At 51.7% G+C, this 230,686-nt stretch carries 217 protein-coding genes, 1 pseudogene and 1 riboswitch (2 of these 219 cut by a window edge); of the genes and pseudogenes, 171 read left to right on the top strand and 47 right to left on the bottom strand.

Going from position 1 to position 230,686, the window contains the following annotated elements; genetic code table 11:
- Nucleotides 1–278 carry the start of an ATP-dependent Clp endopeptidase proteolytic subunit ClpP gene (gene clpP / locus GYMC10_RS21545; RefSeq protein WP_015736473.1) on the bottom strand. Its footprint begins 319 nt before the window's first position, so the window shows 278 of its 597 coding nt (coding positions 1–278); it begins with the start codon at nt 276–278; the stop codon falls past the left edge of the window.
- 161 nt (nt 279–439) lie between these two features.
- On the opposite strand from clpP, the gene GYMC10_RS21540 reads away from it, so the two are divergent.
- From GYMC10_RS21540 to GYMC10_RS21515, 6 genes are all read left to right on the top strand, one after another.
- Nucleotides 440–1,174 carry an RNA polymerase sigma factor gene (locus GYMC10_RS21540; RefSeq protein WP_015736472.1) on the top strand — a complete coding sequence of 245 codons (735 nt, stop codon included), beginning with the start codon at nt 440–442 and terminating at the stop codon, nt 1,172–1,174.
- A gap of 190 nt (nt 1,175–1,364) precedes the next feature.
- Nucleotides 1,365–1,877: an 8-oxo-dGTP diphosphatase gene (locus GYMC10_RS21535; protein ID WP_015736471.1), complete on the top strand. Its 513-nt coding sequence runs from the start codon at nt 1,365–1,367 to the stop codon at nt 1,875–1,877.
- An 18-nt stretch (nt 1,878–1,895) separates the two neighbouring features.
- Nucleotides 1,896–2,570, top strand: a complete 675-nt coding sequence (locus tag GYMC10_RS21530) for an HAD family hydrolase (protein ID WP_015736470.1) — start codon at nt 1,896–1,898, stop codon at nt 2,568–2,570.
- A gap of 18 nt (nt 2,571–2,588) precedes the next feature.
- Nucleotides 2,589–3,014 (top strand): metallothiol transferase FosB, encoded by a 426-nt coding sequence (gene fosB, locus GYMC10_RS21525; RefSeq protein WP_015736469.1) that lies wholly within the window; start codon nt 2,589–2,591, stop codon nt 3,012–3,014.
- A 45-nt stretch (nt 3,015–3,059) separates the two neighbouring features.
- Entirely contained in the window at nt 3,060–3,644 is a 585-nt protein-coding gene (gene pgsA, locus GYMC10_RS21520) for a CDP-diacylglycerol--glycerol-3-phosphate 3-phosphatidyltransferase (RefSeq protein ID WP_015736468.1), read from the top strand.
- A gap of 153 nt (nt 3,645–3,797) precedes the next feature.
- A complete protein-coding gene (locus GYMC10_RS21515; protein WP_015736467.1) occupies nt 3,798–5,933 on the top strand; it encodes an Ig domain-containing protein in 2,136 nt (711 codons plus the stop codon).
- A gap of 90 nt (nt 5,934–6,023) precedes the next feature.
- Here GYMC10_RS21515 and GYMC10_RS21510 read toward each other — a convergent pair whose 3' ends face one another.
- From GYMC10_RS21510 to GYMC10_RS21495, 4 genes are read right to left on the bottom strand one after another with little or no spacing between them, the layout of a single operon-like run.
- A complete protein-coding gene (locus GYMC10_RS21510) occupies nt 6,024–7,484 on the bottom strand; it encodes a methyltransferase domain-containing protein (protein ID WP_015736466.1) in 1,461 nt (486 codons plus the stop codon).
- A gap of 1 nt (nt 7,485) precedes the next feature.
- Nucleotides 7,486–8,352 (bottom strand): hypothetical protein, encoded by an 867-nt coding sequence (locus tag GYMC10_RS21505; RefSeq protein WP_015736465.1) that lies wholly within the window; start codon nt 8,350–8,352, stop codon nt 7,486–7,488.
- A gap of 22 nt (nt 8,353–8,374) precedes the next feature.
- Nucleotides 8,375–9,982: a glycosyltransferase gene (locus GYMC10_RS21500; RefSeq protein ID WP_015736464.1), complete on the bottom strand. Its 1,608-nt coding sequence runs from the start codon at nt 9,980–9,982 to the stop codon at nt 8,375–8,377.
- A complete protein-coding gene (locus tag GYMC10_RS21495; RefSeq protein ID WP_015736463.1) occupies nt 9,979–11,088 on the bottom strand; it encodes a glycosyltransferase in 1,110 nt (369 codons plus the stop codon). The genes GYMC10_RS21500 and GYMC10_RS21495 overlap by 4 nt, the downstream gene beginning before the upstream one ends.
- Nucleotides 11,089–11,432: 344 nt before the next feature.
- Here GYMC10_RS21495 and GYMC10_RS21490 point away from each other — a divergent pair, with 344 nt between their 5' ends.
- The 10 genes from GYMC10_RS21490 to GYMC10_RS21445 all read left to right on the top strand — a co-directional run bounded on the left by GYMC10_RS21490 (nt 11,433) and on the right by GYMC10_RS21445 (nt 21,069).
- On the top strand, nt 11,433–12,326 hold the full coding sequence (locus GYMC10_RS21490; protein WP_015736462.1) for a PhzF family phenazine biosynthesis isomerase: 894 nt from the start codon (nt 11,433–11,435) through the stop codon (nt 12,324–12,326).
- Nucleotides 12,327–12,378: 52 nt separating this feature from the next.
- Complete coding sequence (locus tag GYMC10_RS21485; protein WP_009589892.1) at nt 12,379–12,921, top strand: STM3941 family protein; 543 nt, start codon at nt 12,379–12,381, stop codon at nt 12,919–12,921.
- Nucleotides 12,918–13,847 (top strand): phosphotransferase family protein, encoded by a 930-nt coding sequence (locus tag GYMC10_RS21480; protein ID WP_015736461.1) that lies wholly within the window; start codon nt 12,918–12,920, stop codon nt 13,845–13,847. The genes GYMC10_RS21485 and GYMC10_RS21480 overlap by 4 nt, the downstream gene beginning before the upstream one ends.
- Nucleotides 13,848–14,048: 201 nt before the next feature.
- A complete protein-coding gene (locus tag GYMC10_RS21475) occupies nt 14,049–14,618 on the top strand; it encodes a methyltransferase domain-containing protein (RefSeq protein WP_009589841.1) in 570 nt (189 codons plus the stop codon).
- Between the two features lie 141 nt (nt 14,619–14,759).
- A complete protein-coding gene (locus GYMC10_RS21470; protein ID WP_015736460.1) occupies nt 14,760–15,650 on the top strand; it encodes a TIGR01777 family oxidoreductase in 891 nt (296 codons plus the stop codon).
- 106 nt (nt 15,651–15,756) lie between these two features.
- Nucleotides 15,757–16,266, top strand: a complete 510-nt coding sequence (locus tag GYMC10_RS21465) for a GNAT family N-acetyltransferase (RefSeq protein WP_015736459.1) — start codon at nt 15,757–15,759, stop codon at nt 16,264–16,266.
- A gap of 21 nt (nt 16,267–16,287) precedes the next feature.
- Entirely contained in the window at nt 16,288–16,590 is a 303-nt protein-coding gene (locus GYMC10_RS21460; protein WP_015736458.1) for a hypothetical protein, read from the top strand.
- Between the two features lie 78 nt (nt 16,591–16,668).
- Nucleotides 16,669–20,004, top strand: a complete 3,336-nt coding sequence (locus tag GYMC10_RS21455) for a DEAD/DEAH box helicase (RefSeq protein WP_015736457.1) — start codon at nt 16,669–16,671, stop codon at nt 20,002–20,004.
- A gap of 51 nt (nt 20,005–20,055) precedes the next feature.
- Complete coding sequence (locus GYMC10_RS21450) at nt 20,056–20,628, top strand: hypothetical protein (protein ID WP_015736456.1); 573 nt, start codon at nt 20,056–20,058, stop codon at nt 20,626–20,628.
- A gap of 90 nt (nt 20,629–20,718) precedes the next feature.
- A complete protein-coding gene (locus tag GYMC10_RS21445) occupies nt 20,719–21,069 on the top strand; it encodes a potassium channel family protein (RefSeq protein ID WP_015736455.1) in 351 nt (116 codons plus the stop codon).
- Between the two features lie 91 nt (nt 21,070–21,160).
- On the opposite strand, the gene GYMC10_RS21440 is transcribed toward GYMC10_RS21445, so the two are convergent.
- Complete coding sequence (locus GYMC10_RS21440) at nt 21,161–21,643, bottom strand: hypothetical protein (RefSeq protein ID WP_015736454.1); 483 nt, start codon at nt 21,641–21,643, stop codon at nt 21,161–21,163.
- Between the two features lie 144 nt (nt 21,644–21,787).
- Between GYMC10_RS21440 and GYMC10_RS21435 the strand changes: the two genes are divergently transcribed.
- Together GYMC10_RS21435 and GYMC10_RS21430 are read left to right on the top strand one after the other, a co-directional pair.
- A complete protein-coding gene (locus tag GYMC10_RS21435) occupies nt 21,788–22,405 on the top strand; it encodes an NUDIX hydrolase (protein WP_015736453.1) in 618 nt (205 codons plus the stop codon).
- A gap of 27 nt (nt 22,406–22,432) precedes the next feature.
- The gene (locus tag GYMC10_RS21430) at nt 22,433–24,514 is read left to right on the top strand and encodes a peptidoglycan D,D-transpeptidase FtsI family protein (RefSeq protein ID WP_015736452.1); all 2,082 of its coding nucleotides are present in this window, start codon (nt 22,433–22,435) and stop codon (nt 24,512–24,514) included.
- 213 nt (nt 24,515–24,727) lie between these two features.
- Here the strand turns inward: GYMC10_RS21430 and GYMC10_RS21425 are convergent, their stop codons facing one another.
- From GYMC10_RS21425 to GYMC10_RS21400, 6 genes are all read right to left on the bottom strand, one after another.
- Nucleotides 24,728–25,759: a glycoside hydrolase family 88 protein gene (locus GYMC10_RS21425; RefSeq protein ID WP_015736451.1), complete on the bottom strand. Its 1,032-nt coding sequence runs from the start codon at nt 25,757–25,759 to the stop codon at nt 24,728–24,730.
- Between the two features lie 44 nt (nt 25,760–25,803).
- Nucleotides 25,804–26,637 (bottom strand): carbohydrate ABC transporter permease, encoded by an 834-nt coding sequence (locus GYMC10_RS21420; RefSeq protein WP_009589991.1) that lies wholly within the window; start codon nt 26,635–26,637, stop codon nt 25,804–25,806.
- A 5-nt stretch (nt 26,638–26,642) separates the two neighbouring features.
- Nucleotides 26,643–27,542 carry a carbohydrate ABC transporter permease gene (locus GYMC10_RS21415; RefSeq protein ID WP_009589786.1) on the bottom strand — a complete coding sequence of 300 codons (900 nt, stop codon included), beginning with the start codon at nt 27,540–27,542 and terminating at the stop codon, nt 26,643–26,645.
- A 118-nt stretch (nt 27,543–27,660) separates the two neighbouring features.
- Nucleotides 27,661–29,001 (bottom strand): ABC transporter substrate-binding protein, encoded by a 1,341-nt coding sequence (locus GYMC10_RS21410; protein ID WP_015736450.1) that lies wholly within the window; start codon nt 28,999–29,001, stop codon nt 27,661–27,663.
- A gap of 143 nt (nt 29,002–29,144) precedes the next feature.
- A complete protein-coding gene (locus GYMC10_RS21405; RefSeq protein WP_015736449.1) occupies nt 29,145–30,692 on the bottom strand; it encodes a response regulator in 1,548 nt (515 codons plus the stop codon).
- Nucleotides 30,693–30,705: 13 nt separating this feature from the next.
- Nucleotides 30,706–32,439, bottom strand: coding sequence for a sensor histidine kinase (locus GYMC10_RS21400; RefSeq protein ID WP_015736448.1), 1,734 nt, complete (start codon nt 32,437–32,439; stop codon nt 30,706–30,708).
- A 227-nt stretch (nt 32,440–32,666) separates the two neighbouring features.
- On the opposite strand from GYMC10_RS21400, the gene GYMC10_RS21395 reads away from it, so the two are divergent.
- The 3 genes from GYMC10_RS21395 to GYMC10_RS21385 all read left to right on the top strand — a co-directional run bounded on the left by GYMC10_RS21395 (nt 32,667) and on the right by GYMC10_RS21385 (nt 34,667).
- Nucleotides 32,667–33,776: a rhamnogalacturonan acetylesterase gene (locus GYMC10_RS21395; protein WP_015736447.1), complete on the top strand. Its 1,110-nt coding sequence runs from the start codon at nt 32,667–32,669 to the stop codon at nt 33,774–33,776.
- Nucleotides 33,777–33,870: 94 nt separating this feature from the next.
- Nucleotides 33,871–34,251: a sensory rhodopsin transducer gene (locus tag GYMC10_RS21390; protein ID WP_015736446.1), complete on the top strand. Its 381-nt coding sequence runs from the start codon at nt 33,871–33,873 to the stop codon at nt 34,249–34,251.
- Nucleotides 34,252–34,259: 8 nt separating this feature from the next.
- The gene (locus tag GYMC10_RS21385) at nt 34,260–34,667 is read left to right on the top strand and encodes a GNAT family N-acetyltransferase (protein ID WP_015736445.1); all 408 of its coding nucleotides are present in this window, start codon (nt 34,260–34,262) and stop codon (nt 34,665–34,667) included.
- Nucleotides 34,668–34,725: 58 nt separating this feature from the next.
- Here the strand turns inward: GYMC10_RS21385 and GYMC10_RS21380 are convergent, their stop codons facing one another.
- Complete coding sequence (locus GYMC10_RS21380) at nt 34,726–35,127, bottom strand: hypothetical protein (RefSeq protein WP_015736444.1); 402 nt, start codon at nt 35,125–35,127, stop codon at nt 34,726–34,728.
- 259 nt (nt 35,128–35,386) lie between these two features.
- Between GYMC10_RS21380 and GYMC10_RS21375 the strand changes: the two genes are divergently transcribed.
- From GYMC10_RS21375 to GYMC10_RS21290, 19 genes are all read left to right on the top strand, one after another.
- Nucleotides 35,387–35,923, top strand: coding sequence for a DinB family protein (locus GYMC10_RS21375; protein ID WP_015736443.1), 537 nt, complete (start codon nt 35,387–35,389; stop codon nt 35,921–35,923).
- Between the two features lie 211 nt (nt 35,924–36,134).
- The gene (locus tag GYMC10_RS21370) at nt 36,135–37,211 is read left to right on the top strand and encodes a Gfo/Idh/MocA family protein (RefSeq protein ID WP_015736442.1); all 1,077 of its coding nucleotides are present in this window, start codon (nt 36,135–36,137) and stop codon (nt 37,209–37,211) included.
- Nucleotides 37,212–37,253: 42 nt separating this feature from the next.
- Nucleotides 37,254–38,165 (top strand): sugar phosphate isomerase/epimerase family protein, encoded by a 912-nt coding sequence (locus tag GYMC10_RS21365; protein WP_015736441.1) that lies wholly within the window; start codon nt 37,254–37,256, stop codon nt 38,163–38,165.
- A 95-nt stretch (nt 38,166–38,260) separates the two neighbouring features.
- The gene (locus tag GYMC10_RS21360) at nt 38,261–39,052 is read left to right on the top strand and encodes a lipid II flippase Amj family protein (protein ID WP_015736440.1); all 792 of its coding nucleotides are present in this window, start codon (nt 38,261–38,263) and stop codon (nt 39,050–39,052) included.
- Between the two features lie 48 nt (nt 39,053–39,100).
- Nucleotides 39,101–39,397, top strand: coding sequence for a hypothetical protein (locus GYMC10_RS21355; protein WP_015736439.1), 297 nt, complete (start codon nt 39,101–39,103; stop codon nt 39,395–39,397).
- A gap of 347 nt (nt 39,398–39,744) precedes the next feature.
- Nucleotides 39,745–40,443, top strand: coding sequence for a FadR/GntR family transcriptional regulator (locus tag GYMC10_RS21350; RefSeq protein ID WP_015736438.1), 699 nt, complete (start codon nt 39,745–39,747; stop codon nt 40,441–40,443).
- 91 nt (nt 40,444–40,534) lie between these two features.
- A complete protein-coding gene (locus GYMC10_RS21345) occupies nt 40,535–41,884 on the top strand; it encodes an acyclic terpene utilization AtuA family protein (RefSeq protein WP_015736437.1) in 1,350 nt (449 codons plus the stop codon).
- A 13-nt stretch (nt 41,885–41,897) separates the two neighbouring features.
- On the top strand, nt 41,898–42,224 hold the full coding sequence (locus GYMC10_RS21340) for a DUF4387 domain-containing protein (RefSeq protein WP_015736436.1): 327 nt from the start codon (nt 41,898–41,900) through the stop codon (nt 42,222–42,224).
- 3 nt (nt 42,225–42,227) lie between these two features.
- A complete protein-coding gene (locus GYMC10_RS21335) occupies nt 42,228–43,121 on the top strand; it encodes an ABC transporter permease (RefSeq protein WP_009589957.1) in 894 nt (297 codons plus the stop codon).
- Between the two features lie 14 nt (nt 43,122–43,135).
- Nucleotides 43,136–44,008, top strand: a complete 873-nt coding sequence (locus GYMC10_RS21330) for a carbohydrate ABC transporter permease (RefSeq protein WP_009589953.1) — start codon at nt 43,136–43,138, stop codon at nt 44,006–44,008.
- A 65-nt stretch (nt 44,009–44,073) separates the two neighbouring features.
- Complete coding sequence (locus GYMC10_RS21325; RefSeq protein ID WP_015736435.1) at nt 44,074–45,567, top strand: extracellular solute-binding protein; 1,494 nt, start codon at nt 44,074–44,076, stop codon at nt 45,565–45,567.
- A 13-nt stretch (nt 45,568–45,580) separates the two neighbouring features.
- Nucleotides 45,581–46,735, top strand: a complete 1,155-nt coding sequence (locus GYMC10_RS21320) for an ADP-ribosylglycohydrolase family protein (RefSeq protein ID WP_015736434.1) — start codon at nt 45,581–45,583, stop codon at nt 46,733–46,735.
- 63 nt (nt 46,736–46,798) lie between these two features.
- Complete coding sequence (locus GYMC10_RS21315; protein ID WP_015736433.1) at nt 46,799–48,919, top strand: ADP-ribosylglycohydrolase family protein; 2,121 nt, start codon at nt 46,799–46,801, stop codon at nt 48,917–48,919.
- Nucleotides 48,920–48,939: 20 nt separating this feature from the next.
- Entirely contained in the window at nt 48,940–49,851 is a 912-nt protein-coding gene (gene rbsK / locus GYMC10_RS21310; RefSeq protein WP_015736432.1) for a ribokinase, read from the top strand.
- Nucleotides 49,852–50,001: 150 nt separating this feature from the next.
- Nucleotides 50,002–50,187 (top strand): hypothetical protein, encoded by a 186-nt coding sequence (locus tag GYMC10_RS31990; protein WP_081746334.1) that lies wholly within the window; start codon nt 50,002–50,004, stop codon nt 50,185–50,187.
- Between the two features lie 236 nt (nt 50,188–50,423).
- Nucleotides 50,424–50,972 (top strand): nucleotidyltransferase family protein, encoded by a 549-nt coding sequence (locus GYMC10_RS21305; RefSeq protein ID WP_015736431.1) that lies wholly within the window; start codon nt 50,424–50,426, stop codon nt 50,970–50,972.
- Between the two features lie 105 nt (nt 50,973–51,077).
- A complete protein-coding gene (locus tag GYMC10_RS21300) occupies nt 51,078–51,785 on the top strand; it encodes a class I SAM-dependent methyltransferase (protein ID WP_015736430.1) in 708 nt (235 codons plus the stop codon).
- Between the two features lie 2 nt (nt 51,786–51,787).
- Nucleotides 51,788–52,246, top strand: a complete 459-nt coding sequence (locus GYMC10_RS21295; protein WP_015736429.1) for an NUDIX hydrolase — start codon at nt 51,788–51,790, stop codon at nt 52,244–52,246.
- The gene (locus tag GYMC10_RS21290; protein WP_015736428.1) at nt 52,243–52,815 is read left to right on the top strand and encodes a histidine phosphatase family protein; all 573 of its coding nucleotides are present in this window, start codon (nt 52,243–52,245) and stop codon (nt 52,813–52,815) included. The genes GYMC10_RS21295 and GYMC10_RS21290 overlap by 4 nt, the downstream gene beginning before the upstream one ends.
- 83 nt (nt 52,816–52,898) lie before the next feature.
- Here GYMC10_RS21290 and GYMC10_RS21285 read toward each other — a convergent pair whose 3' ends face one another.
- Entirely contained in the window at nt 52,899–54,149 is a 1,251-nt protein-coding gene (locus GYMC10_RS21285; protein ID WP_015736427.1) for a methyl-accepting chemotaxis protein, read from the bottom strand.
- 183 nt (nt 54,150–54,332) lie between these two features.
- Nucleotides 54,333–55,055, bottom strand: coding sequence for a class I SAM-dependent methyltransferase (locus GYMC10_RS21280; RefSeq protein WP_015736426.1), 723 nt, complete (start codon nt 55,053–55,055; stop codon nt 54,333–54,335).
- Nucleotides 55,056–55,197: 142 nt separating this feature from the next.
- On the opposite strand from GYMC10_RS21280, the gene GYMC10_RS21275 reads away from it, so the two are divergent.
- Nucleotides 55,198–55,896: a nucleotidyltransferase domain-containing protein gene (locus GYMC10_RS21275; RefSeq protein WP_015736425.1), complete on the top strand. Its 699-nt coding sequence runs from the start codon at nt 55,198–55,200 to the stop codon at nt 55,894–55,896.
- Nucleotides 55,897–56,012: 116 nt separating this feature from the next.
- Entirely contained in the window at nt 56,013–56,108 is a 96-nt protein-coding gene (locus tag GYMC10_RS31985) for a hypothetical protein (RefSeq protein ID WP_015736424.1), read from the top strand.
- Between the two features lie 73 nt (nt 56,109–56,181).
- On the opposite strand, the gene GYMC10_RS21270 is transcribed toward GYMC10_RS31985, so the two are convergent.
- Both GYMC10_RS21270 and GYMC10_RS21265 read right to left on the bottom strand, forming a co-directional pair.
- Nucleotides 56,182–56,784, bottom strand: coding sequence for a YkoF family thiamine/hydroxymethylpyrimidine-binding protein (locus GYMC10_RS21270; RefSeq protein ID WP_015736423.1), 603 nt, complete (start codon nt 56,782–56,784; stop codon nt 56,182–56,184).
- A gap of 85 nt (nt 56,785–56,869) precedes the next feature.
- Nucleotides 56,870–56,972: riboswitch (TPP riboswitch) on the bottom strand.
- A gap of 182 nt (nt 56,973–57,154) precedes the next feature.
- Nucleotides 57,155–57,757: a nitroreductase family protein gene (locus tag GYMC10_RS21265; protein WP_009589776.1), complete on the bottom strand. Its 603-nt coding sequence runs from the start codon at nt 57,755–57,757 to the stop codon at nt 57,155–57,157.
- Between the two features lie 522 nt (nt 57,758–58,279).
- On the opposite strand from GYMC10_RS21265, the gene GYMC10_RS21260 reads away from it, so the two are divergent.
- From GYMC10_RS21260 to GYMC10_RS21240, 5 genes are all read left to right on the top strand, one after another.
- Complete coding sequence (locus GYMC10_RS21260) at nt 58,280–59,233, top strand: ABC transporter permease (protein WP_015736422.1); 954 nt, start codon at nt 58,280–58,282, stop codon at nt 59,231–59,233.
- Nucleotides 59,223–60,170, top strand: a complete 948-nt coding sequence (locus tag GYMC10_RS21255) for an iron chelate uptake ABC transporter family permease subunit (RefSeq protein WP_015736421.1) — start codon at nt 59,223–59,225, stop codon at nt 60,168–60,170. Before GYMC10_RS21260 ends, GYMC10_RS21255 begins: the two co-directional genes overlap by 11 nt.
- Nucleotides 60,167–60,925 (top strand): ABC transporter ATP-binding protein, encoded by a 759-nt coding sequence (locus GYMC10_RS21250; protein ID WP_015736420.1) that lies wholly within the window; start codon nt 60,167–60,169, stop codon nt 60,923–60,925. The genes GYMC10_RS21255 and GYMC10_RS21250 overlap by 4 nt, the downstream gene beginning before the upstream one ends.
- 145 nt (nt 60,926–61,070) lie before the next feature.
- Nucleotides 61,071–62,042, top strand: a complete 972-nt coding sequence (locus tag GYMC10_RS21245; RefSeq protein WP_041622029.1) for a siderophore ABC transporter substrate-binding protein — start codon at nt 61,071–61,073, stop codon at nt 62,040–62,042.
- Nucleotides 62,043–62,228: 186 nt separating this feature from the next.
- Entirely contained in the window at nt 62,229–63,653 is a 1,425-nt protein-coding gene (locus tag GYMC10_RS21240; protein WP_015736418.1) for an NAD-dependent succinate-semialdehyde dehydrogenase, read from the top strand.
- A gap of 169 nt (nt 63,654–63,822) precedes the next feature.
- On the opposite strand, the gene GYMC10_RS21235 is transcribed toward GYMC10_RS21240, so the two are convergent.
- The 6 genes from GYMC10_RS21235 to GYMC10_RS21210 all read right to left on the bottom strand — a co-directional run bounded on the left by GYMC10_RS21235 (nt 63,823) and on the right by GYMC10_RS21210 (nt 70,251).
- Nucleotides 63,823–64,785, bottom strand: a complete 963-nt coding sequence (locus GYMC10_RS21235) for a Gfo/Idh/MocA family protein (protein WP_009590016.1) — start codon at nt 64,783–64,785, stop codon at nt 63,823–63,825.
- A 194-nt stretch (nt 64,786–64,979) separates the two neighbouring features.
- On the bottom strand, nt 64,980–65,963 hold the full coding sequence (locus GYMC10_RS21230) for a Gfo/Idh/MocA family protein (RefSeq protein WP_015736417.1): 984 nt from the start codon (nt 65,961–65,963) through the stop codon (nt 64,980–64,982).
- Between the two features lie 118 nt (nt 65,964–66,081).
- Nucleotides 66,082–67,104 carry a Gfo/Idh/MocA family protein gene (locus GYMC10_RS21225; protein WP_015736416.1) on the bottom strand — a complete coding sequence of 341 codons (1,023 nt, stop codon included), beginning with the start codon at nt 67,102–67,104 and terminating at the stop codon, nt 66,082–66,084.
- Nucleotides 67,105–67,146: 42 nt separating this feature from the next.
- Nucleotides 67,147–67,983 (bottom strand): carbohydrate ABC transporter permease, encoded by an 837-nt coding sequence (locus GYMC10_RS21220; protein ID WP_009589889.1) that lies wholly within the window; start codon nt 67,981–67,983, stop codon nt 67,147–67,149.
- Between the two features lie 16 nt (nt 67,984–67,999).
- Entirely contained in the window at nt 68,000–68,941 is a 942-nt protein-coding gene (locus GYMC10_RS21215) for a carbohydrate ABC transporter permease (RefSeq protein WP_015736415.1), read from the bottom strand.
- Nucleotides 68,942–68,988: 47 nt separating this feature from the next.
- Entirely contained in the window at nt 68,989–70,251 is a 1,263-nt protein-coding gene (locus tag GYMC10_RS21210) for an ABC transporter substrate-binding protein (protein WP_015736414.1), read from the bottom strand.
- Nucleotides 70,252–70,681: 430 nt separating this feature from the next.
- On the opposite strand from GYMC10_RS21210, the gene GYMC10_RS21205 reads away from it, so the two are divergent.
- From GYMC10_RS21205 to GYMC10_RS21190, 4 genes are all read left to right on the top strand, one after another.
- The gene (locus GYMC10_RS21205) at nt 70,682–71,884 is read left to right on the top strand and encodes an ROK family transcriptional regulator (RefSeq protein ID WP_041622234.1); all 1,203 of its coding nucleotides are present in this window, start codon (nt 70,682–70,684) and stop codon (nt 71,882–71,884) included.
- Between the two features lie 70 nt (nt 71,885–71,954).
- Nucleotides 71,955–73,445, top strand: coding sequence for a glycerol kinase GlpK (gene glpK / locus GYMC10_RS21200; protein WP_015736412.1), 1,491 nt, complete (start codon nt 71,955–71,957; stop codon nt 73,443–73,445).
- Between the two features lie 186 nt (nt 73,446–73,631).
- Nucleotides 73,632–75,362 carry a glycerol-3-phosphate dehydrogenase/oxidase gene (locus GYMC10_RS21195; RefSeq protein ID WP_015736411.1) on the top strand — a complete coding sequence of 577 codons (1,731 nt, stop codon included), beginning with the start codon at nt 73,632–73,634 and terminating at the stop codon, nt 75,360–75,362.
- A gap of 113 nt (nt 75,363–75,475) precedes the next feature.
- Nucleotides 75,476–76,468, top strand: coding sequence for an aldose 1-epimerase (locus tag GYMC10_RS21190; RefSeq protein WP_015736410.1), 993 nt, complete (start codon nt 75,476–75,478; stop codon nt 76,466–76,468).
- Between the two features lie 98 nt (nt 76,469–76,566).
- Here GYMC10_RS21190 and GYMC10_RS21185 read toward each other — a convergent pair whose 3' ends face one another.
- From GYMC10_RS21185 to GYMC10_RS21170, 4 genes are all read right to left on the bottom strand, one after another.
- On the bottom strand, nt 76,567–77,388 hold the full coding sequence (locus GYMC10_RS21185) for a TIGR02206 family membrane protein (RefSeq protein WP_015736409.1): 822 nt from the start codon (nt 77,386–77,388) through the stop codon (nt 76,567–76,569).
- A gap of 200 nt (nt 77,389–77,588) precedes the next feature.
- The gene (locus GYMC10_RS21180) at nt 77,589–77,933 is read right to left on the bottom strand and encodes a LytTR family transcriptional regulator DNA-binding domain-containing protein (protein WP_009590070.1); all 345 of its coding nucleotides are present in this window, start codon (nt 77,931–77,933) and stop codon (nt 77,589–77,591) included.
- A 151-nt stretch (nt 77,934–78,084) separates the two neighbouring features.
- Nucleotides 78,085–79,257: a peptidyl-prolyl cis-trans isomerase gene (locus GYMC10_RS21175; protein WP_015736408.1), complete on the bottom strand. Its 1,173-nt coding sequence runs from the start codon at nt 79,255–79,257 to the stop codon at nt 78,085–78,087.
- A 130-nt stretch (nt 79,258–79,387) separates the two neighbouring features.
- On the bottom strand, nt 79,388–80,458 hold the full coding sequence (locus tag GYMC10_RS21170) for a permease (RefSeq protein ID WP_015736407.1): 1,071 nt from the start codon (nt 80,456–80,458) through the stop codon (nt 79,388–79,390).
- 293 nt (nt 80,459–80,751) lie between these two features.
- On the opposite strand from GYMC10_RS21170, the gene selD reads away from it, so the two are divergent.
- Nucleotides 80,752–81,807, top strand: a complete 1,056-nt coding sequence (gene selD, locus GYMC10_RS21165; protein ID WP_015736406.1) for a selenide, water dikinase SelD — start codon at nt 80,752–80,754, stop codon at nt 81,805–81,807.
- A 45-nt stretch (nt 81,808–81,852) separates the two neighbouring features.
- The gene (gene mnmH, locus GYMC10_RS21160) at nt 81,853–82,905 is read left to right on the top strand and encodes a tRNA 2-selenouridine(34) synthase MnmH (RefSeq protein ID WP_015736405.1); all 1,053 of its coding nucleotides are present in this window, start codon (nt 81,853–81,855) and stop codon (nt 82,903–82,905) included.
- A 168-nt stretch (nt 82,906–83,073) separates the two neighbouring features.
- Here the strand turns inward: mnmH and GYMC10_RS21155 are convergent, their stop codons facing one another.
- A complete protein-coding gene (locus tag GYMC10_RS21155) occupies nt 83,074–83,718 on the bottom strand; it encodes an SDR family oxidoreductase (RefSeq protein WP_036664020.1) in 645 nt (214 codons plus the stop codon).
- Between the two features lie 185 nt (nt 83,719–83,903).
- Between GYMC10_RS21155 and GYMC10_RS21150 the strand changes: the two genes are divergently transcribed.
- The 5 genes from GYMC10_RS21150 (at nt 83,904) to GYMC10_RS21130 (ending at nt 91,786) form a co-directional block, all read left to right on the top strand.
- Nucleotides 83,904–84,590 carry a phosphatase PAP2 family protein gene (locus GYMC10_RS21150; protein WP_015736403.1) on the top strand — a complete coding sequence of 229 codons (687 nt, stop codon included), beginning with the start codon at nt 83,904–83,906 and terminating at the stop codon, nt 84,588–84,590.
- Between the two features lie 107 nt (nt 84,591–84,697).
- Nucleotides 84,698–85,756 carry an FUSC family protein gene (locus GYMC10_RS21145; RefSeq protein WP_015736402.1) on the top strand — a complete coding sequence of 353 codons (1,059 nt, stop codon included), beginning with the start codon at nt 84,698–84,700 and terminating at the stop codon, nt 85,754–85,756.
- 293 nt (nt 85,757–86,049) lie between these two features.
- Complete coding sequence (helD, locus tag GYMC10_RS21140; RefSeq protein WP_015736401.1) at nt 86,050–88,380, top strand: RNA polymerase recycling motor HelD; 2,331 nt, start codon at nt 86,050–86,052, stop codon at nt 88,378–88,380.
- Nucleotides 88,381–88,692: 312 nt separating this feature from the next.
- Nucleotides 88,693–90,396, top strand: coding sequence for a methyl-accepting chemotaxis protein (locus GYMC10_RS21135; protein WP_036664013.1), 1,704 nt, complete (start codon nt 88,693–88,695; stop codon nt 90,394–90,396).
- An 85-nt stretch (nt 90,397–90,481) separates the two neighbouring features.
- Nucleotides 90,482–91,786, top strand: coding sequence for an MFS transporter (locus GYMC10_RS21130; protein ID WP_313958349.1), 1,305 nt, complete (start codon nt 90,482–90,484; stop codon nt 91,784–91,786).
- A gap of 124 nt (nt 91,787–91,910) precedes the next feature.
- Here the strand turns inward: GYMC10_RS21130 and GYMC10_RS21125 are convergent, their stop codons facing one another.
- Complete coding sequence (locus GYMC10_RS21125; RefSeq protein WP_015736398.1) at nt 91,911–93,149, bottom strand: MFS transporter; 1,239 nt, start codon at nt 93,147–93,149, stop codon at nt 91,911–91,913.
- Nucleotides 93,142–93,606 carry a MarR family winged helix-turn-helix transcriptional regulator gene (locus GYMC10_RS21120; protein WP_015736397.1) on the bottom strand — a complete coding sequence of 155 codons (465 nt, stop codon included), beginning with the start codon at nt 93,604–93,606 and terminating at the stop codon, nt 93,142–93,144. The genes GYMC10_RS21125 and GYMC10_RS21120 overlap by 8 nt, the downstream gene beginning before the upstream one ends.
- Before the next feature lie 223 nt (nt 93,607–93,829).
- Here GYMC10_RS21120 and GYMC10_RS21115 point away from each other — a divergent pair, with 223 nt between their 5' ends.
- The 4 genes from GYMC10_RS21115 to GYMC10_RS21100 all read left to right on the top strand — a co-directional run bounded on the left by GYMC10_RS21115 (nt 93,830) and on the right by GYMC10_RS21100 (nt 100,268).
- A complete protein-coding gene (locus GYMC10_RS21115) occupies nt 93,830–94,567 on the top strand; it encodes a glycerophosphodiester phosphodiesterase (RefSeq protein ID WP_015736396.1) in 738 nt (245 codons plus the stop codon).
- 4 nt (nt 94,568–94,571) lie between these two features.
- On the top strand, nt 94,572–95,780 hold the full coding sequence (locus tag GYMC10_RS21110; RefSeq protein WP_015736395.1) for an SLC45 family MFS transporter: 1,209 nt from the start codon (nt 94,572–94,574) through the stop codon (nt 95,778–95,780).
- 146 nt (nt 95,781–95,926) lie between these two features.
- Nucleotides 95,927–96,937, top strand: coding sequence for a LacI family DNA-binding transcriptional regulator (locus GYMC10_RS21105; RefSeq protein WP_015736394.1), 1,011 nt, complete (start codon nt 95,927–95,929; stop codon nt 96,935–96,937).
- A 109-nt stretch (nt 96,938–97,046) separates the two neighbouring features.
- Nucleotides 97,047–100,268 (top strand): hypothetical protein, encoded by a 3,222-nt coding sequence (locus GYMC10_RS21100; protein WP_015736393.1) that lies wholly within the window; start codon nt 97,047–97,049, stop codon nt 100,266–100,268.
- A gap of 71 nt (nt 100,269–100,339) precedes the next feature.
- Here GYMC10_RS21100 and GYMC10_RS32610 read toward each other — a convergent pair whose 3' ends face one another.
- Complete coding sequence (locus GYMC10_RS32610) at nt 100,340–100,513, bottom strand: hypothetical protein (protein ID WP_015736392.1); 174 nt, start codon at nt 100,511–100,513, stop codon at nt 100,340–100,342.
- 230 nt (nt 100,514–100,743) lie between these two features.
- Between GYMC10_RS32610 and GYMC10_RS21095 the strand changes: the two genes are divergently transcribed.
- The 3 genes from GYMC10_RS21095 to GYMC10_RS21085 all read left to right on the top strand — a co-directional run bounded on the left by GYMC10_RS21095 (nt 100,744) and on the right by GYMC10_RS21085 (nt 102,501).
- Nucleotides 100,744–101,367 (top strand): TraX family protein, encoded by a 624-nt coding sequence (locus tag GYMC10_RS21095; protein WP_015736391.1) that lies wholly within the window; start codon nt 100,744–100,746, stop codon nt 101,365–101,367.
- Nucleotides 101,368–101,423: 56 nt separating this feature from the next.
- Entirely contained in the window at nt 101,424–101,855 is a 432-nt protein-coding gene (locus GYMC10_RS21090) for a hypothetical protein (RefSeq protein WP_015736390.1), read from the top strand.
- Between the two features lie 70 nt (nt 101,856–101,925).
- Nucleotides 101,926–102,501, top strand: coding sequence for a macro domain-containing protein (locus tag GYMC10_RS21085; RefSeq protein ID WP_015736389.1), 576 nt, complete (start codon nt 101,926–101,928; stop codon nt 102,499–102,501).
- 449 nt (nt 102,502–102,950) lie between these two features.
- On the opposite strand, the gene GYMC10_RS21080 is transcribed toward GYMC10_RS21085, so the two are convergent.
- On the bottom strand, nt 102,951–103,148 hold the full coding sequence (locus tag GYMC10_RS21080) for a hypothetical protein (protein WP_015736388.1): 198 nt from the start codon (nt 103,146–103,148) through the stop codon (nt 102,951–102,953).
- An 87-nt stretch (nt 103,149–103,235) separates the two neighbouring features.
- Here GYMC10_RS21080 and rpiA point away from each other — a divergent pair, with 87 nt between their 5' ends.
- The 4 genes from rpiA (at nt 103,236) to GYMC10_RS21060 (ending at nt 105,672) form a co-directional block, all read left to right on the top strand.
- Nucleotides 103,236–103,952 (top strand): ribose-5-phosphate isomerase RpiA, encoded by a 717-nt coding sequence (rpiA, locus tag GYMC10_RS21075; RefSeq protein ID WP_015736387.1) that lies wholly within the window; start codon nt 103,236–103,238, stop codon nt 103,950–103,952.
- A gap of 49 nt (nt 103,953–104,001) precedes the next feature.
- Entirely contained in the window at nt 104,002–104,451 is a 450-nt protein-coding gene (locus GYMC10_RS21070; RefSeq protein WP_015736386.1) for a MarR family winged helix-turn-helix transcriptional regulator, read from the top strand.
- A 29-nt stretch (nt 104,452–104,480) separates the two neighbouring features.
- The gene (locus GYMC10_RS21065; RefSeq protein WP_015736385.1) at nt 104,481–104,912 is read left to right on the top strand and encodes a GNAT family N-acetyltransferase; all 432 of its coding nucleotides are present in this window, start codon (nt 104,481–104,483) and stop codon (nt 104,910–104,912) included.
- 124 nt (nt 104,913–105,036) lie between these two features.
- Nucleotides 105,037–105,672 carry a GDSL-type esterase/lipase family protein gene (locus tag GYMC10_RS21060; protein ID WP_015736384.1) on the top strand — a complete coding sequence of 212 codons (636 nt, stop codon included), beginning with the start codon at nt 105,037–105,039 and terminating at the stop codon, nt 105,670–105,672.
- A gap of 87 nt (nt 105,673–105,759) precedes the next feature.
- Here the strand turns inward: GYMC10_RS21060 and GYMC10_RS21055 are convergent, their stop codons facing one another.
- Nucleotides 105,760–106,431, bottom strand: a complete 672-nt coding sequence (locus GYMC10_RS21055) for a tetratricopeptide repeat protein (protein WP_015736383.1) — start codon at nt 106,429–106,431, stop codon at nt 105,760–105,762.
- A 177-nt stretch (nt 106,432–106,608) separates the two neighbouring features.
- On the opposite strand from GYMC10_RS21055, the gene GYMC10_RS21050 reads away from it, so the two are divergent.
- On the top strand, nt 106,609–106,875 hold the full coding sequence (locus GYMC10_RS21050) for a helix-turn-helix domain-containing protein (protein ID WP_015736382.1): 267 nt from the start codon (nt 106,609–106,611) through the stop codon (nt 106,873–106,875).
- Between the two features lie 195 nt (nt 106,876–107,070).
- The gene (locus tag GYMC10_RS31980; RefSeq protein ID WP_015736381.1) at nt 107,071–107,181 is read left to right on the top strand and encodes a hypothetical protein; all 111 of its coding nucleotides are present in this window, start codon (nt 107,071–107,073) and stop codon (nt 107,179–107,181) included.
- 155 nt (nt 107,182–107,336) lie between these two features.
- On the opposite strand, the gene GYMC10_RS21045 is transcribed toward GYMC10_RS31980, so the two are convergent.
- On the bottom strand, nt 107,337–109,310 hold the full coding sequence (locus tag GYMC10_RS21045) for a stalk domain-containing protein (protein ID WP_015736380.1): 1,974 nt from the start codon (nt 109,308–109,310) through the stop codon (nt 107,337–107,339).
- Nucleotides 109,311–109,709: 399 nt separating this feature from the next.
- Nucleotides 109,710–109,919 carry a DUF5316 family protein gene (locus GYMC10_RS21035; RefSeq protein ID WP_015736379.1) on the bottom strand — a complete coding sequence of 70 codons (210 nt, stop codon included), beginning with the start codon at nt 109,917–109,919 and terminating at the stop codon, nt 109,710–109,712.
- 477 nt (nt 109,920–110,396) lie between these two features.
- Here GYMC10_RS21035 and rsmD point away from each other — a divergent pair, with 477 nt between their 5' ends.
- On the top strand, nt 110,397–111,002 hold the full coding sequence (gene rsmD / locus GYMC10_RS21030) for a 16S rRNA (guanine(966)-N(2))-methyltransferase RsmD (RefSeq protein WP_015736378.1): 606 nt from the start codon (nt 110,397–110,399) through the stop codon (nt 111,000–111,002).
- Nucleotides 110,992–111,507 (top strand): pantetheine-phosphate adenylyltransferase, encoded by a 516-nt coding sequence (gene coaD / locus GYMC10_RS21025; protein ID WP_009595333.1) that lies wholly within the window; start codon nt 110,992–110,994, stop codon nt 111,505–111,507. Before rsmD ends, coaD begins: the two co-directional genes overlap by 11 nt.
- Here the strand turns inward: coaD and GYMC10_RS21020 are convergent.
- Complete coding sequence (locus GYMC10_RS21020) at nt 111,485–112,714, bottom strand: nucleoside recognition domain-containing protein (RefSeq protein ID WP_015736377.1); 1,230 nt, start codon at nt 112,712–112,714, stop codon at nt 111,485–111,487. The genes coaD and GYMC10_RS21020 overlap by 23 nt on opposite strands.
- Before the next feature lie 112 nt (nt 112,715–112,826).
- On the opposite strand from GYMC10_RS21020, the gene GYMC10_RS21015 reads away from it, so the two are divergent.
- Nucleotides 112,827–113,867 (top strand): SepM family pheromone-processing serine protease, encoded by a 1,041-nt coding sequence (locus GYMC10_RS21015; protein WP_015736376.1) that lies wholly within the window; start codon nt 112,827–112,829, stop codon nt 113,865–113,867.
- On the opposite strand, the gene GYMC10_RS21010 is transcribed toward GYMC10_RS21015, so the two are convergent.
- Nucleotides 113,857–115,098, bottom strand: coding sequence for a nucleotidyltransferase (locus tag GYMC10_RS21010; protein WP_015736375.1), 1,242 nt, complete (start codon nt 115,096–115,098; stop codon nt 113,857–113,859). The genes GYMC10_RS21015 and GYMC10_RS21010 overlap by 11 nt on opposite strands.
- Before the next feature lie 198 nt (nt 115,099–115,296).
- Here GYMC10_RS21010 and GYMC10_RS21005 point away from each other — a divergent pair, with 198 nt between their 5' ends.
- From GYMC10_RS21005 to ftsY, 12 genes are all read left to right on the top strand, one after another.
- The gene (locus tag GYMC10_RS21005; protein WP_015736374.1) at nt 115,297–115,809 is read left to right on the top strand and encodes a YceD family protein; all 513 of its coding nucleotides are present in this window, start codon (nt 115,297–115,299) and stop codon (nt 115,807–115,809) included.
- A gap of 53 nt (nt 115,810–115,862) precedes the next feature.
- Complete coding sequence (gene rpmF, locus GYMC10_RS21000; RefSeq protein ID WP_006211382.1) at nt 115,863–116,036, top strand: 50S ribosomal protein L32; 174 nt, start codon at nt 115,863–115,865, stop codon at nt 116,034–116,036.
- A 142-nt stretch (nt 116,037–116,178) separates the two neighbouring features.
- On the top strand, nt 116,179–116,790 hold the full coding sequence (gene fapR / locus GYMC10_RS20995) for a transcription factor FapR (protein WP_015736373.1): 612 nt from the start codon (nt 116,179–116,181) through the stop codon (nt 116,788–116,790).
- A gap of 24 nt (nt 116,791–116,814) precedes the next feature.
- The gene (gene plsX / locus GYMC10_RS20990; protein WP_015736372.1) at nt 116,815–117,801 is read left to right on the top strand and encodes a phosphate acyltransferase PlsX; all 987 of its coding nucleotides are present in this window, start codon (nt 116,815–116,817) and stop codon (nt 117,799–117,801) included.
- 8 nt (nt 117,802–117,809) lie between these two features.
- Nucleotides 117,810–118,799: a beta-ketoacyl-ACP synthase III gene (locus GYMC10_RS20985; protein WP_015736371.1), complete on the top strand. Its 990-nt coding sequence runs from the start codon at nt 117,810–117,812 to the stop codon at nt 118,797–118,799.
- A 51-nt stretch (nt 118,800–118,850) separates the two neighbouring features.
- The gene (fabD, locus tag GYMC10_RS20980; protein ID WP_015736370.1) at nt 118,851–119,783 is read left to right on the top strand and encodes an ACP S-malonyltransferase; all 933 of its coding nucleotides are present in this window, start codon (nt 118,851–118,853) and stop codon (nt 119,781–119,783) included.
- A gap of 45 nt (nt 119,784–119,828) precedes the next feature.
- The gene (gene fabG / locus GYMC10_RS20975; RefSeq protein ID WP_009594984.1) at nt 119,829–120,578 is read left to right on the top strand and encodes a 3-oxoacyl-[acyl-carrier-protein] reductase; all 750 of its coding nucleotides are present in this window, start codon (nt 119,829–119,831) and stop codon (nt 120,576–120,578) included.
- A gap of 110 nt (nt 120,579–120,688) precedes the next feature.
- Nucleotides 120,689–120,922 carry an acyl carrier protein gene (gene acpP / locus GYMC10_RS20970; protein ID WP_006211375.1) on the top strand — a complete coding sequence of 78 codons (234 nt, stop codon included), beginning with the start codon at nt 120,689–120,691 and terminating at the stop codon, nt 120,920–120,922.
- A gap of 158 nt (nt 120,923–121,080) precedes the next feature.
- Entirely contained in the window at nt 121,081–122,319 is a 1,239-nt protein-coding gene (gene fabF / locus GYMC10_RS20965) for a beta-ketoacyl-ACP synthase II (protein WP_015736369.1), read from the top strand.
- A 12-nt stretch (nt 122,320–122,331) separates the two neighbouring features.
- Nucleotides 122,332–123,030 carry a ribonuclease III gene (rnc, locus tag GYMC10_RS20960; RefSeq protein ID WP_036663972.1) on the top strand — a complete coding sequence of 233 codons (699 nt, stop codon included), beginning with the start codon at nt 122,332–122,334 and terminating at the stop codon, nt 123,028–123,030.
- A 207-nt stretch (nt 123,031–123,237) separates the two neighbouring features.
- Nucleotides 123,238–126,807 (top strand): chromosome segregation protein SMC, encoded by a 3,570-nt coding sequence (gene smc / locus GYMC10_RS20955; protein ID WP_015736368.1) that lies wholly within the window; start codon nt 123,238–123,240, stop codon nt 126,805–126,807.
- A 27-nt stretch (nt 126,808–126,834) separates the two neighbouring features.
- Nucleotides 126,835–127,836, top strand: coding sequence for a signal recognition particle-docking protein FtsY (gene ftsY, locus GYMC10_RS20950; RefSeq protein ID WP_015736367.1), 1,002 nt, complete (start codon nt 126,835–126,837; stop codon nt 127,834–127,836).
- 97 nt (nt 127,837–127,933) lie between these two features.
- On the opposite strand, the gene GYMC10_RS20945 is transcribed toward ftsY, so the two are convergent.
- From GYMC10_RS20945 to GYMC10_RS20925, 5 genes are all read right to left on the bottom strand, one after another.
- Nucleotides 127,934–128,137 carry a hypothetical protein gene (locus tag GYMC10_RS20945; RefSeq protein WP_015736366.1) on the bottom strand — a complete coding sequence of 68 codons (204 nt, stop codon included), beginning with the start codon at nt 128,135–128,137 and terminating at the stop codon, nt 127,934–127,936.
- A 63-nt stretch (nt 128,138–128,200) separates the two neighbouring features.
- Nucleotides 128,201–128,527 carry a hypothetical protein gene (locus GYMC10_RS20940; protein ID WP_260871388.1) on the bottom strand — a complete coding sequence of 109 codons (327 nt, stop codon included), beginning with the start codon at nt 128,525–128,527 and terminating at the stop codon, nt 128,201–128,203.
- 13 nt (nt 128,528–128,540) lie between these two features.
- Nucleotides 128,541–129,551: a polysaccharide pyruvyl transferase family protein gene (locus tag GYMC10_RS20935; RefSeq protein WP_015736364.1), complete on the bottom strand. Its 1,011-nt coding sequence runs from the start codon at nt 129,549–129,551 to the stop codon at nt 128,541–128,543.
- 24 nt (nt 129,552–129,575) lie between these two features.
- Nucleotides 129,576–130,748 (bottom strand): glycosyltransferase family 2 protein, encoded by a 1,173-nt coding sequence (locus GYMC10_RS20930; RefSeq protein ID WP_015736363.1) that lies wholly within the window; start codon nt 130,746–130,748, stop codon nt 129,576–129,578.
- Nucleotides 130,745–131,773 (bottom strand): glycosyltransferase, encoded by a 1,029-nt coding sequence (locus GYMC10_RS20925; protein ID WP_015736362.1) that lies wholly within the window; start codon nt 131,771–131,773, stop codon nt 130,745–130,747. Before GYMC10_RS20925 ends, GYMC10_RS20930 begins: the two co-directional genes overlap by 4 nt.
- A gap of 457 nt (nt 131,774–132,230) precedes the next feature.
- Between GYMC10_RS20925 and trhA the strand changes: the two genes are divergently transcribed.
- From trhA to ylqF, 13 genes and pseudogenes are all read left to right on the top strand, one after another.
- Nucleotides 132,231–132,878: a PAQR family membrane homeostasis protein TrhA gene (gene trhA / locus GYMC10_RS20920; RefSeq protein ID WP_015736361.1), complete on the top strand. Its 648-nt coding sequence runs from the start codon at nt 132,231–132,233 to the stop codon at nt 132,876–132,878.
- Between the two features lie 137 nt (nt 132,879–133,015).
- Nucleotides 133,016–133,372, top strand: a complete 357-nt coding sequence (locus GYMC10_RS20915) for a putative DNA-binding protein (protein ID WP_009594991.1) — start codon at nt 133,016–133,018, stop codon at nt 133,370–133,372.
- A 21-nt stretch (nt 133,373–133,393) separates the two neighbouring features.
- Nucleotides 133,394–134,776 carry a signal recognition particle protein gene (gene ffh / locus GYMC10_RS20910; protein WP_015736360.1) on the top strand — a complete coding sequence of 461 codons (1,383 nt, stop codon included), beginning with the start codon at nt 133,394–133,396 and terminating at the stop codon, nt 134,774–134,776.
- Nucleotides 134,777–134,824: 48 nt separating this feature from the next.
- Nucleotides 134,825–135,097, top strand: coding sequence for a 30S ribosomal protein S16 (gene rpsP, locus GYMC10_RS20905; RefSeq protein WP_006211361.1), 273 nt, complete (start codon nt 134,825–134,827; stop codon nt 135,095–135,097).
- 21 nt (nt 135,098–135,118) lie between these two features.
- Complete coding sequence (locus tag GYMC10_RS20900) at nt 135,119–135,349, top strand: KH domain-containing protein (protein WP_006211360.1); 231 nt, start codon at nt 135,119–135,121, stop codon at nt 135,347–135,349.
- Nucleotides 135,350–135,461: 112 nt separating this feature from the next.
- Nucleotides 135,462–135,983 (top strand): ribosome maturation factor RimM, encoded by a 522-nt coding sequence (gene rimM, locus GYMC10_RS20895; protein ID WP_009594996.1) that lies wholly within the window; start codon nt 135,462–135,464, stop codon nt 135,981–135,983.
- A gap of 3 nt (nt 135,984–135,986) precedes the next feature.
- Nucleotides 135,987–136,805 carry a tRNA (guanosine(37)-N1)-methyltransferase TrmD gene (trmD, locus tag GYMC10_RS20890; RefSeq protein WP_041622027.1) on the top strand — a complete coding sequence of 273 codons (819 nt, stop codon included), beginning with the start codon at nt 135,987–135,989 and terminating at the stop codon, nt 136,803–136,805.
- Between the two features lie 165 nt (nt 136,806–136,970).
- Nucleotides 136,971–140,240, top strand: a complete 3,270-nt coding sequence (locus GYMC10_RS20885; RefSeq protein ID WP_015736358.1) for a collagen-like protein — start codon at nt 136,971–136,973, stop codon at nt 140,238–140,240.
- Between the two features lie 827 nt (nt 140,241–141,067).
- A pseudogene (locus GYMC10_RS33355) lies at nt 141,068–145,124 on the top strand (beta strand repeat-containing protein).
- 113 nt (nt 145,125–145,237) lie between these two features.
- On the top strand, nt 145,238–145,381 hold the full coding sequence (locus GYMC10_RS32605) for a hypothetical protein (protein ID WP_162939111.1): 144 nt from the start codon (nt 145,238–145,240) through the stop codon (nt 145,379–145,381).
- Nucleotides 145,382–145,615: 234 nt separating this feature from the next.
- On the top strand, nt 145,616–145,960 hold the full coding sequence (rplS, locus tag GYMC10_RS20860) for a 50S ribosomal protein L19 (protein WP_015736355.1): 345 nt from the start codon (nt 145,616–145,618) through the stop codon (nt 145,958–145,960).
- Between the two features lie 102 nt (nt 145,961–146,062).
- On the top strand, nt 146,063–146,677 hold the full coding sequence (gene lepB, locus GYMC10_RS20855) for a signal peptidase I (protein WP_036663956.1): 615 nt from the start codon (nt 146,063–146,065) through the stop codon (nt 146,675–146,677).
- A 61-nt stretch (nt 146,678–146,738) separates the two neighbouring features.
- Nucleotides 146,739–147,605: a ribosome biogenesis GTPase YlqF gene (ylqF, locus tag GYMC10_RS20850; RefSeq protein WP_015736353.1), complete on the top strand. Its 867-nt coding sequence runs from the start codon at nt 146,739–146,741 to the stop codon at nt 147,603–147,605.
- A gap of 102 nt (nt 147,606–147,707) precedes the next feature.
- On the opposite strand, the gene GYMC10_RS20845 is transcribed toward ylqF, so the two are convergent.
- Nucleotides 147,708–148,748 (bottom strand): LacI family DNA-binding transcriptional regulator, encoded by a 1,041-nt coding sequence (locus tag GYMC10_RS20845; protein ID WP_015736352.1) that lies wholly within the window; start codon nt 148,746–148,748, stop codon nt 147,708–147,710.
- Nucleotides 148,749–149,256: 508 nt separating this feature from the next.
- Between GYMC10_RS20845 and GYMC10_RS20840 the strand changes: the two genes are divergently transcribed.
- The 10 genes from GYMC10_RS20840 to GYMC10_RS20795 all read left to right on the top strand — a co-directional run bounded on the left by GYMC10_RS20840 (nt 149,257) and on the right by GYMC10_RS20795 (nt 162,781).
- Nucleotides 149,257–150,180 (top strand): ABC transporter permease, encoded by a 924-nt coding sequence (locus GYMC10_RS20840; RefSeq protein WP_085982522.1) that lies wholly within the window; start codon nt 149,257–149,259, stop codon nt 150,178–150,180.
- Nucleotides 150,181–150,196: 16 nt separating this feature from the next.
- A complete protein-coding gene (locus GYMC10_RS20835) occupies nt 150,197–151,078 on the top strand; it encodes a carbohydrate ABC transporter permease (RefSeq protein WP_015736350.1) in 882 nt (293 codons plus the stop codon).
- A 57-nt stretch (nt 151,079–151,135) separates the two neighbouring features.
- Nucleotides 151,136–152,737, top strand: a complete 1,602-nt coding sequence (locus GYMC10_RS20830; RefSeq protein WP_015736349.1) for an ABC transporter substrate-binding protein — start codon at nt 151,136–151,138, stop codon at nt 152,735–152,737.
- 83 nt (nt 152,738–152,820) lie between these two features.
- On the top strand, nt 152,821–154,296 hold the full coding sequence (locus tag GYMC10_RS20825) for a glycoside hydrolase family 32 protein (protein WP_015736348.1): 1,476 nt from the start codon (nt 152,821–152,823) through the stop codon (nt 154,294–154,296).
- Between the two features lie 34 nt (nt 154,297–154,330).
- A complete protein-coding gene (locus GYMC10_RS20820; RefSeq protein ID WP_015736347.1) occupies nt 154,331–155,215 on the top strand; it encodes an ROK family protein in 885 nt (294 codons plus the stop codon).
- Between the two features lie 87 nt (nt 155,216–155,302).
- Nucleotides 155,303–159,112, top strand: a complete 3,810-nt coding sequence (locus GYMC10_RS20815; RefSeq protein WP_049788725.1) for a GH32 C-terminal domain-containing protein — start codon at nt 155,303–155,305, stop codon at nt 159,110–159,112.
- 249 nt (nt 159,113–159,361) lie between these two features.
- Nucleotides 159,362–159,979, top strand: a complete 618-nt coding sequence (locus tag GYMC10_RS20810) for a ribonuclease HII (RefSeq protein ID WP_009590921.1) — start codon at nt 159,362–159,364, stop codon at nt 159,977–159,979.
- 80 nt (nt 159,980–160,059) lie between these two features.
- Nucleotides 160,060–162,090 (top strand): hypothetical protein, encoded by a 2,031-nt coding sequence (locus GYMC10_RS20805; protein ID WP_015736345.1) that lies wholly within the window; start codon nt 160,060–160,062, stop codon nt 162,088–162,090.
- Nucleotides 162,087–162,401 carry an EscU/YscU/HrcU family type III secretion system export apparatus switch protein gene (locus GYMC10_RS20800; protein WP_015736344.1) on the top strand — a complete coding sequence of 105 codons (315 nt, stop codon included), beginning with the start codon at nt 162,087–162,089 and terminating at the stop codon, nt 162,399–162,401. The genes GYMC10_RS20805 and GYMC10_RS20800 overlap by 4 nt, the downstream gene beginning before the upstream one ends.
- Entirely contained in the window at nt 162,398–162,781 is a 384-nt protein-coding gene (locus tag GYMC10_RS20795) for a YraN family protein (protein WP_015736343.1), read from the top strand. Before GYMC10_RS20800 ends, GYMC10_RS20795 begins: the two co-directional genes overlap by 4 nt.
- Nucleotides 162,782–162,872: 91 nt before the next feature.
- Here GYMC10_RS20795 and GYMC10_RS20790 read toward each other — a convergent pair whose 3' ends face one another.
- The 3 genes from GYMC10_RS20790 to GYMC10_RS20780 are packed head-to-tail and all read right to left on the bottom strand — an operon-like array spanning nt 162,873 to nt 165,315.
- A complete protein-coding gene (locus GYMC10_RS20790; RefSeq protein ID WP_015736342.1) occupies nt 162,873–163,229 on the bottom strand; it encodes a VOC family protein in 357 nt (118 codons plus the stop codon).
- The gene (locus GYMC10_RS20785) at nt 163,226–163,684 is read right to left on the bottom strand and encodes an N-acetyltransferase (RefSeq protein WP_015736341.1); all 459 of its coding nucleotides are present in this window, start codon (nt 163,682–163,684) and stop codon (nt 163,226–163,228) included. Before GYMC10_RS20785 ends, GYMC10_RS20790 begins: the two co-directional genes overlap by 4 nt.
- Nucleotides 163,685–163,704: 20 nt before the next feature.
- Entirely contained in the window at nt 163,705–165,315 is a 1,611-nt protein-coding gene (locus GYMC10_RS20780) for a YifB family Mg chelatase-like AAA ATPase (RefSeq protein ID WP_015736340.1), read from the bottom strand.
- Nucleotides 165,316–165,689: 374 nt separating this feature from the next.
- Between GYMC10_RS20780 and GYMC10_RS20775 the strand changes: the two genes are divergently transcribed.
- The 3 genes from GYMC10_RS20775 to GYMC10_RS20765 all read left to right on the top strand — a co-directional run bounded on the left by GYMC10_RS20775 (nt 165,690) and on the right by GYMC10_RS20765 (nt 169,169).
- Nucleotides 165,690–167,225 (top strand): extracellular solute-binding protein, encoded by a 1,536-nt coding sequence (locus GYMC10_RS20775; protein WP_251497295.1) that lies wholly within the window; start codon nt 165,690–165,692, stop codon nt 167,223–167,225.
- A 174-nt stretch (nt 167,226–167,399) separates the two neighbouring features.
- Nucleotides 167,400–168,293 (top strand): ABC transporter permease, encoded by an 894-nt coding sequence (locus tag GYMC10_RS20770; protein WP_235201591.1) that lies wholly within the window; start codon nt 167,400–167,402, stop codon nt 168,291–168,293.
- 12 nt (nt 168,294–168,305) lie between these two features.
- Nucleotides 168,306–169,169, top strand: coding sequence for a carbohydrate ABC transporter permease (locus tag GYMC10_RS20765; RefSeq protein ID WP_015736337.1), 864 nt, complete (start codon nt 168,306–168,308; stop codon nt 169,167–169,169).
- Nucleotides 169,170–169,190: 21 nt separating this feature from the next.
- Here the strand turns inward: GYMC10_RS20765 and GYMC10_RS20760 are convergent, their stop codons facing one another.
- Entirely contained in the window at nt 169,191–171,431 is a 2,241-nt protein-coding gene (locus GYMC10_RS20760; RefSeq protein WP_015736336.1) for a helix-turn-helix domain-containing protein, read from the bottom strand.
- A 499-nt stretch (nt 171,432–171,930) separates the two neighbouring features.
- Here GYMC10_RS20760 and sucC point away from each other — a divergent pair, with 499 nt between their 5' ends.
- From sucC to infB, 59 genes are all read left to right on the top strand, one after another.
- Nucleotides 171,931–173,091, top strand: a complete 1,161-nt coding sequence (gene sucC / locus GYMC10_RS20755) for an ADP-forming succinate--CoA ligase subunit beta (protein WP_009594712.1) — start codon at nt 171,931–171,933, stop codon at nt 173,089–173,091.
- Between the two features lie 96 nt (nt 173,092–173,187).
- The gene (gene sucD / locus GYMC10_RS20750; RefSeq protein ID WP_009594770.1) at nt 173,188–174,117 is read left to right on the top strand and encodes a succinate--CoA ligase subunit alpha; all 930 of its coding nucleotides are present in this window, start codon (nt 173,188–173,190) and stop codon (nt 174,115–174,117) included.
- Nucleotides 174,118–174,245: 128 nt separating this feature from the next.
- The gene (gene dprA, locus GYMC10_RS20745; protein ID WP_015736335.1) at nt 174,246–175,421 is read left to right on the top strand and encodes a DNA-processing protein DprA; all 1,176 of its coding nucleotides are present in this window, start codon (nt 174,246–174,248) and stop codon (nt 175,419–175,421) included.
- A 36-nt stretch (nt 175,422–175,457) separates the two neighbouring features.
- Nucleotides 175,458–177,557 (top strand): type I DNA topoisomerase, encoded by a 2,100-nt coding sequence (gene topA, locus GYMC10_RS20740; protein WP_015736334.1) that lies wholly within the window; start codon nt 175,458–175,460, stop codon nt 177,555–177,557.
- A gap of 15 nt (nt 177,558–177,572) precedes the next feature.
- Nucleotides 177,573–178,907, top strand: coding sequence for an FADH(2)-oxidizing methylenetetrahydrofolate--tRNA-(uracil(54)-C(5))-methyltransferase TrmFO (gene trmFO, locus GYMC10_RS20735; protein ID WP_009594693.1), 1,335 nt, complete (start codon nt 177,573–177,575; stop codon nt 178,905–178,907).
- Nucleotides 178,908–178,936: 29 nt separating this feature from the next.
- Nucleotides 178,937–179,479 carry an ATP-dependent protease subunit HslV gene (gene hslV / locus GYMC10_RS20730; protein ID WP_006211334.1) on the top strand — a complete coding sequence of 181 codons (543 nt, stop codon included), beginning with the start codon at nt 178,937–178,939 and terminating at the stop codon, nt 179,477–179,479.
- A gap of 49 nt (nt 179,480–179,528) precedes the next feature.
- Complete coding sequence (hslU, locus tag GYMC10_RS20725; RefSeq protein ID WP_015736332.1) at nt 179,529–180,935, top strand: ATP-dependent protease ATPase subunit HslU; 1,407 nt, start codon at nt 179,529–179,531, stop codon at nt 180,933–180,935.
- A gap of 457 nt (nt 180,936–181,392) precedes the next feature.
- The gene (gene flgB, locus GYMC10_RS20720; protein ID WP_015736331.1) at nt 181,393–181,800 is read left to right on the top strand and encodes a flagellar basal body rod protein FlgB; all 408 of its coding nucleotides are present in this window, start codon (nt 181,393–181,395) and stop codon (nt 181,798–181,800) included.
- 6 nt (nt 181,801–181,806) lie between these two features.
- Nucleotides 181,807–182,256, top strand: a complete 450-nt coding sequence (gene flgC, locus GYMC10_RS20715; protein ID WP_009594707.1) for a flagellar basal body rod protein FlgC — start codon at nt 181,807–181,809, stop codon at nt 182,254–182,256.
- 44 nt (nt 182,257–182,300) lie between these two features.
- Complete coding sequence (fliE, locus tag GYMC10_RS20710) at nt 182,301–182,609, top strand: flagellar hook-basal body complex protein FliE (RefSeq protein ID WP_009594713.1); 309 nt, start codon at nt 182,301–182,303, stop codon at nt 182,607–182,609.
- Nucleotides 182,610–182,643: 34 nt separating this feature from the next.
- Nucleotides 182,644–184,224 (top strand): flagellar basal-body MS-ring/collar protein FliF, encoded by a 1,581-nt coding sequence (gene fliF, locus GYMC10_RS20705; RefSeq protein WP_009594716.1) that lies wholly within the window; start codon nt 182,644–182,646, stop codon nt 184,222–184,224.
- An 11-nt stretch (nt 184,225–184,235) separates the two neighbouring features.
- Nucleotides 184,236–185,252 (top strand): flagellar motor switch protein FliG, encoded by a 1,017-nt coding sequence (gene fliG / locus GYMC10_RS20700; RefSeq protein ID WP_015736330.1) that lies wholly within the window; start codon nt 184,236–184,238, stop codon nt 185,250–185,252.
- The gene (locus tag GYMC10_RS20695; RefSeq protein WP_015736329.1) at nt 185,245–186,099 is read left to right on the top strand and encodes a FliH/SctL family protein; all 855 of its coding nucleotides are present in this window, start codon (nt 185,245–185,247) and stop codon (nt 186,097–186,099) included. The genes fliG and GYMC10_RS20695 overlap by 8 nt, the downstream gene beginning before the upstream one ends.
- Nucleotides 186,083–187,402 carry a flagellar protein export ATPase FliI gene (fliI, locus tag GYMC10_RS20690; protein ID WP_009594717.1) on the top strand — a complete coding sequence of 440 codons (1,320 nt, stop codon included), beginning with the start codon at nt 186,083–186,085 and terminating at the stop codon, nt 187,400–187,402. The genes GYMC10_RS20695 and fliI overlap by 17 nt, the downstream gene beginning before the upstream one ends.
- A gap of 9 nt (nt 187,403–187,411) precedes the next feature.
- Nucleotides 187,412–187,855 (top strand): flagellar export protein FliJ, encoded by a 444-nt coding sequence (gene fliJ, locus GYMC10_RS20685; protein WP_015736328.1) that lies wholly within the window; start codon nt 187,412–187,414, stop codon nt 187,853–187,855.
- A gap of 38 nt (nt 187,856–187,893) precedes the next feature.
- On the top strand, nt 187,894–188,826 hold the full coding sequence (locus tag GYMC10_RS20680; protein ID WP_015736327.1) for a hypothetical protein: 933 nt from the start codon (nt 187,894–187,896) through the stop codon (nt 188,824–188,826).
- Between the two features lie 46 nt (nt 188,827–188,872).
- Entirely contained in the window at nt 188,873–190,219 is a 1,347-nt protein-coding gene (locus GYMC10_RS20675) for a flagellar hook-length control protein FliK (RefSeq protein WP_015736326.1), read from the top strand.
- Nucleotides 190,220–190,239: 20 nt separating this feature from the next.
- A complete protein-coding gene (locus GYMC10_RS20670; protein WP_015736325.1) occupies nt 190,240–190,800 on the top strand; it encodes a flagellar hook capping FlgD N-terminal domain-containing protein in 561 nt (186 codons plus the stop codon).
- The gene (locus tag GYMC10_RS20665; protein ID WP_015736324.1) at nt 190,797–191,186 is read left to right on the top strand and encodes a TIGR02530 family flagellar biosynthesis protein; all 390 of its coding nucleotides are present in this window, start codon (nt 190,797–190,799) and stop codon (nt 191,184–191,186) included. The genes GYMC10_RS20670 and GYMC10_RS20665 overlap by 4 nt, the downstream gene beginning before the upstream one ends.
- Before the next feature lie 74 nt (nt 191,187–191,260).
- Complete coding sequence (flgG, locus tag GYMC10_RS20660; protein ID WP_015736323.1) at nt 191,261–192,085, top strand: flagellar basal body rod protein FlgG; 825 nt, start codon at nt 191,261–191,263, stop codon at nt 192,083–192,085.
- A gap of 51 nt (nt 192,086–192,136) precedes the next feature.
- A complete protein-coding gene (locus tag GYMC10_RS20655; RefSeq protein WP_009594749.1) occupies nt 192,137–192,361 on the top strand; it encodes a flagellar FlbD family protein in 225 nt (74 codons plus the stop codon).
- Nucleotides 192,358–192,822: a flagellar basal body-associated FliL family protein gene (locus GYMC10_RS20650; protein WP_009594755.1), complete on the top strand. Its 465-nt coding sequence runs from the start codon at nt 192,358–192,360 to the stop codon at nt 192,820–192,822. The genes GYMC10_RS20655 and GYMC10_RS20650 overlap by 4 nt, the downstream gene beginning before the upstream one ends.
- Before the next feature lie 35 nt (nt 192,823–192,857).
- Nucleotides 192,858–193,856, top strand: a complete 999-nt coding sequence (gene fliM / locus GYMC10_RS20645) for a flagellar motor switch protein FliM (RefSeq protein ID WP_009594751.1) — start codon at nt 192,858–192,860, stop codon at nt 193,854–193,856.
- Nucleotides 193,846–195,108, top strand: coding sequence for a flagellar motor switch phosphatase FliY (fliY, locus tag GYMC10_RS20640; protein ID WP_015736322.1), 1,263 nt, complete (start codon nt 193,846–193,848; stop codon nt 195,106–195,108). Before fliM ends, fliY begins: the two co-directional genes overlap by 11 nt.
- Nucleotides 195,109–195,137: 29 nt before the next feature.
- Nucleotides 195,138–195,503 carry a response regulator gene (locus tag GYMC10_RS20635; protein WP_006211317.1) on the top strand — a complete coding sequence of 122 codons (366 nt, stop codon included), beginning with the start codon at nt 195,138–195,140 and terminating at the stop codon, nt 195,501–195,503.
- Nucleotides 195,504–195,514: 11 nt separating this feature from the next.
- Nucleotides 195,515–196,039, top strand: a complete 525-nt coding sequence (locus GYMC10_RS20630) for a flagellar biosynthetic protein FliO (RefSeq protein WP_015736321.1) — start codon at nt 195,515–195,517, stop codon at nt 196,037–196,039.
- On the top strand, nt 196,036–196,788 hold the full coding sequence (gene fliP / locus GYMC10_RS20625) for a flagellar type III secretion system pore protein FliP (RefSeq protein WP_009594726.1): 753 nt from the start codon (nt 196,036–196,038) through the stop codon (nt 196,786–196,788). Before GYMC10_RS20630 ends, fliP begins: the two co-directional genes overlap by 4 nt.
- Nucleotides 196,789–196,828: 40 nt before the next feature.
- Nucleotides 196,829–197,098, top strand: a complete 270-nt coding sequence (gene fliQ / locus GYMC10_RS20620; protein WP_009594725.1) for a flagellar biosynthesis protein FliQ — start codon at nt 196,829–196,831, stop codon at nt 197,096–197,098.
- 11 nt (nt 197,099–197,109) lie between these two features.
- Nucleotides 197,110–197,898, top strand: a complete 789-nt coding sequence (fliR, locus tag GYMC10_RS20615; protein ID WP_015736320.1) for a flagellar biosynthetic protein FliR — start codon at nt 197,110–197,112, stop codon at nt 197,896–197,898.
- 20 nt (nt 197,899–197,918) lie between these two features.
- On the top strand, nt 197,919–199,007 hold the full coding sequence (gene flhB, locus GYMC10_RS20610; RefSeq protein WP_015736319.1) for a flagellar biosynthesis protein FlhB: 1,089 nt from the start codon (nt 197,919–197,921) through the stop codon (nt 199,005–199,007).
- Nucleotides 199,008–199,031: 24 nt separating this feature from the next.
- Complete coding sequence (flhA, locus tag GYMC10_RS20605) at nt 199,032–201,065, top strand: flagellar biosynthesis protein FlhA (protein ID WP_015736318.1); 2,034 nt, start codon at nt 199,032–199,034, stop codon at nt 201,063–201,065.
- Nucleotides 201,062–202,501, top strand: coding sequence for a flagellar biosynthesis protein FlhF (gene flhF, locus GYMC10_RS20600; protein WP_015736317.1), 1,440 nt, complete (start codon nt 201,062–201,064; stop codon nt 202,499–202,501). Before flhA ends, flhF begins: the two co-directional genes overlap by 4 nt.
- Complete coding sequence (locus GYMC10_RS20595) at nt 202,498–203,388, top strand: MinD/ParA family protein (protein ID WP_015736316.1); 891 nt, start codon at nt 202,498–202,500, stop codon at nt 203,386–203,388. Before flhF ends, GYMC10_RS20595 begins: the two co-directional genes overlap by 4 nt.
- A 38-nt stretch (nt 203,389–203,426) precedes the next feature.
- Complete coding sequence (gene cheB / locus GYMC10_RS20590; protein ID WP_015736315.1) at nt 203,427–204,761, top strand: chemotaxis response regulator protein-glutamate methylesterase; 1,335 nt, start codon at nt 203,427–203,429, stop codon at nt 204,759–204,761.
- A gap of 23 nt (nt 204,762–204,784) precedes the next feature.
- On the top strand, nt 204,785–206,854 hold the full coding sequence (locus GYMC10_RS20585; protein ID WP_015736314.1) for a chemotaxis protein CheA: 2,070 nt from the start codon (nt 204,785–204,787) through the stop codon (nt 206,852–206,854).
- 51 nt (nt 206,855–206,905) lie between these two features.
- The gene (locus GYMC10_RS20580; protein WP_009594767.1) at nt 206,906–207,367 is read left to right on the top strand and encodes a chemotaxis protein CheW; all 462 of its coding nucleotides are present in this window, start codon (nt 206,906–206,908) and stop codon (nt 207,365–207,367) included.
- Nucleotides 207,368–207,403: 36 nt separating this feature from the next.
- Complete coding sequence (locus GYMC10_RS20575) at nt 207,404–207,997, top strand: chemotaxis protein CheC (protein ID WP_285857496.1); 594 nt, start codon at nt 207,404–207,406, stop codon at nt 207,995–207,997.
- Nucleotides 207,990–208,487 carry a chemotaxis protein CheD gene (locus GYMC10_RS20570; protein ID WP_015736313.1) on the top strand — a complete coding sequence of 166 codons (498 nt, stop codon included), beginning with the start codon at nt 207,990–207,992 and terminating at the stop codon, nt 208,485–208,487. Before GYMC10_RS20575 ends, GYMC10_RS20570 begins: the two co-directional genes overlap by 8 nt.
- 2 nt (nt 208,488–208,489) lie before the next feature.
- Nucleotides 208,490–208,894, top strand: a complete 405-nt coding sequence (locus tag GYMC10_RS20565) for a hypothetical protein (protein WP_009594747.1) — start codon at nt 208,490–208,492, stop codon at nt 208,892–208,894.
- A gap of 15 nt (nt 208,895–208,909) precedes the next feature.
- The gene (locus tag GYMC10_RS20560; protein ID WP_009594718.1) at nt 208,910–209,698 is read left to right on the top strand and encodes a FliA/WhiG family RNA polymerase sigma factor; all 789 of its coding nucleotides are present in this window, start codon (nt 208,910–208,912) and stop codon (nt 209,696–209,698) included.
- 30 nt (nt 209,699–209,728) lie between these two features.
- Complete coding sequence (locus GYMC10_RS20555; RefSeq protein WP_015736312.1) at nt 209,729–211,138, top strand: DUF342 domain-containing protein; 1,410 nt, start codon at nt 209,729–209,731, stop codon at nt 211,136–211,138.
- A 58-nt stretch (nt 211,139–211,196) separates the two neighbouring features.
- A complete protein-coding gene (locus GYMC10_RS20550; protein ID WP_015736311.1) occupies nt 211,197–211,508 on the top strand; it encodes a hypothetical protein in 312 nt (103 codons plus the stop codon).
- 25 nt (nt 211,509–211,533) lie between these two features.
- Nucleotides 211,534–212,079 (top strand): DUF6115 domain-containing protein, encoded by a 546-nt coding sequence (locus GYMC10_RS20545; RefSeq protein ID WP_036659224.1) that lies wholly within the window; start codon nt 211,534–211,536, stop codon nt 212,077–212,079.
- Nucleotides 212,076–212,690 carry an endolytic transglycosylase MltG gene (locus GYMC10_RS20540; protein ID WP_015736309.1) on the top strand — a complete coding sequence of 205 codons (615 nt, stop codon included), beginning with the start codon at nt 212,076–212,078 and terminating at the stop codon, nt 212,688–212,690. Before GYMC10_RS20545 ends, GYMC10_RS20540 begins: the two co-directional genes overlap by 4 nt.
- 238 nt (nt 212,691–212,928) lie before the next feature.
- On the top strand, nt 212,929–213,627 hold the full coding sequence (gene rpsB, locus GYMC10_RS20535; RefSeq protein ID WP_009594753.1) for a 30S ribosomal protein S2: 699 nt from the start codon (nt 212,929–212,931) through the stop codon (nt 213,625–213,627).
- A 235-nt stretch (nt 213,628–213,862) separates the two neighbouring features.
- Nucleotides 213,863–214,513, top strand: a complete 651-nt coding sequence (tsf, locus tag GYMC10_RS20530) for a translation elongation factor Ts (RefSeq protein ID WP_009594741.1) — start codon at nt 213,863–213,865, stop codon at nt 214,511–214,513.
- A 297-nt stretch (nt 214,514–214,810) separates the two neighbouring features.
- On the top strand, nt 214,811–215,539 hold the full coding sequence (gene pyrH / locus GYMC10_RS20525) for a UMP kinase (protein WP_006211297.1): 729 nt from the start codon (nt 214,811–214,813) through the stop codon (nt 215,537–215,539).
- A complete protein-coding gene (gene frr / locus GYMC10_RS20520) occupies nt 215,539–216,093 on the top strand; it encodes a ribosome recycling factor (RefSeq protein ID WP_009594750.1) in 555 nt (184 codons plus the stop codon). The genes pyrH and frr overlap by 1 nt, the downstream gene beginning before the upstream one ends.
- Nucleotides 216,094–216,166: 73 nt before the next feature.
- A complete protein-coding gene (locus GYMC10_RS20515) occupies nt 216,167–216,934 on the top strand; it encodes an isoprenyl transferase (protein WP_009594721.1) in 768 nt (255 codons plus the stop codon).
- Between the two features lie 20 nt (nt 216,935–216,954).
- Nucleotides 216,955–217,755, top strand: a complete 801-nt coding sequence (locus tag GYMC10_RS20510) for a phosphatidate cytidylyltransferase (protein WP_015736308.1) — start codon at nt 216,955–216,957, stop codon at nt 217,753–217,755.
- A gap of 17 nt (nt 217,756–217,772) precedes the next feature.
- On the top strand, nt 217,773–218,912 hold the full coding sequence (locus tag GYMC10_RS20505) for a 1-deoxy-D-xylulose-5-phosphate reductoisomerase (protein WP_015736307.1): 1,140 nt from the start codon (nt 217,773–217,775) through the stop codon (nt 218,910–218,912).
- Between the two features lie 137 nt (nt 218,913–219,049).
- Nucleotides 219,050–220,318 carry an RIP metalloprotease RseP gene (gene rseP / locus GYMC10_RS20500; protein WP_397359625.1) on the top strand — a complete coding sequence of 423 codons (1,269 nt, stop codon included), beginning with the start codon at nt 219,050–219,052 and terminating at the stop codon, nt 220,316–220,318.
- A 221-nt stretch (nt 220,319–220,539) separates the two neighbouring features.
- Nucleotides 220,540–221,997, top strand: a complete 1,458-nt coding sequence (proS, locus tag GYMC10_RS20495) for a proline--tRNA ligase (protein ID WP_015736306.1) — start codon at nt 220,540–220,542, stop codon at nt 221,995–221,997.
- A gap of 250 nt (nt 221,998–222,247) precedes the next feature.
- Nucleotides 222,248–226,564 (top strand): PolC-type DNA polymerase III, encoded by a 4,317-nt coding sequence (locus GYMC10_RS20490; protein WP_015736305.1) that lies wholly within the window; start codon nt 222,248–222,250, stop codon nt 226,562–226,564.
- Nucleotides 226,565–226,743: 179 nt separating this feature from the next.
- Nucleotides 226,744–227,205 (top strand): ribosome maturation factor RimP, encoded by a 462-nt coding sequence (gene rimP / locus GYMC10_RS20485; RefSeq protein ID WP_009594781.1) that lies wholly within the window; start codon nt 226,744–226,746, stop codon nt 227,203–227,205.
- A gap of 32 nt (nt 227,206–227,237) precedes the next feature.
- The gene (gene nusA, locus GYMC10_RS20480) at nt 227,238–228,335 is read left to right on the top strand and encodes a transcription termination factor NusA (RefSeq protein ID WP_009594773.1); all 1,098 of its coding nucleotides are present in this window, start codon (nt 227,238–227,240) and stop codon (nt 228,333–228,335) included.
- A 25-nt stretch (nt 228,336–228,360) separates the two neighbouring features.
- The gene (gene rnpM, locus GYMC10_RS20475) at nt 228,361–228,672 is read left to right on the top strand and encodes an RNase P modulator RnpM (protein WP_009594698.1); all 312 of its coding nucleotides are present in this window, start codon (nt 228,361–228,363) and stop codon (nt 228,670–228,672) included.
- The gene (locus GYMC10_RS20470; protein WP_175320809.1) at nt 228,665–228,988 is read left to right on the top strand and encodes a YlxQ family RNA-binding protein; all 324 of its coding nucleotides are present in this window, start codon (nt 228,665–228,667) and stop codon (nt 228,986–228,988) included. The genes rnpM and GYMC10_RS20470 overlap by 8 nt, the downstream gene beginning before the upstream one ends.
- Nucleotides 228,981–230,686 carry the 5' portion of a translation initiation factor IF-2 gene (infB, locus tag GYMC10_RS20465; RefSeq protein ID WP_015736303.1) on the top strand. Its footprint extends 976 nt past the window's final position, so 1,706 of the gene's 2,682 nt are visible here — the first part of the coding sequence; the start codon lies at nt 228,981–228,983; the stop codon falls past the right edge of the window. Before GYMC10_RS20470 ends, infB begins: the two co-directional genes overlap by 8 nt.

Here is a 230,686-nt window from a genome sequence, read left to right as displayed (position 1 = left end):
ACTTGAGGTTTGATAATCTGCATGGTATCGTAAATGCCAAAGCCCGCGGATACCGAGCCGCCCGGACTGTTGATGTACATGTGGATATCCTTCTCAGGGTCCTCGGCCGCAAGAAACAACAGCTGCGCGATAATGCTGTTTGCGATGGCGTCATCGATGGCTGCGCCCACAAAGACGATCCGATCCTTCAGCAGTCGGGAATAAATATCGTATGATCGTTCGCCACGGTTGGTTTGTTCAACAACATAAGGAACAATATTCATGGTTTCATCCTCCATCTTCGTAAGGTTTTCGTGATTCAGCAAGTAAACGAAGAGACCGCTGCAAAAGATACGAAAGAAACCATGAAATATATTTTTGATGACAGCGTAACGAAAAGCACGCTTCATTCGTTTACCTATAAGATATCCTACCGAGATGTGGAAAGGAGTGGATTCCGATGACCATCTATCGACCGAGCGCCACCACGGAAGCCGAACAGGGCCTGGCGGAGCTGAATGCCGTCCTGCACAGGTATTGTTTGTCACTTACAAACTCCTCATGGGATTCCGATGATCTGGTGCAGGACACATGGATCAAGGCGTTGGAGCATTTGCAGCAGCGGAGCCATGCCAATCCCGAAGCTCTCCTGCTTCGGATCGCCAAGAATACATGGATTGACCGGGTCCGCCGGGATCAGACCTACCGACGAATTCTGAATGAGAAGCTGGAACACGTATTGACTAAAGAAGAAGCCTCGAACGAGGACAGCAAGCTGAACATCGAGTTCGCCTTTCAATGGCTGATGGAACATTTGTCTCCCCTGCAGCGAACGGTGCTGCTGCTTCGTGAAGTGTACGAATATTCCATTTCGGAAACCGCGAATATGCTGCAAACGACGGACGGAGCGGTAAAAGCGGCCCTTCATCGAGCTCAAAAGGTGCTGCAATCGTTGAACCCGGAGGAAGAGGAACTTGGATTGGCTATGCCGGAAGAGGCAGAGATGACCCTGAATCTTCAGGCATTGGCAGAGGCATACCAATCCGGGGATGTCGAAGCTGTCGTTAGGCTGATTCAATGGAACAGCAGCGGGGGATCGGCCATTGGAAGCATGGCTCCGATGGAGGTTCAATCGCCGACCGCGAGTTATATGATGTATGGCGGGTATTCGGCCGACCTGCGAATGGCCGCGTAAAGCGAAGATTCAACCAGGTGGATCATACATTGCCGTTAAGGTCGGAGCAGAAGCTGCTCCGGCCTTTTTTGACGAGGATTAACAACCGGTGAATAGGGACAACCGATATACATGAATCTCCGTCCATCGTATCGTCTTCCAGCCCTTGGGGATGTATACTATAACCAAGCAGATTGGACAGGAATGAGGGATGAGGTTGCAGACCGAAGTGAAGCTGTACACCATGTGCATGATACAAGACGGAAGCAGAATTTTGCTGATGAACAGACCGGATGACAAAGGATTCCCCGGATATATTGCCCCCGGCGGCAAGGTGGATTTTCCGGAAAGCATTGTAAACGGAGCCATTCGGGAGGTTCGGGAGGAAACCGGCTTGATTGTGAAGGACATCATCTATAAAGGCCTTGAAGAATTCTGTGAACCGAATACGGGGCTTCGGTACATGGTATTTAATTATTTGGCCACTTCCTTTGAAGGGGAGCTGCTGGAGCATCCTCCCGAAGGGGAGCTGTTATGGGTGGATCGCGAAGAGGCGTTAAAACTGCCCATGCAGGATTGGTTTAAACGAAGGTTTCCTTTGTTTTTCGAAGAGGGGACGTTTGAATTAAGCGAGGTATGGGATGAGAGGTCAGGGCACGTTCTGGAAGAAACGGTCAGGCGGTATCCTGCAAGAATACCACAGGCGGCAGGTCTCGCCGATTAACGAAGGGAGCGATGCGGGATGGCGGTCAAGGCGGTGTTCTTCGATTTATATGAGACGTTAATCACGGAGTTCGCAGACGGCAAGCGGGTATCCAAGAGATCCTATGACTATATGGATAGACTCGGGCTATCGGAAGCGGAGTTTAAACAGGAGTGGAGCACTCGTTCGGAGCGAAGAATGAATGGGCATTTTCCCGACTATCATTCGGTGATCCGTGACATTCTGGATTCTCGCAGTTTGCCCTATCCTAAGGAACACGTGGAATTCCTATACCAGTCGAGAGTCAGCGAGAAGAAAATTCCTTTCCGAACAATCTCGAAGGAGATCTGCAGGCTGCTGGAACTTCTGCGTGAACGGGGACTGAGGCTGGGCTTGATCAGCAATTGCTCGGAAGAAGAGGTGGTTTCTTTTGGCCAGAGCGGATTGGCCCCCTACTTCGATGACGTTATCTTCTCTTATCAGGTTGGGGTAGCCAAGCCGAATGCAGAAATCTATCGCTTGGCTTGTGAGCGCTTATCCGTAAGACCGGAGGATGCCCTGTTTATCGGGGACGGCGGTTCAGATGAGCTGAGAGGCGCGGGCAGTGCCGGATTAAGGCCATATCACGCCTATTGGTACAATACGTTTATGGAGAGCGGGTATGAGAAGATCCGTCAACCGCTGCATGTGCTGGACATCATTGAATCTATATAGAAAGGGAGCCGCCGAACAATGAATCTGCAGGCCATTAACCATCTCTGCTTTTCAGTTTCGCACTTGGAACGGTCCATTGATTTTTACAGGGACGTGTTTGGAGCCAAGCTTCTGGTCAGAGGGCGAAAGCTGGCTTATTTCGATCTGAACGGGCTGTGGATTGCTCTAAACGAAGAAGACGTGGACCGAAGCACGGCAAACAGAACCTATACGCATATTGCATTTACCATCGATGAGCAGGATGTGGAACCGACGCTGCTTCGCCTTCAATCGCTCCAAGTGGAGATTTTGCCGGGTAGGGCAAGGGACGAGAAGGATAAGAAGTCGATTTACTTCCTGGATCCGGACGGCCACATGTTCGAGTTTCATACGGGCGGATTGCAGGACAGACTGGACTATTACCGAACGGACAAAGAGCATATGATCTTTTACGATACCGAATAGTTGGGGGAAGGAACGATTCCAATTGCAGATCGAGGAGATGAGACGATGAACCTTGCCAACCGCATAACGATAGCCAGGATGTTATTGATTCCCGTATTTATTTTATTTTTTGCCGAGTATCCACTATGGTTGACCGAGAACAGCCGCTTTTTTGGATTCATTCATGCTTATGGAACCTACATCGCGCTGGGCGTGTTCATTCTTGCGTCGGCTACGGACAAGCTGGACGGTTACATTGCACGGAAATTGAATCAAATCACGAACCTTGGAAAATTGCTGGACCCGCTCGCAGATAAACTGCTCATATCGGTCGCCTTAATCATGATGGTTCAATCCGGCATGGTTGCGACTTGGATTGCCATTGCCATCATCGCCCGGGAATTCGTCATTACGGGACTTCGGATGGTCGCCTCCGAGCAGGGAATCGCATTGTCCGCTGACAGACTCGGCAAATTGAAAATGGTCCTTCAAGTCACTGCCATAGCAGCGGTATTGCTGGATAACGCTCCGTTTACTTTCATCAGGATGGTCCAAGTGGACGAAATGCTCATGCTTGCGGCAGTAGCCTTAACGATTTACTCAGGCATCCATTATTTATTGAACAATGTTAAACTCATTAAACTTAGCTGAAGAGTTTATTTTAATGAACAACCGAAGATGGGAAAATATCCTACTTTGTGCCCATTTTGGGCTCGGAAGGTAACGATTTGAACCGGGACTGTCGATATACAGAGAGACTGGAAAAAAAGCCTGCGAGACAGAAGGTACAAAGGAGAGAAATAAATGAGCTTAAACAGAAAGACAACGAAGATTTTTCTTGTCGTTGTGATGATGTTGGCGATGGTTTTTCCAACCAGCGTATTCGCCGCCTCCGGGGACGTAACATCGATTGAATTTGATACGAACGAGAGCAAAATTTACTTAACCGTTAATGAAACAACGGAACAACTTCGCGTATTGGCTAACATTGAAGGATCTTCCACGAAGAAGGACGTAACCAATGAGACGACGTGGACTTCGTCCAACACGAGAATCGTAAAGGTTGACGGCGGTCTCATTGTTCCGCTGGAGAAGGGTACGGCCCGTATTACGGCAAAATACAAAGGCGCAATCAAAACGATTGATGTCGACGTCAAATTTGCCATCGACGAGTTCAAGCTGGATCAGCCGGATAAAGTGGAGCATAAGCTTGGAACGGAAGGTTTAACCGTTAAAGCATTGGCTGACGGAACGAACGACGTGACAACGGAAGCGAAGTGGACCACTTCCGATGACAGCGTAGTGAAAGTAAGCAAAGGGGAACTGACCCTCGTAGGTCTGGGCAGCGCAACCGTGACTGCGGATTACAAAGGGCTCAAGGCGTCCTTTACGGTCAAAGTCGTCGCTCCTTACCAAAAGCTTGCGATCGTTCCGGGCGAGGATCAGGAGCTGCTAGTCGGTGATGCGCCTGTGGATCTTAAAGTATTCGCCAAGCAGTCGGAGACCGATGCGGGTACGGACGTAACGGACAAGGTAGAGCTGAAATCGTCCAACACTTCCGTAGCAACGATTGAGGATGGCAAGCTGAAGCCGGTGGCTTTGGGCAAATCCACGATCAGCGTGAGCTATTTGGGTTCGACTGCCAAGCTGGATGTGTATGTGCGCAATCCATATGAAGCTTTGATACTGGATCAGACGGATTTCGTCAAGAATCCGGTTCTGTTTATGAATGATTCGATTACGGTAAAAGCCAAGGTTCGTAATGCGGCTTCCCAATCCATCGACGTGGCCGGGGAATGGACCTCATCCAATCCGCTGGCGGTATCCGTCAACGGTGGCGTGATTACAGCAAGAGCAAAGGGAACCTCCACCATCAAGGTGAGTTACCTCGGAATCAGCAAAGAATTTACCGTTAAGGTGTATCCGACGGTGACCAAGTTTGAAACAGAGGACACGAAGCTGGATGTGCTGAAAGACGAATCCAAATCCTTCCCTAAAGTGACGGGAACGCTTCTGGACGACGAGGAAGAGGATTTCAGCAGCGCGGTGACCTGGACATCGAGCGATGAGAACGTGGTAACGACCGAAAACGGCAAAATCAAAGGTATCGATGCCGGCACAGCAACAATCACCGGTAAGATCGGTTCCAGAGAAGTAGCGACGCTGCCGGTTACGGTTAACGAAAAAGTGCTGGTGCTGCTGCCGGATGTAGAGGAGTATCAGCTGGTTATAGGCAGAAGCAACGCGCTGCCGAAAGTAAATGCCGTATTCGAGGATGGCGAAGAGAGCGATGTGACCTCTTCCATCGAATGGTCGCTGACTGGATCTGCGGCTGTCATTAAAGACGGTACGATCAAAGGCTTAACGAAAGGCTCGACAACGCTGAAAGGCACTTATTTGAACAAAGAAGTCAAGATTCCGGTCGTGGTTGAACAGGAAGTCGTTAAGTTTGTCGTAGACCCGGAGAATATTGACCTCAACATCAAGAAATCCAAATCGATTAAAGTTACAGGCTACTACAGCAACGGCAAAACGGTTTCGCTCTCATCCAAGATGAATTGGAGTTCTTCGGACACCGCGATTGTAACGGTATCCAGAACCTCCGTTAAAGCGGTTGCCGAGGGTAAAGCAACGATTACGGGTTCATACCAAGGCAAAGAAGTCACCGTTAAGGTAAACGTGGTTCCGAAGATGACGAAATTGATCGCCAGCGAGAAGAAATTGAACTTGAAGCCCGGTGACGTCAAAACCGTAACGGTTACGGCCGAATATGATACCGGCGCAAAAACGAGTGTTGGGGACACCGCCGTGTGGACAACCAGCAACTCCAGCGTGGCCAAAGTAACGAACGGACGCATTGAAGCGATCGCGAAGGGAACCGCCCGCATTAAGGGGCAGTACAATTCGAAGACCGTAACCATTACCGTCTCTGTTAAATAGTTAGAACAGCATGCTGCAACAGCCCGGCTCTAAAGATGAGCCGGGCTGTTGTCTGTTCATAAGAATCTTTCTGGGTAAAGCGGGATGAGGTCAAATTCCAGGCGGCTGCGTTCTCAGAAACCAGGCAAGCAGATGGCCGTTATAGATCTCCAGCGATTTCACCTGAAAATTCGTCGCTTCGGCGAGTACATACATTTCATCGATCGAATAATATTTCATCTCGGCATCAACAAAACCGTCTCCTATCCGGTAGTAAGGCATATCGAGGAGATCAGGATCATGACGAGAAGGTGCAAAATGCCGTTTCCACGGCGTTGAGATGAGCAGGCTTCCGCCAGGCATCAGTTTGTCATGGATTTTGCGGAGAACCGGTATCGGATTGTAATTCATATGCTCGAGCACTTCCGTAAAGAGAACGATATCGTACCGTTCGTTTCCCGGAATATCCTCGGCTTCCACATTGCACTGGCTCCACCCGATCCCGTAGTCCTGTTCCAGTTCCACGGACCAGTAATCCGTCATGTGATCCAAGCCGTGTGCTTGAGCTCCGGACAATACGCTGTACATTAGCAGCGTACCGTAAGCAGCGCCGATATCTAGCACCTTGGCGCCCCGGTTCACAAGCAACGAGTCCAGGATCGGAAGCAGCGGGTACCAGTAGCTGGCTTCTTCATCCTTGTAAACAGACAGATAGTGGCTCCCATTCCGCTTGGCATGATAGGAAGAGATGATCGTTTGGGCACGGGACAGTTTCTCGTCAGGCGATAGATCATCATCAAGAGGCTGCCTGCATTGCCGCTCGTCAGCCTCGGGTAACGGTCCAACCGTTCCAACGCTGACGAGCAGGTATCCGGGCACATTGCGCTTCTCGTATTCAGGGAGTCTATGGTACCACATCGTCAGCCAATGCTTGACGGTCTGGGAATCCCGGATGAAATCAAGAAAATCCAAACTGTCCAAAAAGCCGATGCTGCTCTCCTCGATCAATGTTATACCGCACCGCTCAAATTGATTTCTGAGCGTGGAGGCGGGATGCTCCATGCCATACATCCAGGTGCCCAACTGTTCGGCGGCTTCTTTTCCCGCACGATACGGCAAACATTCCGCAAAAGGGGTGAGGATCAGCATCGTTCCTCCCGGCTTGGTAACCCGTTTCATTTCCCTTAATATCGCGATCCGCTCTTCTCCCTCAAAATGCTCCAGCACCCCCGCATTCCAGGTTAGATCAAAGTGCTGGTCAGGAAGCCGCATCTCCCTAATATCGGAGAGAACAAAGGTGCCCGGAACCTTGGCGCTATAAAAGGCGCTCCGGCTGTTGTACAGCGCATTCTCGGAATAATCGACCAGCGTCACTTCCGCATGCTCAGCAGCCAGGCGCAGCGAAATCTTGCCCGTTCCGGAACCGGCCTCGAGTATGCGCTTCCCTTCGATGCCTCCTGTAACCTCCATGATCTTATCGTAGATGGTTTGGCTTAGTGAATCCCAGTGATAGGATACCTCCCGGGACCATAGCTGATCCCAAATCTTCTTCTGGCGTTCATCCGGCAGCATATCATTCGGTCACCCCTTTGTGTTCTGGCGTGTACTTGCGAAACAGCCGGTGGAACTCACCGGAGCCGTTGTGAATCTCAGCCAGTTCTCTCAATCCGTACGCCCCGTATTGATGAAACAGGCCAGCCTCGTTCATGGAAAATTCGGTGTATTTGTCCGGCATCGACATGCGTTGGGCCATGGTTGCATGGTATACCCAGGAGGCCAGGCAGCATTTCGGCCTCCATGCCGTGCGCGTTCCCATATAATACCGCATGCCCAGAAGCAGACTGTCATCCTCATACCCCTGCTTGCCGGATAAGAATCGAGTATCATAACCTCCAATATGGCGAAGGGCTTCCGCACGGTGAACGACCGGATGCACGAATCCATCCGCAATCCCTTTTCTTGACAGCCGCTGGAGCGTTTCGCTGAGCTCACCCGGTGTATTCGGAAGAACAATGAACTCACCCAAGGGCTGCATTTCTCCGGTTGAGGTAACGATGCCGGGCGATACCATAGGTTCGTCGTTACATTCCAGATAACGAAGAAGAGGCTCGTGCCAATCCGGAGGAAAGAGCATGTCGACATGAATTTCGGAGATGTACCCTGCTTCAGGGAAGTGCTCCCATATGAATTCAAAACAGGCTTGCCTGGCGGCAGCGATGCCGATATTCGCTCCGTTCCCGAGAATAACACCGGATAGGCCTAACGTTTGCAGCCATTCGTGCAGCTCTTCATTCGTAAGGCATCCTTGATTAAACAGAACCGTCCTATGCTCCCGGGAGCGCTGCAGACTGCTTAACGCCAGGCTGGCCATGTGTAAATCATTCGCGCGCGAGCTCTCCCGAATGAATAAGGGCAAGGTATGAATGATTTTCAATTCCATCGCTTCCTCTTATGGTTATTCGTTATTCCATCCATTCAACAAGCGTAGGCGATTCCTCCAGAATGGAGTCGTATTGTTCTTTCGAGCCGAATTCTGCTTCAGGATCGAGCTGACGATAACGCTTGAGCTTCTCCAGCCTATATTCCGGTTTGGCCCACCCGTAATGCTTAAGGCGAATGGCTGAAAGATGGTGGGGAAGATCGAATACATTCGCCGGGAACCTTCCACAGTGCTGGGCCGTCTCTTTCCAGCAATACTTCATTTCGGGACGGTAACGCAGAAGAAAAGGGCGATAGGTTCTATGCGAGCTCCAGCATTCATCGTCCCGGTAATGGGTTTCGTTCCAAAAATCATAGAGCCGGAAGCAATACAAATCGAACTCGTTTTGCTTCAGCATGGAAGGAAGCTCAGCCGTAAAGGAAGACTCAAACCATTCGTCCGCATCCAAATTCAGAATCCATTCGGGATGAAGGTTCAAGGTTTCGCGCCATTGTTGCTTTCGCAGCTCAACCTCGTTGTGAAACAGGGATGCCTCGTTGCTGATCAGACGCAGCGGAATTCCCTTCAAAACTTCCATACATACATCCAGCGTGTTATCCGTACTTGCATCATCGATAATAACGGCTTGGTCAATGTAGTCCCGATGCCGTTCAAGCGCTTGCCGCAGATAGCGTTGGCCTTCATTCTTCAGAACCATCGTCAGGGTGAGCGATGGGCGGGCCGTGCGGCGATTCGCATCAATGGGGGTGAGACAGCCCTCTTCTCGTTCCTCGAGGCAGCTTCGAGTAACCTCGGGGATGGATGTAGTCTTATCCGTTGCCTTCAGGAACAGTCCGGCATGGTGAAGATCGCTTTCACGGTAGATATGGTAAGCCGGGTAGTGCGTATCTACATACAAGGTGAACCCCAGCGCAGCCGCCCGGATGCTGAAATGCCGATCCTCTCCCCAGAAGGACAAATTGTAGATGGGTTTAAAGTTAACCCCGCGCACAAGAGCCCGGCGGCTGATTAAAGTGCAAGCTCCGAGTCCGCCGACTTCATACACGCCGGCCTCCGCTAACCGGCTCACGAATTGTTGATAGCGATGTTCCTTTTGGGCTTCGTCCAAAGTTTCGCCCGCCTGTTGTTCGTATTGGGTATATTCATCCTTGAGCCACACCTGGGGATGGGGGCGTGAGTCCGGCTGCCAACGGGTCCAGAAGATTTCCGAAATGATCTCTTTGTCGGTGGCGATGAGGTGAATCAGGGTCTGCGGTGCCAGCAGCAAATCCGAATCGACCAGAAACAGATAGTCAAACCGTAGGTCAAGCGCATATTGAATGATCTTGTTCTTATAATCGGCTACCTTCCAAATCAATCGATCGTTCCAATAATGGGTTGTCTCGTCGCGGATATATTCGTGATCATCAGGCGTATGGGCGCTGTGGATAACCACCCGGTTAACTTCTTTCATAAATCGGCTCAATCTGGCGCTGGATAATTCATCGTTGTTGTCATCGATAAAGAAGTAGCACAGCTCCAGGGAATTTTGTTCCAGCCGCAGCAATGAGGTAAGGAAATGGTCCAGAATCTCCGGTTTCTGCCGTACAGGACTGCCGATCAAAACGCGTCTGCGCCCCTGGGTCGTCATGAGCTCTGCCTCTCATCGTCACGCTGAAGCTCCTGCAGCTTGTTTCGAAAATATTCTTGGTTCGCCAGCATGGTCTCATCGCCCGGTCGGTAGGCAAGCGCCTTCTCATTATGCTGATTGGCAATCGCATAAGCTCCGATTCTGTCGTAACAAACGGCCAATTGCAGATGGGGAAGCCATGTGGAGAAGGAGGGGTTATGAAATCCCATGTAATCCGGAGGCAGCTTAAGCTCGGTAGCCAGCTTATACCAGTAGATGGCCGTATCATATTGGTTTTTCTCGAGAAAATGGTAACCGATGCGGCAGCAGAATTCGGACCGCGGCGGCGCATACTGCAGGGATCGGAGAGAGGATTCAAATGCGGCTTGCCCGTTTCCGAGCTCGTGATGGCAATCGGACAGCCTGCTGCAGGCCGAGAGAACATCCTCGATCCAGCCTTTTTCCGTATGTAAGAATCGTTCGTAATAATCGATCGCTTTCTCGAAAAGACGGTGATCCTTTAGTTCATTCGCATAATAGAACAGATCCCGCGGGGTGAACGATTCGCCGGCTGCCTCGCGCTGCACATAGATTCTGAGATTCCGGCCGGTGTCCTGATCATGATTCGAGCTGAGATGGGTAATGGCAACATCGCTATTCATAACATGACCGTAGACCTCCAAATATTCGTGGACGGGCCCGATCCATCGAAAGGCCCTGCTCCGTTTGACAAGACGATTGCGCCGTAGACGGAAGGTGACATTACCGAATTCGTCCGAGCTCAAATGATAGAGCATGGTCACGGAATCGATGTCGGGCGCAAGGTTTTCTTTAAGCGCTATTAGTTTCAGCCGGTCTTCTTCAAGCAGCACGTCGTCGGCATCGAGCCACAGGATATAGTCCTGGGTGGCCTTGCTAAAAGCAAAGTTTCGCGCAGCCGCAAAATCGTCGATCCATTCAAAATCATAAACGACCGCCTGAAAGGATCGGGCGATTTCTTTCGTGCGATCGGTGGAGCCTGTATCCACAACGACGATCTCATCCACGATGTCTGCAATCCGGGACAGGCAGCGGTTCAAATGATGTTCCTCATTTTTTACGATCATGCATAGGCTGATAGCGATCAATACATCACCCCCCGCGTATAGTCCATTCCAAAGAATATGCCAGATATATATTCAGGTCGGCGTACGAAATGAACCGTCGAGCGCCAAATTGAACCCGTGCGTATCAAAAAATGACGAATATCGCTTCTTTAAGCTCGTTTTTTAATGCGGCTGACAAAAAAACGGTCACATAGACCGTTTTTTGGCTTGCGCCTCGTCGAACAGCAGGGACTGGCTAAACGAAGTTTGGCGGGTGAAGGCTGCTAATTGTAAATTTGGTCTGGATTTAACCCATGTCCAATGGTAAAATCTTCTCAAATTTTGTTCTCCATTTAATTCATTATTGAAAGAAGGAACTAAAGGACATGAAATCCATAAACGTACTTCATTATGATGCATTCTCCATACAGCCTAATATGGGTAATCCTGCCGGCGTGGTCTTGAACGCAGACGAGCTGACAGAGAAGGAGATGCAGGCCATCGCCCATAGCGTAGGGTTCAATGAAACGACCTTCATAGTAAAATCGGAGCAAGCAGATGTCCGATTAAGATATTTTACGCCCGGACATGAGATGAATTTGTGCGGCCATGCCACCATGGCTTCGATGTATGCCTTGAAGACCAAGGGGCTGCTCCCTGACAAAGAAACCGTGTGGATTGAGACAAGAGTGGGCAATTTGCCGATCGAATTTCAGGATGCTCAAGGAAAGCTAACCATGAAGATGAAGCAGGATCATCCTCAATTCCTGCCCTTTGAGGGAGATGTTGACCGCCTGGCATCATCCATGGGCCTGCAGCGCGAGGATTTGGATTTCGCAATGCCGATCGTATATGGAAGCACGGGGATTTGGACATTGCTGGTACCGATTAAGGGGCTGGAGCCGTTTGGGCGGATGGTGCCTCATAATGCCATGTTCCCGGATATATTAACGGACAATCCGAAAGCCTCTCTGCACCCTTTTTGCCTGGAGACGATCGACGAGTCTTCGTTCATGCATGCGAGACATTTCTCTTCACCGTATTCAGGCACCGTCGAGGATCCGGTAACCGGAACCGCGTCAGGCGTAATGGGAGCTTACTATTTAACCTATTTGAATCCCGAGGCCCCCTCCGCACGATTTATCGTTGAACAAGGCAAGGAAATGGGGAAAGACGGTAGAGTCGATGTTCAAGTGAATCGCTTTGAAGAGACCATGGACGTCTATATTTCCGGTACGGCTGTATTCGTTAAAGAATTCGAGGTTAGCTATGATTCATAACGATCGGATGATATCCTCTAGATATTGTAAATAGAAACAGGGAGTGCGAGCTATGCAGGAACAAGAAGAAATCAAGATTTATCCCAAGGTGACCAAAATGCTGGTGGGTTCCCTGGCATTTGTGTTGGTAGGCAGCGGGTTAGTGTACGGAGGGTTAACCTCGAGCAACATCTTTATCGTATTAGTTGGAATCATTTGCGCGTTGTTTTTTGGCATGGGACTGGTGTTTTCCATCGTCAAGCTTGTTCAATCGGAGCCTGCACTCCTGATCCATCGGGAGGGAATCGTCGATAGATCCTCCTATGCGAGCGCCGGAGCCGTCGCGTGGAGCGAAATCAAGAACATTCACATCTATCAGATTAAGAATGAGAAGTTTATAGGGATCGATGTATATGATCCTGAACTTTTGATGTCCAGGCATCCCGCCTGGAAAAGGAAGCTCATGAGCATGAATAAAGGCATGACGGGTTCTGCTATCCATATATCCGCATCAAGTATCTCATGTAATCTGTATGAGTTGTTTCCTCTGTTATATCGAAGATGGAATGCGTCCAGGAACCTGAATACGGAGACGAAGGAGGGGCAAGGGTTATGAAGACATTCAAGCCGGAGATGACTTTGGATAAGGCGGTAAGCCATCTCCAGCAGATTGAAGGAGAGACGGTGCTGGATGTCACCCCCATCGAGATGGGAGAATTAAGCAAGGTATTCAGTTATCGTAAGGGCGATGCCGATTATGTCATTCATTTTAAAGATAATGGGGACAGCCTTCATAAAGTAAACAAAATCTACAGTATGTACGGTGATCAATCCTTGCCCATTCCTCGAATCCATAAGATCGGTAGCGTGGGGAATATCCATTACTCGATCTCGGATAAAGTACCCGGTACGCCGATAAGCGCTCTTGAGCCGGCACAAATTCGAGGGCTGGTTCCCGACATCGTCCAGCAATTCATGCGGATCCTTCATACCCCTATCGGAGAGTCCCATGAGGGCTTCGGGTGGATTACTCCGGAAGGCAAGGCTGCTCATCGTTCATGGCTGGACCACCTGACGTCTGTATTCGATGCGGAGCAAGAAGGTTTCTACCATGGATGGCAGAGCCTGTATGAGCACAGTTTTCTGGAAAAAGGATTTTTCGAAGAGATCTACCAAACGATGATCGAACTTGTTCGCTATTCGCCATCGGAGCGCTATCTTGTCCATGGTGATTTCCATTTGGGCAACATGCTTGGAGAGAACGAAAACGTAACCGGTATCGTGGATTGGGAGATGGCCATGTTCGGCGATTTCATGATGGACGTCTCCGTTATTCATATGTGGTATCCGATGCTGGGATTTCCCAAGCGGCTGCAGGAAGCGATGGAGCAGCAAGGCGAGAAGATTCCCTATTTTGAAGAAAGGCTGCTGTGCTATCAGCTATTTCGGGCGCTGGACGGGCTTCGTTTCTATGCGAAGAAGGATGATCAGGGCAGCTATCAGTTCATGAAGAATCATATCACCTCATTATTAAAAGGATAGATCCCTTCGGGGATCTTTTTTTGTTTATGAGCGAAATGTGTGCAACGAAAATGGTTAACTGACGAGTCCGGAATGGAAGGCCAGGAATACACTGGATTAGGTTGGAATGGAAAAGCCGGGGAGCGTCATGAATCAAGCGTTATCGAATGATGAATATGATGATGAATTTGGGGCGTTAAGATTCCGAATGGAGGTATGGGAATGGGGACGTCAAACTGGCAGAATTTATCGTATTGCGTGGATCTGATCCGCTATGTAGCTCCCAAGTCCGTTCTGGATATCGGGGTAGGTTTTGGCCGCTGGGGCATGATCTGCCGGGAGTATTTGGACGTATGGGAAGGACGCGTATTTCGCGCGTATTGGAACACGCGGATCGAAGGAATCGAGATTTACCCTGTCAATATCGATACCTACCACGAATGCTTCTATAATAAAATCCACGTAGCGGATGCTTACGATCATCTGCAAACGCAGGTCCAGCCGGGACAATTCGATTTAATCATTCTCGGTGACGTTCTGGAGCATTTTACAAAAGAGCGGGCGCTCGTCCTGCTGCAGACCTGCATTGAAAAATCCCGCTTTGTCCTGCTTAATATTCCGATTGGAACAGACTGGCCGCAGGGCGCTGAATACGGCAATGAGTTCGAGACCCATTTGAGCGAGTGGACAACAGAGGAACTGGATCGTTTTCCCGTAGCTGACAAGAGGCATTTTAAGGATTACATTAACCGTGATTTCTCCACGTATTTGTTTTCGATGCCAAGGAAGTAGGTTTCGTATGAATGGAACACCCTCTATGAGGAGGGTGTTTTCTTTTTATCTCTATTGAAAAAATGGTATATTGGAAGAAACGATGGTCAAATGGAGTATATGATGTGGATAAAACATAGAGAAATGAGCTGATTCTATTCTATGAAAAAGATCGTTTTAGCTGGTGGAACTGGTTTTATCGGAACTTATCTTGCGAAAAAATTCACGAATGAGCAGCAAGCACAGGTACTTATGATCTCCCGACGGCAGGGTCATATCGCATGGAACGATCGCGAAGCCATCGTCGCTGCCCTGGAGGGGGCGGATATGCTCATAAATTTAGCGGGCAAATCCGTTAATTGCCGTTACAATGAAAACAACAAGGAGCTTATTCTGAAATCGAGAACAGAGACAACGAACATACTCGGCAGCGCCGTCGAGGCCTGCCGTATTCCTCCGCGCACCTGGTTTAATTCCAGCACGGCCACGATTTATCGCCATGCCGAAGATAAACCGATGACGGAGGAGCAGGGCGAGATCGGCGAAGGCTTCTCCGTCGAGGTCGCCAAGGAATGGGAGCGCGCTTTTTTCTCTTTCCGATTGCCTCAGACGAGACAAATCGCCCTGCGCATTGCCATTGTGCTGGGACCTGGCGGTGGCGTCATGACGCCTTATGTTAACTTGGTAAAATTCGGGCTCGGCGGCGTCCAAGGTACGGGTAAGCAAAGGTTCAGCTGGATCCATGTGGAGGATCTGTATCGCATGATTCTGTTTTTGCAGGAGAAGGAAGAGCTGAGCGGGGTTTTTAATGGTGCATCTCCTTATCCGGTGACGAACAAGGAACTGATGGAGCAGCTTCGGCTTGCGTTGAATCGCAGAATGGGATTGCCGTCGCCTAAATGGCTGCTTGAGCTGGGGGCCAGGCTTATACGTACGGAAACGGAACTCGTGCTGAAGAGCCGCTGGGTGATTCCGGACCGACTCTGCAAGGCAGGTTTTCATTTTGCATACGATACGCTGAATGAAGCGCTGGCAGACATCTTGAAACGATAAGGGAATCTGAGCGCGCGGCATGGATTGACTTTGCAGAAAATGATTACATATGGCAACAGAACGGATAGAATGGGTTTAATAGATGAGAGAGAGGGAGTGTCCGATCATGAATCAGGAATTTACGATTGTGGAGGTCGACCGATTAGAAACCAACACGCATCATCAATTGACGGAATTATTGATTCGGGTTGTAGAAGATGGGGCATCGGTGGGATTCTTAGCTCCGCTGTCTTATGATGAAGCTTCCGCTTACTGGAAGGATGCGCTTGGCCCAGGGGTTACCCTGTGGGCAGCCATGCAGGATGGGAAGATGATCGGCACGGTTCAATTGCAGTGCGCAACGAAAGCGAATGGCAGACACCGGGCCGAGGTGGCGAAATTGATGGTAGATCCGGCTTCCCGCCGCGGAGGTATCGGCAGAACGCTGATGCTGCATCTGGAGCCGAAAGCCAAGGCAGAGGGCAGAACCTTATTGGTCTTAGATACCCGGGAGGGGGACCCTTCCAACAAGCTGTATCAGTCTTTGGGTTATATTCAAGCTGGAGTTATACCCGATTATGCCATATCCTCTAACGGCCAACTTGCCGGAACGGTATTGTATTACAAACGTATCTAAACCTTGAAGCGGAGGGATCGGATGGAGCGAGATGCGCGATTCTATCGCAGGTGGACGCAGATCCGGGGGAAGGGAAAAGGCAAATTCGTATTTTCCCAAGGACTGGCTCACGGCTTGTTTTTATATGCTGTATGGGCTGCCGCGACCTGGCTCCTGGATCAGGACAGATTTACCCCGGAACATTTTGTAACAAGATACTATTATTATTTTCCCATATATATGATTGTCGGTTTCATCATATCCAACGGGGCATGGAATGGGAATAACAAGCGTTATGATCGATTGACCAAAGTCGATGACAAAGAGCGCAGGAACTTGCCGTAGCGGCGAGTTCTTTTTTTTTGAAGATATGAGAAAATGGTATACTGTTTTTTAACAGGCAATAGAGAAAGGAATGTGGTTATGGGTTACCAGCTGACCGAACGGGTGATCAAACTGTTGTGTGGAAAAACCTCCTACGATCGCGGCGGGGTTTTATATAGAGATGGTTATGTATCGATGCTGAAGCAGGATCCGGACGCTCGAAAATACGAGGCTGAAGTGAAGGATCAGGAGTCGGGAATCGCCTATGCGGAGATTGACTCGAACGGGGACGTATACACGGAATGCAGCTGCATCGATTACGGATTTTCCCGAAAGCGGTGCAGGCATATTGCGGCCCTCCTCCTGAACATACGGGATATTGAACAAACGGTCGAGGCTCCGATGCGCCCCTTTCCATCGTTATTACATCCTTCCGCCAACGTGAACATGGAAGAAGGACAGTTAACGCCCCGGCACTCACCGGAATATGGCAGAAGCTCGAACGAGAGAGAACGGGATGCGCTGCTCAGCAGCCAGCTGCTCGGATTGTTCTCGTATTCCGGCGGTCGGAGGGCCGCGGCGACATCCCGCTTTGATACCCGAGAGGTTCTGGAGATGGAGTGCATTTTCAAGCTATATCCGTACGGGGACCGGAAATACCTGTTCGGCGTCGAACTGCGAGTCGGGAACAAACGCTTGTACATCGTACAGCGGATTCGGGAGTTCTTAGCGTGCGTAAAACGCGGCGCAGCCTGCGTGTTCACGAAGAATTTCACCTACGATCCAGAGGTGCACAGCTTTAAAAAAGAGGATGACGCGCTTCTGCAGGAGCTGATCCGTATTTCCGATCATGAGAGCATGTATCAACAGTCGGTGAACATCTACGCTCCGCTTGGCAAAAAGGGGAACGGCGACCGAATGCTGATCATTCCTCCTGCCTTTTGGCCTCAAGTACGGGAGGCGCTCGGTTCTTCGGTTCGTCCCCTCTTGTCGATGGATGGAATCATGACGGATAAGCTGGAGTTCGCTCAGGAACCGATCCCGCTGCAATTCGAGTTCGATGAGGCTGCGGATGATCACTATCTGATGAAGATCGATGGATTGGAGCGGATGACCGTGCTGGAGGGGTACGGGGTCGTCATTGCGGATGGCAGGCTGATACAGCTTGAGATGGATGCTTGCAAAAGGCTCGCCGAGATGAAGCTGCTGCTTGAACCTTCCAACACACCGCATATTCGGATACAGCCGGAGATGATGGAGTCCATCATGGAGCGGGTGGTACCGGGGCTGATGAAACTGGGCAGCGTGCATGTGGCGCAGACCGTGTCCGACCGCATCGTCAAAACGCCTTTAAAAGCGAAGCTGTTTCTGGACCGTGTCCGCGGCCGGCTATTGGCCGGACTCGAATTTCAATACGGCGACATCATCATCAATCCGCTGGAGGGACACCGCGCCAAACGCAGCAGCAGCTCGATTCTCGTTCGCGATGGAGAGACGGAGCAGCGGATTCTGGAGCTCATGGAGAACGCCTCTTTTGCCAGGACTGACGGCGGTTTCTTCATGAATGACGAGGATGCCGAATATGAATTTTTGTATCATACGATTCCGCGGCTGGAGAAGCTGCTGGTTGTTTATGCAACGACGGCGGTGAAGGAGCGGGTGCTCACTGAACCGATGGGAGCCAAGGTTCGGGTGGAGGTCGATGAACGGACGGATTGGCTTGAACTGAAGTTTGACATGGAGGGCATTCGCGAAGCCGAGATCCGGGAAATCGTCAAATCGCTCGAAGAAAAACGCAAATATCACCGGCTGCGAAACGGAGCGCTGCTTCCGCTGGAAAGCGCGGAGTTCCAGGCCATGGTTGCTTTAATGAACCGGGTGGGACCTTGGCTGTACGAAGATGAGGGGACGCGGTTTAAACTGCCGGCGGTCCAAGGACTTCAGCTGCTGGATTGGGAGGATTCGGGATCATCGGTCCAGCTTGGCCGTTCCCTGCGCCGAATGCTGCAGAATGTGAAGAATCCGGATCATTTGGACTTTGCCGTGCCGGCCAGCCTGGAAACGGTTCTCCGGGATTATCAGAAGTTCGGCTTCCAGTGGATGAAGACGATGGCCCATTACCGCTTCGGCGGCATCTTGGCCGATGATATGGGACTCGGCAAAACCATTCAGAGCATCGCTTTCATTCTGTCCCTGCTGCCTGAGATCCGGGAGCGTAAAGAACCCGCGCTCATTGTGGCTCCTGCCTCCCTGCTCTATAACTGGTTTAACGAGCTTAAGAAGTTTGCGCCGGAGATCAAGGCCGTCATTGCCGATGGCACGCTGTCCGAGCGCGCGAAGGTGATCCAGAATATAGGCAAAGCGGATGTTGTCATCACTTCTTACCCGCTGCTCCGCAGGGATATCCAGCGATATGCAAAGCTGCCTTTCTTAACCTTGATTCTGGATGAAGCCCAAGCCTTCAAAAATTACGCGACGCAAACGGCTCAAGTCGTAAAAACGCTCCATGCCCGTTATCGGTTTGCGTTGACAGGCACGCCGGTCGAGAATCGTCTGGAGGAATTATGGTCCATCTACGATGCCGTTTTCCCGGCTCTTTTCGGAGATCGCAAAGCATTTCATGAACTGCCTAAAGAAGCGGTTGTGAAACGGGTGCGTCCTTTCCTGCTCCGCAGGCTGAAATCGGACGTGCTTAAGGAGCTGCCGGAGAAAATCGAGACGATTCAGGCCTCAGGCCTGCTGATCGAACAGAAGAAGCTGTATACCGCCTATCTTGCGAAACTGCGGCAGGAGACGCTTAAGCATTTGGCACAGGACGGTTTCCAGAAGAACCGGATCCGTATCCTGGCGGGCATTACCCGCTTGCGACAGATCTGCTGTCACCCGGCTCTGTTCGTGGAAGGCTACGAGGGCGGTTCGGCCAAGCTTGAGCAGCTGCTGGAAACGATCGAGGAATGTCGTCTTGCAGGGAGGCGGATGCTGGTATTCTCCCAGTTTACAGGCATGCTGAACCTGATCGCCGGGGAGCTGGGATATCGGGGGATTCCGTTTTTTTACCTGGACGGACAGACGCCGGGATCGGAGCGGGTGGAGCTGTGCGAACGCTTCAACGAGGGGGAACGCGAGGTATTCCTGATATCGTTGAAGGCAGGCGGAACGGGGCTCAACCTGACCGGGGCCGATACGGTGATCCTGTATGACCTGTGGTGGAATCCGGCAGTCGAGCAGCAGGCGATGGACCGGGCGCACCGTATCGGTCAGAAGAAGGTTGTGCAGGTCATACGCTTCGTATCTCAAGATACGATCGAGGATAAAATGGTGGCTCTGCAGCAGAAGAAAAAGGATCTGATCGAGGAGCTGGTTCAGCCGGGGGAAGAGTCGCTTTCAAGCTGGTCCGAAGCGGAAATTCGGGAGCTGCTTGCCCTTCAGGGCTAATCGGCCGGATAAGATGATACGCATTCCAAAAGGATACAAGGAGCTGTTGTTTTGAAAAAAGCCATGTTTCTCATACTGGCCGCCGTTGTGGTCGTCATCAGCTACCTGCCGCTGTTCCTGGACGGCTATGCATACAATGAAGAGCAGGCGATACGGCGCGTTCACCCTGCGTATACCGGGGATAAGCTGTACGAGAAGTCAGAGGATCATCATAAGCTGATTGTCTGGCATGATGGCCATGTTAAGACCGTCAACGTCCTGGAGAGCAGATGGGGACTGCTGCATAAAATTACGAACGGGGTCGCGCTGGAACCCAAGTCCGCAGATGAACCTTTTGTACGAACTTGGTCTGCCAGTCATCGTGGTGACGGCATCTATGACACCCTGGTGGCAGTGGAGACGTCGGAACCCGAAAGCAAGAAAATCATCGTCACCAATGAGCCTTGGGACGATAAACCGATCGAAGATCTGGAACAGGTGAAGGCTTTATCCGGGATTTACATGGAAATCGACGTGGAGCAAGGCTACGCCATCCATTATGAACAGCTGCCAGCCGACCAGACCGGCGGCTTCATATTTCGGAGCATCGATGCCGAAGGGAATATCCTTTCCGTTCAACCGTAGTGGATGGGCGCGAAGCATTAACGCTGATATAATAGGATGTATGTGATGTATGCAGCATTTACTCCAGATATAGAATAGGACGGTTCTCGGATGATCTCTTTTTTATTAACGTTAAAACGTCTCCTCAGCGGTTTGTTTCGAGCGTTCAAGCAGCGGTATTTCATGGCGCTGTTTGTGCTGATCGTCATCATGCTGTTATCGGGCACGATGTTTTATACCAGGCAAGAAGGCTTGTCGGTGCTGGATGCCCTTTATTTCTGCGTGGTGACCTTGAGCACGGTAGGGCATCCGGAATTCGTGCCGCAGACGCCGCTCGGAAAAACCTTCACCATGGTTTACATCGTGGTCGGGACGGGCTTGTTCCTCGGAATGGTCGGACAGTTGGCGTATGCTTTAATCCGTACGAATCAAAGGGAAGAGAAGAAGACAACGAATTCATAATGGAAACGAAGAAACAGCCCTGGCGCCGGGGCTGTTTCTTTTTATGGACAAACGGATGCGGAAATGCTTGGTTAATCGATCCAGAGCACGTCTATTCAACCGTCACCGCAAAATAAAAGCTGGCTTCTCCTTGATCCAAAGGCCATGTGCAGTGAATTTCGTACAGGTACGAGCCGGCTTTCGTTGGCACGGTATATCCATCGTTACCTGAATCCGTCAGGTTGAGGATGGTGAAGCCATGTATTCCTTCGGGTGGCGTCGATTGAATGTCGGCACCGCCTTGGACCACAACCGGCGTCATATCCTCGAGCCTGGGACGGGCTGCGTCCGTCGTTGCGCAGTTATCTCCGTTGCACCACGAATAACCGCCGCGTTGCAGCTTGATCTCGGTGCCGTCAATGCTTACCTTGGGCAGCGGAGGTTCGGCGGCCTTCACCCACAGGGTCTGAACGGCATTGCGGGCATTTTCCTTCGAGATCGGCGTTACGTTCTCGGATCTGGATCCGATGTAGTACCCGGTACCGAACACCATGATTAGAAGAAAGATGTATAACACCGGCCGCATTTTTTTCATGTCCTGCTGCCCCCCCTTTATATCCTTTGTCTCATAACTTGCTAGAAAATATGTTATAATTTTGAAATCAAGCACTTCCATTATAAACCAATCAAGGATAACAGGCGTTATATATTATGAGATTCTTTGAAGAGGATGAAACCTATGACAATAAAATGGTTAGCGTGGGCCAAGGAGATGCAGGCCATCAGCCAGGCCGGACTGGAGTATACGAGGGACGTTTATGACAAGGAACGGTTTGAGCAGCTGAGGGAGCTCAGCATCCAGATCATGCAGGAGTATACCGAAGCAGGCGAAGAGAAGATCCGTACGCTGTTTGCGAGTGAAACCGGATACCAGACGCCGAAGGTGGATGTCCGCGGCGTTATTTTTCAAGACGGAAAGCTGCTGCTGGTGAAGGAAAAGGCCGACGGGGCCTGGGCGCTGCCGGGAGGATGGGCGGACATCGGCTTATCCCCTGCGGAGGTCGTGGTGAAGGAAGTGAAGGAAGAGGCCGGCTACGACGTGCGTGCAGGGAGGCTGCTGGCCGTATTGGACAAGAAATTTCATAACCATCCGCCTTCGGCCTTCCACGTGTACAAAATGTTCATTCAGTGCGACATTACGGGCGGAGCCGCAGGCGTGGGGACCGAAACGTCCGCGGTCGGTTTTTTCCCTCAGGACGAACTGCCGCCGTTGTCCGAAGAACGGAATACCAAGGAGCAGTTGAAGAGAATATTCGAATTCGAGAACGACCCGCATTTGCCGACTTGGCTTGATTAATACAGATAACAAAGGAGCGTAGACAATGTGATAGGCTTTAAACCTTATAAAGACTTACCGGATGAATCAGAAACCAGGCGTAAATTCCATGGACGGATCAATATTTTCTTTTTCAGCGCATTTTTAATCTTTTGCGTCATAATCGTTCGCCTTGCCATATTACAGTTCGTAGAGGGACCGGAGCTGGCAAGCCAGGAAACCGGGGGGGAGCAGAAGCATTTCCCGCTGCAGCCGATCCGGGGGTCCATCATCGATGCGTCCGGCACCAAGCTTGCATACTCTACGGCTTCAAATTCTCTATATATTACGCTCATGAAGGATTACAGCAAGAAGACGGACAAAGGGAAAGAAAACCGGCCGGAAGCGGAGGAGATGGCGAAGCGGCTTGTCCAGGCGTTTAACAAATATGGGGATCCGAACTTGGAACCGATCACCGTCAAAAAAGTGATGGACGACCTGGATTTGGAATATAACAAGCAGCATGGTTATGAGCCTAGACGCATCAAATCCGATCTGACGAAGGAAGAGATCGCTTATTTCATGGAGAACCGCGCCAAGTTTCCCGGCATCCAGATCGTGGAGGAGAATGTAAGGCATTATGATCCGGATACAGTAGCGGTTCAGACGATCGGGTACTTAAAGAAGTTCAGAGGCTCCAAAGACCTCAAGGTTTATGAGGCTATTGATCAGAGCAACAAGGATCAGAAGAATCCCGGCTTGATCTACACGGAAGAAGAGTGGATTGGCTATGACGGATTGGAACGGATGTTTCAGGAAGAACTGCGCGGCAAGAGCGGGTATCTTAGCATTCCGATCAATCCGCAGAATATGGTGGACGGCGTACCGAAGATGGTTGCTCCTGAAAAAGGCCATGATATTCACACCACGATTCATAAAGACATTCAGCTTGCCACTGAGCAGGCCATTATGGATCAGCTTCAATATCTTCATACTCATCCGGTATCGGGTAAGTTACATAAGGATGCCTTAACTGGATACGCGGTCGCCATGGAGGTGGATACCGGTCATGTGGTTGCGATGGCGAGCATGCCGGATTACGACTCGAATGTGCGGGTAAATGGTGGCAAAATTACGCAGGATGTCGTGGACGCGTCGGGAAACGGGACGATTACGATCTATGGATCAGGTCGCTCGGGTAATGGCTTTGAATCCATGATTTTTCTCGGTTCCGTCATTAAACCGCTGACGGTGCTGATCGGGCTTAATGAGGGGTTATTTGGCATTAATGACACTTATCCTGATCAAGGGTACGCCACCATAGGCCGCGAAGGAAGCGAAACGAGAATTTCCAACTCGAGCGGTCATCGAAACGGACCCATCAAACCGCAGTTAGCGATTCAGCAATCCTCGAATGCTTTTATGATTGATATGATTGGCAAAAGGCTAGTCAGCAAGTATGGCGGGGAGAAGGGCGTTACGGTCTGGGATGAATATATGGAGAAGTTTGGTCTTGGCGTCGTAACGGGGAGCGGCTTGCCCAACGAGCATAAAGGACTGAAAAATTATACCGATACAAAAGCAGCGGGAAGTAATCTGGCGGCGTTAGCCTACGCTTCCTTCGGTCAGCAGGGTAAATACACCCCTCTACAGCTTGCTCAATACACCGTCATGCTGGCGAATGAAGGCAAGCGGGTCAAGCCGCAGCTAGTCAGCAAAGTCACGGATCAGGATGGCAACGTGGTCAAGGAATTCGGGCGCGAGGTCCTGAACGAGGTCGAATTTCCTAAAACATACTGGCAGACCATTAAGCGGGGGATGAATACGCAGGGGCTGGCCGCATTCGATGATTTTAAATATGACTTTGCCCGCAAAACGGGAACCTCCGAGCAGGAGGCTAAGGTAAATGGAAGATGGCAAAAGATTGATAACGGCGTCTTCATCGCCTTTGCTCCGCGAGATAATCCGAAGCTGGCGGTGGCCGTCGTTGTGCCGGAAGGCGGCTTCGGCTCGCAAAGCGCCGCGCCGATTGCGAGGAAGATATTCGACGCTTACGACGAAGTCTACGGACTTGACGGAACGCCGCATCCGAAGAAAACGGAAGGGCAGAAGAAGGATAGCGGCGAGGACGAGACAGGAGACAATGAATAAACAGCGTAGACGCAGAATCTGAATCGTGAAGATCAGCGATGGGAGACGGGGAGACTAAACCAATGATATGGGATGAAAGTATATCGGGTGCAGTCGGTTCATGTTCATCATTATTAATCAATACCATTCGCTTGTGAGGTGCAAAATCATTATAGGCAGGCTGTAGAGGCGAACTTGATCCTCTCCATCCTGCCTTTTCTGTATCTTATTTAATCAATAAGGATTGCTCCTGATCTTCAGCACTTCCGCGAGAAAGGTCAAGGCCAGACCTTGGCCCCAGCCCTGGATTCGCTTATCGGGCACGCCTCTGTAACCTGCGGCGTCCTTCATGACGGCCGTACCCGCAGATACGCCGGTTACGGTACCATCCTCGGTGATTTTGGCCAAGATGCCGTCAATCGATTTCTGCGTGTATTTATTATAGATCCGTCCTTTGGTCAACAGGGCGGCGGCGATGCCGGCCGAGCCGGACGTTTCCAGCGGGGATTGCGGATCGGTCGTAATCGTATGCCACAGGCCGGATTCATGCTGCAGCCGGACCAGGGCGCTGAGCTGGTCGCGCAGCGAGCCTTCGATGATCATGAAGGACGGGTGCGTGACCGGTACAAGCTCCAGGGCACGAGCCATCGTGATGGCGGCCCAGGCATTGCCCCGGCACCAGAAGACGCCTGACATATGGTTGCCGGCGATGTTGTCCCAGCCGTGGTAATACAGATTCGTGACGGGATCCTGCAGGCAATCCTCATGGCCGTGATACTGCTTCAAGCCATCCTCGAAGTAATCCTCCCGGTCCAGCATCACGCCGATCCGAAGCAGGAAGTAGCCTGCCATGAACATCGTATCGACCCATGCCTGCTCCGGAAAGTTATACGTTTCGGAGTTCACCGTATGCTGAAAGATGCCGTTCCCGAAACGCAGTGCATCATGCGTGAGATACTCGGCCATTTCCTTCGCCGTTTCGATATACCGTTCATCCTCATAAACCTCATACAGCGTCAGGAGGGAGTGGCCGATGGAGACGCCGTTGACGGACAGCTTCGGCAGCCCCTCTTCCATATTTTCGTCGACCCAGGCTTTCAGCTGTTCCAGATATTCCTTTTTGCCGGTGGCCTTGTAGGCTTCGCATACCCCGTAAAAGGCGACCCCGCCCGGCCAATCCCAGCTGAAGTCCATGCGAAAGGTCCGGTCAACCACGCGGTCAATGACATTCTCAATTTGTTGATCATCAAATACAAGTGCTGGCATGATGAGAAACTCCCTTCATATTCAATTGAATCTATGTGTATGGATTACCCTTTCAATCCCGTCGTGCTGATCCCTTCCACGATGTATTTCTGGAAGATAAAGAAGACGATGACGACCGGCAGCAGCGATAAGGTAGCCATGGCAAACATGCCGCCCCAGTTATTAAGCGATTCCCCGTCTAGGAACAGCTTTAAGGCAAGTGACACCGGATATTTCTCCGGGTTGTTCAAGTAAATGAGCGGATTGATGAAATCGTCCCATCTCCAGTAGAAGGAGAAAATCGAACATGTAATGAGAGCGGGCACGATCAGCGGCACAACGACCCGGAAGAAAATCCCGTACTTGCTGCATCCATCAATCTTGGCGGCTTCGTCCAGTTCCTTCGGAATCGTGCGGATAAACTGCATGATCAGAAAGATGAAGAACGGAATGCCGAAGAATTGGGGAACGATTAACGGCTTGAAGGAAGACAGCCAGCCGAATTTGGCGAACATGACATATTGCGGGACAATCACGACGTCATGAGGCAGCATCATCGTAATCATCATGCAGGCGAACCAGAACTGCTGTCCGAAGAACTTGGTCCGAGCCAATCCGAAGGCGACAAGCGCCGAGGAGGCGACGGCCCCAATGGTGGAGATGATGACAATGATGAACGAGTTCTTGAAGAAGGTGCCGAAGGTGGTCCCGGCGAATCCCTTCCAGCCCGTAGCATAATTCGAGAACTCCAGCCGGCTCGGAATCAGGCTGTAAGCCGTCGTGAATATTTCATGATTGGGTTTAAGCGAGCTGGCGACCAGCCACAGAATCGGATAGGTCATGCCGAGGGCGAACAATCCGACCAGGGTATGGTAGAGAACACGTCTGGATTTGGTCATAACCGTCAATCTCCTTTCGACTCGTAATGAACCCAGCGGGTGGATGATCTGAAGATGAGCAAGGTCAGGACACCGACGATAATGAGCATGATCCAGGCAAGAGCCGACGCGTAACCCATTTCAAAATGCGAGAACGCCTTGCGGTATAAATAGAGCGAATAGAGCAGCGTTTGATCCAGCGGGCCGCCTTCGCCGCGCGAAATAATGTAGGCGGGGGTGAAGGTCAGGAACGCCGAGATCGTCTGGAGCGTCAGATTGAACAGAATAATCGGACTGAGCATAGGCAGCGTAATCTTGAAAAAGCGATGGACCGCATTGGCACCGTCCACGCTGGCGGCTTCGTAGTAATCCTTCGGTATATTTTTCAAGCCGGCCAGAAAAATGATCATCGAGGAGCCGAACTGCCAGATGGACAATGCGATGAGCGTCCAAAGCGCCGTGCTGGGATTCCCGATCCAAGAGGTCGTGGAATGGATTCCGAAGAGGGACAGGGCAGAGTTCACGAGCCCCTTGTCGCCGAAGATCTGCTGCCACATGATGGCCACGGCCACGCTTCCCCCGATGAGGGAAGGCAGGTAGAAGGCGGAGCGGTACAACCCCACGGCCTTGGTTGCGGTATTCAGAATCATGGCAACGAAGAGGGCGAATATGAGGCGCAGGGGAACGCTGGCGAATACATAGGTGAATGTGACCTGAAAGGACTTGCCGATCTTGTCGTCCTCCAGAAACAACCGCTCATAATTCCCGAGGCCCAGCCATCTCGGCGCTTCCATCAGATTGTAATTGGTGAACGAATAATACAGGGACGACAGGATTGGATATAAGGTAAAGATGAGAAAACCAAGAACGAACGGCGCTGAAAACACGTAACCGGTGATGTGCTCGTTCTCGCGGAGCCTCTTCATAGACTTCAACCCCTACGATTCAGATTTGGTTGCGCCCCGTGCAGGGGTCACTGATGTAAAAAGGCATCTCTTGCACGGGAAAGACGTGCGGGAGATGCCTTGTCTAGCCGTATCCTGGTTATTGCTGAGATCTGGCCAAGATGGCATTCGCTTCCTTGCGGAACTCGGCCGCGGCATCTTCGATCGAGATTTTCTTGAACAGGATGCGTTCGCTGAGATCTCGCAGCAGCTTCTCGATCTCTACCGCACCGATCGGGTTAGGAGGATCTCCTGGCGTGCTGTTGGCCTCAGCCCAAGTGACATAGTCGAAAATTTTGGCTTCGTTCTCGGAGAGGAGCGGCTTCAGCGCTTCCTTTACCTTGGCGGATACGGGAACGCCGCGTTCGCCCTTGATCAGCTTGTTGGCCTCGATGTCGTTGATGAAGAAGCTGATGAATTTGGCGGCTTCTTCCTTGTGCTTCGAGGTTTCGGTGACCGAGAAATACATCGAAGGTTTCAGGAAGAGACCGTCCTTCGTTCCGGGACCCGGCATCGGATTCAACTCCAACGAACGGTCGGTTACCAGATTGGCCACGGCAAGGAACTGGTTGGACCAGCCGGTGCCCGAGATGGAATTGCCAAGGACGATTTCATCCTCCTCCGCTACGCCTTTCTTCTGGGCTTCCTTGTCGAGAGACAGGATATATCCGTTGTCGTACCATTTCTGGTAGCGGGTGAAGTAATCGATAAAGGGCTGGTCGTCGCTGTACCCGATCGTTTTGCCGTCAGCGCTGTACATTTTCTGGCCGATGGTTCTTAAATAGTACGGGAAGAAGACGTCATGCCGGTAAGCAAAACCTCCGATCTGCAGGCCTTTTTCTTTGGCTTGGGCCCCCATTTTGTCCATGTCGTCCCAGGTCCATTCCTTGGACGGAATATCGATGCCGTTCTTCTTCATCGTCTCGACGTCAAACGTGGTTTGGAGTGCGTTCACGCCGAGGTTCATGGCAACCAGCTTGCCGTTGACCTCACCGCCTCTCAGCGCATTCTCGCTGACGTCGGCGACATCCAGCTCGCCGCTCTCGGTGAACGGCTTCAAATCCGCCAGCTGATTCCGGCCTGCATATTGATTCAGGTAGGAGATGTCCATTTGGATAATGTCCGGAAGTCCGCCGGCCACCGCTTGGGGAGCAAGCTTCTTCCAATAGTCATCGAATGGGGCATATTCCGGTTCAATGGTGACATGCGGATTCTGGGACTCATACATTTCGATGACCTTCAAGGTATAATCATGCCGGGACTGACCGCCCCACCACGCAATGCGGAGCTTGACCGGATCCTTGCTATCGCTTGCAGTCGCCGGCGGCGTTTCCGTTCCGGTTCCGCCGTTTGCCGGCGGTTCGGCAGCGCCTCCGCCCGAACAGCCGATCAAGCTTCCGATCAGGGAAAACATCAGGACCGCGCTTAACACTTTTTTCATTCCATTTCCTCCCCTTTGTTGATGGACCACAAATTATCGCTTCAAATGTTAGTGCTTACATTCCCAATTATCTAGTTTTCGAGGGGAAAGGGTAAGGAAAAAAACCGTGCAGTTTGTTTAAAAAGCAGAGATGTACGTACAAGTTATTCGCTCTTTTTCATATATTCGGAGGGCGTGCAGCCGATCTGTTTCTTGAACACTTGGCTGAAATATTGAGGATTGTCGCCAAAACCGAGCCGCTCCGCCATTTCAAAAATTTTGATATCGGGATCGCTGAGCATCATTTCGGTTGCGCGTTTCATCCGAAGCTTCATCACGTAATTGGAGAACTTCTCGCCGGTCTCCTTTTTGAACAGCTTGCCAAGATAGTCGGCGTTCATATACAGCATGTCGTTTGCCACCAGGTTGAGGGTAAGCTCCGAGTTGCCCAGCTGGTTCTCGATGATCTCCACCACCTTGCGCACGATGGCGTTGTATTGGACCTTGTTCCGTTCAAAGTTTCGCAGCGTGATTTCCCGAACCGTTTCTTCCAGTACGCCTTGAATCGCTTGGAGCGTGCTCATCTCGGCGATTTCCGGGATTCGCGCGTAACGTTCCTGCATCTGGTCCGGATCGGTCAGCCGGATGAGGGATACGTATTGCTGAATGATATAGGATTTGGTCATCTCGATGCTCAGCTGCGCACGCTTCAGTTCCTGAACGAACTCGGTCAGGGCAAGCTCCGCTTCGTTTCGATGGCCGGATCGGACGGGCATGCACAGCCGCTCCTCATCAAGGACGAAGCTTCCTTCCATACCGCCGACGTGCAGCGTATCCTCGGTTGTGATCATTCCGCTTTCGTCCAGGTAGAACCGGTAGTTCAGGCACTGCAGCGTATCCCGGTACAGCCTCCGCGCCTGGGTAACAGGTCCGGGATCGCTGATCGCGATCGTGACGTCCATTTTGTAATACTGTTTAAACGTGCAGCGGATATCTTGGAGCTGCTGATGAAGCCGCTGCTGATCGTTACGGTCCTCGATCAGCACCAGGACCTGCTGTCCGATCGTCGTACTCAGCAGCGTCGTGTCCAGCAGATCCTCGGCGATGTTCTTCACGGCGAATTGATGCTCGAATTCGACGGAGCCTTCCAGCTGGAACAGCAGAAGACGCACAGGCTGATCGAAATCGTATTCGAACAGGCTCCGGTACTCCTCCAGATCATGGCGCCCATAGGTCTTGTTGGTGACAAACTCCTTGAGCACCTGTTCTTTGACATGGGGCAGCACCTTCCGGAGCCGGTCCTTCATCTCCTGGACAAACGTTTCCTTGTTCCGGTACTGGGTCAGCTCGTCGATGACCTCTTTCAGCGCTCCACCGATCTTGTCCTCGTCGGTCGGCTTCAGCAGGTAATGCTTCACGCCGTATTGCATGGCGCGGTTAGCATACTCGAATTCGCCGAAGCCGGACAGCAGCACGAATTTGATATGAGGATGGGAGGCGTGGGTCTTGGCAACGAGCTCCAGACCGTCGAGTCCGGGCATGCGAATGTCGCACACGACGATATCCGGGCTCTCCCTGACGATTTTTTCATACGCTTGAATTCCGTTCTGGGCGGTACCCGCCAGCTCGGTTCGGTATGCCGACCAGTCCACCATCTGAGATATGCCGTCCAGAATAATCCGTTCATCGTCCACGAGCAGTACTTTGTACATTCGAATCCCTCCGTTATTTGGGTAAAGACAGAATCACGCGGGTTCCAAGACCCGGTCCGCTGTCGATGGATAAACCGTAATGGTCGCCAAAAGCCAGCTTGATCCGTTCTTCGATGTTTAACAGTCCGATTCCGTTGCCGCTGGTGGCCAAATCGCCGCTTCGCAGCCGCGTCAGGGTATCCGGCGCCATGCCGGGACCGTCATCCTCCACGATGACGCAGAATGCGGAAGGCGTCTCCGTGCAGGACAACGTAATTCGACAAGGGTCTACGGATGGCTCCAGCGCGTAATGAATCGCATTTTCGAGCAGGGGCTGAAGGGACAGCTTGGGTATTTTGCGGTGCAGATCCTGCTCTTGTACATCCAGCGTAAAATGTAAGCGGTCTTCGAACCGGAATTTCTGTATGATGACGTAGTTTCGGACGATCTCCAATTCTTCCCCCAATGTCAGAATGGGCTCCTTCAAACTGACGGAGTTTCGCAGAAGGAAGGCTAAAGCCTGCACCATGTCGGAGATTTGGGACTGCTTGTTCATTTTCGCCAGCCAGTTCACGGATTCCAGCGTGTTATACAGAAAGTGAGGATTGATTTGTGCTTGCAGCGCTTTAAACTCGGTCTCTTTGATCAACAGCCGGTTTGAATAGTTCTCGGTAATGAGGGCGTTGATTCGCTCAATCATGAGACGGAATGTGCGATGCAGCAGTCCCAGCTCGTTCATGGCGACGGGGGCTGCGTCCTGAGGCAGCACGTTGGCTTCCGCAAAGTTTCCTTTTTCCGCGAGTTTCATCCGGGTAATGAGACTTTCGATAGGACGTGTCAGCCCCCGGCTGAACCTGATGCCGAGCAGAATCGCAACCGCGAAAATAACGGTGAAAACGATGATGACAAGCTCTTTAATGAATATGATTTGCTTGAAGGTTTGGTTAAAGGGTGTGACATTCATATATGTCCAGCCCGTGTTGCCCGATCGGTTATGCGCAATGAAGTAGGTGTGGCCATCGATTTCCCGGGTAAGGTACCCGTTTCCGGATGACAGGGAGGATTGAATGACCGCCGGATCGAAGTGCGGCGTTGCGGGATAGATCACATCCGCACCCGAGGTCACGATCAGGTCGCCTTCCCCGCCGGCGGATTTCCGGACGATTTTGTCCATATTGATGCGAATGATGATGGTGCCCAAGTAGTTAAGATCGAATAATGTGCCGGAATAGGATCTTATTTCCCGGGAAAGTAGAAGGGCCGGATCACTTTCGTCCGGGTATATCCAGCGTTCTTCTCCATCCGCGTCCCCGGCAAGCTGAAGAATCCGTTCCTTCTTGGCAGGTTCAATCGGGACGACGCTGCCGACGTCCTGTTGATGGTCATATGAATCGATCAGGTGAATGGAGTAGAGCATGGGCTCGGAACCGACATAATTCAGGAGGCGGTCTACCAAATGCTGGCGGAGGATGAGCCTGTCATAATCGGATTCGCTCCCGGCGATGGAACGCAATATATTCTGGATCTGGGTATCCGTAATGATATTAAAGGATAACTGTTCGACCCGCTCGAGCTCTGACTCAATCGCGGAGGAAGACAGGTGAAGGACCTGGGATGATTTGAGGTACAGCTGCTCGTCGTAGATGGAGAAGGCATACTGCTGGACGATGACGGCGAACGCAAATGCCATGGCAACGATAAGGCTGATAAGAAGGGAAAGCTTATTTTTGATTTTCATATTTTTATAGATCGTCATCCATTTTTGCACGGCAACGTCTCCTTGCGCTGGTCCTAAAATGTTGTGTACACATTATGTACCGGGTTGTAAACGCTGTCAATACGTGCGAGGTTATTCCAACATCCGGGATAATCGGGGCGGCTCTTCTCTAATTAGTCGGTTATTTGAACATGGAGGACGGTTATTTGAATGTATGTTCGGCGGTTACCGTTCCATAATGGACTTAGATGAAATTCAACCGGGAGAGGTGAAGTTCGTTGCAAAACATGTATAAATTCGATTTCGGTACGGAAACGCCAGGCCATGAACATATCAAAATAACCGCCGAGACCTTATATAGTCCCGAGCTTGGCTACGGATTCCATTCCGTATCCAGCATATCTGCCGTGAATCGGGCAGGGGAAGAGGCATTAACGGGAGATTTTATCATCCCGCTGAACGCAGCGTTTCAGGTCGATGTCTCGGATGGCCTGTACACCTTGCATCTATTGATTGGCGATGCCTGGTTTGATACGGAAACCTCCATGCGGGGGACGGAAGGACAGATGCTGCTGGATGGGAAACTCATCCCGGCAGGCCACTTTGAACGTTACAGTATGACGGTGCCAGCGGTTCAAGGGAAAATTGTACTGTACTTTTCTGGACGGGCTCCCCGAATTAACGTACTGGAAGTGCTGCCTGCACCGCATGCAGCATGCCAGGTGTTTCTGGCTGGGGATTCGACGGTAACAAACCAGCCTGCGGACGGCTATCCTTATGCCGGGTGGGGGCAAATGCTGCCCGCATTCATGAAAGCGGATGCAGTTGTGAGCAATTATGCACGTTCCGGACGAAGCTCCAAGAGCTTTATTGCGGAGGGAATCCTGGAACGAATCCGGGAGAAGATGAAACCCCATGATTACATGCTGATTCAGTTTGGCCATAACGATCAGAAGCGTGATGAGGAGAGGTACACGGAGCCTTTTTCAACATACAAGGAGTTCTTAAAAGAATACGTGGATGTTTGCCGGGAGAAACAGGCGACACCGATCCTGGTTACCCCTGTTCACCGCCGTTACTTTGATGGCAAGGGAAGGCTGAAGGACACGCATGGTGATTATGTAACGGCCGTTCGGGAGCTGGCCGCGGAGGAGCAGGTGCCCTTGGTCGATTTGGCGGCGCTGAGTCTGGAGTATTTTAACCGGCTGGGTCCGGAAGGGACCAAATCCGTGTTTATGTGGGGGAGGCCGGGGGAATTTCTTCGGTTCCCGCAGGGGGTAATGGACAATACCCATTTTCAACAGCGCGGAGCGGCCCAATTGGCCGATATGGTGGTTGGCGGTTTGAAGGCGCTTGGACTCCAGCCGTTGTCCCTGTTTCTGCGGTAACATGCCGGGTCCCGAACCTGAAAAAGAGGAACTTTGGCACCCGCAGCGAATCTATTCAAAACACCCTAAATCATACGAGCGAGGAGCGAAACGCATGTCAAAAGGTGAAAAGCAATGGATTATTCCCGATGGGTATATCCCTCCTGAAAGCAGCGGAGAACTAACCAGTCATGAATCCGTCTGTGTGTTGAACTTAACCGAGCAGGACGTAGTGGTTACGATTCATGCTTACTTCGAGGATCGTGACCCATTGCTGGGAATGGAAACCATCGTGCCAGCAAGAAGAACCAAGCACATACGGACCAGCTCCCTTCGAACGGGTGACGGGCAGGGTATTCCTCCGGGTATTCCCTATGCCATGGAAGTTACAAGCAGTGCACCTGTGTTTGTTCAATACAGCCGACTCGATTCCACTCAGGCCGAGAATGCTTTAATGAGCGTGATGGCATACCCGGTAACCCAAATTTCAAAGTAGGTGGATGCATGGTACATACGGTGACGTATTCTAAAGAGCCTCCTGAGGACGTTCATGAACTGGAAGCTCTATATGATGCGCTGGAGTGGAACTCCATAAATTTATCCGCTGCCGAATTGAATACCATATGCAGGCAGAGCTGGTATGCCGTCTATGCGTACGACGGACAGCGATTGGCAGGCATGGGGCGCATCATTTCCGATGGGGTCATAACCGGCGTTATATGCGGATTAGGCGTACATCCGGAGTATCAGTCCAGAGGGATTGGCCGACAGATCCTTCATCGATTGGTTGAACATTGCGAGAAGTCCCGGGTCATCCCGCAGTTGATGTGCGAGGAAGGGCTGGAACCGTATTATGAGAAGCTGGGCTTTCAGCGATTCACCATTGGGATGAAGAAGAATATACGGCGATAGACGAAAAAGGACCGCAGGGCGGTCCTTTTTCGCATGTTGGTTATTGGTTATATGAGATTTAAAATTTGGCGTCTTTGATCATTTCGTAGACTGTTAGGGAATCCTCACGAACTTCCAATGCAATCACGGTATCGTCCTTTTGGAAAAAGTGTACATGTCCCATTTGTTTTTCTTCCAATTGGGTCCAACCTGCGGCTTGGATCTCTTGGAAGTAGCGCTTAGGCGTGGCCAAGCCCTGTTCGCCGCCGATGCCCTTCACCTCGTATTCAGCGCCGTTATCTATATTAGGATTCTCAGGTTCCGGAATGGTCTTCATTAGCGCTGCACTTTCCGGGATTGGAAAGTCGTCATCAACGGACGAAGGCTTGTATCCGTCGACGGGCTCCTCGTATCTGGGCGTACATCCGACCGCAAGCAGGAACAGTGGCAGCACAATAATGGCGGTTAAGTATTTTTTCATATGCATCGCTCCTTATATGTAAGGAACGCCGCAAAGCTGGAAAAAGTTGTGGATCTTTTTACAAAACTGACGATCGAATCCTCGAATCACTATGCCAATTGCGCGGATCATTGAAAAAATCTTACTAGACCCGTTGCTGCTGGATACGCAGGAGGGAAATAATGTTAAAATAGTTTTAGTCGAATATAGGCTGAGTTGCGATTTCCGTGCCGGTCCCGGTAAGGAAGGTACATAGAACCAAGAAACGAAGGTGATGGATATGTTTCAGAATGTCCCGCATTTGCTCATCGCGGACCTTCCCGGTTATTCACCGGATATTAGCCGCTTGCTGTCGATGATGAATTATGCCAGGTTCACGACGCTGCAGGAGGTCAAGGATTTAACCATGGAGCAGCTGGATTATGTTGCAGAAGTAGGGGGGAACTCGATCGGCGCATTGCTCCTGCATTTTGCCGCCGTGGAATATGCTTATCAGGTAAGTACCTTCGAAGAGCGCGAATTAAGCGAGGACGAGCTGCGGAAATGGGGTCCTGGCCTGAATCTGGGAGATGAAGGCAGAGCCGCGATTCGAGGCCGTGAACTCAATTATTATATCGAGCGGTTAAACGAAGTCCGAAACCGGACGTTCGAGCTGTTCCGGTCGGTTACGGATGAATGGCTCTACATCGAGCAGCCATTCTGGTATAACAAGCACGCAAATTATTATTTTATGTGGTTCCACGTCTTTGAGGACGAAATCAACCATCGTGGGCAAATCCGTCTTATTCGAAAGAAGCTGCCTCATGCAGTGAGTTAGGAGTACTTCATGCAACTGCTAATTGTCCGTCATGCGCAATCACACGACGGCACGATAGCGGCCTTTCGCCGATACTTGGGGGAGGATGTTACATGCCAGGATTTTTTGGGTGAAACGGGCTCCTATTCGGTGAAGATCTGACCAAAACTAGCGATTCTCTTTAACGATAGAGTAGTCGGGGGTACCATGATTTTTTATATGAGGTGATTGGATGATGAAGCCACTGTCCGTAGGAATTATCGGGACGGGATTTGGCAGAACGGTTCATGCTCCTATTTTTCAGATGCATCCCGGGTTTCATGTGAAATCCATTGCTAGTGTCCATCGACAACGCACGGAGGACCGCTCGTTGAATGGAATTCCAATTTACAGGAATTGGCGTGACATGCTGGATAGTGAGCAGTTGGATCTGGTATCGATCGTATCTGCACCTGGCCATCATTATGAAATGACGATGCTCGTCCTGCAGTCCGGCTACCATGTCCTGACGGAGAAACCTCTGGGCATGAATACGGAGCAAACGTTACAAATGCTAAGAGAGTCAGAACGGCTGGATCGACAAGCTTTCGTTAATTTTCAATGGAGATGGGCCCCGATTAGGCAACGAATCAAACATATATTGATGGGCAAAGAGCTGGGAGATATTCAGCATATCAAATATCACGGGAGTTTCTCTGGATACTCCGTTCTGACGGAGTCATATCGGGGGTGGGAAGCACGAAGTGAGAATGGCGGAGGATTCCTGTTCGCGGTGGGTTCCCATATGGTTGATTCACTGATATGGTGGATGGGCGAAGAGATAACGGAAGTGTACGGCGATTTGAAAACTCAGATCCCCTCTTATCATGGGGATGCCGGGATTGAGATTAGGGATGCCGATGATGCGTTTACCTTCACGGGCAGATTTAAAGGTGGAACTTCGCTTGTGGTGGATGTGTTTTTTCCAGGAATCCACGGCATGGGTTGGACGTTGGAGATTTACGGGACCAAGGGAACGCTGATCATGCGAAATGACCAAAACCTCGAATGTAGCTTTGGCGGTGCATTTGAATCGATCGATATCGACCCGTTTCATCCCCCGGCAAATCTGGAGGCTCCGGCATTGCACTATTATAACGGCTTTTATCAGATGATAGATGGCATATACCACAGTTTAACTGGAAACACCCCAATAATAGATTTACCGACTTTTGCTGATGGGCATAAGGCCCAGGCCGTTCTTGACGCGGTGCGGCTTTCGTCCGAGACGCACAGTCGAATCAACATTGACTATGGATCACTGCCATGATTCGGTATAGTCTGCAGTAAAACTCGAAGGAGGCGGAAGCACATGACTCAGCGTCGTTTACAGATAGGCATGTGGGATCAGTTTACGGAAGAGCGATGGGAACGGCTTGCGGACAAACATATCAGCGGGATGGAAATATGCAGCTTTCCGAATCGGGAGGCGTTGGTTGAGGTCAGCGATTTTTGCCGTAACCGGCGGATCGCGTTCGGTGTTCATGCCCCGATTCTTCGTGAAGCGGGATATCGGTTGCCACAAGTCAATGCACCTGAACCCGAGGTCTTTCGGAAAGCGCTCGAACAAATCTCGGCCGAGGTTCGGTTAGCCTCCAGTATAGGGGCAGATTATATGCTGTTTCACTATCCGTTTTATCCGATCTTTCAGGAGCCTTTCACCCCGTACCCGCGACTTCCTAGCCCCGAGGAGCGTTACAGTTACAACCAATTGGGCAAAGAAAGATTCCGGGAAATGTCGAAGCGGTTATTTGAGTTTCTCTGTGAACTCCAGCTTCGCTATGGGCAGCGCATTGTGCTAGAGCATGATTTCTTTGGAGATTACGGGGATGTGCTGATCGATAGCTTTTACGCTTATCCCGACATCGGGTTTGTGCTGGATACGGCCAGGCTTGATATAGCTCGCAGGGCCTTTCAAGGTTTTGATCCATACCCGTTTCTCGATCGGATGGCGTCCCGGATTTATTTGGTCCATTACAGTAACGTATGGTACGAAAAGGACAAGTTCACGCATCATCTGCCGGTGCTGCCGGAGCATGATCATGATTCGAACTATGGAGAAGCCTACGCCTATTTGCAATACGTTGCCGCCCGTAATTCACGGTTCCATGTGACGTTTGAACATAACGCAAGCCTGATCACTCGGCAGCAATTGCAGCAGATCTATGACCAGACGGCATTCATGCTTCAAGAGCAGGGAGGGCACGTACTAATTCGGCCGTAAACGCGATAGACATATAGGGAGAAACAGACTGCAGATTCAATCGGTGACATGATATGGCACGACTTAGCTTGCACCTCAGTGGGGAGGAACCCTCTATGATACAGAGCTTGATCGTTGTGTTTGTCCTGACGATGATTATTCATACGGCGGAGACGTTGTCATACTCTGCGAGATATGCCGGAGTGAAATTGAACAAAATTGCGGTGGCGTTATCCTTGACCGGAATCATTGTGCTGGTTTCCAGAACGTCCAATCTGGTTCAAGCTCCGCTGACGGGGAAATTCGTGGATTATGCAAAAGTGGATCCTTCGTTTGACGTGCTCTCCTATTTCAGGGCGATATTGCTGGCCGCATCCATCGGAACGATTGTCGCGATCGCATTGTTTCCTACCTTCGTCAATCTGTTCAGCCGAATTATCAGTAAGCTGGAGGTCGCCGGATCCATACCGAAGCTTGTATCGAGCGTGACCATCGGTCAGCTCAAGAATACGCGACATTACATCAGGAAGCCGAATCTGAAGTGGAGCCAGTTTCGTTACTTAGGCGTACCTAAACGGTTTATTTTGCTGAATATCGTGGTCACGGCTTTTTACACGGTGGGTGTCCTGGCATCCCTGTATGCCGCACATCTCGTTCCCCAGTACAGCACCATGGCCTCCCAAGCGTCCGGACTGATCAACGGGATTGCAACGATTATCTTAACGATATTTATCGATCCCCAGCTTGGTTTGATTACGGACAAAGCCACCCGTAATGAGGAAGCGAGGGAACAGCTGGGCAAGGTGTATACGATGCTGATGGTTTCGCGGTTTTTCGGAACGATGCTGGCCCAGCTCGTGATTATTCCGGCGGCTTACGTCATCAGTGAGATTGTGAAATGGATATAAAGACGGCGGTATTGGTTAGAAAACAAGAACGAGAGAGGAGGGGGGATCATGATGACGCGTAGACGTCTGGCGATGGAATCCGTGCTGTTTCCCGCAGCGATATATATAGGCTATTTTGCATTTATGATGCTGCAAGGGATGGTGCTAACACAGAGACATGCGCAGGATCTGGATCTGACCAGGCAATATGAACGGGTGGAAATCCTGCAGACCCAGGTTACGTTTGGAATGGTGGAACGGAGCAGCGGGTGGCAAACAGCAGCAGCGATCGGAGGCTTCGTTCTATTGGGCGGCTTATATGGTTACATAAGATGGCAATGGAACAAACGGAGATCGCAGTCATAAATTTGAAGTCGTAGAGCACAAACCCTGTCATGGATTTTCGTCCACGGCGGGGTTATTTATGTAGGTGGAATTTCCGTCGTTCGCGTGGAGTTTAGAATCAAGAATAATCGCCCCGAATCCTTCCGTGGATTGCTAACTCGAGGGGCTTAATCCCTTATTAAGCCGGATGATTGGGTGACCCAATTATCCGGTTTTTGCTGCCTTATAGGTCAAAACTACCGTGATTTTATCGATGAAAGCGCTATTTTTATGCTTGACAGCCTATTCAGATGCGTTTATGCTAAACGTGCGGTTAATTGGATCACCCAATTATCGTTTGCGCAAGTAGGGATAGAGAGGGTAGTCATATGACCATTAAGAAGATTAAATATCATCGGGTGTACGAGGATGTTATCGAACAGATCAAGAATCTGATTCTGGAAGGGAATCTGGCTCCGGGTGATGTCCTGCCGACAGAACGGGAGTTGGCCCAGTCCTTCGGCATTAGCCGCGGAACATTGCGGGAAGCCTTTCGTATTCTGGAGCGTGAGGGCTTGATTGAAGCCAGACCGGGCGGCGGACGTTTCCTGAGCAAAGCACTGGATGTAGCCGAGGATCGAAGCCGCATTCTGGACAATATTGAACGCGCTACCATTATAGAATTGTTGGAGGCGCGGGAATTGTTCGAGACGGGAATCGTGGAGCTGGCGGCAAAGCGCGCAACCGATGAGGATATTGCCGAGATTGAAGCCGCCTTCGCGACATGGGGGGAGATCGATCAGAACGCGGAGGATCGCTCGAAGCCGGATCAGGCGTTTCACCTGTCGATCGCCAAAGCCACGCATAACGTGGTCCTTGTCAATATGATTGAACTGCATATGGATTTACTTCAGCGGACGCTGAGCAAAACAGCCCAGATTCCGGGGCGCAAGAGCGAGGTCTACGAAGAGCATTTACTTATTATGCAAGCCATTAAGGAACGGGATCCGGTAAAAGCGAAGCTGGCTTTGCTGAACCATCTTAGCCGGGTTAAAGAAAACATACAGAAAAACCACATTCATGTTTAAGAGGGGGAAAATGCACCCCCTTTTAGCACAAATTGGATAATCCAATTATCCAATGGTCATGGGTGAATATGTGGGTAGAGAGGGACTGCAGATGAATACAGACATTCGAATTCTATCACCCTGCGGCATGCTGGGATATGGCTTTCCTGAACAATCCTTTATGAACGGACTGGAGTTTGATCTGCACGGCATCGTCGTGGATGCAGGATCTACGGATGGCGGACCGCATAAGCTGGGCGCCGGCGTATCGATCGTCAGCAAGCGTGCGGTTAAGAAAGACCTGGACATCATGATCACCCAGGGTTTGCCTCGGAACATTCCGATTATCATCGGATCGGCCGGCGGCTCGGGAGCAAGGACCCATGTGAACTGGACGCTGGATATCATTGATGAGATTTTGGATGAGCGGGGTCTTCAGGCCAAGGTGTCCGTTATCTGGGCGGATTTTACGCAGGAGGAAATCCATCTGGCAAGCGAAGAAGGGAGAATCAAGGGACTGAGCCCGAACATTCCGCCACTGACCCGCGAGCGGATTGATTCCACGAACAGCATCGTTGCCCAGATGGGACACGAGCCTATTGTGGAAGCGCTTAAACAAGGGGGAGACATCATCGTATGCGGCCGGGCTTATGATCCGTCCCCATTCGCGGCGATCGGGATCTATCATGGCAAGGACCCGGGGCTATCCTATCATCTGGGAAAAATATTGGAATGCGGCGCACTGTGCGCCGAACCTGGCACAACCAAGGACAGCATTCTTGGCACGATCAGCGATGATTCGTTTACCGTTCAATCGCTTAACCCGAACCGGACGTGCAGCCCGACCAGCGTTGCCGCCCATACCTTCTATGAGAAGGAACATCCGTATATCCTGCATGGTCCCGGATTCACGCTTGATTTGGAGAATTGCCGATTCGAGGAAGTGGAAAAAGGCGTCGTTCGCGTGACGGGCAGCAGGTACCTTCCGGCGGAGAAATATTTCATCAAGCTGGAAGGCGCAAGACGCGTCGCGTATCGGACCTTTGTGGTCGCAGGGATCCGGGACCCGATCCTGATCGGGAAGCTGGAAGAGGTTGAAGAATATGTGCGCAACCAGGCGCGGGAATATTACCGGGAAATTCCGGAATCGGATTATCGGATTCAATTCTACAACTACGGCAAGAACGGCGTTCTCGGAAGCAAGGAGCCCGAGTCGTTCGACGGGCACGAGATCGGCGTCATGTTCGAAGTGGTGGCCAAGACGCAGGAGTTGGCAAACAGCATATGCGCGACGGTGCGTTCCACCTTCCTGCACTACGGCTACGAAGGCCGGAAATCAACGGCAGGCAATCTCGCGTTTCCATTCGCGCCAAGCGACATCGAGTTCGGTCCTGTGTATGAATTCTCCGTCTACCATCTGATGGAAATGAAAAATAATGCTTTTCGTATAGAGCATCGATAAGGAGGATCAAACCATGACTCAACTCGGCGATTTGGCGAAGGTGCTGCGAAGCAAAAACTCGGGCCCCTTCGAAATTACATTAGACGTGTTGTTTGATTCCAAGGAGCAATATGACAGAGTGAAACAGTCCGGCATCATATCGAAACGGACCATATGCGAGCTGTATCAGATACGGGAGGAGCAGATTCATCATCTGGTGTTTTTCGACCAGGCGCTGGGTTTCAAGATCACGATGTCGCGGGACATATCGTCGGGCAGCGTCGGCGACCGCGACGTGTACGGTGCCCAGCAGCATGCTCCCCTCATGAAGTTATCCGTCGAACATGGGGAGGAGGGGTAATCCATGAAGGTGTTAAGACGCTTAAGGCAGGATTGGGTATTATACGCAATGCTGTCGCTGCCTCTGCTCTACTTTTTTGTTTTTCACATCATTCCGCTGTACGGCATGAAACTCGCCTTTCAGGATTACCGGATTCTTGGGGATCATGTTTGGGTCGGGTGGAAGCACTTCAAGACGTTGTTTAGCTCCCCCGCCTTCACAAGCGTGCTGCAGAATACCATTATCATCAGTTTGATGAAAATCGTATTCGTGTTCCCGATTCCGATCATGCTGTCGCTTCTGATTAATGAAGTTCGGAGCTCGAAATACCGCAAATATGTGCAATCCGTGGTTTATCTGCCGCATTTCCTGTCTTGGGTCGTGATTGCCGGGATCTGGATCAGTCTCTTGAACCCAGCCGAAGGCGGAGTCAATTTGATTGCGAATTTCTTTCAACTGCCATCGGTGGATTACATGACCAGCAAGGAGCATATCCGTTGGGTGCTCGTATTCTCCGAAATCTGGCGAAGCGCGGGTTGGGATTCCATCATTTATTTGGCAGCCATCATGAAGATCAGCCCAGGATTGTATGAAGCAGCCAAGATCGACGGGGCGACCCGGCTGCAGCAGATGAGGTACATCACGCTTCCTCATTTATACAGCACAGTTGTAACCGTCTTCATTCTGAATCTGGGCTTCTTCATGAATGCTGGTTTCGATCAGGTGTTTAACTTTATGAACGATTCCATCATCAGCGTGGTCGATATTCTGGATACGTATGTGTACCGGATCGGTATCGGAAACGGACAGTTTGCTTATGCAACCGCGGCGAGCCTGTTCAAGGGCGTGATCGGCATCATTCTCATCCTGGGCACGCATTTCATATCGAAGCGCTTCTCGGGCAAGGGCGTCTGGTAAAGGAGGGATTTACGATGAGACGGCTTGAAATTTCCAAAATCGTCATTTATCTGATGTTGTTTGTATTTACGCTCATGGTCTTGGTTCCTCTCCTGAATCTGCTGGCGCTGTCTCTGACCGACCCCGGCAAAGCCCATCTGATGGGCGGTCTGGACATCATTCCGAAGGGATTCTCAACGATCAATTACCAGCTGTTGTTGTCCAATCCCTTGATCACGGGCAGTATTCTGAATTCGGTATGGATTACCGTGGCAGGCACATTCCTGAATCTGCTGCTGACCTCCATGGCAGCGTACGTGCTGGCGAGAACCGAGTTTATCGGCAAAAAGGTCGTGTTGTTTTTCCTGATCGTCATTATGGTATTCGAGCCGGGCATGATTCCCGAATACCTGCTCGTGAAGGATCTCGGACTGATGAATACGTTAACCTCGCTGATCCTGTACAAAGCGATCAACGTGTACTATCTCTTTATTCTGATGCGGTTCATTCAGGACATTCCGGAGGAGATTCTGGAGGCATCTCGAATCGACGGCGCAGGCCATTTCCGCTTGTACAGCCGCATCATCCTGCCGCTCTCCAAACCGGGGCTGGCGACCTTGGGCTTGTTCTACGGGGTGTATCACTGGAATGAATATTTCCGGGCGACGCTCTATATTTCGGACCCGACCAAATGGCCGCTGCAGGTCGTGCTCAGACAGTTTGTTGTCCGTAAGGACAATACGTCACTGATCGGGAACCAGAACATGTTCGACAGCTCGATCAATTTTGATTTCGCTTCCCTGCAGGCAGGTACGATCATGATTGCGATTGTGCCGCTGTTATTCCTATATCCGTTCATTTTGAAATATTACGCCAAAGGCGAACTGGAGGGCGGAGTCAAGGATTAAGCTAAGGAAGGCAGCTTAACTTAAGGCATGAATGTTCAAATTCAAAAAAGGGGAGAAAGATGAACATGAAAAAATTAAGCCTGTTATTAATCGTTGCCATGCTGGTTATGGTCATGTCGGCATGTACATCGAATTCGAAGACGCCGGGAGCGGGCCAGACCGAGCCCGGGACCGCGCAGCCTGATGGAAGCGGTGATCCGGTTACACTGAAGATCGTGTACAAGGATGAAGGAACGGCGAATCCCGTTTCCGTTAAATTCTTCGAGACCTTGGAGAAATCCCTGGCCGAAGACGAAGGCTTGAACGTGAAATTCGAGCTTGTGGATCTGGCACAGGGCAGTTATGCCGAGAACCTGAATCTGCTGCTGTTGGGCGGAACCATTCCGGATATCATCTACTTCCAAGGCGGCGACCAGCAAATTGCCGAACAAGGCCTGCTGGAGGATCTGACGCCTTACATTGAAAAATCCACTTACATTAAAGATATCATCGAGCCGCATAACCAAACGCGGATGGCAAGCTATCCGTATCTGCTGTGGATCAAACCGCTCGCACCGAAGACCCCGGTCATCCGGGCCGACTGGTTTAATGCCATGGATAGCTCCAAGGCCCTAATGGAGAATCCGACCGTCGACAATTATTACGCCTTCTTTAAGGAATTGGTGGAGAAGAAGCCGGGTGAAGGCAAGCCGAGTTACGCGCTGACGGCAGCAGGCGATATTGCCGAGATCAATTTCATTTTCAATACGGCTTTCGGTTTGGATACGACCTGGCTTAAGAAGGAAGACGGCACTTATGAGTACTCCAAGGTTTCCCAGAATGAAAAAGAAAAGCTGACGTTCTACAACAAGCTCTATAAGGAAGGACTGCTGGACCCGCAATTCATTACGAAGCAGTGGGATACGAAGGAAGATGCCTTCTATAAAGGGGAAGCTGCCGTTATTACGGGCACGGCCGGCAAAATCATCGATCTGTATGACGGAAGAATGCAGGAACTCGGCGGAGAAGACGCTAACCTAATCGTGCTTCCGCCTGCCAAGGGTGAAGCTCAAGGCTTCGGGGCAACCGACGTAACGAAGGAATCCAGAGGACTTGCGATCTCTTCCCAGTCACCGCATAAAGACGTGGCGTTCAAGGTCTTTGATTACCTTGCAAGTCCGAAGGGGCAAATGCTGGACCGTCTCGGTTTCGAAGACGAGCATTATAAAGTCGTTGACGGCGAGATCGAGCTGAACGAGAAATATTACAGCGAATGGTATGCGCGTTTCTGGGAGCCGACCGAGATCAAATCCGAAACGCCTTTGAAAACGCCGCTACTGGGTGAGCCTGGATCCGAATCGTTGAAAATGGCTACCGAGTTCTACACCGAGGACAACAACTTTATCATTCCTGAGCAATTCATTGCGAACTGGGATGCGATGAACAATCTGTACAAGGAATATTCGACAGACTTTATTACAGGCAAGAAGGACTTGTCCCAATTCGACCAATTCGTTGAAGCCTGGAATGCTGCAGGCGGAGCAGAGATAACGAAATACGCCAACGAAAACATCAAGTAAGGAGCCTATAACTATGACTTCGTTTCGTGACCGGGTGAGGGGCGTGGTGATATCCACCGCGCTCGGAGACGCAATGGGAGCTCCAATCGAGAAATTGACGTACGGGGAGATCAAGTCCAAGTATGGACGCGTGGAATCCCTCATGACAAGATGGCATAAGATGGATCTGCCCCCCGACGTCCGGCTTGGCCGGGTAAGGGGCGATGGGATTGTCACTGACGATACGCTGATGACCATTGCGCTCATGAACGTGTATCTTACCGAGGGCAGGCATCTGGATGCCTATGATATGGGCAACGAGTTCGTGAAGGAGATTGCGTTCCGCAAGACGTTTGTCCCTGAGTTGAATGAGGAAACGTTGATTATCGACCGATTGTTCTATCCGGAAAAATATATCTTCATGCGTCATGTGCTGGCCAATTGCGATCCGAGAGAAGGCGGCATCGGGAATATGGTGAACTGCGGGGCGGCGATGTACATCGCCCCGATCGGGATCGTCAATGCGGGCAACCCCAAAGCGGCTTATGATGAAGCCATCCTGTTTGCGATGGGGCATCAAAGCAGCTACGGTCTGGAGGCCGCGGGCGTTTTGGCTGCTTGCGTAGCGAAGGCGTTTGAACCCGGGGTAAGCGTGGACGACATTGTCCACACCGCGATTAGCTTGGCGAAAGACGGCACGAAAGCGGCCATTGTGGAAATGACGCAAGCTGCGCGGGAACTGCGGCATCAGCGGGATGACATGGACAAAGTGATCGAGGTGTTTCAGGCGATCATGCTCAAATATTCGCCGATGGGCGATGACGTGAGCCGCCATATCGACAAGGTTGGCATCCCGAGCAACCATTATACGCCAAGCCGCCTATGGTCGATTGAAGAGCTGCCGATGGCACTGGCGTTCATCGTTCTCAATGACGGAGAGTACTACCGTTCGATCCTGGACGGGGTAAACTCGGGGCGCGATACGGACTCGATCGGCGTCATGGCCGGGGTGATCCTGGGCGCCATGTATGGCAGCGAGGTCATCCGCAAGGAAGATATCGAACAGCTGAATAAGGTGAATCGTTTGGATCTGTGTGCCATCGCCGACCGGTTCAGCGGCATTGCCGCGAAAATCATCGAGGAGGATCTCCGCATCAATGAATCTCGGAAGAATATTGTAAGCCCATAGTTTTTTGCAAGCCATTGGAACTCAGCGGATGTAGAGGAATGGTTGTTACAGGAGGGAGAGCAAATGATACCTAAACATTATGTAGAGACGGTATATGCGGGATTCATCGGCATGAACATTGGCATAAGGCTCGGTGCTCCCATCGAACCGGTAGCTTGGACGTATGAACGCATTCGGGACGTATACGGCGACATCCGGGATTACGTGAAGCCGTACAAAACCTTTGCCGCGGACGATGACGCAAACGGTCCGGTTTTCTTTATACGCGCGTTGTATGACGATGCGACGGACCGTGAGCTCACACCGGAGGATGTGGGCAAGGCATGGCTCAATTACGCTAGGGAAGGGATTGGCATGTTCTGGTGGGGCGGCGAGGATATCAGTACCGAGCACCGCGCCTATGTGAATCTGCGCAAAGGCATCCCGGCCCCTCGTTCCGGTTCGATCGAGGTCAACGGCACGGAGATGGCGGAGCAGATCGGCGGCCAGATCTTCATCGATTCCTGGGGCCTGCTGTTCCCGGGGCAAGCGGAGAAAGCGGCGGATTACGCGGAAAAAGCGGCCAGCGTCTCCCATGACGGCAACGGGCTGTATGGCGCCCGCTTCATGGCCGCTTGCATAGCCAAAGCCTTTAATGCTTCATCCATGGATGAGATTATCGCGGAAGGCCTGCGCATGATTCCGGATGACTCCACCTATGCGCGCGTGGTCCATGCGGTGATGGACTTCCACCGGGAGCAGCCTTCCGATTTCCGCGCTTGCCGCCAGTATTTGGAGGACCACTGGGGATACGATAAATATACGGGCGTATGCCACATTATCCCGAATGCGGGCGTGTGCGTGCTTGCCCTTCTGTATGGCGAGGGAGATTATGCGCGCACGGTCGAGATCGCGTCGATGTGCGGCTGGGACACCGATTGCAACGCAGGCAATGTGGGAACGATCCTCGGCGTTTACGGAGGTCTGGCGGGAATCCCGGAACATTACCGTAAGCCGATCAATGACTTCATCGTGGCTTCCAGCGTGTCCGGCTATTTGAATCTGGTGGATTTTCCGACATTCGCCAAAGAGCTTGCACTTCTTGGCTATCGCCTTAACGGAGAGAAAGCACCTGAAGAGCTGGTTCGCCGGGTGAAGCAGGGCGAGGTATACTTTGATTTCGACCTGCCGGGATCTACGCATGGCTTTCGGACGAGTAATTCGTTCAAGACGCCTGTCTTGCGCCACTCCACCAAGAATGCCTATGATGGCAGAGGATCTTTGGAAGTCGTCTTTGATCGACTGGTGGAAGGGGACAGCAGCAAGATTTATTATAAACCGTTCTATCGCCGGGCGGAGTTCAACGATGAGAAGTATAAGCCGACCTTTGCGCCGCTGGCCTATAGCGGACAAACCGTATCCGCCCACATTTATGTGGATCAGTGGGAAGGCGAACCGGTTACCTTGACTCCGTATGTGCGCAACACCTATACGCAGGAGGACGTGCGTTTGGCTGCGTTGACTCCCATGTGCGGAGAGTGGAACGCGGTGCAATTCGTCATTCCGGATACGGATGGTGCCATGATCGATGAGATCGGCTGGATCTTGGAGAGCCCGTCGCCGCTCTTGAACCGTGCCATCGGAAGTTTGTTCGTCGGGCAATTCCGCATCACGGGGGCTTCAGACTATACGATCGATTTTGCCAAGCAGGCCAAAGAGTTCGCTTCCGTCACCCCATTCTCGCATCATCGAGGGAAATGGGAGCTGCGTGACGGTGCCCTGCATTGTTCCTCAGAAGGGGATACCTCCTCCTATTCCGGCAATTATTATGCCGGAGATATGGAGATTGAGGCGACCATCAAACCGATATTCGGCACCAGCCATGGTGTTATTGCAAGGGCGCAAGGCGTCATGCGTCATTATCTGGCCGGCTTCGACGGCCCGAACTCCGTATCGTTTATCAAACAGGATTTCGGGATCAAGCGTTTGATTACGGCAAAATACGATTGGGCATTGGGTAAAGAATACCGCCTGAAGCTGGTGTCCGAGAGGGACAGGTTCATCTTGTATATTAATGGAGAGAATGTGCTGGAATGCAAGGAATCTGCCTATGCTCACGGCATGTTCGGTTTTGGTTGTCTGGAGGATGGCGAGAACGAGATCAAGGAAGTTCGCGTTCGTACATTCGAGCCGAAGCCGGTTTAACAGAAGGGAGCGGGTTAACTTTGCGCAAGCTGGTTGTCATTGGAAGCATCAATATGGATGTTGTGAGTAATGTAGCGCAGTTTCCCCAGCCGGGGGAGACGATTCATAGCAGGGACGCACAGTTTTTTCCCGGGGGCAAAGGGGCAAATCAGGCTGTGGCCGCAGCCTTGGCAGGTGCCGATTGCAGCATGGTCGGCGCCGTGGGCCTGGATCCTTTTGGAAGCACTTTGGTTGCTTCCTTGGAGGAGCGCGGCGTTGGCGTCTCGTCCGTTCTCACCAAGGCAGGCACATCGGGAATCGCGATCATCACGGTCAACGAAGAAGGCGAGAACTATATCGTGCTCTCGGAAGGAGCCAATGGGCGGCTGACCGAAGAGGATGTTGCCGCCGAAGTGAACTGGGACGGCGTACATGCGGTGCTGCTGCAGAATGAAATTCCGTGGCAGACGACACAGCATGTCATCCGATCGGCCAGCAAGGCAGGCGTTCGCGTCTGGCTGAATCCGGCCCCCGCGCGAACGATTCCGCACGAGGTGTTTCCGCTGCTGGATACATTGATTGTAAACGAAACAGAAGCAGGCGTGGTTAGCGGGCTGAGGGTGGAGGACGCAGCTTCGGCCGAGGCTGCTGCAGCATCGATCATCGGAAGAGGCACCTCCAACGTGATCATCACCCTTGGCGAGTTAGGGTGCTTCTATGGGAATGCACGCGGAGAGCGTTTTAACGTTCCGGCTTTCCGCGTCAAACCCGTGGATACCACGGCGGCAGGGGATACCTTCATCGGTGCTTATGCGGCAGCTTGCACGGAGGGGCTGGATACGGAAGCAGCCCTGCGGTTTGCGACCGCAGCTGCTGCATTGACGGTGACCCGTCCGGGTGCTCAATCCTCCATACCGGCTAAGGAAGAGATTGTGGCGTTTATGAATACATGAATCATGCTGCTAGAGAGAGGGCGTTTACGGATGCCTTCTCTTTTTGTTAGATAATGCAAGATTCCATGGGAGCTGCCGACATGTTATGCCGAACCCTTTCATATATGTAAGAGTGACGATAATGAATCTATGAAATGGGGGATCTGGCAAATGGCAAAACAAAAAAGAGGCAAATCCTTATGGCACTTACCGACTCGCGCACGCGGCACATGCCCGGTGTGCAAGAGTACCCGGACCAAACTGTTGTATCCTCGGACCAAATCGGACGGTACTGCACTGAAAGTGTGCAAGCGCTGCGACGGTGCATCGCAGGAGCGGGTGGATGCGGCTGTGTAAGCAGCTTCCCGATACAAGGAAGGACTAGAAGTCAGGGATTATTTGGAATATAATAGTTCTATCTAAGAGTGCATAGGCCGTTTTCCACGTGAAGCGGTCTATGCTTTTTTACACGGATCAAGGTTCTCTGGGGCATACTCGCCTATTCGGCGGGGTTCGTAAACGTGAGGAACCTGGGGGTGACACGGTTACAAGAAAGCTGGGATTCATATCAACCATTCATGGGCGGTGAAGGCATGTTAGAGGAACGGTTAAAGGAATACATAAGGCAGCACAAGCCATTGATGGCGGATTTGGGCATCGTTCGGGATTTAGCCCTGCCGCAATGTTATATTGCCGCAGGTTACATTCGAAATTATGTATGGGACATCCTGCATGGATTAGACGGGACGGACCGGCATACCGATATCGATGTCGTTTACTTCGATCCGGATGATGTGTCCGAAGAACGGGATGCTGCCCTGGAACAGCACTTAAGGACCTCGACGGCGAACCCGAAATGGTCGGTCAAGAATCAGGCCAGAATGCATGCCAAGAACGGAGATGAGCCCTATCATTCGACCCATGCAGCGCTAACCCATTGGCCGGAGACGGCCACCGCGGTCGGGGCCAGACTGAACGTCGCAGGGGAGCTTGAGCTTTGCTGTCCTTACGGATTGGATGATTTATTCGCGCTTCGGGTTCGAAGAAGTCCTAACTTTGATAAACGGGGCTATTACTTGGAACGGGTACGCAAGAAACAATGGAAGGATCAGTGGCCGCGTTTAGCGATCATCGAGGATTAGATTAGAGTTTGCCGAGTAAGAGATACGATCGGCAAGGATTTAGGCATTCTTATGTGGAATTTGTTAGAAACCGGCTGATAACGGCAGAAACAAGGGGTTATAACATTGAACATATTCGACCGTGCGCGTGAAAAGGAAAAGTCGTATCACGAGAAATTGTATGAAGAAGCCGTATTGTTTGAACCTGGGAGCTGGTTAGCCAAGCCCGTTCAGACCGTTCTGGATTTTTTGGACTTATTGCCGTTTCAGGATCTGCGGGTACTGGATCTGGGATGTGGCGTCGGGCGTAACAGTATCCCGGTTGCGCAGCGGATCCAATCGGCGAACGGGCAGGTCATCTGCGTGGATTTGCTGCCATCGGCTATCGACAAGCTGGTGCAGTATGCCGCGTTGTACGGCGTAAGCTCAAGCATCGAGGCACTTGCAGCAGACGTAGAGTTTTACGAAATTGCCGAGGCGTCTTATCACTACATCATTGCCTGTTCCTGCCTGGAGCATTTGAGCTCGGAAGAAGCCTTCGTATATAAGGTCAAACAAATGCAGGCTGGAACCGTGGACCAGGGCATCCACTGCCTCATGATGAGTACGGAAGTGAAGGAAATCGATCGGGAGAGTGGTTTGGAGGAAGAGGGTTTAATCGAGTTGAATCTGTCGACCGAAAGGGCCTTTTCCATCCTTGATGAGCTGTATTCGGAATGGGAAATCTTAACGAGGCGGCAGGTGCAGCAGGATATTCAAGAAGTGAAGGAGGGGAGAGACGTTCTTTTCCGAAGTCAATGGATGACCTTCACTGCGAGAAAAGGAGGGGATTGACCATGGTGAAACATACGCATCTCGGCGTTTATGGAATACTGGTTCAGCATGATCATATCCTGTTGATCCAGAAAGCGAGAGGGCCGCATAAGGGGAAGTGGGATTTACCGGGCGGCTCGATCGAGTTCGGCGAAGAGCCGGAGCATACCCTTCAGCGCGAATTTATGGAGGAGACCGGACTTGGTTCAATTAAGGGAAGCATTCGGACGGCCGTCTCTTATACGATCGTGTATCAGTATGAAGCGAATCAGATGGAAGAGCTGCATCATATCGGCATTATTTATGATGTCGAGCTGCTGGATGATCAAGCTAGAATCCAAGCGGACGGTGACGGTCAAGACTCCTTGGGAGCCAAATGGATTCCGATTGACACACTGGGATTGCTGCCGTTAACGCCGTTTGTCGAGATGATGATGGAGCCCGAATTAGAGACGAATCCAGAAGCGGGGATCGAAGAATGACGATGATATATTTTGTGAGACATGCGGAATCCCCATTTATCGAGGGGAAGGAACGGTCTCGTGGATTGTCGGCCCAGGGATCGCTTGCTGCGGAGCGAGTGAAGGAGATGCTGCGGGATGAAGGGATTGACGCGATCCTGTCGAGCCCTTATCAGCGAGCCAAGGACACGGTCCAACCATTGGCGGACGCTTTAGGATTACCGATTGCGGAGCAGGAGGACTTAAGAGAACGGATGGCCGGCGATTTGCAGGGACATTCTTTCCTTGATGCCAAAAAGAAACTGTTCCAGGATTCGGCCTTCTCCTTCCCGGGAGGGGAATCCGGTAAAGCCGCGCAAAGCCGTGCGATCCGGGCCTTCGAGATCATTTTGAATGCATATGGAGGCAAGCGGGTAGCGATCGGGACGCACGGCGATATCATGACACTCATGCTCCAGCATTATGATGAGCGCTTCGATTATCATTTTTGGCTGGGAACCACATTGCCTGATATTTACTGCGCCGAATTTGAGGAAGGGCGGCTTGTGAACCTCGCGCGGTTATGGAGCGAGCATCAAGAGGAAGGATGATAAAAAGGCCAAGAATCTCGATCGATTCTTGGCCTTTAAGTTTAGTTACTATAAATGCGAGTTTATGTAGACTGCCTCGCTGCTTAAAATTTGAAAATATTGATGGTTTTCTGCAGCCGGAAAACGGCGTTATTCATCGCTTCCGCTTCTTCCGCCATCTTCTGGATCGACGAGATGCCTTCGTTCATGGAAGCCGACACTTGCTCCGTTCCGGCAGCGGATTGCTGCGTGATCGCCGATATATTCTGGATCGCGGAAGAAATGCTCTGCGCGCTATCCAGCATGGACTGGCTTTCCTTGGAGAAAGCGGCGATCTGTTCCGAAATATACTGCACGCTGTTTACGATCTCCATAAACACAAGCTCTGCTTCGCGGATCATTTCGGTCTGCTGCCTAACGACCTCCTCATTGATTTTGATGTTTTGGGACGCGTGTTTGATGTCCGATTCGATGCTCCGAACGAGATTGAATACTTCCCGGGTTGAAGACGTGGACTCTTCGGCCAGTTTACGAACCTCCTGGGCGACAACGGCAAAGCCTGCGCCATGCTCGCCAGCTCTGGCCGCTTCGATGGATGCGTTCAGAGACAACAGGTTGGTCTGATCGGCGAGCTCGGAGATCGTCTCCGTAATCTTCGTGATTCCCCTGGCGCTTTGGGCCAGCGCATCGATGGATTCCGAAACCTTGGCCGTCGCCTCAATGTTTCGCTGCATTCCTGCAGACTGCTTGGCCACGGAATCCCTTCCTTGTTCAACCAGTCCCAGCGTTTCGATCGAGCGGGTATTCATTTCCTGGGTCGAATGCGTATAATTGCTGACCTTCTCTTCGATCTCACGGATGGAATGCGTCATTTCGGATACGTCTTCCGAAATTTCGTTGGCGCCGACGGCCAGCTCGTTGGAGGAAAGGGAGACTTGATTCATCACTTGAATAAGCTCCTGGTTTTTGATCGAGATGCTTGAGCTTGACGTCATCACCTGACGGGTGATATCCGAGGTTTCCTGCAATATTTTGCGAAGCTTGTCCACCATGCTGTTGAAGGTTCTGCTCAGATCGTTCATGCCTCCAACCTCCTCCACCTGGAAGGTGAAGTCGCCTTTGGCGATTTTGGCGGAAACGCTGGAGATTTCCGCGAAGGAGTTCGTAAGCGTTTTCTCAATGAGGCGAGACAGAGGAAAAGTAAGCCCGGTTAGTACCACGACGATGACCACGCCAATGATTGCTTTACCCATCAGAATAAACGCAAGCAGCATGGGTACCGCAAACAAAGCGGCAATAAGATAACAGGCTGCGGTGATTTTTTGAGACATAGGGAGTCTGTTGAACCATGCCATAAGAATGAGTCCTCCTCAACAACATAGGATATATTTACCATGATTATAGCATCGACGGGCTAAACTAGATATAACGAATTGACAAAAAGTGTTGAATTAGGTCGAAAGAACTGAGTGTGATGGGAGTGAGGGGAAGCATAGCCATATGCAGATCCCCTCTTGATGCATAGAGATGAAGCCGGATTATTTCACGGCACGAAATAAGGCGGAAGCGAGATAATCCGTATTATCCAGAATCATGCGGTCATGCTTGAACAGCGTTTCCCAGAGCGCAGCATCGAACAGGAGTCCTTTATCGCGCTGCTCAAACGCATCCAGATGACGGGTTTGCTCTTCCTTTAATTGCTCGTTGAAGTGGTTGTACTCCAAAAATTCAGCCTGCTTAAAACCGCAAGACAAAAGGGCCCCCGCCCATTCTTCCCTCATCATCAGATTAGGAATGCCGAAGAATTCGAGCAGCTCCTTAAGCTTCGGCTCCGGCATCGGCTTATCCAGAAGCAGTTCCCTGTCCAGCAGGACGCCTCCGCGATCCAGAACGCGGTAATATTCGGGCAGCGATTTCGAGGTATCCGTAAATACGGTGACGGATTCGGCCATGATCAGATCAAACCGGTTGTCCTCGAAAGGCAATGCGCATACATCCGCCTGCAGGAACTCCACGTCCATACCCATGGCTTCGGCTCTTGCGCGGGCTTTTTTGATCATATTTTCGTTCAGGTCAATGGCGGTCACTTGATAACCCATCTCCGAAAGATGGCAGGCGGTTCTGCCGGTTCCGCACCCTACCTCCAAAATGCGGCTGCCCGGTTGAATGGGATAATTCTTCAGCATTCTGAGGGTCGCCTCGAATCCTCCCGGGTGGGCACTGCCCATGCCTAATCTGGAGAGCATGTGAATGTAATTCATCTCATCTATCCCTTCTTCCTTATCGTCAATGCGGGTAATCGTTTATTTACCATATGATTCAGGTACGTTTGGGGTTTTTGTTGAATTTAATATTTTGAGCCCTTTTTTGTGGCGGATGAGAGAATTACTGGAGGAAACGGCCATGAGACTGGAACCGATGGAGGCAGCGATACGCGTCATGCAACGAAATTATCCCCACTGCTTGCTTGCCGTACTTGGCGGCAGCGCGAGCAGTGGTGAATATAATGAACATTCCGATCTGGACATCATCATCATTGAACGGGACGGATATGACTTCAGCAGGAAGACGATCGAGGCGCATGGCTGGATCGCGGAAATATTCATATTGTCCTTATCCTCCTATCGCGAATATTTCGACGAGGGAGTGCTGGCGGCGAATCCGTCTTTGCAGCGGATGGTCGCCGAAGGTACGGTGCTGCGTTCGTTGCCTGAGGGAGAAGAGGTGCGGGCGGATGCCCGGAATGATTTGAATTACGGCCCCATGCCCTTGTCGTCGAGCGATATTGCCGAATACCGCTACATCCTGACCGAGTTTTTGCTGGACTTGACAAGTCCCCGCAGGGAAGGCGAAAAATGGTTTACTGTACACAAAATAGCGTCGACTCTATGCGAATTCGTGCTGAGGGCAAACCGGGAGTGGACAGGTGAAGGAAAGATGCTGTTCCGTTTGTTCAACCGCTATAGCCCAGCCTTGGGGGATCGACTGGAGGCAGCGCTTCTGGCGATTTATCGGGAGGACGATCCTGCGGACCTTATTACATTGACGGAGGAAGCGCTCAGCCCGTACGGAGGCAGGCTGCTGGTCGGTTATGAGGAATAAATAAGCCCTGCATAAAAAAAGAGGGGGGACATTAGCCGTGACGCTCGCCCGCCATAAGCAATAAGATAATAACGTGATTAACTCACGTCATTCTTTTAAATCCAGGAGGGATCTTCATGAGCGGAGCATACGGCGGCGCATGGGGCAATTCAGTAGGAACTATATTGGTTCTCTTTATCCTGCTCGTAATCATCTTGAGTGCTTGGGTTTAAACACCTTCAAAATTCTTGCCTGCAATTGATAAAGGCCCGGCGCGTGCCGGGCCTTTATCTGTTGGAAAGGACCTTAAGCTTTGGCTTTGGGGGATGGGCTGTGGGCCGAAACCACCGCGGTCATGACCAGATGGCTGCTGTCGGATTGAATCGCATGTTGGAACGCGTCTTCGAGTGATCCGAACACCCGGGACAACGCCCCGTCCAATCGGCTGGCGTAATGAACGCTTTCACCGAATGTGCCCGCTGCCTTCGCACGATCCACTTCTGCGTAAATGACATCCATGTAATTGGCGCTACCCATCGGGTAAAGCGCGAATTGGCAGGCCGTTTCGATATCGGCGTGTTCCCCGATATCGTGGTTTAAGCGGGTCGAATCCTCATTCATATACGCATCGGCATCCGTATCGCCTGGGCAGCCGATAGAATAAGTACCGTTAAACACAGTGTGCACGCCGCTAGCCGCGGCATGAGCGAATACTGCTCTCGTCACATCAAACACATGCTCCGCACGTCCGCGAATACAAGTGCTCACATCATCCGTTTGGATCCAGACCTTTTCCGAATCCACGGAACGAAGCGCCTCCGTGATCACTTCCACGAACCGATCCGTCATGGGAAATACCGAGAACCGGCATCCCACGATCCGGCTCGTTCCGCATACAAGCTCATTCATAATTTTTATTCCTCCCCATTGTATAAGTCCACGCAAAAAAACCGCACCCCATGAAGAAGTGCAGTTATGCCTACGCAAAGAAATAAACATAAATGCTACACTTCCCCACGCTAGTATGATCTAGATCGGGTGATAAGGGTTAACGGCGGTCCGCCGTCTCTCAGCACATGGCACCCCTAGTACAGCCAAACATCAAATATGCAGTTGGTATCAAGCCGGCTCCAAGAACTTCTGAAGATCAGAAGGCGAAAGGCCTGCTTCCTGTGTTATTGTATCGCTTTGCCGGCAGGTTTTCAATGGCAGGGCACCATAAAAAAGCCGCCTATTCCAATCCTCAGGGCTTGGGTAGGCGGCTTAGGCCAGCTATGGCTTACTTGTATACCTTCACGCGATCTTCAAGCGGCGCAAATTCTTTTTCGCCCGGATCTGCAACCGGTTTGCCGAAAGGCATTTGAGCGATCAGCTTCCAGTTTTCCGGAATGTTCCATTCGGACTTCACTTTCTCGTCGATCAACGGGTTGTAATGCTGGAGGGATGCGCCCAGGCCTTCTGCCTCGAGGGACGTCCATACCACGAATTGCAGCATGCCGTTGGATTGGTTCGACCAAACCGGGAAATTGTCGGCATACAGCGCGAACTTTTGCTGCAGGTCGGCAACTACGTTATTGTCCTCGAAGAAGAGAACAGTGCCGTATCCAGCGCGGAATGCGCCCATTTTTTCAGCTGTGGATTTGAAAGCCTCTTCGTCTCCGACAACCTCTTTCAGGATGCCTTCGGTCAGGTTCCACAGTTTGTCATGCTGTTCGCCAAGCAGTACAACGACGCGTGCGCTTTGGGAGTTGAAAGAAGACGGAGTATATTTAACGGCTTCGTTAACAATCTCCTGGATGCGTTCGTCGGAAATGACCGGGTCTTTGCTGATGGCATAATGGGAACGGCGATGCTTAAGTGCTGCTGAAAAATCTTTAGACATTGAAAAAAACCTCCTGATGTAATCATGTTTGCATAAGCCTGATAACAAAGATGTCCTTTAATTCAAGCAAATATGCATGTTGAGTTGAATTGCTGTCGTTGAATTATCATTCCACATTAACTTACGTTTAGTTAGAAATAATAATTATGTTAGCATATTAATATAACTTAGAGGGAATGTCAACGCTTCGAAGGAAAGTTAATTTATATTTTTTATACCCGGTTACTGAGAATTAAATCAGCTTCTACATACTTATGTATTTCGGGAACCGCGAATCCAAGCGGCTCAGCCTCGGTGATATAAAGTTTATCTCTGCGAAACTCCTTATTATGAACAAATCATGAACAAATGATACTTGGATGAACCAATTAAATGATTTTCATTCTCAATTATACTTGTCGACTGAGAATGAGAATGATATAATCCATATCAGAACGCAATTGATAATCAATCTCAATGAGAATGGTTGGGGAATTGCTGACTGCCGGAGTTTCGACAGACATACGCATAGAAGGAAGAGCCATGAAGATTAGATACTTATTCGCAGCCGTTGTGGTACTCTCCATAATCTCGTTATTTATTGGAGTTAAAGATATCTCGCCACTGGAACTGTTCTCGATGACAGAACAACAACAGCATATTATGCTTGTAAGCCGGATTCCACGGCTTGTCAGCCTCATCTTGGCGGGTGTCAGCATGAGTATCTGTGGATTGATCATGCAGCAGCTCAGCCGCAACAAGTTCGTATCGCCGACGACGGCGGGCACCATGGACTCCGCCAGATTGGGGATCTTGGTTGCCATGCTCGTCTTTACGACAAGCGGCCCGCTTATCAAAATGCTCGTGGCATTCGTATTCGCGCTGGCAGGAACCTTTATCTTCATGAAGATACTGGATCGGATCAAGTTCAAGGACGCGATCTTCATCCCGCTGGTAGGGCTTATGTTCGGTAATATCGTCAGCTCGGTCGCGACCTTCTTTGCCTACAAATATGATCTTATACAGAATATGTCGGCTTGGCTGCAGGGCGATTTCTCCATGATCATGAAGGGCCAATATGAAATGCTGTATCTCAGTATCCCGCTTGTGATTCTGGCTTACCTGTTTGCCAACAAGTTTACGGTAGCCGGAATGGGAGAGGAATTCGCAACCAACCTGGGACTTCATTATCGGCGAGTCGTGAACCTGGGATTGGTCATCGTTGCGCTGGTTACGGCTTCCGTTGTGCTGACCGTCGGCGTGATTCCGTTCCTTGGTCTGATCATACCTAATATTGTCAGTCTGTACTTAGGGGACCACTTGAAAAAAAGCCTTTCGCATACCGCGTTGCTGGGGGCCGGGTTCGTACTGTTCTGTGACATCCTTGGCCGGATCATCATTTATCCCTACGAAATTCCGATTAGTCTGACCGTGGGCGTACTCGGAAGCGGTATATTCATTTTCTTACTGATGAGGAGAAAGGCTTATGACTTATAAAGCCAAACTCGGCCTGTTGGCCGCGGCGGCAATCATCCTGGTGGCAGTCTTTCTGTTCATTGATCTTGGCGGCAATTGGGATTACGCCCTTCCAAGACGAATCAAGAAGGTTCTTGCCATTATTCTGACCGGCGGGGCGATCGCTCTGTCTACCACGGTGTTTCAAACGGTCACGAATAACCGGATACTGACGCCAAGCGTGATGGGATTGGATTCCTTGTATATCCTGATCCAGACGACCGTGATCTTTGTCTTCGGCTCCTTCACGCTGTATAAACTGGGCAGCAATGTTAACTTTTTGATCAATGTCGGCGCGATGATCCTGTTTGCCGGGATCCTATATAAGATTTTGTTTCAGAGGGAAGGAAACAATATTTACTTCCTGCTGCTGATCGGCATGATCTTTGGAACCCTGTTCTCCAGCATGTCTTCCTTTATGGAAGTGCTGATCGATCCGAACGAGTTCCAGTACGTGTCCGACAAGATGTTTGCCAGCTTTAACAATGTGAAGACCGAGCTGCTCATCCTGTCCGCCATTGTCGTTGCGCTGACCCTGCTGTATTTTGGCCGGTTTGCCAAGTACTTGAACGTGCTGTCGCTGGGTCGTGATCAGGCGATCAACCTTGGCGTAAACTATGATTACGTTGTGAAGAGGCTTCTGATCGTTGTCGCGGTTCTCATTTCGGTGGCCACCGCATTGGTAGGACCGATCACGTTCCTTGGACTGCTTGTGGTCAACGTCGCTTATGAATTCATGAAAACATACCGGCATTCACACTTAATCACGGCGTCCATTCTGATTAGCATTATCGCCTTGGTGGGCGGTCAACTGGTGGTAGAGCGGGTGTTTACGTTCTCTACTACGCTAAGCGTCATCATCAACTTCATCGGCGGCGTTTACTTCATATACCTGCTACTAAAGGAGAGGAAAGCATGATCCAGGTTACGAACGTATCGAAAGTCTATGGCGGCAAAAAAGTCGTTGATAACGTGTCGGTTACGATCCCGAAAGGTCAAATTACGTCCTTTATCGGCCCGAACGGCGCCGGTAAGAGTACTTTGCTGTCCATGATTAGCAGACTAACGGGCAAGGACAGCGGTCTAATTACGGTGGACGGCAAAGAGGTGAGCCAATGGAAAAGCGGGGACCTGGCGAAGAAGGTTTCGATCCTGAAGCAATCGAACCATATCAGCCTCCGCCTGACGGTGCGCGAGCTTGTATCCTTCGGGCGTTTTCCATACTCCCAAGGCCGATTGAACGCGGAAGACGAGAAGTTCGTGGATGAAGCCATCTCCTATATGGAGCTTGAGGATATGCAGCATAAATATCTTCATCAGCTCAGCGGCGGTCAGACCCAGCGTGCTTTTATCGCGATGGTCATCGCCCAGAACACGGAGTATATCCTGCTGGACGAACCTCTGAACAATCTGGACATGAAACACTCCGTACAGATTATGAAGATTCTCCGAAAGCTTGTCACCGACCTGAACAAAACGATCGTGATCGTGATTCATGACATCAACTTCGCTTCCTTCTATTCGGATTACATCGTGGCATTGAAGGACGGAGCGATTGAAAGCGAAGGGAAAACCGAGAACATCATTCAGAGCAATGTTCTTCGCGGCATCTACGACATGGACATCGAGATCGAAGAGATTAACGACAATCGGGTGTGCGTATACTACGGTTAATCGACGAGGGTTCAGGATTTGACTAGGCCGCCTTGGTCAAAGGACGGCATGGTTTCCTCTGTCCAATTTGAATTACATATTCAACCATAAATTCAAATATATGTTGAATCATAAGGATTTTAATATAAAAAATGGGGTGTTAGGAATGAAAAAATGGTTGGCTTTATTTATGGTAGCAATGTTCACGCTTGTGCTCGCGGCTTGTGGGCAGGACGATAAAACGAGCGGTGCTGGTGGAGGCGATGCTGCGGGAGAAACACCGCCTGCATCCGAAGAAATCACGATCACCCATAAGCTGGGTGAAACGCCTGTCAAGAAAAATCCTTCCCGCGTCGTCGTATTCGATTTTGGTATTCTGGATTCCGTGGATAAATTGGGCGTTGAGGTTTTGGGCGTTCCGCAAGCGAATATCCCGGCATACCTGTCCAAATTCCAAGACAAGAAATATGAGAATGTGGGCAGCCTGAAAGAGCCTGACTTTGAGAAAATCAACAGCATTGATCCGGATCTGATCATTATTTCCGGCAGACAGCAGGATGCATACGAGGAACTCAGCAAAATTGCCCCGACGATCTTCCTGGGCGTGGACACAAGCAAATACATGGAATCCTTCAAAGAGAACATGAATACGCTGGGTCAAATTTTCGGTAAAGAAGCCGAAGTTGAAAAAGAGCTTGCCACGATCGACGAAAACATCAAGGCTTTGAATGAGAAAGCTACTGCAACCGGCAAGAAAGCCCTGATCATTCTGGCGAACGAAGGCAAAATCAGCGCATACGGCCCAGGCTCCCGTTTCGGCATTCTGCATGACGTGTTCGGTTTCGGTGCCGTCGATCCTAACATTGAAGTGAGTACGCATGGTAAAGATATTTCCAATGAATACATCGTTGAGATGAACCCGGATTATCTCTTTGTTGTGGACCGCGGTGCAGCGGTAGCCACGGGTGAAGGAGAATCAGGCGCTAAAGCGGTTGTCGAGAACGAACTTGTAAACACAACCAATGCCGCGAAAGAGGGCAACATCGTGTATTTGAACCCTGACTTCTGGTATCTGTCCGGCGGCGGATTGACATCCGTATCCGAAATGATCACGGAAGTAGACGCAGCCGTTAAATAGGCGGGCGCTAAGCTATGAATATGGAAGCACTGGAGTTTCTTGACGAAGCTCCGGTGTTTTATTTTTTTGCATTAGGGTAAGTGGATATCGGATAATAGGCTGACAGACCCTAACGTTAAATAGATGTTGGTCAATCATGATATCAAATAATCGCAGCTTAGAAGAATCGATTAGGAGGTCATTCTTATGTTTCAAAATCAAATCTATATCGCCGGAAAATGGATTCAGACCGAGGAGCAGATGGATGTATATAACCCGGCGGACGGCACGGTTATCGGTACCGTATCCAAAGGCGGGAAGAAGGAAGCCCGGCTTGCCGTCGATGCGGCCGCAGATGCTTTTCCGGCATGGTCCCGCAGAACGGCGAACGAGCGGGGAGAGCTGCTGCGCCGCTGGCATGAGCTGATCGCGGAACATACGGACGAATTGGCAAGGATTATGACTACGGAGCAGGGGAAACCGCTGAAGGAAGCGGCGGGCGAGATTCAATATGCCAACAGTTTCGTGGCATGGTACGCGGAAGAAGGCAAGCGAATCTACGGCGAGACCATCCCCGGATCATCCAGCCGCCAGCGCATCATTGTCACGAAGCAGCCTGTTGGCGTCGTTGCCGCCATCACGCCATGGAATTTCCCGGCCTCCATGATTACACGTAAGGTAGCGCCGGCCTTGGCGGCGGGGTGCACCGTGGTGATCAAACCATCCGGCGAGACGCCGTTCACGGCGATCAAGCTGGTGGAGCTAGCGGATCAAGCCGGTATTCCAGCCGGGGTCATTAACATCGTAACCGGGTCTTCAAGCGACATTTCCGGCGTGTGGCAAGAGGACAGCCGGGTTAGAAAGCTGTCTTTTACGGGATCCACCGAAGTAGGAAAACAGCTGATGGCCGGCGCGTCGGCCAACGTCAAAAAAATATCGCTGGAGCTTGGCGGGCATGCACCCTTTATCGTGACTGATCAGGCTGACCTGGATCAAGCGGCTGCGGGATTGATTTCTTCCAAGTTCCGCAATGGGGGACAGACCTGCGTATGCGCCAACCGGGTTTATGTTCAAGAAGGGATCGCGGAGAAATTCGCTGCGAAGTTTTCGGAGCTTGTCAAACAATTGAAGGTGGGCAGCGGTCTGGAGAATGGGGTCGATATCGGTCCCTTGATTAATCGGGAAGCCGTGGATAAAGTCGTACGACAGATCAAGGATGCGAAAGAGAAAGGCGGCATCGTCATGGCAGGCGGTCAAGCCCTGCCCGAGCTCGGCCGCAATTATGTGGAGCCCACGGTCATCATGAACGCTACGGACGACATGGAGTGCATGAACGAGGAGACCTTCGGCCCCCTTGCGCCGATTACCACTTTCGAAACGATAGACGAAGCCGTGCAGCGTGCCAATAACAGTCCGTATGGCTTGGCCGCCTATGTATTTACGCAAAATCTGGGTGAAGCGGTACGCATTGCCGAATCGTTGGATTACGGAATTGTAGGCGTGAATGATCCGGTGCCTTCGACAGCGCAAGCGCCGTTCGGCGGCTTTAAGGAGAGCGGGCTCGGCCGGGAAGGCGGACATTACGGAATGGAGGAGTTCCTGGAGGTAAAATACATTTCGCTTGGATTATAAGAGTGGAACCCGGCATCTTCACGCTCCCAGTGATAGCGCAAGCGGAAAGAGGCCTCTGACAGGGAAGCGGCAGCTTACTGCGCTGCATGAACAGAACGAAACTTGTTGTTTAACGAAAAGTAAAAGGGCGTCCTCAAAGTCTGCAGACCGCGAGAACGCCCTTATTGCATTATGGCTGAATCGTTACAGGTTGGCCGGTCTCGGCGGATTCATTGGCGGCCAGCGTTACTTCCAGCGTCTTGAAGCCGTCTTCGTAGGATGCCAGCACCAGGCTCGGGTCATTGCTCCGAATGGCGTCAATAAAGGCATTGGTAAGATTTTTGTAAAAGTCCGTCTTACTGCGGTACACCACTTCCTTCTCCTTGTCTACGATGGAGAGCGTGGTTCCGTCCAGGACGACCCGGAAATCCCGGCCCATAATCTCGATGCCACTGCGGTGATCGAACTGGATAAACCCGGTTTGCATATGGCCGACAGCTCCGGAATCCAGGACGAATTGGATGGCGCCCACATCCGGAATGTCCAGATCCGGGATGTCATTGACCAGCAGCAGTTTCATATCGGCATACAGGCGGGTGATGTCGCCGCACAGGTAGCGGACCAAGTCCATGGTATGCGTGGATTGCTCAACCAGCTGCCCGCCGGACAATGCCTTTTTGCGCCACCATGGAGTCGGCACAGGCGTTGTGATATAGTGGGCTCGGACCATGCCGATTTTTTTGTCCTTGAGAAAATCCTTGGCGATCGCCACAGTATCCAGGTACCGCAGGCAGTAACCGGAGGCGGCGATGATTCCGCTTTCAGCAATGACTTTGGCTTTATGGCGAACGGACTCGACGTCCAGTCCCAGCGGCTTCTCCACCATCAGGTGAATGCCCTTGGCAGCTGCCTGCTCTTCAATGTCGCCATGGCAGAACGGCGGGATGCAGACATACAGCACATCGAGCGGCTCCTGCTCCAGCATCGTGCTGCCGTCCGTATAATAGGCCGCACCGTAAAGCTCGGCCTGCTGTTTGGCTAACGCTTCATTCGTATCGCATATCGCGGCCAGCTGGACATGTTCGTTCCCGTGAAGATTTTTAATGTGGACGGCGCCCATGCCGCCCGCTCCCATCACGCCTGCTTTAATCATAGGTTGCTTCACTCCCGATCGTATAAATGTTGGCTCCAAGTTCCGGTAACTCGATTACTCACACGTGATTATAGCCCCGCCATCCATATTATTCAAGCATTCATTTGGGCCCGGATTCACGGATCCGCTATGAGAAAAAGCACAGAAGGCTTCTCGTATACGACGAGAAAACGACTTCTGTGCCGGTTATCCAATCACAGCTCCGACATCGCGATCGTCCGCTTGTCCGCGGACGATCGGTAGGCGGCTACGGCCACGGCCAGCGCTTGAAGCCCGTCCTCGCCGGTAACGGATGCCTCCGCGGCGCCGGAGGAGATGGCATCCACGAAATCCCTGATCAGGCTGGCATCCATGCTGTCACCCCAAGCCTGATGGCGGTATCCGGATTCATCGGTATATACGTGCAGCTTCTGACTGGTGGCATTAACGCTGAGGGTCCCGGCGGAACCGACGATTTCCAGGGTGACGTCGCCCCAGGTCGGGAATTCCTTGTTGCGGGACCAGCTGCAATCCAGCGTAGCAAATACGCCATTGTCGAATTCCATGGTCAGGATGCCGCTGTCATCAATCGGAGTTTCCGAGATGAGATGGTCGACCTCCGCGTACACTTCCTTGACCTCGGCGCCGGTGATCCAGCGCATAATATCGGCGACGTGCACGGTATGGTCAATGACGGCTCCTCCGCCGGAGAGCTCCGGATCGATGAACCAACCGCCGGGATTGCGTCCGCGGTTGGTTCCCTTCATGGCCAGAATGCGGCCTAGTTTTCCCTCATCGATCATCTGCTTGGCCCGCACGACCGTCGTATTGTAACGCACCGGGAACGCCGTTTGCAGCAGCACGCCGTTTGCTTTGCAGGCATCAATCATGTCCTGTGCATCCTGTATGTTGGTCGAGAGCGGTTTTTCGCAGAGCACATGAACCCCGGCCGCAGCGGCGGCCAGCACGTGCTCCTTATGATGCGCGTTCTCGGACGTCACGATGACGCCGTCCAAGCCTTGATCCAGCAGCTCGCGATAATCCCGATAATAGGCGGTTTCGAAATACTCGGCGTATTTCCGGCCGCGCTCCTCTACAGGGTCGGCAATGCCGGCAAGCTCCACGCCCTCAATTCCAAGAAGGGCTTTGGCATAACTGAACGCATGCATATGCGCAAAGCTGATCACTCCCAATTTCATGGCTTTCTCTCCTTGTTTAGTGATAAGAAAGTATATCCCGCAGAGGCTTGCCCTCCTTATCCAACAGCAAAATCTGCAGGATGCGGGCTCTCCAGAAAATACATCGATAGCGTTTTTTTCATGTCGAGGCGAGGGTAAGCGCAGCGTCCCCGATAACCACCGGCTCGCCTGCAGCCATGGAGGCTAGAGCGGCAAGTGCGATGCGAAGCGCTTCATATGCGTCTTCGGCGGAAACCAGCGGTTCGCTGCCGTCGCGGATGCACGACATAAAGTGTTCCAGTTCCCGGTAATAGGGGCTTCGTTCAAGCGGGCTTTCCGGAACGGAGACGCCGGGAATCGTTGCGGCACTGCTCCGCGATTTGAAGAGAAGCGGGCTGTCCTTGGCACTATCATAGTCAATGATGCCGCTGGTGCCCGCCATCTCCAAATTCATGGAGAAGCCGTCATGGGCCCAGGTGCCCTCCACATGAGCGATGACGCCGCTGCGGAAGCGAAGGGTCACCAGCGAATAATCCAGCTGAGCCTGGAGGCGGCCGTTCAGCCCCTTGGCATAGACACGCTCAACTTCTCCGAAGCACCAGCGCAGGTAATCAAAATCATGGATCATCGCATCCAGCGTAATGCCGCCGCTCGCTCCAAAATCGCTGTACCAATGGTTCCAGCCGATCGGATAACCGCCGCCGCGGCCTGCCCGGATGACGGCAGGTTTGCCGATGCTGCCTTGATCGAGCAGCGACTTGGCCTTCACGTATTCCGGGAAGAAGCGCAGCACATGACCGACAAACAAGCGTACGCCCTTATCACGGCAGTAGTTGATCATGAATCGCGCGTCTTCTTCGGTTCTTGCCAGCGGTTTCTCGCATATGACATGCTTGCCGATGTCCGCCGCTTTGACAACGTAGTCCTTATGAAGCGGGGTTGGCAGGCAGACGTCGATGACATCAATCTGCCCTGCACCCAAATCCTCTACCGCCGCTTCGAACGAACGATAGGCGCCTGCTTCATATTCGTCCGCAAGCTGCCTCGCTTTCTCCAGCCGGATATCGGCGATGCCGGCAAGCTTCACTCCCGGCATCGAGGCATAGGCGGCGGCATGGGTTTTTCCCATGGCGCCTGCCCCAATGACTAACACGTGTAACATTTATCGTACACTCCTTTTTTACTTGGTGGGCTGATTCAGGCGTTATCCTTTGATCCCATTCATGGCTATGCCTTCAATGAAATACCGCTGAAGGAAGATGAACAGGATGATGATGGGAAGGGTGGCCATCAAGGCCCCGGCCATCAGCAGCGGATAATCGGTGGAATGCTGCCCCTGGAAGCTGGATATCCCGATCGAAAGCACACGCATCTCCTCGGAGCTCGTCATAATGAGCGGCCACAGCAGATCGTTCCATGAGGCTAAGATGGTGAAAATCGCCAGCGAGACGAGTGCGGCCTTGGATAACGGCAAGTAGATATTCCAGTAGATCCGGAAATAGCTGCACCCGTCGATTTTGGCGGCTTCCTCCAGATCCTTCGGCAGCGTCATGAAGAACTGTCTTAGCAAGAACGTGCCGAAGGCGCTGAATATGCCGGGTACGATAAGCACGTAAAACGTGTCGAGCCAGTTGAACTCGCGCATGATGACAAAGCTCGGAATCATAACGACTTGGGAAGGTACCATCAATACGGCCAGGAGGGCGAGAAAAATGGCATTCTTGAACGGGAACCTCAAGCTGGCGAAAGCATAGGCTGCCAGCGAGCACAGAATGAGCTGGCCCGCGGTGCGACCCACCGTCACGATGACGGTGTTCAAATAATAAGTGCCGAAATCAATGGTTTGGATGACACGAAGGTAGTTGTCCGGATGCCATTCCACAGGCAGCCATTTCGGCGGAACGGACATGGAGTCGGCAAAGGACTTGAAGGATGTCGAGATCATCCACAGAAACGGCATGATCATGAGCAGCGCCCCGACGGCTAACAGGATGTGTACCGCCAGGCGGCTTGCTTTTTCAGCTTGGGTTGAAGTAGTCACGTCTACGCACCTCCTGTTATTGGTAATGGACCCAGCGCTTCTGAATGTACATCTGAACCATGGTGATGATCAGAATGACCACAAAGAGAATGAAGGCTTGCGCCGAAGCGTACCCCATGTTGAAGTATTTGAATCCGTCTTCCCAGATGCTGTATACCACCGTCCGGGTGGACTCGAGCATCGTGGTCTGCTGATCCATCATGATGAAGATCAGGTCAAACACCTGGAACGAATTGATGAAGGACATGACCAAGACAAAGAACAAACTGGGCGTGAGCAGAGGCAGCGTAATCCGGAAGAACTTATACAGCGTCCCCGCTCCGTCAAGCGAAGCCGCTTCATAGTAGCTGCCGGAGATGCCCTGCAGACCCGAGAGCAGAATGACGGCGTTATAACCGATGCTGCTCCACACGCTGACAAGCACGATGGAGAACAAGGCGAATTTCTCGTCAAACAGCCAGTTGGGCTGCGGCAGGTTCATGACGCCCAGCACATGGTTGATTAATCCGAATTCGGAATTGTACAACCATTTCCACACCATGCCGACCGCGATCGGCATGGTGATGACGGGAATGAAATAGAGCGTGCGGTAGAAGACCATACCCTTGATCTTCTGGTTCAGCAGCACCGCCAGCACCGTTGCCAGTGCAACGGATAACGGTACCGTACCGATGGTATACAGCATCGTGTTCAGCATGGAGCCGGTGAATTTGTCGTCCTTCATCAAATTCGCAAAGTTATCAAGCCCGATGAATTGGGGGGCAGTCAGTCCGTCCCAGGAAGTAAACGACAGAAACAGGGAGGCGGCGGAAGGTGCCATGTAGAACAGACCGAGGCCCAGCACGACAGGCAGAATGAAGATGTATCCCCACATGGCTTCGTGAAAGGCAAGTTTCCCGACCTTTCGCTTGGCCGTCGTTTCAGGAGGTTTCGTGGTCACAGTGATGGGAGAGCTCACAGGCTGCACCGTCCTTTCTTAGGTTCCGTATTGGAAGGGGCTGTTCGTTAATTGGTTTCCGTCGCAAGGATGGCATTCATCTGCTCACCGGCATTTTTCAAAGCCTCTTCAAACGTTTTCTTGCCGAGGAAAGCGGCCTGGATTTCCTTCACTTCCGCGTCCTGCCACTCTGCGGTTTTTTGGGATACGGGATACGGGACGGCAAACTCCAGGCTGTCGACGAACACTTGCAGATCAAGCGAAGGAATGGATTTCAGCCATCCTCCCTCCGTGCCTTTGTAAGCAGGCATCGAGAAGCCCGAGTCGGCCAGCAATTCCTGTCCTTCCTTGCCGGATAGAATCTGAATCAATTCCCAGGACTCCTGCTCGACCTTGGTTTTGCCGTTGATGGCCCAGCTGAGCCCATGGACGATGGACGCCTTTTCCTTTCCGGCGGGCAGAACCGCGACGCCCAGCTTGTCGCCAAGCAGCTTGTGCAGTTCCGGAGAGTTGACGGAGATTCCCGGGAACATGGCGGCTTTGCCCGATCCGAACAGCTGGCGCGACTTGGTTTCAAGCTGCTGCTGCGCATTCGGAGAGTAGCCTTTTTCAATCAGGCTCTGCTGCCATTTGAATGCCGAAAGAGCTTCCGGCGTATCGTAACCGGACGTTTTTTTATCGTCGGATATCACGAATCCGCCGGCCTGGGCAATATAGTTGTAATAACCGATTTGGCTGTCGATCGGCGTAATGTAACCGTAGATTCCGTTCGATTTATCCGTCAGCTTGGCTGCGTTCTCTTCTACCGTTTCCCAGGTCCAGGTATCGTCCGGATAGGGCAGCCCGGCCTTGTCAAATAGTTCTTTGTTGTAGAAAAGTCCTACGGAATCCTGGAAGTAAGGAAGTCCGTGAAGCTTGCCTTGATAGGTGTACATATCGACGAGCGCTTCGGTATAAACCGAGGTGTCGAGCCCGCTTTGCTCAATCAGGGGGGACAGGTCTTTGATCAGACCGGAGGAGGCATACGAGTGAAAGTTGGGTCCGTTCATCCAGTAGACGTCGGGACCACTGTTGCCGGCGAGGCTGGTTTTAAGCTTGGTCCAATAATCCGCCCATGGGGTGTAGGTCACCTTCACTTGTACATTGGGGTGCTTCTCATTGAAAATTTTGATGGATTTGTCCAGCGTGTCCCGCACATTTTCGTCCCACAGGGCAACGTTGATGACCTTCTTGCCATTATCTCCTCCGGAGGCATTGCCGCCCCCGCAGGCGGACAGCAGGGCGGAGAACACGAACAGTACCGAAATCAGGACAGACATTCTTTTTTTCATCAAATAACCCTCCTTGAATTCACATGGTTTTTATCAAGCGTTGATGGTCGTATGGCTTGTTCGAAGTGAATCGATCCCCCAAAGCGCCCCCTTTGTGTTTGAGTATAAAAAGCGATAGTTATTCCAATTGTCGAAAAAAGTTAACATCCATATGCTATCTATCTTGACAGAATAACCAGCTTCTATTGCGAAAGATTATATAATTACCTTGTTTATTTTTCAAGATAGCGATTTCAAATCCTTTTAAATTCTTTTTTTCACAATATGAGAGAGTCGTTATCAAATCTTACGCCGTATGTTATTTCGATGAATGGAATAAGTTTATATCCACTTGTTGAAAATGTTATAGTGGTTCTAACCTCATTTTTCCGATACAGAAAGTCGCACTACAATGAAGAACCCATAGAAAGGTTGAACTTGCTTGAACAATATGAAAAAAGGCAATCACAAGCTGATCCAGGCGCTAAACCGGTCCAAGGTGCTGAACAAGATCCGTACGGAAGGCCCTATATCCAGAATCGAACTGGCCAAAAAAAACAAGCTGAGTCCCTCCACGGTGGCATCGGCCGTTCAAGAACTGATCAGGGAAGGCTACGTTTCCGAAATTGGAACAGGCTCCTCCAGCGGCGGTAGAAAACCCATACTGCTTAAATTCAATCCGGATAATCACTTCCTGTTAGCCGTAAGCATAACGAATTCGGTCATGATCCTGGCCCGGATGAATCTGGAGGCGAAGGTGTTCGCGAAGGAAACGCACCCTATAGCCGGACTCCAGGGAGAAGCGGTTATCGAACGGCTGCTGCAGCTGATGGATGATTTCATGGCAGGTCAAGAGGATCTGGAACGGTGCGTCGGTATTTCCATTAACGTCCCCGGCATTGTGAGCGACAGCCATGGCGTCGTGCACTATAACACGAAACTGCGGATGACGAATGTTCCATTGAAACGGATATTTGAAGACCGCTACGGAATGCGGACCTGGGTTGAGAATGACATGAATTCCGTTGTGCTTGCCGAACGCCGGTTCGGCGATTACGCGTTCGCGAATCTGATCTATATATCCATCGGGGACGGGCTTGGTTCCGGTATTTTGATTAACGATCATCTCCTAAGAGGCAAGCATGGCGGTGCCGGGGAATTCGGGCATACGAGCGTGAATCGCAGCGGAATCCGCTGCGAATGCGGCAATGCAGGCTGCCTCGACAGCTATATCAGCTGGATTGCCGTGTATTCCCGCATTATTACGGCAATCGCAACGGGAAGGCCGACAATGATCCAGGAGCTGAGCGGAGGGGATTACAGTAAAATTGTTCCGTCCGTATTCAAGGAAGCCCTTCGCAAGGGGGACAAGCTGGCGAGGGATCTGAATGAAGAAGTGGCCGAGCACTTGGGAGCGGCCATCGTCAACCTGGTGAACATGTTTAATCCCGAGGCGTTGATATTAGGCGGGGATTTGGCGCATGGAAATCCCGAATTGCTGGACATGGTCAGCGTATATATCGACCGGCATGCGATGCCGATTCTGAAGGATGACATGGTTTTCGGCTTGGCATCCCTGGGCGAGGAGGACAAGCTGATGGGTGCGGCTTCGGTCCTGCTGCAGGACCTGCTGGGCTTCTCTTTGATGGAATAATGGATTTGACAACGTTTCCATCTGCACGTTATCTTTGGTTAAATGCATAAGCAGAAAGGGGAGAAGATGCTTGGAGAAGTACATTCTGGCGCTTGACCAAGGAACGACAAGCTCGCGCGCGATCCTGTTTAACCGCGAAGGGCAAATCGTTCACTCCGCTCAAAGGGAATTTCCGCAGTATTTTCCGAAGCCCGGTTGGGTGGAGCAGAATGCCAACGAAATATGGGGCTCGATTCTGGCGGTCATTGCGACTTGCTTATCCGAAGCGGGCGTGAAGACGGAGCAGATTGCCGGCATCGGAATTACGAATCAGCGGGAGACCGCCGTGGTATGGGACCGCAAGAGCGGTGAACCGATCTATCCCGCCATCGTATGGCAATCTCGCCAGACGGCCGGCATATGCGAGGAGCTCATTGCAGCAGGCCATGACGCGACGGTTAGGGAGAAGACGGGACTTCTGATCGATCCCTATTTCTCGGGAACGAAGATCAAATGGATCCTCGATCATGTGGACGGCGCGCGCGAACGGGCCAAGCGAGGAGAGATTATATTCGGGACCATCGACACCTGGCTGATCTGGAAGCTGTCGGGCGGCCAGGTGCATGTAACCGATTATTCCAACGCATCGCGTACGATGCTCTATAACATCCACGAATTGAAATGGGATGAGGAGCTGCTGCAGCTGCTGGACATCCCCAAGGCCATGCTGCCTGAGGTCAGGCCGTCATCCGAAATCTATTCCAATACGGCATCCTATCACTTCTTCGGGCGAGAGGTTCCGATTGCCGGAGCGGCCGGCGATCAGCAAGCGGCGCTGTTCGGCCAGACCTGCTTCTCCGAAGGCATGGTGAAGACGACCTACGGAACAGGCAGCTTTATGCTGATGAATACCGGCGATAAGCCGGTTCAATCCGAGCATGGGCTGATCACCACGATCGCCTGGGGACTGGATGGCCGCGTACAATACGCGCTTGAGGGCAGCGTCTTCGTGGCGGGCTCCGCGATACAGTGGCTGCGCGACGGGCTTCGAATGTTCCGCGAAGCCAAGGACAGCGAGCCCTATGCAAGACGGGTCCAATCCACCGAAGGCGTCTATGTGGTGCCGGCTTTTGTCGGTCTTGGCAGTCCGTATTGGAACAGCGATGTGCGGGGGGCGGTCTTCGGCCTGACGCGAGGCACGTCGAAGGAGCATTTCATCCGTGCAACCCTCGAGTCGCTTGCATATCAAACGCGCGATGTCCTATCCGTGATGGAAGAGGATTCGGGCTTTCATATCGAATCCCTGCGGGTGGATGGAGGAGCGGTGTCCAACGCCTTTCTTATGGAATTCCAAAGCGACATCCTGAACGTCCCGGTGGAAGTGCCGGACATTACGGAGACAACGGCGCTCGGTGCAGCTTACCTGGCAGGGCTCGCGGTCGGCTTCTGGAAGGATCAGGAGGAGATATGCAGCAAGTGGAGAACGGGGCAGAGCTTCACACCAACCATGGAGGAAAACGCAAGAGAGCAATTATACGGCGGCTGGAAAAAAGCCGTTTATGCGGCAATGGCTTTTCATTAGCATTTTATATGGTATAATGATCAATAAGTGAATAGATGTCTGGAGACTTGGAGAGACCACTAGGCGCGGATACCTCATGTAATGGGGTTGTTACCGCGTGTTCGTGGTCTCTTTTTTGCTGTCTTTTTTCATGGGGAAGGTAACGATAGATAAAAACAGGGTAAAGCATACTGGGAGGGATTCAATGTGGAGCAGTCACAGTCGTTTTCAAGTTTGGACCGCGGGCATCGATTTCAAAGAATAGCAGAGGGCACCTACGATCTGATCGTGATCGGCGGCGGAATCACCGGTGCGGGGATTGCACTGGATGCGGTCACGCGCGGCATGTCGGTGCTGCTGGTGGAAATGCAGGATTTTGCGGCGGGAACGAGCAGCCGTTCCACCAAGCTGGTGCATGGCGGGCTGCGGTATTTGAAGCAGTTTGAAGTCGGCATGGTGGCGGAGGTAGGCAAAGAACGGGCCGTGGTGTACGAGAACGGGCCGCACGTAACGACCCCGGAATGGATGCTGCTGCCGATACACCAGGGCGGCACCTTCGGGAAGTTTAGTACCTCCATCGGTTTAATGGTGTATGATTTCCTGGCCGGCGTGAAGCGGGGAGAACGGCGATCCATGCTGTCCGCCTCCGAGACGTTAAAGCGGGAGCCGCTTCTGAAGCAGGAGGGCCTGAAGGGCGGCGGCTATTACGTGGAATACCGGACGGACGACGCCAGGCTGACGCTGGAGGTCATGAAGGAGGCAGCAGCAAGAGGGGCGGTTCTGTTTAACTACGCCAAGGCGGAGTCGCTGAATTATGATGCGAATGGGCGGATTACCGGGGTTACGGTAAGGGATATGCTCGGCGGCGCTGTGAAGTCCGTCTCCGGCACCAAAATCGTAAATGCGGCCGGGCCTTGGGTGGACCAAGTGCGCGAAATGGATAAGTCCAGGAAGGGAAAAATGCTTCAGCTGACCAAAGGGGTTCATCTGGTCATCGACCAATCCAGGTTCCCGCTTCGCCAGGCGGTCTACTTCGATACGCCCGACGGCAGGATGGTGTTTGCCATTCCCCGGGACGGGAAGACCTATGTCGGCACAACCGACACGGTTTATAAGGCGGATCCCGTACGTCCCTTGATCACGGTGGAAGACCGGGATTATATTTTGAAGGCCATCCATTACATGTTTCCGGGCGTAAAGCTAAGTCCGGCAGACGTTGAATCGGGATGGGCCGGGGTCCGGCCTCTGATTCTGGAGGAAGGCAAGAGCCCGTCCGAAATTTCCCGCAAGGATGAAATTTGGGAATCCCCCTCCGGCCTGATCACCATTGCGGGAGGGAAGCTGACCGGGTATCGGAAAATGGCGGACACCGTCGTTGACCTGGTAGCGAAACGGATTCAAGAAAGCGGCGGGAAGGCATATGGCGCCAGCGTAACGAAAAATCTGCCGATTTCCGGCGGTCAGGTTGGCGGTTCCAGCCAATTCCCGGATTTTGTCCGCAAGCAGACGGAGATCGGCGCGGCGCAAGGAATTGACCGTAAGCTTGCCGAGCACTGGGCGCGAATGTACGGCTCAAACGCAGCGGAATTGTTCCGCTTGGCCAAGGAAGGCTCCGATCAGGCGGAGGCGTCGGCGCTTCCGGTGTCGGTATTGGTTCCGCTGATGTATGCCATCAAGCATGAGATGGCATCGAAGCCGGCCGACTTTTTTATCCGCCGCACGGGGTCTCTCTTGTTTCATATCGACTGGACGAGAAAATGGAAGGTGCCCGTGATCAATTATATGGCTACCGTACTGGGCTGGAGCGAACAGCAGAGAACCGAGTACACCAGGGAACTGGATGAGGAGCTGGCTTCGGCCGCGCAGCCGGCCGCTAACGAATCGCCGGCCCAGGCTCCGATTCCGCCAAATGCTTCAAAGGCCAAACTTTCGTCTTAACCGGCCGGCCGTGAGAGGGGGGATGGGTCAGCCCGTCTACCCCGAACATATAGAAGTAAGGGCACTGGTATGATAATCTATATACGTTCACACTTGAGAGGAGAGATCACCCGATGAACCACAAAGCGTATGAAGGATCGTATCAGGGAGAGCGCGCGGTTTGGCTCCAGCATGGCCCTTATGAAGCGGCGATATTGCCTGAAATCGGAGGCAATCTCATCGCTTTCAGGGATAACGTAAGCGGTTACCGGTTCCTGCGCGAGCCAGAAGAGAACGAAATGGAAGCGTTCAAAGCCAGTCCGGGCGTTCACGGCATTCCTGTTCTCTTTCCGCCTAACCGATATGAGGACGGACGGTTTCCTTGGAACGGACAAACCTATCAACTCCCGGTAAATGAAGAAGAGACGGGCAATCACCTCCATGGTTTTTTACATACGACCCCTTGGAGTGTCGAGGATTATGGCAGCAGCGAGACCGAGAGTTATGTGGTGGTCTCCGTCACGGTTGACGAGCATCATCCGGTGTACGCCATGCTTCCGCATCACTTCACCTTCCGGCTTCGCTACACGCTGAATCAGGACGGCTTGGCCCAGCATGTGTTTATACGGAATCAGGGTACCAGCAGCATGCCGTGCCTGCTAGCCTTCCATACGGCGATCAATGCTCCCTTTGCCCCGGAAAGCACGGCGGATGATTGCGTCGTGAGAATCACCATTGGCGAGCGGTGGGAGATGAGCGACCGGATGCTGCCGACCGGCAAGTTCCAAGCGCTGACGGCAGAAGAAAAGCTGCTTCGCACGAGCGGCGTGAATCCCTATTTCGATTCGATGGACAACCATTATACGGCCGTTCCGCAAAACGGCAGAAACCGCATGGAGCTGACGGATACCAAGCTAGGCAAAACATTCGTTTACGATGTCGGCAACTCGTATAAGCAGTGGATGGTATGGAACAGCAAGGCGTCCCGCAAATTTTTCTGTCCTGAACCGCAGATCAACCTGGTTAATGCACCGAACACGGACTTGCCTGCGGACGAGATCGGGTTGTTCGGTTTGGCGCCGGGCGAGATTTGGGAGGCAAGCTCCCGTTTGTATCTTAAGAATTAGGGGAAGGGCCCCTTCCTTAAAAAAGCGTATGGATGGAAGCACCCGAAACGACAGGGGTGTTAACGATCCATACGCTTTATGTTTGTATGATGCCTTGTTCAACCGCCTGTCGAAGACAAGGAAGCCGGCTCGTGTTTGCGTCGGCGGCTGCGCCTCATCCGATCCGGGATGACGAAGAAGGCGACATGCATGAGGATGAACAGCGATAACGCGATAAGTTCTTCTACAACAATATAAACGGGATGCGGCCCCAGCAGATCGAGCAGCGAAGCCGTATCCGGCTTGCGCATCAGGAACATATAGTTCGAACCGACAGCGAGGTTGACCAGACCGACTAAAAGTGCGGACACGTTAAGAAAGACCATCGTCCAGGCGATGGATTTCCAGGTGGGACGGTACCCCCGAACCCATGTCATATACAATGCCGTCATGATGATCGCGATATGGACAACAAAGAAATGAAAGAACCGGAAGTGCGGAAAAGGGTATCCCAAATTAGGGGTTAATACAGCTTGCAGGGCTCCCCCGATTCCCGCAAAGTAAACCAGCGGGTATAAGCGGCGTTTATCCGTAAGCAGGATGGCGATGGAGAGGAACAGGGTCAGACTGCACAACTCCAAGGGAAGCGAAGTGGCTGGATCCCATATTCCCGTTGACACATACCAGACATGAAGGGAAGCTTCTGGCAACGCAAGGGCAGCGAGCAGGCCCCATCTTACGGTCTTTTGCAGAGAAGGCTTGGAGGCGATGGCAGTCCTGAACAGGTACAGCAGCAGGCCAAGGATGATGCATATGCCAATGGCTATCCAATGTTCAACGGAAAAGGCAGCAAACGCTTCCGGGTATTGCGGATCAAAATAAGATTCGATGCATGACCACTCCTTTTTGAATGTACATAAGATTTTATTCGATATTACCATAATGTGGGTTATTCATATATACCCGAAGCGCGTTTGGGAAGGAAATCGTCCGCGTCGCTAATGTATCTATGTAGAACAGACGCCAAGAACAAAAAGTCTGCTAAAATCATGCCAACGCAAGAAGATCCCGCCTCCGAATGTAACGGATACGGGATCTTCTCTTGTCCTGCGCCAGATTCAAGGTATACGCCGCTGCTCGCTTAAACCGGCTGTTTGACTTCAGCAACCAGGCGCTTCAGCGATTCCTGCTTCCATCTGGGAATTCGAAGATGTTTAGCGGAAGGCGCCTTTTCCCCGAAATAAACGATGCCTTGCTCTACCGTAGTTATTTTGTCTACGTTGACGTAGCAGTTGCCGCCGACATGATAGAACTGTTTACCGGACAGCAGGGATGCGATTTTTTCGGCAGTCATTCTCTTTTTAATATTATAGTTCCTGCCGTGAAAGCTGACCAAACCGTGCGATCCGGTTTTAAAGAACAGAATGTCTGTCTCCACCACGAAGTCCTCATACATGTTGCGGGATTCCGATACGTGCTTCATCATTCTGCTTCCCCCTTTTCCAAGATCAACATTTGATAACGCTTACATTCTAACATGTTTTGCTTGGGGTTTAAAGAACTTTTTATTTTGCATGAAAAAAAGCCCCGTCCCGCGAGGGTAGGGGCTTTGCCTGGTGTTCAAGGTGCAGCAGGTGTTAAGGTGTCTCTGTAGCATCTGCCGGTGCTTCTGCTGGAGCTTCAGCAGGAGCTTCTTCCAGGGTATTCGTGATGGTAGCTTTATCCTTCAGCTCTTGAATGTAGGCTGTGGATTCGGCATAGACCTTCTGGTTCTCAAGCTGGCTGCGGATTTCTTCCTTCTTGTCTTCCAAGGTAGGATTCGTTGCTTCCTTACGATCGGTAACCTTGATGATGTGGTATCCGAAGGAGCTCTTCACCGGTTCGCTGATTTCATCTTTCTTCAGTTTGAACGCCGCTTCTTCAAATGCGGGGTCCATTTCGCCGCGTCCGAAGAAATTCAGGTCGCCGCCGGTATCCTTGGTTGCATCCTGGTTTTTCTCTTTAGCAATCGTTGCGAAGTCAGCGCCTTCCTTCAGCTGCTTCACGATGGCTTCGGCTTCTTCCTTGGTCTCAACCAGGATGTGGGAAGCGCGAACCTGCTCAGGCGTTGCGAAGCTTTCTTTGTTTTGGTCATACACTTCTTTGACTTCTTCGTCGGTTACCTTGATTTTGTCGGCCATCAGCTTTTTAAGCTCAACCTGGGTTTTGGTCTGCTCCTTCAGGTTGTCGAGCGTCATGCCGTTTTGCTGCAGAGCCATATTGAATTGTTCCTCGGAAGGGAAGGAGGCCTTCAGCGCATCCACTTCTTTATTCACATCGGCATCGGTCACCGTAATGGACTTGTTCTTCAGTTCCTGCTGGATCAATTCCTCCGTGATCATGGAATTCAGCGTTTGTTTGCCGCCTACGCTGACAAGCTCATCGTACAGATTATCCTTGGTAATGTTAACGTCGTTGACTTTAGCTATAGCTTCATTGCCGGATCCCTTGGCAAACGGAGGTACGATCAGGACGACGATTAAGGCAGCCGCCAAAACCAGCGACGCGATCATCCAGCCTTTGCTTCCGTTGCCGCCGCCATCTGCAGGTGGCTGTTCATCGTAATGCGGTTGATCTCCCGAATGCATAACGGCTGGGTGTTCGTTCTCATCCTTGTACAGCTCGTCGGACTCCGGATAGGTGGAATCTATTCTTTCTTCTTCATGAGGCAAGCCGCCTTGATCTTGTTGGTTATTCTCTTTCTCTTGGGCTTGTCCCTGATCATCCTCGGGCTGTCCCGGATGGTTTGGCTGCAAATCGTTATCTTTCATGTAATGATTGACTCCCTTCGACTGCATATAATAATGAGTTGTTCATTCTTTTATCACTTTACCAGATAAGCCTACGGTTTACCTTAAGAAAAAATAAAAATTGAAAATATAAACGAAAAGTGGTTCCTGCCTACAGAATCAGCATTCCCGCCACGCCGCAAAGAATCCCAAGCAGGACGACGGAGGCAGTAACAAACCACAAAACTCTTTTAGGGAATGAACGCCTCACCATAAGCAGAGACGGAAGACTGACAGCCGGCAGTGTCAGAAGCAGCGCCGCGGCCGGACCCGCCCCCAGGCCTGCTGCCATAAAAGCCTGGATGATCGGGATTTCCGCCGCGGTCGGAATGACGAACAGCATTCCCATCACGGAGAAGAAGATGACGGCCAAGAGCGTGTTCCCCGCTGCCGCTCCCAAATGCGGGAACATCCATGCCTGCATGGCGCCAAGGAGCAGCACGGCTATAAAGTAAGCCGGGACCACCCGAACCAGCATCTGCCCGATGCTGGTTAACCAGCGTTTCCACAGCGGACGCTCATCGGTTTGATCCGTGCTCTGAGGCGCATCGATCTCCACGGGATCCGCTTCCTTGGCGAAGCGGTTTGCCAGGTAGCTGACGCCGAAGGTTAGCAGGATGCCGAAGATCAATCGCAGCACGGTGAATTTCCATGATAAAACAAAGGTCATGAAGACGAGCGTCGCCGGATTGATGGTTGGATTGCCGATCCAGAACGCGAGAGCAGAGCCGACCGACACCTTTTTCTTGCGCAGACCGATCGCGATCGGTGCGGCGCAGCAGGAGCACATCATGCCCGGAATGGAGGCGATTCCTCCAATCGCCGTGCTGCCGAAGGTCGTTTTGCCAAGGACCCGAAGCAGCCATTGGGATGGCAGCAGCGACTGGACCAGAGTCCCGAGCAGAATGCCGAGCACCGCCGCTTTCCAAACCGCTTTAAAATAGGTGAGCGCATAATTCCAGGCTGCCTGCCAAGAAGGGGCGGCATCGCCAGGGTCCATGCCTAATATGGAAGAGCCGATGCTGTGCTCCATAATAGCTTTGAGCGCTTTATCGTAGTAAGGCCACCACTTCACGTAGGTAAGGCCTGTTGCTGCTATGATGACGAAGATGGTGATGAGCCAGACGGTTCTTCTGCGATCCGTATGATTCAAGGCCCTTCCACCGTCGCTTGAGTGATTCATAATCTGTATTCCCCCGATGTATCGTGAAATGATTTACATATCCAATCAAATAGTATATCACATTGTCGGCAGGTTGCAGAAAGATATTCCCGGTAATTGCAAGAAATAGGAAGACCGTTAGACTTGAAGCAGCCGATTTCATATAATATAGATATTGTGTGCTTGAACAAGTGTTAGCTAAACGGATGAATATCAGATGATCCCCGGTGTAGATGAGACGTTATCCAAGCATCCACGCCGGGGTTGTTGCATGTGCTTTGCCTAAAATCACTCTTAAGACGAAGGGAAGACCCATGATGAGTCAATCGGACAAAATAAAACTAACCTCGTATTCCTCCAAAGGAGGCTGCGGCTGTAAGATCGGACCTGCCGATCTGGCACAGGTCATCCGCAAGCTTCCGCAAGCCGAGCCGAATCCTAATTTATTGGTTGGTCTGGATACCAGCGATGATGCGGGCGTATACCGTCTCACGGATGATCTGGCCATGGTGCAGACCGTCGATTTCTTTACGCCGATCGTGGATGACCCTTATGATTTCGGTCAGGTGGCCGCGGCGAATGCCATCAGCGATATCTATGCCATGGGCGGCAAACCGCTGACCGCCTTGAATATCGTAGCATTCCCGATATCGACGCTGGACAAGCAGGTCTTGACGGATATTTTGAGAGGTGCAGGAGATAAATTGAAGGAAGCGGGGGTTACCCTGGTTGGCGGACACTCCATTGATGACAAAGAGCCGAAATTCGGCCTTGCCGTAACGGGGACCGTGCACCCGGACCGGGTAAGAACCAATGCCGGAGCCAAGCCGGGCGATGCCTTGATTCTGACGAAGCCGATTGGCGTGGGCATCCTGACGAGTTCCATCAAGAAGGATCTGTTAAGTGAAGAAGAGATTCGCCGCGTTACGGCCGTCATGGCGGCACTGAACAAAACGGCTGCCGAGACGATGGAGCCTTATGATGTGCATGCCTGCACCGACGTGACGGGGTTCGGTCTCCTTGGCCATGCGCTCGAAATGGCCAAAGGCAGCGGCACGGGCATCCGGATTTCCAAGCCTTCCGTTCCCATTCTGGAAAGGGTTCGGGAAATGGCCGACGGAGGCGTCATTCCGGGCGGCACCAAAAACAATTATGAACACGTGAAGGACGACGTGGATTTCCCGGATAGCATGGACCAGATCGATAAATGGATATTGTGCGATGCCGTGACGTCAGGGGGACTGCTCATTGCCGTTGACGGCTCGCAGGCCGAAGCATTACTGGCGGAGCTTCGCCAAGCCGGGCTGGAAGCCGGCAGAATCGGAGAAGTCGTACATGACCATCCGAATCGCATTGTCGTTGAGGCGTAACATGAGCCGGGTTTTGTTTGTGTAACCATAAAGGAGCGAACAGACATGTTTCAAGACATCACCGTGAAAGAATTATTGGAACTGCAAAACAGCAAGAAGATTACTTTGATTGATGTCCGTTCCCCTTCGGAATACAAGGACTCCACCATTCCGGGGAGTCTGAACATTCCGGTCTTCAATGATGAAGAACGGGCGGAGATCGGGACGATTTACAAGCAGGTGAGCGTGGATGCGGCCAAAGAGCGGGGGCTCGCCATCATGTCGGCCAAGCTACCCAGCTTCGTGAAGCAGTTCAAAGAGATCGAAGGAGATAAGGCGGTCTATTGCTGGCGCGGCGGCATGCGCAGCCGGACGGCTGCAACGGTGCTGTCCCTGATGGATATCCATGTCAATCGGATTACGGGTGGGATTAAGGCTTACCGGAAGTATGTGCTGGATACGCTTGAGCAGAAGAGTCTGGATGCGGAAGCGTTTGTTCTTCACGGATTGACGGGTACGGGCAAGACGGCAGTGCTAAGGCAGCTTCAGCAGGAAGGCTACCCCGTCGTGGACCTGGAAGGGCTCGCAGGCCACCGCGGCTCGATCTTCGGGCATATCGGCCTGCAGTCCAACAATCAGAAGACTTTCGATGCGGAATTGGTTGAACGGCTGAAGCAATTGGAAAATTCGCCTTATTTGTTATTTGAGGCCGAGAGCAAACGGATCGGCAAAATCGTCGTTCCCGATTTCCTAATGAAGAAGAAGGAGTCGGGCGTTGCCATCGTGTTGGAATTGCCGATGGCGGAGCGTGTTCGCCAGATACTGGAGGATTACAACCCTGCGGCTTATAAAGAGCAATATTTGGCGGCCTTTCAATTAATCAAGAACCGAATCCACACTCCGATCGCCGCGGAAATTGGCAAGTCTTTGGAGGAGGGAAGGTATGCTCAGGGAATACAGCTGCTGCTTGAGCATTATTATGATCCCAAATATAATTACTCCTTCAGTCAATATGAGGACAACGCTCCTATCGTTGTGGCGGTAGATCGGGTAGAAGAAGCGGTGGATGCCGTAAAAGACATACTGCGAAGCCGAATGCTGCACAAGACAGGCGCGTAAATGCCAGGATCGGTTGAGTGCGTAACGAGAAGGAGTTCCATTATGTCTCTTTATTTTGCGATCCGGTCCTGATTCGAATAGAACGACAGATCGCCCCTTAAGCATTAGCAGATACGAAGGTATCGCTTTTGCTTGAGGGGCGATTTTGCTTTTGAATATGAAATGCTCTTAGAGTGACGATAGAGCTTCCGAGATAGGCGTTTCGCCTGAAATCAGGTCGAAGGAACGCCGGAAGGTATGTTCTTCGTCCAGCGCCAACAAGATCGTTTTCGCCACATCCTCGCGCGGAATCGAGCCGCCCTTGATATTCTCCGCAGCCGTAATGCGGCCGGTACCAGGCTCATTCAAAAGTCCTCCCGGACGAATGATCGTATAGGAGAGGCTGCTGTGACGAAGCATTCGATCCGCGTAATGCTTGGCGGCATAATACGGTTTGATGTCCCCGTTCCAAGATTCTCGATGATGGGCCCCAATCGCGCTAATCATCACAAAGCGCGGGACCTTCGCCTCTTCGGCAGCTTCGACCATCTTGACGGCTCCGTCCAGATCGATCAGCAGCGTTTTGTCGTATCCGGTAGCTCCGCCAGAACCAGCCGTGAAAACCACTGCCTGGCAATCTCGTGCTGCTTCCGCCAGTTCCTTGACCGATCCTTCCAAATTCGCGATAACGCACTCTATTCCCGCTTCTCGATAATAGGCTGCCTGCTCCTCCCTCCGAACCATGGCTTTTACGCTATAGGCATCATGCTCATGCAGGAGAAACGTAAGCTGTTTGCCAATCTGGCCGTTCGCGCCGGCTACTAGAACCTTCATCATGACATGCTCCTTTTCTTTTGGGTATATATTCTCGTAAAGAGTAATCCCTGCGATTTTGACATAGACTACGGGATATTTGTCATGTAATCCCTTTGGGACTTTCCTTTATGACAGGAAAATGATATTATCTTGTTTTCACCAAATCGCACGGTTTCGAAACAAGGTCAAAGGAGAACAGAAAGTTGAGCGGAGAGAAGATATACCCTGCTTCAGGAAGACAACGCTGGATATTCCTCATATCGATGATCAGCTTCATCGGATTTGTCATTCTGGCGGCGCTGGTAAAGCGGGAAAGCCTGGCAGCGCTTGATTTGGCGATCATTACGACGGTACAAGCCCTTGAACATCCGCTGCTTACGGATATTGCCATCGGGCTGTCGTTCATAGGCTCCATCGGACCGGTGATCGTGTTAAGCCTGATCGTGATCGCCGTGCTATATTGGATTCTGGGCCACCGCAAGGAGATTCTTCTCCTTATTGTGGTCGTCTTCGGTTCATCTATTCTGAATTTATTATTAAAATGGGTGTTTCAACGTGCAAGGCCGGACATCAACCGCCTGATTGAAATTACGGGATACAGCTATCCCAGCGGCCATTCGATGGGGGCCTTCTCGTTCTACAGCGTGCTCGCTTACTTGTTGTGGAGACATATTGACAGCAGAGCGGGGAGAGGGACGTTGATTGCCGTTTCCATCGTGATGATTCTAAGCATCGGACTTAGTCGAATCTATCTCGGCGTCCATTACCCGAGCGATATCATTGGCGGATATCTGGCTTCTTGCGCTTGGCTTGGGTTCGTGATCCGATCTTACGAGAAAAGGATGGGGAAGCGGGCCAACCCGGATGATGTCAATGAAGAAACTGCATAACATTGGAAGCGTAAGGGTAATTCATGTAATAGCGGTTCAAACGGAGGAGTATGTATCATGGTGTGTAGGCTTAGACGTGAAATTGGGTTGCGTAAGGAGGGCTGTCCGTGGCGTTTGGAGCAAGAATGTTCAAAACCGGCCTAGCCGTGACGCTGGCTCTTTATTTAGCCATGCTGTTTGACTTTAAATCACCTGTCGTAGCCGCCATCGCCGCGATTTTCGCGATGCAGCCATCGATATACAGGTCGTGGAGATATTTTCTGGACCAGCTGCAGACCAGTACGCTCGGTGCGATTCTGGCCATGCTCGGAGGGTATTTTTTATCGAATCAACCGATTTCCGTCGGTTTGGTCTGTATTCTAGTGATCATGATTTGCATGAAGCTGAAAATGGGCGAGACCATCGGACTTACGCTTGTTACGGTTATATCCGTGATGGAAGCTTCCGGACAATGGGACTTTGCCCTCAATCGCTTTATTCTGACGATTATCGGCATCATATCTGCATTCCTCATCAATATTCTTGTGTTTCCACCGAAACCGAAGGAACAGTACATCACGCGGATTCATATTGTATTTGGCAAAATGTCGCTGCTGCTGCGCACGGCGATCTCCCATGAAATGAAGGATTCGGTCTACCGTGCGGAGAAGAAAGAACTGGAATCGGCCATCAAATCGTTGTCCGACAAATACAATTTGTTTGAGGAAGAGCAGAAGAAGCTGAAGCGGGCGAAATACAGTCAAGCAAGACAGCTCGTGGTGTATAAGCAGCTGCTCCAATCCCTTCGCAAGGGGTATGAAGTGCTGGATGCGGTGGAGAACCACTATTTCCAGGCGGATCGATCCGATGAAATCGACGAACAGTTTGATCACAATCTGGAGCGGTTAATGAAGTACCATGAGCATATTTTGTGGAAATTCGAAGATAAACTTAAGCCGAACGAGGATGAGGCCGAGACCATGGCGGAGAACAATGAAGCTTTCATGGAGCAGGTGATGTGCGGGCCCGGCTCAAATCCCGGCGGACTCCGGCTGGCGGTGGTGGCCGCCTCCATGTACGACTACGGCTATCAGCTTGACCGGTTGAATCGGGTGGCGGATCAAATCAGCCGAGTCGTGGATGATAAGGAGCAAGAGGATGCCATGTTCTCGTGGCTGCGAAAATAAGGGAGCTCGCCATGAGGATGCCGATCAAGATTTCACATTTGATCGGCTGTTTTTATACATCTCAGCAAGCAGCAAGTTTGGCATTTGAGGCTCGGGAATGGTATGGTATATGAACATAAAAAAAACCGCCCCGGCGGGTCGGTTACTGAAATTTCATGTTGAATTATGTACGGCAGCTTGCTATAATTAACAATGCTTTGTCATTAAATTATTGATATGTGGTTAGAATATCACAATTGTATTTTATCACGATTAACCAACGCTGTCAACCGGTAGATTAGGGGGATGAACAAATGGCTATCAGCGATCAAGATTGGAAAGAGGAACAGGCGCGGGTAACGGAAGTAACAGCAAAAATCGGAAATAAAATATCCCAGCTGGAAGCAAGCGTCGGCGATATCCGTGAAGTCGTCATTGACATGCGGAAGGACTTCTGGGACGAAGTTACGGTAAACTTCAGCAACCCGGACGATTTGGGCGAAACGTCCACCAACCTGAGACAGCAATCGCAGGTGCTCGCCGAACGCGAGCATGCTCATCTGCAGTCCAGCAAGCTGCTTAAAAAGTACAGGAAGCTGGTGGAATCCCCATACTTCGGACGCATTGACTTTCAGGAGGATGGAACTGCGGAGACGGAAACCATTTATTTGGGAACAGGTTCTTTTTTGGACGAAAAGATGGAGACGTTTCTGGTTTACGACTGGCGGGCACCGATCTCGAGCTTGTATTACGACGGTGCGCCGGGCCCTGCCCAATATGAGACGCCTTCGGGTACGGTCAAGGGCGAAATGCTGCTTAAGCGCCAATTCGTCATCCATAACGGCGAGATCAAGGTGCTGTTCGATACCGGCGTGACCATCGGAGATGAACTGCTGCAGCAGGTGCTTAGCCATAGTGCGGATGACCGCATGAAGAGTATCGTGGCTACGATTCAGAAGGAACAAAACGCGGTCATCCGAAATGACAAAACCCGCATGCTGATCGTGCAGGGGGCTGCCGGAAGCGGAAAGACCTCGGCGGCACTGCAAAGGGTCGCTTATCTGCTGTACAAGTACCGGGAGACGCTCCGGGCCGACCAGATGATCCTGTTCTCCCCGAATCCGCTGTTCAACAGCTATGTGTCCACGGTGCTTCCCGAGCTCGGCGAGGACAATATGCAGCAGACGACCTTCCAGTCCTATCTGGAGCACCGGCTCGGTAAGGAGTTCGATCTCGAAGACGTGTTCACGCAAACGGAAACCCTGTTGAATGCGGATGATTCGCCGCGTTACCGGGCACGCTTGGAGAGCATATCGTATAAATCCTCGGGGGCTTATCTGGACACCATCAGACGATACAAGGAGCTGCTGGAAAAGGGAGGCATGCTCTTTAAGCCGGTCGTATTCCAGGGGAAGGTGATTGTCAGCTCGGAGGAGATGGCGTCGCAGTTCTATGGCTATGATTCGGCGGTTAAGCTCGCTGGCCGCATTGATCTGATGAAGGAATGGATGCTTAAGCGCCTGTCGGAGTTTGCCCAGACCGAGAAAGATGCCCCGTGGGTAGAAGAGCAAATCCAGCTGCTGGATACGGAAGATTACCAACGGGCCTTTCAAACGATGAGACGCAAGCAAAACCGGAAGGCAGACACGTTTGACGATTTCGATAAGGAAAAAGACGTCCTTGCGAAAATGGTGGTCAGCAGCCGGCTCAAGCCGCTTCGGCGTTGGATCAAGCGGTTCCGGTATGTGGACGTCAAGGGCATGTACCGTAAATTGTACACGGACGAATCCTTATTCCGCCGGGCGGCGGGAAATTTGGAGACGCTCCCGGAACATTGGGATGAAATATGCAATCTTACCGTTGCGTCCCTGGACGACAAAGCATTGCTTTACGAAGACGCCACGCCGTTTCTCTATCTGAAGGAACTGCTGCAAGGGTTCCGTACGAATACGTCGATACGCCATGTCATCGTCGATGAAGTTCAGGATTATTCCGCATTTCAGCTGGAGTTCCTGAAGCGTTTGTTCCCGCGGGCCAAAATGACGGTGCTGGGGGACCTCAACCAAGCCATTTATGCTCATGGAGAGGCACTCGGAAGCTTGGAGAATCTGGTGAGTCTGTATGGCAAAGAGGATACGGAGGTCATTAATCTGACCCAAAGCTACCGGTCGACGTATGAAATCGTAAACTTCACGCGACAAATGATACCTGGCGGGGAGCGGATCGTTCCTTTCAACCGGCAAGGGGAAGCTCCTCGAGTCGTTCGGGTGAACGATGAAGAAGAACTGCATGGCGCGATCGTATCCGATATTCGCGAGCTTCATGAGCAGGGATTCCAATACGTTGCGGTGATCTGCCGGACAGAAGAGGAGAGCAGGCGCGTACATCAGCAGCTGTCGGCGGATATCTCCGCCCGCTTAATCACCAAAACCACGCCGGCCTTCGAAAAGGGAACGCTGGTGGTTCCCGCCTACTTGGCCAAAGGCGTGGAGTTTGACGCGGTGATTATCTATAACGGCGCCGAGGACGTGTACCACCGGGAAACCGATCGTAAGCTGTTCTACACGGCATGTACGCGTGCCATGCATAAACTGCATGTCTATCATATCGGGGAGAAGAGTCACTTTATCTCCGGTCAAGCTTAAAGGAAAGAGGTCTGCCTGAGCCCGTCTCAGGCCGGCCTCTTTTTGCATGATGTCTATATGAAAATCAAACCCGTTTTCATAACGGAGGTAAAAAATGGAATGTATCATTATAAGAAATTTATGGCATTTGTTATACCATAAGGAGGGAGTTATCCAAAAATTATCAACATTTGACCGGTGATTAATAAAATTTTTTCAATTATTTTCGATTTAAGCGATTTCACGGTAGTCCTGCCTATTCACTCTTGACACAAATTTGACGAAAAAAGGAATGGGGGTATATTACTTATATCAAAGGTCGGGTGCTTGCGGATGAAGATAAAAACAAAATTAATTCTTTCGTCTACGATACTTGCGACGGTTACGGCGGTTATCGTAATCATTGCGTTTATCACATCGAATATGACGGAGAAGAGGTTTAGCAAGATTATTGAAGAGGACCAGAAGGTCATTTATAACCTGACGCAATTGGAGACCCTGTTGACTGGCGTTTCCAATGATGAGCGGGGCTACTTATTGACCGGGGATTCGACCTTTGCAGATTCATTGAAATCGAAACAGGAGTCCGTCGTCAAACTCATGGCCGAAACCAAAGGCTTAATGACGGCAGAAGAAGACCAGAAGGTATTTAACGAGATTGAAGCCGGTTATGTCGTATACTCCGAGGCCATAGCCGAGGTATTGAACAAATTGGGGTATGACACCGGTTTTTACAAGGCGGTCCCTTTCCGGGTGTACGAAGCTGCCTTTAACAAGGAGCGGGAAGTGCGCAAGTCATTTAGCGAGCTGATCGCAAAGTTTACGGTACATAAAAATGAAACCCTGGCGAAGCAGGCTGATCAGATTGCGGCCAGCAGCCGGTTTCAGAATTTGATCATCATGCTGATCGGAGCGGCCGCCGTCGTTTATTTTGCCATACAGGGCTATCTCCTGACCCGCTCGATCCGTCCGTTGAACCAGATGAGCAGTCAGCTTCTGAAGATTGCCGAAGGCGGGGGTGATCTGGTTACCCGATTACACATTACAACGAAAGATGAAATCAGGGATGTAGCCGATGCTTATAATAAATTGGTCGATGGCTTCAGGGAGCTGGTCGTCCAAGTGCAGGATACTGCAGGTAAAGTGGGTATCGCTGCTTCGACGCTGCATTCGACGACAGAGGAAATCCGTCAAGCCTCCCACCAAACGTCCGGGATTATGGAAGAGCTGGCTGCCGGGGTAGAGAACCAGCTGCAGGATACGGAGGAAACGACGGCGACCGTTACGGATATGGCGGAAGGCATGAAGCATATCGCGCTTGCAGCCCAAGACGTTTCCGGGCTGGCGGCAGCGGCGAACAAGCTTGCGGCTGAAGGGGAACAGGCACTTGTACATACGCTAACCCAGATGGAAGGCATCCGTACCAGCGTGGACCAATCTGCGCAATCCGTGCGTGCGCTCGGAGAGAAGGCCTCCAACATCGGGGCGATGGGACAGATCATCATCGAAATTGCGGAGCAGACCTCACTGCTTGCCTTGAATGCCTCCATTGAGGCCGCTCGGGCTGGCGAGCATGGCAGAGGTTTTGCGGTCGTCGCCGCAGAGGTCCGGAATTTGGCTGATCAGGCATCGAACTCCTCCGTCGAAATCAGACAGTTCGTTCACGAGCTGCAGCAAGACATCGTGAATCTGGCTGGCGTGATGGAACAGGGAACCCGGGAAGTAACCGAAGGCATGAACGTGGCGCAAGGAGCCGAGCGAGCCTTTAAGGAAATCGAGCAGTCGGTCGGCGAATTGAACGGGCAGATTCAAAGCGTCACCGCTGCAACCGAACAGATGAATTCGGGAGCTGGGGAGCTCGTTCACGCGATCCGTCGAATCCAGGAGGTTACGGAGACGACGGCAGGCGGTACGCAAAGCGTCAGTGCCGCAACGGAAGAGCAGCTGGCGTCCATGGAAGAAATCACAAATTCCGTTGAAGATCTTAACGTGATGTCTGGCAAGCTTCGTCAGTTGATGTCCGGATTTAAAGTATAATTAAGGAAAAATTGCATATGGGAAAAAACGGCCACCTTGCCGTCATGCATATTCTGGGCGAAAGAACCTACAATATGGATGACAGATAACGCAAAGGTGGTCTTCTCTCATGGAAAACAAGAAATGGGATCTGGTTGCCCTAGCATCCATACCACTCATCATGACGTTAGGCAATTCCATGCTGATTCCCATTTTGCCGCAAATTTCCAAAGTTTTGGGGATCAGCTCCTTCAAAGTGAGTATGCTGATAACGGTGTATGCTGTTGTAGCCATCTTGCTGATTCCGATCGCCGGGTACTTGTCGGATCGGTATGGAAGAAAGAAGATCATCATCCCGAGTTTGATTATTGCGGCGTTAGGCGGAGCCGTGTCCGCGGTAGCTGCCTGGCTGCTAAGCGGGACAGGGGCGTATTATGTCATATTAGCCGGCCGTTTTCTACAGGGAATCGGCGCAGCGGGGGCCTTCCCGATCGTCATCCCGCTTGTCGGCGACATGTTCAAAGAGGAAGAAGAGGTTAGCAAAAGCCTGGGAATCATTGAAACCTCCAACACGTTCGGTAAGGTTGTCAGTCCGATATTGGGTGCGCTGCTGGGAAGCTTCATCTGGTTCTTGCCCTTTATATCGATTCCGATTCTATGCCTGATTTCACTCGTGCTCGTCATTTTTCTGGTGAAGACGCCAAAGTCGAATAACAATGATAAACAATCCCTGCGTGAGTTTTTGAAAACGACCAAGGGGGTTTTGCATGAGAAGGGAAGATGGTTGTATGCGATATTCGCCATCGGCGGCATCGCAATGTTTGGTGTATTCGGCGTTCTTTTTTATTTGTCGGAGACGCTGGAAAGCACTTACAAATTACATGGCGTAGTAAAAGGATTGGTGCTTGCAATTCCGCTGGCTTTATTATGCCTATCTTCTTATTTAGCCGGTAAATTTACGGGCAAAAACAAAGCGGCAAAGAAGTGGACCGGTTTCGCCGGCATGGTTATTTTGACGGCTTCCCTGATCGTCACCGGCTTTAGCGAACAGATCTATTTTGTTGTCGGAATGATGACGCTTGGCGGTATCGGGATCGGCATGGTGCTGCCGTGCATGGATACGCTGCTGACGGAAGGCGTGGAGAAGGAGCAGCGCGGCACCATCACCTCGCTTTACAGCAGCATGCGTTTTATCGGGGTATCGCTGGGGCCGCCGGTCGTTTCTCTCCTGCTGGGCGCGAACCACTGGGTGATGTTTGGCACGCTGGCAGCCGTTGCGGCTGTAGGCGGCCTGCTCACGTTATTCGCGGTGAAACCGGAGGCAAAAGAAGACGATTCCGGAGGGAATTCATACCGGGTCGATTTCAAGAAACCGCAAGGATTGAAAAAGAAAGGTCTTGTCCATAAATAATGGACAAGACCTTTTCTCATATGCCGGGTCAGTTTGGCTGGGCGATCCCTTTCCTTGTGGCTAAGCATCATCCCTGCTTTCGTGCATTCCGGCTGACGAAGCTTTTTCGTTATCGCTTTGTTCGTTAACCTGCGACGGTAGCCTCGGTGTCCTCGACTGCCGTGGTGGATTTGGAACGCGACTTGCCGGCTGCCTGCATGATGATATAAATCAGGATCAACAGCACGAGCGAAATCGCCGAGTATCGGTACATGATGGCATAGGATGTGGATTTGGCGATGGCGCCGAGCGCGATCGAGCCGATGGCCACTCCGAAATCCAGGGAGTTGAAGAACATGCCGTTGGCCATGCCGCGCTGCAGCGGATGAACCTCCTGAATCATCCAGGTCTGGATGGACGGTTGCATCGCCCCAAAGCCTATGCCGTAGCACAGCGCCGATAACAGCATGGATCCCGTCGATGTGGCGAAGGTAAGCAGGAGCAAGCCGGATACCATCAGAATCGCAGCGGGTATAACAAGCGCCTTATGTCCATACCGGTCATAAATTCTGCCGGAGAACGGCCGTACGAGAATGATGGCAATGGCGTTGAACAAGAAAAAATACTGGGGATTCCGGAGGTGAGCCTCCGCTCCAAACAATGCCATGAAGCTCAGCAGTCCGCCGTACGTAATCGACATCAAAAAGTTGAGGATGCTGGGAAGGATCAGTTTTTTGTTGAAGGAGCCCTTCGGTTTATCCTCAACTCGGGGTTGAACCGCTGCAGGGCGCTCTGCGTTCCGTTTAGCCGCTCTTGATGTCAGGAGGTAGGCGAGAGGGAAGATCAGAAGGTTGATGATGACCGTGATGAACACGAGCGGAGTGAAACCGCCGCTTTGCAGCAGCGTCAAGCCGATCATGGGACCGATCGACATGGCAAGCGTAGTGGATAGCCCGAAATACCCCATGCCCTCGCCCAAGCGTTTGATTGGAATGACATCCGATGCCATGGTTGGAAACGAGGTGCTTGTCATGCCAAAGCCGATGCCGAACAATATGCGCATCAGCAGCAGGAAGGCTATGCCGCTCGCCCAGTAATAACCGAGCGTGGCTGCCAGGGAAATCAGCAGCCCGACGTACAGCAGCAGCCTCAGCTTTCCTTTTTCCAGCGCTTTGCTTGATACGAAGCGGGAAGCGATCGCACTAAAGGCGAACAGGCTGGTTATGAGGCTCACCTGCAAGGGGCTTGCCGTGAACGCCTCCTTGGCGTATGCGGGCAGCGTGGTCAGCATCATCTGCAGGGTCAGGAACAAAAAAAGGTTGCTGACCATCAACGTGATGAATTCTTTGGTCCATAGCGGTTGTTTCGTGTTGATATCATTCATGTGGAACATCTCTCCTGTTGTTGTGTAAGTTGTGTATGTTGGCATTGATGCGTGAGAGTGTGTCCCAGAACATCTCCAATTGCTTCTCGTCAATGCCCTCGATTAATTGGCTTCCGCATTGACTTTCGATGGCTGTAGTCGCTTCAATCAGTTCCTTGCCTGTATCTGTCAAAAAGAGCTGAAAAGCTCTCCGGTCGTTAACCGATACGGATTTGCGAGTGTATCCTTTTTTCTCGAGCAGGTCCAGAATACGGGTTGTCGTGGGCTGGTCTTTGTCCGCTTTGGCGGCAACTTCCTTCTGATTCAGCCCCTCGTGCTCGCCGATGTGGTACAGAACCAGCCATTGCTCGGGGGTGATGTCATAGGGCTTCAGGGCATTAGCAAACAATTGGGATGCGCGCCGATAGGTGTAACCCAGATGAAAACCGATGGAAGGGTTGCGTTTAGGTATTTTCAAGAAGAAGTCACACCTTTCATTTCAAGTTTTCAAAAATACTTGTCTAAACAATTATATGTCTAACATGCAAATCGGTCAAACCATTTGAAAAATTAATTAGGACATGACAGGGTTTCATCAACCGATGTGGAATATGAAAAATGGAATGATAACATAGCTCTAACATTTGCGAGCTATATTTATAGTACAAAACCAAAACTTAATCACTCAGGAGGAAGTACAAATGTCACAATTGATCAATTTCGCACACCGCGGGTCATCGGCCATATGCCCCGAGAATACGATGGCTGCCTTTGCCAAAGGCTTGGAGCAGGGAGCTACCGGGATCGAAACCGACGTCCAAATGACGAAGGACGGAAAGCTGGTATTGATCCATGACGAGAGTGTCGCCCGCACGACGGGGGCCGAGGGGCTTGTCAAGGATTATACATACGACGAGCTGGCCAAGCTGGACGCAGGCTCATGGTTTGGTGCCGATTTCCAAGGCGAACGGATTCCGCTGCTGGAAGAACTGCTGGAATTAACGCAAAACCGCGGCACGATTGTTAATATCGAGCTGAAGAACGGAACGATCCAATATCCTGAGCTGGAAAAGCGCGTGATTGAGGCTGTAAGGCATTACAATATGGCGGAGCAAATCGTCATTTCGAGCTTCAATCATTATTCCCTGGTGGAATGCAAACATATTGATCCGGAAATTCGCACCGGGCTGCTGTATGGCGAAGGGCTGTACCAGCCGTGGGAATACGCCAAATTGGCTAAAGCGGATGCCCTGCACGCATACCATCGGGCGGTTCTGCCGGAGTGGGTAACGGAAGCGAAGCAGCATGGCGTCGTCTATCATCCGTGGACCGTGAATGACGAGGGACGGATGAAAGAGTTGATGGATGCGGGCGTTGCGGGCATCATTACGGATTATCCGGATGTGCTGAACGGACTGCTGCAAACCAAGGGAGCGTGACTTTGTGAGGAAAACATGGCTGCTGGGATTCGGCTTTTTCAGCATTAGCATTACCTGGGCGCTGTACAATGCGTTTGTGCCCTACTTTCTGGAGGATTACATATCCAGTGTCGCATGGATCGGTTTTTTTATGACGATCGACAATTACTTTGCCTTGTTCTTGCAGCCATGGATTGGAAGCCGAAGCGACCGTACCCATACCCGGTACGGCAGAAGAATGCCTTACCTGCTTATCGGAATGCCGCTAGGCGCTTTGTTTACGGCCATGATTCCGTTTCATAACGGAATGGCGACGTTGTTGTTGTTCATGGTCCTCATGAACCTGGCCATGAGCCTGTATCGTTCGCCAACCGTTTCATTGATGCCGGATATAACGGAAGAGAAGCGACGCACCAGAGCCAACGGCATCATTAACTTTATGGGCGGCTTGGGGTCCATATTGGCATTTGGCGTGGGCTCGGTGCTGTACAGCGCCCATGCGTCGCTGCCTTTCATTGCAGCTGCCGGCGTAACGCTTGTCTCTTTGTTCATTCTGAAGACGTTCATCCAAGAGAAACGCGACGCTCCGGGCTATCAAGCCCAGACGGCCGCCAGAGCCAAAATTTCCTTTAAAAGCCAAATCAATCGAACGACGGTACTGCTGCTGGCGGCCATATTTTTCTGGTTCGTGGCGTACCAAGGGGTTGAGACGCTGTTTACGCTGTACGGGAAGAATGAGATGGGGCTGACGGAATCGCAGGCGTCCTTTTCCTTGACGTTTTTTTCGCTCGCCTTCGTTCTGTTTGCGATTCCCAGCGGATGGCTTGGCGGTAAATTCGGGAAGAAACGTCTGATCCTGATCGGCGTCAGCGGGCTGCTGATTGTCTTTGCGCTCGTCCCATGGGTAGAATCGCTGCTGCTGCTTCGCGTACTGCTGACCGTTGGCGGATTGTTTTGGGCTTGTATCAATATCAATTCTTACCCTTTCATCGTATCGACCGGAACGGAGGACAGCATCGGGACGCGGACAGGAATGTACTATTTGGTATCTTCGCTGGCGGCGATATCGTCGCCGCCTCTGCTGGGCAAGCTTATTGACGGTATGGGATATTCGATCCTGTTTTATTGCGCCGCCGGCAGCATGCTGCTTGCGCTGATCTGCATGCTGATGATTCGTCATCAGGAAACGGATCATTCCGCTAAAGCGCAGAACGCCTCCGCCAGCTTGTCCTAGCCGTTGTCATTTGGATAACCGGGAGTTTTAGCTCCTGCCCGGATGTGCGGAATAACATTGACGAGTGCCTGCCGGCACAGGTAGAATTTAATACCAGAGAGATGGTCTTAGATTATGTCGGCGAAGGGCAGGAGCTGATTCCAAGGTTGACAACGATTTACGATATTGCGAAGAAAACAGGCTATTCGCCTACGACAGTATCCAAAGTCTTCAACAATTATCCGGACGTCCGGGAAAAGACGAGGGTCAAAATCCTGGAAACCGCGAAGGAAATGGGGTATCTTCCAAACGCCAATGCCAGGTCACTTACGACCAAGCGATCCTGGACGATCGGCATTCTTTTTGTTGAAGCCACGGGAGCCGGAATTCGGCATCCCTATTTTGGAGCCGTCATCGAAAGCTTTAAGAAAATCTCCGTATCCAAAGGGTATGATCTGATGTTCATTTCCAAGGATGTCGGCGGCCGAAGAAGCAGTTATGTGGAGCATTGCAAAATCAGGGGCGTCGACGGTGTTGTGGTCATCCTGTCGAGCAACGATGATCCCGATTTCCAGGAGCTGCTGGATAGCGGCATTCCGTGCGTCATTCTGGATTCGTCACCGGAGCATGTGCATTCGGTTTACTCCGACAATATCGGAGGCAGCATGCTGGCAATCCGGTATTTGCACTCGCTTGGACATCGCAGCATTGCCCATATTTCGGGCGGATTGAATACGTTTGCAGGCGAGCAGCGCCAACATGGCTATGAAACAGCGCTGCGTGAGCTGGATCTGAACCTAAGGGAAGAGTACATAACCGGCAGCGATTTTTACTCCACCGAGAGCGGATACGAAGCCATGAAGAGGCTGCTTGCGCTCGCGGATCGGCCGACAGCCGTTTACGCCGCTGGGGATTTGCTCGCGCTTGGAGCGATTCGAGCCGTGCTGGACCATGGCCTGAGCGTGCCGGGAGACGTGTCGGTCATCGGCTTTGACGATATTGAAATGTCCCGCTACATTACCCCTGCATTAACGACGGTCCGCCAGGATACGGAGCAGCTTGGCAAGGTGGCCGCGGAGATCCTTCTTTCTTCAATCGAAGAGCGGGATACCGCCGTGAAGTCGGTTATGCTGCCAGTCGAATTAATGATCCGGGAGTCCTGCCGCCCGGTCACCTAAGGTGAACCTAAAGAGCAGGGTTCATTTTTAACCTATTTCGAAACCGGTTTCGAAATGGGCGGCTTCTTGATTTCAGCGAATGATGCACTCATTTAAGGAGGATTTGAACATGTCCAATTATCGTTTTGAGAAGGATGCCTTTGTTATCGAGCAGTATGATCTCGCCAAGCCGTTTTCCAGCTTCCTGCCGGGGATTGCCGGATTGAAGGGGATACCGATGTGGACCTTTTACGTCAATCGGGGCCAAGGGATAAGCAGTTTCGGCATACGCGACAAGAATTCGCCGATCATGGAATTCTCGCCGGCCAATATCTCGTATAAGAACGTATCCGCCACCGGCTTCCGCACGTTTATCAAGATGGCCGGGACGCCGGCCGTATATGAGCCGTTCCAATCCTTTCAGCCGGACACGAAGGCACGGAGAACGATGCTGATTCGTCAGAATGAGCTGGTCATCGAGGAGGAGCATGCAGATAAAGGGCTTCGAACATCGGTCTCGTATTTTCAGCTGCCCGGTGAAGATTTTGCCGCGCTCGTCCGCCAGGTCAGCGTGACGAATATCGGAGCCCGGACGGAATCGCTTGAACTGCTGGACGGTATGCCGGAGATTCTGCCTTACGGCGTCGAGAACAGCGGGTACAAGGAGGTCGGCAATCTGCTGCGAAGCTGGATGGAAGTGAAGAATCTGGACCGGGGCATACCGTTCTATAAGGTTCGCTCCAGTACGCATGATGAGGCGGAGGTTACCGAAGTTACGAACGGCCATTTCTATCTGTCGTTTGATCAGCACGGGAACTTGATCAAACCTATCGTAGATTTTGAGCTGATATTCGGCGGAAACACTTCATTGATCCACCCCGATCGATTTGCCGCGGGTTCGATCGAATCCTTGGCGCAAGCCACGCCGTATCCTGTGAACAAAGTGCCATGCGGCTTCAGCGGATTATCGGCGCGGCTTGAGCCTGGGGAGACGGCAACCGTGTATACGCTGGTTGGTCATGTGAACGATATCGGCAAAATCAACAAACGCTCGAAAGATTTGTGTTCGCCTGCCTATATCCTCGATAAGCGGGAGGAGGCATCGGCATTGACCCGGGAATTAACCGATGATGTGGCCACCAAAACGGGGTTGCCTGTATTTGATGAATACAGCCGGCAGTCCTATCTGGACAATTTCCTGCGGGGCGGTTATCCTTTCATATTCGATAACGGGAAGGAAGGAGCGGTTGTCCACCTCTATTCCCGCAAGCACGGGGATCCGGAGCGGGACTATAACTTTTTCTCGCTGGCCCCGGAATATTATTCACAAGGGAACGGCAATTTCCGGGATATGAATCAGAACCGCCGAAATGATGTGTTTTTCAATCCGAAGGTGGGCACGTTCAACATCCGGATGTTCTTCAGCCTCATTCAAGCGGACGGTTATAATCCTCTTAGCGTAGAAGGCACGAGGTTTCGAGTAGCACCAGGCATGGAGGGGAAATTGGAGGAGCTGCTGCACGCCTCCGCGGCTCGGGAGGATTATGATAAGCTCGCGAAGGCATGCGCCGGGGATTTCACCCCGGGCAAAATCATTAACGCGATATCGGATCAAGGCATTCGGCTGGCGATCAACGAGGAACGGTTCTTATCGGGATTGCTGACGATATCCGAACAGCATTTTGCGGCTTCGTTCGGCGAAGGCTTCTGGTCGGACCACTGGACCTATAACATGGATTTGGTTGATGGTTTCCTGGATATTTATCCCGACAAATATGAAGAGCTGCTGTTTGGCGAGAATGCCTATACATTCTTTGACAGCCCGGTATATGTGCTCCCGCGGAGCGAGAAGGTTGTGATCAGCCGGGGCAAGGTTCGCCAGTACGGCGCGCTGCTGGAGGACGAGGAGAAGCTGAATAAGCTCGGCAGAAAGCGGAACGCGGCGGAATGGCTGCGGGGGAATGGCGGACAAGGCGACATTTACCGTACGAATCTGTTTGTCAAAATGATCTCGTTATCCCTCAATAAAATGGCAACGCTCGATCCTTACGGGATGGGGGTTGAGATGGAGGCAAACAAGCCGGGCTGGAATGACGCGATGAACGGATTGCCGGGTCTGTTCGGCTCCGGGATGAGCGAAACGATGGAATTGAAGCGTATGGTGGCATTCATTGTGGAGGCTGCCGAGCGGTTCGGTCATCATACGGTGATGGTGCCGGAGGAAATCGCCTCTTATTTAGAGGGCGTATATGATGCCGTGCAGCAATATCAAACCGGCGTTTTGGACTCCTTCCGATATTGGGATCGGGTAGCTGGGCAGCGCGAGTCTTATCGGGCATCCGTCCGATACGGCATCAGCGGCCTGGAGGTCGAGATTCCGGTGAAGCGCGTAAAGAGGATATACGCGGCTTTCCTGGACAAGATTGAAGAAGGGATTCAGCGTGCCGAGCAGCTGGGAGGCGGAATCGTTCCAACGTACTTCCGCTTTGAAGCGGAGCGGTTCGAAGAAATCCGGGATGCGGAGGGCAGCCCGGTCATCACCCGCTATGGCTTGCCTGCCGCCAAAGTGTTGGAATTCAAAGCATATGCGCTTCCGCATTTTCTCGAAGCCCCGGCTCGGGGAATGAAGCTCGCCAATGAAGGTCAGGCGAGAGCGATGTATGATCGGATCAAGGCTTCCGATTTATATGATGCCGCGCTGGGGATGTATAAGACGTCCGTCAGCCTGGAAGGGGAAGGCGATGAAATCGGACGCATCCGCGCATTCACGGCCGGCTGGCTGGAGCGGGAATCCGTATTTTTGCATATGACCTATAAATACTTGCTTTCCTTATTAAAAGCGGGACTGTACGACGAGTTTTTCTCGGAAATCAAAACATCGCTTATCCCATTTCTGGACCCGGCCGTTTATGGACGCAGCACCCTGGAAAATTCATCGTTCATCGCCAGCAGCGTCAATCCGGATCCCCATGTGCATGGACGCGGTTTTGTGGCAAGGCTGAGCGGATCGACGGCCGAATTCTTAAGCATGTGGATTATGATGATGGCCGGAAAAAAAGTATTCCGTTATGAGGACAACGAGCTTCAGCTTCATCTGAACCCGGTGCTTCCGGCTTGGCTGTTTGACGAGCGGCAGGAGGTGTCGTTCACCTTCCTCGGTTCCGTCAAGGTAACGTATCGCAGCGAGCGCGCGGCAAATACGTTCGGACAGGACGGCGTTGCGATTCAGCGGTTCACCTTGACGACGGCGGGAGGAGACACGTTCGAGGTTGACGGCCCCCTACTTACGGGCAAGTGGGCCCATGAAGTCCGTAACGGAAACATCCGGTCCATTCTTGCAGTCATGGGGTAAGTTTTACGGAACCCGAATAGACCACCCGATTCTAGCCGGGTGGTCTATTCCTTGTTCTTTGGCGTTTTCGTTTATTCTTGGGGCGGCCTTTTGTTCTTGTTTGTCATGGCGGAGCCGAACGATATGCCGATGGCAACACCGATTGCTATGCCAATAGCAATATTATTCATTGCCACTCCAATCGCCACGCCCACGCCGATCCCCATGCATATGCCTAAGGCCATGTTGTTTTTTTTCTTTTCCATCGGGCAGTCACCTCCAGCTGAGAAGATGTTGATACTAGGATTCAAACCAGCGTTTCCTTCGTCCTCAAGCTGCCTTTGTTCTTATTATATAGGATATCGGACATGGATGCCGGATACCCAATTCTTCATCTTTTCTCCGCTTGCAAGTCCCCTGTTTGCAACCCATAATAGATATATCGATTCCACATACATAACGAATGTTCATCTTACCGTGCGAGGAGGGGGTTATCATGCAGTGGATCGCCATGCTGACGATGCTGATTGATCATATCGGGCTTGTGTTTTTTCCGCATCAGGAGATGTGGAGAATCATCGGCCGCATCGCATTTCCAATCTATGTTTACGCTCTCGTGCAGGGACACCGCTACACTTCATCGAGACCCAAGTATATCGCACGGCTGGCCGTTATTGCAGCGGTCTCCCAAATTCCGTACCAGCTTGCGCTGGATCCCGAAGGGCTGAACGTGGTCGTAACCTTGTTGGCCGGAGCCTTGGTTCTTTATGTGCTGGAACGATCGGATTCCCGGCTGCTATCATGGATGGTGGTTGTTGCAGCCTGTGCGTTGATGAGTGAGTTTCCGTTTGATTACGGAGCCTACGGCTTGCTGTTGATCTTGATTTTCCGATATGCTCAGGCCGGCTGGCTCGTTCCGCTTCATATGTTATTGAACCTGCTGTTCTGGTTCCTTAATGATTGGGAGCTGCAGATGTGGAGCGTGATCCCGACGGCCGTGATAGCTTATGGCCCTCATCTATGGAGAAAACTGGAGTCCGTCCGGGTGAGCCGCTGGGTATGGCGTTCATTTTATCCGCTGCATTTACTGGCTATTGCCGTATTGCGGGTGTTTATATAACAGAAGATTTTTAGGTTAATGCCTCATGGACTGATTATGTACAAGGAGAGACATTCATGCAGAATATCGCAATCGCTGCCTGCATCCTATTGTTCGCGGCAGCGGGTTACATCGCATTTATGAATTCCAAATTAATTGCGGATAAAAAGCGGGAAGCATACATTCCTCCGCCTGCTTCGGAATATACCGTTTATATGACGCCTCAATTCACCGAGGAGGACAAAAGGACGCTGAGTCCGATCGGCGTCATGGAATTTCGCGATCCGCAAGGCTTGATGAAGGTATATCTTTGCCGGGTTAAAAATGAATCCGAAGACTTGAAGCTGGAGCAAGCCGGCAACGTGTTTCTTCATCATCTGACCAAGGCCAGGGACACCGGCACGCTGATGTTTTATCGGACCGTGGAGGAAGCGCTGCAGGGGCCGGAGGAGAAGAGCTTAACCGACCGTCTGTCTGCAGCCGCGAAAAAAAAGGCGAGGACAGAATAGGCCGAACCGGGTCAATCCACCCTGTTGCGGGGTAATAGAGAAATAAAAGACCGAAAGGAGATTTTCCGAAATGAAAACATTTAAAATCGGAAGGACATCGGTCTCCGTCTTTATAGGCGATATTACGACATGGACGGGCGACATTATCGTCAATGCTGCAAATTCGGGACTGCTGGGCGGAAAAGGCGTGGATGGCGCGATTCATAGCGCCGGAGGGCCGGAGATCATGGAGCAGTGCATGGAAATTCGCAAGCAGCAAGGCGGCTGCCCGCCAGGCAACGCCGTGATTACAGGAGCAGGCCGACTGCCTGCCCAGCATATCATTCATACCGTCGGCCCGATCTGGGAGGGCGGCGGAAGGCGCGAGGAGCATACGCTGGCGGAATGCTACCGCAACAGTCTCCTGCTTGCAATCGAGGTCGGTGCCAAAAGCATCGCCTTTCCTAATATAAGCACGGGTATCTATGAGTATCCTAAAGCTCCGGCATGTGACGTGGCGTTAAAGGCGGTGACGAAGCTGCTTGAGGAAGATCTGCCGGATAACCGGCTGGAGCGGGTTGATTTCGTTTGCTTTTCTCCCGAGAATGAAGAACTCTATGTTCGTTGGCTGGAGCGGTTCACGCAGGAGAAGGAGGCGCAAGTATAAGAAAAACCTCTATCGACGTACATTCTTAGAAGACAGACCGCATTTTTAGGACGTTTTTCTTGCGATATCAGGAAGGTCCATGCTTCGATGTTTATACTTTCTGAGATCTTAAGAAAAACCTCTATCGACGTACATTCTTAGAAGACAGACCGCATGTATAGGACGTTTTTCTTGCGATATCAGGAAGGTCCATGCTTCGATGTTTATACTTTCTGAGATCTTAAGAAAAACCTCTATCGAGGTACATCCTCAGAAGACAGACCGCATGTATAGGACGTTTTTCTTGCGATATCAGGAAGGCCCATGCTTCGAAGTTCATACTTCTGAGATCTTAAGAAAAAACCTTGTGATAATAGAAGTGTTCAGCTCTGCTGTAATATGGTGTATTCTATAATCTTAATAAAAAGCAGGGGCGCAAATGTGCGCCCCTGCCGTTTATTCGCCGTTTATTACATATGATAGGAACCGCTTGGTTCAAACAGCACCCATTCCAGCATGGTAATCATGTCGTCAAGACGGGCATCCTGATTGAGAAGGGAAGCACGCTCAGGGCTGTTCTCTTCGAGAGCTGCCAGTCGGGTTTGCAGTTTTTTCTTTTGCATCGAAAGTTCATTGATTTTGGATTTGATCTGGTTCTCTGTTCGCATGGCATAATCCTTTCCTTTGGCATGAAAATGATCACTGTACCCCATATTATAACATTTGATTCAGCTTAAGACGAAGGAGCGGGTCCTATGACGAGTGAAATGAATATGAAGAAAATAGCGGCTGAGCATGCCGCCAAGTATGTTCAGGACGGGATGAAGATCGGTCTAGGCACAGGCTCCACCGCCTATTACGCCATTCTCAAAATCGGGGAGATGGTCAGGTCCGGACTCTCGATCCAAGCCGTGGCTACCTCTGACGCTTCGGAGAAGCTGGCGATGGAACAAGGAATACCCCTGACGCCCGTACACCAGATCGATCGCCTGGATTTGACGATCGACGGGGCTGACGAGCTGGATGATCAGCTGCGGTTAATCAAGGGAGGAGGCGGAGCCCTTCTTCGCGAGAAGATCACGGCTTATCACAGCGAACGGCTCGTGATTGTGGCGGATGAGGCAAAAGCGGTAGCTCAACTGGGCGCTTTTCCGCTGCCGGTTGAGATTGTCCCTTTTGCCTATGAGTGGACGATTCGGTCCCTGGCACAGCTTGGTTGTTCGGTCCAATTGCGCCGTCAGCCGGATGAAGGGTTGTATGTAACGGATAACGGGAATTATGTTGCTGATTGCCGGTTCCAGGAAATCTCGGGGCCGGAGGAATTGAGCTCCCGTTTAGGCACTGTACCCGGCGTGGTTGAACATGGTCTGTTCATCGGCATGGCCGACCAAGCGATTATCGGCTGCCGGGACGGTTCGGTACGGATATTGCATTCCGCGAGCATGCAGGCCAAGAATACATTTGACAGTTGATCCGGCGTTCATTAACCTTAAATACATGATATCTTTCGGAGGGTGAAGTATGTCGGATTTTCAAGAACACGAGGATTACCCGCTGCATTTGCTGGTAGTCCTGGCCAGAGCTTATAACGCAGTGATGACGCATTCGCATCGAAGCATCAACAGCCACGGTTTGAATTCCACCGAATTTGGGGTGTTGGATGTGCTGTACCACAAAGGTCCGCAGCCGCTGCAAAAAATAGGGGAGAAGGTGCTGATCTCCAGCGGTAACATTACATACGTGGTCGATAAGCTTCAGAAGAAAAACCTGCTTGTTCGCCGGGCTTCCGCTGAGGACCGCCGCGTGATCTATGCCGAGCTGACCGCAGAGGGGAAGGAATTCTTCGAGGCCATCTTCCCTCAGCATCAGGAATTGATGGTGAAGGTGCTTAGCGGATTGTCGGAAGAGGAAAGAGCGCAGGCGGCCATGCTGCTGCGCAAGCTGGGGATCAGCGCAGAGAAGATGCTGTAGTCCTACATGAGTTTAGATTGGAGATAGGTATGCTTAAAGATATAACGATGCAAGCGTCGCAGCCCGAAATCAAGGAACTGCTCAGTTACTCGGTTTTCCCGGATCCGGAGGCGGTGGACGAGGCAGCCGCATTTTATCAGGGCGGCGACAGCCGGTTGTTCGGCTACGAAGAGGACGGACTTCTTCTGGGAGTCATCGGTTTTGATGTGATGGAGGACGAGCTTATCATCCGGCATTTAGCGGTCCTGCCGGAGAATCGGGGGAAGGGATACGGACGCGGGTTGATTTTGGAGCTGCTCCTCGAGATGCAGCCTAAACCGGAACGAGTCATTGCGGAAACGGACGAAGAGGCCGTGAACTTCTACCGCAGTATCGGTTTCGAGGTTTACAGCCTGGGAGAGAAGTACCCGGGCGTCGAAAGATTCCGCTGCATTTATGAGGTGGAGGAATCCGAAGAATAGTCATTCCTATGGATGCATGTTGCGTCTCCGATAGGAATTAAAATTGCCATTCAAGTTCATATACCCGTTTCGCACAGGAGGCATTCCTCATATAATGTCGTAACGAGCGGGGCAGGGGGTGAACATGTTGGTGTACCATTATACCGCTGTCGGCGATTCCTTGACCTTTGGGTTTGGGGCGATGCCTGGCAGCGGTTTTGTTCCGTTATACCGTCGGATGGCGGAGGAGAAACTTCGCCAATTCGTGGCCCATGAGAATCTCGGGGTGAATGGATTAACCTCGGATGAATTATACGATCGGGTCGTTCAGTTTCCAACGTATCGCTATCATTTGCAGCAGGCCCAGATTATCACGATGTCGATCGGCGGCAATGACCTGATTCGTGCGGTGAAGTCCACGGGAGGCCGACCGAATCGGGAGGTGCTGGACACCGCCTTGTATCGATGCCAGCACCATGTGGCTAATATCGTCAAACATATCCGCAAAATAAAGTCACCGGCCAGCAAGCCTTATTTTATTCGCGCTATCGGTCTGTATAATCCATATCCGGCCTGGACGGAGGCAACGGAATACGTGATTCGGTTCAATCGGCATTTGATGGGGCTGAGCGACGGCTATTTTCGCGTTGCGGATATTTACGCACAATTTTCTGGCCGAGAGAAGGAACTGATGTCGGTGGACGGTTTACACCCGAATGGCCGAGGGTACCGGGTGATCGCGGAACAGTTAAACCGGCTTGGGTACAAGCCACTTGCATAGGAAACGGAAATTCTCATCAAAAAAAGGACGTCCCCGGGTCCCATGACCTTTAACGGACGTCCTTTTGGTTTAAGCCAATATTAACGCTTAGAATAAGTTCCTGAACCAACTTCGAACCGCCCATTTGCGTTCCTGCCGTTTTTTGTATTTGGGCAGCGAGCGGTACACGTCCATCGATTCCTGATAGGATTTCTTGGCATCCTGGGCTCTTCCCAGCGATTGATACATATACCCCAGCAAATAAAAGGCTTCGCTGGAGGAAGAATGGATGGCATGGAATTGCTCTAAATAGTGAAGCGCCTTCTCACGATCCGAATCCCGAAACGCCTCGGCAAGCCTAAGATAAGGCCGGCCATATTTGACCCTCGGATTTATCTGAAGGGCCCGGACGATATCCGCCTCTCCCTGAGCGATGCTGCCGGTATGCAGACGCGCGCTTCCGATATCGTCCCAGAATTCGGCGGAATCCTCTAAACTGGATTCCATGGTTTCAAGCAGCTTTAGGGCCTCTTCATACTTGCGGCGCTCCAGCAGCAATCGGGCAAGCTCGTGCCGGGATGATACGTCGCTGGGGCTGACCGCAATCTGTCTGCGCAGCTTGGAGATAGCCCTTGCGCGCTTGAACGGCTTCGTCACACTGGGAAATACCCCGACAAAACGGCGATCCAGCACGTACACGATAAGAAGCAGCACGAGAATCGCCGTTATCGGATTGCCGAAAATGTAAAACAAAAATCCGAAAATAATGAGTTTAAACAAACAAATCCCTCTATTTCCTTGTAATGTCGTAGCCCAAATTATACCATATCATGGATTTATTTAGGGGGAAATGCGGTCGGTTCTATAGACCTTAATAGGATGCGCATGTCGGAATAGGTCGCAGGTATTGAAAGTAGCCAGGTGATAACCGATATAGGTAGTAAAGAGGTGATAATCATGGCGAAAAAGGGACAGACATTCCATCATTACAGTTTCGAAACAAAGAAAAAGGCAGTCGCCATGCGGCTGGAAGGCATGACGAAGAAAGAAGTGGCATCCGCCTTACAAATATCAGACATCGGACGGCTGAAAGTGTGGATGCGCAAATATCGGGAGCTGGGAGAAGAAGGCTTGGTCGATCGCCGCAGACGAATCGTGCATCCAGACCATGACAACGAACGGAATGAGAAAGTACAGGTTCCGCAACTGCAGAAAATACAGTAATTATAGTGAGGCGTGGTTGAACGACGGTTCCACCACGCCTCTTTCATATGGGAATCATGGAAAATCGGCGTATAGAGACCCGCAGATGCGCGCATTTGGGCGGGTTCACTATTCTTATCGCGAACAGGCGGCAGCCCAGTTCATTTTAGCGGAAACGACATAACATGTGGTATGTTCAAAAAAGGAGGGATTGTTGTGAGCGGAGTAGGAGAAGGCTACGGCGGCGGCTATGGATATGGCTCTTCTGTAGGTGCTATTTTGGTATTGTTCATCTTGTTGGTGATCATTACTCGCGCATTTATCTAATCCATCTTTTGAGCGAACAAAACCAATGAATCAATAAGGGAATACCAGGCACCATGAGCAGTCACAAGGAAAGACCGTCCCAAAGAGGCATTGCTGCTTCTTAGGACGGTCTTTTTTATGAATAACGAGCTTTATTAACTTGTGTCCCCTTCATGCTACATCATAATCAATATGGCTTTCCCGTTTACGAAAGATACGATATTGAAATTGGAGTACCCCCAAGTTTCAATGGTTTTTCCGCCGCCGGAGGTAATGTCTTTGGCAGCCGGGTTCCCCCATGAAAGCTGTACCTGCTCTTTCGTCATGCCGAGGGAAACCTGCCCGGCTTTGATCTGCTTCCAGACGGAGGCGGACCATTTGTGTTTTTTATAGGGATCGTAAGTTAATAACGAGGAACGGTCCGCAAACAGCTGCGTCACTTCCGAAGACCGCATAGGATAACTTTTTACCGTTTTCCCCGATGCCGATTTGAAGATTACGTTGAATTCGCCCTTGTCGTCAGGCAAAATGTCGGTAACGGTCAATTTCGAGAAGCGTTCCAAATCTTCGAATTCGTTCACCCAATACGTTCGGCCGATATACTTAACCAAATTGCCCTGCATCGCTTTTTTGATCAATCCAGCCGTTTCGCTGGAGACGACGGTCATGGCCGCATCCGCGCCGAGGGAGATTTGAGCTTGCTTCCACTTGGCATCCCAGCTGGTTTTAGCTCCCAGAGCATCGGATAACACGGAGGCCGGAATGAGCAGCTCGCCCTTGTCGTTCACGGGTGCGGCTTTGAGTCGGATGGTGCTTTCATTCAGCTTGGCCTGGTTGCTGCCTGCTTTAAACGAAAGCAGGGTCTGGCCGAACTTCGCCTCCACGCTTCCGTTTTTAGCCGAGTAGGTGCCGCCCAGTGCCTGGATGACGGATTTAGCCGGTACCATGACATTGCCGTTGACCTGTTTTGCGTATTTCAAATTGTTGCGCAGGCTGGCCGATACCGTCACCGATTTGGACTGGCCGCCGGAGGTTACCGTAATCTGCGTTTTGCCCACGCCGGCAGATTTCAGCATCCCATTCTTCTGCATACTCAACAAATACGGCTTCTCGATATCGATGCCGGCGTCTTTAACCGGTACCTTGATTTTCGCCCCGTTCGTATAGGTTTCCTGGATGCTCACTTCCAGCGATTCTCCTACATAAGGCGTCGCATCGGATATGGCAACGGACAAGCTCTTGACTACCGGTACATCGATGTTCTTGTTCTGTCCCTCCTTATGATGTACCCAGCTCCCATCACTCCGCTGCGCATAAAAGCCTTCCGACAAATCCTTTGCATCCCCATAGATGGATGTTTTTACGATCCCGCTAAGTCCGGTAATCTGCTCTTTGAGTTTCCAGCGGTCTTTATACTCGCCGGTAGTCCATACGGTTCCGTCCTGGAGCGTCACCATGAGAAGATCCGTCGGCTCACTCGATGCATAGACGATATGAGCTGCGTTCTGGGCCACGGTAACCGGTATGATCTGCCCGTTATCGTCGAAGTTGGACGTCTCGTACACGACCACGTCGCCGTTGTCATGCAGCAGGGCAACGCGTCCGCTGTGTACCGTCATGGATTTGACGGCTGCCGGGTTTTCCACGATCCCGAGCTTTTTGAACTGCCCCTTTTTGTAGTTATCCTGGAGCAGCAGCTCTCCATTGGAGGATAATGCAGCGAATTCCTGATCCGCATTGGCGATCAGCGATATGCCGCTGAGGTTCTTCGCTTTTTCATCGCCGGCCCATACGGTACCGTCCGACTTCAGCCAGTAGGAACCGGCTATCTGCTTCACGCCGCTTGTTCCCGGAACGACCTGGGGCCCCTTGCCGATGTCCCACTCCACTAAGCGGCCCTCCTGCGTCATGCCGATGCCGCCGTATTCATATCCGCTGATGGCTGCGACGTTACCTGGTGTTCGAATGGCGTGGCGCCCGTCAATCAGGGACCACATGGAGCCGTCGCTCATCAGATAGGTGTTCCTTCCCGCAATGTCTTGGATCCGGAGCTCGGCCCCGTCGGCAGAAGCGATGTCTTGCGTCGTCCCCGCAAAACCAAGCCCTGCCAGCATGCTGAATAACACGAGAACATACAACGTTCTTTTCACTTACATGACCTCTCTTCACTGAACAAATAGGAATATTTTTCAAACAACCTCATTGTTTTCGACAAAATAGGCGTTATTCCTGCAAGATTTAGGGGAGCGTTGATTAAAAAGGAACAAAAAAACGCTCCCGGATGGGGGCGTTTTGCAGATGAAGCTTGCCATTATTCGATGAATTTGTCCCGGCCCGACATATAAGATAAGCCGGTTCCTTTCAAGAGCAATAAAACCGCGCATGCATCATTTTTTACGATTTCGATTTTTGGGAACTTTCTGAACGTAACGATTGAAATTATTATGAACAGAGCATACTTCATTCTCGCGAGTTCTATTTCCTTAGTTTCATTGCTAATGAAACCATTCATAATCGAATCCCTCCTCTTCATCATTGGAAGTTTCTTGTTAACGGAACAGAAGATATACAATACCGGCTGCTGCAAGAAATACAATTCCCGCGAGAAAAAACCAATTGGCCGCCTTTTTTCTGGATGCGCGGTCGTCCTTGGAATCGGCATAGAAGTTACCTCTCTGCTGGTACCCCGTTGTAAACGCTCCCGATAGGATTCCTGTCACCAAGAGACAAGCCATTCCTGCGTACACCAGCAGGTCCATCTTGAACTCCTCCCATCATGCTCTTATATAATATGAACGTTCGCAGAGAGGGATTGGTTATGCTTCATTACACCTATGGATTGCTGGACCAACAGACCGAGGGTCTGAAAAACATATAAAGCCGCTCAATCTAGAGCGGCTGAACATAAAAAAAAGAACAAAAGCCCCGTAACAACATGTTGACATTACAGGGCTTTTGTTCGGGAGCCACCGAAGTGACTCCCTCATGGGAGAGGAGAAACCGGACGAAGAGCTTATGGGGAAACGTAAGTCTTCTCCGCGGTTGTCTACGACATTCATTGATGTCGATATTTCAAGGATGCCCGGCTGGTGCAGAAATATACCTTGCTCTGAAAAAAAGTTGGGAGCTGTTACGTTTCATTTTTCATATATGGGATGATTGTGTTACGATAATCACTGTCCATGGCGTTGTCTGGGCATCTAATTTATAGATAATGAAACGGGTGAAATGAAGCAGTGAGAGTAGTATCCGGAAGTGCAAAAGGCCGGCCGCTCAAAAGCGTGCCGGGTACAAGCACCCGTCCGACGACGGATAAAGTGAAAGAATCCATATTCAGTATGATCGGCCCTTACTTTGAGGGAGGAATCGCGCTTGACCTGTTCGCAGGCACGGGAGGCCTTGGCATTGAGGCGTTAAGCCGGGGGATGGATCGTGCTGTTTTTGTTGATGTGGAACCGAAAAGCATCAGCACGATCAAGGATAATTTGAAAGCGGCCCGGCTTGAGGAAAGCGCAGAGGTATATCGCAACGATGCGGCACGGGCGCTTAAAGCGCTTGAAAAGCGAGGCTATGGCTTCGATCTGGTCTTCTTGGACCCGCCGTACAGGTTCAAGAACGGCGATGAACTGATGCTGGATATGGCCGAGCGAGGGTTGCTGCAGGATTCAGCCCTGGTGGTATTGGAATACGAATCAAGTTACAATTATGCTGAGGAATTTGGCGATTTTCATTGTATCCGAACCGCGAAATACGGAGAAACCGCCGTATCGATATATCGTTATGACACAGCGCAAGATCAAGCGACGGAGCTTGATGAGGAGGAATTACACGATGACAAATGAGAATACTAGTACATACCGCGTTGCCGTATACCCGGGAAGTTTTGATCCGGTCACCATGGGACACATGGACATCATCACACGTGCTTCGAAGCAGTTTGATCTGCTGATCGTGGCCGTACTCAATAATTTAAGCAAGAACCCGCTCTTCACGGTGGACGAGCGTAAGGACCTTCTGAGACAGGCGACCGCTCATCTGCCGAATGTGGAAATCGACAGCTTCCGCGACCTTTTGGCGAACTATATCCGTCAGAAGAATGCGCAGGTCATCGTACGCGGGATCCGGACCGTGACCGACTTTGAATATGAACTTCAGCTGGCATCCACCAACCATAAGCTGAATCCGGATGCGGAGACCATCTTTATGATGACGCATCCGAAATATTCGTTCTTGAGTTCCAGTCTTGTAAAGGAAATCGCGCATTTTAACGGCGACACGACAGATTTGGTCAGCCCCGAGGTCGATGCGGCGTTGCGCCGCAAATTCAGCGGGGATCACGCCCGATAAGACGGGAGCATAGCCAGAAAGCCGCTATTAATAACAAGCAGATCATGCCTTGAACCTGCAGGAAAGAAGGCAGTCCGCTCCAAAAATTGAAGAACTGTTCCGTATCGCCATGATTGATCGGTTCCGTTCGGAATGCTGGCACGATGCCCACGGAAAGGGTGCTGACCGGTTTCCATATGGCCAATGTAATGACAAAGGCGAGGATCGAATGCAGGAATCGCTTTGCCATAAAGTAACGCCAGGAGAGACCGGCTTCCCGCATCAGCGACAGGCTTTGCAGATGGGCGCTGATTCCGCTCCATGCCAGTGCGGCCGACAGGACTGCCAGCTGCAGAGCCCCTGCTTGAAACACCGAGGAGCTGATCGATTGGGCGGCCAGATGGGCTTCCAATATCCCGGGCACAAGATAGGATGGAAGCTGGGGCAGCAGCTGGCCGGTCAATACTCTAGTAAGAACGGCGAAGAACAAGATAAAACCGCCTGTCATCATTAAGGTCTGTACCGAACGGGTAACGGATTCGCCAAGTAGTTTGCCGAAGCTTCGCCCATCCCGTCGATGGGCGTCCAGCGCGGCGGAGGCTGCCCGTCGAAGAATCGGACGCTTCGCCCATTCGTTCATCCGGGCATTATCGACGGGTGCGCCCTGCTTCCCGGCTTCTGCAGAGGGAGATTTGCTGAATAGACTGAATGTCCATGCGGCCAGCAGGCCGGATATCCAGTGGACGATCAGCAGCAGATAACCGGCTTCCGGTTTATGCAGCAGGCCGGTTCCGATGACAACGAGGATGGTCATCGGATTGCAAAAATGGGCCAAAGCGGCAAGCCTGCCGGCGTCAACGGCACGGAGCTCGCCTTGTTTGTGCATGCCGGCCGCGGCCTGAGCGCCTGCCGGGAACCCGGCTGTCATTCCTGTTATAAGAACCCAGCCGCCAGTACCGGGGAGTTTGAATATTTTTTTCATCATAGGGTCCAGCAGTACGCCAACCCCGTGGGCCCAGCCATAAGCGATGAGTATTTCCACCAGCACGAGAAAAGGCAGCAATGATGGAAATACGATATTCCACCACAGCTTGAGTGCTTGCAGGGTGGCTTGGAAGGCGGGTTCGGGCGCGCTGACGACGGCCAGTACAAGCAGGAACGCGGCGGCACCGAGAAGAATGGTGTTCCACAGTCCGTTGGATGACTTGACGGCGTTGTCTTTATTCATAAGGAATCTCCTTTCGGCGTAAACATGGCTAGTACAACTTTATGCAGAGGAGACAACCGTCAGACCAAACTTGGTGGAAGGCTGGATATATGAGGCGGAGGGAAGGAAAACCATGAAGAAGTCTGTAAAACCGAATGGCTTAAAAATTGCGCTGTATTTGTTGCTGGTCGGGGTCATGCTGTACGTTGTCGTTTATATGCCGACCCCTTATCTTGTATACCAGCCCGGGAGTGCCGAAGAGGTTCGCCCCATGATCAATGTCGAGAAGGGCGATCCGGCGGAAGAGGGTACGTTCATGATGACTACCGTGTCGGCAAGCTATGCCAATATGGCTTTGTTAATGCTGTCAGCGTTTAATCCTAATGCAGAGGTCGTGAAGAAGGCCGAAAAGATGGGCGATCAGAGCAAGGACGAGTATGCGGCCACGCAAGTGTATTATATGAACTCTTCGCAGTCTTCAGCGATGGAAGCCGCTTATCAGGAGGCAGGAATCGATTACAGCATCGAGCCCGCTTACGTATTCGTGATGTCGATCTCCGAGAATTCGGCCAATGCCGAGCATTTTCGGCCTGGCGATAAATTGATCAAGATCGATGGGCAGCCTGCAGAGGATAATGAGAAGATTGCCAGCCTGTTAAGCGGGAAGAGCATCGGAGAAGAGGTTTCCGTGGAGCTTGAACGCAAAGGAAAAACCGTGAAGGAACAGGTAAAGCTTGTAAGCATTAAGGATGAGAAGACCGGCGCGGAGCGTCCGGGATTAGGCGTCATGATTGCCACGATGCAGAATGTGGCGCCGGCCGATCCCGATCACACCATTCACTTTGCGGATACCAACATCGGAGGACCGTCAGCCGGACTGATCTTCACCCTTGAGATCTATAATCAGCTTACCGACGGGGATTTAAGCAAGGGTTACCGGGTAGCCGGAACGGGTACCATCGATAAATCAGGCGCCGTTGGCCCCATTGGCGGCGTGAAGCACAAGATCGTGGCTGCCGACCGGAAGGAAGCCGATATCTTTTTTGTGCCTCAAAAAAATTATGATGAAGCCAAGAAGCGCGCGGACCGGATCAAAACGGATATGAAGCTGATCCCGGTCGAGGACCTGCAGGATGCCGTGGATTATTTGGAGGAGCTGCCGCCTAAGGGGTGAGCGGCGGCAGCAGGTAATCGCTGTAGTAGTTTCGGATTTGGGGCCTAGGTTGCCCGTTAGCATAGACGGCGGCTGCCGCCAAGTCACGCTCCAGCTGAGGATGCTCCAGCTTAGCCGGCTGATGAATGACGGGGAGTGAAGCGCTTCGCTTCATTCGTTTCAGCAGCGAACGCCCCGTCTCGCTGAAGCCGAGGACCCGGATATATCCCGGACCTTTGGCGAGCTCTTCACGATTCATCGATGCCTTGTCATGATTCAGCATGATGTGCATCAGCATGCGTTGAAGCTTGGTACGCGTATAGCGCTTGGTCTTCAAGGCTTCCAGAAGGGCGTCAACCGTCGGCTGTTCCAGCTGCGATAGCGAGCGCTGAACACGATGCTCCAAGCCCTCGGTTACTTCGAGGAAGCTTTCAAGCTGAGCGGGTGTATGCGTGAGCAGGGCTTGGAACAGCGGCTGGCGAAACTGCTCCCAATGGACCGGAGCTAGTCCGCTCTTGATTTCCCGTTCCATGATGTCGTACGTGAATTCCGGCATATAGGGTCTGGCGGCTTCCAAGCCTTGTGACAGAATCATGTTCCGGATGGCGGTTGCGCTGGCAATGGATGACGTTCCCGGCAGCGGATCGTGGTAATGTGCGCTTACTCTTGGAATGGTATAGGGCGTAATGCGGCTGCCCAGGCGCTGGAGTGCGATCAGATAGTGCAGCCCCAGGGAGTTGTTCGGCTGCGTGAGCAGCTCTTGCAGCTCTGCCGTTGCCGTTGCAGGACCGGATTCACCGAAAAGGACAGCGGCGGCAGCGCCGTAGGCAGATGGGAAGTTCATGCCTTCCCGGAGGCGCTTTTCGATTTCGGATCGAAGCTCGCCGGATTCGTTTGCGAGCGAACGGGACAACGGCAGGATTTGCTCCAGCGTCCCGCTTTCGGATCCGAAGGAAAGGCAATCCACGACGCCCGTAGCTTCCAGAATGGCTACCGCACCGAACGCGAACCATTCCGCAGGCTGCACGGCATAGGTTACCGGCAGCTCGAGGCACAGGTCAACTCCCATGGCAAGGGCCATTTCCGCCCGAGCGCGCTTGCTAGCGATGGCAGGTTCGCCGCGCTGGAGAAACGGACCGCTCATCACCGCGACGACGGCATCTGCCCCTGATACTTCTTTGGAACTGCGATAATGCAGTACATGACCGTTATGTAAGGGATTATATTCAACAACTATGCCAACCGTTTTCATTCGTTTCAACTCCTTGATTAGAATATAACATAATTGCATGACGTTCCTGCAACAATAAGCGCCCCTCCCGGGAGTGTTATAATTCTGGTAGTATGAAGAGAAATATCGGGTAACAATATAGAGGTTGTTAGGGTTATCCTGTTGACAAAACTCTCTGGGAATCGGTATAATAATCTTTGTTTGTTTGGAGTGATGGATATGCTAATTCAATTTCGTAAATTGACAACCAGCGATCAACCGTTACAGTTCCATCAAACCGTGGATGTAAGCAATGCCATTAAGGACCGGAAGGATATTGTTGCGGTTAAGCCATTAGACGTGGATTTGAAAGCAACTCCGTCGGTTACCGGTTCGGTGGATGTTCGCGGACGATTGCAAGGCGAGCTGGAGATGAATTGCTCCCGCTGCCTGAAGCCGATCAGCGAGCATGTGCACATCCCTTTTCATGAAGTATTCCAGCCGGTGGAAGATCCTGAATCTGTTGTTCAGGATGAGGATGACGATACTACATACGTGCAGGGTGAGAGTGTGGATCTCACTCCCTATGTAGAAGAAGCATTTCTGCTCCACCTGCCGCTAGCTCCGGTTTGCAAAGCCGACTGCAAGGGACTCTGCCCGAATTGCGGCAAGGACCTGAATGAAGGCACCTGCGACTGCGATACGGAAGTGATCGATCCTAGGCTAGCCGGACTGAAGGACTTCTTTAAATGATGATGGATATGGCACCCGTGTTCAGCGGGTTGAATTGATAAGGAGGTGGGAACATGGCAGTACCTCAACGTAGAACGTCCAAAACACGTCGTGACAAGCGTCGTACTCATTTTAAGCTGGCTGTGCCAGGCATGGTGAAATGCGAGCAATGTGGTGAATTGAAGCTTGCTCATCGCGTATGTAAAGTGTGCGGAACGTATAAAGCAAGAGAGATCATCAAACAATAGTTTCTAAATAAGTAGTACTTCATCTTTGGTGAGGTGCTATTTTTTTTGTCTCAAGTCCCTCTTTCTTTTTAACGTGACATGATTTATACTTAACATTAGTACCAGGTTCTAATATTTGCGACTAATTTACATATAAGTATGTTTGAAGATTGGCGGCTACCATAGCGGCAGAAGGAGTTGTTTCGTCATCGATCGTTTATCCAAGAAAGACCGTCACCAGCGGCTGATTCAGCTGATCGACGAGAATCCCTTTGTTACGGACCGCGAGTTGACTCGCCAGCTTAAAGTAAGCATTCAAACGATACGCCTTGACCGTATGGAACTGGGCATCCCGGAGCTCCGCGAGCGAATGAAGCAGATGGCGGAGCATTCCTATGACCAGGTCCGTTCCTTGTCGCTCGAAGAGGTGATCGGGGATGTCGTTGACCTGCAGTTGGACAAGAGCGGAATATCGATATTTGAAATCCGTGAGGAACATGTTTTCAGCAAAACGCGGATTGCCCGCGGACATTATGTGTTCGCTCAGGCCAATTCGCTTGCCATTGCCGTGATCAATGAAGAAATCGCATTGACGTCTTCAGCGGATATACGGTTTTTGAGACAGGTGCGCCTCGGCGAGAAATGCATTGCCAAAGCCTACGTCAGGTCCATTGCCGGCCAGAAGGGGAAGGCCAAGGTGGAAGTGTTTACTTATGTCGCTGATGAAATGGTGTTTCAGGGGAATTTCGTAATCTACCGATCTGCAGGAGAATGACATAAGTGAGGGAGGAAATTTGGCATGAGAATTGTGGTTGATGCGATGGGCGGGGACAATGCCCCCCAGAGCAACGTCGACGGCGCGCTGATTGCCGCACGGGAATGGAGCGACACCGAGATCATCCTCGTCGGGGATGAGGCCCGGATTGGAGCCCTTCTGAAGGACAAGCCGTCCAATCTGAAGGTGGTTCATGCGAGCGAAGTCATCGAAGCGGAGGATGAGCCGGTTAAGGCCGTTCGCCGGAAGAAGGATGCGTCGATGGTCGTGGCGGGGCGGATGATTCGGGAAGGCGAAGCGGATGCCATGATCTCGGCGGGCAACACGGGAGCGCTCATGACGACCGGATTGCTCGTCGTGGGCAGGATGAAAGGGATTGAGCGCCCTGCGCTGGCCCCTATGATTCCGACGCTCGACGGCAAGGGGATGCTCGCCTTGGACCTCGGAGCGAATATGGACTCGAAGCCGGAGCATTTACAGCAGTATGCGCTGATGGGCAGCCTGTATCGCGAGAAGGTGCACGGTATCGCCAAACCTCGCGTCGGGCTGTTAAATGTCGGCACCGAGCCGGGCAAGGGCAATGAATTGACGAAGCACGCATATCCGTTGCTTGAGGAATTGCCTATTCATTTTGTTGGCAATGTGGAGTCGCGCGATGTGATGAACGGCGTTTGCGACGTGCTCGTCTGCGACGGGTTCTCGGGCAATATTCTGTTAAAATCGATTGAAGGAACAGCCGGTGCACTCTTTTCGCTGTTGAAGGAGCAGTTCGGCAAGTCCCTTAAGACCAAGATGGCGGCCGCATTGATGATGCCGGAGCTTCGCAGCTTGAAATCGACGCTCGATTATAAGGAGCACGGCGGTGCGCCGCTGCTTGGTCTGGGCGGCCTGGTTGTCAAGAGCCACGGTTCGTCGGATGCGAACGCCATCAAGAATGGGGTTCGTCAAGCGCGTACGGCGCTGCAGAACCGGTTGGTAGAGAGTATTTCGAATGAAATCAGCGGGAAGTGAGTGAGGAAATGAACAATTTGCGTCCGGTCGGTATTATTGGCACAGGCAAATACGTGCCTGAAAAGATTTTATCCAATAGCGATTTAGAGAAAATGGTAGATACTAGCGACGAATGGATCGTCTCGATGACGGGGATCCGCGAGCGGCATATTGCCGCGCCGAACGAAGCGACTTCGGATTTGGCTTATCACGCTGCTGTGAATGCGTTGAAATCCGCCGGCATGCAGGCTGAGGATCTGGAATTGATTATTGTGGCGACCATTACGCCGGATATGTTCTTTCCATCGACCGCTTGTTTGCTCCAGGATCGGCTTGGAGCCAAGAAAGCAGCGGCATTTGACCTGTCCGCGGCCTGCTCGGGATTTGTATACGGCCTGGCCACTGCCACCAACTTCGTGAAAACGGGCATGTACAACAACGCCCTGGTTATCGGGGTGGACTGCTTGTCCCGGATTACCGACTATACCGACCGCAACACCTGCGTCCTGTTCGGTGACGGCGCCGGAGCGGCGATCGTCGGCGAAGTGCCGGAAGGCCGCGGATTCCAGGCGTTTGATCTGGGCGCGGAAGGCGCGGGCGGGGCCCATCTGCATATCGAGGCAGGCGGCTCGAGATTGCCGGCGTCCGCTGAAACGATTAACACCAACAAACACTACATTTACATGAACGGCCGCGAAGTGTTCAAGTTTGCGGTGCGGGTCATGGGCACTGCCACGGAAGCCGTCTTATCCAAAGCAGGCATCGACAAAAAAGATATTGATTTATTCGTTCCTCATCAAGCGAACATCCGGATTATCAAGTCGGCCATGGAGCGATTGGAGCTTCCGGAGGAGAAGGTCGTCATCAATGTTGACAAGTATGCCAACACCTCGGCCGCTTCCGTGCCGCTGGCGCTCGTGGAAGCCCAGGAGTCCGGCCGCCTGAAAGAAGGGGACAAGGTGCTGATGGTTGGTTTTGGGGGCGGATTGACATGGGGTTCCTCCGTACTCATCTGGTAAACCGAATGGATTTAACAGGACTAGTGAAAGAAGAGAAGGGAGCCAACGATTTTGGGTAAAACAGCATTTATATTTCCGGGTCAGGGCGCTCAGTCCGTCGGAATGGGAAAAGACGCCTATGATGCGGTTCCTTCCGCACGCGATTTATTTCTAACCGCGGATGCTCAGCTTGGATTTCCGCTCAGCTCCATTATTTTTAATGGCCCTGATGAAGATTTGAAGCAAACCGTCAACACGCAGCCGGCTCTGCTCGCAACCAGCATGGCTTATCTGGAAGCCATTCGCGGCAAAGGAATCGTGCCGGATTACGTTGCGGGCCATTCCCTGGGCGAGTACAGTGCGCTTGTGTGCGCAGGCGTGCTCTCGTTCGAAGAAGCCGTGTCGATCGTTAGAGCACGCGGCGAATACATGGAAGCCGCCGTTCCCGGAGGACAAGGCGCCATGGCAGCCGTTCTCGGCGCAGACAGGGAGGCCCTGGCCGAGCTGTGCAAGGGCATTTCGGCAGAGGGGCATGTCGTAGAGCTTGCGAACATGAACTGCCCGGGGCAAATCGTCATCTCCGGTTCGGCTCAAGGCGTTGCAGCTGCTGCAGAAAGAGTCAAGGAAGCCGGCGGCAAGCGGGCCATCCCGCTGGAAGTCAGCGGCCCCTTCCATTCTTCCTTAATGAAGGAGGCGGCTGAGCGTCTGGCCGGCAAACTGGAGCAGGCTTCATTCAACGCACCTTCCGTACCGGTGGTTGCCAACGTGACGGCGCGTCCGGTGGAAGATGCGGCTGCCATCCGCGGTTTGCTGGTGGAGCAGGTCTATTCCCCTGTGCTGTGGCATGACAGCGTGGAGTGGATGATCGCTCAAGGCGTGGACACCTTCGTAGAGATTGGTCCCGGCAGCGTTCTCAGCGGTTTGATCAAGAAAATTGACAAATCCGTCAAAGTCATTAATGTGAATAGTCTGGAGAGCGTCAATAGTTTGGAGACGGTCGTTTAAACAGCTTTTGATGCAACCGGATCACTCTGGAAAGGAGGAACAGGTATGAGTGAAGCTCTAAAAGGACAGACTGCGCTTGTTACGGGTGCTTCCCGAGGAATCGGCCGGAGCATTGCCCTCGCACTTGCCGATCTTGGCGCGAACGTTGCTGTCAATTACGCAGGAAGCGAAGCGGCCGCAACCGAGGTTGTGGAGGCGATTCGCGCAAAGGGCGTTTCGGCGATCGCGGTTAAATCCAACGTCGGACGGACCGAGGAAGCCGATGCGATGGTTAAGCAGGTGTTAGAGACTTTTGGTCGAATTGATATCTTGGTGAATAATGCGGGGATTACTAGAGATAATCTAATCATGCGCATGAAGGAAGAGGAGTTCGATCAGGTGATCGAAACGAATCTGAAAGGGGTATTCAATTGCCTCAAAGCGGTGACGCGTCCCATGATGAAGCAGCGCTATGGACGCATTATCAACATATCCTCCGTTGTCGGAGCGCTTGGCAATCCGGGACAGGCCAATTATGTCGCGGCCAAAGCCGGCGTCATCGGCCTGACCAAATCAGCCGCGAGGGAGCTGGCTTCCCGTGGCATTACGGTAAATGCGGTAGCGCCAGGATTTATCGATACCGACATGACCCGTGAACTTCCCGAGGACATGCGCGAAGGCCTGCTTGGCGGAATTCCGCTGGCCCGTCTTGGCCAGCCGGAAGAGATTGCCGGCGTGGTGACTTTTCTAGCATCTTCCAGCGCATCTTATATGACTGGACAGGTGCTGCATGTGGATGGCGGCATGTACATGTAGAGCCGCTGCTGTTCCGGCGCTTGACGCGCCGGGCGCTAAATCGTTTTCAAATGCCTTCTATGGCAATTTGAAGTCATATCTCGTATAATGACCAAGAGGAGGTGAGCCGGATGTCCGATGTATTGGAACGCGTAAAACGCATCGTTATCGACCGCCTGGGTGTTGACGAAGCCGACGTAACATTAGAAGCATCTTTCAAAGACGACCTTGGAGCTGATTCTCTCGATGTAGTTGAATTGGTGATGGAGTTGGAAGATGAGTTTGATATGGAGATCTCTGATGAAGATGCGGAGAAAATTACGACCGTAGGTGAAGTTGTAAACTACATACAATCTCATACCTAAGTCATTACAGTTAAGTCCCGTTCTTTAGCAAGGCGGGACTTCTCCACATTCAATCAAAGCTTTAGTTCTAACAAGTGATAGATTATTGCTGCCTTGTTTCATCTTGAGTCCTTACGGTTTCATAGATGGACGGGCAGTCCACATAGAGGTGAGTCTGTTTGAAACAAAGAGTCGTTGTAACAGGAATGGGAGTCATGACCTCGCTTGGTCAAGATCTTGATACATTCTGGAACAGTTTGATGGAAGGCAAGTCCGGGGTATCCCGCATCGAAGCGTTTGACGTGAGTGATTACACCACGCAGATCGCTGCGTCCATGAAGGATTTCAACCCGGAGGATTACATGGACCGCAAGGAAGCCCGCAAAATGGACCGATTTGTGCAGCTAGCTGTGGCGGCTGGTTCGAAGGCGCTGGAGGACAGCGGTCTTGATATCGGCGTGAATGCCGATGCAGAGCGGGTCGGCGTTTCCATCGGATCGGGTATCGGCGGTTTGGGAACCTGGGAGGATCAGCATAACATCCTGCTGGAAAAAGGCCCGAAACGTGTAAGCCCCTTCTTTATTCCGATGATGATCGCCAACATGGCCTCAGGCCAAATGTCCATCAATCTGGGAGCCAAAGGGCCGAACACCACCCAAGTGACGGCTTGTGCTACCGGAACGCATTCGATCGGCGATTCCTATCGCCTGATTCAGCGCGGCGATGCCGACGTCATGATCTGCGGCGGGGCGGAGGCGACCATTCGTCCGACGGGGATGGCTGGTTTCTGCGCTATGCGCGCAATGTCGACCCGCAATGACGAGCCGGAGAAGGCCAGCCGGCCATTCGATACCGGCCGCGACGGTTTTGTCATGGGTGAAGGTGCCGGCGTGCTCGTCATCGAATCCCTTGAGCACGCGTTGAAACGCGGAGCCAAGATCTACGCCGAGGTGGTTGGTTACGGCCTTAGCGCCGATGCCCATCACATTACCGAGCCGGATCCGGACGGGGCAGCCCGCTGCATGAAGATGGCGATCCGCGACGCAGGCATTGCGCCGGAAGACGTGGATTACATTAATGCTCACGGGACTTCTACGCCGGTGGGTGACCGCTCGGAAACGAAGGCCGTAAAGATGGCTCTTGGCGACCATGCATACAAAGTAGCCGTGAGCTCGACCAAGTCGATGACAGGTCACTTGCTTGGGGCCGCCGGCGGTGTCGAGGCGGTTATCTGCGGATTGAGCTTGAAGAACCAGACCATTGCACCGACGATTAACCTGGAGGATCAGGATCCGGAGTGCGATCTGGATTACGTGCCGAATCACCCGCGTAAAGCCGATTTGGATGTCGTGATGTCCAATTCGTTCGGGTTTGGCGGGCATAATGCCACGATTATCCTGAAAAAATACGCCGAGTAAGGGGACAGTGTGTTGAGTGGAGATCTGAAGCAGTTACAGCATAAACTTCAAATCCAGTTTCGCAATGCAATGCTGCTGAAGCAGGCCTTTACCCACGCATCTTATGTAAACGAGCATCGCTTCAGTCAGAGCCAGGACAACGAGCGACTTGAATTTCTCGGAGACGCTGTTCTGGAACTGACGGTCAGCGAATTCTTGTACAACCTTTTTCCGGACCGTCCGGAAGGCGAGTTAACCAAGCTGCGGGCCGCTATCGTATGCGAGCCCTCCCTGGTGCAATTTGCTGTAAGTCTGGACTTTGGACGTTACGTTCTGCTAGGCAAAGGAGAGGAAATGACGGGCGGTCGAACCCGCCCGGCTCTTCTTGCGGACGTATTCGAATCATTTGTGGGGGCGCTTTATCTGGATCAGGGATTGGAAGCGGTTCGCCGGTTTTTGAGCGACCACGTCTTCCCTACGGTGACCGTCAACGGTCGACCGCAGATGAGCGATTATAAGACCGAGCTTCAGGAACTGACCCAGCATCACGGCATGGGCGCACTGGAATATCGTATCGTAGAAGAGCGAGGACCGGCGCATGAGCGGGAGTTTGTCTCGGAGGTATACATGGGAAGCGAATGTCTTGGACGCGGAAGCGGCAGATCCAAGAAAGAAGCCGAGCAGCAGGCAGCGGCGGTAGCCTTAAAGCAGCTGAAACGTGCGGATGCCTAAAGCTTCGCTGATGTGATGACAAACAAAGAGCAAAGAGCAGTCAAGCGGATGACCGGACCCGGATAGGATGACTGTTTTTTGCTCTTTTCGTTGTCTGTCTTTTGTTAAAGGGGACAGCTGCTTATAACGTTGATGGGCCTCGTCCAAAGACGGCGGTGAAGCCGATTCTACTTGTGGTACAATAGCAGGAGAGGTGATAGTTCGAATATGTTTTTGAAACGGATCGAGTTAGCAGGATTTAAATCGTTTGCCGACAAGACGGAGATGGAGTTTGTCCGAGGAATCACGGCCGTTGTAGGTCCGAATGGCAGCGGCAAGAGCAATATTTCCGACGGGATCCGCTGGGTGCTTGGCGAGCAAAGCGCTAAATCCCTCCGCGGAGGCAAGATGGAGGACATTATCTTTGCGGGAAGCGATGCGCGTAAAGCGGTCAATTATGGGGAGGTTTCCCTTACGCTGGACAATGAGGACCATGTGCTGCCGCTGGATTTTAACGAGGTGACCGTAACCAGACGGGTGCACCGCAGCGGGGACAGCGAGTATTTCATTAACAGGCAGTCCTGCCGGTTGAAAGATATAACAGAGCTGTTCATGGACACCGGGATCGGCAAAGAAGCCTATTCCATCATTGGACAAGGCCGCATTGAAGAAATTCTGAGTACACGATCAGAAGATCGCCGGGGGATTTTTGAGGAAGCTTCCGGGATCGTTAAATATAAGTCTCGTAAAAAAGAGTCTGTGCGCAAGCTGGATGAAACGGAGCAAAATCTGCTTCGCATCCATGATTTGGTCACCGAGCTGGAGGATCAGATCGGACCACTCAAAGAGCAGTCCGAGAAGGCGATTCGCTACAAGGAGCTCCGGGAGGAGCTGAAGCACAAGGAAATTTCGCTGTATGTGTATCAGATCGAACAGATACATACCTCATGGAGCGAGGCTAATGCCAAGCTTGAACAGCTGAAGGAAGAGCAGCTTGCCTTATCCACCGTAGTATCCGCGCATGATGCCAAGCTGGAGAGTGACCGATCGGCCCTTCGCCAGCTGGAGCAGGAAGTTGAGGATCTGCAAAGTCAGCTGCTTCAATTCAGTGAGCTGTTCGAGAAGAGCGAGGGTTATGGCGAGGTGCTCAAGGAACGCCGCCGCAACCTGGAACGTACGCGCGAGCAGCTGGAAGAAAGCTTGCACTCGGGCGATCATCGTCTGGAAGAGCGAGTAGGCGAGCTCGCGAGAATGAAGAGCAAGCTGCAGGATCTGCAGCAGGAGCTTACCCAGGTTCGGGATCAGCTGTCGGCGGAAGAAGCGAAGCTGGTTGGCGTAACCGGCGGTATCAGCCAGCAGCAGGAAGAGAGCTTGAAGGGGAATTTGCTGGAGCTTATGAACCAAATGGCGCAGGCGCGGAATGAAATCCGGTATGCGGACCAGCAGCAGGAAGCGCTCGACCGGCGGATGAACCGCGCGCAGGAGGAATCCGGCAAATGGGAAGCCCTGAAAGAAGATCTGCTTCGTCGCAAAGATAGCATCGATCGAAGCATTGAACGTTTCGGCAAAGAAATTGCGGACCTTCGCAGCGGTTACATCAGCGAAAGCGAGCGGTATCAATCCCTGCAGAAACTGCAGGAGGAGACGCAGGGAGCCCTTCGGAAATGGGAGCAGAAGCGGGAAGCGCAAATTTCACGGCGCGATACCATGAAAGAGCTTCAGGACGATTTTGACGGATTTATGCTGGGCGTTAAGGAAGTGCTGAAGGCTTCGCGCAAATCCGTGCTCCATGGCGTCCATGGTGCGGTGGCCGAGCTTATTCGCGTGCCGGAAAAGCTCGAGCTTGCGATGGAGACCGCCCTTGGCGCGTCGGTTCAGCATATCGTCATGGAGAACGAATCCGTGTCGAGGCAGGCGATTTCCTTCCTGAAGCAGCGCCAGTTAGGCCGTGCGACATTTCTGCCTTTGGACGTTATTCGTCCAAGGAACGTATCGGCATCCGACCGGCACTTGGCGGAAGGGGAGGCCGGGTTCGTAGGGTTTGGCTCCGAGCTGGTGAAGTATGATTCCAGATACAGCAACATCGTCGGCAGTCTGCTTGGCAATGTCGTTATCGCCGAGACCCTGGAGCAAGCGAATAAGATTGCGGCTAGATTCTCCTATCGATTCCGAGTAGTCACCCTAGAGGGAGACGTCGTTAATGCAGGCGGCTCCATGACAGGTGGCAGTCAGCATAAGAAAACAAACAGCCTGCTGGGGCGCAAACGGCAGCTGGAGCAGCTCGATCAGGAAATTTCGGAAACCGAGAAGCAGCTGGAGAAGCTCCAGCAGGGCATTGAAGGCGTTCGGAATCAAATGATTGAATCTCAGGATAAGCTGGACGAGCTTCGCAAAGCCGGAGACGACAAACGGATCGAGGAACAGCAGGCTGCGGGCGACCGCAAGCAGCTTGAGCATGAGCTGCGGCACGTCCTCGAGCAAGCCGAGCTGGCAGGCGAAGAGAAGAGCAGTCAAGAGAAGGAAGCCAAGGAAATTCAGCAAAGCCGTGAACGCGCGCAGAAGCTGCTGTCTGAGCTGGAGGAGGAAGAGAAATCGACCCATCTGGCCATCCAAGCTGCAGAGTTTGCCCGGAAAGCCAATGAATCGGCCAAGGAAGAGCTTCAGAGTCAGCTGACGAACCTCAAGGTTCGCGAAGGAAAGCTGGATCAGGAAACCTTCTCGCTGGAGGAGCAGCTCAAGCGCCTTCAGTCGGATGTGGACAACCATGAGAAGGAACAGAAGCAGAACCGCACGATGCTGGCCTCTGTTCAAGCAGACCTAAGTCAGAACGAAAGCGAGAGCGTGAAGCAGATCGAGGATCTGAACCAGTACAAGCTGAAGAAGGAAGAAGCCACGCAGCAGCTTGAATTCAAACGGGCGGCACGCAGCGCGCTAAGCCGGAAGCTGGAGCTGGAAGAGAGCGAAACCAAGGAACAGCGCACCCAGCTGCGGTCCGTGGATGATCAGCTGCGCCAGACCGAGATTGGGGTAAACCGGCTCGATGTCGAGCTTGAAAATATATTGAAGAAGTTAAGCGAGGACTATGAGCTGAGCTACGAGCTTGCCAAGCAGCGGTATCCGATTCCGGAAGACATCACGACCGCTCAGAACGAAGTGCGTGATTTGAAGCGGTCGATCACTTCCCTGGGGGACGTCAATCTTGGGGCCATAGAAGAATACCAGCGCGTCAATGAGAGATACCTCTTCCTGAGCGAGCAGAAGGCGGATCTGGTGGAAGCAAAAACGACGCTCTACCAAGTCATTAAGGAAATGGACGATGAAATGTCCAAGCGCTTCAAGCAGACCTTCGATGCCATCCGGCGCGAGTTCGGCACGGTGTTTACGAAGCTGTTCGGAGGAGGACGAGCCGACCTGATCCTGATCGATCCGGAACGTTTGCTTGAGACGGGGATCGATATCGTCGCCCAGCCTCCAGGCAAGAAGCTGCAGAATCTGCAGCTTCTCTCAGGCGGAGAACGCGCATTAACGGCTATGGCGCTGCTGTTTGCCATTTTGCAGGTGAAGCCGGTTCCGTTCTGCGTGCTTGATGAAGTCGAAGCAGCGCTAGATGAAGCGAACGTGGTACGATTTGCCCAGTATCTGCGCGAATTCTCTGAACAAACGCAGTTTATTGTGGTCACCCACCGCAAAGGAACGATGGAAGAGGCGGACGTGCTGTACGGCGTCACGATGGAGGAAGGCGGCGTGTCGAAGCTGGTATCCGTCAAGCTTGAGAATGAGGAAGCGGAGATTGCCTAATTTAACATAACGACATGGAGGGTACGTATGAGCTTTTTTAAGAGGTTAAAAGAGAGCATTTCCAGCAAAACGGAAAACGTAACAAAACAGTTCCGCGACGGATTGGAGAAAACCCGGAAGGGGTTTATCGAGAAAGTATCGGACCTGGTGATTCGCCGGAAAAAGATCGATGAGGAGTTCTACGAGGAATTGGAGGAGATTCTGATTGGCGCTGACGTCGGCGTCAATACGGTGATGGATCTGATGGACGATCTTCGTGCCGAGGTGAAAAAACGGCGGATCGAAGACGCTGCCGATTTGCAGCCGGTATTGTCCGAGAAGTTGATGGGACTTCTCCGGGATGACAGCAGCAACGAGCTGCGGGAGAATCCGGACGGTATTACGGTCATCTTGTTCGTGGGCGTTAACGGAGTCGGCAAAACAACAACGATTGGCAAGCTGGCGCATCGTTACAAGCAGGAGGGCAAGAAGGTTTTGCTCGCAGCGGGAGACACCTTCCGGGCCGGTGCGATCGAGCAGCTGGAGGTATGGGGAGAGCGGGTTGGCGTAGAAGTCATTAAACAGCAGCCCGGCTCAGACCCGGCAGCCGTCATGTTTGATGCGGTTCAAGCTGCCAAGCAGCGGCAGGCGGATGTCCTGCTCTGCGATACGGCGGGACGCCTTCAGAACAAAACGAATCTGATGGAAGAGCTGAACAAAATCTTCCGCGTCATTCAACGCGAAATTCCAAGTGCCCCGCACGAGGTGCTGATGGTCCTTGACGCGACGACAGGACAGAATGCGCTGAGCCAGGCGAAGCTGTTTGGCGAGAAGAGTGGCGTGACCGGCCTCGTGTTAACCAAGCTCGATGGTACGGCTAAGGGCGGAATCGTCATCGCGATCCGTCAAGAGCTGAATTTGCCGGTGAAGCTGGTGGGCTTGGGGGAGAAGATGGGTGATCTCCAGACCTTCGATTCGGAGCAGTTTGTGCATGCTCTCTTTGCGGGTTTGATTAAAGAAGAAGAGAATGCTGTAGAACAACAAGACTAGAACATGCATAGTCGAATATGTATAAGATAGGACCGAAAGATATACTTTCGGTCCTTTTTCATGTTCTGTTAGGTCCAAGAGCCATGCATACATATTCTTATGAAGAGACGATTCGAACGAATTCAATCGAGCGAAGCGGGATGATGGCGGTATCGGTTGGCGGGCCATAGATGATCGGCGGTACTTTTAAGGTGATGGTTCCCTCGCCCACTTTGTTCAGCGTGCCGATGATGACATCTCCCGACACGGTTACTTCGGTTTCCGAGCCGATAAATCCTTGAAGCCAATCCACGTAGCGCATATCGGTTAACCTCCTTGCCGTAAATGAAAGTTTGGAGCTGATCTTCAGCATCCCTAAGCGGGATTACTGAACGGAAGTAATATTGGCGAATGGAATCAGCACAAGGTCACCGGATGCTTCACGAAGCTGAACGCCGTCTTCGGCGGTGGCCAAAACGATCCCCTCCAAGGTGACAAACGTTGTGCTTACTCTAACCTGTTGACCGGTGCGGACTTCGAAATACTGAGTCAGTTCCGGATTAATGGTTAGCCCCGTGAGCACCTGGCTCTCCAGCGATTCCACCTTAACGGTTAATTGACTGGTTTCCTGGCTTAGAAGCTCGACCTGCCGCGTTAGTTTTTTTACTCGTCCGGCAAGCTTTCTGCAGAACAGGAAGCAACACATACTCATTCTCCTTTCTGTATTACCAACGGTTGTGCTCTTCGATGTGATTCTTTAAATCGAGGAGCGAGGCTGTGCTTTTTTTCTCGGCTGCCCGGATCAGCGGCATCATCTGCTGCACGTGACCAGGGCCGTATTTAAGGAAGCTCTCGGTTCTATCCACCAGCGCATCAAGCGGCTGACGGTAATCCGTAAAGTATTGGCCGAGATGAAAAGAGCTCAGCAGGCTGTGCACTTTGCCCATGGTGCTGAGCGCCAGTACGGGTTTGCCTCCGCGTAAAGCGGCCAGCGAAGGATGAAGCTTGAACGAGATCAGATAGTCCACGGATTGTATGAAACTGTAGGTGAGCTCAATATCCATGAGAAACGGCAGCGTTTCAATGGAAGCGCCGGGCGTTAGCTCCCTTACCTTTTGCTGTAACTGCAGGCATGTGTTGTAATCGGAGTACGGGTTGCCCGGATGATGAATGACCGGGATAAGAACGGCATGATAGCCTTTGGCGATAAGATGTGCCAGCAGTTTGGTCATGTTGTCCATCGGAAATGATTCATAGGAAAACACAACAACGCCAATCGTTGGACGCTTCGAGAATCGTTTTACCGGGATGTCGGGCTGACGGTAGCCGAATACCATATCTGGGGCCGTTTCGACGTTTCGGTGAAAGCCAGCCCGCTTGGCGATGGCCGACGATCGCTCATCCCGGAACACTGCGCGTTTTGCCTGGGAGATCATCTCCCGGTAGGCGGATACCTGCTCCTCAGGCCAGGTGTGTTCCGGATAGGCATCGACGATGCCGACGCCGTAGACCCAGGTAGGCTGTCCTTTGAGCTGCGGAGGGAAGTAATACGAATTGAACGAGTAAGGTGTAATCAAATCGCCACCGCCGATGATAAAGGCATCCGTCTGACGGGGATCCAGTCGGGAATTCCAAGGATAGACGTGGTGTTCGTGGAATACTTGTCGAAGGGTGTGAAGAAACAAATCATCGCCGAAGTTTCCCATTCCATAGTAGCCGGAAGCGGCAATATGCATGACGTATCACCTCCTTTTCAATCGCTAACCCTGCATGGTTTGCTGATACCAGGCTTCGTAGAGGCTGCGGCTTCGTTGGCTGGTGCTGCTGCCATAAACGACGCGATGATACAACAGCGCATCCACACAGATCGGCGAACTTTGTTTAAGAACGCGTGCGGTCACATCGATATCTTCGAAGATGCGTCCGAAACGATCCTCGCGATTCCGCCAGCCATCAACGGCGACCAGGGAAGATTTGCGGTACATTCGGGGAACGAGCGGGTGGTCGTGTTCATGCGATCGATTGAAGGACGGAGAGTATATCGAATATAGCTTGCCGGAGTCAACATTCCTTCTCCATAACGGACCGAGCTGCCGGGTTCGTTCCCAGCATCCGTATCTGCCCGTGGCGATCAGCCCGTCCGGATTTTTGTCAAGCGCCTTGGATAGGAGAGCAACCGTTTCGGGTGCCAGCCAATCATCCCCATCCAATTCCAGAATATAGTGACCTTTTGCTTCCGTAAGCAGGCGATTCATCATGATCGCCTTTCCTCGGTTACGCGATTGTGTTATCACCCGTATTCGACCGTCATGAAAAGCGCAGGCTTCCTTCAGACTTTCGTCCTCCGAGCCGTCATCGCCGATTAAGAGCTCCCAGTTTTCGTTCGTTTGCGCCAATACGGAACGAATGCTCCAGCCTAAAGTGTCCTTCATGTTATAAATGCTCATGAGAATGGAGACTTCTGGCTGCTGAGGCGGTTTGGAAGATAAAGCCCCTTCGGGGCCAGCGGCGCTATCTTGCCTCCGTGTTGCAGACAGTATGGGGAGAATATACTCCAGCTCCTTTTGATACGGTGGGTGATGCGCAGCTTTCAGATGTAACGTTAGGCTGGAATCGACTGGCAGGAGATCATAAGGCAGAAATCTGACAGCGGGAAGCTTGTCATTCCAGCGGGCGAGGGCGGCAAGCAGCCAGGCTCTTCTCCAATAGATCGGGGCACCGCTCATACATATACAGACGACATGGTCCGGTATATGAAGCGGCATTGGGACCGGAGCCGACGATCCCCGATGGGTAAACGACAAACTGCAGCTCCATAAAATCCACTCGCGGTCTGTCCCTGATACTTCCTGAATGACCCGCTCACGATAAGATGCGGCATCGGTGGACCTATAGCCGAACGGCTGCGTACGGATCGTGGCGTAAGGGATCACTGGGCATTCATGCTTTTGTCCATGATGGCTTGCCGGATCACTTGATCGGCTTTCAATCCGCGTTCAACCCAGCGGTTCTCTCTGGCGTAGGCTATCCGGGCGAGCTTGTGCTCTGCTGAATCGGGGCGATCCAGCATGGCTGCCAGCTTGCCCAAGAAATCATCATGGGTCGTCGCTGTGGTGACGTGCGGCTCCATGGCAATGCATTCCGGAAGTGCCGTCGACAGCACCCGGACGCCGGAAGCCATATACTCGTATGCTTTGACCGGATTGGTAGCGAGCGTAATCGGATGGTATTGGAAGGGAATCAATGCAACGTCGATATGAGTAAGGTAACGCTTCAGCTCCTGGTGCGGCTTTTCCCCGAGAATATGCACGTTCGGTAGCTTCGAATAATCGCCGGAGCTGCCGTAAGGAGCACCAATGGAAACGAATTGGACGTTCGGAAACCGAAGGGCGGCCTTAGCGAACAGCTCATGGTCCACCCAATATGCCCAGGCTCCGATATAAGCAACAACAGGACCCGGAGGGAGATCGGCGGGTCTTTCGCTGTATGGAATATGAAAAAATGAAGAGTCAGCTCCATTCGGGATCAAGGTGAGCGGTTTATCCGGATAAGCCAGGGACAACCGGGTGTGGATCACCTCTGCGGTACACACGACATGGTCAGCCTCATCAATCATTTTCGGTTCATATTTAGCCCAATGCGGAAATTCGTCACAGCAGTCGTAGATCGTAATATCGGGCTTGAAAAGCGTGGAAATGCGCGTCCGGAGCTTAGACCAGGTGGTCCAGACGACAATGGGATGTTCTTTGCGGAGGGCAGGCAGCTTTTTGTGCAGAAACGTTTTGGTATCGGTGAACAGATACACATTCGGTTCAATTTCTTTAAACTCCTTATCGAGCGGGGCCAGGTTTTCGAAGAAAACCTGATGACCAAGCGAGCCCAATTGCGCCATAAGCTGCTGCGGTCTCTGTTTCATGTACGACCAGTTCATCGTTCTCGGATAAATGATGACAGCCAAGAGGTTTCCTCCTTTCTTTTGTACTCGGGATAATATATGCGTTGCTAGCTTCATAGAATTGGACGAATGCGCCGAATCGCTGAAAAATGGTTGATTTCTACAAGCTTTCCCCTGGCCGGAACGAATCTATCAGCTTCCCATATATTGCTTAAAATATGACGTTTTCAATCCTGTCTTTTCATATAAAAAGAGGGAGAGTGATGGTTCGTGAATTCCAAGAAGGTTCTTGTTGTGTTCGGAACGCGTCCCTACCGCAAAGAAGCCGATATGGGGGTCCGCTGGATTTTGCATGCCGGCAGAGCTTATAATGAAGTATAAGTCGGGTTCAAAAAGTCAGGTGTTCAGCACCGAAGCTTATGCTTCCGATGTGCGTTTATTCAAAACGCTTCAGTTGGATGAAGGTAGATGATGACTTTTTGAAGAAGCTCTATAAGATTTCAAGCGAAAGGATACTGTTATGGCCAATACTTACACTTATCCGCGCAGAGAAGAGATAGCGAACGCAATAACGCATGGCATAGGAGCCGCGCTAAGCGTTGCCGCGCTGGTGCTCCTGATCGTTTTTTCAAGCTTGAAGGGCACGGCCTGGCATGTTGTGAGCTTTACGATCTACGGATCCACGATGCTTCTGCTCTATTTGAGCTCAACGCTCGTTCACGGCTTGAGGGACGGGAAAGCCAAGGATTTCTTTGAGTTCATGGACCACTCTTCCATTTATTTGTTTATCGCGGGGACCTATACGCCGTTCCTGTTGGTCGCCATCCGGGGGCCGCTGGGCTGGAGTCTCTTCGGAATCGTATGGGGCATCGCGCTGTTCGGCGTCGTATTTAAAGCGTTTTTTGTCAAAAAGTTTCTGTTCCTCTCCACGATTTTCTACATTGCGATGGGCTGGCTGATCGTCATTGCCTGGAATCCGTTAACGGCGGTAGTCGCGCCTCAAGGCATGAATTTGCTTGTTCTTGGCGGCGTGCTGTACACGCTGGGTACCATTTTCTATGTATGGAGAGGCTTCCCGTACCATCATGCCATCTGGCATTTGTTTGTGCTGGCAGGCTCGATTCTCCACTTTTTTGCGATACTGATTTACCTTCTGCCTATCGGTTGAACCGCTGGGAAGACGGCTATCTGCGCATGATGAAGGATGACAAGGGAAATGGCTTGACATCCTTCTTCGTTTTTTGTATGATAAGGTTCGTTAAGCGAACTGTAAAGTGTTTTTCCTTGACGAGGGGGTGCCCTTAAATGAGTCAGGAGAATCGGCTCGAGAAGACGAACCGGATCAATTTGCTGTTCGATTTCTATGAGCAGCTGCTGACAGAGAAACAGCAGACCTTTTTGAAATATTATTTCCATGACGATTTTTCCCTGGGTGAAATCGCCGGCGAATTTGAGATTAGTCGTCAGGCCGTCTATGAGCATATTAAGCGCGCAGAGCAGGTGCTCGAGTCTTATGAAGAGAAGCTGGGACTCCTGAGCAAGCATGAGGCGCGTGTCCGAGAGCTGGATAAGTTTCGGGAAATGGTGGAGACTAGCGACCTGGACGAACATGATAAGCATGTAATGACCGATATGGTCGAACGATTAAAAGTATGGGATTAAGTATGAACGGAGGTGGCGGATATGGCGTTTGAAGGATTGACCAGCAGACTACAGAATGTGTTCAGCAAGCTTCGTGGTAAAGGCAAGGTGTCCGAAGAAGATGTAACAGCCGCCATGCGTGAAGTTAGACTCGCGCTTCTGGAAGCCGACGTTAACTTCAAAGTGGTTAAGGATTTCGTATCCAAAGTAAAAGAGAAGGCCATCGGCAAGGAAGTGATGGACAGCTTTACGCCCGGCATGGTGATCATCGACATCGTTAACAAAGAGCTGACGGAGTTGATGGGGGGAAGCCAAGCCAAGCTGGCGAAGAGCAATAAGCCGCCGACGGTCATTATGATGGCCGGTTTGCAAGGTGCCGGTAAGACAACGACCTCGGGCAAGCTGGCTAAGCTGCTTCAGAAGCAGAACAGCAAACCGCTGCTCGTGGCAGGCGACATCTATCGCCCCGCTGCGATCAAGCAGCTCGAAGTGCTCGGCAATCAGATCAATGTGCCGGTATTCTCCTTAGGAGACAAGACAAGCCCGGTTGAAATCGCGAAGCAGGGCCTGCAGCATGCCAAAGATAACGGCCACGATTATGTCATTATCGATACCGCCGGCCGGCTGCATGTCGATGAAGAGCTGATGGAAGAATTGAAGCAGATCCACAGCGTGGTGAATCCTGATGAAGTCCTGCTTGTCGTTGATGCGATGACGGGTCAGGATGCGGTGAATGTCGCGGAAAGCTTCAACCAGCAGCTGACGCTCACGGGCGTCGTGCTGACGAAGCTGGACGGTGACACCCGAGGCGGTGCTGCCCTCTCGGTTAAGGCCGTTACCGGTTGTCCGATTAAATTTGCGGCGCTCGGGGAGAAGATTGATGCGCTCGAGCCGTTCCATCCGGAACGGATGGCATCGCGGATCCTCGGCATGGGCGATATGCTGTCTCTTATCGAGAAAGCACAATCGAACATTGATGCGGACAAGGCCAAGGAAATGGAACGTAAAATGCGCAATGCCGAATTTACGTTTGAGGATTTCCTGGAGCAGATGGATCAGGTGAAGAAGCTCGGTCCTCTGGATCAGCTGATGGATATGATTCCAGGCATGGGCAAGATGAAGCAAGCCAAGGATCTCAAGGTTGACGAGAAGCAGATGGGACGCATCGAGGCTATCGTCCACTCCATGACAACGGCGGAGAAGCAGCAGCCTGACATTATCAATCACAACCGTCGTAAACGGATTGCGGCCGGGAGCGGAACCTCGCTGGCTGAAGTGAACCGGCTCATCAAGCAGTTTGACGAAATGCGCCGCGTGATGAAACAGTTCTCGGATATGATGGGTCCTAAAGGCGGCAAGAATAAGGCTTTGAAGCAGCTGAAGGGCCTGACCGGCGGGAAAGGCATGAAGTTTCCGTTCCGTTAAGCCCCGGTTATATCGGATGGACATTTTTTGAAGGAGGTGAATTTTCAAATGGCAGTACGTATTCGTCTGAAACGTATGGGTGCTCACAAGGCTCCTTTCTACCGCGTGGTGGTTTCTGATTCCCGTTCCCCACGTGACGGCCGTTTTATCGAGGAAATCGGTTATTACAATCCGGTTGCTCAACCGGCTGAAGTTAAGATCGATGAAGAGAAAGCACTGAACTGGCTTCAAAATGGTGCGCAAGCATCTGACACGGTTCGCAACTTGCTTAGCAAAGCGGGCGTAATGAAGAAGTTTCATGAGCTGAAGCATCAGAAATAAGACTGATCGCGAGGGTTATCTATGGAAGAATTAGTTCGCGTTATTGCTAAGGCTTTAGTGGATCATCCAGAAGATGTGACTGTGAAAACCGTTGAGAAGGAGCACTTGATTGTATATGAACTGTACGTGCATCCTGACGATGTCGGGAAGGTCATAGGCAAACAAGGGCGTATCGCCAAATCATTGCGTACAGTCGTTACATCGGCGGCAGTTAAAATGGATAAACGGGTGACCGTTGATATCATTTCTTAAAATATACGAAAGGGGGTTAGGATGCATGTCCTAGCCCTTTTTCGTACATGCTGAAGAAATCAGCCGGTCATACCAGCTTAGAACGTTCATTAAGTGATGCAGGAGGAAGACCATGTCTGAAAAGTTGTATACCGTAGGCAAAATCGTGAACACGCACGGCATTCGCGGCGAAGTTAAGGTCATGCCGCATACGGATTTTGCCGACCAGCGTTTTGCCGCGAAGAGCAAGCTGTATATCGTTCCCGACAAAGGGAATAAGATTGAAGTAACGGTTGAAACATCCCGCTTTCATAAAAACATGTATGTCCTGAAATTCAAGGAGCTTCATGGGATTAACGAGGCTGAAAAATATAAGGGCTCGCTGCTGAAAATCACCGAGGATCTTCAGGAGGAGCTTCCGGAGAACGAGTACTATTTCCACGAGATCATTGGTTGCAAGGTGATGACGGATGAGGAACCGGCTGAGGAGCTTGGCACGATTTCCGAGATTTTGACGCCAGGCGCCAATGACGTATGGGTTGTCAAAACGCCTAAGGGAAAAGAAATTCTTCTCCCGGCCATACCGGATGTCGTACTGGATGTCGACAAGGAATCGAAGCTTGTCCGCGTGCATCTTATGGAAGGGTTGTTATAGTCCATGCGGATTGATGTGTTGACGCTGTTTCCCGAAATGTTTGATGGCGTGTTCCATTCGAGCATTCTGGGTAAAGCGGCCGAGAAAGAAATCGTGAACCTGAATGCCATCAACTTCCGCCAGTATGCCGGGAACAAGCATGGGCAGGTCGACGATACGCCATATGGCGGCGGTGGCGGAATGGTGTTAAAACCGGACCCGATTTTTGCTGCGGTAGAGGACATCCTCGCTTCGGATCCGAATGAGATTTCGAATCATGGGGAGGGAGCTCACCCTGCTGGAGAGATTTTGGCGGAAATCACCGGCGCAGCCAAGCCTCCGCGAGTCATTCTGATGTGCCCGCAAGGAGAGACTTTTACGCAGAAGAAGGCGGAAGAGCTGTCTCAAGAAGAGCATCTGGTGTTTATATGCGGGCATTACGAAGGTTACGATGAACGAATCCGCGAGTTTCTCGTGACGGATGAGTTATCCATCGGAGATTACGTACTTACCGGCGGAGAGCTGCCGGCCATGGTGGTCATCGATTCCGTCGTCCGATTGCTGCCGGGTGTACTTGGGAATGAAACCTCCGCGGTGACGGATTCATTCAGTACAGGCCTGCTGGAATACCCGCACTATACACGTCCGGCGGAGTTCCGCGGCTGGAAAGTGCCGGATATTTTGCTAAGCGGTCATCATGCGAATATCGATGTATGGCGCCGTGAACAAGCGCTTAAACGGACATGGGAAAGACGCCCTGAATTGTTGGAGGAACTGGAGCTTTCGAAACAGGATATGGTGTATCTTGAGAAATTACGTGCCCAAAGCGGCAAGGCAAAATGAAACGAATAACGGATGACGAAAAGAGAGGACTTCTCGTAAATGGGCCTTCTCTTTTTTTGTTGCGGCTCAACTGTAAGATATCGAACCTATTGTTCGCCCAGTGAATAGTCTGCAGATATGGGTGTTTGCTGAGTCGTAGAGAAGCAGAACGAGGAGTGAAGCATATTGGATTCCCCACGGAGAGGAAATCGCGGCAAATTGAAGTGCACGTCTTCACGAAAAATAGCGCCCAGGCGAGCGAGGTTAAGAGAGCTTTGGTTGAGTCGCCTGGTTTGGTCGTTTCGCCAATTGAGAGCACTTGTCCGCATATTCATTGAGCAACCGGTACATGAAAACTTCATTCGTCTAAAAAGACAAGTTCGACGGATCCAAAAAATGTTGTTGTCTTCCAATATGTCACTATCTAAAAGCGAAAAGCGATTTATCCGAATGGCCGCTGAACAAGTATTAGTTATTTCTAATATGAACAATAGCAGAGAAATTATAGATCGAATAAACTTTTTTGCAGTACTTATCCTTTCTTATGCCGAGCGCATCGGAATAGGAAGATTGATTAGATCATCCGTTCTTGAAATTAGCAGTTCGCTCAACAGATGGGGTTATGCACAAGAAAGAATGGATTTGATCCCATTACACAACTTGGTCGATAATCTCCCGTTATATATTGCGGACGCAGTGACGAATCCAGGGATGGAATCCGCCAATAGATTAGGAGTTGTTTTTGAAGATATCAATCAACAAGTATCCCGTTTGGGCGCTTCTGCAGCGCAGCGGGAAGCTCTGCAGACAGCGTCCCAGGACGTAATGGCATCACTGGTGGAAGGCGCGTCTCCGATGCAAGTGAATGATCGATTGATGAATTATACCAATATGCTTGGAGAAACGGTAACAACTTTGGATATACCGACAACTGATCGGAATGGGTTGTTGTTTTCTTTGTTATCTGTTTCAAGAATAAGTGCCGAGAGCGTTCAAAGTATGATGATGCAGGATTTCGTTGAAAATGTACAAGATCTAACGGGACCGACGGGCGAAACTGGAGCTACAGGTTCCGAAGGAGTACCGGGTGTTCCTGGGGCAGCGGGGTCAACGGGAGCAGCAGGTGCAAGAGGGTCAACTGGAGCGACGGGAGCGGTAGGGGTAAGAGGGGCAAGAGGGTCAACTGGAGTAGGAACAACAGGTGAAACGGGAGCAACAGGAGCTACGGGAGTTACAGGAGCAACAGGAGAAAGAGGAGCCATGGGTGCAACCGGAGCAACGGGAGTAACAGGAGCGGCAGGAGCGACAGGTACGGGAGCAACCGGGGTAACAGGAGAAAGTGGAGCAACGGGGGCCACGGGAGCAACAGGAGTAACAGGAGTAACAGGAGCCACTGGGGAGACGGGAGCAACGGGTGAAACAGGAGCCACGGGAGCAATAGGAGAAATTGGTGCAACCGGAGCAACGGGAGCAACAGGAGTAACAGGAACTACGGGGGCAACAGGAGCAACAGGAGTAACAGGGGCAACAGGAGCAACGGGAGCAACCGGAGCAACAGGAGAAAGAGGAGCAACGGGGGCCACGGGAGCAACAGGAGTAACTGGTGCAACAGGAGCAACGGGTGCAACTGGAGTAACTGGGGCAACAGGGGCAACAGGAGTAACAGGAGTAACAGGAGCCACTGGGGAGACGGGAGCAACGGGTGAAACAGGAGCCACGGGAGCAATAGGAGAAATTGGTGCAACCGGAGCAACGGGAGCAACAGGAGTAACAGGAACTACGGGGGCAACAGGAGCAACAGGAGTAACAGGGGCAACAGGAGCAACGGGAGCAACCGGAGCAACAGGAGAAAGAGGAGCAACAGGAGTAACAGGAGCCACTGGGGAGACGGGAGCAACGGGTGCAACAGGAGCCACGGGTGCAACGGGTGCCATCGGAGAGACAGGAGCAACGGGTGCAACTGGAGTAACTGGGGCAACAGGAGCAACGGGAGCAACCGGAGCAACAGGAGAAAGAAGAGCAACGGGGGCCACGGGAGCAACAGGAGTAACTGGTGCAACAGGAGCTACAGGTGAAATGGGTGCAACGGGAGCGACCGGTGAAACTGGTGAAACTGGTGCAACAGGTGCAACGGGAGCAACAGGAGAAAGAGGAGCAACGGGAGCAACAGGAGCCACCGGAGAGACAGGAGCAACTGGGGTAACAGGTGCCACAGGAGCGGCAGGAGTAACAGGAGCTACGGGAGCTACGGGAGCAACCGGAGCAACAGGAGTAACAGGAGCCACGGGAGCAACAGGAACTACGGGAGCAACTGGGGTAACAGGAGCGACAGGAGTAACCGGAGAAACAGGGGCAACCGGAGCAACAGGAATAACAGGAGCGACAGGTGAAACGGGTGCAACGGGAGTTAGTGGAGCAACGGGAGTTACGGGTGCAACCGGAGCGACAGGAGTAACCGGAGAAACAGGGGCAACCGGGGTAACAGGAGCAACCGGAGCAACGGGGGCAACAGGAGTAACTGGTGCAACCGGAGCAACAGGAGTAACTGGTGCAACGGGAGCAACAGGAGAAAGAGGAGCAACGGGGGCAACGGGAGCAACGGGAGCAACGGGAGCAACAGGAGTAACTGGTGCAACGGGAGCCACAGGAGAAACTGGGGCAACAGGAGCAGCCGGGGTAACAGGAGCAACCGGAACAACAGGAGCAACGGGGGCCACAGGAGCAACAGGAGTAACCGGAGAAACAGGGGCAACCGGGGTAACAGGAGCGACCGGAGAGACAGGAGCAACGGGGATAACCGGAGCAACCGGAGCAACAGGGGTAACAGGAGCAACTGGGGTAACTGGAGCGACTGGAGTAACAGGGGCAACAGGAGAAACTGGGGCAACAGGAGCAGCCGGGGTAACAGGAGCAACCGGGGTAACAGGAACAACAGGAGCAACGGGAGCCACGGGAGCAACAGGAGTAACTGGTGCAACAGGAGCAACGGGAGCAACAGGAATAACTGGTGCAACCGGAGCAACAGGAGCCACGGGTGCAACGGGAGTGATAGGAGCTACGGGAGCAACAGGTACCACTGGAGAGACTGGAGCAACTGGGGTAACAGGAGCTACGGGAGCGACAGGAGAAACGGGTGTAACAGGAGCAACTGGGGCAACAGGAGCAATTGGGGTAACAGGAGCAACCGGAACAACAGGAGCAACGGGGGCCACAGGAGCAACAGGAGTAACCGGAGAAACAGGGGCAACCGGGGTAACAGGAGCGACCGGAGAGACAGGAGCAACGGGGATAACCGGAGCAACCGGAGCAACAGGGGTAACAGGAGCAACTGGGGTAACTGGAGCGACTGGAGTAACAGGGGCAACAGGAGAAACTGGGGCAACAGGAGCAGCCGGGGTAACAGGAGCAACCGGGGTAACAGGAGCAACCGGAACAACAGGAGCAACGGGAGCGTGATAGGAGCTACGGGAGTAACAGGTACCACTGGAGAGACTGGAGCAACTGGGGTAACAGGAGCTACGGGAGCGACAGGAGAAACGGGTGTAACAGGAGCAACTGGGGCAACAGGAGCAATTGGGGTAACAGGAGCAACCGGAACAACAGGAGCAACGGGGGCCACAGGAGCAACAGGAGTAACCGGAGAAACAGGGGCAACCGGGGTAACAGGAGCGACCGGAGAGACAGGAGCAACGGGCATCACCGGAGCAACCGGAGCAACAGGGGTAACAGGAGCAACTGGGGTAACTGGAGCGACTGGAGTAACAGGAGCAACAGGAGAAACTGGAGCAACAGGAGCAGCCGGGGTAACAGGAGCAACAGGGGTAACAGGAGCAACCGGATCAACAGGAGCTACAGGTGAAACGGGAGCAACAGGAGCAACAGGGGCAACAGGAGCTACGGGGGTAACAGGGGCAACTGGAGATACTGGAGCAACAGGGGTAACAGGAGCTACTGGAGCGGCAGGAGTAACGGGAGCTACAGGAGCTACGGGGGTAACAGGGGCAACAGGAGCTACGGGGGTAACAGGGGCAACTGGAGATACTGGAGCAACAGGGGTAACAGGAGCTACTGGAGCGGTAGGAGTAACGGGAGCTACAGGAGCAACGGGGGTAACAGGAGCAACAGGAGCAACGGGGGTAACAGGAGCAACAGGAGCAACAGGAGTAACAGGAGCGACAGGTGTAACGGGTGAAACGGGTGCAACGGGAGCGACAGGAGCAACAGGAGAAGCGGGAGCAACAGGAGTAACAGGAGAAACGGGTGCAACAGGAGCAACAGGGGTAATGGGAGTAACAGGAGCAACAGGAGCTACGGGAGCGACAGGAGCTACCGGAGCAACAGGAGCAACCGGAGTAACAGGAGCAACAGGAGCAACGGGAGCAACGGGAGCAACAGGAGTAACTGGTGCAACAGGAGCAACGGGAGCAACAGGAATAACTGGTGCAACCGGAGCAACAGGAGCCACGGGTGCAACGGGAGTGATAGGAGCTACGGGAGCAACAGGTACCACTGGAGAGACTGGAGCAACTGGGGTAACAGGAGCTACGGGAGCGACAGGAGAAACGGGTGTAACAGGAGCAACTGGGGCAACAGGAGCAATTGGGGTAACAGGAGCAACCGGAACAACAGGAGCAACGGGGGCCACAGGAGCAACAGGAGTAACCGGAGAAACAGGGGCAACCGGGGTAACAGGAGCGACCGGAGAGACAGGAGCAACGGGGATAACCGGAGCAACCGGAGCAACAGGGGTAACAGGAGCAACTGGGGTAACTGGAGCGACTGGAGTAACAGGGGCAACAGGAGAAACTGGGGCAACAGGAGCAGCCGGGGTAACAGGAGCAACCGGGGTAACAGGAGCAACCGGAACAACAGGAGCAACGGGAGCCACGGGAGCAACAGGAGTAACTGGTGCAACAGGAGCAACGGGAGCAACAGGAATAACTGGTGCAACCGGAGCAACAGGAGCCACGGGTGCAACGGGAGTGATAGGAGCTACGGGAGTAACAGGTACCACTGGAGAGACTGGAGCAACTGGGGTAACAGGAGCTACGGGAGCGACAGGAGAAACGGGTGTAACAGGAGCAACTGGGGCAACAGGAGCAATTGGGGTAACAGGAGCAACCGGAACAACAGGAGCAACGGGGGCCACAGGAGCAACAGGAGTAACCGGAGAAACAGGGGCAACCGGGGTAACAGGAGCGACCGGAGAGACAGGAGCAACGGGGATAACCGGAGCAACCGGAGCAACAGGGGTAACAGGAGCAACTGGGGTAACTGGAGCGACTGGAGTAACAGGAGCAACAGGAGAAACTGGGGCAACAGGAGCAGCCGGGGTAACAGGAGCAACCGGGGTAACAGGAGCAACCGGAACAACAGGAGCAACGGGAGCCACGGGAGCAACAGGAGTAACTGGTGCAACAGGAGCAACGGGAGCAACAGGAATAACTGGTGCAACCGGAGCAACAGGAGCCACGGGTGCAACGGGAGTGATAGGAGCTACGGGAGCAACAGGTACCACTGGAGAGACTGGAGCAACTGGGGTAACAGGAGCTACGGGAGCGACAGGAGAAACGGGTGTAACAGGAGCAACTGGGGCAACAGGAGCAATTGGGGTAACAGGTGCAACGGGAACAACAGGAGAAACGGGAGTAACAGGTGCAACGGGAGCTACAGGCACAACGGGTGCAGCAACGGGAGCAACAGGGGTAAGGGGTAACAGGAGCAACCGGATCAACAGCAACAGGAGCTACAGGTGAAACGGGTGCAACAGGAGCAACAGGGGCAACAGGAGCTACGGGGGTAACAGGGGCAACTGGAGATACTGGAGCAACAGGGGTAACAGGAGCTACTGGAGCGGCAGGAGTAACGGGAGCTACAGGAGCTACGGGGGTAACAGGGGCAACAGGAGCTACGGGGGTAACAGGGGCAACTGGAGATACTGGAGCAACAGGGGTAACAGGAGCTACTGGAGCGGTAGGAGTAACGGGAGCTACAGGAGCAACGGGGGTAACAGGAGCAACAGGAGCAACGGGGGTAACAGGAGCAACAGGAGCAACAGGAGTAACAGGAGCGACAGGTGTAACGGGTGAAACGGGTGCAACGGGAGCGACAGGAGCAACAGGAGAAGCGGGAGCAACAGGAGTAACAGGAGAAACGGGTGCAACAGGAGCAACAGGGGTAATGGGAGTAACAGGGGCAACAGGAGCTACGGGAGCGACAGGAGCTACCGGAGCAACCGGAGAAACTGGTGCAACAGGAGCAATGGGGGTAACAGGAGCGACGGGGGAAACAGGATCAACAGGAGAAACCGGAGAAACTGGTGCAACAGGAGCAACGGGGGTAGCAGGAGCGACAGGAGCCACTGGAGCGGCAGGAGTAACAGGAGCTACGGGAGCGGCAGGAGTAACAGGAGCTACGGGAGCCACCGGAGCAACCGGGGTAACAGGTGAAACGGGAGCCACCGGAGCAACCGGGGTAACAGGTGAAACGGGAGCAACAGGAGCGACAGGGGCAGCAGGAGAAACTGGTGCAACAGGAGCAACAGGGGTAACAGGAGCCACGGGAGCCACAGGAGAAATTGGTGCAACGGGAGCGACGGGTGCAACCGGAGCAACAGGGGTAACAGGAGCAACTGGGGTAACTGGAGCGACTGGAGTACCAGGGGCAACAGGAGAAACTGGGGCAACAGGAGAAACTGGGGCAACAGGAGCAGCCGGGGTAACAGGAGCAACCGGAACAACAGGAGCAACGGGAGCAACGGGAGTAACTGGGGCAACAGGAGCTACAGGTGAAACAGGTGCAACAGGAGTAACCGGAGCGACAGGAGCAACGGGAGCAACAGGTGTAACTGGGGAAAGAGGAGCAACGGGAGCAACAGGAATAACTGGTGCAACCGGAGCAACGGGTGCAACGGGAGTGACAGGAGCAACGGGAGCAACAGGTACCACTGGAGAGACTGGAGCAACGGGAGCCACCGGAGCAACTGGAGCAACAGGGGTAACAGGAGCAACAGGAGCAACAGGAGCAACAGGAGCAACAGGTGTAACTGGGGAAAGAGGAGTAACGGGAGCAACAGGTGTAACTGGGGAAAGAGGAGCAACGGGAGCAACAGGAATAACTGGTGCAACCGGAGCAACGGGTGCAACGGGAGTGACAGGAGCAACGGGAGCAACAGGTACCACTGGAGAGACTGGAGAGACTGGAGCAACGGGAGCCACCGGAGCAACGGGGGCAACAGGTGTTACGGGAGCCACGGGAGCAACGGGATCGACAGGAGAAAGAGGAGTAACGGGGGCCACGGGAGCAACAGGTGTAACTGGGGACAGAGGAGCCACAGGAGCCACAGGAGCCACAGGAGCCACAGGAGTAACAGGAGCAACGGGAGCAACAGGAGCAACGGGAGCAACTGGGGTAACAGGAGCGACAGGAGCAACAGGAGCAACAGGAGCAACAGGTGTAACTGGGGAAAGAGGAGCAACAGGAATAACTGGTGCAACAGGAGCAACAGGGGTAACAGGAGCAACAGGAGCAACGGGGGTAACAGGAGCAACCGGAGTAACAGGGGCAACAGGAGCAACGGGAGCAACAGGAGTAACTGGTGCAACCGGAGCAACAGGAGCAACAGGAGAAAGAGGAGCAACGGGGGCCACGGGAGCAACAGGAGCAACCGGGGTAACAGGGGCAACCGGAGCCACAGGTGTGACTGGGGAAAGAGGAGCCACGGGAGCAACTGGAGTAACAGGGGCAACCGGGGTAACAGGAGCCACCGGAGCAACAGGAGTAACTGGTGTAACGGGTGCAACAGGAGAAAGAGGAGCCACGGGAGCAACAGGAGCAACCGGAGCAACCGGAGCAACGGGAGCAACGGGAGCCACGGGGGTAACAGGAGCAACCGGTGCAACAGGTCCGGCAGGCCCGACGGGTCCAACCGGGTCTACTACCCTCGTGGGCGGTAGTGTGATCTATGCCAGCAATGGAGTCGTTCAAAATGTGGCTACCAATTCACCGGTTACTTTTTCAACAAGCACACTTCAAGGTGTAACCTTTAACGGTACCACGACGCTGACCATCGTGACAGCTGGCTTCTACTACTTTGACTGGCAGATTTCGCTCGAAACGGGTTCGTCAGCGCCTAATACTTTCGGAGTCGTTGTCAACGGTAATACGACAAACACAGCGAACATGAACTCGAATTCAGCCAACGCCGAGGTATCAGGATCTGCCGTCATCAATTTAAGTGCAGGTAATACCGTTGGGCTCTATAATTTATCGCCGGTCAGTAAATCGATAACGGCACCGCAAACCGCTGCAAGAATTTCTATCTTTAGAATTGGCTCATAGCCCAATATTGTATACTTCAGTGTCAATTTTTTTAATATGGTTGATGCATCGTCTCCTTCGGTGGGTAATATGTATCTGGAGAAACACTTGAGATTACTGGGAGGCATCTTGTCATGACAGAACATCGACAACAACAGGAAGCAAAAATAGAAGAAACAAACCATACTGAAGTTCAATTCCAAACGGTAGACGACATCCTTGAATACTATGGCAAGCGCCACAAAGGCTTGCATGACTCGAAAGAAAGCGTAAATTAAGTTCAGCCTAACCGCTTCCGGCATGATCTTCATGCTGGAAGTGGTTTTTTAAAGACCAGTGAGCGTTGTGCGGGTTTATAGATGAGGGTGTAAAGATAAAATACTTGATTCAGTCAGCAAAATATGTTACTATTTCTTTTGTTGTGAATACGGTGGTCCGCTGCGGATAATGAAGGAAATACATAGAGTTTCCGGAAGATGCAAGAACACCTGTGTGAGAGGAGGGAGTCATAGATGAATATCGTTCAAGCGATTACTCAAGAACAACTTCGTAAAGATATTCCGAGCTTTCGTCCTGGTGATACTTTAAAAGTACACGTTAAGGTTATCGAGGGAACTCGTGAGCGTATCCAGTTGTTTGAAGGTGTAGTAATTAAACGTCGCGGTGGCGGAATCAGTGAGACTTTTACCGTTCGTAAAATTTCTTACGGTGTTGGTGTGGAAAGAACTTTCCCAATCAACTCGCCTAAAATCGATAAAATCGAAGTGGCTCGCCGTGGTAAAGTGCGTCGTGCGAAGCTTTATTATCTTCGTGAACTGCGCGGTAAAGCAGCGAGAATTAAAGAAATTCGTCGTTAATTACAAGGCGGTAAAAGGGGCTTGTGCGTATATACAAGCCCCTTTTGTATATCCAAAAATCGTTATCATGCGAAAGCGATCTACAGGGAAGGACGGTGGATTATGGAGAAAGATCAACACCAGGAGGCCATTGAAACCAACGTGGGGAAACCGGCCAAAAAGGCTAAGAACGAGCTTGTAGAATGGCTGAAGGCTCTTCTCATTGCGCTGGTTCTCGTCGTTCTCATTCGCTGGCTTCTCTTTAAACCGTTTATTGTACAGGGACCATCGATGGAACCTAACTTTGTTTCGAATCAGAAGCTGATCGTCAACGAGATTTTATATGATATCCGCAAACCCGAGCGTGGCGAAGTTATCGTGTTCCATGTTCCTGACGAGGGCAGGGATTTCATTAAACGCGTGATCGCGGTTGCCGGTGATACGGTTAAAGTGGAAGGCGATAAAGTGCTTGTCAACGGGGAACCTGTGAATGAAACCTACATACAGGAAGCAATTGATCAAGCCCATGCTGAAAATCGATTATACAATAACACGGATTTTCCGAACTCGTTTGTTCAGGACGGCGTTGTCCCGGAGGGCCATGTGTTCGTGATGGGGGATAACCGCTCCAACAGTACCGACTCCCGAATGATAGGATATGTTCCTTTGGGGGATATTATCGGTCGAGCAGACTTGATTTTCTGGCCGATTAAAGACATAGGGCTCATCAACCATTAGCCAGCCGCATGGCGCTATAGAAACGATGAAAGTTTGCAGAGCAAAGTAGAGGTGACGACGTTTGACAATACAATGGTTTCCTGGACATATGACCAAAGCGCGCCGTCAAATTCAGGAGAAGCTGAAGCTGATCGATGCCGTTATAGAACTGATCGATGCGAGGCTTCCGCTCTCAAGCCGAAATCCGATGATTGACGAGATTTTGCAGGGCAAGCCGCGGCTCGTTATTATGAATAAAGCCGATTTGGCCGATCCTGAGGTTACAAGGCAATGGCAGGCCTATTTTAAAGAAGCTGGGCTGACGGCTTTTCCCGTCGATGCATCCACGGGGACAGGCGTTAAGGATATTCCGAACCAGATTAAGCTGCTACTGAAAGAGAAGATCGACAAACAAATCGCCAAGGGCATGAACCCGAGAGCGATGCGCGTGTTGATTGTTGGCATACCGAATGTAGGCAAATCCACGCTGATTAACCGGCTTGCTGGCCGTAACATCGCGGAGACGGGAGACCGTCCGGGCGTCACGAAAGGACAGCAGTGGATCAAGGTTGCCGGCGGTGAGATGGAATTGCTGGATACCCCCGGTATTTTGTGGCCGAAGTTCGAGGATCAGAATGTAGGATACCGCTTAGCGGTAACCGGCGCGATTAAAGAGGAAATATTGAACGTAGAGGATATTGCCTTTTTTGCGATCAAATATTTCGCCAATTATTACTGGGAAACGATGAGCGAGCGCTTTGACCTGAAGGAGCGCCCGACGGATCTGGACAACCCGGATGAAATCGTCGCGGTCATGGAGGCGATTGGAAGAAAACGCGGCTGTATCGTAAGCGGCGGAAGAGTCGATCTGGAAAAAGCCTCGAGCCTATTCCTACGGGAACTTCGCGCAGGGAAGCTTGGACGATATTCTATGGAATCGCCTTATTGATTCGTTAAAGGGAGAATGCACTGCCTCTCCAACCCATTAAATAAAAAGAACCGTTCAGCCGAATACCGGCAGGACGGTTCTTTTTTCTTAACAAGGATAAAACTAGTCTGTTTTTTCGGTAGATGCCCTGAAAATCGGCTTGGTTTGGATATGGGTGACTTGATAGGGCAGCGCCGGTTCTTTCACCCGGGACAACAGCATGTTAGCCGCAGCAATTCCCATTTCATCGCTATAGATATGTACCGTTGATAAATGGGGTTCAACGATGCGCGATTCAGGCGCATTATCGAAGCCGCATACGGCAATGTCGCCGGGGATGGCGATATGGCTATTCTTCAAGGCTTTCATCACATTGACCGCAATAAAATCATTGGCGCATACAAAAGCAGACGGCAACGGTTTCATCTGTTTCAGCCGCTTCTCCATCCAGTCGGACTCGGAGAAAAACTCACGGTCCGGGTTTAGGACACACTGTTCCGGATCCAGCCGGATCCCCATCTCGGTCAAAGCCCGATTAAATCCCACCCAGCGTTCGTTAAAGCTCTTGCAGTGCTGGATGTCCCCGATGAATCCCAAAGACGCGTAGCCCTGCTCGATGAGCCGCTTGGTCATATGGCAGGTGCTGTGTTCATTCTCCATCAGAAGCAAATCCGCCTGTAAGTCCGGGTAGAACATGTCAGCTGCACAATCGATAAATACCGTAGGCAAGCCCAGACTTGTGAGCTCCCTGCTGTATTCCATATCAAATAACTCAATACATATGATGCCATCCACTTTGGAGGATTCAAAATTGTTAGGCAGTGTCCGAGAGCTTCGATCAATGTCCCGGACAATATGAATGGACAGGTTATAGCCTTCCGCGCTGATTCGTTTCTCAAGCCCACTGATTAATCGCGAGCCAAAATGGGAGGTGCTTGGAAGATTCGCCGTCAGAAGAGCGATATTTCCCGGGTTTTTGGTCAGCAGATTGTCCGTCTCCATGAAAGCAAACTGTTTGTATTTCAGTTCAATCGCTTTTCGGATAACCTTGCTGCGCGTCTCGTCCGGAATACTTTCGCTCCCGTTCAAAGCCTTGGATGCCGTATTTCTGGAGATCCCCAGGGCATCGGCAATATCTTGAATTGTGACTTTTTCTTTCGTCATGTATCTGATTTCACCTCAAATGATCAAGTTCATACGAAGGTCCGCTGTTTCTTCCAGTTGCTAATGACCTCTGAATATCTTAAATCAAATGTATAATAGATTAGCCCAAATAGCAACCTTAACTTTACAAATGCACAATTGATTTTACATTTAAATAGCGGAGATTAAGTTGGAATCCACTTCGCTATTCCTTTACATTTGTTAAAACATCATCTAATAACAGTGGAAAGGGTGGATGTCCGTAATTTTACGAAAAGACCGACATGGGTTACCCGTGTTTATGACAAATTGACGAAATAAATGAACAAATTTTATTGTCAATTGCACAAATTTATTTTTACAAATTATATTGACTGGTGTTACATCATTTGATAAATTGTAAAAGCGACATTCAACATAAGTGAAAAATGAAAGCCTTTTCTGTAAGCAATATGTAAACTTCTCTAGAAAGAACGGGGGAACAGGTTTGAGACATTCAGTGGAACCAGCCAATCAGGGGGCAGGGGTAATCAAGGGACGGAGCTCCGCAGGGCGAACGCTCGCTTTCGTCAAGAAAAACTATTTTCTGTACATACTGCTGGCTCCGGCACTTATATTGACCCTTATTTTCAAGTACGTTCCGATGTACGGTGCCGTTATCGCATTTAAGGATTTCAGCCCGATTAAAGGAATCCTCGGGAGCGAGTGGGTCGGGCTCAAGCATTTTGAAAAATTTATCGCCTCGCCAAACTTTGACGTCATTTTTATGAATACGCTTAAATTGAGTTTTTTTGGTCTTATCTTTAGCTTCCCGGTGCCGATCCTGCTTGCGCTCATGTTAAACCAGGTTCGCAAAGCGGCAGTCAAGAAAAATATTCAGCTGTTCCTGTACGCGCCCAATTTCATCTCGGTGGTCGTCATTGTCGGGATGCTGTTTATCTTCTTGTCCCCGACGGGGCCGATCAATCAATTGGTCATTTGGATGACGGGAAGTCCGCTGATGTTTATGTCGCAGCCGGAATACTTCAGGTGGATTTATATTCTATCAGATATATGGCAGGGTGCCGGATGGGCCTCCATTATCTATGTGGCTGCTCTTGCGAATGTGGATCCAGAGCTGCATAACGCGGCCAGCCTGGACGGAGCTAACCTTCTCCAGCGCATCCGACATATCGATCTGCCTACGATTAGACCGATTATGGCGATCGTCTTCATACTGGCAGCGGGTGGCATTATGTCCATAGGCTTTGAAAAGGCTTATCTGATGCAAACCTCGATGAATCTTCCTACTTCGGAGATTATCGCTACCTATGTGTACAAGGTCGGCCTACAGTCAGGCGATTATGCGTACTCCGCAGCCGTTGGTTTATTCAACTCCGTAATCAATGTCATTTTGCTCGTAACGGTGAACTTTATTGTCAGAAAACTCAATGAAGGCGAAGGCCTCTACTAGGAAAGGAGTCATACTCATGGCCGTCAAACATTCACGCTTCGACCGCTTTCTGTTGTCATTAAACGCGATCTTTTTAACGCTTGCCGTATTAGTCGTTGTCGTTCCATTGGTTTACATTGTGGTGGCCTCGTTCATGGATCCCACCGTGCTGCTGAATCAAGGGCTATCTTTTAAAATCTCCGATTGGAGCCTGGAAGGATATCAGATGATTCTGTCCAATCCCGCGATGCTCCGCGGATTTGGCAATGCCGTTTTCTATTCGACAGCCTTTGCCCTTCTCACGGTAACGGTATCGGTCTGTGCGGGATACGCACTTTCGGAAAGCCGGCTGGCCGGACGCCATTTTTTCATGACGTTGTTCATTATCACCATTTTTTTCGGAGGCGGATTGATTCCTACGTATTTGCTTGTAAGGGAGCTTGGTATGCTCAATACGGTATGGGCCGTAATCATCCCCGGCGCGGTGAATGTGTGGAACATCATATTGTCCCGAACTTTCTTCAAAGGGGTGCCGAATGAATTGAAGGAGGCGGCCAATGTGGATGGGGCTACCGATATGAAAATCTTTGTTCGGATCGTTCTGCCGCTATCCAAGCCCATTATCTTTGTACTCGCCCTGTATGCCTTCGTTGGCCAGTGGAACGCATTCTTCGACGCCATGATCTATCTGGACGATCCTAAGCTGCACCCGCTGCAGCTCGTTCTAAGATCGATTCTCATACAGAACCAGGCTGCGCCGGGCATGATTAGCGACCAGCTTGCCATGGCGGAGCTGAAACGGCTCTCGGAAATGATTAAATATTCGGCGATCGTGATCTCCAGCCTTCCGCTATTGATTATGTATCCATTCTTCCAAAAGTACTTCGAGAAAGGTGTTATGGTAGGCTCTCTCAAATAGCGGGCCGCCTTCAACATAAAGTCATTATCCAAATACATGATTCGGGAGGTCATTGATATGAATACGAAGAGATCCAAGAAACATAACCGTAAAAAAGCGGTAACCCTGACAGCTCTGGCAGCCGTGCTGCTCTTGTCCGGGTGCGGCAAGGGCGGGGAAGCCTCAAATGAGTCGCCGGACGGAAAGGTTACTTTGAACGTCCTGACGCAAAGCTCGCCGCTGGCTCCTGCCGACCCTAACGAGAAGCTGATCAACAAGCGTCTGGAAGAGAAAACGGGCATTCACATCAAGTGGAAGAATTATACCAGCGATGTATTTGCGGAAAAACGCAATCTGGCCGTAGCGAGCGGAGATTTGCCTGACGCCATCTTCGATGCGGGGTACGGAGATTACGATCTGCTAAAACTGGCAAAGGACGGGGTCATCATTCCCGTGGAGGATTTAATCGAACAGCATATGCCCAATCTGAAAAAGGTGCTGGAGCAGGCGCCGGAATACGTCAACATGATTACGGCGCCGGACGGACATATTTATTCCTTTCCATGGATCGAGGAGTTGGGCTCAGGGAAAGAGCGGATTCAATCGGTGGATAACTTCCCCTGGATTAACGTGGAGTGGCTCGACGCCTTGGGACTGGACATGCCAACTACGACGGAAGAGCTGAAAACCGTATTAAAGGCGTTCAAAACCCAAGATCCGAACGGCAACGGGCAGGCTGACGAAATACCGCTTTCCTTCATTAATAAGCCGGGCGGCGAGGATCTGACATTCCTGTTTGCTTCATTCGGCTTGGGTGAGAACTGGGATCACACCGTCGTTACGGATGACGGCAAGGTGGTGTTCACCGCCGCAGAGGAAGGGTATAAGGAAGCCATAGCATTCATTCACGAATTGTATGAAGAGGGCTTAATCGACATCGAAGCATTCCAGCAGGATTGGAATACCTACCTGGCCAAGGGAAAAGACCACCGGTACGGCATGTATTTTACGTGGGATAAAGCCAATATCACGGGCATGAATGATACGTATGACCTGATGCCGCCGCTTGCAGGGCCAACCGGAGAGATCAATGTAACGAGGACGAACGGAATCGGACTGGACCGGGGAAGATTGGTCATTACCAGCAGCAACAAGAAGCTGGAGGAAACGGCCAAATGGATTGATGCCATGTATGAACCGCTCCAATCGGTTCAGAACAACTGGGGAACTTACGGCGACGATACCCAGCAGAATATTTTTGAGCTGGATGAAGCCAAAGGGATGCTGAAGCACCTTCCGCTTGAAGGCACGGCTCCGGTAGAGCTTAGACAAAAAACAAGCATCGCGGGGCCGCTTGCGATCCTGGACGAGTATTATGGAAAATACACCACGATGCCGGATGATGCGGCGTGGAGGCTCAAACTGATGAAGGACGTCATGGTACCGCACATGAAAGCGGAGAATACGTACCCGAAAGTGTTCTTCTCCATCGACGAGTTGGATCGCTTATCCACGATTGAAGCGGACTTGTTCCCTTACCTGGAAAGAATGCGCACCGAATGGTACCAGAATGGAAAAGTAGATCAGGAATGGGATGCCTACCTGAAGGAATTGGATCGACTTGGACTTCAGGAGTGGCTGACGATCAAACAGACGGGATACGACAGAAACATGAAGTAACCGTATGGAATGCAGCGGCCGTTCCTGCATATCGTTGAAGTACGGTCGTAAATCCATGATAACGATAATGAAGGAGATCACAAATGACGAACACGGAACAGCAAAACTATCGAAATGCTTACCATTTTTCACCTCAGAAGAACTGGATGAATGATCCTAACGGCATGGTCTATTTTAATGGGGAATACCATTTGTTTTATCAGCATCACCCGTTTGGCACCACATGGGGACCCATGCACTGGGGACATGCGGTCAGCAGGGATCTGGTTTCTTGGGAAGAGCTTCCCATTGCATTAGCGCCGGATGAACATGGCACGATTTTTTCTGGCAGTGCCGTTGTAGATTGGAACAATTCCAGCGGGTTTTTCGATGGAGGGCCCGGGCTTGTAGCGATCTTCACGCACCATCATGATGTGCAGGGCGCTCAGCAAATGATTCAGTACCAAAGCCTGGCGTACAGCAAGGACGAAGGAAGAACGTGGACGAAGTATGACGGCAATCCGGTCCTTAGCCATGACAGCTATGTTGATTTTCGGGATCCCAAAGTGTTCTGGCATGAGCCGTCATCGCAGTGGGTGATGATTGTGGCGTGCGGGCAGACGGTATGTCTCTATCGATCTTCAAACTTAAAGGAATGGGTATTTGCCAGCGAGTTTGGAGAGGGCATCGGATTTCATGATGGAGTCTGGGAATGTCCGGACCTGTTTCCCCTAGCTGCGGAAGACGGTGAAGTGCGATGGGTCATGCTTGTCAGCATTGGCGATGATCCGGCCTACGTCGAGGGCTCCAGAACGCAATATTTCATTGGAGAATTTGACGGGACAACGTTTATGCCGGATGAACGCTCCAAAGGTGTAGTGCGGTGGCTGGATTACGGCAGAGATAATTATGCCGGGGTCAGCTGGTCGGACATTCCGGCAGCGGATGGCAGAAGGCTGTTCATCGGCTGGATGAGCAATTGGAAATATGCAAACCTGACGCCAACGGATGGTTGGAGGGGGGCCATGACCTTAGTACGGGAACTCAAGCTGGAGACGCTGGAAGGCGAAGTTACGGTAACGCAGCAGCCGGCTCGTGAATTGGAAGCGCACCGCACCGAGTTGCTTTCCTTGCATGGTATCGCTGTGAATGAAGCTGCTGTCCGGTTAGCCGCTGTGCGGCTGGAGAGCTGCGAGATCCTTGTCCGCTTTGATGCTGCATTTTCGCTTGGTTTGAGAGTAAGGACAGGATTAGGGCAAGAGACGTTGGTCGGTTGGGATGCAGAATCTGCCGAAGTCTACGTGGATCGCAGCCGTTCAGGGCAGGCGGATTTCCATAAGGATTTCCCCGGCAAGCATTCGGCGCAGCTAAAGACATCGGGCTCTATGCTGGAACTGCGGATCTTCGTGGACCGTTCGTCCGTGGAGCTGTTCGCGGATCGCGGGCAGGCGGTGATCACGGATTTGATTTATCCTGATCCTGCTTCAACGGGAATCACCGTATTTGCCGATGATGACCGGAAGGTTATAGAATCCTTCCATATCTATGAGGTTTCTTCATCTGGTGGCCAGTTAAAGTAATATGAATCGATAAGACATAAGGAGATCCGGCAGTATGCGTATTGGAGCAATGGAAGCGGGCGGCACCAAATTTGTTTGCGGTATCGGAAATGAAAACGGAATCGTCGAGGATCGCATCAGCTTTCCGACAGGACAGCCGGAAGGTACATTGTCCAGAGCCATTTCCTATTTCCATGAACATGAGGTAGAAGCCATTGGCATCGGGTCGTTTGGACCCATCGATCTGAAGCCGGACAGCCCGACTTACGGGTATGTAACGTCAACACCGAAACATGGCTGGTCGCAGATCGATGTCCTCGGCAACATGAAGTCGCATATGGATATTCCCTATGGCTGGGATACGGATGTCAATGCAGCTGCTTTGGGAGAAGCAACTTGGGGAGCAGCCAAGGGGCTGAACAGCTGCGTTTATTATACGGTGGGTACAGGTATTGGTCTCGGCCTTTATGCTGAAGGACGGCTGGTCCATGGATTGGTTCATCCGGAAGGCGGCCATGTTCCCGTTAAACGCCATCCCGAAGATGCCTTTGCAGGAACCTGTCCTTACCATGGCGATTGCTTGGAAGGATTGGCGGCTGGGCCGGCGCTTGAAGCCCGATGGGGATTGAAAGGACATCTGCTGCCGGCCGACCATCCCGCTTGGGAAATCGAAGCCTATTATATAGCGCAGTCCATCACCGGACTGATTCTGACGAATTCCCCGGAGAAGATCATACTGGGCGGCGGCGTTATGCAGCAGGCTCAGCTGTATCCCCTCATTCGTGCAGAGGTGAGGCGTAATTTAAACGGATATGTGCTTGCCGACGAAATTGTACATGATATCGAGAAATATATAGTTCCTCCGGTATTAGGCACCCAGTCCGGCTTATGCGGTGCATTGGCTCTGGGAATCCGGGCATGGCAAGATTCGTCATCCTAAACAGGTTCGATTAGGAGAACAGCCCGATTGTTCGGGCTGATCCTTCCTATATCACGTGTGGTAAAGAATCCGAAAAGAGGTGGATATATGAAATTACCGCAGGATGTACATACAATGCTGCTGCGCACGTTGTCTGCGATCACGATGTCCTTATTGCTGGCGACAAGCGTCATTCCGGCTTCGGCTGCGTCAGTGATCCAAGAAGCGAATGCAGCTTTGAAAGGGGAAGGAGAAAACGACATTTTTGAAAGCGTATCCAATGTCAATACCAACCTTGAAGGGTGGCAGTTGAAGGGCAAAGGCAAGATGGAACAAACGGCAGAAGGTTTACGGCTTAGTTCCGATTCAAGTGAGAACGCAGCTGCGATCTCCTCAACCAGAGCGGATGATTTTGTCTATGAAGCCGATGTGATGATTACGGATATGCAAGCAGATGCTTCGCTGGTCTTTCGTTCAAGCGTTGACGGCTGGTCATCGTATATGCTGCAAATCGTGCCCAGCGCAGGCTTGGTACGCCTCAAGGATGCCCGCGAAGGGGATGGAAGATTGAAGGTGGAAAAAGCGGTCGCGTTGAGTCGAGGGGACATCGTTCACCTTAAGGTCAAGGTGGTAGGCAGCAATATTAAGGTATATTGGGGAAGCCAATATGAACCGATGATTGAAGTCGATGATACGGCTTATTCCACAGGATACCTGGGTCTTCATGTGTGGGACGGTTCCGCCCTGTTTCAAAATATCAAGGTGAGCGAGTGGAAAGGCAACCTGTTCGGTCCGGCAGCTACGAGCGGGGACTGGCAGCCTGACATCAAAGGGCTTAAGGGATCGGCATCGAAGGGGCTCGAAGCCTACAGGATCTATAAGAATGCGGCTGCGGATTATGTGCTGGAAGGCAATATCACCTTAGGGGGACAGGCTGAAGCGGGGTTCTATTGGAGAGGGAACGATCAAGGAACGGAGGGATACGAGGCCGTATTCAGGAGAGAGGATGATCAGGTGCGGGTAACGCTGGAAACTTCGGATGGAAAGGTGATTGGCGCATCGAGCCGTACCTACCCAAGCCTGCCAACAAGTGCGCATCATGTGGAGATCCACGTCTCCGAAGACAGCATTCAAATCGCTGTAGATGGTTACGAACCCGCTGCGATCCGCGTATCCGACAGTAGTTACGCGGGCGGATCGATCGGCATGAAGGTAAAGTCCGGAACGGCTTACTTTCAGGACGTGTACGTAACCCCCATGGCGGATTATTATACGGAGGAATACCGCCCGCAGTATCATTATAGCCCAATCCGAGGCTCGGCAAGCGATCCGAACGGATTGGTCTATTTCGAAGGGGAGTATCATCTCTTCCATCAGGACGGAGGCCAGTGGGCGCATGCGGTCAGCCGGGATCTGGTGCATTGGAACCGGCTGCCGATCGCACTGCCTTGGAACGATCTCGGACATGTCTGGTCGGGTTCTGCCGTAGCCGATACAACGAACGCTTCAGGTCTGTTCGGGGATTCTGGAGGCAAAGGGCTCATTGCCTACTACACATCCTTCAATCCTGATCGGCCGGGCGGGAATCAGAAGATCGGACTTGCTTACAGCACCGATCACGGACGGACCTGGACGTATTCGAAAGAACGGCCGATCCTCATCGAGAACCCGGGCAAACAGGGCGAGGATCCGGGAGGATGGGATTTTCGCGATCCCAAAGTGGTACGGGATGAAGCCAACAACCGCTGGATCATGGTGGTATCAGGGGGAGATCATATCCGTTTCTTTACCTCCGACAATCTGGTCGATTGGACCTTAACGGACCGTTTCGGGTATGGGGAATATATCCGTGGAGGCGTGTGGGAATGCCCGGATCTGTTTCAGCTTGCCGTGGACGGCTCCGGTCAGCGCAAATGGGTGTTGATGATCAGCAGCGGCGCTAATCCGAACACCCAAGGCTCCGATGCGGAATATTTTATTGGCGATGTGACGCCAGACGGCAAATTTATGAATGATCATACGGCCGGGAACGTGCTGAGAACGGATTGGGGCAAGGAATTCTACGCTTCCATGTCTTTCTCCGACCTGCCGGACAATCGAAGAATCATGCTGGCATGGATGACGAACTGGGATTATCCCTTCAGTTTTCCGACTTCGGGCTGGAAGGGTCAGCTGACCATCCCTAGAGAGCTGTCGCTCAGAACGACGAGTGAGGGGATACGTCTGCACCAGTCTCCAATCGCTGAGCTAGAGACCCTCCGGAAAACGGTAATCCATGTGAATAACAGGCAAGTGACGGAGACCTCGCAGAATGTGTTAAAGGGGATTCAGGCAGGCGCATTTGAAATCGAGGCGGAAGTCGAGATTCCGACAGACAGCAGCGAGCTGGAATTCGGGTTCCGGCTGCGGGAAGGCGGCGGACAACAAACGGTGGTCGGTTATAACAACTCCGCGCATCACATGTTCATTGACCGTTCGGCATCGGGAACCACGGATTTCTCCAGCCTGTTCTCGACCGAACATAAAGCTTTGCTGCACCCCGTAGATGGAGTGGTCAAGCTGCGTATTTATGTCGATGAATCTTCCGTCGAGGTGTTCGGCAATGACGGAAACATTGTGTTCTCGGACGTTATTTTTCCGGATCGGGCCAGACGGGGGATGAGCTTTTACACTCTAGGCGGCCAAGTAAAGCTGAAATCCCTGAAGGTGCATGAGCTGGATTCTGTGTGGAGGCCTCTTGATCCATCGGAACCTGGTTCCCGCATCCTGTTGGATTCATACGAGCTGGACCTGTCCCGGGGACAGACCGAATCGTTGTACGCAGCCGTGGATCGTGTCCCGGGCAACGGGAAGAAACCTTTGGTATGGACATCCAGTCATCCCGATACGGTCCGGATTGTTTCATCCGATGAGACCCATGCCGTATTGAAAGCGGCGAATGCGGGGGAAGCCGTCATTACGGCCTCAACCCCAAACGGAAAAATATCGGCGAGCACCCGCGTGTTGGTCTCGAGCGGAACCTTCAAAACGAATCTGACGGGATGGAAACCGGATCTTAAGGCCTCGAAGTGGGTCCTTACCGAGCATGGAATCCGGGGCAGCCATTCGAGTGATGCTAATTATATGGCGCAAGAGAGGGCAGGAGACTTCACGTTCGAGGGAGACATGCGGCTTGGGGAAGCAGGCGGTGCCGGATCCATGCTGTTTCGGGCAAGCGGGGACGGCCGCAGCGGATATTATCTGAATTTGGATCCTGGTTTGAAGTCGATTCGGCTCTTCTACATGGTCGAAGGTCGATTCGAGGAACGTCAAGTCCTGGCCAGCGTCCCCGGCTTTATCCAAGGGGGAAGAACCTACCACCTGAGGATTGAAGCGAAAGGTCCGCATATTCAAGTCGACGTGGACGGGAAGAAGGTAATCGATGTGATGGACGGGACATTTGCCGAAGGGCATTTTGGAGTCAATGTGTTCGGCGGACAGGCTTCCTATCAAAATGTCTACGTCCGTCATCCGTCTGAAGCTCGACTGACGAAAACCAGCTTCACGAACGAAGCCGTGAACAAGGCGATCCATACCGAGAAATCCGTAAACGGCGAACCCGTTACCGTGAAGGAATCAACGGGTACGGGCAACCTGCTATGGGTATGGGTACCGACAGGAGAAGAAGGCACGTATTCCATTCGCACGCCGGAAGGGAAGGCTTTGGATGTGGATACCGGGCAGAACCGGATTCAGTTATACACGTATCTTGGTTATAACAATCAGCGGTGGAGAGTGGAACGTCAGGAAGATGATACGGTAACCATCCGATCCGTCCACGATGGACGGGCGCTTGCCGTAAAGGCTGACGGTTCGGGGCTGGAATTGAATGAGCCGGATGCCGCTTCGGATCGTCAGCGATGGCGGCTTGGGCTCTGAAGCCAAGGATCGATAATCGAATAAAGGGAAGAGCTGCCGCTGCCGGCGGCTCTTTTTTTCGGGGAGTATAACCGATGGTTCGCCGATGGACGAACCCATTCCTGCCGGGATTCTTAACGGGATAAAAGGGTGACGCTCCCTGGCGAGTATGATACTCTAGAAGAGTTACTAGATTGATAGAATAGATGCGATACACCGTGTGAACGAATAGGCAACAAACGGTAATTCGGAACCAAAGGGGTTAAACCTATGACAGATTTATTGATGTACGAGCGAGAGTATTGGAGCCGTTATATACATATTGCAGGCATCGACGAGGTCGGCCGCGGTTGTTTGTTCGGCGATGTGGTCGCTGCGGCGGTCATTATGCCGGAGGGGCTGGTCATTGAAGGAATTAACGATTCGAAGAAACTCAGTGCCAAGAAGCGGGAAACCCTATACGACCTGATCATGGAGCAGGCGCTGGCGGTCGGCGTCGGTTTGGTGGATGCGGAAACGATTGACCGCATTAACATCAAACAAGCGGCAAGACTTGCGATGAAGAAGGCGATCGAGCAGTTGGCGGTTCCCCCGCAGTTTCTGCTTGTTGATGCCGAGAAGGTGGATTGCGATATTCCCCAGCGTGCCATCATTAAAGGGGACGCCAACAGCCAGTCCATAGGGGCAGCTTCCATTATAGCCAAGGTCACCCGCGATAGGCTGTGCGAGGGGGAATGGGAGGCGCGTTATCCGGAATACGGAATCGCCGTACATAAAGGCTATGCTACCAAGTTTCACCGGGAACAGCTGCAGCTGCACGGACCTACCGCCATGCATAGAAGAAGCTTTTTGAAAAATATGGAGATTGAGCAATTGTCCTTGTTCTAGATTTCGATGCAGCCCGCCCTCGTCAAAAGGCGGGCTGCTGCCGATATATAAGGTAAACAGAAGGTGTGGGAGGAACTGTCGTGAACATCGGATCGTTGATTCGCGGACTCCTGGGCGAGCAGAAGCCGGGAGACGCCAAGACGTTGGAACTTAAGCCGGGTCAAGTCGTTCGCGGTGTCGTTATGAACGTATCGGAGGACGGGCAGGAAGCGGTGGTGCAGATCCAGGGCGTTCAAGTGAAAGCGAAGCTGGAAACGCCGCTCCGAGCCGGGGAAACGGCTCTGCTGCAGGTTCAGCCGCCGGGAGAGGGAGGGACAGCGGTGCTTAAGCCTCTCAGCCAAACGCCGGGACAGCCGTTGACCCCTTCATCCATGGCTGAGGTGCTGGATTTTGCGGGTCTTCCGGATACGAAGGAAAACCGCGAAATGATCCGGGGCATGCAGAACGCGGGAGTTCCCCTGACGAAGGACAATATTGCCATGTTCCGAGAGGCTTTGGCCGTAAAGCCTCCTCAGATCCCGGCCGCCGAATGGGCAGAGTCGGCAGCGATCGCATTTCACCGCGGACTGCCGATTACCCCTGAAAGCGTGAAGGGACTGCATCAGGCCGTATTCGGCCCCCAGCTGCATCAGCTGCTGCAGTCGCTCGAGCAGCAGCTGACGACTGCTCTAAGCAACGGTAACGGAGGCGCAGCGGCTGCCGGGAAAAATGCAGCGTCCGCTGCGCCTTCGACGGCAGCTGGCGCAGAGGGTACCGCTGCCGCGCAGCAGCAAGCAGCAGCGGCGAACAATGTCGCTGGAGGTACCGCGCAGGCCGGCTCAGGTCAGCAGGCGCTGCTGACCAAGCTGCAGGGCCTGCTGCAGCAGCTGCGCGGCGAGCTCGCGCAGCCATGGGCCAGCGGCGGCACGGCAGCGCCTGCCGCCGGACAACCCGCCGCCGTGCCCACAGGGCTGGCGGCAGCTCTTGGCGAAGGGGCTGCAGGCCCTTCGCCAAAGCCGCCCACCCCCGGCGCGGAGCCGTGGGTGGGGCGGCTCTTGAAGCTGCTCGGTGCGGAGCACGAGCAGCAGGCCCTGCGCGGGGCCGGGACGGGCCCCGCGGGCGAAGCGGCGCGCGCGGGCAGCACCGCGCCGGCAGCGCCAGCCGGGCAGCCTGCGGCGCCGCCCGGAAGCGGCACGGCCGCGGGCGCGGCTCACGGCGCCGCCGCGCCCGGAGCGAATGCGGCCGTGCCCGCATCGGTAGCTGCTCCAACGGCAGCAGGCGCGGCTGCACCGGCTCCGGCCGCAGCGCAGCCAACCGCTGCTGCGGCAGCCCAAGCTTCCCTGCCCGCCACTCCTGCCTCTGGCAGCGGGGGCGCAGCAGCGAATATGCCAGGAGCCTCCGCCACGCCAGGGAATGCGGCAAACGCGAACCAGCAGGCACCGGGTGTTCCGAATGCTCAGGCTGGCGCCGTGAATCAGCCGGGCTTGACGCACCCGGTAACGCCAACCGTACAGCAGCAAATAACCCAAGGCGTGCATCCGGCCACTATGGCTTCAGGGCCATCGGGGGATTCGTCGCTTGCCCTGCAGGATACGCTGAAAGGGGTGCTGCTTCAGGTGCTGTCCAGCCAGGATGCGCCTCCGGCGCTGAAGGAAGCGGCCCAACAGGTCATTCAGCATTTAACGGGCCAGCAGCTCTTGCTGAATACCGATCGAACGGCGCCGTTCGCACAGATCACGCTGTTCATCCCTTTGCATGGCGCCGACGGGGAACAGACCGCGTCCGTACATATTCAATCCCGCAGAGGCCGTAAAGGCGAGCTGGATGCAACCAACTGCAGGCTGTTGTTCGACCTGGATATGAAGTTTCTGGGGCAGACCCTGATCGATGTGCAGGTTGTTGACCGGATCGTCAGCCTTAACTTTCGGAATGATCAGACATTTGCCGCGGAGCTGTTCGAAGGGACCAAGCAGGAGTTGGCACAAGCCGTTTCGTCGATCGGCTACCAATTGCTCAGCGTCAAAACAGAACCGCTGCCCCTGGATTCGCCGCCGGCAGCAGAAGATTCCGTGCAGGGAACGGCAGCCGAATACACCCCTCAGGTTTATAAAGGGGTGGACATGCGGATATGAGCAAGCTAGAGAAAGAGGAAGGGTCAATCACCGCCATGAAAAAGGCGGTTGCGCTTAAATATACGCCCGGCGAAAGCGAAGCGCCGGTTGTGGTTGCCAAGGGACAAGGCAAACTGGCGGAGTCTATATTGGATAAAGCCAAAGAGCATGGCGTTCCCGTGCAGGAAGATGCTGCCTTGGTGGAGATTCTCTCCAAGCTGGATCTGGATCAACAGATTCCGGAAGAGCTGTACCAGCTGGTCGCGGAAGTGCTGACGTATGTTTATCGTGCGGATCGTCAAGCGAAGGACGGAGGGATGATGCCGTCATGACCTCGCCATCCGGAAAAAAGGACAACCGCAAGCAAAAAGGAGCGGCTGCCGAAGAACTGGCGGCCGCCGCCCTGATTCAAAAAGGGTATCGGATTCTGGACCGGAACTGGCGCTGCCGTTTTGGAGAATTGGACATCGTGGCGGAAACAGGGGAGACTCTTGTGGTGATCGAGGTAAGGAGCCGAAGCGGTACGACCCGCTTCGGCACGCCCTCCGAGTCCGTGAACGCCCGCAAAGTGATGCAGGTTCGTAACACGGCCCAGCAGTATGTTCACCAGAAGCGTTATTACGAACGGACGATACGTTTCGACGTCATTTCGGTTATGCTCCGGGAAGACATGACGGCAGATTCGATGGATCATATCGAGAATGCATTTTAAGTTGGGTCTGATCCGAATCGATAAGAATAACCATAGAAACAGGTGAGGGCTCCTTGATCCCTCACCTGTTTCTGCATAATGGCCGTTCTCTTTAATATGAGCATACTTCCAAACAATTGTCGTCCAGGTCATAGAATGTAAAATAGGTTGCGCCGTATTCCAGGATGGAATCGACCCGTACGTTTTGCATCCTCAGATGCCGATATGCGTCCTCCACGTTCGGAACGAAAAAATTAAACATGGCATGCCGGCGCTCAAAGTATCTCTCTTCTTCTGTTGAGAAAAGGGTAAGGGAGGTTTGTCCGAACAGAATGCATTGATACTCCCCTTGCTCGCTCTCCCAGCCGATTCTGCCCCCAAGAACGCCTGTGTACCATTCTTTAGCGGCTTTTATATTTCTCGTGGGGACAAAGACGGTGTCAATATGCTGAAAAATAGAAGCTGTCATGTCATGCTATCCTTCCTCTCGGCCTTATTCTTGCTCCAAATCATAATATGCTCTTGTTGTCCTGTGTCGGGATCCACGGTTTCTTCAAGGCGTTCAAAACCATTCTTCGCGTAGAAGCGGAGTGCCCTTTGGTTATCCGCATATACCCGAAGCTTCATCGTATCTCGAAGGTCCATGGCATAGCGAAGGAGGGCTTTTCCGCATCCTTGATTTTGGCGGCTTGGATCGATGAACAATGCCGCTAAATCCTCGCCTACAAGGGAAACAAAGCCCCGGACTTGACCTGTTTCCTCCAATAGATAAGTTTCGGCCATCGGGAGGTATACCTCCCGCATGTCCCCCTGCTTGGATTCCCAATACTCGGCGGGTATAAAATGGTGGGCCTCTTTGGAAGCGGCTAGCCATATTTCGATAAGGTCATTTAGATCTTCATTGGTCATCTGTCTGATCATCATAAAATATCGACTCCATTTCATTAACGGTGTGTTTCTTCGGTTGCTATATATTGGCGATCCAGTTGTCGGTATTGAATCGCTTCGGCGACATGCCGGCTTTGGATGCCGTCGGATGCCTCGAGATCGGCGATGGTTCGAGCCAGCTTCAGGATTCGGTCATATGCGCGCATGCTCAGGCCCAGCGTATCGATGGTTGCTTGCAGGAGATCTGCCGACTCCTTGTCCAGCCTCGCATGTTTTCTCAGAAAACTGCCGAACAGTTCGCTGTTCCAGCCGAATGGCAGCCCGTCATAGCGTTTCAATTGAATCGCTTGTGCCGCATAGACCTGATCCCGCATGTGCTCGGAGGATAAGGGCGGCGTGCTTCCCGGCCATTCCTTGGGCCGAGGCACGTCCACTTGAAGGTCGATTCGGTCCATCAAGGGGCCCGAGATTTTCGCCCGGTATTGGGCGATCCGCGAAACGCTGCAGGTGCATCGCTGATGAGGATGGTCGCTGCCGTAGTAACCGCACGGACAGGGATTCATCGAACAAGCCAGCATGAAATGCGCCGGGAAGGTAAAAACCGCCCGCGCTCTGCTAATGGTCACTTCTCGATCCTCCAGAGGCTGACGCAGCACCTCCAGCACATGCCTTGAGAACTCGGGAAGCTCATCCAGGAACAGAATGCCTTTATGGGCCAGACTGACCTCTCCCGGCTTCGGTATGGTTCCTCCTCCGATGAGGCCGCCGGCTGAGATGGTGTGATGGGGAGACCGGAAGGGACGTCTCTTCATCAGCCCATCGGAAGGCTTTAGCTTCCCGGCAGCGCTGAATATTTTCGTTGTCGTCAACGCTTCTTGGTCGGCCAGCGGCGGAAGTATGGTGGGAAGGCGCTTCATCAGCATCGTTTTACCGGTACCGGGGGGCCCGATGAGAAGGATATTGTGCATGCCGGCCGCGGCGATGGTCAGGGCGCGTTTGATATGCTGCTGCCCGATCACGTCCCTATAGTCTTCGAGCTGCCTGCTCTGATGGCTGCCTTCTTGCGATCTGCTTGCATTCATCGATCGGTCATACCGGAGCTGTGAGAGCGAAACGGTAACAGTGCCATCTCCTGCAGCATCACTACGGCGAGTGGTTTCTGCTGGTGGATTCGGGACGAGCTCATTCAAATGACCGAGCCCATAGACCTCGATTCCTCCGATTAAAGCAGCTTCCGCCGCATTTTCCCGCGGAAGAAGAACGCCGGCATACCCTTCTTTTTGGGCTTGCTCCACCATCGGAAGAACTCCCGTCACGGGCCTGAGCGTACCATCGAGTGCAAGCTCGCCGATGATCAATATTCGATCGGCATTCGAGAAGGCCCACTGCTCGCTTGTCAGCAAAATGCCTACGGCGATCGCCAGATCGAAGGAGGAACCTTCCTTGCGCAGGTCAGCAGGGGCAAGATTGACGGTCACCCGTTTCAGTGGATAAGTAAAACCACAGTTTTTAATCGCTGCCCGTACTCGCTCGACGGATTCGCGGATGGAGGAATCGGGCAGACCGATGATGGCGGTTTGCGGCAGCCCGTTAGCGAGGTCCACCTCCACTTGAATGATGACGCCGTCAATGCCGTGCAAGCAGGCGCTATGAAGTTTTCCGTACATAAGATAAGCACCTCTTTTCAGATATCAGTGGATTGTAACAAGAACGAACATCCAAGATTCGAAAAGGGTGCTTCCTCATTTTCGCTGGGTGATTCTAGTCCGTATTGTAAAAGTTTCCCTCCTGTCTGTCAATTCTCGAGTATATACTAAAAGCCCCGTCGTACAGGCAGGAACCCGGACAGGATGCGGAGTTTCGGCGATGAATGTACCGTGTTTCAGATCATTGCCACTTTTTCAGATTCTGAGGTCTGGCCAATAACGGGAAGGATTGTGAATGGTCAATGAGCGGCTCCGGCAGGTACAATCAAATCCGTAAACGTCAAGACGGGTTGAGCGTCGAGCGTTACATAATCATACATAAGGGAGAGGGTTGCGTGAAAATTTGGAACCGAAAGCTGGGGCTGGCGGCATTGGCTGCCGTCATGACCGGCGCATTGTTGAGCGGCTGCTCGAAAGATAACGCGGCGAACGAGGGGAATCATGAAAGCGCTGATACTGGGAAGGAAATCACGTTAGAGATGATGACCTTTTCCCATACGAATTGGCCGTACAAGGAGAATTGGCCGATTTATAAGTACTTAAAAGAGGAAACCGGCATCTCCTTCAAGGTGCAACCCGTCATGAGCGATTACACCACCACGATGAACCTGGCGATATCCTCGGGCGAGATCCCGGATCTCATGATGGTCAACAGCCTGAATGCCGCCAACACGCACGGGGCCAGCGGCGCGTTCGTCGACTATTTCGAGCATCTGGATCAGATGCCGAATTACAAGAAGTTTCTTGATGATCATCCGGAGGTAAAGGCCGCTATTCTGTCTCCCGAGGGAAAAAATTATTTTATGCCGTTGTACGGACTTGAGCAGCAATCCAGGCGTTCCTGGCTTTACCGGGACGATATATTCAAGAAACACAATCTGACGCCGCCCACTACTTACGACGAGCTGTATACCGTTGCGAAAAAGTTGAAGGAACTGTACCCGGACAGCTTCCCGATTGCCGTGTTCAACGGATTGAGCCCGCTGGTTAATATGGCACCTGCGTTTAATACCAACAGCAGCTATTATTACGATTTCGAGAAGAACGAATGGCGCTACGGACCGACAGAAGACAACTACAAGAAAATGGTCGAATATATGAATAAATTTTACGCGGAGGGCTTGGTTGCGCCTGACTTCATGGCACATAAACGCAAGCAATTTAACGATCTGCTGCTTCAGAACAAATCGTTTATCGCCAGCGACTACATCGGCATCATGGATGAACTGCCGTTGATGCTGGGGGATGCATCGTCTGAGTTCAGTCTTGATTACATGGTTCCGCCTATCGGCACGCCGGATGGCAAGTCCCATAACGTGTTTGCCGGATTGCAGAGTGACGGCTTTGCCGTAGCGGCAAATTCCAAAGAGCGGGATCGACTGCTGCAGTACCTTGATTTCCTGTTCTCCCCCGAAGGGATTGAGCTGGCAACCTGGGGCAGGGAAGGCGAGACCTTCACGACGGAGAACGGGGTTCGCACGTTCAACGATGATTACAAAGAGTTTGGCGACTTAAGAACCAAAACGGGAATCGCGACGATCGGTGCTCACATAGTATTGGACATGACCGCATACGAGTCCATGTATTCACCAAAAATGCGGGAAGCAATGAAAATCGCACCAGACCATGAAACGAAGCCGCAGCCAAGGCTTGCGTATACGAATGAAGAGAATGAAGTGCTGAGCATGGTCGGAGAAACCGTGAAGAAATTCCATGAGGAGCAGATTGCGAAATTCATTTTGGGACAGAAACCGATGGATGAATGGGACACTTACGTGCAAGAAGTGAACAAACTTGGCGTGCAGCAGGTGCTGGATGTTCATCAAAGCGCTTATGAACGGACGCAGAAATTCCTGAACGAAGCCAAGTAATTTAACCTGAACGCCATGCAGCCAGAGGAACCGCGGCGGCTCTCTTTTTCGGATCGGCTCTTCGGATGCTCGTTATGCCTGGTTCCGGTCCGCAGGGGGTGCCGCTTATGGATACCGCATGGATTTCGCTGCTAAAGGAGGATACGTTTTTTGCAAGCACGGCATTCGAGTTTCTTGACCAAAGTGAAGCGGGATAAATACCTGCTGTTGCTGCTTCTTCCCTGTGCTCTGTATTACATCATTTTTAAATATGTTCCCATATTCGGCGTTTCGATCGCCTTCATGGACTACAACTTGTTTAAGGGAATCGCGGAGAGCGATTGGGTGGGGTTCAAATATTTCAGCATGTTTTTTAATACGCCCGACTTCTGGCCTGTTCTCCGGAATACATTTCTGCTGGGGTTGTATAAGCTGATTTTCGGCTTTCCCGCACCCATCATACTTGCGTTACTCATTAATGAAGTGAGCAAATCTTTCTTGAAGCGATTTGTCCAGACGGTCAGTTATCTTCCGCATTTCATATCCAACGTGGTTGTCGCGGGGATCGCGGTCATGTTTCTGTCGCCTACAGGCGGGGTGGTCAACCAGCTGCTGAATGCCATTGGGCTTGAGCGGATCAACTTTCTGGTGGAAGCCTCCTGGTTCAGGTCGATTTATGTGACGACGGACGTATGGCAGCATATTGGATGGGGGACCATTATCTATTTGGCCGCTTTGACGGCCATCGATCCGCAGCTCTATGAAGCGGCGCGCATGGACGGAGCGAACCGGTGGAGACAGACGCTGAACATTACGCTGCCCGGCATCGCCCCGGCGATTGTGATCATCCTGATACTCGACATCGGAAAAATATTGGAGATCGGCTTTGAGAAGGTATACCTGCTTGCGACTCCCGCTACTTACGAGACGGCCGATATCATATCTACTTACGTATACAGAGTAGGCTTAACGCAAGGCAACTACAGCTATGCAACGGCGATCGATCTGTTTACTGGCATCATCAGCTTTATTTTCATTATCGCGGCAAATGCGTTCAGCCGGCGAGTCAGCGGAAGCAGCATCTGGTAGAGGAGGAACGTGATGAAACCCAAATGGAATTGGTTTGACGCCCTGAATGCCTTGATATTGACTGGGGTCGTAGGGGCGTGTTTATACCCGTTTGTCTACATGCTGGCCGTGTCCCTCAGCGATTCCGCCTCCATTGCCTCGGGGGAGGTCTGGCTGTGGCCGAAGGGCTTCAACCTGGACATGTATCAGTATGTGTTCGAGGACGGGCGGGTGCTGAAAGGATACAAGAATACGCTGATTTATGTCGTTCTCGGAACGACGATTTCCTTGTTGGTGACGGCGCTGGGGGCCTATTCGCTGTCCAAGGCCAAGCTGGTCATGGGTAAACCGATATTGATGCTGATCGTGTTTACGATGTTTTTCAACGGCGGCATGATTCCGACGTTTCTGGTCGTGAAGGAGTTGGGCTTTGTCAACACCATATGGGGCATGGTACTCCCAGGAGCAGTAGCCACCTGGAATCTGCTGATCATGCGGACTTTCTTCATGGGGATGCCCCAAGAGCTTGAGGAATCCGGCAAAATCGACGGTCTTTCCGAAATCGGAATTTTCTTTCGGATTGTGCTTCCGCTCTCCAAGCCGGTGCTTGCCACCATCGGATTGTATTATGCGGTGGGGATGTGGAATAACTTCATGGGTCCGCTGCTGTATTTGCGGGATGCCGATATGCAGCCGCTGCAGGTGATATTAAGAAACATCGTGCTGTCGGGCCAATTGACAGGAACGGATGGGCCTGTTGTAGGCGATATCGTGGTGGTGGAGGATGGTCTGAAGTTCGCTACCATCATGGTGTCCACCCTGCCGATCCTGCTGGTTTACCCGTTTATCCAGAAATATTTCGTAAAAGGAGCTTTGATCGGCTCCGTCAAAGGTTAAGCGGCCGGCCGCTCACCTGCCTTACCGGATCCAGTTGGTTTTCCGGTAATCGCCTGGTGTTTGGCCGGTTATTTTTTTGAACATGCGGATAAAGGAAGTGACGTTGCGGTAGCCGATCCGGTTGCCTACTTCCTGAATCGGCATGTTCGTCGTCTCCAGAAGCTCTTTTGCTTTTGTTATCCGGATGGCATTCAATTGGTCGCTGAAGTTGCTCCCCGTCTTCTCTTTAATATACCCGGACAGATAGGTGGGTGACATGTTGAGTTTATAAGCGAGCTGCTCGAGCGATATTTCTTCGTTGTAATGGGACTCCAGGTACTGAATGACATATTGGATAATATCGTAATGCTCCTCCCGTTTCCGGCGGATCGCTTGGGTTGCATGGGAAAGCTCGCCCAGAAGGACTTCCCGGTATTGGGCGGGAGTTACGCTGTATGCAAGCATATCGGCATAATCCGGAAGCGCGTCGGTATTGATCTTCAGCAGTTCGACGGTTCTTCTCATGCGGACCGAGACCGATTTGGCAAAATGGCTCAGCTGATCCGCCGTAGCCTCCTGTCGCTGCAACCGTTCCAATGCCCGATCGATCAGCATTTGGCAGCTGCTCTCGTTGCCCGCCTGCAAATTCACGTAAAACTCGTGTTCCTGCTCGGCGGTGAAGCCCGTTACATCGCCGCGGAGTTCCTTCTCCCAGATAATCTGGGTTTCCTCAAGCGGCCGGGCTTGAAGCAGGAGCGACATGGCTTCCGCATAGGCTTGATCGAACTCCGAGGTTTGCTGGAAGACGGATGAAACCGCGATATTCACGAGATAGGCGCTTTGATCGTGATCAAATATCCGTTTGAGCTGGCTGAGGCTCTGCTGCAGCGTGTCTGATTTTTCCTGCGTGTACACGATGGATAAGATTTGTTTGCCCTCCATCTGAAGGGTGTGCGACAAGGGAAACGCCTCTTGGATCTGCAGCGTGATGATGTCCTTGATTTTGCCGGTTGCCCGTGACATCAAGGCATCAAGCTTTAGAGTCGGGTTATGACGGTACCTCAATTGATAGACGATGACCATGAATGCTCCTTCGCCGACCCAAAGTTCTTTGGAAGCGGCGGTATCGATGGCAATGTTTTTGAACTGTGCCAAATAATGATAGCTGGTTAAGAGCGGTTTGGTTTGGTCCATCCATTCCTTGATCATCTTGCGCTCGTGCTGCAATCCCTTCAGATGGTTGGAAATGGCGCTGAATTCGGCGATGCTTCCTTGATACAGCTCCATCTCCGTTTGGCCCAGCCCCGTCACCAATCTCTTCAGCGGTTGGTTGATATTGCGAGAGAAGACCCACGATGCCAACGTGCCTATTAGCAGGGTGGCGGCAAATAACAGCACGGCAGTCCAGTTCATGCGGCTGATGCTTTGATTAAGTTCGTTGTGCGGAATGATGGAGATATAGGTAAGACCGGAGCGTGCCCCTTTTTCGAAAAAATAGTACGATCCCTTCTCCATGATCCAATCCGACTGGCCGTCCCATTCCGGAAGCGGCTGGGAAGCCGCGTCCGGCGAGGATTCATACAGTTTCGTTCCCTTCGGGTCCAACAGTACGAAACGGGAACTATCCATTCCTTTATAGGATTCATACCAACTTTTCATATTTACGAAAGCTATGATTCGCCAGGGGCTTCCTTGCACATCAGCGACTAACGGCAGCAGCTGCACCTCGCTCTTCTCGGTCCCGATGGAGAAGGTGCTGCTGGGAAGCATTTGCATAAACCCATTGGCGGGCACTGTCTTTTTCCAGAACTCGTAAGGATAGGAATTGCTGATGTAATAATGCTTGAACATGCGGTCATCGTTAACGATGCCGTCCCTTTCAAGCAGGAAGGCATGATTCCGGTAGTAGATCATGACATTATTCAAGTGATAGTATGGCTGGCTGACCAGGGTCCGAATCTGATCCGTCACCATTTCAACCTGCAGATAATCGATTCCTTTCTTTCCGCCGGCATCGGCCTGCCTGCTGATATTGCCGACGAATTCGTTATGCTGAAGGTTGAGGAGGAGGCTTTTCCAGGTGGAATATTGCTTCTCGAAATTGTCGACGGTGTTTCGAATCAGGGTCAGATTATATTTGACGATCTCATTGTTCACATTGCGGGAATAGAAGGTCATCGACCATAGGTTGTAGGAGGAGAGCAGGATAATCACGACGAGAAAATAGACCAACATTTTGACGAATAATGAATGAAGCGGAAAAAACGATTTCAACCATTTCATGCTGAATCTCCTTATGAACACGCCTACTTGTCTTTCTCTTTCCAAATCATTCTACCGGATCGCACAGAAAGGATAAAGAGTTTTATAATGCGTCACAGTTTGATCTTACTAAAAAGGGATTTAATGGTATAATAGTAACGAATGCACTAATTCTATGAGGAATGGAGAGGGAATCGAAATGACGATATTATGGGAAAATATCTTAATTATGCTTGCAGCTGGATTGCTTGGCATTGCCATTGTGGTGTTAGGCATTATAGGTTTGATACATTACGCTCGAAAAAACAATTAGGCATACATATATTTCCAATTTATATCTGGAAGGAATCATACCCATGCCAAATCGAGTGGATAAACGGTGAACTTTTTAAGGTAAGCGTTTTAAAAACATGTTACAATAGCTTGGGTTTAATATATAAAGGTTGACAGTGCCAACTTTCATAGATTGGTTCCGTGTCAGCCAGCCTTGTTCCAGTCATGTTGATAGGAGGATTCGAGAATGAATATCCATGAATATCAAGGAAAACAAGTACTGAAGCAATATGGAGTAGCTGTTCCGAACGGCAAGGTAGCGTTTACGGTGGAAGAAGCAGTTGAAGCTGCGCAATCTTTGGGCAGTCCCGTAACCGTTGTCAAAGCGCAGATCCACGCAGGCGGCCGCGGTAAAGCCGGCGGCGTTAAAGTGGCGAAGAACCTGGACGAGGTTCGTGCTTATGCCGAAGAAATTCTGGGCAAGGTGTTGGTGACTCACCAAACGGGTCCGGAAGGCAAGGAAGTCAAGCGTCTCCTTATTGAAGAGGGCTGCGATATTCGCAAAGAGTACTATATCGGGGTGGTCGTTGACCGCGCTACCGGCCGTGTCGTCATGATGGCGTCCGAGGAAGGCGGTACCGAAATCGAAGAGGTTGCAGCAGCAACTCCTGAGAAAATTTTCAAAGAAGTCGTGGATCCGGCGATCGGACTTCAAACATTCCAAGCGCGGAAATTAGCGTATTCCATTAATATTCCGAATGAACTGGTAGGTAAAGCCGTTCAGTTCATGCTGGCCTTGTATAAGGCATTTGTAGAGAAGGATTGCTCTATCGCTGAAATCAATCCGCTTGTCGTAACCGGTGACGGAAACGTCATGGCTCTCGATGCCAAACTCAATTTCGATTCCAATGCGTTGTTCCGTCATAAGGACATCTTGGAACTGCGCGATCTGGATGAGGAAGACGAGAAGGAAATCGAAGCGTCCAAATACGACTTGAGTTACATAGCTCTCGACGGCAACATCGGCTGTATGGTTAACGGCGCAGGTCTTGCCATGGCTACGATGGACATCATCAAGTATTATGGCGGCGACCCTGCCAACTTCCTTGATGTTGGGGGCGGCGCAACAACGGAGAAGGTAACGGAAGCCTTCAAGATTATTTTGTCCGATCCTCAAGTAAAAGGAATCTTTGTCAACATTTTCGGCGGCATTATGCGTTGCGACGTTATTGCTACCGGTGTTGTCGAAGCAGCGAAACAGCTGGGACTGACTCGTCCGCTTGTTGTACGCTTGGAAGGAACGAACGTAGACCTCGGCAAGCAGATTTTGGCTGAGTCCGGTCTGAATATCGTGCCTGCTGATTCCATGGCCGACGGAGCACAGAAGATCGTCTCCCTCGTTCAGTAATATTTCATTCCTGAAGGGGCATGGCACGATGGGCTTCTTAGCCCTGCCGTGCGGTTGCTTTCATTTTCAAATAACAATAGGGGATGTGAATCAATCGTGAGTATTTTGATCGATAAAAATACAAAAGTTATCACGCAAGGGATTACAGGTAAAACAGCCCTGTTCCATGCAAAAGGCGCCTTGGATTACGGTACGCAGATGGTCGGCGGAACTTCGCCCGGCAAAGGCGGTACCGAAGTTGAAATCACGTTGGAGAACGGCGAAACCGTCAAACTGCCGGTTTACAACACCGTTGAGGAAGCCAAAGCCAAAACAGGCGCAACCGCAAGCGTCATTTATGTACCGCCTGCTTTTGCAGCCGACTCCATTCTGGAAGCCGTTGATGCCGAGATGGATCTGGTGATCTGCATTACGGAAGGCATTCCGGTGCTCGACATGGTAAAGGTATCCCGTTATATGGAAGGCAAGAAGACTCGCTTGATCGGACCTAACTGTCCGGGTGTCATCACGCCTGGTGAATGTAAAATCGGCATCATGCCGGGTTATATCCACACGCCGGGACATGTCGGGGTTGTATCGCGGAGCGGTACCTTGACCTATGAAGCCGTTCATCAGCTAACGGCTCGCGGCATCGGACAATCCTCCGCCGTAGGAATCGGCGGCGACCCTGTCAAAGGGACGGAGTTTATCGATGTGCTGAGACTGTTCAACGAAGATCCGAATACCAAAGCGGTGATCATGATCGGCGAGATCGGCGGAACCGCTGAGGAAGAAGCGGCTGAGTGGATCAAAGCGAACATGACCAAGCCGGTGGTAGGCTTCATTGGCGGCGCAACAGCGCCTCCAGGAAAACGCATGGGCCACGCGGGCGCGATCATTTCCGGCGGTAAAGGAACAGCCAAGGAAAAAATCGCTGTGCTTGAAGCATGCGGTATCAAAGTGGCTCCTACGCCTGCCGAAATGGGCTCGACCTTGGTTAGCGTGCTGGAAGAGAAGGGGCTTTTGGAGTCCTGCACAACGCACTAAGGCTTAAACCTATCCATTAATAGGCCAGATTTACGTTATAACTTAAGGTAAGCAACCTTTTATTTCCTGATTAGGAAATGAAGGGTTGCTTTTTTGTTTATGATTTTATATTTTAAGGAGGTCGCGTGATGAGGCTGGACAGATTACTTCTGATTGCATTGCATGAAAGCGAAGGCATCGGATGGAAGACCATAAACCGAATGGTATTGAACGGCGAGCTGCATGAAGGCTTGCTGTCCTATGATGCGCAGGATTGGAGAGCGTGCGGTCTGCCTGTCGAAAAAGCAAACAAGCTGGCTAAAGAATTCCCTATCGCCGTCGAAAGAAAGCGTGTCGAACTGTCGAATGACGAGGAGGTCGAGCTTCGACAAGTGGAAGACAAGGTATGGAATTTGACAAACCGCACAAAAATACGTATTATAACAGCCCTTGATGCTGTCTACCCGGACATGTTGAAATCGTCGCCGCAAGCGCCCTGGGTTCTGTATTGCATAGGGGATCCTCATTTGCTGTCCACGCCGGGGATCGCGATGGTCGGCACAAGAATGCCTACCGGCTACGGGCGCAAGGTTGCATCGATGCTGTCGGAGGCGCTGACACGAGCGGGGCTTATGGTTGTCAGCGGCATGGCCAGAGGCATTGACAGCGTCGTGCACGAAACCGCTTTGCGAAGCGGCGGGCCGACGGTAGCCGTTCTCGGAGCCGGCATCGATGTCATTTATCCGCCGGAGAACCGCTCACTTTATGAAGAGATAGCAGCTAAAGGGCTTATTATTTCCGAATACCCGCCGGGTACCAAGGCGCTGCCGGGATTCTTCCCGCAGCGAAACCGGATCATCGCCGGGCTGACGCTGGGAACCGTGGTGGTGGAGGCGGATGCCCGCAGCGGATCGCTGATTACGGCGGATTTGGCCCTGGAGGCGGGAAGGGACGTGTTTTCCGTTCCGGGACCGCTCACTTCACCCAAGAGCAGAGGGACCTTGGATTTGATCAAGCAAGGGGCCAAGATGGTCACGGAAGCCGGGGATATAATAGAAGAATATGATTCCTGGTTGCCAAAAGGGGTCTCGGATACATACAATAAGGAGCGGCGGGCCCCTCGTCAGGAGCGTCCGGATGAACTAGCCGGGTTGACAAATGACGAACGACAAATATACCATATGCTCGAACAGGGTCCCGGGTCGCTGGATGAGATGATCGAGTGTACCCGGTGGGATTTTGGACATTTGCATTCAGTTCTGTTATCTTTAATCATAAAAAAGCAGATTACCCAATTACCCGGTGCTATATATAAAATCATATAATGGGAAAGTTTGAATGTTGGAGAGGAGGATGAACCTGTGGCGGATTCACTCGTCATCGTAGAGTCGCCTGCCAAGGCGAAAACGATTGGCAAATATCTCGGCAGCAAGTATATCGTGAAGGCTTCGATGGGTCATGTTCGCGATTTGCCGAAGAGCCAGATCGGGGTTGAGGTGGAAAACGACTTCAATCCGAAATACATTACGATCCGCGGAAAAGGTTCTGTCTTAAAGGAACTTAAGGATGCTAGCAAAAAGGTGAAAAAAGTGTACCTCGCAGCTGACCCCGATCGCGAAGGGGAAGCCATTGCATGGCATCTTGCGCATGCGTTGGAGCTGGATGATACTCAAAGCCTGCGGGTTGTATTTAATGAAATAACGAAAACGGCCGTGAAGGATGCCTTCAAAACGCCGCGCAAAATTAACATGGATCTGGTTAATGCGCAGCAGGCCAGACGTATTTTGGACCGATTGGTTGGTTACAAGATCAGTCCTATTCTATGGAAGAAAGTGAAGAAGGGTCTTTCGGCCGGCCGGGTTCAATCGGTAGCCGTCAAAATCATTCTCGACCGCGAGAATGAGATAAGCGCTTTCGTTCCGGAAGAATATTGGACTATAACGGCTAAGCTGGCGATTAAAGGCTCCGCATTCGAAGCCAAATTCACGCAGCTAAACGGCGCGAAGAAGGAACTGACCAATGAGCAGGAAGTGAATGAAATCCTCGAGGCGATTCGGGATGCTTCCTTTAAGGTCGGCGAAGTGAAAGAGCGTGAGCGTCAGCGCCACCCGTCGCCGCCGTTTACGACGAGTTCCTTGCAGCAGGAGGCTGCGCGTAAACTCGGTTTCCGTGCCGCCAAGACCATGTCGGTAGCCCAGCAGCTGTACGAGGGTGTTGAGTTAGGCAAGGAAGGCACCGTCGGTTTAATTACTTACATGCGTACGGATTCCACGCGGATCTCAGGCACGGCTCAAGAAGAAGCGAAAGAATACATCACCGAGAAGTACGGTGATCCGTTCGTGCCGGAGAGCCCGAGACAATATTCGAAAAAAGCAGCCAACGCCCAGGATGCGCACGAAGCGATTCGTCCAACGTCCGTGCTGCGCGATCCGGAATCCATGAAACCGTATATGAGCCGCGACCAGCTTCGGTTGTACAAACTGGTCTGGGAACGCTTTGTCGCAAGCCAGATGTCTTCTGCAGTACTGGATACGCTTTCCGTGGACATCACTGCCGGGAATACGGTCTTCCGGGCGACCGGTTCGAAGGTCCGTTTCCCTGGATTCATGAAGGTCTACGTTGAAGGCAATGACGACGGAACGACAGAGGAAGACAAATACCTGCCGGAGCTTCATTCCGGAGACATTCTGGAGAAGCAGGACATTGAGCCGAAGCAGCACTTCACGCAGCCGCCTCCGCGTTATACGGAAGCGCGTCTTGTCCGAACGCTGGAGGAGCTCGGCATAGGGCGTCCAAGTACGTATGCGCCGACGCTGGAGACGATCCAGAAGAGAGGCTACGTTGCCATCGAAGAGAAAAAATTCATGCCGACCGAGCTCGGTGAGCTTGTCATCGAGCAGATGGAGCAGTTCTTCCCCGAAATCCTCAATGTGGAGTTTACGGCGAACATGGAAGAGGATCTCGACCATGTGGAGGAAGGCTCCGAGGACTGGGTCAAGGTATTGGCAGAGTTCTATGAGTCCTTTGAGAAGCGGCTTGAAGTAGCAGAGGAAGAAATGAAGGAAATCGAAATCGAAGATGAGGTTTCCGATGAGATATGCGAAAAATGCGGCAAGCCCCTGGTTTATAAGCTTGGCCGTTTCGGTAAGTTTCTAGCCTGCTCGGGCTTCCCGGAATGCCGGAATACCAAGCCGATCGTGAAGGACATCGGCGTATCTTGCCCGAAATGCAAGGAAGGCCATGTCGTGGAACGACGGAGCAAGAAGGGGCGCGTCTTCTTTGGCTGTGACAGGTATCCCGAATGCGACTTTGTATCATGGGATAAACCGTCAACGAAGCCGTGTCCGAATTGCAGCAGTTTAATGGTAGAGAAGAAAAGCAAGCAAGGCATCAAGCTTCAGTGCACCTCTTGCGATTATTCCGAAATGGTCGAGGAACAGGACGAAGCAGCAGATTTGTAAGGCATACAGGGGGTAATGACGTTGACAGATTCACAGAGGGTTACGGTTATCGGGGCAGGACTTGCTGGCAGTGAAGCTGCCTGGCAGATCGCCAGCCGAGGCGTACCCGTTACACTATACGAGATGCGGCCGGTCGTAAAGACGCCGGCTCATCATACGGACAAGTTCGCCGAGCTTGTATGCAGTAATTCGCTTCGGGCGAACGGATTAACCAATGCGGTCGGCGTATTGAAGGAAGAGATGCGGATGCTGAATTCCCTCGTCATCGGATCGGCTGACCGCAATTCCGTCCCGGCTGGCGGCGCATTGGCCGTCGACCGCGACGGCTTCTCCGGAGAAATTACGGAAACCTTGCATCAGCATCCGTTAATCGAGGTCGTAAATGAAGAAATTCAGCATATACCTGAAGAAGGCATCGTTGTTATTGCTACGGGACCGCTGACTTCGCCGGCATTGTCGTCGCAAATCCGCGAGCTGATGGGCGAAGACTATTTCTATTTTTACGATGCGGCTGCTCCGATCGTGGAGAAGGATTCCATCGATATGAGCAAGGTCTATCTGGCATCCCGTTACGATAAAGGCGAAGCGGCCTATCTGAATTGTCCTATGACGGAAGAAGAGTTTGACGCCTTCTATGACGCTCTGATTAATGCTGAAGTCGCTCAATTGAAAGAGTTTGAGAAGGAGATTTATTTCGAGGGCTGCATGCCGATCGAGGTTATGATGAAGCGCGGTAAACAAACCGCCTTGTTCGGTCCGATGAAGCCTGTTGGATTAGTGAACCCGCATACGGGCAAGCTGCCTTACGCTGTGGTCCAGCTCCGCCAGGATAATGCGGCGGGTACCCTCTACAATCTTGTCGGCTTCCAGACCCATTTGAAGTGGGGCGAACAGAAGCGTATCATTTCCATGATACCGGGACTCGAGAACGCCGAAATTGTGCGTTACGGCGTCATGCACCGCAATACGTTTGTCAATTCGCCAAAATTGCTGGAACAAACTTATCAGGTGAAAACACGGCCGAATTTGTACCTGGCCGGACAAATGACCGGCGTCGAAGGGTATGTTGAATCGGCGGCGTCCGGATTGATTGCAGGCATTAATGCGGCAAGAGCGGCTCAGGGGCGTGAGGGGATCGTATTCCCTCAGGAATCGACCATCGGGAGCATGGCTTATTACATAACCCATGCGGATCCCGATAATTTCCAGCCGATGAACGCGAACTTCGGTCTTCTTCCGGGCCTAGAGAAGCGGATTCGCAACAAAAAGGAAAAGAACGAAGCGCTTGCGAACCGAGCTCTTGACGGGGTCCGCGTATTTATTAGCGAGCATGAACTAAATACAATCTAATCTTATTTTCTTAGGGAGGTCTTGCCATCATGGAAATGACTTTTCACGCCACGACGATTTGCGCAGTGCGGCACAATGGCACGGCAGCTATAGCCGGCGATGGCCAAGTCACATTCGGTGAAAGTGTAGTCATGAAGCAGACCGCCAAGAAAGTGCGCCGTCTTTACCGGGGACAAGTTGTCGCCGGTTTTGCCGGTTCTGTGGCGGATGCGATCACGTTGTTTGAGAAATTCGAAGGCAAGCTGGAGGAGCACCATGGAAACCTGCAGCGGGCCGCTGTCGAGCTTGCGAAGGACTGGCGTCAAGACCGGGTGCTCCGCAAACTTGAAGCCTTGATGATTGTTATGGACAAAACGGGGATGCTGCTGATTTCCGGCGGCGGCGAAATCATCGAGCCTGATGATGATGTGCTGGCCATCGGGTCAGGCGGCAATTTTGCCTTGTCTGCCGGACGTGCGCTTAAGCGCCATGCAGGACATATGGAAGCAAAAGACATCGCCAGAGAAGCCCTTCAGATCGCTTCTGAGGTGTGTGTCTACACGAACAGCAACATTATTGTTGAAGAGCTGTAAGAGGGCCATGCAGCAACATATAGCCATATCAGGGGTGGAGGTATTCGCGATGAGTAAAGAATCGATGACGCCTAGACAGATTGTATCCGAGCTGGATAAATACATCGTAGGCCAGAAGGACGCTAAAAAATCGGTCGCTGTCGCACTTCGGAACCGTTATCGCCGGAGTCTGCTGACCGATGACGAGCGGGACGAAATCGTACCGAAGAACATTCTGATGATCGGTCCTACCGGCGTCGGCAAAACGGAAATTGCGAGAAGGCTTGCCAAGCTGGTCCATGCACCGTTCGTCAAGGTCGAGGCGACGAAGTTTACCGAGGTTGGTTATGTCGGCCGTGATGTGGAGTCCATGGTACGGGATCTGGTGGAAACCGCGATCCGGATGGTGAAGCTGGAACGTACGGAGAAGGTTAAGGACAAAGCCGAGGAAATGGCGAACGAGCGGATCGTTCAGCTGTTGGCGCCTTCAACCAAAGGCCAGAAGAGCCAGCGTAACCCCTTTGAGATGCTATTTGGCGGTGGAAACAACGAAACCCAGGCTGATGAGGAAGATGCGGACGATAAGGACGTTAGTCTTAAAGAGAAGCGGAGACAGGTGCGCTTTAACCTGCTGTCCGGCAAGCTTGAAGACGAAACGATTGAGATCGATGTGGAGGATGCCGCACCGAATATGTTCGACATGTTTGCCGGACAGGGCAACGATCAGATGGGCATGAATATGCAGGAAATGTTTGGCAACCTGATGCCGAAGCGTACGAAGCGCCGCAAGCTGTCCGTCAAGGAAGCCAGAAAAGTGCTTACGCAGGAAGAAGCAGGCAAGCTCATTGATATGGATGATGTCATCCAGGAGTCCATACGCCGGGCCGAGCAATCCGGAATTATTTTCATCGACGAAATCGACAAGGTTGCCAGCCAGGGCCGTCAATCGGGTCCTGATGTGTCCAGGGAAGGTGTGCAGCGCGACATTCTGCCTATCGTGGAAGGCTCCACGATCATGACGAAATACGGGCCGGTAAAAACGGACTTTGTCCTGTTTATTGCTGCTGGCGCATTCCATATCGCGAAGCCGTCGGATTTGATTCCCGAGCTTCAGGGTCGTTTTCCGATTCGGGTAGAGCTGAACAGTTTGTCGCTCGACGATTTTGTGTCCATTTTGACCGAGCCGAAAAACGCATTGACCAAACAATACGTCAATCTGCTTCGTACCGAAGACCTGGAAATCGAGTTTTCGCCGGAAGCGATACGAGAGATTGCCCAAATCGCGGCCTCGGTGAACCAGAACACGGAGAATATCGGCGCACGGAGGCTCCATACGATATTGGAGAAGCTGCTGGAGGATCTGTCGTTTGAAGCACCTGAATTAACGCTGGACCGGATGGTGATCACCCCGCAGTATGTCCGGGAGAAACTTGCCGGCATCGCCCAGGATCGGGACCTGAGCCAGTATATTCTGTAGTTGCATTCGTATAGGTCTATCTGCCGGGTATGCAAAAAGGAGATAATTGTCGATATTCATCCCGGCCTTTCTTGCAGGATGTCGAAGCGCTTTCGCATGTTGGAAGGGATCGGGACGGATTTCGCAATTTTTTGTGAATATTCAAGATGGGAACAGGACCTACCTAGCGGGTAAATTCACTTAAAATTTACAGATTTAGTGGTACGATTTGCAATAATATAGAAAAAAATCGGATAAAAATGAACACAAAGCCCTTCTTTTTGGTAAAAGATAGGGCTTTTTTCTTATTGTAAAAAGTCCCAATCTTTAAGAAACTTAGTTTATGTGACATCATGTTGTCTTTTTCTACTTAAGACCTAGGTTAGTTCGTACGGATTATATTATTTGTCGAAAAAAGAGGGTTTAGCTAGGAAGAGTGGAATACCTTTCGGCAAATCCAGTCAGGAGGAATGAGCTAGTGAATCTGTTGAATAATAGTTCTTTTCAACGGCTTCAAAGCGGTTTGGATGCAGCGAATCTCAGGAACAACGTGATTGCAAACAACATCGCGAACGTGGATACACCTCATTTTAAGAGATCCGAAGTATCCTTTGAAAGTCTTCTGAAGAAAGAAATGGATGGAGCCCAGTTGTCGCTTCAGGGCAGAAGAACGGATCCCAGGCATTTTGTCATCGGTCCAACCGGGTCAATCCCGGATGCTTCGGTCATAAAGGACGGCAGCAGTTCCATGAATAACAACCAGAATAATGTCGATGCAGACAGAGAAATGTCGCTGCTTGCAGAGAATCAGCTTCGTTATAATTCGTACATACAAGCTGTAAATGAGCAGATTCGAATGATGCGTACAGCTATTGAAGGGAGATAGGGATTCATGAATATTAGCAATAGCTTCGGAATTAATGCATCAGCTCTAACGGCACAACGGCTTCGAATGGATGTTATCTCCTCCAACATAGCCAATGCGGAAACCACGCGCGCGCGAATCGAGAATGGACAAGCCGTTCCGTATCGTCGAAAAACGGTTGTGTTTCAGCCGCAGCAGGAATCCTTCGAAGGGCTTCTCAGAGCCCAGATGAACGGTCAAAATGCAGGGCAAGGGGTCAAGGTTGCGCAGGTGCGGGAAGATCAATCCCCGTTGAAGCAGGTATATAACCCCACACATCCGGATGCGAATGCGGAAGGCTATGTCTTTATGCCTAACGTCGATATTACGAAGGAAATGGTGGATATGCTTGCAGCTACCCGTTCATACGAGGCTAACGTTACGGCGATAAACGCTTCGAAAGCGATGATCATGAAGGCTTTGGAGATCGGAAGATAATACGAGGATATATACATAGACCAGCATAGTAGGAGGAGAGAGAGATGATTCAGAATGCAATGTTCAGTGTTCAGGGTGTACAGCCGCTGCAAATGCAGGAGCAAGTGAAAAATGGTGCGACTCCTTCCGAATCGATTCGAGATTTTGGCTCTTACCTGAATGAAGCACTGAACTCCGTGGCCGCGCAGGAACAGAACGCGCACGTGATGAGCGATAAATTAATGATTGGACAAGTAAACGTAGATCAGGCGATGATATCCGCCCAACAGGCTCTGTTGAGCATTCAGCTCACGACACAGGTCCGAAACAAAGTGGTAGAAGCCTATCAAGAGATCATGCGCACGCAAATCTAAATGTTTCTAGCAAAGTTTCGGATGGGGTGACAATGTGAACGAGAGAATTACCCAATATCGGGAGAGAATGACCCAGTATTGGAACCAATTCAGTAACAAACAAAAAATAATGTTAATCGCTACCGTAGCATTTGTTCTAATTGCTCTAGTCGTACTAACGATGCAGTTCTCTAAGACGAAGTATGAAGTAGCGTTCCGGGATCTGAATTCCAGCGACGCCGCAGGCATCATCAGCCACCTGGAGACCCAGGGGATTTCCTACAAGCTGAGCGAGGACGGCAGAAGCATTCTGGTTCCGAGCACAAGCGCAGCTAAAGTCCAGATCGATGTAGGATCACAGGGACTGGTGCAGAATGGCACGATCGGATTCGAAACCTTCGAGAAGAATGCGTCAGCCATCGGGATGACGGATAACGAATTCGAAGTGAAATATGTAAATGCACTGAATGGCGAAGTCGAACGGCTGCTGGAGAAGATGCAGGGCGTTCAGGACGCAACGGTATTGTTGAACCTGCCAAAAGAAAGTGTGTTCGCGAAAAACGGAAACGAGGATCAGGCCAGCGCTTCCGTGGTTGTACAGTTTAAACCGGGCTATCGTCCTAATCAGGAAGTCATAGACGGGTACTACAACCTCGTGAAAACGGCCATTCCCAATTTGCCGATCGAGAACATTACGATCACCAATGACGAAGTCGAGCTGCTCGCAACAGCTAAAGGCGGTCAAGGCGGATTGATCGGCAAGGTGGAAGAAAATTTCGCGCTCCAGAAAAAATTCGAAAACGACGTAAGACAAAATGTCCAGCAATTCCTCTCGCAGTACATGGGTTCGAATAAAGTCAATGTTCTTGTAGCTTCCAAACTGAACTTTGATCAGGTGCAAAGCAAGGAAAACATCGTAACCCCTGTGGATGAAGAAGAAATGAAGGGGATTGAGCTCAGCGTTCAGGAGATCCAGAAGAACTATTCGGGAACCGGCAGTCCTACAGGCGGCGTGGCCGGCGTAGGCGAAGAGGCCGTTCCGGGATATCCAAGCGATTCTGGAAGCGGAGAAACGAATTCGGAAGAGCTCTCCAAAACCGTTAACTATGAGGTTAACCGGATTACGAAGGATATCATTGCAAGTCCATATACTGTTAAAGATTTAACCATTAATGTCTCGGTTGAACCACCTGCCGGGCAACAAACTTTGGATGATGCCACAAGAACGGCTATTCAGAACATCCTGGTCAATATTGTAAGAGCATCGCTTTCGGATTCAGACTCTACTTATACAGACGCTGATTTGTCCAAAAAAGTTTCGGTTATTTCGCAGGTATTTAATGTAAATGCGGATGAAAATCCGAAATCCGTATTTTCACAGCCTGTATTATGGGGAATCGGTATCGCTGCGTTGGCATTGATTGCGGGAGGAACCTATTTCTTCATCCGCAGACGCAGACAGCAGCAGGAGGAGCTTGAAGAGGATATCCAGCTTCCGCCTGTTACGGAATTCCCGTCGATTAATCTCGAAAGTATAACCAATGAAAGCCAGGTTCGTAAGCAGCTCGAAACCTTGGCGAAGAAGAAGCCAGATGAATTCGTGAATTTACTTCGCACATGGCTAGCTGAGGAATAGAGGTGGAAGCATTGGCTAAGGGAAATAACCAAATGTTAAGCGGACGTCAAAAAGCGGCTATACTGCTCATTACACTTGGCCCGGAAGTGTCTGCTCAAATATTTAAGCATCTTCGAGATGAAGAAATTGAACAATTAACGCTCGAGATTGCGAACGTTCGCAAAGTCGACAGCGTCGAGAAAGATAGCATTATTCAGGAGTTCCATCAAATTTGCCTGGCCCAGGAATACATCTCGCAGGGCGGTATCAATTACGCGAAGGAAATTTTGGAGAAGGCGCTTGGACAGCAAAAAGCGATGGAAGTGATCAACAGGCTGACGGCAACGCTTCAAGTAAGGCCGTTTGACTTCGCCCGTAAAGCGGACCCGAGCCAAATCCTGAACTTTATCCAGAATGAGAATGCGCAAACCATCGCCCTCGTCTTGTCTTATCTTCAATACGAGCAGGCATCCGCGATCCTCTCTTCGCTCCCGCAGGAGAAGCAGGCGGAAGTTGCGCGCAGGGTTGCAGTCATGGACAGCACTTCGCCGGAAGTCATCGCTCAGGTGGAGCGCGTGCTGGAACAGAAGCTGTCGGCTACGGTGACGCAGGATTACACCAGTGCGGGCGGCATCGAGTCGATCGTTCAAATACTGAACGGCGTGGACCGCGGAACGGAACGGACGATCCTCGACTCCCTGGAGATCCAGGATCCCGAGCTTGCTGAAGAAATCAAGAAGCGGATGTTTGTATTCGAAGACATCGTCAACGTGGACAACCGTTCGATACAGCGCATCATCCGCGATGTCGAGAATGCGGACCTGCAGCTTGCGCTCAAGGTGGCAAGCGAAGAGGTGCGGGACGTTATTTTCCGCAATATGTCCAAGCGGATGGCCGAAACCTTCCGCGAAGAAATGGAATATATGGGACCGGTGCGGCTGCGTGACGTGGAGGAAGCCCAGACTCGGATCGTAAGCACGATCCGGAGACTCGAAGAAGCGGGCGAGGTTATTATTGCCCGCGGCGGAGGAGATGACATCATTGTCTAACTTGATCAAATCGTCCCACTATAAACCGATGGATGTGTTGAAAGAGTTGGATCTTGCTCGTCGTTACGCTTCGCCAACCGAGGAAACGGTGGAGGAGCCTGCACCGCCGACGGCCGAGCCGGCCGCTGTACAAACGCTTGCTGAAGCCGAACGTTTGAAGCATGAAATGCTGGAAGACGCTCAGGAGTTTGCCGAAAGGCAAATCCGGGAGGCCTCGGAAGAGGCGCAGCGTCTGTTGACCGAAGCGCAGGAGCAGATTGAGGCTTGGTGGACCGAAAGAAGGCTTCAGGATGAGGACTTGTCCGAAACGCTGAAAATGGAAGGTTTTAATCAAGGATATGCGGAGGGCTCTGCCAAGGCGGAGCTTGAGATGAAGGAACTGATGGAGCAGGCGACGGTGCAAGCGAGCGAGCTGCTTCAGCTCGCGCACCAAGCCAAGGAAGATCTGATCCAGGAAGCGGAGCCGTTTTTGGTGGAACTCAGCTGCAGCATTGCGGAGAAAGTGCTGGATCGTCAGCTTACGATTGAACCGGAATTCACGCTGGAGCTGATTCGAAAGAACCTGGCGCGCAAGCGGGAAAAAGGAATCATTTCCCTCTGCGTAGCTCCCGATCAGTTCGAATTCGTATACGCCGCGCGGGAAGAGCTCGGATTATCGATCGACTCCCAGGCGGAGCTTCAAATTTTGCCGGACTCCACGGTTAAGGATCGCGGCTGCGTCATCCGGTCTTCCTTCGGAAGCGTGGACGCACGCATCGATACACAGCTGGCCGAGATCAAAAAAGAACTCGTACGGATCGCCCTTGATGTCGAGGAACGGAGAAATCAAGATGAAGAAGCTGAATAGCGCCCGGTACATGGACCATCTGAAACATCTGGATCCCGTCCGCATCAACGGCAAGGTTACGCAGGTCATCGGATTGATGGTGGAGTCCGAAGGGCCGGATGCCAGTATCGGCGACGTATGCTACATCTATCCCACGAAGCAATCCAAGCCGCTCAAGGCGGAGGTCGTGGGTTTCAGAGATAATAAAGTGCTGCTGATGCCTCTCGGCGAGCTGCACTCCATTGGCCCGGGCTGCGATGTAGTGGGCACAGGCAAACCGTTGAGCGTTCAGGTCGGTTCGGAGCTGCTTGGCAAAGTACTGGACGGATTGGGACAACCGCTCGACGGATCCATTATTCCGGCACGCATGCCGCATTATTCCACCCATAACGTTCCGCAGAACCCGCTTAATCGGCCCAGGGTTCAGGAGCCGATCAGCATCGGCGTCCGGGCGATTGACGGATTGCTCTCCATCGGCAAAGGCCAACGTGTCGGCATATTCGCCGGCTCTGGCGTCGGGAAGAGTACCCTGATGGGGATGATCGCACGTAACACCTCAGCCGATGTCAATGTCATTGCCTTGATCGGTGAACGTGGACGAGAGGTGCTTGATTTCATCGAGCGGGACCTGGGTCCCGAAGGGTTGAAACGGTCCGTTGTGATCGTGGCCACCTCGGATCAACCGGCGCTCATCCGCATTAAGGGAGCCTTGATCGCCACCACGATCGCCGAATATTTCAGGGATCGCGGCCTGAACGTGATGCTGATGATGGATTCGGTTACCCGTTATGCGATGGCACAGCGCGAAGTCGGGCTTGCCGTAGGGGAACCGCCGGCGATGCGCGGTTACACTCCGTCGGTATTTGCCAGTCTGCCGAAGCTTCTGGAACGCGCAGGTACGGGACCAACGGGTTCGATCACCGCTTTTTACACGGTGCTGGTAGACGGCGACGACATGAACGAACCGATCGCGGATGCGGTCAGGGGGATACTGGATGGTCACATCGTCCTGAACCGGAATATCGCGAACAAAGGCCATTTTCCGGCGATCGACGTGCTGGCCAGCATCAGCCGGGTCATGAAAGACATCTCGCCCGAGGAACAAATTGATGCCTCCGAGAACGTAAAGCGTTTGATGGCGATCTACAAGGATTCGGAGGATTTGATCAATATCGGAGCTTACCAACAGGGCTCGAATGCCGACATCGATGAATCGATCGAATACATCGGCCGAATTTGGGATTTTACGAAACAAAAAGTGAATGAGAAGACCACATTGGATGAGGTTCAGGAACGTTTGATTTCCGAGTTTTCAAGGAGATGACTTTGAAGAATGAAATTTCATTATGCATTCCAGAAAATCGTAGACCTGAAAAGCAACGAGAAAACGCAAGCGGAATGGATGCTGTCAAGCGCCATCGGGAAGCTGCAGGCGGAAGAGAAAAGTCTGAATGAGTTGTATGAGATGCGGGATCAAATGTACCGTGCTCAGCAGGAAGCGGCATCGCGCTGCGTGCCTGTCTCTGAAATCCGAAACATTCAGGTCTATGCAGAGCACCTGGAAGAATGCATTGAACGGAAACGGGATGACATACGGATCGCCCATGTCAATGTAACGAAGAAACAAAAGGTATTGTCCGACAAAATGCTTGACGAAAAAGTGTGGCTGAAGGCAAGAGACAAATCCCAAGAAAAGTTCCGGCATGAAAGTCTCCTTCGGGAACAAAACGAGCTGGACGAAATGGCGACGGTACGTTTTGCGATCAGAGCCCGTTAAGGTTTGCAAACACCGGTGGGTATGACCGCGAGGGAGGAATGAGTGTGGCACGAAAAGACATGCCGCTTGATAAGGAAGAATCAGGCGGTGGATTTGAACGGATATTGTTGATTTTGGTACCTGCTATATTCACGATCGTTCTGCTCGGAGCGCTCGCCGTATTTTTCAGAGCCGATGTCCGGGATGGGCTGCTCGAAGTAGCCAATAAAATTCCGGTCGTTAAGAACTGGGTCCCTGACCCGGTGTTGACCCCGGAAGAGCAGAAGCTCAAAGAGGCGAAGCAGCAGGAAGAAAGCGCAGAAGCGACGATTGTGGAACTTAAGAAGCAGCTTGCCGAGAAAGAAGAAACGTTAAACGAAGTAACGGAGCAAAAAGCAACGCAGGAAAACAAGGTGAAAGAGCTGGAAACCCAAATAGAATCGATGCAAAGCACATCCACGGACGGCGAGGCGGAAGAGGAAGACGCGTACACCAAGCAGATTCGTGAGCTGTCCAAGCTTTATGCGGACATGAGTCCCAGCAAAGCCGCACCGATCATGCAGAACCTGACGCTGGAAGAAATGGTGCTAATGCTGAGCCAAATGAAGAGCAGCAACCGGGTTGCCATCCTTCAGAAGATGGATCCGAAAACGGCGGCGGATGCAACCATGATGCTGAAAGACGCGGAGACCTCTGAAGATCTGGCCATTGCCGCTTTGCAATCCAGGCTGAAGAAGAACGACGCGGAGGCTGCGCAGAAGAAAACCTCCGAGAACCTGGATAAAAGCCAGCTGAATCAGACTTTTGCCGGAATGACGCCTGCCAACGCCGCGGACCTGCTGATGCAAACGTACAAGATCAGCCCCGCGAAAACGATGACCATTCTAAATACGGTGGACGATGCTACGCGCTCGCGAATTTTAAATGCGATGTCCTCGAAAGACGCGGAGCTGGCAGCTAAAATATTGAATCGCCTGATGGGCTCTAAATAAGCTCTGAAATGAATCTCCATCCTCAGGAAAGGAGGTGAAATAGACGATGACAATAACGGTACAAAGCAGTATGTCTTCTTCCGTCAGCAGTACCGCGGGAAGCGGAAAGACCAGCGCAGCCGGTCAAGCGACAGCGGGTGTTTCCTTTGATGCGACGCTGGCTTACCAGATGAACGGCAGCGGCAGCGGCGCTGCAACAACCTCAACAGAAGTCGCGGCCAAGCTGGAATCCCTGCTTGCGCAGTATTCGGCGGAAACCGACGAATCGCTTGAAGGCTTGATGGAGCTGCTTCAAGGATTGCTGCAGGAGCTAGATACCATGGACCAGGCCTTAGAGGAGGATCCATCGTTATTGCAAGAGCTGCAAAACTGGCTGACGCAAGCGAACCTTCTGTTAAGCGGAACAGCTCCTCACGCCCAAGGAAACGCGAACGGCAATGACATGTCCCCATTGGCTTCCCATCCGGATACGATCCGGTTTGCGGTACAGGACACGATCAGCCAGCTGGCTTCGATGCTGTCCAAATCGGGTCAGGTGGACCTCCAGACGGAGGCAGCCGTCAAACAGCTTGTCCAATCCTTCCAAAGTTTGCTTGGTCAAGGAACGGGGACTGGAGAAAATAAAGCAAGCGGCAGTTTTGCCAACATCCTAAGCCAAAAGCAGCCGGATGCGGTACAACCTAACATTGCAGCGAATACTGCAGGACAGTCGGCTTCATCTGAGACAACGGGGCAAGCGAACGCTAAATGGTCTACTCTGGCCACAAGTACCCCGGTTGACGGCACAGCAGCTGAATTCGCTTTAAATGAAGGGGATTCCCTATTGGAGCAAGGAACGGTTACGGCCGGTCAGCTGGCCCTGCGTTCCGGAACCCAAGTAGCGGTAAAACCTGCAGCTCCGCCGGTGCCTGTCGAGAATTTCTCTAACGAAATGACTTCCTTCATTATTAATAAGCTCGAAATCGTGAAGCAAACCGGTTTTACCGAAGCGAGAATCTCCTTGAATCCGGAGCATCTGGGCCAAGTAGACATCAAGCTAACGATGCAGAACGGCCAGTTGATCGCACAGTTCATGACGCGGTCGACGGATGCTAAAGAGCTGATTGACCAGCAAATGGCACAGCTTCGAAGCGCATTGCTGGCCCAAGGACTTCAAGTCGAGAAAATTGAGGTTACGCAGAGCAGCCAGCCATCCAATGCCAATCTTTATCAGGATGGACGTCAGCCTGGATCAGGACAGCAGCAGCCGCAGCACCGTTCGAAGGAGAAGGATAGGCCTTCCGACGATGCCGTTCTTGCCGCGAATTTGACGGAAGAATTGAACGATTGGATTGCCGAGCATCAAGCCGACGATGAGAACTTGCAAGCAGGAACATTTACCGCGAAAGCCTAACAGTGAGGAGGTGAGCTTGGATGGCAACAGATCCGGTATCTACGAAAAATATGTGGCCCAATTATGCCAAAGGGAACATCAGCACTAAAAACGGAAACGGCCAAGAGCTTGGGAAGGACCAGTTCTTAAGCATTCTGATTACGCAATTGCGGCATCAGGATCCGCTTCAGCCGATGCAGGACCGGGAATTTATTGCCCAAATGGCCCAGTTTACTTCCCTGGAGCAGTTGATGAATATCAATACGCAATTGACGGCAATGAGCCAGTCTTTGGGTGCTGCTTCAAGTTTGATCGGTAAACAGATCAGCTGGATGTTCAAGCCGGAGGATGGCTCGGATTCCGTCATGAAAAGCGGTCTTGTTGATTCCATCATCGTCCGCGACGGCGTCCATTACGCAAAAGTCGGTGAAAATGAAGTATCGCTTGACCAGATCGTGAAAATCGAGAACGCTATGGCCGAGAAGGATCCAGGAGCAACGGATCCCGTTTCTTCCGAACCTGAAGCAAGCAATCCGGATCCGGGAGAGCCTGAAACCGGAGACCGGGGACAAGGTGAAGAGCCTGGGGGAACCTCGCCATGAGTGACCGTATGATGATCGGGAATTTATTTCCCGGGAAAATACATCCCGCAGCGCTTCACAATGAGCGAAAAACAGCGCAAGCTCAACATCATCCTCCACCCGGAACGTTCCAGGAGCTCTTAAATGAGAATCTCCTTAAAATTAGCAATCATGCGGCGAAGAGACTACAGCAGCGCGGCATTGAGTTGAAGGGTGATCAGCTGGAACAGATCCAGAGTGCGGTGGACAGAGCCGCAGCAAAGGGGAGCAAGGAATCGCTCATTCTGATGAAAGACATGGCCCTTATCGTGAATATTCCGAATCGGACCGTAGTCACGGCGATGGATGGCAAGGCGATGAAAGACAATGTGTTCACGCAAATCGATAGTGCAGTTATTATCTCATAAATCTGGCTGGCCCGTGAGGAAGCCAGGCGGCCGCTGATCGACAGAAGCGGTCCATAACAGAAGGAGGAAAATCGATGTTAAGATCCATGTATTCCGGCATTTCCGGAATGAGAGGTTTCCAAACCAAACTTGACGTCATTGGTAATAACATTGCCAACGTAAATACGGTTGGGTTTAAAGCGGGACGAGTTATGTTTAAAGATATCCTCAGCCAAACGATGTCCGGCGTTACGCCGGGAACCGACGATCCATCCGGTGGCGTAAATGCGAAGCAGATCGGTCTCGGCGTATCCATCGGCTCGATTGATACTTTGCATACGCCAGGCAGCGCAATGATGACCAATAATCCGAGGGACCTGAGAATTGACGGAGACGGATTCTTCATGGTGAAGCTCAGCGAGGATCAAGAAGTGCCTTTCTTGACTCGTGCCGGCGACTTTCATATCGACGTAGCGCGTAACTTGGTCACATCGGACGGTATGCTCGTTCTCGATTCGGCGGGTGATCCGATCCAGCTAGACGAAGAGGTTACGTCTTTCACAATCGCGCAGAATGGCGCCATCATTCAGAAGATGAGTGACGGAACGACGGAAGAAGGAGCCATTATCGGCGTTGCGAAAATTCCGAATCCGGAAGGCCTGGAAAAAATCGGAGGCAATATGTATCGCGTGACCCTGAATGCAGTTCCGGATGGTGATCTGGCTGCCGTCATGTTTGAAGGGAACAACGCGGAAGAAGGAACCGGTGCGATTATTGCCGGTCAACTTGAAATGTCCAACGTTGACTTGACAGGCGAATTTTCTGAAATGATCGTCGCTCAGCGCGGCTTCCAAGCTAACTCCCGGATTATCACGACTTCGGATGAAGTGCTTCAAGAAGTTGTCAATCTGAAACGATAAGGATGGATAGGGAGGGGCCCTCCCCTCCCTAATTAAACAAGGAGGCTATCCATGATATCGGTAACGAGGTTAAATGGTTCGCAGTTGTGGCTTAACGCGCTGTTGATAGAAATGGTTGAGGAGACTCCTGACACCTACATTACTTTGATTAATGGAAAACGGATGATTGTGCTTGAAAGTGCAAATGAAATCATCGCTTCCGTTAAGGCGTATCACCACGAGGTAGGCATTCATCAAGCCACCATTAAAGTGCAGCAATTGGAGGAACCTTCATGAAAAAGATGCTCCCCTGGTTAATTACGATCCTGTTATCGATTACGCTGATTGTCCTGGCCATCTTCCTGTTGTCGGACAAGCTGCTTGGCGATAACGGGAAAAGTCAGGCTTCGGCCAATGCCGCGGCTTTATCCAAGTTGTCGGCCGACGAGATCGTAAAGATGACATCGGAAATAACCGGTATCAAGACGAATCTGGCAGATCCTGAATTTGTTGCCCAGATGGCCTTTGCTTTTCAGCTTAACGATAAAAAAGCAAAGGAAGAATTCGATAAAATCAAGGAAATCAAGATCAAACCGATTATTATCAAAACGCTGGCCGACACGAAACCCGAATTACTGAATGACTCCAAAGGGCGCGAACAGTTTATTGCCAAGCTGCAAAACCTGATCAATAAGTCGTTAACGTCCGGTCACTTGATTCAAATCGAAATGACAGAAGTAATGATCGTAGGTATCTAGACTGTTCGTCGGACGACCTGTAAGGGGGTGAGTAGATGGTTGATGTTTTATCGCAGAATGAGATCGATGCCTTATTGGCCGCTCTCTCTTCAGGGGAAATGGATGCTGAAGAACTGAAAAAAGAGGAAACGCAAAAGAAAATCCGTTCTTACGATTTTAAGAGGGCCCTCCGTTTTTCGAAGGATCATATCCGAAGCTTGACTCGGATCCACGAGAACTTTGCACGCTATTTGACGACCTACTTCTCGGCGCAGTTACGTACTTTTGTGCAAATCAACGTAGTGCAGGTTGAACAGCTTCCGTATGATGAATTTATTCGCTCCATACCAAAAATGACAGTTCTTAATATATTTGAAGCCGAACCGCTCGTAGGTCGGATGGTGCTCGAGGTCCATCCCAACATTGCCTACGCGATGCTGGACCGATTGCTTGGAGGTACGGGCATTGCTCCGTCTTCCATCAGCTCGATGACCGAAATCGAAACGATTATCATGGAGCGCATATTCAGCCGGGCGTTCGATAGCCTCCAAGAGGCATGGAAAACGGTGCTGGATATATCCCCGCGCCTCGAAGCCTTGGAAACGAATCCGCAATTTATGCAGATCGTGTCTCCGAACGAAACCATTGCGCTAATATCCCTTAGCACAAAAATCGGCGATACCACGGGCATGATTAACCTGTGCATACCGCATGTGGTGCTAGAGCCGATCATGTCCAAGCTGTCCGCGCATCAATGGTTCATCTCGGAGAAAAAAGCGAGCGTTCCGGAGGAAGTGGATGCTCTTAAACAGCGCGTAAGCAAAGCCAAACTTCCGATCGTTGCCGAGCTGGGCGTTTCGCAGCTTACCGTGTCCGAGTTCTTAGGACTGAGCGTCGGCGACGTTATTTCGTTAAACAAGCCGATGCATGACGGACTATCCATCAAGGTCGGCGACAAATTAAAGTTTATTGGCAGTCCCGGAACGATAAAAGACCGGGTTGCTGTACAAATCGATGAAATTGTCATCGAAGGAGCTGAAGAATTTGACGAGTAAAGATTATTTATCCCAGGAAGAAATCGACGCTTTGTTAAAACAGTCGGAAATGGCATCACCAGCATCAATTCCTTCGGCGGCGACTGTCGATGACGTATTAACACCCCTGGAGCAGGACGCGCTAGGTGAGATCGGTAACATAACCTTCGGCAGCGCTGCAACCGCCCTGTCCACCTTGCTGGGCAAAAAAGTGGATATCACGACCCCCAGAGTTTCGATCATTAAGCGAAGCGAGTTCGAGGAAGAATTTCCGAAGCCGCATGTTGCGGTACATGTTAAGTACGTGGACGGATTTGAAGGAATTAACTCGCTGGTCATTAAAACACGCGACGCGCAGGTCATTGCCGATCTCATGTTAGGCGGGGAAGGCAACCCCATGGAAGAGGAACTCAATGAGATTCATATCAGTGCCGTTCAGGAAGCGATGAACCAGATGATGGGGTCTTCCGCAACGAGCATGTCGACGATTTTCAACCGGTTTGTCAATATATCGCCGCCAGGCATTGACATTCTCAACATGGCGAACGGCGAAGGGGTCAACAACCTGCCGCCGGATGAAACGCTGATTAAGATTTCTTTCCGATTAATTATCGGTGAACTTATTGATTCAACCATTATGCAGTTGCTGCCCGTCCATTTCTCCAAGGATATGGTTCACATGCTCATCAACGGGACAGAAGAACCGCAGCCTGCGAAGCAGGAAGCTGCTCCGGCGGTGGAAGCACCGGCCAGTGCCCAGGAGTCGGTACAAGCACCGGTTAATCCGGCGCAAACCCAAGACATGGGTCAAGGCTACGATTATGGACAAGGCTACGGTCAGCCTATGCCAGGACATGGCGGGCCCATCCCGCAGCAATCCATGCCATACGGTCAGCCGCAGATGCCTTACCAAACACAGCCGCAACAGTATGGCGGCATGCCGAATCGCAATGTGAATGTACAGCCCGTGCAGTTCGCTAATCTGCAATCTGCACCTTACACCCAGGTGGATGAAAACAATCTGAACTTACTGATGGACATTCCCCTTAAAGTCACCGTAGAATTAGGGAGGACCCAAAAGCAAATTAAGGATATCCTGGAAATGTCGCAAGGTTCGATTATCGAGCTGGACAAGCTGGCCGGTGAGCCTGTTGACATCCTCGTCAATCATAAACTGATTGCCAAAGGCGAGGTCGTTGTCATCGATGAGAACTTTGGTGTGCGTGTGACGGATATCGTAAGCCAATGGGACCGGATTCAAAAATTACAATAGCACAAACATTTTAGGGAGGATTTTTATCAATGGCTAACCGAATTCTGATCGTGGACGATGCTGCATTTATGAGAATGATGATCCGTGACATATTGGTCAAGAACGGATTCGAGGTTGTGGGGGAAGCACAGGACGGTGCACAAGCAATCGAGAAATTTAAGGAACTTCGTCCAGATCTGATTACGATGGATATTACGATGCCGGAAATGGATGGTATCGCAGCGCTTAAAGAGATTAAAAAAGTAGATGCCAATGCCAAAGTAATTATGTGCTCTGCCATGGGTCAGCAAGCGATGGTTATTGACGCAATCCAAGCCGGAGCGAAAGACTTCATCGTTAAACCGTTCCAATCGGACAGAGTTATTGAAGCCATCAACAAGACGCTTGGCGTATAAGGATTCTTCTTATGATGATGGCAGCTTCTGACAGATTGGGCTCAAGTAGTACTACCGGGTATTATTTACAGTTGTTTTATGTCTTTATCGTACTTGCCATCATCATTGCGTTGATCGTGTTCCTGATTCGCTTTCTAGGCAGAAAGAATCAGAGCTGGATGCAGGGCCGCTCCATTCGTACTTTGGGTGCGGTTGGTATGGGCCCTAACAAATCCCTTCAGCTCGTCGAAATTGGGGGCAGCATCTATGTGATCGGAGTTGGCGAAGACGTCCGGTTGGTGGACAAAATTTCTGATCCGGCTGAAGTTGCGCTTATCCAAGCTGCATTTGAACAGGATTCTGGAATACATAATGGGGCACTGCCGCCTTTTATAACGAAACTGGCGGCAAAACTCCGTAAAGACAAACCACCGGAAGAAATGGAGTTGGACGATACATCTTCTTTCCATGAAGTGTTCGAATCCAAGCTGCGCAGCGTACCGAACCGGAAAGAAAAGGTCGAAGAATTGCTGCGGGAGGATCATAAGGATTCATGAATAAAAAGATCTCGTACGCTATCACGATTTTCATCATGTTTGGATTATTGTTTTCCCATACGGCATTCGCGGATCCGATTCCGAACATTGATATTCAAATCGGCAATGAGGGAGATGCACCGGGGACAAGCTCTTTGTCCTTGATACTCCTGATCACCATTCTTAGTATTGCACCGGCGATTCTGGTGCTGATGACAAGTTTTACAAGGATTGTTATCGTGCTCGGCTTTGTCCGTACTTCGCTCGGAACACAGCAAACACCGCCAAACCAAGTGTTGATCGGCCTGGCGCTGTTCCTTACCTTGTTCGTTATGGCTCCCACGTTGTCCTCGATGAACGAGGTCGCGCTGCAGCCCTACCTCAAAGGGGAGATCACTCAAGCGGAAGCGCTGGATAAGGCTCAAGACCCGATGAAGAAGTTCATGTTCGCGCACACAAGGGAAAAGGACCTGCTGCTGTTCATGAATTACACAGGCGCGGAGAAACCCGAATCCTACGAGGACATTCCATTAACGGTTTTAGTTCCGGCATTTGCCATTAGCGAGCTGAAGACGGGTTTCCAAATGGGTTTTATGATCTTCATCCCGTTTCTGGTCATCGATATCGTGGTTGCCAGCGTGCTGATGGCAATGGGGATGATGATGCTGCCGCCGGTCATGATCTCGCTGCCATTCAAGATTCTGCTCTTTGTTTTGGTGGACGGCTGGTATCTGGTAGTGAAATCCATGCTGATGAGCTTTAACCCGTAGCAATAAGCGGCAAGCAATTCGAATACAGGGGGACTAAGCCGTGAGCGCTGAATTTATTATCGGTCTGGCAGGACAAGCGGTCTATATTGTGCTCCAGGTGAGCGCGCCGATGCTGGTTCTCGCACTGGTTGTGGGACTAATCATCAGTATTTTTCAAGCGACAACACAAATCCAGGAACAGACGCTGGCTTTCGTACCCAAAATCATTATCGTTCTTGTAGCGTTACTGCTGTTTGGTCCTTGGATATTAACGACGTTAGTGGATTTTACGCACGGTATTTTGGACAATCTCTACAAATATATCGGATAGGCTGAGTGTCCATGGAATGGTTGCAGCAAAGTTTACCAGTTTTCATGCTTATTTTTTGTCGAATAACATCTTTTTTTGTAATATCGCCAGTGTTTGCTTCGCGCGGTATACCTTCTTCTTACAAAATAGCCCTGTCGGCCATTATCGCCCTGATCGTCTATCTATCGTTCGGGCTCGGGGAAGTGGTTCCGCAAGATCTGTCTTACGCCATCTTAATCGTCCAGGAAGTGCTGGTGGGACTGCTTCTAGGTTTCACTGCTTATCTCATCATGGCTGTCGTCCAAACCGCCGGGGCATTAATTGATATTCAGATCGGTTTCAGCATGGCGAATGTCATCGACCCGTTTACGGGGACGTCCACCCCATTAATCGGGAACTTCAAGTATTATCTCGCTCTGCTGGTGTTCCTGAGCATGAATGGTCACCATTATTTGTTTGATGCGATTATGTACAGTTATGATTGGATCCCGATCACGGGTGACGTGTTTGGGAAGATCCATGAGGGCAACGTAACGGACTTTCTCGTTCGGACATTCTCGCACTCGTTTGTATTGGCGATTCAAATGGCGGCTCCGCTGGTGGCAGCCCTGTTCCTGACCGATGTCGGGCTTGGCTTTCTGGCAAGGACGGCTCCGCAGTTCAACGTGTTTGTCATCGGGATTATTATCAAAATCATCGTTGGGCTCGTGCTGCTGATGCTGCTCATGCCGATGCTGGTGTCCCTGTTTGATCATCTGTTTGCCAAAATGTTTGAAGCGCTCCGTGAGCTGCTCGGCGTTCTTGGCGACGAGCCGACTTAAGGAGGATGGAGGTGAAGCGGATGTCATACCGGTATCCGGTCGACTTACAGCTGTTCGCTGGCGAAAAGACGGAGAAAGCCACACCGAAGAAGCGCCAGGATACGCGTAAGAAGGGCCAAGTTGCCAAGAGCATGGAGGTATCGGGTGCATCGGTTTTGCTGGCGGCTTTCTTCTGCCTGTTAATCTTTGGCGGTTATATGAGGGACCGCACCGTTCGACTATTCACCGATATATACATTAATCGGCTCTCCATGAATGTAACGAAAGATAATGTGATGGAGCTGTTCGGGGAATATGGCGTTCAAATCTTGCTTCTGCTCGCGCCTTTGTTCATTTCGATTTTCGTTATAGCGCTGGTCGCTAATTATTTGCAGGTCGGGTTTATGTTAACCGGCGAGACGCTGAAAATGAAGTTCAGCAAAATCGACCCCATCAAGGGGTTCAAGAATATATTCTCGATGCGTTCGTTGGTCGAGTTTTTGAAATCGGTCATCAAGTTGACCATTATCGGTTACCTCGTGTACAGCACCTTGTGGGCTGCCAGGGAGGATTTATCCTCCTTATCGACGATGGGACCCGATACCATCTTTCATTTCGTGGCCGATATCACCATGTCGCTCGGTTTTAAGATTGCCATCGGGCTGATTATTCTGGCCGTTCTGGATTACATGTATCAGAAATACGATTACGAGAAAAACATTCGGATGTCCAAGCAGGACATCAAAGACGAGTACAAAAAAATGGAAGGCGATCCGCTGATCAAAGGAAAGATCAGGGAGCGCCAGCGTCGGATGGCACTTCAGCGGATGATGCAGGAAGTTCCGAATGCCGACGTCATCATCACGAACCCGACCCACTTTGCAGTGGCGATCAAATATGACGGGTCCACGATGGAAGCTCCGCAAATCATTGCAAAAGGCCAAGATTTCATGGCCTTGCGGATTAAGGAAATCGCGAAGGAACACGGAATTATAACGATGGAAAACAAGCCGCTGGCACGCGCTTTGTACCAACGGTCGGAAATCGGGGATTCGATTCCGGGAGACCTGTTCCAGGCCGTAGCGGAAGTGCTGGCCTATGTATATAAACTAAAAGGTAAAGCGAAATAACTAGGGACCGGAGGCGTCTGTGCAGTGAAAATAAAAGATCTATCTGTCCTTGCGGGTGTCATTGGCATCGTACTCATGATGATTCTTCCGATCCCGATATGGCTGCTCGATGTACTTCTGATTATCAATATCTCGCTGGCGCTCATCATTTTGCTGGTGGCCATGAATACGAAGGAAGCGCTCGATTTCTCCATTTTTCCTTCCTTATTGCTCATCACGACACTCTTTCGGGTAGCGCTTAACATATCGACAACGAAGCTGATCCTTTCGGAAGCTAACGCGGGCGAAGTTGTTGCCACGTTCGGCAAATGGATTGCCAACGGCGAAATTGCGGTTGGCTTCATCGTCTTCTTGATCCTCGTCGTCGTACAGTTCATCGTCATTACCAAAGGCTCGGAACGGGTAGCCGAGGTTGCGGCAAGATTTACCCTCGACGCGATGCCGGGTAAGCAGATGAGCATCGATGCGGATCTGAACGCGGGTCTGATCAATGAGCAGCAAGCCAGGGAGCGCCGCAGCAAGATCGAGCGGGAAGCCGACTTTTACGGCGCCATGGATGGTGCGAGTAAATTCGTCAAGGGTGATGCCATCGCCACGATCGTCATCATGCTGATCAACCTGATCGGCGGATTTATTATCGGGATCTCGATTCACGGCATGTCGTTCGGAGATGCGATGAGCACCTACTCGATCCTGACGATCGGAGACGGATTGGTCAGCCAGATTCCGGCGCTCTTGATTTCCACGGCAGCGGGCTTGATTGTTACGCGTGCTTCATCCGAAGGAAATCTGGCGGAGGATCTGACCGGTCAGCTCTTCTCATATCCTCATCTGCTGTACATTGTTGCAGGAACCGTTCTGCTGCTGGGGATCTTCACACCGATTCATCTGATCACGACCGCACCGATTGCACTCGTACTATTTATCGCGGCACGGACGATGCAGAACAATTTGGATCGCAAGCAGGTGGAAGTGGAGCAGCTGGAAGAGGAACAGCAGATCGAAGAGGTGCGAAGCCCGGAAAGCGTGATCAACCTCTTGCAGGTCGATCCTATCGAATTCGAATTCGGATATGGGTTGATACCGCTGGCAGACGCTCAGCAGGGCGGGGACTTATTGGACCGTATCATTATGATTCGGAGACAATGCGCGCTTGAACTGGGACTCGTCGTGCCGGTCATCCGGATTCGCGACAATATTCAACTAAAACCGAACGAATATGTCATAAAAATAAAAGGGAATGCTGTCGGCGGCGGTGAATTATTATTAAATCACTATCTCGCCATGAGCCCGGGATACGAGGACGATTCCGTAACAGGGATCGAAACGATGGAACCGGCGTTCGGGCTTCCTGCGTTGTGGATTGACGAAGCCATGAAGGAACGGGCGGATCTGGCCGGTTATACCGTTGTGGATCCACCGTCCGTCGTTGCTACCCATCTGACGGAACTCATTAAGAGACATGCCCATGAGTTGATCGGACGCCAGGAAACCAAGGCATTGGTCGACAATATTCGAGAAAGCTATCCGGTCCTTGTGGACGAGCTCATTCCTTCCGTGCTGACCATCGGGGAAGTGCAAAAGGTATTGGCCAAGCTCCTCCGCGAGAAGATCTCCATCCGGGACATGGTTACGATTCTCGAGACCCTTGCCGACTACGGGCATTATTCGAAGGACCCTGATGTCCTTACCGAATATGTAAGGCAAGCCCTCTCACGGCAGATTACACAGCAATACGCTCAAGAAGGAGAGGCGATGCGGGTCATCACGGTCGGACCGCAGCTGGAGAAGAAGATCGCCGAGAGCGTTCAGCAGAGCGACCAAGGAAGCTATCTCGCGATGGATCCGGCATCCACGCAGAGCGTGTTTCAAAAGCTCAGTGAGCAGGTCAATCGGATTATTCAGATGGGACAGCAGCCCGTGCTGCTGACCTCGCCGGCCATAAGAATGTATCTGCGGCAGGTCATTGAACGAAGCATGCAGGATATCCCGGTGTTGTCCTATAGCGAGCTGGAGCCTAACGTCGAAATTCAAAGTGTCGGAGTGGTGAACTTATGAGAGTGAAAAGGTATATCGTCGACACGATGCCTGAGGCGATGCAGCATATTCGTACGGATTTGGGTGCGGATGCCGTCATACTGAGCACGAAGGAAACCAAAGTAGGCGGGTTCCTCGGGATGTTCACCCGCAAGAAAATAGAGGTGATCGCGGCGGTAGAGCAGGCGGAAAAGCCCAAGGGCTCTTCGCCGGTCAAGCCCAAAGTTACGCCTTCTGTTCCATCAGGGGCGGTACCCAAAGCCTACCAGCGAACGGCTGAAATTTCGAAGCAAGGCCCTAAAACCTCCCCGCTTCCAGTGAATAACGCGGATGCCGCAGCGGATGCGCGGCAAGAGGCCGACTATAGCCGCTTTGCCGAGTTACTTAGCCAGGTGGCAGCTTCCGAGGAGGTTGTGGACAGGCAAAAGGACGGGGTCAGCCAGACGCAGCAGCCTGCAGAGGTTGATCCGGCAGCGGAACGCAGCGATTCAACGGAAGCCGCTGCTTCTGTTGAAGCAAAGAAACCATCCCGCGGGGGACAGGAGGAGTCGTTAAGTTCACGACTGGGAATCAGCGAATCCGAACAGAGAGTCCTTGAAGAGCTTAAGGAAATGAAGGAATGGATCGCGCGATTATCCAGGCAGAATCTGGAGGCGCAGCATCTTCCCGAGCCGCTGCATGTTATCCGGGACCAATTGCTGAAGCAGGATCTATCGGCCAAGCTGGCGGAAGAGTGGCTCGCGGCCGCGGAAGATGCCTGGAAAGCCAGCCAAATGCAGATGAGCGAGACCGAGCTTCTGAACGTGATTTACAAGCAGGCCGAGGCGTTCCTTGAGGGGCGTATCGGCGACGGCGTTCAGCCCGGGACCCGGATCGTATATGTCGCTGGCCCAACGGGGGTCGGCAAAACCACCACGATTGCGAAGATCGCTGCAGAGCAGCTGTTCCGTAATCAACGCAAGGTAGGCTTCATTACGTCCGATACGTATCGGATATCCGCCGTTGAACAGCTTCGCACTTATGCTTCCATTCTCAATGTGCCGATGGAGGTCGTGCAGTCGCCCGGTGACATGCAGCGAGCCCTTCAGAAGCTCCAGGACTGCGATTTGGTATTAATGGATACGGCCGGCCGGAACTATCGGAATGAGCTGCTCGTTTCCGAGCTTCAAAGCCTGTTCTCCCATTCCGATCAAAGCGAAACTTATCTTGTTCTCAGCCTCACATCCAAGAGCAGCGATATGATCGAAATCGCGGATCATTTCAGCAAATACGAGCTGGATAAGGTTATTTTCACGAAGATGGATGAAACCGGAAGCTACGGCGCCCTGTTTAATCTGATCGATGCCCACAACCTTCGCTTGTCTTATATGACCAATGGTCAAAATGTACCCGATGACCTGTTGATGGCCGACCCTGAACGGTTATGCCATCTGCTGCTGGGAGAGAGTCGTACATGACGGATCAAGCTCACTCGCTTCGCCAGTTGGTTTCGGCCCAGCAGCCCGGGGAGAGCGCCAAGGCGACCTCCGCAAGAACCGCCAAGATCATAACGGTCAGCAGCGGCAAGGGCGGGGTTGGGAAATCCAATTTCACGTTGAATTTTGCATTGACTTTGCAATCGATGGGAAAAAGGGTTCTGGTCTTTGATGCCGATATCGGCATGGCAAACATTGACGTTCTGATGGGTGTAAGCTCTCGGTACAGTCTGTATCATCTCATTCGCCGGGAGAAGAGCATAGAAGAAGTGATTCAGTATGGGCCGGACAAGCTGCCTTACATTGCCGGAGGTTCGGGCTTGGCGGACATGATGTCCCTGTCCGAGGAAGAGATGGATTATTTCATTTCCCAGATCGAGCGCATTGCTTCCGGGATGGATTACATCATCTTCGATACAGGGGCCGGCTTATCCAAGGAAAACATGAAGTTTATTACGTCCGCTGATCAATGCCTTGTCGTTACGACGCCGGAGCCGACGTCCATCACGGATGCCTATGCGTTAATCAAGGTGGTCCATGGCACGGAAAGCAAGGTTCCGTTCAGCCTGATCGTCAACCGTGCAGGGGACGAGGAAGAGGCTCGTGAGGCGGCGGGCAAAATTATTTTGACGGCCCAGCGTTTTCTGGACATCGACATCAAGCTGCTCGGCTCGATTGCCGATGATACGCATGTAGTCCAGTCCGTCAAGCGGCAGGTTCCGTTTACGGCAGCTTATCCACGGTGCAACGCTTCCAGCGATATCAGACGGATCGCGCTTCGTTACATGGCCGTTCCTGCTGCCCCGGAGCCGGAAACTCCAAAGGGAATCAAAGGATTTATGCATCGCTGGCTTAAACGTACGAAATGATTCTTCGGTTGGATTAATGGAAATAGGAGTGGACATCTATGAAGCCTTTTCGTGTGCTCGTCGTGGACGATTCCGCATTTATGAGGAAAATCTTTTCCGATTTCATCGAGCGCGACAAGTCATTCCAGGTTGTCGGGACAGCCGAGAACGGGCTTGACGCTGTTGAGAAAGTAAAGGAACTGAATCCTGACGTCATTACGCTGGATGTAGAAATGCCGGAAATGAACGGGCTGGATGCTTTGAAACTCATTATGGATGCGGGATCCCGGCCGGTTATCATGTTATCCGGCCTTAATGAACAAGGCATGAGGGAGACCATTCTTGCCCTCGAGGCAGGAGCGTTTGATTTTATACGAAAGCCTTCCATATCGAATGCGCTTGATATTGAGCAGGTGCGTTCCGAATTGATGAAGCAGCTGAATGCGGCGATGCAGGCTAAACAGCGGAGGGCCTTGTGGGAAGAAGAAGAGCAGAAACGGCGGAGTGCGGACATCACGCTTCCTCTTTCGCCAAAGCCTTCTGAGACGACGCCGAAAAAGAAGCCGCAGGTGAAAGAAACGAGACCGGCGGCCAAAGGAACGGATCAGCGCGGCAAGCCGGCTGAGCCGCTTCGCATGCCGGTATCCCGCTCGGCCGGGGAGAAGGCGGCTTTCCCGGATGTACCGGAGCTTTCCGGTTTCAAGCGAAAACGGGTTGAACGCAAACCTGAAGCGGAGTCGGCGCCAGCCGTGCTTCCCAAGAACGAGAGCCGCCCGCCGAGAGAGGCAAATGCCCAGCCGTCAACCGACCTGAAAGATTTGGTGGCGGTCGGCTGCTCAACGGGTGGCCCAAGAGCATTAAAAGCTTTTCTCGAGCAAATTCCCGGCGACTTCCATGCCCCGATCGTCATCGTTCAGCATATGCCGCCCAATTTCACCAAATCGCTTGCCCAGCGCCTGAATTCATTCAGTCAGCTGGAGGTCATGGAAGCAGAACACGGCATGGTATTGGAGCCGGGCAAGGCATACATTGCCCCGGGCGGCAGCCACATGAGGGTTCATCGCCCGGAAGGCGGTGCATACCAAATCAGGATAAGTCAGGATGAAACCCGCAACGGCCATCGCCCGTCGGTGGATGTGCTGTTCGAATCTCTGCTGCCGTTGACCTCGGTCAAGCGGCATGCCGTTTTGATGACCGGCATGGGGAGCGATGGAGCGAGAATGATGAAGGAGCTTTACGATGCCGGCGTGACATCCACCTTCGCCGAGAGCGAGCAAACCTGCGTCGTATACGGGATGCCGAGATCTGCCGTCGAGCTGGGATGCGTAAGCCACGTTTTGCCGCTTCATGAAATTGCACCGAGGATGGTTCAAGCTGTAAATAACGGAAAGTGAACTTGAAGAGGAGGTGTCTCTCAATGGACATGAATCAATATTTGACAATGTTTATTGATGAGTCAAATGATCATCTGCAATCATTAAATGAAAACATGCTTCAATTAGAAAGCAACCCGGACGATATCGGGATCGTACAGATTATTTTCCGATCGGCTCATACGTTGAAAGGCATGGCGGCAACGATGGGATTTGAGGATCTGGCTTCTCTTACCCACCAGATGGAAAACGTGCTGGATCTTGTCCGGAACGAAAAGCTTAAGATGCAGGATTTTATCTTTGACACGCTCTTCAAAAGCTTGGACGCTCTTGAATCGATGGTGCAGGATATTACCGAAGGCGGGGACGGGAAGGCGGACGTGTCTGCCATTGTAGCCTCCTTGCAGTCCATTGTGCGCGGAGAAGGCGCCTCGGCTAACGGGGGATCTGTCGAAGGGAATAACGCCGCTGTGGCCGTTCAAGGAATCGAATTGGATGAGTTTCAATTTTCCGTGCTGGATCAATCGATTTCAGAAGGTCATAAGGTTCTATATATCCAAGTGACATTGCGAGAGGATTGCCAACTCAAGGCGGTTCGGGCCTACATGGTATTCGAAACGCTGGAGAGATCCGGTGAAATCGTCAAGACCTATCCGGACGTTCAAGAGATTGAACAAGGTGAATTCGATCGCGTATTTTCGTTGTATTACATAACGCAAAGAGAAACGCAAGATATTGAAAGCCAGATTCTGGGCGTTTCAGAGATTGAAGCTGCGACAGTGGTGGCGCTCGATCATGAATCCTTGCAGCAAATGGTTCAGGAGAGCGCGGCTACAGCCGAAGCGGTGAAGCCCGAAGCTCCTTCGGCAGTTCCGGCGGCCGGGGTTTCACCGGAAGCCAAAAGCGCTCCGGCGCCTGCCAAAGAATCCAAGGCACCTGCGCGTAATGCGGGGGGAGGCAATCCTTCCAGAACGATCCGGGTTGATATTGAACGGCTGGATGTATTGATGAATCTGTTTAGCGAGCTTCTGATTGACCGGGTACGCCTGGAGCAGCTGGCCAGCGAGTCCAGGAACCAGGAGCTGACGGACACGGTTGAGCATATGAGCCGCGTAAGCAGCGACTTGCAGAATATCGTCCTGAAGCTGCGCATGGTGCCTGTGGATACGGTGTTCAACCGTTTTCCAAGGATGGTGCGGGACCTTGCCAAAACATTGGACAAGAAGATCGACTTGATTATTACCGGGGCCGACACGGAGCTGGATCGCACGGTGATCGACGAGATCGGCGACCCTCTGGTCCACTTGCTGCGGAACTCGGCTGACCATGGCGTCGAACCTGTTGCCGACCGCATAGCAGCCGGTAAACCGGAGACCGGTACCGTGCACCTGCGCGCGTTCCATAGCGGCAACAATGTGTTCATCGAGATTGAAGACGACGGGCGCGGCATCTACCGCGATAAAATTTTGAAGAATGCGCTGGCCAAAGGCGTCGTCACGGAGACCGAGGCAGCGTCCATGACCGATGACGAGGTGAATCAGCTGCTGTTCGCTCCCGGATTCAGCACGGCCGAGAAAATCTCGGATGTATCCGGCCGCGGCGTAGGGCTCGACGTCGTTAAATCGAAGATTGTTGCCTTGGGCGGTAACGTCACGATCTACTCCACTCCGGGAAAAGGCACCAATTTTTCGGTTCAGCTTCCATTAACGCTGTCCATCATTGCAGCCATGCTGATCCGGATGGGATCGGAGAAATATGCGATTCCGTTGTCCTCCATCGTTGAAACGGGCATCATCAAGCGCGGGCAAATCAAACATGTGCACGGAAGCCGCATGATTCAGTTCCGGGAGTCGATGATACCGGTGATCTCGCTTAGCCGTTTGTTTGAAGTTCCGGATTTTGATGAGGAGCGGGAAGAGGAAACGGAGATTGTTGTAATCCGCAAAGGGGATCGTTTGGCTGCGCTCACCATCGATGATTTTATCGGACAGAGTGAAATCGTCATTAAAAACCTGGGCAAATATTTGCCTGCCATACAAGGGGTATCCGGCGCAACCATTCTTGGAGATGGACAAGTGGCTCTTATTATCGACGCAAATGCATTTATCAAATAATGGGTTGCTATCAAGCACGGCAGGCCACACATTCTGAAGGAGGACTTATTCATGGGAGAAGAAATCAAGGTTATCGTCTTTAGACTTGGCGAGGAAGAATACGGCATCGAGGTGGACAAGGTTCAAACCATCGAAAGAATGATGCCCATTACACGCGTTCCCAAAACCTTTGCTTTCGTAAAAGGGGTTATCAACCTACGAGGCGTTGTCATCCCAGTGATCAATCTGCGCGGCCGATTCGGTCTGGAAGAGGTTGAAGCAACCGATCAAACACGGGTTATTATCGTAGCGGTCAATGATATGCAGGTTGGCTTTATCGTGGATTCGGCAAGTGATGTCATCGATCTGAATACGGACAGCATTGACTCTCCACCTGAGGTTGTCGGCGGAATCAAAGCGAAATACCTTCGCGGTGTCGCGAAGGTAGGAGAGGAGCGCCTTCTCGTCATGCTGAATTTGTCCGAAGTGTTGAACAAGAGTGAGATCATTCAGCTGGAAGGCCTTGAGGAGTAGACAGTGGAGCTGTTTAAGCATGGCAAAGAAATCAAAATGGATGTTTTGAAGGAAGTGGGAAACATCGGAGCGGGCAATGCGGCAACCGCCCTCTCCCGTTTGCTTAACAAGCCTATTGATATGGCGGTTCCTAAGGTTCAACTCCTGCCGTTCGAACAGATTGCCGAAAGCGTCGGGGGGAGCGAACAGCTCGTACTTGCCGTATTTTTACGGGTTGAAGGAAGCGCTCCGGGGAATCTCTTCTTTATTATGAGTCCGGAAGCGGGGAAGAACCTTCTGCTGAATCTGGCGGGCATTGAAGTATCGGAGGAGGAGCCATTCTCCGAGATGGAGCAGTCCGCCTTATGCGAGATCGGAAATATTTTGTCAGGCTCGTACTTATCGTCGCTCGCTGACTTCACCAATCTGTCCATGACACCCACGGTGCCGGCATTGGCAATGGATATGGCAGGTGCCATCCTAAGTTATGGATTGCTGCAATTCGGAGAAATGGGAGACGATGCCCTCTTAATCAACACGACGTTCCTGGAAGGGCAAAACGAGGTGGAAGGCCAATTCTTCCTCATACCTGATCCACAATCATTTGCTCAAATATTCGAAGCTTTGGGAGTGCCTTTAGAGCATGATTGAAGAACAAGCAATAGTGAAAGTAGCCATGGCGGATCTGAACGTCGCAGGTCCAAACGGTATATTGCGTACAACGGGACTCGGCTCATGCGTTGGACTGACGTTATATGATCCGGTCACGAAGATTGGCGGCATGGCGCATGTCATGCTGCCATCCTCGGCGATTGCCAGGGAGGGGCAGCTGAATCTGGCCAAATACGCCGATACCGCTCTTCCGATCCTGCTGAACAAGATGAGGAATTTGGGGGCGTCTCCGGCGCGGATGGTAGCCAAAATGGCCGGAGGGGCTCAGATGTTTGCTTTTGCGGGTTCGGGCGATACGATGCGCATCGGTCCCCGGAATGTGGAGTCATGCAAAGCGGGACTCGAGCAGATGGGAATCACGCTGATAGCCGAGGACACCGGAGGAAATTACGGAAGAACCGTTGAGTTGGACTGCGCAACGGGTAAGTTTACAATACGAAGCGTACAAAAGGGCATAAAGGAATTGTAGCGATGATGGGAAAACTCCGTTTTTATCTGATTACCGGAATTGCCGGGTTTGTGTTCACATTTATTTTCTCCATACGTAACAATTTGTGGATGACTAGCATGTATCGGGCGCTGATTGCATGCGCGATCTGGTTTCTTCTGGCGTTCCTGCTGAATTGGATGTTTGCTGCCATTACGGGGCCGCGAGCAGCCGAAAAAGGGGACGCAGGCTCGCAGCGGGAGCAGGACCGAGGAACCGTTCTTGACTTATCCACGCCTGATGAGGATCGGGAATTGATGGATTTGATCCATGCCGAATCCAGCAGCAAAGAGAATGGGGACTTTGTACCGCTGAATCCTCCTAAGCTGGTTTCAACGAAAGATCCTGAAGAACTGGCCAAGGCCGTTCGTCACCTTACGGAAAAATAAGGAGGGTGAAGGCAATTGGACGAACGTAAAACTTCCGTCCTTAACCATGCGGATTTATGGAGCGCATGGAAGGAAGATGGAGACCATGAAGCGAAGAAGAAACTTATCGAATATCATTTGCACATCGTTGACTATGTTTCAAGCCGATTGGCCATCGGTCTTCCAAAGAACGTTTCTAAGGGAGATTTGGCCAGCAATGGGGTAATGGGTCTGATTGACGCCATCGAGAAGTTCGATTACAAACGAGGGCTGCAATTCGAAACCTATGCCTCTTGGCGGGTGCGGGGTGCTATTCTGGATTCGCTGCGCCAAGGGGATTGGGTACCGCGTTCTGTCCGTGAGAAGGCGAAGAAGATTGAAACTGCATATCAGCAGTTGGAACAGAAGTATTTACGCAGCGTCAGTGATTCCGAGATGAGCGATTACCTAGACGTGACCGAGAAGGAGTTCCGGCACATGCTGCAGGAAGTGGCGGTCATGACATTGACATCTTTGGAAGATCCGATCCGCGAGGAGGAGTCTGAGACCCGAATGTCGCTCCTGGTTGATGAGAAAGCGAAGAATCCGGATCACAAGGTCCATGAATTTTATCTGCGAGAAGCCCTGATGAAGGGTATCGGTAAATTAACCCCGAAAGAGCGGACCGTAGTTTCCTTATTATATTATGAGGATTTATCACTCAGCGAAATAGCTGAAGTGATGTCGCTATCACCTTCACGAATATCTCAGCTTCATTCCAAGGCGATTTTGAGACTTCGGGGCGCGCTCGATAAAGATCGGGATTTGCTGATGCAAAACGATTGACGCTTGCCATTTATGAAGGGGGTTCCTGGATTGTCTGTAGATTATGCATTGGATCAATACTTTAGCGTTTCGCTATCGGATGACAAGGTCGTCGCCTATATACAGTTCACCAAGTGGGAGAAGGATTTTTCTTGCTCCGTCGAGGCTCTTGAACAGTTTCTCAGAAGCCATCAGATTCGGTATGGCATTCAATATGATACCTTGCGGCGAATCGCGGACCATGGGGAGGAATATCAATATAGCAGAACGCCGATTGCCATGGGAACGGAACCGACGCACGGACAGAACGGTAAAATTCAATTTACCGTCGATTTCGGGAATGAGACGAATCTGAAGCCGCTGGAGGACGAGGACGGCAAAGTGGACTTCAAAGAAGTGATTCGTTTAAATAATGTAAAGAAGGGCCAGCTGTTGGCTACCCGAATCCCTCCTACGAAGGGTGTGCCTGGAACTGCGGTCACCGGCGAAGAGATACCGAGCAAGCCGGGAAAGGAAGCACATTTCAAGGTGGGAAAGAACGTGGTGGTCAACGCCGAGAAAAGCGCCATGTACGCCGCGCTTGACGGACTGCTCACCAAAACCGAAAAAGGCAAAATCAATGTGTTCCCGGTATATGAGATTAACGGGGACGTGGATTACAGCATTGGCAATATCGATTTTGTCGGTACGGTGGTCATTCGCGGGAATGTGCTGACCGGGTTCAAAATCAAGGCGGCAGGGGACATTCGAGTCACGGGCTTTGTGGAAGGTGCCGAGCTGGAGGCTGAAGGATCCATTGATATATCAGGCGGGATCATCGGTTATAACAAGGGTTACGTAAAGGCGGGCCAGGACGTCAAAAGCTCGTTCATTCAGGATGGCAACGTCGTTGCGGGCGCCAGCGTATTCGTGTCGCAGAGCATCATGCATTCCAATATACGAGCTGTACAGAATATCGAATGCAACGGGATGAAAGGGCTCGTAGTGGGCGGCATTCTGCAAGCCGGGGAAAAGGTCGTTGCGCGCACGATCGGAAACAGCATGTCGACGGCTACCGTCATTGAAGTGGGCGTTCTTCCCGAGCTGCGGAATGAACTGGCGGATCTAAGAGCCCAATTGAAGCTTTCGTTAGAGAGCATGGACAAAACCGATAAAGCGCTTTATCTCTTGAACCAGTTGGCTTCCTCCGGACAATTGTCGCCGGACAAGCTGGCGCTGCGAATCAAGCTGAATGCGACCAAAAAATCCAACATGGCAGAGCAAGCCGACATCAAGGAACGCATGCTGGAAATCGAGAAGATGCTGGAGGATACCGGCAAAGCCAGAGTGAATGTGGTAAAGACGATCTACGGCGGTGCCAAAATCGTCATCGGGCGGTACACCCGATTTGTTAAGGATCCCACGCAGCGGGTCTCTTTTTACTATCATGAAGGAGATATCACCATGGTTCCGTTGTTGTAGGAATGAAAGACATTCACAATGCTTGTGGACATGATCCCTATACCATGAGGTGATTCCATTGAGTTTAAAATCGGTTGAGATGCAAATTGCGGTCCCGAGAACCAATGAAGCGGGCAAGGTTCATAACGAATTCCAGCAGCGGCCGCAGAACGAACAGATGCTGTTAGCAGGTGAACAAACCAAGAACAGCCGGGCCGAAGCCCAGCGAAGCACGGAAGTGAGCGAGACGGCCGAAACCGCCGTGCGGGATGACGGGAGCCGCCAGTCCTCAGGCCAGCAGCAAGGGCGGGGGTCTGCAGAAGCGGGCGAGACTTTGGAACAGCCGGCGGAGCACCCCTATAAAGGCAAAAATTTCGATGTTTCGCTCTAGATAATTTATAGGCACAAAGGAGTTAATGGATTTGAAACCGTGGATATATATCGTGCTGCTAGGCATTGCGGCCGTGCTGTATGCTTTCATGCTGCCGAAACGCCGGGAAGAGACCGTGTCCAGCGAGCGGGTTGTAAAGGAAGTCGAGAACACGCTTGAAGGATACATGGCGGAAATCCAGAACGAGAACGAACAGCTGGTCGAGCTGGTTAGTCAAATGAAGAAAGAACTTGATGCCAAACAGCAAGCGCATCAGGAGCAGGTCAGCGATTTGCGGCAGCGCATGCTGGCCATGGAGCAGAAAATGACCGAATCGCAAACGCGTCTTCGAACGGCTGAAGAGAAGCTGGCGCAGGCAGCTGCGGCGGCTTCTTTGTCTGCAGGAGCGGCTGCAGCGTCATCGGAGGCGGATCATGCCCCTCCGGTCCATTCCATCAAATCCAGATACGCGGAACTGTTTGATTTATATGAACAAGGCAAATCTATCGATATGATAGCCAAGTCCACGGGACTTCAGCGAGGCGAAGTTCAACTCATTATCCAGTTGGCCAAACAGGAGGAATCCGTGTGATCAAGAACCGAATGTTTATGATGGGCCTCGGGAGCGGTCTTGTGATCGCCGCTGTGCTGCTGCAGCTGATGTGGATCGGCCAAGGTGCAACCGCTTCGGAGACAAAGGAGTTAACGAAGGAGCAGCTGATGGCTGCAGCGGAGGCTTTGGATATGCAGGTCGTCGAAGGTACGGACGAGCTGATGACGGCGGAGCAGTGGGAAGAGAAGAAGCTGGGCGAGGGAGAAGGCGAGTCTGAAGGTGCCGAACCGGTCGATAAGCCTGAAGCGACGAAGCCTGAGGCGCCGGAGAAACCGGAGAGCCCGGAGAAACCAGAAACGGACGCGCAGAAGAAACAGGAAGCTTCCTCCCAGGTAACGAATCCGGCCAAGCCGAAAACACCGGCTAAAGCGGAGGCGTCTATTCAAGTAAAGATTCCCTCCGGAAACAATCTCAGCGATGTAGCAAACAGCCTTCTGAATGCCGGCGTCATTGACAACAAACAGGCATTCATCAAAAAAGCTACCGAGAATAAAATCAACACCAGAATCCTGAGCGGTACATACTCGTTTACGATCGGCGAGAGCTACAATTCGATTATCACGAAGATCACGACAAAACCCTCCAACTAGCACTCCGGTTGAGAGTGGTTTTTTTCTTTATTGTAACTCTTCAAGCCCCTGATTGGCCTGAGCTGGTCATGCACACAAAAGACATTGCAACCTGCCCATGGTTATGTTATAGTAATTGACGGTGTTAAAACACACGCCAGAGTGATTCCGTTGAGGGTGCTTCCTGGAAAGGGAGTCTTAATGGAAAATGATCTTGGCGGAGGGACACACAAAAACCAAACTTAGGAGGTGCGTGAAGATGGCAGTAATTTCCATGAAACAGCTTTTGGAAGCTGGCGTTCACTTCGGTCACCAGACTCGTCGCTGGAACCCGAAAATGGATAAATTTATCTTCACTGAAAGAAACGGTATCTACATTATCGACCTGCAAAAAACGGTCAAGAAAGTTGAAGAAGCATTCAACTTCGTAAAAAGCGTAGCTGGTGAGAACGGTACAATCCTGTTCGTCGGCACGAAAAAACAAGCTCAAGATTCCGTGAAGGAAGAAGCGGAGCGTTGCGGCATGTTCTACATCAACCAACGTTGGCTCGGCGGAACTCTGACTAACTTCGAAACGATCCAAAAGCGTATCAACCGCTTGAAGCAGCTTGAAACTTGGGAAGAAGACGGCACGTTCCAAGTATTGCCTAAGAAAGAAGTCATCCTTCTCCGCAAAGAGAAAGATCGTCTTGAGAAATTCCTGGGCGGTATCAAGAACATGAAGGGCCTTCCAAGCGCATTGTTCGTTATCGATCCTCGCAAAGAGCGCATCGCTGTTGCGGAAGCTCGCAAATTGGGTATCCCAATCGTTGGTATCGTTGATACGAACTGCGATCCGGATGAAATCGACTATGTAATTCCAGGTAACGATGACGCGATCCGCGCTGTCAAATTGTTGACTGGTAAAATGGCCGATGCCGTTGTTGAAGCTCACCAAGGCGAAGAAACAACAGCTTAATCGGGATTAAACGTATAAACCATGAATTAAATGAAAAGGGTGGTTGGTAGGTGTATAACCTCTCACTGCCCTTTTTTTAAGATGTCAGGCCGGATTGCGTTACGAACATCAGGCTTCTGGCAGGGCAAGGGAAACAAATACTTAAGCGGTCCGGATTTCTTGGAGGGCACGTCGAAGGACGGCTGCTTCAGATCCGACCGCCAAACTTGATCATACCAATATGGAGGGAATTCTAATGGCAGTAACAGCTAGTGCGGTAAAAGAACTTCGCGAAAGAACAGGCGCGGGCATGCTCGATTGCAAAAAAGCGCTCGACGAAACAAACGGTGATATCGAAAAAGCGATCGCGGTGCTTCGCGAGAAAGGCTTGTCCGCAGCGGCTAACAAAGCTGGACGCGTTGCAACGGAAGGCGTTGTCGAGTCTTACATTCACGGTGGCGGACGCATCGGCGTTCTCGTGGAAATCAACTGTGAAACAGACTTCGTAGGCAAAACGGATCAATTTAAAGAGTTTGCTCGCGATATCGCAATGCATATTGCTGCTGCAAACCCTAAATACGTTCGTCGTGAAGAAGTACCTAGCGACGAGCTTGAGAAAGAAAAAGAAATTTTGAAAAACCAAGCCCTGAACGAAGGCAAGCCTGAAAAAATCGTTGAGAAAATGGTTGAAGGCCGCATCAACAAATACTATGAAGAGTATTGCTTGCTTGAGCAGCCTTTCATCAAGGATCCGGACAAAACGATCAGCACGCTGCTTAACGAAAAAATCAGCACAATCGGCGAGAACATCTCCATTCGTCGTTTTGCCCGTTTCGAATTGGGCGAAGGCTTGGAGAAAAAACAAGACAACTTCGTAGAAGAAGTTATGGCCCAGGTGAATAAATAAGCCGGATAGGCTAATATAAGTTATAGAAAAGAGTGGAACACACCTGTGTTCCTTCTTTTTTAAGAGCTATAAAGGCATAAGAGAGATAAGATTGTTATAAATTCGGAGTAAAGGCTACCCTTATCTCACAAGAAAGAATGGACTTAGGTCTTGATTAGACGACCAGAAGTTTCTACTTGAGACGGATGTTTTTACCCGATTTTTATAAACCGTCAAGCAGTGCCGGTGTGTCTGTCTGTCGTTTTTCAAACGGGCGTCGTATACTTAAGGCGCCGTCTTAAAGTGGAGGGTTATCATTTGGAACAGCCTGTATATAAACGAGTGATATTGAAAGTCAGTGGGGAATCCCTTTCAGGGCAGAATGGATATGGTATTGATGCTGAGACGATCTCATCGATCGCTGAGCAGGTTCGCGAGGTTGTCGAGCTTGGTGTGGAGGTCGCGATCGTATGCGGCGGCGGCAACATTTGGCGCGGCATTGCCGGCAGCGCGAACGGAATTGACCGTGCGACAGCGGACTATATGGGAATGCTCGCAACGGTGATGAACTCTTTGGCCCTTCAGGATGCTTTGGAGCAGATCGATGTGCCGACCCGGGTGCAAACCTCGATCTCCATGCAGCAAATTGCCGAGCCGTATATTCGCCGCAGAGCCATTCGGCATTTGGAAAAGGGCCGTGTCGTTATTTTTGCGGCAGGAACAGGGAACCCATACTTCTCCACCGATACGACTGCAGCGCTTCGCGCCGCGGAAATCGAAGCAGAAGTGATTCTTATGGCGAAGAACAAGGTGGACGGAGTGTACTCCGCTGATCCATTTAAGGATGAAACTGCCGAGAAGTACGAGCAGCTGACGTATCTAGACGTATTGAACAAAAACCTTGGGGTAATGGACTCTACAGCTTCATCGTTATGTATGGACAACAACATCCCGCTCATCGTCTTCGCTATTACGGAGCAAGGTAATATCAAGCGCGTCGTTCTGGGCGAGAAAATCGGAACGATCGTTAAAGGGAGTGTAGACTAATGCCGCAATCGGTGAAAAAGAATGCAGAAGAACGCATGGAAAAAGCGATCCTGTCTTTGAAACGTGACTTGGCAACTCTGCGCGCAGGGCGGGCAGCGCCGGCGCTCCTCGACCGGATCACGGTGGAATACTACGGAGCGCAAACTCCGCTGAATCAGCTGGCTAACATCAGCACGCCGGATTCCAGAACGCTCATGATCCAACCTTGGGACAAGTCGTCCTTGGCGGATATCGAGAAAGCGATCATGAAATCGGATATCGGATTGACACCGGCGAACGATGGTAATCAAATTCGTCTCGTCGTACCTGCATTGACGGAAGAACGCAGAACCGAACTGGTGAAAATGACGAAGAAATTCGGCGAGGAAGCGAAAGTGGCCATCCGCAACATTCGCCGTGATGCCAACGACGACATCAAAAAATTGGAGAAAACGGATATTTCCGAGGACGAGTCCCGGAGACATCAGGAAGATATCCAAAAAGCGACGGATAAATTTATCGCAGAAGTCGACAAAGTCCTCGTTGCTAAAGAAAAAGAGATTATGGAAGTATAAGAGACTTGTGGCCCCTCCTGTCAATGGTGGGGTTTGTCTCTTTTTTTGCAGAAAGATGCCTGGAGGAAATGGAATGATCAAACGGGTTCGATCGTGGTTGAATCAGGAGGACAGTCAGCAGACGCATCAGCTCTCTCCGGACAACATCCCGCATCATGTTGCCATCATCATGGATGGCAATGGGCGTTGGGCGAAACGGCGCGGCATGCCGCGGATCGTTGGCCATCAGAATGGCATGAAGGCTGTCAAAAGAGCTGCCATAGCCGCCGATGAGTTGGGAATCAAAATATTGACGATGTATGCTTTCTCTACGGAAAACTGGACGCGTCCGAAGGATGAGGTCGATTTTCTTATGAAGCTTCCGCAGGAGTTTCTGGCTATTGAGCTGGAAGAGCTGATCGAGAAAAATGTCCAGGTCCGCATGATGGGGCATCCGGAAGACCTTCCGTCCCATACCGTGTCTGCGATGGAAGAAGCTGTTGCGAAAACTGCCGGCAATGACGGGCTTGTGCTTAACTTTGCGCTCAATTACGGCAGCCGGAAAGAGATCACCGAAAGTGTCAAGGCGCTCGGACGGGAAGTGCGAGACGGAATTCTCCGTCCTGAGGACATTACAGAGGAACTGATTGGCCAGCGGCTCCTCACAGGCGAATTGCCGGATCCGGATTTACTGATCCGCACAAGCGGCGAGCTGCGGCTGAGCAATTTTATGTTGTGGCAGCTCGCGTACAGCGAGTTATGGTTTACGGATGCCTATTGGCCGGAGTTCACCAAAGACCATTTGGTGGAGGCCGTAGCCGATTATCAACAAAGAACTAGGCGCTACGGTGGACTGTCGTAGCCGATGGAGGATGGAACGTTTTGAAACAGCGATTGATTACCGGAATTATAGCGGGAGCGGTCTTTTTAGGATTATGTTTCATAGGCGGTCTGTGGTACCATCTTCTAATTCTGGCGATGGCGCTAGTCGGTTACTATGAGTTTGTGCGCATGACCCATACGGCACCGTTCGGGGGAACGGCATGGATCGGGTATGCGGGAGTGCTGCTGCTTGTATTTCCATGGGGTCCGCTTGATCTGAAACTTCCGATCCCATGGGAACATGTGCTTTGGCTCCTGCTGCTCTTATTTTTGCTGGCGACGGTGACCACGAAAAATACGATAGATATCAAGCGGATCTCTTTATTGTTTTTGGCATCGGTCTATATCGGCATCGGATTTTCCTTCATAGCCGAATCTCGGCATGCTCCGGACGGGCATGGCGTATTTTGGACTTTTTTGCTGCTGGCCTCGATCTGGGCAAGTGATGCGGGCGCGTATTTTGTCGGCCGCGCCATGGGGCGCCATAAATTATGGCCTTCCATAAGCCCGAACAAAACGGTGGAGGGTGCGCTCGGCGGTGTGATCATCGCCGTGTTCACGTCGCTGCTCTTTTCATTCTACTCAGATGGAATCCTGACGGCTGGACATGCGGTTCTGATTGGGCTTTCCTGCGCCGTTATCGGCCAGCTCGGCGACTTGGTGCAATCCGCCTATAAACGGGTGTATGACATCAAGGATTCGGGCAAGCTGCTGCCGGGACATGGAGGAATACTGGATCGATGCGACAGTTGGATCGTCGTATTTCCGTTTGTACATATATTGAGTCTCCTGCCTTACTGATGAAAGGAAAGATGAGCATGAAGAAGATCAGCGTACTCGGCTCCACGGGCTCCATTGGCACCCAAACCTTGGATGTGGTGAGGATGCACCGGGAACAATTTCAGATTGAAGGCTTGGCTGCGGGGAGCAATAAGGAATTGCTGCTTCAGCAGGTTCAGGAGTTTTCTCCGCGAAAAGTGTCCGTTGCGACGAAAGAGCTTGCTGACAGTTTAAGGCATGATCTTCCTGCCGGAACCGAAGTGTTTCATGGCCATGAAGGCCTGATCGAGATTGCGGCAGCGACAGACGCGGAGCTGGTCGTTACTGCGGTCGTTGGAAGTTTGGGCCTTTCTTCTACGCTTGCGGCCATTAACGAGGGGAAGACGATCGGGCTTGCCAACAAGGAAACATTGGTTACCGCAGGTCACCTGGTTACCGCTCAAGCCGCTGCAAAAGGGGTAAAGCTCTTGCCGATCGACAGTGAACATTCCGCCATATTCCAATGCTTGAACGGAGAACGGCATGAAGATATCGAACGGATTACGCTGACCGCTTCCGGCGGGTCGTTTCGGGATTACACCCGCGATCAGCTGGTCAACGTTACGGTGGAGGATGCGCTTAAGCATCCAAACTGGTCCATGGGCGCCAAAATCACGATCGATTCCGCGACCATGGTCAATAAAGGGCTTGAGGTCATTGAAGCGCATTGGTTGTACGGCATACCGTACGACAATATTTCCGTGCTTCTCCACCCGGAAAGCATCATCCATTCTTTTGTGGAGTTCCGCGATTCCAGCATTATCGCGCAGCTCGGCAACCCGGACATGCGGGTCCCGATTCAATATGCGCTGACTTATCCCGAGCGGTGGTCTTCGCCTGCACCAAGGCTCTCCTTGGCAGAAGCAGGAAAGCTGCACTTCCGGGAAATGGACCTTGAGCGTTTTCCTTGTTTAAGGCTCGCTTATGAATGTGGTAAAATGGGTGGTACAGCGCCAACGGTATTCAATGCGGCCAATGAAATCGCGGTCGCCCGCTTTCTCCGCGGCGAAATCTCTTTTCTGCGAATCGAAGAGATTATCGAGGAAGTGCTGCATAGTCACCATAACGTGCCGGAACCGGCGCTGGAGACGATTGAAGAGAATGATCGGATTGCACGTGAAATAGCTTCCCGACTATAAGTTTTGAAGTGTTTTTGAAATCTCCCTTGAAAAAAAGCGGACAGCTTGTGATTCTCTTGTGGACGACAGGAGAATAATGATAATCTATAGGGACATACTGCGTTCTCAGAGGAAAAGGGGGATGTAAAGAATTGGAAATGGTTCGGGTCGTTTTTTTAACGGTGCTCATGTTTTTTGTGATCGTTACCGTGCACGAATGGGGTCACTATTATTTTGCCCGGCGTGCCGGAATCTTGGTACGCGAGTTCGCGATTGGTTTTGGTCCTAAGCTGTTCTCATATAAACGCCATGAAACGCAGTTCACGCTTCGTCTTCTTCCGTTCGGCGGATATGCCCGCATGGCCGGGGAAGATCCGGAACTTGTCGAGATTCAGCCCGGTCAGACGATTGCGGTTCGAGTGAATGCAGAGAATCAAGTGAAAAAGATTTATCTGGATCAACTCGACAACCGTAAAAATGTCATTCGCGGCGAAGTCCAGTTTATCGACATGGTGGACCGTTTGTCGGTGAGGCTTGATGTGGATGGTGAATTTCAGCAGTACGAGATCCATCCGCAAGCATTAACGGTAGCTAAAGGTGTCGAGACGCAGATCGCACCGAGAGACCGCCAGTTCGGCAGCAAGACCGTCGGCCAAAGAGCGCTTGCGATATTTGCCGGCCCTGTCATGAACTTTATTTTGGCCTTCGTGCTGTTTGCCCTTCACATTCAGATGGCCGGTATACCGGTCGAGAATCCAACCTACGTACAGATTGGCGAGATTACGAAAGGCATGCCAGCAGACGAAGCGGATCTGAAAGAGGGCGACATCATCGAGAGCATCAACGGAACGGCGATTGGGGCCGATTATCAGAAGATGATCGAATTGATTGCGGCCTCCAAGGACAAGCCGATGGAATGGACCGTACGCCGGGGAGAGGAATCTTTCGATTTGACGTTGACGCCTCGGACCATGGAGGGCCAGGAAGGCGGCAAGGTCGGGATCGTTCCTGAGCTCCCTACCCGATCCGCAGGGCTTGGTGAGACGATTACCGGCTCCGGGACGGCGATGGTTGACACCACCAATATTATTTTCCAGGGCTTCAGACAGTTGATTCAGAAGTTTTCCATGGATGATTTAGGCGGTCCTGTGCGGACCTTTGAGGTCACGGGTCAAATCGCCAAACAGGGTATCGAACAGTTGACCTATTGGGCGGCCATTCTAAGCTTGTACCTGGGCATATTCAACCTGCTGCCGATTCCGGCGCTGGATGGAAGCCGGCTCGTATTCTTGGGGATCGAGGCATTACGGGGCAAGCCGGTTGACCCGAACAGGGAAGGCATGGTTCACTTTATCGGGTTTGCGATGCTGTTCCTGTTAATGATTGCCGTCACCTATAACGATATTTTGCGTTTGATCAACGGATAGACTTTAAGGTACGGCTCGGTGCGCCAGCCGCGACGAAAGCCGTACCTTTTTCTATTGTTAGCAGAGTTTCACGCATAACGATATCCAGCATGGAGTTCTATAATACAGGGCGGGTTTTATAGCCGCGGCCCGTTCACACATATCGCCAATAACGTCCAGTCAAGCCGCCTGAATGAACGGCTTAGACCACGCGTTTTATTAATGGGAGGAACACGATTTATATGTCTAAGGAATCGAAGGATAAACAATTCGTGACGGAGATCACGCCGCAAGGAGAAGATTTCTCGCGCTGGTACATCGATGTCATCAAAAAAGCGGACTTGATGGATTATTCCCCAGTCCGGGGCTGCATCGTCTTTAAACCGGACGGTTATGAAATTTGGGAGCATATCCAAGCGGAGCTGGATCGGCGCTTTAAGGCAACGGGACATCGGAACGCTTATTTCCCGTTGTTCATTCCGGAGAGCTTTTTCCAGAAAGAGAAGGAGCATGTGGAAGGTTTCAATCCAGAGCTGCCATGGGTGACCGAAGCGGCGGGCGAGAAGCTTGAAGAGCGTCTGGCTATTCGTCCGACTTCCGAAACGATGTTCGGGCATATGTATTCCAAATGGATTCAATCCTATCGTGATCTTCCTGTGCTGATCAATCAGTGGGCCAACGTGGTGCGCTGGGAGAAACGCACGCTGCCGTTCCTCCGCACCAGCGAGTTTTTATGGCAAGAGGGTCATACCGCTCATGAAACGGAAGCGGAAGCAAGAGGGGAAACCATGCAAATGCTCGATATCTATCAGCAATTCGTAGAGGACTATCTCGCGATTCCGGTGATCAAGGGGCAGAAGACGCCTTCGGAGAAATTCGCGGGTGCCGTGGACACGTTCTCCATCGAAGCGATGATGAAAGACGGTCGGGCTGTACAAGCAGGCACATCACACTACATGGGTACCAACTTCTCGCAAGCTTTCGATATTCAATATTTGAACCGTGAAAATACGCTGGAATACGCACATACGACTTCCTGGGGAGTCAGCACGCGTCTTATCGGTTCCTTGATCATGGTCCATGGGGACGACCGGGGCTTGGTGCTTCCTCCAAAAGTTGCGCCGACTCAAGTAATCATGATTCCAATCGGGCCTCCGAAGACGAGAGACGCCGTCGTGGGCCGTACGGACGAGCTGTTCCGTGAACTGAAATCCGCCGGGATCCGCGTACGGGTGGACGACAATCCGGATGTGCGTCCAGGCTGGAAATTCAATGAGTACGAAATGCGCGGTGTTCCGGTTCGTCTGGAGATCGGGCCTCGTGATATGGAGAATGGCGTCTGCGTGCTCGTTTCCCGCATTACGGGCGAGAAGAAGGTTGTGGAGCAGGCCAACCTGATCCAGGAAGTGCAGAGCATGCTGGAACAGGTGCATCAGGAAATGTACGAGCGTGCGAAGCAGTTCCGCGAGGATCATTTCTATTCGGTGGAGACGCTGGACGAAATGAAGGACAGCATGGAGGACAAGCGCGGGTTTACCTTGGCAGGATGGTGCGGTTCGGAAGCTTGCGAAGACACCGTGAAGCAAGAAACCGGCGCGACGAGCAGAAACATTCCGTTTGAACCGGCCGAGAACAAAACGAAGTGTCTCGTATGCGGCGAGGATGCGAAGCATACGGTGCTGTTCGCGAGAGCGTACTAGGAATTCGATATTATGAGTTTCCGACTTGCATGACGAAGGGCAATTTTTCGTCCGCGTCGGGGATTCATCATCTGGAGTAAGCTTCCGGATGGCAGTATGACGGACGCTCTCTTTCTCGGGGCAGGACGATGGAGTGCTGCCGGCGGAAGCTTTATTCTGTTTTTTATCCGCTAAACGCGGTCTGTCTTCTGTGGATGTAGGTCGATAGAAGTTTTTCTTACAGCTTTATGTTATGCAGGGGGAGGGAACCATGGGCACGACTGAAGATAAAAGGAAGCGATTTGAACTGCTGATCAAGCAGGGAGAAGTTCCGGCCAATCTGGTGGAACCCTATTTTTTAGACGGTGTGATTGAACAAGTAGAGACCAGCAGGAACAGCAAGGACTGGAGGATAACCGTTCAGAAGGAGACCTTGGTCCCGGCCGAAGTTTATCGTACATTTTGCCTGAGAATTCAGGAGAAGATGGGACATATCGCAAAGATCAAATTTGTGTTCCGGTATGGAAGCGGCGTTCCGGAGGCCGATATCGTGCAGGAGTATTGGGGCTTGTTTCTGGAGTGGGCACACCGGGAGATTCCATCGGTCAATGGCTGGATGACAAGGGCGAAACACGAGGTGGAAGACGGGCAGGTCCTTCTCTCCATGTCGGATGGCATGTCGCTTGAACTTGCCCGCAAGAAACAGATCGATGCCGCCATAACCCGATTCTTCGGGCAGTACTTCGATCTGACACTGCGCGTGAAGATGCAGGTCGGCGATAACGGCCAGGCCGCTTACGAGGAGTTCGAGCAGAGGAAGCGCGAGGAAGAGCGCGAGGTTATCGAACAGATCATGAGCAGCATGGAAGCGGAGCTGGATGCCGAGGACGAGGAAGAAGGCGACGTTCGGCTGCAGGTCGGATATGATATCAAGGATCAGCCGGTTTCGATCCAGGAGATCCAGGACGAAGAGAAGAAAATTACGATCCAGGGTACCATTTTCGGGTTGGACCGCAAGGAGCTCCGAAACGGCAGCACGCTGTTTACCTTCAACTTAACCGATTTCAGCGATTCCTTGCAGATGAAGATGTTTGGCAAAACGAAGGATGACTTGAAGGTCCTGAGCCTTCTTGAGAATGGCAAATGGGTGAAGGCACGCGGACGCGTGGAATATGACCGGTTTATGCAGGTGCCGGAGCTGGTCATGATTCCGTCCGACCTCAATGAAGTCAAGGCGCCCCCTTCCCGCAAGGATAACGCTGCCGAGAAGCGGGTGGAATTCCATCTCCATACCACTATGAGCACGATGGATGCGGTCACGCCGATCGACCGGTACATCAAAACCGCGGCCGCCTGGGGACATAAAGCGATTGCCGTAAGTGATCACGGCGGCGTGCAGTGTTATCCTGACGCAGCCAAGAACGCCAAGAAACACGGAATCAAAATGATGTACGGCATCGAGGCCAATGTCGTGAATGATGCCGTCAACATCGTGGAACAGGCACAGCCGATTGAGCTGAGCAGCGCGACTTACGTGGTATTCGATATTGAAACCACGGGGTTGTCCATCACCGCGAACAAGATCATCGAGCTTGCAGCCGTGAAGATGCACGAAGGCAAGGAGATTGGCCGGTACGCCACGTTTGTTAATCCGCACGAGCGAATTCCGTACCATATCCAGCAATTGACGAACATCAATGACGATATGGTCAAGGATGCTCCTGAACTGGAGCCGGTACTGAAGGAATTTGTTGAATTCGTCGGCGATGGCGTGCTCGTGGCTCACAACGCGCGGTTTGACATGGGGTTCATTCAGGCAGCACTCAAGAATGCAGGCATGGACACGCTGGAGAATCCGTATTTGGATACGCTGGAGCTGGCCCGACTGGTGCATCCGGGACTTAAGAATCACCGCCTTAACACATTGGCGGATAAGTACAAGGTGCTGCTGGAAAGCCATCACCGCGCGATCGACGATACAATTGCGCTGGCGGGAATCCTGAACGGGCTCCTCAGCGACGTAGACAAAACCAAAGGCGTGAAGATGCTGGACCGTCTTAATGATTACGTGGGCATGGACCTGTCCAATACCCGTCCGTTCCATTGCGGGATTTACGCTTTGAACATGACGGGCAAGAAGAATCTGTACAAACTGGTCTCCATGTCGCATACCGAATATTTCAAGCGGGTGCCCTGCATCCCGAAATCCAAGCTCCAAGAGATGCGGGACGGGCTGCTGGTGCTGTCCGGCTGCGAAAAAGGGGAATTCTTCGAAACGGTGCTGAACAAGACGGAGGAGGAAGCCGAAGAGATTGCAGGCTTTTACGACGTTCTGGAAATCCAGCCGTTGACGATGTATATGCATTTGGTGGACAAAGGCCTGGTAGGCAGTCCCGAAGAGATCAAAACCGCGATTTCCAAAGTCGTGCGCATCGGGGAAAAGCTGAACAAGCCGGTCATCGCTACAGGGAATGTGCACTATCTGGAACCGCGGGACAAGCTGTTCCGGGACATCACCATCCATGGCATTACCGGCTTCAGCCCGCTCAAGGATATGCGCAAGCCAGACGCGCATTTTCGGACTACGGAAGAGATGCTGCAAGAGTTCGAGTTTTTGGGTCAGGACAAATGCTATGAAGTCGTGGTAACGAACACAAGCGAATTGGCCGACCGTTTTGAAGATTTGGAGCTGTTCCCGGATAAGCTGTTTACGCCGATCCTGGAGGGGGCCGACGAAGAAATCCGCAACACCTGCTACGACACGGCCAAGTCGATCTATGGGGAGAACCTGCCCGAGGTCGTTGTGGCCCGGTTGGAGAAAGAGCTGGAGCCGATTATTAGATACGGCTTCTCCGCGAACTATCTGATTTCCGAGAAGCTGGTGAAAAAATCGAATCGGGACGGCTATTTGGTTGGTTCCCGGGGTTCCGTTGGCTCCTCCGTCGTTGCGACGTTCCTCGGCATATCCGAGGTTAACCCGCTGCCAGCGCATTACATTTGCTTGAACAGCGACTGCAAGCACAGCGAATGGTTCCTGGACGGCAGCGTGCCGAGCGGATTCGACTTGCCGGACAAGGCTTGTCCGGAATGCGGAAACATGATGAAGGGCGAAGGACAGGATATCCCGTTCGAAACCTTCCTGGGCTTCAAAGGGGATAAGGTTCCCGATATCGATTTGAACTTCTCCGGCGAATATCAACCGCATGCCCATAATTTCACCAAGGAGATGTTCGGCGAGAAGAACGTATTCCGTGCCGGTACCATCGGCACCGTGGCGGAGAAGACGGCGTTCGGCTTTGCCAAGAAATACGAGGAGCACAACAACAAGCGCTGGCGGGGCGCGGAATTAAACCGGCTGGCGTCAGGCTGTACCGGCGTCAAGCGCAGCACGGGCCAGCATCCCGGCGGTATTGTCGTTGTGCCGGACTACATCGAGGTTGAAGAGATAACGCCTGTGCAGTACCCTGCCGATGATGTCAACGCGGAGTGGAAAACGACGCATTTCGATTATCATGCCTTTGAAGCGAATTTGCTCAAGCTGGATATTCTCGGACACGATGATCCGACGATGATGAGAATGCTCCAGGATTTGACCGGGGTGGACCCAACGACCATCCCGATGAACGATCCGAAAGTAATGAGCATGTTCAACTCAACGGAAGCGCTGGGCGTGAAGCCGGAGCAAATACGCTCGCCGGTGGCCACCTTCGGCGTGCCGGAGATGGGGACCAAGTTCGTGCGTCAGATGCTGGTGGAGTCGCAGCCGTCGAGTTTTGCTGACCTTTTGCAAATCTCGGGACTTTCACATGGAACCGGCGTATGGCTCGGCAACGCACAAGAGCTCATCAAGAATGGAACCTGCAACATCAAAACCGTTATCGGTTGCCGCGATGACATCATGCTGTTCCTGATTTACAAGGCCGGCATGGACGCCAGCCTCGCGTTTAAGATTACGGAAAGCGTGCGTAAAGGCCGGGGGTTGTCCCAGGAATGGATCGACGAGATGAAGAAATGCAAAGTGCCGCAGTGGTACATTGATTCCTGTCTCAAAATCCAGTACATGTTCCCGAAAGCCCACGCCGCCGCATATGTTATTTCAGCGGTGCGAACGGCTTACTTCAAGCTGTATTATCCGATTGAATACTACGCAACCTACTTCTCGGTCCGCGCCGAGGATTTTGATATCGAATTATGCTGTCAGGGTTATGAGGCGATCTATCGCCGGATTGAAGAGATCGAGCAGCTCGGCTTCGGAGCGAGTCCGAAGGAAAAAGGCATGCTGCCGATTCTGGAGATGGCGCTGGAAATGACGGCAAGGGGCTTCTCATTCAAGAACATCGATTTGTATCAATCCGACGCCTTGAGATTCAAGGTGGATGGCGACTCGCTCATTCCGCCGTTCTCTGCGCTTGCGGGAATCGGCGATAACGCCGCCCGCAACATAGCCGCCGCGCGTGAATTCGGAGAATTCCTCTCCATCGAGGATTTCCAGCAAAAATCGAAGGCAAGCAAAACCGCCGTGGAGCTGTTGACCCAAATGGGATGCTTCCGCGGTCTGCCGGAGAGCAACCAGTTGTCATTGTTCTGATTCTTGTCATTCTTTCATGGCCGTGACGCCTTGACAGTCAAGGAGTCATACTTGTCACTATTACCAGACTATGTTATAATTTTTTTGGTAATCATGGAGATAAAACCGTTGTGTAAAGAGTGGGGCAACCCACTCTTTACTCTTTGGTATATAGGAAATCAACTTGGAGGTTATGTTCTTTGAGCACATCAAAGATTAAAACGACTGTGGAAGAAATGGTGCAGCCGTATTTGGACGAACACGGCTTTGAACTGGTAGATGTGGAATACGTTAAGGAAGGAAGCAACTGGTTCTTGCGCGTGTTTGTTGATAAGGACGGCGGCATTGACATTGACGATTGCGGTTTAATCAGTGAACACCTGAGCCAGAAGCTGGACGAGAACGATCCGATTCCGACGGCTTATTTTCTTGAAGTCTCTTCTCCTGGCGCGGAACGTCCCCTGAAGAAAAAAGAGGATGTTGCGAAGTCAGTCGGCAAGAACGTGTTTGTTACGGTATACGAGCCGATTAACGGGTTGAAGGAGTTTGAAGGCAAGCTGGAATCCTTTGATAACGAGGAGCTGGTCATTCAGACCGCGAAGAAGCAGCACGTGATTCCATATGCAAAAGTAGCCAGTGCCAGATTGGCCATCATTTTTTAAACGGAAGTTTTGAAAGGGGGAACCGATTTTCAATGAGTATGGATTTTATTGAAGCGATGAATGAGTTGGAAAGAGAGAAGGGCATCAGCAAGGATGTGCTGTTTGAAGCCATTGAAGCGGCACTGATCTCAAGTTACAAGCGCAATTTCAACACGGCGCAAAATGTACGGGTAGACATGAATCGCAACACGGGTGTTATCAAGGTGTTCGCACGGAAGCTGATCGTGGACGAGGTTCTGGATCCGCGCACTGAAATTTCGCTGCATGCCGCACGTGAGATCAATCCGCATTTTCAGATCGAAGATATAGCGGAAATCGAGGTTACGCCGCGTGATTTCGGACGGATCGCCGCTCAAACGGCAAAGCAGGTTGTTACCCAGCGCATTAGAGAAGCCGAACGCGGCCTGATCTACAGCGCTTTTATTGACAAGGAAGACGATATCGTTACGGGTACGCTGCAGCGTCAGGATTTGCGCAACATCTATATCGACCTTGGCAAGATCGAAGCGGCGCTGCCGCTTACTGAGCTTATGCCTAACGAGAAGTTCAAGCATGGCGACCGGATCAAAGCGTACATTACGAAGGTTGAGAACACAACCAAAGGGCCGCAGATTATGCTGTCCCGTACGCATCCGGGCCTTTTGAAGCGCCTGTTCGAGCTGGAAGTGCCGGAAATTTTCGACGGCGTCGTGGAAATTCGCTCGGTTGCGCGCGAAGCAGGATTCCGCTCCAAAATTGCGGTGTATTCCCGCAACGATGAAGTCGATCCGGTCGGCTCTTGCGTAGGGCCTAAGGGATTGCGCGTACAAACGATTGTCAATGAGCTTCGCGGCGAAAAAATCGACATCGTGCGTTATTCCGACCAGGTCGAAGAATACGTGGCCAATGCGCTGAGCCCATCCAAAGTGCTTGAAGTCCAAGTATTTGAAGATGAGAAGATGGCGCGCGTAATCGTTCCGGATTACCAACTCTCGCTGGCGATAGGGATCAAAGGCCAGAATGCTCGTCTCGCGGCGAAGCTGACCGGCTGGAAGATTGATATTAAGAGCGAAAGTCAGGCGGAGCAGGAATTTGGCAGACCGAAGTCCCAATCAGGTGAAATGCACCAGGATTCCGTCTCTGTCGATTAATTCCAAATGACGGGGGGTTGTCGTCTTGAAACAGAGAAAGATACCGCTGCGTAAATGTGTGGCGTGTCAGGAAATGATGCCGAAGAAAGAGCTCATCCGGATTGTCAGGACTCCCGATGACGCTGTCCTGATCGATCTCACCGGCAAAAAGTCGGGACGGGGAGCGTATCTATGCGGCAAGGTTTCCTGCTTCAAGCTGGCACACAAAAATAAAGCACTGGATCGAGCGTTGAAACAACATGTGAAGCCTGAGATCTATGAACAGTTGGCACAGGATTTCATCAAGGTTGAGGATGAATTCCTGGCTGCAAAAGAGAGTGCTGCCGATGATGAATAGGGCGCTTTCTCAGCTCGGCCTGGCCATGAGGGCAGGCAAGGTGGTTACCGGAGATGAGATCGTGCTCAAAGCCATCCGGTCTTCTGAAGCAAAATTGGTTATTCTGGCGGGTGACGCCTCAGATAATACAACAAAGAAGTTCCGCGACAAATGCGGTTCTTACAATATCCCTCTGGTAATCGGATTTGACCGGGAAAGTCTGGGCACAAGTGTAGGTAAACCCGAGCGGGTTGTGCTGGCAGTTACGGATCAAGGATTCGCAGAAATGATCTCCAAGAAAATGGAGACAATGTCGGAGGTGGAGTATATTGAGTAAACAGGAAAACAAAGACAATAAACTTCGAGTGTACGAATATGCTAAATCGTTGAACATGAGCAGTAAAGAAATTATCACGATACTTAAGCGTTTGAACGTTCCGGTCAATAACCACATGAGCGTAATGGAAAACGATACGGTGTCCAAGGTAGAGCAGTTCTTCAAAGATATCAAATCGAATGCGGCAGCTAAGCGGGACAGTGGCGACGCTCCCCGAACCGAGAACCGCAAACCTTCGGGTTCCGGAGCGAATGCAGCCGCATCCGTATCCCAAGCTAAAACAGAAGGCACTTCCACTAACGTGAATGCAGACGGCAACCGTAATGGGCAGGACGGTATGCGTCATTCAGGACAACGAGTATCAGGACAACAAGGTCAAAGCCAGCCCAAAAAACAACAGGAAAAGCAGGTAGGTATGAATAGTAGAACGAATTCAAACACACAACAAGCTTCAGGTTCCCAGCGTCCCCAAGGAGGGCAGGATACCCGAAGAAACCAATCTGGCTCCGCACAAGGAAGCCAGCAGAATAATCGCAGCCAAGGCTCCAGACCGGGCGGCAGCACGCAGACCGGATCCCGTCCACAAGGCGGAGGTCAAGGCGGCGGGCGTCCGCAAGGCAATAATCAGGGCGGATCGCGTCCGCAAGGCAATAATCAAGGAGGAACGCGTCCGCAGGGCGGCAACAACCCAGGCGGAGCGCGTCCTCAGAGCAAGCCGGGTGGAACCGGAGGCGGATTCTCAGGATCCAATAACAGTAACGGCCAGAACCGCGGTTCCAGAAACAACAATAACAATCGTTCAGACTCCAAGCGTTTTGATGACAACCGTCAGGGAGGATTCCGTGGCAACAATCGCGGTGGCAAGAATAACCGCGGCCGGAATCAACATAATCAGCAGCCGCCTCGTGAGAAAATCGACAACACGCCGAAGAAAATTATCGTCCGTGGCAACATGACCGTCGGTGAAACGGCGAAGCTGCTTCATAAGGACGCTTCCGAAGTCATCAAGAAGCTGATTTTCCTCGGCGTGATGGCCACCATCAACCAGGAGCTGGATATCGATACGATTCTATTGCTCGCTGGCGAATTCGGTGTAGAAGTCGAAGTGAAAATTCCGGTAGAGGAAGATCGTTTTGAGACCGTTGAAGAAAACGATGCTCCGGAAGAACTGAAAGAGCGTCCACCGGTTGTTACGATTATGGGTCACGTTGACCACGGTAAAACGACGCTGCTGGATGCGATCCGTTCCACGAACGTATCTAGTGGCGAAGCTGGCGGGATTACGCAGCATATCGGTGCTTACCAAGTCGAGATCAACAACAAGAAGATTACGTTCCTGGATACACCGGGCCACGAAGCGTTTACGGCCATGCGTGCCCGTGGTGCACAAGTAACGGATATGACGATCATCGTGGTTGCGGCTGACGACGGCGTGATGCCACAGACGGTCGAAGCGATTAACCATGCTAAAGCGGCAGGTTTGCCGATCATCGTTGCCGTGAACAAAATCGATAAGCCGGACGCTAACCCGGATAAAGTGAAACAAGAATTGACGGAATACGAGTTAGTGCCTGAAGAATGGGGCGGAGATACCATCTTTGTTAACGTTTCGGCGAAACAGCGGATGGGTCTGGAAGACTTGCTTGAAATGATCCTTCTGGTAGCAGAAGTGAATGAATATAAAGCAAACCCTGATAA

The organism is Paenibacillus sp. Y412MC10, from assembly GCF_000024685.1.
Lineage (GTDB): Bacteria > Bacillota > Bacilli > Paenibacillales > Paenibacillaceae > Paenibacillus_AQ > Paenibacillus_AQ lautus_A.
This window is presented reverse-complemented; position numbering and strand designations above follow the sequence as displayed.

Excerpts from the sequence above, each read along its gene's own strand:
- GYMC10_RS21540 (WP_015736472.1), top strand. The coding sequence starts at position 440 with ATGACCATCTATCGACCGAGCGCCACCACGGAAGCCGAACAGGGCCTG.
- GYMC10_RS21535 (WP_015736471.1), top strand. The coding sequence starts at position 1,365 with ATGAGGTTGCAGACCGAAGTGAAGCTGTACACCATGTGCATGATACAA.
- GYMC10_RS21530 (WP_015736470.1), top strand. The coding sequence starts at position 1,896 with ATGGCGGTCAAGGCGGTGTTCTTCGATTTATATGAGACGTTAATCACG.
- fosB (WP_015736469.1), top strand. The coding sequence starts at position 2,589 with ATGAATCTGCAGGCCATTAACCATCTCTGCTTTTCAGTTTCGCACTTG.
- pgsA (WP_015736468.1), top strand. The coding sequence starts at position 3,060 with ATGAACCTTGCCAACCGCATAACGATAGCCAGGATGTTATTGATTCCC.
- GYMC10_RS21515 (WP_015736467.1), top strand. The coding sequence starts at position 3,798 with ATGAGCTTAAACAGAAAGACAACGAAGATTTTTCTTGTCGTTGTGATG.
- GYMC10_RS21510 (WP_015736466.1), bottom strand. The coding sequence starts at position 7,484 with ATGCTGCCGGATGAACGCCAGAAGAAGATTTGGGATCAGCTATGGTCC.
- GYMC10_RS21505 (WP_015736465.1), bottom strand. The coding sequence starts at position 8,352 with ATGGAATTGAAAATCATTCATACCTTGCCCTTATTCATTCGGGAGAGC.
- GYMC10_RS21500 (WP_015736464.1), bottom strand. The coding sequence starts at position 9,982 with ATGACGACCCAGGGGCGCAGACGCGTTTTGATCGGCAGTCCTGTACGG.
- GYMC10_RS21490 (WP_015736462.1), top strand. The coding sequence starts at position 11,433 with ATGAAATCCATAAACGTACTTCATTATGATGCATTCTCCATACAGCCT.
- GYMC10_RS21485 (WP_009589892.1), top strand. The coding sequence starts at position 12,379 with ATGCAGGAACAAGAAGAAATCAAGATTTATCCCAAGGTGACCAAAATG.
- GYMC10_RS21480 (WP_015736461.1), top strand. The coding sequence starts at position 12,918 with ATGAAGACATTCAAGCCGGAGATGACTTTGGATAAGGCGGTAAGCCAT.
- GYMC10_RS21475 (WP_009589841.1), top strand. The coding sequence starts at position 14,049 with ATGGGGACGTCAAACTGGCAGAATTTATCGTATTGCGTGGATCTGATC.
- GYMC10_RS21470 (WP_015736460.1), top strand. The coding sequence starts at position 14,760 with ATGAAAAAGATCGTTTTAGCTGGTGGAACTGGTTTTATCGGAACTTAT.
- GYMC10_RS21465 (WP_015736459.1), top strand. The coding sequence starts at position 15,757 with ATGAATCAGGAATTTACGATTGTGGAGGTCGACCGATTAGAAACCAAC.
- GYMC10_RS21460 (WP_015736458.1), top strand. The coding sequence starts at position 16,288 with ATGGAGCGAGATGCGCGATTCTATCGCAGGTGGACGCAGATCCGGGGG.
- GYMC10_RS21455 (WP_015736457.1), top strand. The coding sequence starts at position 16,669 with ATGGGTTACCAGCTGACCGAACGGGTGATCAAACTGTTGTGTGGAAAA.
- GYMC10_RS21445 (WP_015736455.1), top strand. The coding sequence starts at position 20,719 with ATGATCTCTTTTTTATTAACGTTAAAACGTCTCCTCAGCGGTTTGTTT.
- GYMC10_RS21440 (WP_015736454.1), bottom strand. The coding sequence starts at position 21,643 with ATGAAAAAAATGCGGCCGGTGTTATACATCTTTCTTCTAATCATGGTG.
- GYMC10_RS21435 (WP_015736453.1), top strand. The coding sequence starts at position 21,788 with ATGACAATAAAATGGTTAGCGTGGGCCAAGGAGATGCAGGCCATCAGC.
- GYMC10_RS21425 (WP_015736451.1), bottom strand. The coding sequence starts at position 25,759 with ATGCCAGCACTTGTATTTGATGATCAACAAATTGAGAATGTCATTGAC.
- GYMC10_RS21420 (WP_009589991.1), bottom strand. The coding sequence starts at position 26,637 with ATGACCAAATCCAGACGTGTTCTCTACCATACCCTGGTCGGATTGTTC.
- GYMC10_RS21415 (WP_009589786.1), bottom strand. The coding sequence starts at position 27,542 with ATGAAGAGGCTCCGCGAGAACGAGCACATCACCGGTTACGTGTTTTCA.
- GYMC10_RS21410 (WP_015736450.1), bottom strand. The coding sequence starts at position 29,001 with ATGAAAAAAGTGTTAAGCGCGGTCCTGATGTTTTCCCTGATCGGAAGC.
- GYMC10_RS21405 (WP_015736449.1), bottom strand. The coding sequence starts at position 30,692 with ATGTACAAAGTACTGCTCGTGGACGATGAACGGATTATTCTGGACGGC.
- GYMC10_RS21390 (WP_015736446.1), top strand. The coding sequence starts at position 33,871 with ATGTCAAAAGGTGAAAAGCAATGGATTATTCCCGATGGGTATATCCCT.
- GYMC10_RS21385 (WP_015736445.1), top strand. The coding sequence starts at position 34,260 with ATGGTACATACGGTGACGTATTCTAAAGAGCCTCCTGAGGACGTTCAT.
- GYMC10_RS21380 (WP_015736444.1), bottom strand. The coding sequence starts at position 35,127 with ATGAAAAAATACTTAACCGCCATTATTGTGCTGCCACTGTTCCTGCTT.
- GYMC10_RS21375 (WP_015736443.1), top strand. The coding sequence starts at position 35,387 with ATGTTTCAGAATGTCCCGCATTTGCTCATCGCGGACCTTCCCGGTTAT.
- GYMC10_RS21370 (WP_015736442.1), top strand. The coding sequence starts at position 36,135 with ATGATGAAGCCACTGTCCGTAGGAATTATCGGGACGGGATTTGGCAGA.
- GYMC10_RS21365 (WP_015736441.1), top strand. The coding sequence starts at position 37,254 with ATGACTCAGCGTCGTTTACAGATAGGCATGTGGGATCAGTTTACGGAA.
- GYMC10_RS21360 (WP_015736440.1), top strand. The coding sequence starts at position 38,261 with ATGATACAGAGCTTGATCGTTGTGTTTGTCCTGACGATGATTATTCAT.
- GYMC10_RS21355 (WP_015736439.1), top strand. The coding sequence starts at position 39,101 with ATGATGACGCGTAGACGTCTGGCGATGGAATCCGTGCTGTTTCCCGCA.
- GYMC10_RS21350 (WP_015736438.1), top strand. The coding sequence starts at position 39,745 with ATGACCATTAAGAAGATTAAATATCATCGGGTGTACGAGGATGTTATC.
- GYMC10_RS21345 (WP_015736437.1), top strand. The coding sequence starts at position 40,535 with ATGAATACAGACATTCGAATTCTATCACCCTGCGGCATGCTGGGATAT.
- GYMC10_RS21340 (WP_015736436.1), top strand. The coding sequence starts at position 41,898 with ATGACTCAACTCGGCGATTTGGCGAAGGTGCTGCGAAGCAAAAACTCG.
- GYMC10_RS21335 (WP_009589957.1), top strand. The coding sequence starts at position 42,228 with ATGAAGGTGTTAAGACGCTTAAGGCAGGATTGGGTATTATACGCAATG.
- GYMC10_RS21330 (WP_009589953.1), top strand. The coding sequence starts at position 43,136 with ATGAGACGGCTTGAAATTTCCAAAATCGTCATTTATCTGATGTTGTTT.
- GYMC10_RS21325 (WP_015736435.1), top strand. The coding sequence starts at position 44,074 with ATGAAAAAATTAAGCCTGTTATTAATCGTTGCCATGCTGGTTATGGTC.
- GYMC10_RS21320 (WP_015736434.1), top strand. The coding sequence starts at position 45,581 with ATGACTTCGTTTCGTGACCGGGTGAGGGGCGTGGTGATATCCACCGCG.
- GYMC10_RS21315 (WP_015736433.1), top strand. The coding sequence starts at position 46,799 with ATGATACCTAAACATTATGTAGAGACGGTATATGCGGGATTCATCGGC.
- GYMC10_RS31990 (WP_081746334.1), top strand. The coding sequence starts at position 50,002 with ATGGCAAAACAAAAAAGAGGCAAATCCTTATGGCACTTACCGACTCGC.
- GYMC10_RS21305 (WP_015736431.1), top strand. The coding sequence starts at position 50,424 with ATGTTAGAGGAACGGTTAAAGGAATACATAAGGCAGCACAAGCCATTG.
- GYMC10_RS21295 (WP_015736429.1), top strand. The coding sequence starts at position 51,788 with ATGGTGAAACATACGCATCTCGGCGTTTATGGAATACTGGTTCAGCAT.
- GYMC10_RS21290 (WP_015736428.1), top strand. The coding sequence starts at position 52,243 with ATGACGATGATATATTTTGTGAGACATGCGGAATCCCCATTTATCGAG.
- GYMC10_RS21285 (WP_015736427.1), bottom strand. The coding sequence starts at position 54,149 with ATGGCATGGTTCAACAGACTCCCTATGTCTCAAAAAATCACCGCAGCC.
- GYMC10_RS21280 (WP_015736426.1), bottom strand. The coding sequence starts at position 55,055 with ATGAATTACATTCACATGCTCTCCAGATTAGGCATGGGCAGTGCCCAC.
- GYMC10_RS21275 (WP_015736425.1), top strand. The coding sequence starts at position 55,198 with ATGAGACTGGAACCGATGGAGGCAGCGATACGCGTCATGCAACGAAAT.
- GYMC10_RS31985 (WP_015736424.1), top strand. The coding sequence starts at position 56,013 with ATGAGCGGAGCATACGGCGGCGCATGGGGCAATTCAGTAGGAACTATA.
- GYMC10_RS21270 (WP_015736423.1), bottom strand. The coding sequence starts at position 56,784 with ATGAATGAGCTTGTATGCGGAACGAGCCGGATCGTGGGATGCCGGTTC.
- GYMC10_RS21265 (WP_009589776.1), bottom strand. The coding sequence starts at position 57,757 with ATGTCTAAAGATTTTTCAGCAGCACTTAAGCATCGCCGTTCCCATTAT.
- GYMC10_RS21260 (WP_015736422.1), top strand. The coding sequence starts at position 58,280 with ATGAAGATTAGATACTTATTCGCAGCCGTTGTGGTACTCTCCATAATC.
- GYMC10_RS21255 (WP_015736421.1), top strand. The coding sequence starts at position 59,223 with ATGACTTATAAAGCCAAACTCGGCCTGTTGGCCGCGGCGGCAATCATC.
- GYMC10_RS21250 (WP_015736420.1), top strand. The coding sequence starts at position 60,167 with ATGATCCAGGTTACGAACGTATCGAAAGTCTATGGCGGCAAAAAAGTC.
- GYMC10_RS21245 (WP_041622029.1), top strand. The coding sequence starts at position 61,071 with ATGAAAAAATGGTTGGCTTTATTTATGGTAGCAATGTTCACGCTTGTG.
- GYMC10_RS21240 (WP_015736418.1), top strand. The coding sequence starts at position 62,229 with ATGTTTCAAAATCAAATCTATATCGCCGGAAAATGGATTCAGACCGAG.
- GYMC10_RS21235 (WP_009590016.1), bottom strand. The coding sequence starts at position 64,785 with ATGATTAAAGCAGGCGTGATGGGAGCGGGCGGCATGGGCGCCGTCCAC.
- GYMC10_RS21230 (WP_015736417.1), bottom strand. The coding sequence starts at position 65,963 with ATGAAATTGGGAGTGATCAGCTTTGCGCATATGCATGCGTTCAGTTAT.
- GYMC10_RS21225 (WP_015736416.1), bottom strand. The coding sequence starts at position 67,104 with ATGTTACACGTGTTAGTCATTGGGGCAGGCGCCATGGGAAAAACCCAT.
- GYMC10_RS21210 (WP_015736414.1), bottom strand. The coding sequence starts at position 70,251 with ATGAAAAAAAGAATGTCTGTCCTGATTTCGGTACTGTTCGTGTTCTCC.
- GYMC10_RS21205 (WP_041622234.1), top strand. The coding sequence starts at position 70,682 with ATGAAAAAAGGCAATCACAAGCTGATCCAGGCGCTAAACCGGTCCAAG.
- GYMC10_RS21190 (WP_015736410.1), top strand. The coding sequence starts at position 75,476 with ATGAACCACAAAGCGTATGAAGGATCGTATCAGGGAGAGCGCGCGGTT.
- GYMC10_RS21185 (WP_015736409.1), bottom strand. The coding sequence starts at position 77,388 with ATGGTAATATCGAATAAAATCTTATGTACATTCAAAAAGGAGTGGTCA.
- GYMC10_RS21180 (WP_009590070.1), bottom strand. The coding sequence starts at position 77,933 with ATGATGAAGCACGTATCGGAATCCCGCAACATGTATGAGGACTTCGTG.
- GYMC10_RS21175 (WP_015736408.1), bottom strand. The coding sequence starts at position 79,257 with ATGAAAGATAACGATTTGCAGCCAAACCATCCGGGACAGCCCGAGGAT.
- GYMC10_RS21170 (WP_015736407.1), bottom strand. The coding sequence starts at position 80,458 with ATGAATCACTCAAGCGACGGTGGAAGGGCCTTGAATCATACGGATCGC.
- selD (WP_015736406.1), top strand. The coding sequence starts at position 80,752 with ATGATGAGTCAATCGGACAAAATAAAACTAACCTCGTATTCCTCCAAA.
- mnmH (WP_015736405.1), top strand. The coding sequence starts at position 81,853 with ATGTTTCAAGACATCACCGTGAAAGAATTATTGGAACTGCAAAACAGC.
- GYMC10_RS21155 (WP_036664020.1), bottom strand. The coding sequence starts at position 83,718 with ATGAAGGTTCTAGTAGCCGGCGCGAACGGCCAGATTGGCAAACAGCTT.
- helD (WP_015736401.1), top strand. The coding sequence starts at position 86,050 with ATGGCTATCAGCGATCAAGATTGGAAAGAGGAACAGGCGCGGGTAACG.
- GYMC10_RS21135 (WP_036664013.1), top strand. The coding sequence starts at position 88,693 with ATGAAGATAAAAACAAAATTAATTCTTTCGTCTACGATACTTGCGACG.
- GYMC10_RS21125 (WP_015736398.1), bottom strand. The coding sequence starts at position 93,149 with ATGAATGATATCAACACGAAACAACCGCTATGGACCAAAGAATTCATC.
- GYMC10_RS21115 (WP_015736396.1), top strand. The coding sequence starts at position 93,830 with ATGTCACAATTGATCAATTTCGCACACCGCGGGTCATCGGCCATATGC.
- GYMC10_RS21100 (WP_015736393.1), top strand. The coding sequence starts at position 97,047 with ATGTCCAATTATCGTTTTGAGAAGGATGCCTTTGTTATCGAGCAGTAT.
- GYMC10_RS32610 (WP_015736392.1), bottom strand. The coding sequence starts at position 100,513 with ATGGAAAAGAAAAAAAACAACATGGCCTTAGGCATATGCATGGGGATC.
- GYMC10_RS21095 (WP_015736391.1), top strand. The coding sequence starts at position 100,744 with ATGCAGTGGATCGCCATGCTGACGATGCTGATTGATCATATCGGGCTT.
- GYMC10_RS21090 (WP_015736390.1), top strand. The coding sequence starts at position 101,424 with ATGCAGAATATCGCAATCGCTGCCTGCATCCTATTGTTCGCGGCAGCG.
- GYMC10_RS21085 (WP_015736389.1), top strand. The coding sequence starts at position 101,926 with ATGAAAACATTTAAAATCGGAAGGACATCGGTCTCCGTCTTTATAGGC.
- GYMC10_RS21080 (WP_015736388.1), bottom strand. The coding sequence starts at position 103,148 with ATGCGAACAGAGAACCAGATCAAATCCAAAATCAATGAACTTTCGATG.
- rpiA (WP_015736387.1), top strand. The coding sequence starts at position 103,236 with ATGACGAGTGAAATGAATATGAAGAAAATAGCGGCTGAGCATGCCGCC.
- GYMC10_RS21070 (WP_015736386.1), top strand. The coding sequence starts at position 104,002 with ATGTCGGATTTTCAAGAACACGAGGATTACCCGCTGCATTTGCTGGTA.
- GYMC10_RS21065 (WP_015736385.1), top strand. The coding sequence starts at position 104,481 with ATGCTTAAAGATATAACGATGCAAGCGTCGCAGCCCGAAATCAAGGAA.
- GYMC10_RS21060 (WP_015736384.1), top strand. The coding sequence starts at position 105,037 with ATGTTGGTGTACCATTATACCGCTGTCGGCGATTCCTTGACCTTTGGG.
- GYMC10_RS21050 (WP_015736382.1), top strand. The coding sequence starts at position 106,609 with ATGGCGAAAAAGGGACAGACATTCCATCATTACAGTTTCGAAACAAAG.
- GYMC10_RS21035 (WP_015736379.1), bottom strand. The coding sequence starts at position 109,919 with ATGGACCTGCTGGTGTACGCAGGAATGGCTTGTCTCTTGGTGACAGGA.
- coaD (WP_009595333.1), top strand. The coding sequence starts at position 110,992 with ATGACAAATGAGAATACTAGTACATACCGCGTTGCCGTATACCCGGGA.
- GYMC10_RS21020 (WP_015736377.1), bottom strand. The coding sequence starts at position 112,714 with ATGAATAAAGACAACGCCGTCAAGTCATCCAACGGACTGTGGAACACC.
- GYMC10_RS21015 (WP_015736376.1), top strand. The coding sequence starts at position 112,827 with ATGAAGAAGTCTGTAAAACCGAATGGCTTAAAAATTGCGCTGTATTTG.
- GYMC10_RS21010 (WP_015736375.1), bottom strand. The coding sequence starts at position 115,098 with ATGAAAACGGTTGGCATAGTTGTTGAATATAATCCCTTACATAACGGT.
- GYMC10_RS21005 (WP_015736374.1), top strand. The coding sequence starts at position 115,297 with ATGCTAATTCAATTTCGTAAATTGACAACCAGCGATCAACCGTTACAG.
- rpmF (WP_006211382.1), top strand. The coding sequence starts at position 115,863 with ATGGCAGTACCTCAACGTAGAACGTCCAAAACACGTCGTGACAAGCGT.
- plsX (WP_015736372.1), top strand. The coding sequence starts at position 116,815 with ATGAGAATTGTGGTTGATGCGATGGGCGGGGACAATGCCCCCCAGAGC.
- GYMC10_RS20985 (WP_015736371.1), top strand. The coding sequence starts at position 117,810 with ATGAACAATTTGCGTCCGGTCGGTATTATTGGCACAGGCAAATACGTG.
- fabG (WP_009594984.1), top strand. The coding sequence starts at position 119,829 with ATGAGTGAAGCTCTAAAAGGACAGACTGCGCTTGTTACGGGTGCTTCC.
- acpP (WP_006211375.1), top strand. The coding sequence starts at position 120,689 with ATGTCCGATGTATTGGAACGCGTAAAACGCATCGTTATCGACCGCCTG.
- smc (WP_015736368.1), top strand. The coding sequence starts at position 123,238 with ATGTTTTTGAAACGGATCGAGTTAGCAGGATTTAAATCGTTTGCCGAC.
- ftsY (WP_015736367.1), top strand. The coding sequence starts at position 126,835 with ATGAGCTTTTTTAAGAGGTTAAAAGAGAGCATTTCCAGCAAAACGGAA.
- GYMC10_RS20945 (WP_015736366.1), bottom strand. The coding sequence starts at position 128,137 with ATGCGCTACGTGGATTGGCTTCAAGGATTTATCGGCTCGGAAACCGAA.
- GYMC10_RS20940 (WP_260871388.1), bottom strand. The coding sequence starts at position 128,527 with ATGAGTATGTGTTGCTTCCTGTTCTGCAGAAAGCTTGCCGGACGAGTA.
- GYMC10_RS20935 (WP_015736364.1), bottom strand. The coding sequence starts at position 129,551 with ATGCATATTGCCGCTTCCGGCTACTATGGAATGGGAAACTTCGGCGAT.
- trhA (WP_015736361.1), top strand. The coding sequence starts at position 132,231 with ATGGCCAATACTTACACTTATCCGCGCAGAGAAGAGATAGCGAACGCA.
- GYMC10_RS20915 (WP_009594991.1), top strand. The coding sequence starts at position 133,016 with ATGAGTCAGGAGAATCGGCTCGAGAAGACGAACCGGATCAATTTGCTG.
- ffh (WP_015736360.1), top strand. The coding sequence starts at position 133,394 with ATGGCGTTTGAAGGATTGACCAGCAGACTACAGAATGTGTTCAGCAAG.
- rpsP (WP_006211361.1), top strand. The coding sequence starts at position 134,825 with ATGGCAGTACGTATTCGTCTGAAACGTATGGGTGCTCACAAGGCTCCT.
- GYMC10_RS20900 (WP_006211360.1), top strand. The coding sequence starts at position 135,119 with ATGGAAGAATTAGTTCGCGTTATTGCTAAGGCTTTAGTGGATCATCCA.
- rimM (WP_009594996.1), top strand. The coding sequence starts at position 135,462 with ATGTCTGAAAAGTTGTATACCGTAGGCAAAATCGTGAACACGCACGGC.
- trmD (WP_041622027.1), top strand. The coding sequence starts at position 135,987 with ATGCGGATTGATGTGTTGACGCTGTTTCCCGAAATGTTTGATGGCGTG.
- GYMC10_RS32605 (WP_162939111.1), top strand. The coding sequence starts at position 145,238 with ATGACAGAACATCGACAACAACAGGAAGCAAAAATAGAAGAAACAAAC.
- rplS (WP_015736355.1), top strand. The coding sequence starts at position 145,616 with ATGAATATCGTTCAAGCGATTACTCAAGAACAACTTCGTAAAGATATT.
- lepB (WP_036663956.1), top strand. The coding sequence starts at position 146,063 with ATGGAGAAAGATCAACACCAGGAGGCCATTGAAACCAACGTGGGGAAA.
- GYMC10_RS20845 (WP_015736352.1), bottom strand. The coding sequence starts at position 148,748 with ATGACGAAAGAAAAAGTCACAATTCAAGATATTGCCGATGCCCTGGGG.
- GYMC10_RS20835 (WP_015736350.1), top strand. The coding sequence starts at position 150,197 with ATGGCCGTCAAACATTCACGCTTCGACCGCTTTCTGTTGTCATTAAAC.
- GYMC10_RS20830 (WP_015736349.1), top strand. The coding sequence starts at position 151,136 with ATGAATACGAAGAGATCCAAGAAACATAACCGTAAAAAAGCGGTAACC.
- GYMC10_RS20825 (WP_015736348.1), top strand. The coding sequence starts at position 152,821 with ATGACGAACACGGAACAGCAAAACTATCGAAATGCTTACCATTTTTCA.
- GYMC10_RS20820 (WP_015736347.1), top strand. The coding sequence starts at position 154,331 with ATGCGTATTGGAGCAATGGAAGCGGGCGGCACCAAATTTGTTTGCGGT.
- GYMC10_RS20815 (WP_049788725.1), top strand. The coding sequence starts at position 155,303 with ATGAAATTACCGCAGGATGTACATACAATGCTGCTGCGCACGTTGTCT.
- GYMC10_RS20810 (WP_009590921.1), top strand. The coding sequence starts at position 159,362 with ATGACAGATTTATTGATGTACGAGCGAGAGTATTGGAGCCGTTATATA.
- GYMC10_RS20800 (WP_015736344.1), top strand. The coding sequence starts at position 162,087 with ATGAGCAAGCTAGAGAAAGAGGAAGGGTCAATCACCGCCATGAAAAAG.
- GYMC10_RS20795 (WP_015736343.1), top strand. The coding sequence starts at position 162,398 with ATGACCTCGCCATCCGGAAAAAAGGACAACCGCAAGCAAAAAGGAGCG.
- GYMC10_RS20790 (WP_015736342.1), bottom strand. The coding sequence starts at position 163,229 with ATGACAGCTTCTATTTTTCAGCATATTGACACCGTCTTTGTCCCCACG.
- GYMC10_RS20785 (WP_015736341.1), bottom strand. The coding sequence starts at position 163,684 with ATGATGATCAGACAGATGACCAATGAAGATCTAAATGACCTTATCGAA.
- GYMC10_RS20780 (WP_015736340.1), bottom strand. The coding sequence starts at position 165,315 with ATGTACGGAAAACTTCATAGCGCCTGCTTGCACGGCATTGACGGCGTC.
- GYMC10_RS20765 (WP_015736337.1), top strand. The coding sequence starts at position 168,306 with ATGAAACCCAAATGGAATTGGTTTGACGCCCTGAATGCCTTGATATTG.
- GYMC10_RS20760 (WP_015736336.1), bottom strand. The coding sequence starts at position 171,431 with ATGAAATGGTTGAAATCGTTTTTTCCGCTTCATTCATTATTCGTCAAA.
- sucC (WP_009594712.1), top strand. The coding sequence starts at position 171,931 with ATGAATATCCATGAATATCAAGGAAAACAAGTACTGAAGCAATATGGA.
- dprA (WP_015736335.1), top strand. The coding sequence starts at position 174,246 with ATGAGGCTGGACAGATTACTTCTGATTGCATTGCATGAAAGCGAAGGC.
- trmFO (WP_009594693.1), top strand. The coding sequence starts at position 177,573 with ATGACGTTGACAGATTCACAGAGGGTTACGGTTATCGGGGCAGGACTT.
- hslV (WP_006211334.1), top strand. The coding sequence starts at position 178,937 with ATGGAAATGACTTTTCACGCCACGACGATTTGCGCAGTGCGGCACAAT.
- hslU (WP_015736332.1), top strand. The coding sequence starts at position 179,529 with ATGAGTAAAGAATCGATGACGCCTAGACAGATTGTATCCGAGCTGGAT.
- flgC (WP_009594707.1), top strand. The coding sequence starts at position 181,807 with ATGAATATTAGCAATAGCTTCGGAATTAATGCATCAGCTCTAACGGCA.
- fliE (WP_009594713.1), top strand. The coding sequence starts at position 182,301 with ATGATTCAGAATGCAATGTTCAGTGTTCAGGGTGTACAGCCGCTGCAA.
- fliI (WP_009594717.1), top strand. The coding sequence starts at position 186,083 with ATGAAGAAGCTGAATAGCGCCCGGTACATGGACCATCTGAAACATCTG.
- fliJ (WP_015736328.1), top strand. The coding sequence starts at position 187,412 with ATGAAATTTCATTATGCATTCCAGAAAATCGTAGACCTGAAAAGCAAC.
- GYMC10_RS20680 (WP_015736327.1), top strand. The coding sequence starts at position 187,894 with ATGAGTGTGGCACGAAAAGACATGCCGCTTGATAAGGAAGAATCAGGC.
- GYMC10_RS20675 (WP_015736326.1), top strand. The coding sequence starts at position 188,873 with ATGACAATAACGGTACAAAGCAGTATGTCTTCTTCCGTCAGCAGTACC.
- GYMC10_RS20670 (WP_015736325.1), top strand. The coding sequence starts at position 190,240 with ATGGCAACAGATCCGGTATCTACGAAAAATATGTGGCCCAATTATGCC.
- GYMC10_RS20665 (WP_015736324.1), top strand. The coding sequence starts at position 190,797 with ATGAGTGACCGTATGATGATCGGGAATTTATTTCCCGGGAAAATACAT.
- flgG (WP_015736323.1), top strand. The coding sequence starts at position 191,261 with ATGTTAAGATCCATGTATTCCGGCATTTCCGGAATGAGAGGTTTCCAA.
- GYMC10_RS20655 (WP_009594749.1), top strand. The coding sequence starts at position 192,137 with ATGATATCGGTAACGAGGTTAAATGGTTCGCAGTTGTGGCTTAACGCG.
- GYMC10_RS20650 (WP_009594755.1), top strand. The coding sequence starts at position 192,358 with ATGAAAAAGATGCTCCCCTGGTTAATTACGATCCTGTTATCGATTACG.
- fliM (WP_009594751.1), top strand. The coding sequence starts at position 192,858 with ATGGTTGATGTTTTATCGCAGAATGAGATCGATGCCTTATTGGCCGCT.
- GYMC10_RS20635 (WP_006211317.1), top strand. The coding sequence starts at position 195,138 with ATGGCTAACCGAATTCTGATCGTGGACGATGCTGCATTTATGAGAATG.
- GYMC10_RS20630 (WP_015736321.1), top strand. The coding sequence starts at position 195,515 with ATGATGATGGCAGCTTCTGACAGATTGGGCTCAAGTAGTACTACCGGG.
- fliP (WP_009594726.1), top strand. The coding sequence starts at position 196,036 with ATGAATAAAAAGATCTCGTACGCTATCACGATTTTCATCATGTTTGGA.
- fliR (WP_015736320.1), top strand. The coding sequence starts at position 197,110 with ATGGAATGGTTGCAGCAAAGTTTACCAGTTTTCATGCTTATTTTTTGT.
- flhB (WP_015736319.1), top strand. The coding sequence starts at position 197,919 with ATGTCATACCGGTATCCGGTCGACTTACAGCTGTTCGCTGGCGAAAAG.
- flhF (WP_015736317.1), top strand. The coding sequence starts at position 201,062 with ATGAGAGTGAAAAGGTATATCGTCGACACGATGCCTGAGGCGATGCAG.
- GYMC10_RS20595 (WP_015736316.1), top strand. The coding sequence starts at position 202,498 with ATGACGGATCAAGCTCACTCGCTTCGCCAGTTGGTTTCGGCCCAGCAG.
- cheB (WP_015736315.1), top strand. The coding sequence starts at position 203,427 with ATGAAGCCTTTTCGTGTGCTCGTCGTGGACGATTCCGCATTTATGAGG.
- GYMC10_RS20585 (WP_015736314.1), top strand. The coding sequence starts at position 204,785 with ATGGACATGAATCAATATTTGACAATGTTTATTGATGAGTCAAATGAT.
- GYMC10_RS20580 (WP_009594767.1), top strand. The coding sequence starts at position 206,906 with ATGGGAGAAGAAATCAAGGTTATCGTCTTTAGACTTGGCGAGGAAGAA.
- GYMC10_RS20575 (WP_285857496.1), top strand. The coding sequence starts at position 207,404 with ATGGATGTTTTGAAGGAAGTGGGAAACATCGGAGCGGGCAATGCGGCA.
- GYMC10_RS20570 (WP_015736313.1), top strand. The coding sequence starts at position 207,990 with ATGATTGAAGAACAAGCAATAGTGAAAGTAGCCATGGCGGATCTGAAC.
- GYMC10_RS20565 (WP_009594747.1), top strand. The coding sequence starts at position 208,490 with ATGATGGGAAAACTCCGTTTTTATCTGATTACCGGAATTGCCGGGTTT.
- GYMC10_RS20545 (WP_036659224.1), top strand. The coding sequence starts at position 211,534 with ATGGATTTGAAACCGTGGATATATATCGTGCTGCTAGGCATTGCGGCC.
- rpsB (WP_009594753.1), top strand. The coding sequence starts at position 212,929 with ATGGCAGTAATTTCCATGAAACAGCTTTTGGAAGCTGGCGTTCACTTC.
- tsf (WP_009594741.1), top strand. The coding sequence starts at position 213,863 with ATGGCAGTAACAGCTAGTGCGGTAAAAGAACTTCGCGAAAGAACAGGC.
- frr (WP_009594750.1), top strand. The coding sequence starts at position 215,539 with ATGCCGCAATCGGTGAAAAAGAATGCAGAAGAACGCATGGAAAAAGCG.
- GYMC10_RS20515 (WP_009594721.1), top strand. The coding sequence starts at position 216,167 with ATGATCAAACGGGTTCGATCGTGGTTGAATCAGGAGGACAGTCAGCAG.
- GYMC10_RS20505 (WP_015736307.1), top strand. The coding sequence starts at position 217,773 with ATGAAGAAGATCAGCGTACTCGGCTCCACGGGCTCCATTGGCACCCAA.
- rseP (WP_397359625.1), top strand. The coding sequence starts at position 219,050 with ATGGTTCGGGTCGTTTTTTTAACGGTGCTCATGTTTTTTGTGATCGTT.
- proS (WP_015736306.1), top strand. The coding sequence starts at position 220,540 with ATGTCTAAGGAATCGAAGGATAAACAATTCGTGACGGAGATCACGCCG.
- GYMC10_RS20490 (WP_015736305.1), top strand. The coding sequence starts at position 222,248 with ATGGGCACGACTGAAGATAAAAGGAAGCGATTTGAACTGCTGATCAAG.
- nusA (WP_009594773.1), top strand. The coding sequence starts at position 227,238 with ATGAGTATGGATTTTATTGAAGCGATGAATGAGTTGGAAAGAGAGAAG.
- GYMC10_RS20470 (WP_175320809.1), top strand. The coding sequence starts at position 228,665 with ATGAATAGGGCGCTTTCTCAGCTCGGCCTGGCCATGAGGGCAGGCAAG.